The sequence below is a fragment of the Pseudomonas prosekii genome (assembly GCF_900105155.1).
GTDB lineage: Bacteria > Pseudomonadota > Gammaproteobacteria > Pseudomonadales > Pseudomonadaceae > Aquipseudomonas > Aquipseudomonas prosekii.
Genome location: NZ_LT629762.1, coordinates 5,679,171 through 5,909,856, shown reverse-complemented (window position 1 = coordinate 5,909,856; position 230,686 = coordinate 5,679,171). Strand labels below are relative to the sequence as shown.

Annotated in this window: 182 protein-coding genes and 2 pseudogenes (2 of these 184 only partly in view); 107 read left to right on the top strand and 77 right to left on the bottom strand. The window is 59.3% G+C overall.

Translation table 11 applies throughout. From position 1 onward, the window contains the following. The 5 genes from BLU01_RS26615 to BLU01_RS26595 all read right to left on the bottom strand — a co-directional run. Positions 1-496 carry the 5' portion of a hypothetical protein gene (locus BLU01_RS26615; protein ID WP_371918700.1) on the bottom strand. Its footprint begins 29 nt before the window's first position, so 496 of the gene's 525 nt are visible here — the first part of the coding sequence; the start codon lies at positions 494-496; its stop codon lies off the left edge, out of view. A 63-nt stretch (positions 497-559) separates the two neighbouring features. Further along, positions 560-1,075, bottom strand: a complete 516-nt coding sequence (locus tag BLU01_RS26610; RefSeq protein ID WP_092281102.1) for a cupin domain-containing protein — start codon at positions 1,073-1,075, stop codon at positions 560-562. Between the two features lie 83 nt (positions 1,076-1,158). After that, positions 1,159-3,081: a hybrid sensor histidine kinase/response regulator gene (locus tag BLU01_RS26605; protein ID WP_092281100.1), complete on the bottom strand. Its 1,923-nt coding sequence runs from the start codon at positions 3,079-3,081 to the stop codon at positions 1,159-1,161. Positions 3,082-3,226: 145 nt separating this feature from the next. Next, on the bottom strand, positions 3,227-5,488 hold the full coding sequence (locus tag BLU01_RS26600) for an ATP-dependent DNA helicase (protein ID WP_092281098.1): 2,262 nt from the start codon (positions 5,486-5,488) through the stop codon (positions 3,227-3,229). Next, positions 5,485-7,152 (bottom strand): VRR-NUC domain-containing protein, encoded by a 1,668-nt coding sequence (locus BLU01_RS26595; RefSeq protein WP_092281096.1) that lies wholly within the window; start codon positions 7,150-7,152, stop codon positions 5,485-5,487. The genes BLU01_RS26600 and BLU01_RS26595 overlap by 4 nt, the downstream gene beginning before the upstream one ends. Here BLU01_RS26595 and BLU01_RS26590 point away from each other — a divergent pair. Both BLU01_RS26590 and BLU01_RS26585 read left to right on the top strand, forming a co-directional pair. Then, positions 7,151-7,381, top strand: a complete 231-nt coding sequence (locus BLU01_RS26590; RefSeq protein WP_092281094.1) for a hypothetical protein — start codon at positions 7,151-7,153, stop codon at positions 7,379-7,381. The genes BLU01_RS26595 and BLU01_RS26590 overlap by 2 nt on opposite strands. Before the next feature lie 2 nt (positions 7,382-7,383). Beyond that, a complete protein-coding gene (locus BLU01_RS26585) occupies positions 7,384-7,608 on the top strand; it encodes a YgdI/YgdR family lipoprotein (protein WP_092281092.1) in 225 nt (74 codons plus the stop codon). A 107-nt stretch (positions 7,609-7,715) separates the two neighbouring features. Here BLU01_RS26585 and BLU01_RS26580 read toward each other — a convergent pair whose 3' ends face one another. The 15 genes from BLU01_RS26580 to BLU01_RS26505 all read right to left on the bottom strand — a co-directional run bounded on the left by BLU01_RS26580 (position 7,716) and on the right by BLU01_RS26505 (position 31,179). After that, positions 7,716-8,081, bottom strand: a complete 366-nt coding sequence (locus BLU01_RS26580; protein WP_092281090.1) for a hypothetical protein — start codon at positions 8,079-8,081, stop codon at positions 7,716-7,718. A gap of 236 nt (positions 8,082-8,317) precedes the next feature. Beyond that, on the bottom strand, positions 8,318-10,171 hold the full coding sequence (locus tag BLU01_RS26575; protein ID WP_092281088.1) for a polyurethane esterase: 1,854 nt from the start codon (positions 10,169-10,171) through the stop codon (positions 8,318-8,320). A gap of 97 nt (positions 10,172-10,268) precedes the next feature. After that, positions 10,269-11,957, bottom strand: a complete 1,689-nt coding sequence (locus BLU01_RS26570; RefSeq protein WP_092281086.1) for a polyurethane esterase — start codon at positions 11,955-11,957, stop codon at positions 10,269-10,271. 23 nt (positions 11,958-11,980) lie between these two features. Continuing rightward, positions 11,981-15,058, bottom strand: a complete 3,078-nt coding sequence (locus BLU01_RS26565) for an autotransporter serine protease (RefSeq protein ID WP_092281084.1) — start codon at positions 15,056-15,058, stop codon at positions 11,981-11,983. Between the two features lie 930 nt (positions 15,059-15,988). After that, positions 15,989-18,952: an autotransporter serine peptidase EprS gene (eprS, locus tag BLU01_RS26555; protein ID WP_092281080.1), complete on the bottom strand. Its 2,964-nt coding sequence runs from the start codon at positions 18,950-18,952 to the stop codon at positions 15,989-15,991. Between the two features lie 283 nt (positions 18,953-19,235). Beyond that, positions 19,236-20,588 carry a TolC family outer membrane protein gene (locus BLU01_RS26550; RefSeq protein ID WP_371918714.1) on the bottom strand — a complete coding sequence of 451 codons (1,353 nt, stop codon included), beginning with the start codon at positions 20,586-20,588 and terminating at the stop codon, positions 19,236-19,238. A 14-nt stretch (positions 20,589-20,602) separates the two neighbouring features. Beyond that, a complete protein-coding gene (locus BLU01_RS26545) occupies positions 20,603-21,952 on the bottom strand; it encodes an HlyD family type I secretion periplasmic adaptor subunit (RefSeq protein ID WP_092281076.1) in 1,350 nt (449 codons plus the stop codon). After that, positions 21,949-23,751, bottom strand: coding sequence for a type I secretion system permease/ATPase (locus BLU01_RS26540; RefSeq protein ID WP_092281074.1), 1,803 nt, complete (start codon positions 23,749-23,751; stop codon positions 21,949-21,951). Before BLU01_RS26540 ends, BLU01_RS26545 begins: the two co-directional genes overlap by 4 nt. Positions 23,752-23,921: 170 nt before the next feature. After that, complete coding sequence (locus tag BLU01_RS26535; protein ID WP_092281072.1) at positions 23,922-24,344, bottom strand: AprI/Inh family metalloprotease inhibitor; 423 nt, start codon at positions 24,342-24,344, stop codon at positions 23,922-23,924. A 97-nt stretch (positions 24,345-24,441) separates the two neighbouring features. Then, on the bottom strand, positions 24,442-25,878 hold the full coding sequence (locus BLU01_RS26530) for a serralysin family metalloprotease (RefSeq protein ID WP_092281070.1): 1,437 nt from the start codon (positions 25,876-25,878) through the stop codon (positions 24,442-24,444). A gap of 961 nt (positions 25,879-26,839) precedes the next feature. Next, positions 26,840-27,298 carry an REP-associated tyrosine transposase gene (locus tag BLU01_RS26525; protein WP_092281068.1) on the bottom strand — a complete coding sequence of 153 codons (459 nt, stop codon included), beginning with the start codon at positions 27,296-27,298 and terminating at the stop codon, positions 26,840-26,842. Positions 27,299-27,390: 92 nt separating this feature from the next. Next, positions 27,391-28,476 carry a polyamine ABC transporter substrate-binding protein gene (locus tag BLU01_RS26520; RefSeq protein WP_092281066.1) on the bottom strand — a complete coding sequence of 362 codons (1,086 nt, stop codon included), beginning with the start codon at positions 28,474-28,476 and terminating at the stop codon, positions 27,391-27,393. A 58-nt stretch (positions 28,477-28,534) separates the two neighbouring features. Next, positions 28,535-28,876 (bottom strand): cupin domain-containing protein, encoded by a 342-nt coding sequence (locus BLU01_RS26515; RefSeq protein WP_092281064.1) that lies wholly within the window; start codon positions 28,874-28,876, stop codon positions 28,535-28,537. Positions 28,877-28,905: 29 nt separating this feature from the next. Beyond that, entirely contained in the window at positions 28,906-30,312 is a 1,407-nt protein-coding gene (locus BLU01_RS26510; RefSeq protein ID WP_092281062.1) for an NAD(P)/FAD-dependent oxidoreductase, read from the bottom strand. A gap of 51 nt (positions 30,313-30,363) precedes the next feature. Next, positions 30,364-31,179: a helix-turn-helix transcriptional regulator gene (locus tag BLU01_RS26505; protein WP_092281060.1), complete on the bottom strand. Its 816-nt coding sequence runs from the start codon at positions 31,177-31,179 to the stop codon at positions 30,364-30,366. Positions 31,180-31,454: 275 nt separating this feature from the next. Here BLU01_RS26505 and BLU01_RS26500 point away from each other — a divergent pair, with 275 nt between their 5' ends. Then, positions 31,455-31,727 (top strand): DUF1652 domain-containing protein, encoded by a 273-nt coding sequence (locus tag BLU01_RS26500; protein ID WP_092281058.1) that lies wholly within the window; start codon positions 31,455-31,457, stop codon positions 31,725-31,727. 200 nt (positions 31,728-31,927) lie between these two features. On the opposite strand, the gene BLU01_RS26495 is transcribed toward BLU01_RS26500, so the two are convergent. Beyond that, positions 31,928-34,432, bottom strand: a complete 2,505-nt coding sequence (locus BLU01_RS26495; protein ID WP_408003126.1) for a UvrD-helicase domain-containing protein — start codon at positions 34,430-34,432, stop codon at positions 31,928-31,930. 279 nt (positions 34,433-34,711) lie between these two features. Between BLU01_RS26495 and BLU01_RS26490 the strand changes: the two genes are divergently transcribed. Next, positions 34,712-35,407, top strand: a complete 696-nt coding sequence (locus tag BLU01_RS26490) for a pirin family protein (protein ID WP_092281054.1) — start codon at positions 34,712-34,714, stop codon at positions 35,405-35,407. Between the two features lie 172 nt (positions 35,408-35,579). Here the strand turns inward: BLU01_RS26490 and pgm are convergent, their stop codons facing one another. The 4 genes from pgm to BLU01_RS26470 form a co-directional block, all read right to left on the bottom strand. After that, a complete protein-coding gene (pgm, locus tag BLU01_RS26485) occupies positions 35,580-37,226 on the bottom strand; it encodes a phosphoglucomutase (alpha-D-glucose-1,6-bisphosphate-dependent) (protein WP_092281052.1) in 1,647 nt (548 codons plus the stop codon). 110 nt (positions 37,227-37,336) lie between these two features. Continuing rightward, entirely contained in the window at positions 37,337-38,737 is a 1,401-nt protein-coding gene (locus BLU01_RS26480) for an aminotransferase-like domain-containing protein (RefSeq protein WP_092281050.1), read from the bottom strand. A 67-nt stretch (positions 38,738-38,804) separates the two neighbouring features. Beyond that, a complete protein-coding gene (locus BLU01_RS26475) occupies positions 38,805-40,259 on the bottom strand; it encodes a hypothetical protein (protein ID WP_092281048.1) in 1,455 nt (484 codons plus the stop codon). 567 nt (positions 40,260-40,826) lie between these two features. Beyond that, positions 40,827-41,849, bottom strand: a complete 1,023-nt coding sequence (locus tag BLU01_RS26470) for a zinc-dependent alcohol dehydrogenase family protein (protein ID WP_092281046.1) — start codon at positions 41,847-41,849, stop codon at positions 40,827-40,829. A gap of 270 nt (positions 41,850-42,119) precedes the next feature. Here BLU01_RS26470 and BLU01_RS26465 point away from each other — a divergent pair, with 270 nt between their 5' ends. Beyond that, positions 42,120-43,037, top strand: coding sequence for a LysR family transcriptional regulator (locus tag BLU01_RS26465; RefSeq protein WP_092281044.1), 918 nt, complete (start codon positions 42,120-42,122; stop codon positions 43,035-43,037). A gap of 48 nt (positions 43,038-43,085) precedes the next feature. Here BLU01_RS26465 and BLU01_RS26460 read toward each other — a convergent pair whose 3' ends face one another. Beyond that, positions 43,086-43,988, bottom strand: coding sequence for a LysR family transcriptional regulator (locus tag BLU01_RS26460; RefSeq protein ID WP_092281042.1), 903 nt, complete (start codon positions 43,986-43,988; stop codon positions 43,086-43,088). Between the two features lie 121 nt (positions 43,989-44,109). On the opposite strand from BLU01_RS26460, the gene BLU01_RS26455 reads away from it, so the two are divergent. The 8 genes from BLU01_RS26455 (at position 44,110) to BLU01_RS26415 (ending at position 52,652) form a co-directional block, all read left to right on the top strand. Beyond that, positions 44,110-44,304, top strand: coding sequence for a tautomerase family protein (locus tag BLU01_RS26455; RefSeq protein WP_167370455.1), 195 nt, complete (start codon positions 44,110-44,112; stop codon positions 44,302-44,304). A 10-nt stretch (positions 44,305-44,314) separates the two neighbouring features. Next, the gene (locus BLU01_RS26450; RefSeq protein WP_167370454.1) at positions 44,315-44,668 is read left to right on the top strand and encodes a putative quinol monooxygenase; all 354 of its coding nucleotides are present in this window, start codon (positions 44,315-44,317) and stop codon (positions 44,666-44,668) included. Positions 44,669-44,737: 69 nt separating this feature from the next. Then, positions 44,738-45,352: a nitroreductase family protein gene (locus tag BLU01_RS26445; RefSeq protein ID WP_092281036.1), complete on the top strand. Its 615-nt coding sequence runs from the start codon at positions 44,738-44,740 to the stop codon at positions 45,350-45,352. A gap of 327 nt (positions 45,353-45,679) precedes the next feature. Further along, positions 45,680-46,030 carry a DUF4190 domain-containing protein gene (locus tag BLU01_RS26435; RefSeq protein WP_092281032.1) on the top strand — a complete coding sequence of 117 codons (351 nt, stop codon included), beginning with the start codon at positions 45,680-45,682 and terminating at the stop codon, positions 46,028-46,030. A gap of 15 nt (positions 46,031-46,045) precedes the next feature. After that, positions 46,046-46,498 (top strand): DUF805 domain-containing protein, encoded by a 453-nt coding sequence (locus BLU01_RS26430; protein ID WP_092281030.1) that lies wholly within the window; start codon positions 46,046-46,048, stop codon positions 46,496-46,498. A 275-nt stretch (positions 46,499-46,773) separates the two neighbouring features. After that, positions 46,774-48,027 carry a multidrug efflux RND transporter periplasmic adaptor subunit MexE gene (gene mexE / locus BLU01_RS26425; protein WP_092281028.1) on the top strand — a complete coding sequence of 418 codons (1,254 nt, stop codon included), beginning with the start codon at positions 46,774-46,776 and terminating at the stop codon, positions 48,025-48,027. 15 nt (positions 48,028-48,042) lie between these two features. Beyond that, positions 48,043-51,234 (top strand): efflux RND transporter permease subunit, encoded by a 3,192-nt coding sequence (locus BLU01_RS26420; RefSeq protein ID WP_092281026.1) that lies wholly within the window; start codon positions 48,043-48,045, stop codon positions 51,232-51,234. Continuing rightward, entirely contained in the window at positions 51,231-52,652 is a 1,422-nt protein-coding gene (locus BLU01_RS26415) for an efflux transporter outer membrane subunit (protein ID WP_092281024.1), read from the top strand. The genes BLU01_RS26420 and BLU01_RS26415 overlap by 4 nt, the downstream gene beginning before the upstream one ends. Positions 52,653-52,932: 280 nt before the next feature. On the opposite strand, the gene BLU01_RS26410 is transcribed toward BLU01_RS26415, so the two are convergent. From BLU01_RS26410 to BLU01_RS26400, 3 genes are read right to left on the bottom strand one after another with little or no spacing between them, the layout of a single operon-like run. Further along, a complete protein-coding gene (locus BLU01_RS26410) occupies positions 52,933-53,898 on the bottom strand; it encodes an HlyD family secretion protein (RefSeq protein ID WP_092281022.1) in 966 nt (321 codons plus the stop codon). Positions 53,899-53,902: 4 nt separating this feature from the next. Then, entirely contained in the window at positions 53,903-54,103 is a 201-nt protein-coding gene (locus BLU01_RS26405; protein ID WP_092281020.1) for a DUF1656 domain-containing protein, read from the bottom strand. Continuing rightward, positions 54,093-56,228: an FUSC family protein gene (locus BLU01_RS26400; protein ID WP_092281018.1), complete on the bottom strand. Its 2,136-nt coding sequence runs from the start codon at positions 56,226-56,228 to the stop codon at positions 54,093-54,095. The genes BLU01_RS26405 and BLU01_RS26400 overlap by 11 nt, the downstream gene beginning before the upstream one ends. 218 nt (positions 56,229-56,446) lie before the next feature. Here BLU01_RS26400 and BLU01_RS26395 point away from each other — a divergent pair. From BLU01_RS26395 to BLU01_RS26380, 4 genes and pseudogenes are all read left to right on the top strand, one after another. After that, positions 56,447-56,806, top strand: a pseudogene (locus tag BLU01_RS26395) (hypothetical protein); the annotation flags it as partial. A gap of 92 nt (positions 56,807-56,898) precedes the next feature. After that, the gene (locus BLU01_RS26390) at positions 56,899-57,954 is read left to right on the top strand and encodes a tetratricopeptide repeat protein (protein ID WP_092281016.1); all 1,056 of its coding nucleotides are present in this window, start codon (positions 56,899-56,901) and stop codon (positions 57,952-57,954) included. A 166-nt stretch (positions 57,955-58,120) separates the two neighbouring features. Then, positions 58,121-59,623 carry an ATPase domain-containing protein gene (locus BLU01_RS26385; RefSeq protein WP_092281014.1) on the top strand — a complete coding sequence of 501 codons (1,503 nt, stop codon included), beginning with the start codon at positions 58,121-58,123 and terminating at the stop codon, positions 59,621-59,623. 5 nt (positions 59,624-59,628) lie between these two features. Further along, a complete protein-coding gene (locus BLU01_RS26380) occupies positions 59,629-61,290 on the top strand; it encodes an ATP-binding protein (RefSeq protein WP_408003125.1) in 1,662 nt (553 codons plus the stop codon). Between the two features lie 154 nt (positions 61,291-61,444). Here the strand turns inward: BLU01_RS26380 and BLU01_RS26375 are convergent, their stop codons facing one another. The 5 genes from BLU01_RS26375 to BLU01_RS26355 form a co-directional block, all read right to left on the bottom strand. After that, entirely contained in the window at positions 61,445-61,822 is a 378-nt protein-coding gene (locus tag BLU01_RS26375; RefSeq protein WP_010460444.1) for a response regulator, read from the bottom strand. Positions 61,823-61,899: 77 nt separating this feature from the next. After that, positions 61,900-63,081, bottom strand: a complete 1,182-nt coding sequence (locus BLU01_RS26370) for a hybrid sensor histidine kinase/response regulator (RefSeq protein ID WP_092281010.1) — start codon at positions 63,079-63,081, stop codon at positions 61,900-61,902. Continuing rightward, positions 63,075-63,668 carry a chemotaxis protein CheB gene (locus tag BLU01_RS26365; RefSeq protein ID WP_092281008.1) on the bottom strand — a complete coding sequence of 198 codons (594 nt, stop codon included), beginning with the start codon at positions 63,666-63,668 and terminating at the stop codon, positions 63,075-63,077. The genes BLU01_RS26370 and BLU01_RS26365 overlap by 7 nt, the downstream gene beginning before the upstream one ends. Continuing rightward, the gene (locus BLU01_RS26360) at positions 63,665-64,480 is read right to left on the bottom strand and encodes a CheR family methyltransferase (protein WP_092281006.1); all 816 of its coding nucleotides are present in this window, start codon (positions 64,478-64,480) and stop codon (positions 63,665-63,667) included. Before BLU01_RS26360 ends, BLU01_RS26365 begins: the two co-directional genes overlap by 4 nt. 44 nt (positions 64,481-64,524) lie before the next feature. Continuing rightward, complete coding sequence (locus BLU01_RS26355) at positions 64,525-68,019, bottom strand: response regulator (RefSeq protein ID WP_092281004.1); 3,495 nt, start codon at positions 68,017-68,019, stop codon at positions 64,525-64,527. Between the two features lie 264 nt (positions 68,020-68,283). On the opposite strand from BLU01_RS26355, the gene BLU01_RS26350 reads away from it, so the two are divergent. The 12 genes from BLU01_RS26350 to BLU01_RS26295 all read left to right on the top strand — a co-directional run bounded on the left by BLU01_RS26350 (position 68,284) and on the right by BLU01_RS26295 (position 81,681). After that, positions 68,284-68,643: a response regulator gene (locus BLU01_RS26350; RefSeq protein ID WP_092281002.1), complete on the top strand. Its 360-nt coding sequence runs from the start codon at positions 68,284-68,286 to the stop codon at positions 68,641-68,643. A gap of 92 nt (positions 68,644-68,735) precedes the next feature. Continuing rightward, entirely contained in the window at positions 68,736-70,058 is a 1,323-nt protein-coding gene (locus BLU01_RS26345; RefSeq protein ID WP_092281000.1) for a glycosyltransferase, read from the top strand. A 162-nt stretch (positions 70,059-70,220) separates the two neighbouring features. Next, complete coding sequence (locus BLU01_RS26340; protein WP_092280998.1) at positions 70,221-71,087, top strand: PI-PLC domain-containing protein; 867 nt, start codon at positions 70,221-70,223, stop codon at positions 71,085-71,087. A 96-nt stretch (positions 71,088-71,183) separates the two neighbouring features. Then, positions 71,184-72,089 carry an AraC family transcriptional regulator gene (locus BLU01_RS26335; RefSeq protein ID WP_092280996.1) on the top strand — a complete coding sequence of 302 codons (906 nt, stop codon included), beginning with the start codon at positions 71,184-71,186 and terminating at the stop codon, positions 72,087-72,089. A gap of 293 nt (positions 72,090-72,382) precedes the next feature. After that, positions 72,383-73,693 (top strand): ABC transporter substrate-binding protein, encoded by a 1,311-nt coding sequence (locus BLU01_RS26330; protein WP_092280994.1) that lies wholly within the window; start codon positions 72,383-72,385, stop codon positions 73,691-73,693. Positions 73,694-73,847: 154 nt separating this feature from the next. Continuing rightward, entirely contained in the window at positions 73,848-74,747 is a 900-nt protein-coding gene (locus tag BLU01_RS26325; RefSeq protein ID WP_231987186.1) for a carbohydrate ABC transporter permease, read from the top strand. 10 nt (positions 74,748-74,757) lie between these two features. Beyond that, on the top strand, positions 74,758-75,588 hold the full coding sequence (locus tag BLU01_RS26320) for a carbohydrate ABC transporter permease (RefSeq protein WP_054046221.1): 831 nt from the start codon (positions 74,758-74,760) through the stop codon (positions 75,586-75,588). 130 nt (positions 75,589-75,718) lie between these two features. Continuing rightward, complete coding sequence (locus BLU01_RS26315) at positions 75,719-76,822, top strand: ABC transporter ATP-binding protein (RefSeq protein WP_092280990.1); 1,104 nt, start codon at positions 75,719-75,721, stop codon at positions 76,820-76,822. A gap of 15 nt (positions 76,823-76,837) precedes the next feature. Beyond that, positions 76,838-78,313: a mannitol dehydrogenase family protein gene (locus BLU01_RS26310; RefSeq protein WP_092280988.1), complete on the top strand. Its 1,476-nt coding sequence runs from the start codon at positions 76,838-76,840 to the stop codon at positions 78,311-78,313. Positions 78,314-78,439: 126 nt separating this feature from the next. Further along, positions 78,440-79,936 (top strand): xylulokinase, encoded by a 1,497-nt coding sequence (gene xylB / locus BLU01_RS26305; protein WP_092280986.1) that lies wholly within the window; start codon positions 78,440-78,442, stop codon positions 79,934-79,936. 13 nt (positions 79,937-79,949) lie between these two features. Further along, positions 79,950-80,894 (top strand): carbohydrate kinase family protein, encoded by a 945-nt coding sequence (locus BLU01_RS26300; RefSeq protein WP_092280984.1) that lies wholly within the window; start codon positions 79,950-79,952, stop codon positions 80,892-80,894. A 166-nt stretch (positions 80,895-81,060) separates the two neighbouring features. Next, positions 81,061-81,681 (top strand): transglycosylase SLT domain-containing protein, encoded by a 621-nt coding sequence (locus BLU01_RS26295; protein ID WP_092280982.1) that lies wholly within the window; start codon positions 81,061-81,063, stop codon positions 81,679-81,681. A gap of 52 nt (positions 81,682-81,733) precedes the next feature. On the opposite strand, the gene BLU01_RS26290 is transcribed toward BLU01_RS26295, so the two are convergent. Continuing rightward, the gene (locus tag BLU01_RS26290; RefSeq protein WP_092280979.1) at positions 81,734-83,035 is read right to left on the bottom strand and encodes an OprD family porin; all 1,302 of its coding nucleotides are present in this window, start codon (positions 83,033-83,035) and stop codon (positions 81,734-81,736) included. 373 nt (positions 83,036-83,408) lie between these two features. Here BLU01_RS26290 and BLU01_RS26285 point away from each other — a divergent pair, with 373 nt between their 5' ends. The 8 genes from BLU01_RS26285 (at position 83,409) to BLU01_RS26250 (ending at position 94,816) form a co-directional block, all read left to right on the top strand. Continuing rightward, positions 83,409-85,457 carry a type VI secretion system Vgr family protein gene (locus tag BLU01_RS26285; protein ID WP_092280977.1) on the top strand — a complete coding sequence of 683 codons (2,049 nt, stop codon included), beginning with the start codon at positions 83,409-83,411 and terminating at the stop codon, positions 85,455-85,457. After that, entirely contained in the window at positions 85,448-86,314 is an 867-nt protein-coding gene (locus tag BLU01_RS26280) for a DUF4123 domain-containing protein (protein ID WP_092280975.1), read from the top strand. The genes BLU01_RS26285 and BLU01_RS26280 overlap by 10 nt, the downstream gene beginning before the upstream one ends. A 29-nt stretch (positions 86,315-86,343) precedes the next feature. Continuing rightward, complete coding sequence (locus BLU01_RS26275; protein ID WP_092280973.1) at positions 86,344-89,907, top strand: LysM peptidoglycan-binding domain-containing protein; 3,564 nt, start codon at positions 86,344-86,346, stop codon at positions 89,905-89,907. A gap of 11 nt (positions 89,908-89,918) precedes the next feature. Further along, positions 89,919-90,902: a tetratricopeptide repeat protein gene (locus tag BLU01_RS26270; protein ID WP_231987115.1), complete on the top strand. Its 984-nt coding sequence runs from the start codon at positions 89,919-89,921 to the stop codon at positions 90,900-90,902. A gap of 9 nt (positions 90,903-90,911) precedes the next feature. Next, on the top strand, positions 90,912-91,880 hold the full coding sequence (locus BLU01_RS26265) for a tetratricopeptide repeat protein (RefSeq protein WP_092280971.1): 969 nt from the start codon (positions 90,912-90,914) through the stop codon (positions 91,878-91,880). Positions 91,881-91,990: 110 nt separating this feature from the next. Next, complete coding sequence (locus BLU01_RS26260; protein ID WP_231987114.1) at positions 91,991-92,860, top strand: tetratricopeptide repeat protein; 870 nt, start codon at positions 91,991-91,993, stop codon at positions 92,858-92,860. Positions 92,861-92,869: 9 nt separating this feature from the next. After that, a complete protein-coding gene (locus BLU01_RS26255) occupies positions 92,870-93,844 on the top strand; it encodes a tetratricopeptide repeat protein (RefSeq protein ID WP_092280967.1) in 975 nt (324 codons plus the stop codon). 6 nt (positions 93,845-93,850) lie between these two features. Continuing rightward, complete coding sequence (locus tag BLU01_RS26250) at positions 93,851-94,816, top strand: tetratricopeptide repeat protein (protein WP_092280965.1); 966 nt, start codon at positions 93,851-93,853, stop codon at positions 94,814-94,816. Positions 94,817-95,006: 190 nt separating this feature from the next. Here BLU01_RS26250 and BLU01_RS26245 read toward each other — a convergent pair whose 3' ends face one another. The 3 genes from BLU01_RS26245 to tnpB form a co-directional block, all read right to left on the bottom strand. Then, the gene (locus tag BLU01_RS26245) at positions 95,007-95,303 is read right to left on the bottom strand and encodes a hypothetical protein (protein ID WP_092280963.1); all 297 of its coding nucleotides are present in this window, start codon (positions 95,301-95,303) and stop codon (positions 95,007-95,009) included. Positions 95,304-96,051: 748 nt separating this feature from the next. Continuing rightward, positions 96,052-97,596 (bottom strand): IS66 family transposase, encoded by a 1,545-nt coding sequence (tnpC, locus tag BLU01_RS26240; RefSeq protein ID WP_092271806.1) that lies wholly within the window; start codon positions 97,594-97,596, stop codon positions 96,052-96,054. Between the two features lie 16 nt (positions 97,597-97,612). Continuing rightward, positions 97,613-97,972 (bottom strand): IS66 family insertion sequence element accessory protein TnpB, encoded by a 360-nt coding sequence (gene tnpB / locus BLU01_RS26235; protein WP_231987099.1) that lies wholly within the window; start codon positions 97,970-97,972, stop codon positions 97,613-97,615. Between the two features lie 348 nt (positions 97,973-98,320). Between tnpB and BLU01_RS26230 the strand changes: the two genes are divergently transcribed. Continuing rightward, positions 98,321-98,590, top strand: coding sequence for a DUF2790 domain-containing protein (locus BLU01_RS26230; protein ID WP_092280959.1), 270 nt, complete (start codon positions 98,321-98,323; stop codon positions 98,588-98,590). 91 nt (positions 98,591-98,681) lie between these two features. Next, complete coding sequence (locus tag BLU01_RS26225; RefSeq protein ID WP_092280957.1) at positions 98,682-99,077, top strand: hypothetical protein; 396 nt, start codon at positions 98,682-98,684, stop codon at positions 99,075-99,077. Here the strand turns inward: BLU01_RS26225 and BLU01_RS26220 are convergent. After that, positions 99,074-99,343 carry a DUF1652 domain-containing protein gene (locus tag BLU01_RS26220; RefSeq protein WP_092280955.1) on the bottom strand — a complete coding sequence of 90 codons (270 nt, stop codon included), beginning with the start codon at positions 99,341-99,343 and terminating at the stop codon, positions 99,074-99,076. The two genes, BLU01_RS26225 and BLU01_RS26220, sit on opposite strands and share 4 nt — an antisense overlap. A 376-nt stretch (positions 99,344-99,719) precedes the next feature. Here BLU01_RS26220 and eco point away from each other — a divergent pair, with 376 nt between their 5' ends. Genes eco through BLU01_RS26205 form a run of 3 tightly spaced genes read left to right on the top strand, consistent with a single transcriptional unit; the run spans position 99,720 to position 100,946 of the window. Then, the gene (gene eco / locus BLU01_RS26215; protein ID WP_092280953.1) at positions 99,720-100,202 is read left to right on the top strand and encodes a serine protease inhibitor ecotin; all 483 of its coding nucleotides are present in this window, start codon (positions 99,720-99,722) and stop codon (positions 100,200-100,202) included. A gap of 48 nt (positions 100,203-100,250) precedes the next feature. Beyond that, positions 100,251-100,571, top strand: a complete 321-nt coding sequence (locus tag BLU01_RS26210) for an NIPSNAP family protein (protein ID WP_092280951.1) — start codon at positions 100,251-100,253, stop codon at positions 100,569-100,571. A gap of 42 nt (positions 100,572-100,613) precedes the next feature. Next, the gene (locus BLU01_RS26205) at positions 100,614-100,946 is read left to right on the top strand and encodes a DUF2834 domain-containing protein (RefSeq protein ID WP_092280949.1); all 333 of its coding nucleotides are present in this window, start codon (positions 100,614-100,616) and stop codon (positions 100,944-100,946) included. 18 nt (positions 100,947-100,964) lie between these two features. Here the strand turns inward: BLU01_RS26205 and BLU01_RS26200 are convergent, their stop codons facing one another. Continuing rightward, positions 100,965-102,116: a PQQ-dependent sugar dehydrogenase gene (locus BLU01_RS26200; protein ID WP_092280947.1), complete on the bottom strand. Its 1,152-nt coding sequence runs from the start codon at positions 102,114-102,116 to the stop codon at positions 100,965-100,967. Positions 102,117-102,166: 50 nt separating this feature from the next. Then, positions 102,167-102,517, bottom strand: coding sequence for a hypothetical protein (locus BLU01_RS26195; protein ID WP_092280945.1), 351 nt, complete (start codon positions 102,515-102,517; stop codon positions 102,167-102,169). Positions 102,518-102,722: 205 nt separating this feature from the next. Between BLU01_RS26195 and ku the strand changes: the two genes are divergently transcribed. Then, positions 102,723-103,598, top strand: coding sequence for a non-homologous end joining protein Ku (ku, locus tag BLU01_RS26190; RefSeq protein ID WP_092280943.1), 876 nt, complete (start codon positions 102,723-102,725; stop codon positions 103,596-103,598). A gap of 34 nt (positions 103,599-103,632) precedes the next feature. Further along, complete coding sequence (ligD, locus tag BLU01_RS26185) at positions 103,633-106,167, top strand: DNA ligase D (protein WP_092280941.1); 2,535 nt, start codon at positions 103,633-103,635, stop codon at positions 106,165-106,167. A gap of 124 nt (positions 106,168-106,291) precedes the next feature. Here ligD and lpxO read toward each other — a convergent pair whose 3' ends face one another. Then, positions 106,292-107,191 (bottom strand): lipid A hydroxylase LpxO, encoded by a 900-nt coding sequence (lpxO, locus tag BLU01_RS26180; protein WP_092281752.1) that lies wholly within the window; start codon positions 107,189-107,191, stop codon positions 106,292-106,294. 480 nt (positions 107,192-107,671) lie between these two features. Here lpxO and BLU01_RS26175 point away from each other — a divergent pair, with 480 nt between their 5' ends. Both BLU01_RS26175 and BLU01_RS26170 read left to right on the top strand, forming a co-directional pair. Next, positions 107,672-109,261, top strand: coding sequence for an ABC-F family ATPase (locus BLU01_RS26175; protein ID WP_092280939.1), 1,590 nt, complete (start codon positions 107,672-107,674; stop codon positions 109,259-109,261). 193 nt (positions 109,262-109,454) lie between these two features. Next, entirely contained in the window at positions 109,455-110,642 is a 1,188-nt protein-coding gene (locus tag BLU01_RS26170) for an MFS transporter (RefSeq protein WP_092280937.1), read from the top strand. A 96-nt stretch (positions 110,643-110,738) separates the two neighbouring features. Here the strand turns inward: BLU01_RS26170 and BLU01_RS26165 are convergent, their stop codons facing one another. Together BLU01_RS26165 and BLU01_RS26160 are read right to left on the bottom strand one after the other, a co-directional pair. Continuing rightward, on the bottom strand, positions 110,739-111,776 hold the full coding sequence (locus BLU01_RS26165) for an alpha/beta hydrolase family protein (protein ID WP_092280935.1): 1,038 nt from the start codon (positions 111,774-111,776) through the stop codon (positions 110,739-110,741). A gap of 241 nt (positions 111,777-112,017) precedes the next feature. Continuing rightward, positions 112,018-112,629, bottom strand: a complete 612-nt coding sequence (locus BLU01_RS26160; RefSeq protein WP_092280933.1) for an FMN-dependent NADH-azoreductase — start codon at positions 112,627-112,629, stop codon at positions 112,018-112,020. Between the two features lie 129 nt (positions 112,630-112,758). Between BLU01_RS26160 and BLU01_RS26155 the strand changes: the two genes are divergently transcribed. Together BLU01_RS26155 and BLU01_RS26150 are read left to right on the top strand one after the other, a co-directional pair. Continuing rightward, on the top strand, positions 112,759-113,667 hold the full coding sequence (locus tag BLU01_RS26155) for a LysR substrate-binding domain-containing protein (RefSeq protein ID WP_092280931.1): 909 nt from the start codon (positions 112,759-112,761) through the stop codon (positions 113,665-113,667). After that, positions 113,664-114,023 carry an MmcQ/YjbR family DNA-binding protein gene (locus tag BLU01_RS26150; protein WP_092280929.1) on the top strand — a complete coding sequence of 120 codons (360 nt, stop codon included), beginning with the start codon at positions 113,664-113,666 and terminating at the stop codon, positions 114,021-114,023. The genes BLU01_RS26155 and BLU01_RS26150 overlap by 4 nt, the downstream gene beginning before the upstream one ends. Positions 114,024-114,256: 233 nt before the next feature. Here BLU01_RS26150 and BLU01_RS26145 read toward each other — a convergent pair whose 3' ends face one another. Together BLU01_RS26145 and BLU01_RS26140 are read right to left on the bottom strand one after the other, a co-directional pair. Then, complete coding sequence (locus BLU01_RS26145) at positions 114,257-114,685, bottom strand: DUF1294 domain-containing protein (protein ID WP_092280927.1); 429 nt, start codon at positions 114,683-114,685, stop codon at positions 114,257-114,259. Then, positions 114,682-115,512 (bottom strand): undecaprenyl-diphosphate phosphatase, encoded by an 831-nt coding sequence (locus BLU01_RS26140; RefSeq protein ID WP_092280925.1) that lies wholly within the window; start codon positions 115,510-115,512, stop codon positions 114,682-114,684. Before BLU01_RS26140 ends, BLU01_RS26145 begins: the two co-directional genes overlap by 4 nt. Positions 115,513-115,752: 240 nt before the next feature. Here BLU01_RS26140 and BLU01_RS28440 point away from each other — a divergent pair. The 10 genes and pseudogenes from BLU01_RS28440 to BLU01_RS26095 form a co-directional block, all read left to right on the top strand. Further along, positions 115,753-116,562 (top strand): annotated as a pseudogene (locus BLU01_RS28440) (cache domain-containing protein); the annotation flags it as partial. A gap of 123 nt (positions 116,563-116,685) precedes the next feature. Next, on the top strand, positions 116,686-117,420 hold the full coding sequence (locus BLU01_RS28435; protein WP_408003153.1) for a methyl-accepting chemotaxis protein: 735 nt from the start codon (positions 116,686-116,688) through the stop codon (positions 117,418-117,420). A gap of 120 nt (positions 117,421-117,540) precedes the next feature. Then, entirely contained in the window at positions 117,541-118,104 is a 564-nt protein-coding gene (gene pnuC, locus BLU01_RS26130; protein ID WP_092280921.1) for a nicotinamide riboside transporter PnuC, read from the top strand. Next, complete coding sequence (locus BLU01_RS26125; protein WP_092280919.1) at positions 118,101-118,625, top strand: AAA family ATPase; 525 nt, start codon at positions 118,101-118,103, stop codon at positions 118,623-118,625. Before pnuC ends, BLU01_RS26125 begins: the two co-directional genes overlap by 4 nt. 355 nt (positions 118,626-118,980) lie before the next feature. Beyond that, a complete protein-coding gene (locus BLU01_RS26120) occupies positions 118,981-119,430 on the top strand; it encodes a hypothetical protein (protein WP_092280917.1) in 450 nt (149 codons plus the stop codon). Between the two features lies 1 nt (position 119,431). Further along, a complete protein-coding gene (locus BLU01_RS26115; RefSeq protein ID WP_092280915.1) occupies positions 119,432-120,010 on the top strand; it encodes an adhesin in 579 nt (192 codons plus the stop codon). A gap of 64 nt (positions 120,011-120,074) precedes the next feature. Beyond that, positions 120,075-121,073 carry a heme utilization protein gene (locus BLU01_RS26110; RefSeq protein ID WP_092280913.1) on the top strand — a complete coding sequence of 333 codons (999 nt, stop codon included), beginning with the start codon at positions 120,075-120,077 and terminating at the stop codon, positions 121,071-121,073. A 63-nt stretch (positions 121,074-121,136) separates the two neighbouring features. Beyond that, positions 121,137-121,817: a C39 family peptidase gene (locus BLU01_RS26105; protein ID WP_092280911.1), complete on the top strand. Its 681-nt coding sequence runs from the start codon at positions 121,137-121,139 to the stop codon at positions 121,815-121,817. 43 nt (positions 121,818-121,860) lie between these two features. After that, positions 121,861-122,628, top strand: coding sequence for a hypothetical protein (locus BLU01_RS26100; protein ID WP_092280909.1), 768 nt, complete (start codon positions 121,861-121,863; stop codon positions 122,626-122,628). A gap of 46 nt (positions 122,629-122,674) precedes the next feature. Continuing rightward, positions 122,675-123,982, top strand: coding sequence for a transporter (locus BLU01_RS26095; RefSeq protein ID WP_092280907.1), 1,308 nt, complete (start codon positions 122,675-122,677; stop codon positions 123,980-123,982). Between the two features lie 57 nt (positions 123,983-124,039). Here the strand turns inward: BLU01_RS26095 and BLU01_RS26090 are convergent, their stop codons facing one another. Continuing rightward, positions 124,040-125,365 carry a sigma-54 dependent transcriptional regulator gene (locus BLU01_RS26090; protein ID WP_092280905.1) on the bottom strand — a complete coding sequence of 442 codons (1,326 nt, stop codon included), beginning with the start codon at positions 125,363-125,365 and terminating at the stop codon, positions 124,040-124,042. Positions 125,366-125,721: 356 nt separating this feature from the next. Between BLU01_RS26090 and BLU01_RS26085 the strand changes: the two genes are divergently transcribed. Both BLU01_RS26085 and BLU01_RS26080 read left to right on the top strand, forming a co-directional pair. Continuing rightward, positions 125,722-125,988: a hypothetical protein gene (locus tag BLU01_RS26085; protein WP_092280903.1), complete on the top strand. Its 267-nt coding sequence runs from the start codon at positions 125,722-125,724 to the stop codon at positions 125,986-125,988. A 226-nt stretch (positions 125,989-126,214) separates the two neighbouring features. Then, positions 126,215-127,504, top strand: a complete 1,290-nt coding sequence (locus BLU01_RS26080; protein WP_092280901.1) for an NHL repeat-containing protein — start codon at positions 126,215-126,217, stop codon at positions 127,502-127,504. 33 nt (positions 127,505-127,537) lie between these two features. On the opposite strand, the gene BLU01_RS26075 is transcribed toward BLU01_RS26080, so the two are convergent. From BLU01_RS26075 to gnd, 3 genes are read right to left on the bottom strand one after another with little or no spacing between them, the layout of a single operon-like run. Continuing rightward, positions 127,538-128,362 (bottom strand): HAD family hydrolase, encoded by an 825-nt coding sequence (locus BLU01_RS26075; protein WP_092280899.1) that lies wholly within the window; start codon positions 128,360-128,362, stop codon positions 127,538-127,540. After that, positions 128,359-129,882, bottom strand: coding sequence for a glucose-6-phosphate dehydrogenase (zwf, locus tag BLU01_RS26070; RefSeq protein WP_092280897.1), 1,524 nt, complete (start codon positions 129,880-129,882; stop codon positions 128,359-128,361). Before zwf ends, BLU01_RS26075 begins: the two co-directional genes overlap by 4 nt. Beyond that, complete coding sequence (gene gnd / locus BLU01_RS26065) at positions 129,879-130,859, bottom strand: phosphogluconate dehydrogenase (NAD(+)-dependent, decarboxylating) (RefSeq protein WP_092280895.1); 981 nt, start codon at positions 130,857-130,859, stop codon at positions 129,879-129,881. Before gnd ends, zwf begins: the two co-directional genes overlap by 4 nt. Positions 130,860-131,133: 274 nt before the next feature. Here gnd and BLU01_RS26060 point away from each other — a divergent pair, with 274 nt between their 5' ends. The 4 genes from BLU01_RS26060 (at position 131,134) to BLU01_RS26045 (ending at position 137,105) form a co-directional block, all read left to right on the top strand. Beyond that, on the top strand, positions 131,134-131,313 hold the full coding sequence (locus BLU01_RS26060) for a DUF6026 family protein (protein WP_092280893.1): 180 nt from the start codon (positions 131,134-131,136) through the stop codon (positions 131,311-131,313). Positions 131,314-131,629: 316 nt separating this feature from the next. Further along, on the top strand, positions 131,630-133,378 hold the full coding sequence (locus tag BLU01_RS26055) for a phosphoethanolamine transferase CptA (protein ID WP_092280891.1): 1,749 nt from the start codon (positions 131,630-131,632) through the stop codon (positions 133,376-133,378). Positions 133,379-133,657: 279 nt separating this feature from the next. Next, positions 133,658-135,898: a TonB-dependent siderophore receptor gene (locus tag BLU01_RS26050; RefSeq protein ID WP_092280889.1), complete on the top strand. Its 2,241-nt coding sequence runs from the start codon at positions 133,658-133,660 to the stop codon at positions 135,896-135,898. 1,000 nt (positions 135,899-136,898) lie between these two features. Then, on the top strand, positions 136,899-137,105 hold the full coding sequence (locus BLU01_RS26045) for a hypothetical protein (RefSeq protein WP_092280887.1): 207 nt from the start codon (positions 136,899-136,901) through the stop codon (positions 137,103-137,105). Between the two features lie 89 nt (positions 137,106-137,194). Here the strand turns inward: BLU01_RS26045 and BLU01_RS26040 are convergent, their stop codons facing one another. Both BLU01_RS26040 and zapE read right to left on the bottom strand, forming a co-directional pair. Continuing rightward, the gene (locus tag BLU01_RS26040; protein ID WP_092281751.1) at positions 137,195-137,776 is read right to left on the bottom strand and encodes a DinB family protein; all 582 of its coding nucleotides are present in this window, start codon (positions 137,774-137,776) and stop codon (positions 137,195-137,197) included. Between the two features lie 47 nt (positions 137,777-137,823). Beyond that, positions 137,824-138,954 (bottom strand): cell division protein ZapE, encoded by a 1,131-nt coding sequence (gene zapE / locus BLU01_RS26035; RefSeq protein ID WP_092280885.1) that lies wholly within the window; start codon positions 138,952-138,954, stop codon positions 137,824-137,826. A 338-nt stretch (positions 138,955-139,292) separates the two neighbouring features. Here zapE and BLU01_RS26030 point away from each other — a divergent pair, with 338 nt between their 5' ends. Next, positions 139,293-140,345, top strand: coding sequence for an aldo/keto reductase (locus BLU01_RS26030; protein ID WP_092280883.1), 1,053 nt, complete (start codon positions 139,293-139,295; stop codon positions 140,343-140,345). A gap of 171 nt (positions 140,346-140,516) precedes the next feature. Here BLU01_RS26030 and speB read toward each other — a convergent pair whose 3' ends face one another. Both speB and BLU01_RS26020 read right to left on the bottom strand, forming a co-directional pair. Next, positions 140,517-141,476, bottom strand: coding sequence for an agmatinase (gene speB, locus BLU01_RS26025; protein WP_092280881.1), 960 nt, complete (start codon positions 141,474-141,476; stop codon positions 140,517-140,519). A 13-nt stretch (positions 141,477-141,489) separates the two neighbouring features. Beyond that, positions 141,490-142,581: a polyamine ABC transporter substrate-binding protein gene (locus tag BLU01_RS26020; RefSeq protein ID WP_092281750.1), complete on the bottom strand. Its 1,092-nt coding sequence runs from the start codon at positions 142,579-142,581 to the stop codon at positions 141,490-141,492. A 119-nt stretch (positions 142,582-142,700) separates the two neighbouring features. Here BLU01_RS26020 and BLU01_RS26015 point away from each other — a divergent pair, with 119 nt between their 5' ends. The 3 genes from BLU01_RS26015 (at position 142,701) to BLU01_RS26005 (ending at position 145,874) form a co-directional block, all read left to right on the top strand. Then, positions 142,701-143,594 (top strand): LysR family transcriptional regulator, encoded by an 894-nt coding sequence (locus BLU01_RS26015; protein ID WP_092280879.1) that lies wholly within the window; start codon positions 142,701-142,703, stop codon positions 143,592-143,594. 236 nt (positions 143,595-143,830) lie between these two features. Then, positions 143,831-145,279, top strand: coding sequence for a nucleobase:cation symporter-2 family protein (locus BLU01_RS26010; protein ID WP_092280877.1), 1,449 nt, complete (start codon positions 143,831-143,833; stop codon positions 145,277-145,279). Positions 145,280-145,400: 121 nt separating this feature from the next. Next, a complete protein-coding gene (locus BLU01_RS26005; protein WP_092280875.1) occupies positions 145,401-145,874 on the top strand; it encodes an LEA type 2 family protein in 474 nt (157 codons plus the stop codon). Between the two features lie 102 nt (positions 145,875-145,976). On the opposite strand, the gene BLU01_RS26000 is transcribed toward BLU01_RS26005, so the two are convergent. Beyond that, entirely contained in the window at positions 145,977-146,900 is a 924-nt protein-coding gene (locus BLU01_RS26000) for a carbon-nitrogen hydrolase family protein (protein WP_092280873.1), read from the bottom strand. Positions 146,901-146,984: 84 nt separating this feature from the next. Here BLU01_RS26000 and BLU01_RS25995 point away from each other — a divergent pair, with 84 nt between their 5' ends. After that, complete coding sequence (locus BLU01_RS25995; protein ID WP_092280871.1) at positions 146,985-147,902, top strand: LysR family transcriptional regulator; 918 nt, start codon at positions 146,985-146,987, stop codon at positions 147,900-147,902. A gap of 88 nt (positions 147,903-147,990) precedes the next feature. On the opposite strand, the gene BLU01_RS25990 is transcribed toward BLU01_RS25995, so the two are convergent. After that, on the bottom strand, positions 147,991-148,242 hold the full coding sequence (locus BLU01_RS25990; protein ID WP_092280869.1) for a hypothetical protein: 252 nt from the start codon (positions 148,240-148,242) through the stop codon (positions 147,991-147,993). A 163-nt stretch (positions 148,243-148,405) separates the two neighbouring features. Here BLU01_RS25990 and BLU01_RS25985 point away from each other — a divergent pair, with 163 nt between their 5' ends. After that, entirely contained in the window at positions 148,406-148,723 is a 318-nt protein-coding gene (locus BLU01_RS25985; RefSeq protein ID WP_092280867.1) for a DUF883 family protein, read from the top strand. A 201-nt stretch (positions 148,724-148,924) separates the two neighbouring features. Here the strand turns inward: BLU01_RS25985 and BLU01_RS25980 are convergent, their stop codons facing one another. Continuing rightward, complete coding sequence (locus tag BLU01_RS25980; RefSeq protein WP_092280865.1) at positions 148,925-149,956, bottom strand: Ldh family oxidoreductase; 1,032 nt, start codon at positions 149,954-149,956, stop codon at positions 148,925-148,927. A gap of 217 nt (positions 149,957-150,173) precedes the next feature. Here BLU01_RS25980 and BLU01_RS25975 point away from each other — a divergent pair, with 217 nt between their 5' ends. Beyond that, the gene (locus BLU01_RS25975) at positions 150,174-154,979 is read left to right on the top strand and encodes a dermonecrotic toxin domain-containing protein (RefSeq protein ID WP_092280863.1); all 4,806 of its coding nucleotides are present in this window, start codon (positions 150,174-150,176) and stop codon (positions 154,977-154,979) included. A 47-nt stretch (positions 154,980-155,026) separates the two neighbouring features. Here the strand turns inward: BLU01_RS25975 and BLU01_RS25970 are convergent, their stop codons facing one another. Beyond that, the gene (locus BLU01_RS25970) at positions 155,027-155,296 is read right to left on the bottom strand and encodes a PepSY domain-containing protein (RefSeq protein ID WP_092280861.1); all 270 of its coding nucleotides are present in this window, start codon (positions 155,294-155,296) and stop codon (positions 155,027-155,029) included. A gap of 152 nt (positions 155,297-155,448) precedes the next feature. On the opposite strand from BLU01_RS25970, the gene BLU01_RS25965 reads away from it, so the two are divergent. Then, on the top strand, positions 155,449-156,450 hold the full coding sequence (locus BLU01_RS25965; protein ID WP_092280859.1) for a FecR family protein: 1,002 nt from the start codon (positions 155,449-155,451) through the stop codon (positions 156,448-156,450). Positions 156,451-156,505: 55 nt separating this feature from the next. On the opposite strand, the gene pvdQ is transcribed toward BLU01_RS25965, so the two are convergent. Beyond that, positions 156,506-158,851, bottom strand: coding sequence for a bifunctional acylase PvdQ (gene pvdQ, locus BLU01_RS25960; RefSeq protein ID WP_092280857.1), 2,346 nt, complete (start codon positions 158,849-158,851; stop codon positions 156,506-156,508). Between the two features lie 303 nt (positions 158,852-159,154). On the opposite strand from pvdQ, the gene BLU01_RS25955 reads away from it, so the two are divergent. Further along, positions 159,155-159,565, top strand: coding sequence for a fe2+ zn2+ uptake regulation protein (locus BLU01_RS25955; RefSeq protein WP_092280855.1), 411 nt, complete (start codon positions 159,155-159,157; stop codon positions 159,563-159,565). Here BLU01_RS25955 and BLU01_RS25950 read toward each other — a convergent pair. Then, positions 159,555-159,743 carry a hypothetical protein gene (locus BLU01_RS25950; RefSeq protein ID WP_092280853.1) on the bottom strand — a complete coding sequence of 63 codons (189 nt, stop codon included), beginning with the start codon at positions 159,741-159,743 and terminating at the stop codon, positions 159,555-159,557. The genes BLU01_RS25955 and BLU01_RS25950 overlap by 11 nt on opposite strands. A 568-nt stretch (positions 159,744-160,311) precedes the next feature. On the opposite strand from BLU01_RS25950, the gene BLU01_RS25945 reads away from it, so the two are divergent. Genes BLU01_RS25945 through BLU01_RS25925 form a run of 5 tightly spaced genes read left to right on the top strand, consistent with a single transcriptional unit; the run spans position 160,312 to position 167,361 of the window. After that, the gene (locus BLU01_RS25945; protein ID WP_092280851.1) at positions 160,312-161,532 is read left to right on the top strand and encodes an MdfA family multidrug efflux MFS transporter; all 1,221 of its coding nucleotides are present in this window, start codon (positions 160,312-160,314) and stop codon (positions 161,530-161,532) included. 17 nt (positions 161,533-161,549) lie between these two features. Next, positions 161,550-162,680 carry a LuxE/PaaK family acyltransferase gene (locus BLU01_RS25940; protein ID WP_092280849.1) on the top strand — a complete coding sequence of 377 codons (1,131 nt, stop codon included), beginning with the start codon at positions 161,550-161,552 and terminating at the stop codon, positions 162,678-162,680. A 1-nt stretch (position 162,681) separates the two neighbouring features. Beyond that, a complete protein-coding gene (locus tag BLU01_RS25935; protein ID WP_092280847.1) occupies positions 162,682-165,090 on the top strand; it encodes an aldehyde dehydrogenase family protein in 2,409 nt (802 codons plus the stop codon). A 58-nt stretch (positions 165,091-165,148) separates the two neighbouring features. Beyond that, the gene (locus BLU01_RS25930; protein WP_092280845.1) at positions 165,149-166,438 is read left to right on the top strand and encodes an AMP-binding protein; all 1,290 of its coding nucleotides are present in this window, start codon (positions 165,149-165,151) and stop codon (positions 166,436-166,438) included. After that, on the top strand, positions 166,435-167,361 hold the full coding sequence (locus tag BLU01_RS25925; RefSeq protein WP_092280843.1) for a GNAT family N-acetyltransferase: 927 nt from the start codon (positions 166,435-166,437) through the stop codon (positions 167,359-167,361). The genes BLU01_RS25930 and BLU01_RS25925 overlap by 4 nt, the downstream gene beginning before the upstream one ends. 3 nt (positions 167,362-167,364) lie before the next feature. Here the strand turns inward: BLU01_RS25925 and BLU01_RS25920 are convergent, their stop codons facing one another. Continuing rightward, complete coding sequence (locus BLU01_RS25920) at positions 167,365-167,880, bottom strand: hypothetical protein (RefSeq protein WP_092280841.1); 516 nt, start codon at positions 167,878-167,880, stop codon at positions 167,365-167,367. A gap of 419 nt (positions 167,881-168,299) precedes the next feature. Here BLU01_RS25920 and BLU01_RS25915 point away from each other — a divergent pair, with 419 nt between their 5' ends. The 17 genes from BLU01_RS25915 to BLU01_RS25835 all read left to right on the top strand — a co-directional run bounded on the left by BLU01_RS25915 (position 168,300) and on the right by BLU01_RS25835 (position 191,667). Further along, positions 168,300-170,291, top strand: coding sequence for a methyl-accepting chemotaxis protein (locus tag BLU01_RS25915; RefSeq protein ID WP_092280839.1), 1,992 nt, complete (start codon positions 168,300-168,302; stop codon positions 170,289-170,291). 268 nt (positions 170,292-170,559) lie between these two features. Next, on the top strand, positions 170,560-171,006 hold the full coding sequence (locus BLU01_RS25910) for a DUF411 domain-containing protein (protein WP_092280837.1): 447 nt from the start codon (positions 170,560-170,562) through the stop codon (positions 171,004-171,006). Further along, on the top strand, positions 171,006-171,440 hold the full coding sequence (locus tag BLU01_RS25905; protein ID WP_092280835.1) for a YqaA family protein: 435 nt from the start codon (positions 171,006-171,008) through the stop codon (positions 171,438-171,440). The genes BLU01_RS25910 and BLU01_RS25905 overlap by 1 nt, the downstream gene beginning before the upstream one ends. 86 nt (positions 171,441-171,526) lie before the next feature. Beyond that, the gene (locus tag BLU01_RS25900) at positions 171,527-172,546 is read left to right on the top strand and encodes an alpha/beta fold hydrolase (protein ID WP_092280833.1); all 1,020 of its coding nucleotides are present in this window, start codon (positions 171,527-171,529) and stop codon (positions 172,544-172,546) included. 13 nt (positions 172,547-172,559) lie between these two features. Further along, on the top strand, positions 172,560-173,513 hold the full coding sequence (locus BLU01_RS25895) for a D-2-hydroxyacid dehydrogenase family protein (protein ID WP_092280831.1): 954 nt from the start codon (positions 172,560-172,562) through the stop codon (positions 173,511-173,513). Between the two features lie 593 nt (positions 173,514-174,106). After that, the gene (glgA, locus tag BLU01_RS25890) at positions 174,107-175,693 is read left to right on the top strand and encodes a glycogen synthase GlgA (protein WP_092280829.1); all 1,587 of its coding nucleotides are present in this window, start codon (positions 174,107-174,109) and stop codon (positions 175,691-175,693) included. A gap of 15 nt (positions 175,694-175,708) precedes the next feature. Further along, positions 175,709-177,478, top strand: coding sequence for a malto-oligosyltrehalose trehalohydrolase (treZ, locus tag BLU01_RS25885; RefSeq protein ID WP_092280827.1), 1,770 nt, complete (start codon positions 175,709-175,711; stop codon positions 177,476-177,478). A 33-nt stretch (positions 177,479-177,511) separates the two neighbouring features. After that, positions 177,512-179,590, top strand: coding sequence for a 4-alpha-glucanotransferase (gene malQ, locus BLU01_RS25880; RefSeq protein ID WP_092280825.1), 2,079 nt, complete (start codon positions 177,512-177,514; stop codon positions 179,588-179,590). Then, positions 179,587-182,382 carry a malto-oligosyltrehalose synthase gene (locus tag BLU01_RS25875; protein ID WP_092280823.1) on the top strand — a complete coding sequence of 932 codons (2,796 nt, stop codon included), beginning with the start codon at positions 179,587-179,589 and terminating at the stop codon, positions 182,380-182,382. The genes malQ and BLU01_RS25875 overlap by 4 nt, the downstream gene beginning before the upstream one ends. 21 nt (positions 182,383-182,403) lie before the next feature. Next, a complete protein-coding gene (locus BLU01_RS25870) occupies positions 182,404-182,769 on the top strand; it encodes a DUF2934 domain-containing protein (protein WP_092280821.1) in 366 nt (121 codons plus the stop codon). A gap of 231 nt (positions 182,770-183,000) precedes the next feature. Then, a complete protein-coding gene (gene glgX / locus BLU01_RS25865) occupies positions 183,001-185,160 on the top strand; it encodes a glycogen debranching protein GlgX (protein WP_092280819.1) in 2,160 nt (719 codons plus the stop codon). Between the two features lies 1 nt (position 185,161). Next, positions 185,162-186,151, top strand: a complete 990-nt coding sequence (locus tag BLU01_RS25860) for an acyl-CoA dehydrogenase family protein (RefSeq protein WP_092280817.1) — start codon at positions 185,162-185,164, stop codon at positions 186,149-186,151. Further along, positions 186,148-186,906, top strand: a complete 759-nt coding sequence (locus BLU01_RS25855) for a PIG-L deacetylase family protein (RefSeq protein WP_092280815.1) — start codon at positions 186,148-186,150, stop codon at positions 186,904-186,906. The genes BLU01_RS25860 and BLU01_RS25855 overlap by 4 nt, the downstream gene beginning before the upstream one ends. Beyond that, positions 186,903-187,502, top strand: coding sequence for an SAM-dependent methyltransferase (locus tag BLU01_RS25850; protein WP_092280813.1), 600 nt, complete (start codon positions 186,903-186,905; stop codon positions 187,500-187,502). The genes BLU01_RS25855 and BLU01_RS25850 overlap by 4 nt, the downstream gene beginning before the upstream one ends. Positions 187,503-187,731: 229 nt before the next feature. After that, positions 187,732-188,490: a PIG-L deacetylase family protein gene (locus tag BLU01_RS25845; RefSeq protein WP_092280811.1), complete on the top strand. Its 759-nt coding sequence runs from the start codon at positions 187,732-187,734 to the stop codon at positions 188,488-188,490. 952 nt (positions 188,491-189,442) lie between these two features. After that, complete coding sequence (locus BLU01_RS25840) at positions 189,443-190,198, top strand: endonuclease/exonuclease/phosphatase family protein (protein ID WP_092280809.1); 756 nt, start codon at positions 189,443-189,445, stop codon at positions 190,196-190,198. Between the two features lie 401 nt (positions 190,199-190,599). Further along, positions 190,600-191,667 carry an autotransporter outer membrane beta-barrel domain-containing protein gene (locus BLU01_RS25835; RefSeq protein ID WP_092280807.1) on the top strand — a complete coding sequence of 356 codons (1,068 nt, stop codon included), beginning with the start codon at positions 190,600-190,602 and terminating at the stop codon, positions 191,665-191,667. A gap of 128 nt (positions 191,668-191,795) precedes the next feature. Here the strand turns inward: BLU01_RS25835 and glgB are convergent, their stop codons facing one another. From glgB to BLU01_RS25820, 3 genes are all read right to left on the bottom strand, one after another. Then, on the bottom strand, positions 191,796-194,027 hold the full coding sequence (glgB, locus tag BLU01_RS25830; RefSeq protein ID WP_092280805.1) for a 1,4-alpha-glucan branching protein GlgB: 2,232 nt from the start codon (positions 194,025-194,027) through the stop codon (positions 191,796-191,798). Positions 194,028-194,029: 2 nt separating this feature from the next. Next, complete coding sequence (gene treS, locus BLU01_RS25825) at positions 194,030-197,371, bottom strand: maltose alpha-D-glucosyltransferase (protein ID WP_092280803.1); 3,342 nt, start codon at positions 197,369-197,371, stop codon at positions 194,030-194,032. 186 nt (positions 197,372-197,557) lie between these two features. After that, on the bottom strand, positions 197,558-199,555 hold the full coding sequence (locus tag BLU01_RS25820; protein ID WP_092280801.1) for an alpha-1,4-glucan--maltose-1-phosphate maltosyltransferase: 1,998 nt from the start codon (positions 199,553-199,555) through the stop codon (positions 197,558-197,560). Between the two features lie 229 nt (positions 199,556-199,784). Here BLU01_RS25820 and BLU01_RS27830 point away from each other — a divergent pair, with 229 nt between their 5' ends. Then, positions 199,785-199,949 (top strand): hypothetical protein, encoded by a 165-nt coding sequence (locus BLU01_RS27830; RefSeq protein ID WP_167370453.1) that lies wholly within the window; start codon positions 199,785-199,787, stop codon positions 199,947-199,949. 48 nt (positions 199,950-199,997) lie between these two features. On the opposite strand, the gene BLU01_RS25815 is transcribed toward BLU01_RS27830, so the two are convergent. Continuing rightward, positions 199,998-200,516, bottom strand: a complete 519-nt coding sequence (locus tag BLU01_RS25815; protein ID WP_092280799.1) for an MgtC/SapB family protein — start codon at positions 200,514-200,516, stop codon at positions 199,998-200,000. A gap of 123 nt (positions 200,517-200,639) precedes the next feature. On the opposite strand from BLU01_RS25815, the gene BLU01_RS25810 reads away from it, so the two are divergent. From BLU01_RS25810 to mapR, 3 genes are all read left to right on the top strand, one after another. After that, positions 200,640-200,879: a DUF3203 family protein gene (locus BLU01_RS25810; RefSeq protein WP_092280797.1), complete on the top strand. Its 240-nt coding sequence runs from the start codon at positions 200,640-200,642 to the stop codon at positions 200,877-200,879. A 207-nt stretch (positions 200,880-201,086) separates the two neighbouring features. Further along, positions 201,087-202,517, top strand: a complete 1,431-nt coding sequence (gene ccoG / locus BLU01_RS25805) for a cytochrome c oxidase accessory protein CcoG (protein ID WP_092280795.1) — start codon at positions 201,087-201,089, stop codon at positions 202,515-202,517. A gap of 446 nt (positions 202,518-202,963) precedes the next feature. Further along, entirely contained in the window at positions 202,964-204,373 is a 1,410-nt protein-coding gene (mapR, locus tag BLU01_RS25795) for a GntR family transcriptional regulator MpaR (protein WP_092280791.1), read from the top strand. Positions 204,374-204,522: 149 nt separating this feature from the next. Here mapR and BLU01_RS25790 read toward each other — a convergent pair whose 3' ends face one another. The 9 genes from BLU01_RS25790 to BLU01_RS25750 all read right to left on the bottom strand — a co-directional run bounded on the left by BLU01_RS25790 (position 204,523) and on the right by BLU01_RS25750 (position 219,559). Next, the gene (locus BLU01_RS25790) at positions 204,523-205,269 is read right to left on the bottom strand and encodes an SDR family oxidoreductase (protein WP_092280789.1); all 747 of its coding nucleotides are present in this window, start codon (positions 205,267-205,269) and stop codon (positions 204,523-204,525) included. 135 nt (positions 205,270-205,404) lie between these two features. Then, positions 205,405-207,486 carry a putative bifunctional diguanylate cyclase/phosphodiesterase gene (locus BLU01_RS25785; RefSeq protein ID WP_092280787.1) on the bottom strand — a complete coding sequence of 694 codons (2,082 nt, stop codon included), beginning with the start codon at positions 207,484-207,486 and terminating at the stop codon, positions 205,405-205,407. 196 nt (positions 207,487-207,682) lie between these two features. Next, on the bottom strand, positions 207,683-209,164 hold the full coding sequence (locus BLU01_RS25780) for an efflux transporter outer membrane subunit (protein ID WP_092280785.1): 1,482 nt from the start codon (positions 209,162-209,164) through the stop codon (positions 207,683-207,685). Further along, positions 209,161-212,268, bottom strand: coding sequence for an efflux RND transporter permease subunit (locus BLU01_RS25775; protein ID WP_092280783.1), 3,108 nt, complete (start codon positions 212,266-212,268; stop codon positions 209,161-209,163). Before BLU01_RS25775 ends, BLU01_RS25780 begins: the two co-directional genes overlap by 4 nt. Beyond that, on the bottom strand, positions 212,265-215,369 hold the full coding sequence (locus tag BLU01_RS25770; protein ID WP_092280781.1) for an MdtB/MuxB family multidrug efflux RND transporter permease subunit: 3,105 nt from the start codon (positions 215,367-215,369) through the stop codon (positions 212,265-212,267). Before BLU01_RS25770 ends, BLU01_RS25775 begins: the two co-directional genes overlap by 4 nt. Next, positions 215,366-216,676 (bottom strand): MdtA/MuxA family multidrug efflux RND transporter periplasmic adaptor subunit, encoded by a 1,311-nt coding sequence (locus tag BLU01_RS25765; protein WP_092280779.1) that lies wholly within the window; start codon positions 216,674-216,676, stop codon positions 215,366-215,368. Before BLU01_RS25765 ends, BLU01_RS25770 begins: the two co-directional genes overlap by 4 nt. Positions 216,677-216,852: 176 nt before the next feature. Continuing rightward, positions 216,853-217,353 (bottom strand): thiol peroxidase, encoded by a 501-nt coding sequence (gene tpx, locus BLU01_RS25760; protein ID WP_092280777.1) that lies wholly within the window; start codon positions 217,351-217,353, stop codon positions 216,853-216,855. Positions 217,354-217,599: 246 nt separating this feature from the next. Next, a complete protein-coding gene (locus tag BLU01_RS25755; protein WP_092280775.1) occupies positions 217,600-218,271 on the bottom strand; it encodes a DUF3313 domain-containing protein in 672 nt (223 codons plus the stop codon). Between the two features lie 319 nt (positions 218,272-218,590). Continuing rightward, a complete protein-coding gene (locus BLU01_RS25750; protein WP_092280773.1) occupies positions 218,591-219,559 on the bottom strand; it encodes a hypothetical protein in 969 nt (322 codons plus the stop codon). Between the two features lie 454 nt (positions 219,560-220,013). Between BLU01_RS25750 and ccoN the strand changes: the two genes are divergently transcribed. From ccoN to BLU01_RS25735, 3 genes are all read left to right on the top strand, one after another. Next, positions 220,014-221,450: a cytochrome-c oxidase, cbb3-type subunit I gene (gene ccoN, locus BLU01_RS25745; RefSeq protein ID WP_092281749.1), complete on the top strand. Its 1,437-nt coding sequence runs from the start codon at positions 220,014-220,016 to the stop codon at positions 221,448-221,450. Between the two features lie 8 nt (positions 221,451-221,458). Further along, the gene (locus tag BLU01_RS25740) at positions 221,459-221,680 is read left to right on the top strand and encodes a CcoQ/FixQ family Cbb3-type cytochrome c oxidase assembly chaperone (RefSeq protein ID WP_092280771.1); all 222 of its coding nucleotides are present in this window, start codon (positions 221,459-221,461) and stop codon (positions 221,678-221,680) included. 246 nt (positions 221,681-221,926) lie between these two features. Further along, positions 221,927-222,313, top strand: a complete 387-nt coding sequence (locus BLU01_RS25735) for a hypothetical protein (RefSeq protein ID WP_092280769.1) — start codon at positions 221,927-221,929, stop codon at positions 222,311-222,313. Between the two features lie 24 nt (positions 222,314-222,337). Here the strand turns inward: BLU01_RS25735 and BLU01_RS25730 are convergent, their stop codons facing one another. Further along, a complete protein-coding gene (locus BLU01_RS25730; RefSeq protein WP_092280767.1) occupies positions 222,338-222,832 on the bottom strand; it encodes a hypothetical protein in 495 nt (164 codons plus the stop codon). A gap of 241 nt (positions 222,833-223,073) precedes the next feature. Here BLU01_RS25730 and BLU01_RS25725 point away from each other — a divergent pair, with 241 nt between their 5' ends. The 4 genes from BLU01_RS25725 to BLU01_RS25710 all read left to right on the top strand — a co-directional run bounded on the left by BLU01_RS25725 (position 223,074) and on the right by BLU01_RS25710 (position 227,216). Beyond that, positions 223,074-224,471, top strand: coding sequence for a hypothetical protein (locus BLU01_RS25725; protein ID WP_092280765.1), 1,398 nt, complete (start codon positions 223,074-223,076; stop codon positions 224,469-224,471). A gap of 72 nt (positions 224,472-224,543) precedes the next feature. After that, positions 224,544-225,461: a halovibrin HvnC gene (locus tag BLU01_RS25720; protein ID WP_092280763.1), complete on the top strand. Its 918-nt coding sequence runs from the start codon at positions 224,544-224,546 to the stop codon at positions 225,459-225,461. Further along, positions 225,461-226,396 carry a hypothetical protein gene (locus tag BLU01_RS25715; protein ID WP_092280761.1) on the top strand — a complete coding sequence of 312 codons (936 nt, stop codon included), beginning with the start codon at positions 225,461-225,463 and terminating at the stop codon, positions 226,394-226,396. Before BLU01_RS25720 ends, BLU01_RS25715 begins: the two co-directional genes overlap by 1 nt. Positions 226,397-226,523: 127 nt before the next feature. Continuing rightward, positions 226,524-227,216 (top strand): aspartate/glutamate racemase family protein, encoded by a 693-nt coding sequence (locus BLU01_RS25710; RefSeq protein WP_092280759.1) that lies wholly within the window; start codon positions 226,524-226,526, stop codon positions 227,214-227,216. Between the two features lies 1 nt (position 227,217). Here BLU01_RS25710 and BLU01_RS25705 read toward each other — a convergent pair whose 3' ends face one another. Then, entirely contained in the window at positions 227,218-227,739 is a 522-nt protein-coding gene (locus BLU01_RS25705) for a GNAT family N-acetyltransferase (protein ID WP_092280757.1), read from the bottom strand. A gap of 98 nt (positions 227,740-227,837) precedes the next feature. Then, the gene (locus BLU01_RS25700; protein WP_092280755.1) at positions 227,838-228,818 is read right to left on the bottom strand and encodes a LysR family transcriptional regulator; all 981 of its coding nucleotides are present in this window, start codon (positions 228,816-228,818) and stop codon (positions 227,838-227,840) included. Positions 228,819-229,078: 260 nt separating this feature from the next. On the opposite strand from BLU01_RS25700, the gene BLU01_RS25695 reads away from it, so the two are divergent. Then, a protein-coding gene (locus BLU01_RS25695) for an NADP-dependent glyceraldehyde-3-phosphate dehydrogenase (RefSeq protein WP_092280753.1) crosses the window boundary here: on the top strand, positions 229,079-230,686 show its 5' portion. 18 nt of this gene lie beyond the right edge of the window; only the first 1,608 of its 1,626 coding nucleotides appear in the window; it begins with the start codon at positions 229,079-229,081; the stop codon falls past the right edge of the window.

The following is a 230,686-nucleotide window of genomic DNA, read 5'->3' as shown; positions in this document are numbered from 1 at the left end:
TCCCCAGCAAGATCCAGAACGTCGCAAAAATCCACGGCGTGCGCACCGAGAACAGCAGCGACTTGCGATAGCCCTTGTGGCTTGATTCCATTTCGGCGAACAGCGGCGATTCATCGTAAGCCAGACCCATCACCGGCTCGCTGTCGAGCAACTGGCTTTGCTTGAAGTGCCAGTGATCGATGATGTCGTAAGCGGCGCGAATACCCGGCCAGGCGTTCAGCGAACTGAGTACGCCGAGCAGCGCCAGAAATGGCGGCACAACCAGGGTGAACGATTTGCCCCATTCGGGATTGATGTTGGCCATGCACGACGCAAACGCAATCACCAGAAACGATTGCGCGGTCAGGTAAGCGTCGGTGCGGTTGGCCAGGATGGTGGTTTCGTACTGAATTTCCCGACGATAGAAATCCAGGCGTTCCTTTGGCGAACCGAACATCTTCGCGTTGTGTTCGGTCAGGGCCTCCCCGGCCACGGTGTCCATCAATATTCTTGGCACGGCAGTCACGCATACAGTGGAAAGCAGTTAGACGAGCCCGGCGCAGGCAAAGTTCAGCCGGGATTACCAAAGCCCCGGTAATGGCCCGTCCTTGCCATGCACCGGATCCGCCGGCGGTCGTGCAACGTCGGCAATCCGCGCAACGCTGTCGTCATGGCTCGCGGTGTCCGGGCGTTGGATATCGTAGTTTTCCTGCCCTTGCGGATAACCGCCGACCACGAGGAAATCCTCACTCTGTTCAAGGCAGCAATGCCCGGTGCCGGCCGGCAACACCAGCACATCGCCCTCCTCGACTTCCAACTCCATGCCCGCCGGGCCGCCAAGCATCAGGCGCGCCTGACCACTGATCACGCCCAACACTTCATGCGCGTTGGAATGGTAATGGTGGTAATCAAACACCTGTGCGCGCCATTGCGCCGGCCATTGGTTGGCGCTGAACAGCGCTTCGAACGCCGCTGCTTTATCGGCACCGTCCAGTTGCACCTGGTGATAAAACAACACCGGCAACGGACTGTTGGGGATTTGTCCGTCGTCCTTGAAAAACAATTGCTGCGGCAGCGTGACTGGCGATGTGCTCATGGCTGGATTCTCCTTGGCCGTTAAAGCGCTTATAAAGCTCTGAGCCGGCGGGCCAAGGAAAATTCAAACAGAACCGTCAGCGCTCACTTCATCGCTTGGGCGATGATTTCCACCAGATGCAGTTGGGTAAACGGTTTCGACAGGCGCGGCAGCTCGGTGACAAAACCTTCGAGGCGGTCGGCATAACCGGTGGCGAGGATGATCGGCACTTGCGGTTTGATCCCGCGAATCGCCTGCGCCAGTTGCGCGCCGTTCATGTGCGGCATGGCCATGTCGGTGATCACCAGATCAATCGCCGGGCTTTTGCCGAAGACTTCCAGCGCCTGGGCACCGGACGCCGCGCTGATCACCCGATGGCCCAAGTCTTCAAGCAACAGACTTGTGCTGGTCAGGACCAGACTGTCGTCGTCCACCACCAACACGCAAAGCCCCGGCACCGGCGCCATCGCTGGTGAGCTGATGGCCGGTTTGGCCAGCGAACCGGGGGTGGCCACCGGCATCCACAGTTCGGCGGTGGTGCCGACGCCTTTCTCACTTTTAAGGATGAAACGTCCGCCCAGTTGCGCGATAAAACCGTGGACCATCGACAGCCCCAGGCCCGTGCCTTTGCCGACACCTTTGGTGGTGAAGAACGGATCGGTGGCCGAGGCCAGCGTCGCCGCGTCCATGCCGGTGCCGGTGTCGACCACGCTCAGGCACACGTAACGACCGGCCGGCAGCGAGGATATCGCCGGATCGCTGATCGCTTCGGTCCGCGCGCCGATGACAATTCTGCCGCCATCGGGCATTGCGTCGCGGGCATTAGTCGCGAGATTGAGCACGGCCAATTCCAGTTGATTGACGTCCGCTGCCGCCGGTTCGAGGTCGGCGGCGAAACGCGTTTGCAGTTTCACCGCAGGCCCGAGCGAGCTGCGCAACAGGCCGGTAATCCCCTGAATCAGCGCCGGAATCTCCACCGCTTCGGTTTTCAGCTCCTGGCGCCGGGCGAACGCGAGCATGCGTTGAGTCAGGGACACGCCGCGCATCGCGCCTTGGGTGGCGTTTTCCAGCAGACGCACGATTTTCGGGTCTTCACCGACGCGTTTGCGGACGATTTCCAGATTGCCGAGGATCACTGTCAGCAGGTTATTGAAGTCATGCGCGATGCCGCCGCTGAGCTGACCGATGGCCTGCATCTTCTGCGCCTGGAACAACGCTTCGCGGGTTTGCTCCAGCGCGTGCTGGGCCTGGGTCACTTCAGTGATGTCGCGGGTAATCTTCGCAAAACCGAGCAACGTGCCGGTTTCGCCCCAGATCGGGTCGACCACCACATGCGCGAAAAACTGCGTGCCGTCCTTGCGCAGGCGCCAGGCCTTATTTTCGAAGCGGCCTTCGCGCGCGGCGGTTTCCAGTGCTCGTTGCGGTTCGCCAGCCTCGCGGTCGTCGGGGGTGTAGAACATCGAGAAGTGCTTGCCGATCACTTCTTCGGGCCGGTAGCCCTTGATGCGCTGGGCGCCGAGGTTCCAGTTGGTCAGGCGTCCGCTGGCGTCGAGCATATAGATGGCGTAATCGGTGACGCTCTGCACCAGCAAGCGAAACTGTTGCTCGCTCTGTTTGAGGGTTTCTTCGGCCATCTTGCGGTCGGTAAGGTCGCGGGTGATCTTCGCGTAACCCAGCAATACGCCCGACGAATCAAGAATCGGGTCGATGACCACGTGAGACCAGAAGTGTGTGCCGTCCTTGCGCACGCGCCAGCCTTCACCCTCAAAACGCCCTTCATTGCGCGCAGTGTCGAGCGCGCGCTGCGGTAACCCGGCAAGCCGATCGGGCTCGGTATAAAACCGCGAGAAATGCTCGCCGAGAATCTCCGCTTCCTCGTAGCCCTTGAAGCGTCTGGCCCCGGCGTTCCAACTGGTGATGATGCCATCGGGGTCGATCATGTAGATCGCGTAATCCACCACAGCATCGATCAACAGTCGAAATCGGCTGTCCTCGATAGCACTGGTTTTTGTCCGATCACCGCTCATTGATCCATCCCGACTTTTTTGTTTCACGAAGTATGCGATAAACCGCACATTTGAAAAGATACAAATTCAGGCCTTGGAAGTCTCGGATGGCGCGAGGGTCACAGCAAAACTGGCCAAATGGCCAGCATTGAGGTCGAGCCTTAGACTACGCGGACTGCACCGACCACCAACGCGGCAACAGCTGTTTGACCTTGCTCTCGCCAAAACGATCATCAATCAGCATCACCACGCCTTGGTCCTGTTGCGTGCGGATCACCCGCCCCGCCGCTTGCACGACTTTTTGCACGCCTGGATAGAGATAGGTGTAGTCGTAGCCGGCGCCGAAAATGGCGGCCATGCGGTGTTTCATCTGCTCGTTGATCGGGTTCAGTTGCGCCAGGCCCAACGTCGCAATAAACGCACCGATCAGCCGCGCGCCGGGCAGATCAATGCCTTCCCCAAACGCCCCGCCCAACACCGCGAAACCCACGCCTTGGCTGTGCGTGGTGAACTGGTCGAGAAACTCCTGGCGCTGGGTTTCGGCCATGCCGCGCGATTGCGACCACAAGCTGATCTGCGGGTGGCGCTCGGCGAGTAACTGCGCCACTTGCTGGAGATAATCGAAGCTGCTGAAAAACGCCAGGTAGTTGCCGGGGCGTTCGCTGAATTGCCGGGCGATCAGCTCGACAATCGGTTCCAGCGAGGCTTGCCGGTGGACGAAACGCGTAGAGATGCGGCTGACGATGCTGACCTGCAACTGGTCGGCATGAAACGGCGATTCAACGTCGATGCACACGGTATTCGCTGGCGTGCCGAGCAGGTCAGCGTAGTAATTGCGCGGGCTCAGCGTCGCGGAAAACAGCACCGTGCTGCGCGCCGCCGTCAAGCGTGGGCGAATGAACCCGGCGGGCACCACGTTGCGCAGGCACAGGGTCGACAGATTGCGCTTGCGCTCGAGGTCGCGTTTGCTGATGTCGAACAAATACTGCTCGTCGAACAGCTCGGCGACCCGGCCAAACTGCAACATGTCGAAGTAGAAATTCTGCAAAGCGCTGTCGAGGCCTTGCGGATGATCATTCAGGTAATCGCCGATGCTCGCGCTGCAAGACGACAAGGCTTGCAGGAGTTTTTCCGGCGCGCGGTCGTAGGCCTGATACGGGCTGAGTTGCGGTTCATGCAGGGCATTCCATTCGCGGTTGACCCGTTGCAGGGATTTCTTCAACGGTTCCGGCGCAGTTTTGCGCACGTTATTCAGAGTCGCCTGATCGAGGCTGGCGCTGTACATCTGCCGGCCGCGTTCGACGAGGTTGTGCGCCTCGTCCACCAGCACCGCGACGCGCCAGTTATTGGCTTGGGCCAAACCGAAGAGCAATGCGCTGAAATCGAAGTAATAGTTGTAGTCCGCGACCACCACGTCCGCCCAACGCGCCATCTCCTGGCTGAGGTAATACGGGCAAACGTTGTGCTGCAACGCCACATCGCGCAATGCGCTTTGGTTCAACAGGCTTAAGCGACTGGCGGCCTGCCGTGCGCCGGGCAGACGGTCGTAAAAGCCTTGGGCCAACGGGCAGGATTCGCCGTGGCAGGCCTTGTCCGGGTGTTCGCAAGACTTGTCCCGCGCGATCATTTCGAGAATCCGCAGCGGCGGCGCATCGGCGCTGTCGAGGATCACTTGCGCAGCGTCGAGTGCCAGTTTGCGTCCCGGGGTTTTCGCCGTGAGGAAGAACACCTTGTCCAGTTGCTGCGGCGCTAACGCCTTGAGCATTGGAAACAGCGTGCCGACGGTTTTGCCGATCCCGGTCGGCGCTTGCGCCATCAGGCAGCGCCCGGTGCTCACGGCTTTGAACACCGATTCGGCCAGATGCCGCTGGCCCGGACGAAACCCGGCATGCGGAAACGTCAACCCTTGCGCGGCGTGGTTGCGCGCCTCGCGATGGGCCATCTCCTGCTCGGCCCAATGCAAAAACAACTGGCAGTGTTGCTCGAAGAACGCCTTGAGTTCTTCGGCGCGATAACCCTCGACCAGACAGGTTTCCTTCTCGCTGATGATGTCGAAATACACCAGCGCGACGTTGATCTGCGCCAGTTCGAGCTTCTGGCACATCAGCCAGCCGTAGATTTTTGCCTGCGCCCAGTGCAACTGACGGTGGTTGGCCGGTTGTTTGCTCAGGTCGCCGCGATAGGTTTTGACTTCTTCCAGGCAGTTTTGCGTCGGATCGTAGCCGTCCGCCCTGCCCTTTACCGTCAACGATTGATAGTGGCCGATCAGCGCAACTTCGCTTTGGTAGTGGTCGCTGCGGCGTGAGGCCACGGTGCGATGGCCGACGATGCCTTCGAGCGCGGTCGGTGACGGAGTGAAGCGCAAATCGAGGTCGCCGACCTTGGCGGTGAATTCACACAGCGCCCGCACCGCGATGCTGTAGCTCAAGCGCTCTGCTCCGCCCATTGCACGTAACACACGGCAATCGGCATCTGGTGTTCGTGACAGAACTCGAGCCAGCGCAATTGGTTGTCTTGCAGGCGATCGCCCGGGCCTTTGACCTCGATCATGCGATAGGTCTTGTCCTGCGGCCAAAACTGGATCAGGTCAGGCATGCCGGCGCGATTGGCCTTGATGTCGAGCAGCAAACGGCTGAACCAGTGTTTGAGGTGCTCGGCGGGCAGGCAATCGAGCGCTTGATCGAGCAATTCCTCGCTCAACGCGCCCCAGAACACGAACGGCGACTGCACGCCCCACTTGCCGGCGTACCGTTCGCGAATGGTCTGGCGGTAACGGCCGTCATCCAGTTCGGCAAAACAGGCCTGGAACAGTTCGGCGCGGCGATCATGGAAGTCTTCATTGAGCAGGTCCACCGGCCCGCGCTGGAACGGGTGGAAAAACGCTCCCGGCAACGGCGCGAAAATCGCCGGCCAGCACAGCAAGCCAAACAGTGAATTGATCAGGCTGTTCTCGACGTAATGCACCGGCGCCGCCGCTTCGGCCAAGTGCGCCTGCACGTAATACTCGACGGACAGGCCCATATCGCTGCGCGGCAGTTGCAGGTCGAGGCGCTGCATCGCCCGAGCGCTGGCGCGTTTGATCGGCGGCCCGCCGAGTTTGCGCCGCAGCCGTGGCAGCACGCGAAGGAGTTTCTGCTGTTCGGCGGCACTTTCCGGTGCTTGCCCGGCGACCGTCGCCAGTTCCAGCGCCGGCGCATACTCGCCGCAGCGCTCCAATACGCGGATCAGCCGCAGGCGCGCGCCGGGGTAGGCGCAGTCGCGATAGATGATCAGCGCGTTGGCGAAATCGGCCATCCGCTCGCAATACTGGCCGATCTGGAACAGCAACTTGCCGCGCCGACGTTGCAGCCACGGGTTGCTCAGCGCCACAGCGTTGATCTGCTCGACCACTGTCGCGACCTCTTCGCCCGCCTCGAAGCGTTGCTGGCAGTCGTGCAGGAACACGCAGGCATCAACGTCTTCGCGGCTGCGCAACCCGCGGGATTCGGCGCAGAATTCTACTTTTTCGTAGGTGAAGATGCCGAGGTCGGCGAGCACAAACTCTGACCAATCCTGATAAAGATTGCCGAAAAACATCAGGCGCAAGCGGTCACACAGATTCATGATCGTCAGGCTGAACAACCGATCACCCAGCGTCGGGCACCAGTGCTGGAAGCTGCGCGGTTCGGGAAACTGCTCGCTGAGCAGCGGCAGCCAATCGGTCTTCTTGCCTTTCGGTTGCTCGATGGCGTGGCCCAGGCACTGGAGAATTTCGGCTTTGAGCAATACGCCAAACACCTCTTCTATTAATAGCGGCGATTGCTCATCGATCCAGCCCAATTGCAGCAATGGCGCGGCGGCCATGGCGATGTCGCCGATTTCGACGTAATGCAGCTTGCCGGCGCGAAAATGCAGGCCTTTGCGCATGACCATGCGCACCAGCAGCGCGCGCGACTCACGCGGCAGCTGATTGAACTCACCGATAAAGCGTTGTTCCTCTACACTCAGCACGTCGGCATAACGATGCTCAAGCCAATCAAGCACTTGCATGAAGTTATTCAAGTAGTAGAACGGGTCGTCGAGCGGGTTTGCAGTCACAGGAAAATGGGCCATGGCGAGCGAGTACTGGTTATGCGTACAGATACCAGCCATGCCCTGCCGGTGCAAACGGAAAAAGATGGGCGGCGCAGCTAATCGAGAATTTTTCGCCGCGCCATCGAACTTTATGCCGATCAACGGCACCAACCGCCATAGAGCAACATTGAGCAAAGCAGCAATATTCAGCACAGCAGTGATGACTGAAGACAGTCACATTGATTTTTCAAAGCAGCATGAGAGGTGACTATGAATATCAAAACCCTGGGCCTGCCATTGGCAGTAGCGGCCTTCCTGGCCCTGGCCGGTTGCTCGACGCCAACCGTCGTGACCCTGCAGAACGGCACCCAGTATTTGACCAAGGACATGCCGAAAACCGAAACCAAGGACGGCTTCTATGAGTTCGAGGATATTTCCGGGGCGAAAGTGAAGGTCAAGGCTGACGAAGTTGCGACGGTTCGCGAGGAAGACTAAGACCGCGTTATCGTTCTTCGCGGGCAAGCCTCGCTCCTACAGTGGATCGCGTAATCCCTGCAGGAGCGAGGCTTGCCCGCGAAGAGGCCCGTCAATTCACTGCAAATCTATGGCATCCCCGGCATGGCGCTGTCGCACACGACATATCGATCGCCACGCTTGATCATCTCCGCGCGCAGCTTGTGGCACCGCTCATATTCCTGTCGCACCGAATTGTCGATGCTGATGTTGCCCGTCACTTCCGGCAAATTCCCGTTGCCAATGCGCACCGTCGCCCAAGGCTGTTCCGGCTGAACCTGAAACAGGCTTTTCTCTTCAGCAACGGGTTTGGTTTCGATGGCTGGCGGTTTTGGCAATTCATCTGGCGTCATGCCATACCGGCTCAAAATCGAGCTGTGAGGCAAATCCGCAGCGGCGCTCGCCGATAACACGGCCAATGCCAACCCCCAGACAATCCTCTTGCTGTTACTCACGTGACCCCATCTCCTTTTACTCAATGACCGCATTCCGTTAACGAAAAAGTCGGCGGACGCTTTAGTGCAGGTGTTTTGAGTCAGAAAATGGCGGGCGAGTCACGCAATCAGCGCGATGGCGGTTGCACATCTTTGAATTGATGGCGGCTGGAATGACGCCTTCGCGGGCAAGCCTCGCTCCTACAGGGGATCGCGTAATCCCTGTAGGAGCGAGGCTTGCCCGCGAAGAGGCGCTGTCAGGCAATCACAATCCCGGCGCCGGTCAAACTCTCCAGCCCCACCCCGACCAGCGTCACCGAATCACCCCCAAATTTCAGCAGCGTGTCCTGCCCGACCGCCGACGCATGCGCGCGGAAGTTGTCGTCCGGCGTCACGCCCTGCACGCCAAGGAACACCAGTTTGTCAGTCGCCTGATACCCGACCACCCGGTCCTGGCCAAATGCCCCGCTGAACAGGAACGTATTAACCCCGCCGCCAGCCTCAATCAGGTCATTACCGGCGCCGCCGACAAACACGTCATTGCCCTTGCCGCCAATCAAATGGTCGTGGCCATCGAGCCCGAACAACCAGTCGCCGCTGGCCTTCGCGGTCAACGTGTCGGCGCCGGCCCCGCCCTTCACCGTCGAAGCGTATTGCGTGAGATTGCTGCCGACCTTCAAACCATCCGCCGTCACGCTATGGCTGACGTCGTCCTTGAACACGCCCCAGAGAAACGCCGGCTCCTTGGTGATCACGGTGGCGATGTCGCGGGTGATGCTGATCCCGCCGCTCGCATCCTTCACGTACAGATTGCCGACGCCGTCATTGGCGAACGTGAAGTTTTTCACCGATTGCTGCAGGTCGAGCACGTTGCTGCCCTTGCCGCCGAGCACGATGTTGTAGCCACCGCCGTCGCGGAAGATGTCGTTGCCGTCGCGCCCTTCGAGGTAGTCGTTACCCTTGCCGCCCTGAAGCAAATCATTGCCGTCGCTGCCGATGATCAACGTGCTGCCCTTGTGCGTTTCCGCGTTGCGGTTGAGGTCTTGCACCCAAGTGTTAGCACGCGCCGGATCGGAGAGGTTGGCGACAATAATCGTCGAGTCCCTGCTGGTCAGCTCGTAGAACTTCGAGTCGATCACGCGGTTCATGCCGTCGCCATAGGCGCTCGGCAAATGGGAAATCCAGGTCGGCACATTGAGGATGGAAAACGGCAGCACGTTCCACGCCGTCGAGGCGTAGTGATCGTTGAAACTGACGATATTGTCGGTCGCCGAAACCTTGGCCGCGTCGTGCACGCCGAGCGATGCCGAAGTGAAGGTCGAACCGTCGAGGGCGCGAAACACCGGGTCGTTCTCGTAGCCGACGTTGAGCACTTTGTCGGTGCTGCTCTGGGTCGGCGAAGCGTAGGCGATGTAGTTCGAATCCTGGTAGAAACCCGACCACTTGTTGCCGCTCAAATCCGCCAGGCTGTTGACCGCCAGCCCGCCGAGGCTATGGCCGCTGACCAGCACGTCCTTGCCGGACAAGCCATGGGCGCCGGCAAACGCGGCGACGTTGCCGAGCAATTTGCCAAACGCTTCGCCGGCGTAATTTTTTGCGTAATCCTTGGGACCAAAGGCTGCCAGCAGGTCGCTGATGGCGTCGGCGATGGAATCACCGATGAGGATTTCCCGAGGCCCGCTGGTGCCGCGAAAGGAAATCCCGATCTCGCCGAGATGCCCTTGCGCGTCGTACTTGCCGAGAATTTCCACCTGAGCGCTGGTGTATCCGGCCTTCTCGCCGTAGAAGGTGCCGCGCGCATCAGTCTTGCCGTCGTAGCCCAACTGCGCGGCGGTAATCGGCGTCCAACCGGCCTTTTTCACGGCTTCCAGTGCAAGTTTTTCCGAATCGGGATTCCACGGAATGCCGGGAATCACCCCTTGCGAATCGGTGCCGCCAATCAACGCGGCGACCAGCGTGGCCGGCAAGCCGAGGCCGAAACCGTTGTGCTGGTAACCGGTGGCAAAACCGTTATCGAGGTTGTGATAGGAATACAGCGTGATGGCCATGGCATCGCTGAACAACGCCTTGGATTCGGCTGTGCTGAAGTTCTTGTAGTCGAAAACACCCATTGCTATTGCCTCTCTTTTGTTGGAATTGTCAGAGATAGCTCACAGCCAAAGCGCCTCTGGGACGAGGCGCTCCGGAGCATTTCAGTGCGTGCAGTCCTTATGCAAAAGTAAAACTCGAGGAGGACAGGTGATCGAGCCCGACGCCCACCAGCGTCACGGCAAAATCGCCGACTTTGAGCAGCGTGTCCTGCCCGGTTTGCGCGGCATGCTGGGTGTAGTCATAGCCCTGCCCCGCGCCCTGCACGCCGATAAAGACCAATTTGTCGCTGCCCTGATAACCGTTGATCGTGTCAAAACCAAAGGCGCCGCTGAACAGAAACGTGTTGTTGCCGGCGCCCGCGTGCATCACGTCATTGCCGGCGCCACCGACGAAGGTCACGTGGCTTTTGTCGCTGCGCAGCAGGTCGTTGCCGGCATGGCCGAACAGCCAGTCACCATCCTGCGTCGCCGCCAGCGTATTGCCGTAAGCGTCGCCATTCAGTGAATGGTTGTAGTGGGTCAACGCCGTGCCGTTGAGCAAGCCATTGGCGCTGACGGTGTGGGTGACGTCCTTGCTGCCAAACCAAGCACCCGGCTCCTTGCTCACCAGCGCGCCGATGTCGCGCGTCAGGCTGATGCCGCCGTAAGCGTCGCGCACGTACAGCGTGCCGTCGCCGTCATTGGCGAAACTGAAGTTCTGCAACGGTTTTTGCAGTTCAAAGGTGTTGTGGCCCTTGCCGCCGAGCAGGATGTTATAGCCGCCGTCATCGCGAAAACGATCGTCGCCATCACGCCCCTCGATGAAGTCATTGCCGACGCCGCCCTTGAGCAAATCGCTGCTGTCGGTGCCGATAATGAACGTGCTGCCGGTGTGCGGCTCGCCGCTGCGGCCCAAGTCTTCGACCCAGGTCTTGCCGCGCGAATCCTGCTGCAGATTGGAAACGATCAGCGTCGAATCCTTGCTGGTCAGGTCGTAGAACGCCGAATCAATCACCCGATTCAAGCCATCGGCATAACCCAGCGAACCGTGCGCCGACCAGCTCAGCGGATTGAGAATGCTGAACGGCGCCAGGTTCTGCGCGGTGGACGCGTAATGGTCATTGAAGCTGACGATGTTATTGGTCGCCGACGCCTGATAACCATCGTGCTTGCCCAGCGAGCCGCTGCTGAACGTGGTGCCGTCGAGCGCCCGAAACACCGGATCATTTTCATAACCGATGTTCATTACATTGGCGCTTTGCGTCGGCGAAGCGAACGCCACGTAATTGGCTTCCTTGAAGAACCCGCCCCAGTTGTCACCACTCAACTCGGCCACACTGTTGACGCCCAAACCGCCGAGGCTGTGGCCGCTGACCAGCACGTCTTTGGCGCCGATGCCATGGGCGACAGCAAACGCCGCGACATCTTTGAGCAAGCCGTCGAAGGCGTTTTTCGCGTAGTTCTTCGCGTAATCCACCGGGCCGATGGCGGCCAGCAGATTGTTTTTCAGGTCACCGAAGGTGTCGCCATAGCCCAGGCCACCGGTGCCGCGAAACGCCACGCCGAGGCCGATCAACTTGCCGGCGGCGTCGTACTTGCCGAGCACTTCGGCTTCGGCGCTGGTGAAGCCGTCCTTCTCGCCAAAGAACGTGCCTTGCGCCCCGACCTTGCCGTGATAGCCCAACGCCGTTGCGCCAATTGGCGCCCAGGCGCTGGCCGGCAAAGGTTGGCCGGTCGGCGTGTAGGCGTACAACGTCAGCGCGATGGCGTCGTTGTACAACTCCTTGCCGGCGCTGCCGCCGGCGTTTTTGTAATCAAACAATCCCATGTTGTCTGCTTCCTTGCGTCAGATCAGAACTGCCAGTCCAGGGTCAGACCGACGCCGTGGTCCTTTTCGTTGGAGCCAAGCAGGCCGTTGTAATCGAGGTTGACCCGCGTGGTGTTGTTCAACGCAAGTCCGGCGCGCAGGCCGACGACCGCCGCGTCGCGATCCAGCGATACGCTCTGCACGTTGAAGCCGCTGTTGCCCGCCGAATTGGCGAAGGCCAGATGCTGATCGGAATCGACGCTGCTCAGGTTGTGCTGCCAGCCGAGGCTGCCGGACAGTTCGAGTTGCTTCTGATCGGACAAGGCAATCGCTTTGCTCGCGCGCAGGCCGAGGGTCGACAGAACCGCATCGCGATTGTCTTCACCGCCCTTGAGCGCGGCGGCATCACCCTTTTCGGTGAAGCTGTCGCTGTTCAGATGCACGTAAGCCAGTTTGGCGAACGGCTCCAGTGCCAACGGTTGCAGGTCGAGGTGATACGCCGCTTCGGTGAACACTTGCGCGGTGCTCGCATCGCGTTTGTTTTTCTGCTTGCCGCTGACCTCGGCGAATTGCAGATCACGTTTGGAATCGATGCGATGCCAGCTGTACGCAGCGCCGACGCTGAGGCGCAGGGCATCGATTTCATGCCCCAGGTACGCGCCCAAGTGGTAGCTGTCGACATCGGCCGAGGAATGCGTGCCGTCACCCATGCTGATCGAGCTGTCGCTGTAACCAGTGACAAAACCGAGGCGTGTTTCAGGTGCAATCAAGCCATCGCCACCGACCAGCAAGCCGCCAATGGAACTGGTGGAACTGGCGTTTTCATTGCCGCCATCGCTCTTGCCCCAGGCACCAAGGACTTTCACCCACAGGTTGCTGTTGTCATCGGTCGGTGCGCCGGCGTCGTACAGGTCACGTTCTTGCAAACGTGCGCTGACGGCGTCGCGCAGGTAGCGGCTGTCGTTGATCAGCATGTTGCTGATCGCCGGGTGAATCTCGCCCGACAGTTGCTGGAACGCTTGTTGCGCGACCGCGGCATTCGGCGCCAGCAGCAGGGTTTCGTACAGCGCATTGCCCGCGCCCAACTGCTCGGCGGCAGCGGCGACGGCGCGTTGGTTCGGGGTCTGGCCGACGGCGCTGAAGGACGTGGCGTTACGTTCGACCGCGAGTTGCACGCCGGTCGCCGTGTAGTCGAGCGCGCCACCGATAAACAGGTAGTTCGGCACCACCGCAGCGAATTGGCCCTGGATGCCGCCGGCCGCTTGCAGGATGTTGTACTGCTGGCCGAGCAGGCTTTGCGCTTCGGTAGCGCTGAGCAGCGTCGGGCTGTTTTCCAGCGACAGGCTGACCGTGGCGCCGCTGACCGTGGCCGAGCCGCCGGCGACAATCGAATCGCTGCTGGTCGGCGACAGTTCCACGGCGTAGGTCGAGCCTGGCTCGAAGACTACGTCGCCGGCCACTTGCAAGGTGCCGATGGAATTGCCCGGCGCGACGGTGCCGCCGCTTTTGGCGGTCAGTGCGCCGATCCGGCCATTGCCGCCGAGGATGCCGCTGTCATTGACGGTGACTGCCGAGGCCAGTGAACCGTTGATCGCCAGGCGTCCCTGATTGACCAGCGTCGGGCCGCTGTAGGTATTGGCGCCAGTCAGCACGAGGGTGCCGATGCCTTGTTTGGTCAGGCCGCCGTGGCCGGAAATGTCATTGCGCCAGGTGTCGAGCCCGCAATGCACGTCGTTGCACACGCGTTCGGTGGGTTTGCCGGCGTCGATGATCGCGCCGATGCCCGGCAGGTCTGCGACGAACTGGCTGGAACCGTAGGCGCCCTCGATGCGGAACTCTTCAGGCACGTCTTGCTCGGTGACGAATATTGCCGGGCCGTCGATGCCTTTGCCCAGGTTGATCATGCCCCAGCCGTACAACGCGTCGATGCCCGGCGCGCCGAGGTCGGTGGCGGTAGTGCGCAAGACGCTGGCGACTTGCGCGCCGGTCATGTACGGGAAGCGTTCCATCAACACCGCCATCGAACCGGCGACGTGCGGCGCGGCCATCGAGGTGCCGTTGTAGTTGGCGTAACCGGTGCCGACGTTGGCCGGATCGGTGCCGCTGATGATCGAGCTGTAGATTTTGCTGCCCGGCGCCGACACGCAGAAACTGGCGGTGTAGCCGCAGCGCGACGAGAAGGTGCTGATGTTGTAGAGCTCGGGGCTGGTCAGGTCCGGGTTCTTTTGCAGGGCGGCGACGGTGACCCAATTCGGCGCGATGTCCGGCACGAAGTAGCCGAGGCCGGCGATGGCGTCGGGGTTGTTGAGGTTGTAGTCGTTGCCGGCGGCGAAGATCGTCACGATGCCGCTGCGAGCGGCGGCGATTGCACCGTCATAGGCGCCGCCCGGTTTGGTCCCGAGCAACGGCTGGATTTCGTTGAATTGCACCTGCGCGTCTTGCACGGTGAAGTGCGGATACGCCGGATCTCGTCCGCCAAGGTCGAAACGGTCAGTGATGCCGATGCCCCAGCTGTTGTTGATGATGCGCGCGCCGCTGGCGATCAGCGCGTCCCAACCGGCCTTGTAGACGGCGCCGTCGTTGCCGCGAATGATCCCGTCTTCAGGGCCTGGGTCGCCGTTGTCGGCGCTGATGATTTGTGCACCGAACGCGACGCCGTGCATCGGTCCGCCATCGCGGCTGCCGGCAGCAATTCCGCCGACGTGAGTGCCGTGGGCGCCGAGCTTGCCGTCGGAGCCGACCGACGGCGCGCCGTTATACAGAAACGCATCCCCGGCTTTGACCGGGATATACGGGTCGGTGTATTCGCGGATGCCGCTGGTGACCAGGTTGACCACTTTGCCGGCGCCGGAAAACTCCGGGTGCGCGGCGTACACCGGTTGGTCGAAGATCCCCAGTTTCACGCCTTTGCCGGTGTAGCCGGCGGCGTAAGCGTTCTGCGCATTGACCGCGCCCACGCCCCAATCGGCATTGAACTCGGCGCTGCGCCAACTGCCCGGATCCCCAAGCTTGCCGTTCTCGACATATGGCGCAGCCTGCGCAGTGCCCAGTGTCGCCATCGCGCAAAGCACGGCGAGGTTGAGGGTTTTCAGGGCAAATTTGTTGTTGTACTCAACGTTCATCCAGCGACCTTCCTTAGTTGTGTTGCAAAAAATGAGTTGTGCCAAAAATCCGTGAGAGCGCGGTTGCTCGCGGCTCGCGATGAGGTCGTGACACTCGACATCGATGTCGCCTGTCACTCCGCCATCGCGAGCAAGCTCGCTCCCACAGGGTTCTGCGCGAGCGGGCAATCCAGTCCGGCGCATCCGCCGTTAATTCTCAAAACTCCCACTCAAGCAAAGCCCCACACCGAGGCTTTTCGTTTCGCCGCGTTCGCCCAGCCGATCACTCACCTGTAGCAGCTGCCGAGCCTGCGAGGCTGCGTTCGATTGCGCAGCAGTCGCCAACCCTGCCCCACGGTCTGACGCGAACACCGCACCGCCCGATTTCACGACTGCTTCGCAGCCGAACGCAGCCTCGTGCCTCGGCAGCTGCTACGGGACCGTGGCGGCCTTCAACACCATCAAAACTCCCAGTCAAGCTAAGCCCCACACCGAGGCTTTTCTCTTCGTCGCGCTCGCCCAGCCGATCGCCAACCTGTAGCAGCTGCCGAGCCTGCGAGGCTGCGTCCGACTGCGCAGCAGTCGCCAACCCTGCCCCACGGTCTGACGCGAACACCGAACCGCCAGATTTCACGACTGCTTCGCAGCCGAACGCAGCCTCGCGGGCTCGGCAGCTGCTACGGGACCGTGGCGGCCTTCAACACCATCAAAACTCCCAGTCAAGCTAAGCCCCACACCGAGGCTTTTCTCTTCGTCGCGTTCGCCCAGCCGATCGCCAACCTGTAGCAGCTGCCGAGCCTGCGAGGCTGCGTCCGACTGCGCAGCAGTCGTAAACCCTGTCCCCACGGTCTGACGCGAACACCGAACCGCCAGATTTCACGACTGCTTCGCAGCCGAACGCAGCCTCGTGCCTCGGCAGCTGCTACGGGACCGTGTGGGCCTTCAGCGCGGTTAAAACTGCCAATTGAGGCTCAGGCCTACGCCGTGGCTTTTTTCGCGGCTGGCCAGTTGGCCGGTGTAATCGAGGTTGACCCGCACGTCGCGGCTCAGCGCCAGGCTGGCGTGGGCGCCGACCAACGCGGCGTCGCGCACCAGCGGCGCACCTTCCACCGAAAACGCCGTGCCGCCGCTGGCGAACGCCAAGTGCTGCTGCGAATCAACGCTGCTCAAATTGTGCTGCCAGCCCAGGCTGCCGCTCAGGTCGAGCTGTTGCTGACCGGCGAGATTCAGCGTTTTCAACGCGCGCACACCCAACGTGCTGAGCACCGCATCGCGAGTATCGCCATGGCTTTTCAGCGCGGCGCCATCGCCCTTTTCGGTGAAACCTTCAGTGTCGAGATGCACGTAAGCCAGGTTGGCAAACGGCTCCAGTGCCAACGGTTGCAGGTTCAAGCGATACGCCGCTTCGCCGAAGACCTGAGTAGTCGCCGCGTCAACCTTGGTTTTCTGCTTGGCGCTGACCTCGGCGAATTGCAGGTCACGCTTCACGTCCGCGCGATGCCAGCTGTAGGCGCCGCCCGCGCTCAGGCGCCAGGCACCGAGTTCGCGACCGGCATAAGCGCCGAGGTGGTAACTGTCGACCTGCGCCGAAGAATGCGTGCCCGAGCCCATGCTCACCGAACTGTCGCTGTAACCGGCGACCAGACCGATGCGCGTCTGCTCATCCAGCGCCCCGTCGACACCGCCGAGCAATCCGCCAATCGAGGTGGTGTAACCCGCCGTGTCGTGGCGATCATCCGTCTTGCCCCAAGCGCCGAGGGCTTTGATCCAGCCATTGCTCTGTGCGGCGTTTGCGTCATGCAGACGTTCGCCGACCGCATCACGCAAGTAACGGCTGTCGTTGATCAGCACAGAGCCCAGCGCCGGATAAATCTCCCCGGACAATTGCTGAAACGCCTGTTGCGCCGAACTCGCGGACGGTGACAGCAGCACACTTTCGTACACCGCATTGCCCGCGCCCAAACCTTCGACCGCGCCGGCCACCGCACGCTGATTCGGCGTTTGCCCGACACTGGCGAAGCTCGTTGCGTTGCGTTGAATGTTCAGGCCGACGCCGGTCGCGGAATAGTCGAGGCTGCCGCCGATGAACAGGTAATTCGGCAACACCGCGCCGAATTGCCCCTGAACGCCACCGGCTGCTTGCAGAATGTCGTACTGGCGACCGAGCAGACTTTGCACCTCGCCAGTGCTGAGCAATGTCGGGCTGTTTTCCAGCGACAGACTGACCGTAGCGCCAATGACCCTGGCGGTACCGCCCGCGGCAATGCGGTCGCTGCTGGTCGGCGACAGCTCCACGGCGTAGGTCGAACCGGGCGCAAACGTCACGTCGCCAGCCACTTGCAAAGTGCCGATGGAGTTGCCCGGCGCCACCGTAGCGCCGGCATTTGCGGTGAGTGCGCCGATGCGTCCGGAACCGCCCAACGTGCCGTTGTCATTGACGGTGACGGCGGAAGTCAGCGAACCGTTGACCACCAGCAATCCACCGTTGACCGTGGTCGGCCCGCGATAGGTGCTGTCGCCACTGAGCAGCAAACGCCCGGCGCCGGATTTGGTCAGGCTGCCTTCATAAACGCGGCTGGCCGCAGCGGCATCGCGCGCCATGCCCACCGCGTAGTCAGTCTGATCCTGCTGACTGGCGCCCGCCGCCACACCGTTTTCCCAGCCGTTGTCCTTCAGGGTTTGTTGCCAGGCGCTGTGCTCGGCGAGGTCTTCGCGCTGCCGCTGAATTAACGCCTTGTCGCTGATGCCATTGCTCCAGACATCGCTCTGCCCCGCGCCCAGATTGGCGTCGAACGCGCCGAGCAATTGTCCCGGCCCGCGCATCGCCCGATCCAGATTGGCGACGCCCCAGCCGACCTGATTGTTCGGCGCATCGGTGATCGAACCATCGAGCTGCGTCGCGGTGGTCAACAGCACTTGCAGCGCCTGCTGATTGTTCATGTACGGGTAGCGTTCCATCACCAGCGCCAAGGCGCCGGTGGCGTGCGGCGCCGACATCGAGGTGCCGGACTTGATCGCGTATCCGCCATCGGGAATGGTGCTGTCGATCTTCGCGCCGGGAGTGCTGAGGCACCAGTATTTGGCGATGCCACACTGGTTGTACTTCTGCAAATTGCCTTGGTCGAGCCCCGACACCGCCAGCCAATGACCTTCAAGGTCCGGCTGAAAGTACGGCAGCGCCGAGCGCACGCTGGCGTTCGGATAACCGCTGTTGCCGGCGCTGAACACGTTGATCACGCCGCGCCGGGCAACGTCGGCGGCGGCGTCCAGCCAGGTGCCCTGGTTGTAATGCTGGGCGTACGCAGCGTGCAAATCGTCGAGGGTGCGGTAGCTGACGTCGGGCGGCTGGCTGCCCCAACTGTTGTTGATCGCGCGCGCGCCGGAATCGATCAGCGCGTCATAGGCTGCTTTGAAGTAACGCGGATCCGGGGTTGGGCCGAACAGGAAGCTGTCGTTAGCGTTGGTGTTGGCCACGTAGAGCTGCGCGTTGTACGCGACCCCGTGCATGCCGGCGCCGTCACGCGAGGCAGCGATGGTGCCGGCGACGTGGGTGCCGTGGGAATCGTTGTTGCCGTTGAGCGCGCCGTTGACGTTGAACGGCGTGCCGTTGAGGTAGCTGCCGCTGGCGCTGACCGGGTGATAACGGTCTTTGGCGAACTCGGGATGGGCGGTATCGAAACCGGAGTCCAGCTCACCGATTTTCACCCCTTTGCCGGTGATTCCGGCGGCGTAGGCTTGATCGGCCTGCATCCGCGCCAGACCCCAATCGCGCTGAAACTCGGCCGAACGCCAACTGGCGGCATCGCCGGGTTTGCCGGTTTCCAGGTATTGCGCCTGCGCGGCGGCGGGCATGGCGCACACCACCAGCAACAGTGTGCTGATCGATATCGGTTTGATCTTTTCATCGGTGTTCATGAAGACTCGCTTTTTTGGCGTTTTTAGAGTTTTAAGCCCCTGTTTCGGGGTAGTCACTGAGTCGCATTTTTTGCTTGCACGCTTACCTGTGGCGCGGGGGCTTGTCTGTGGCGAGGGGGCTTGCCCCCGTTGGACTGCGCAGCAGTCCCTGCCTCTGGGGTCGCTACGCAACCCAACGGGGGCAAGCCCCCTCGCCACAACAGCCCTTCAGCCCTTCATTCATTCAGTCATTCAGCCCTCCAGCCTTCTGCCCAAACGCCCTCTCTCCACACTTGATGTGGCGTCAACGAACTCGCGGCCCCTGCCCAAATGCCTCATCCACCCGCGCCAGGTCCTGCTCGCTCAAGGTCCCGGCGTAGTAATGCAACTTGGTCCAGGCCATCAAATAGTCGTAGCGCGCTTGCGCCAGATCGCGGCGGGTGGTGAACAGTTGTTGCTCGGCATTCAGCGCATCGAGGTTGACCCGCTCGCCGCCGAGGATGCTTTGTTTGGTCGACACCACCAGCGCTTCCGCCGACGTCAGGGCCTTTTGATAAGCGCGCAATTTATTCACCCCAGACAGACACGCGCTGAACTGCCGACGCAGTTCGATCAAGGTTTCGCGGGTCTTGCCGTCGAGTTCGTATTCGGCCTGCTCCATGGTGCGGCTGGCCTGGCGGGTCATCGCCGAAACGCCGCCGCCGGCATACAGCGGCACACTGACTTCAATACCAATGGTGTTGGTGTCGTAACGCTGGTTGTAGGTGTTGCCGCTTTCCGATTCGTTCTGGCGCACCGAGGCGTAGGCGCTGACTTTCGGCAAGTGCCCGGCGCGATTGCGTTCGACCTCGTAGCGCGCCACTTCCACGGCTTGGCGCTGCGACGCAAGGTTCGGGTTATTCGCCACCGCCATCTCGTGCCAGGTGTCGTAATTGGCCGGTTGCAGCGCGAAGGTCTGGAAGTTCTGATCCAGCGGCGCGAGGTCGCCGATGTTGATCGCCGGCACACCAATCAGCGCGCCCAATTCGCGCAACGACGCGTCCTGCTCGTCGCGCGCCTCGATCTCCTCGGCGGTGGCCAACTCATAACGCGACTCGGCTTCAAGGATGTCGGTACGCGTGCCCTCGCCCTGACGGAACATGTGCTCGTTCTGCTGGAACTGCTGCTCGAACGCCTTCTTTTTTGCCTGGGCGATGTCGATCTGATCCTGCGCGAACAGCGCTTGGGTGTAGTTCTCGAGGACGCGCACCAGCAACTCCTGGCTCTTGCCGCGAAACGCTTCATCAGCGAACAACGACTGCGCGACGCCCTTGCGATACGAAGCGTAGGCCTCGTAATCGAGCAGCGGTTGCTGCACGGTCAGGGTCGAGCCGTAACTGCTGTAGTTGCGGTCATCGGTGCGGTTTTCACCACGCTCATTCAGCGCTGTGGCTTTCGACGAGTTGCGACCCTTGTTGTAGTTGTAACCGATGCGCGGCAGCAGCCCGGCGCGGCCAATAACGCGGTTTTCCAGGCCGGCATCGCGTTCTTTGATCGCGCCGAGGAACACCGGATCATTGCGCAACGCCTGTTCGTAAATCTCGAACGGCCCGAGGGCCAGTGCACTGTTGCACGTGAGCAACGCCAGGGCTGCCCCGAGCATGGAAAGCTTATTCATACCACCGAACATCCTTATTCCTCGGTCAACGCGGAGCCTGCCCGGTCGAGCAGCGGTTTGAACAAATAGTTGAGGAGTGAACGTTCCCCCGTGCGCACGAACATCTCCGCGGGCATGCCGGGCTTGATCACCAGCCCGTGGAGTTTTTCCATGGCTTGGTCACTGACGCTGCTGCGCAACACGTAATACGGCGCGCCGGTTTTTTCGTCGATCATCTGGTCGGCGGAAATCAGGCTGACTTCGCCGGGCACGCGCGGGGTGCTGCTCTGGTTGAACGCGGTGAACAGAATGTCCACCGGCAAGTGCGTGCCGACCTTGTCGATCAGGTTGATCGGCAAGTGCCCTTCGACTTCCAGCGTGGTGCCTTGCGGGACGATTTCCAGCAGAGTTTCGCCCTGACGGACCACCGCGCCTTCGGTGTGAACCCCCAGATTGACCGCGATGCCGTCAGCCGTTGCGATGATTTCGCGGTGCTGCAAATCGAAACCGGCGGAGGTCAGTTGCTCCTTGAGCGTGACGCTTTTCAGTTGCGCGTCGCCCAGTTGCGTGCGGACTTCTTTCTGGTATTCCTCGATGTGCTGTTGCAGCTTGAGTTTCGCTTCGAGAATGCCCTGCTCCACCCGACCGCTTTCGCCGCTGTTCTCGGCCAATTGCTGCTGGACTTGCGACAACTGCCGCTGATATTCCATCAGCCGATTGCGCGGGATGTAGCCGTTGTCGGCCAGCGGTTGCAGGTTGCTCAGTTGCTGTTGCAGCGAGCTGACCTGGGCGTTGAGGTCGGTGCGCGCGCGGCGCATGCCGGCCAGTTGCGCGTTGGCGCCTTCAATGTTTGCGCGCAAACCGCCCTGCTCACGGGCAAACGCTTCGCGGCGACTGCTGAACAACTGGCGTTGACCTTCAAGCACCAGCGCCAGACGCGGGTCGGCGTCCTTGCTCAGTTCGGCGGGGAAAGTCACTTGCTTGAGGTTGTCGCGTTCGCTCTCCCAACGCGCGACGCTGGCCCACGCCATGCGGTACTGCGCCTGCAACGAATCGACATCGGCGGCGGCTTGGGTCTGGTCGAGTTGGAACAGCGGCTGGCCCTGCTTCACCACTTGCCCTTCGCGCACCAGAATTCGGCTGACCACGCCGTTGCCGATTGACTGCACGGCTTTGCGTTTGCCCGATACCACGACCGTGCCTTGCACCGGAATCCCTTGATCGAGCGGCGCGAGGCTGGCCCAGGTGAAGAAGCTGCCGGCGCCGACGATGGCCAGAATCCAGCCCATTCGCGCAAAAAATCTGGCGTCGCGTTCAGGGCGTTCGGCGATGTAATCGTGTTCCATGCTGGCTTCGTTTGCAGCGTTCATGCGTGTGCTGGTCATACACCCGAATTCCTTGTCGAGGGCTGATACTGCCGACTCATGCTGAGCCCGCCGGGTGCCTGTTGGGGTTTCTGCTCCTGATTGGCAGGCTGATTGGCGGATTGATTGCCCGGCTGATTGCCGGAAAGCGCTTTGAGCACTTCCTGACTCGGTCCGAACGCTTGCAAACGGCCGTCGCTGAGTACCAGCAATTTGTCGGCCTGGGCCAGCGCCGAAGAACGATGAGTCACCAGAATTACGCTGGTGCCATTGGCTTTCATGTGCGCGATGGCGCTGGCCAACGCCGCTTCGCCAACGGTGTCGAGGTTGGAATTGGGTTCATCCAACACCACCAGGCTCGGCTTGCCGTATAACGCGCGGGCCAGTGCTACACGCTGTTTCTGGCCGCCGGACAAACCGCTGCCGTCCTCGCCCAGAACCGTGTCGTAGCCTTGCGGCATGCGCAGGATCAATTCGTGGACACCGGCGTGTTGTGCGGCCTCGACCACTTGCTGCGGATCGGCTTCGCGAAAACGCGCGATGTTTTCGGCGATGCTGCCGCTGAACAGCTCGATGTCTTGCGGCAGGTAACCGATGTAGGGGCCGAGGTCGTCGCGGTTCCAGCGATGGATGTCGGCGCCGTCGAGTCGCACCGTGCCGCCGAGGGTGGGCCAGACGCCGACCAGCACCCGGGCCAGCGTCGATTTGCCGGAACCGGAGGCGCCGAGCACGCCGAGCACTTCCCCGGCGCCGAGGCTGAAACTGACCAGGTGCAGCGTCGCGTTGCGCTGCCCCGGCGGGCCGGCGCTGACTTGTTCGAACGTGATCTGGCCTTTCGGTGCCGGCAGCGCCATGGCTTCGTCGCTCGGCGGGTACGCTTGCAGCAGCGAATCGAGGCGGCGGTAGGCGAGTTTGGCGCCGCTCCACTGCTTCCACACGGCAATCAATTGATCAATCGGGCTGAGCACGCGGCCCATCAAAATCGAACCGGCGATCATCATCCCGGCGGTCATGTCACCCTTGATCACCAGCAATGCGCCGAGGCCCAGCACCAGTGATTGCAGGCACAGGCGCAGGGTTTTGCTCAGCGAGCTGATGACCGCGCCGGTGTCGCTGGCCTGATTCTGCAAGCCGAGAAACCGCGAATGCACCTGAAACCAGCGCTTGCGCAAGACCCCGAGCATGCCCATCGCCTGAATGGTTTCGGCGTTGTGCAGGTGGCTGGTGGCCAATTGGCTGGATTTCTGCGAGAAGCCTGACGCCTCGCTCAACGGCTTTTTGGTCATGGCCTCGTTGAGGCACGCCAGGCCGATCAGCAGCACGGCGCCGGCCGTGGCGAGCACGCCGAGCCAGACGTTGAACAGGAAAATCACGAAGAGGTACACCGGAAACCACGGCGCATCGAAGAAAGCAAACAGCGCCGGGCCGGTGACAAATTGGCGAATGTGGGTCAGGTCGCCCAACGATTGCCCGGCGTTGCCCTCGCCCTTGAACAGGTTGCGCTCGAACGCGGCTTGATAAACCCGCAGGTTGAAGCGTCGTTCCAGTTGGCTGCCGATGCGGATGACGATGAAGCTGCGGACGATTTCCAGCAAACCGATGAAGGCGAAGAAGCCGACGACCATCAGCGACAGCATCGCCAGGGTGGTTTCGTTCTGCGACGAGAGCACCCGGTCGTAGACCTGCAACATGTATATCGACGGGACCAGCATCAGCACATTGATCAATGCGGTAAAACAGCCAACGCTGATCAAGATGCTCTTGTAATCGCCCAATGCCTTGAATAAGGGTGCGGTCGCTGAGGCATTCGCCATCTTCATTGATTTTCCCTGATGTTATTACTCGTCATTCTTTGACGAGGGTTGTTTAACTGCCCGCACTTGGGCCACAGCATGTTCTGTCGGATAACGCTTACAAATGAATAACAACTTTCTTTGCGCAAACGGGAGTTGCCTGCTTATAGAGGCAACTGCCGTATTTACATGCGTCATTAGTGCGCGGCGCGCACCAGGGTAATAATCAGCCCGGACTTCAAAGTGCTGGTGTAACGCCCTTCGCGCTCACGGCTGAAAAACACAATTCTGGAACCTTCCTTGCCGGTGATCGAGATGCCGTCCGGTTCGGTGAACCAGCCGATCGCCGTCTCTTGCAGCCAGGCGCTGAGACAATCGGCGCCGTCGCCCAAGGTCTGCTCTTGCTGAAAATCGATGACGCAAACATTCGACGGTTTGTCCTGCAGGGCCTGGGACTCTGCCGTGTCTTGCGCGGCATTCAGGGTCGCCTGCCACTTGCCGGCCAGCTCCGAGGGATCCGCTAATCTGAGGCTGCTTGCCATGGCTACTTCTCCAAAAAAAATCATGAGCGTCGCCAAGAGCCACGCCGTCGCTTTGCAGGTAAAGGCGTTACGGGTCATAGGACGTTTTACTCCAGCGGGTAGCCTTACTGACAGCGGGCATTGATGCAAGGACAGAGCACGGCGCCGATCGCGCCGCGCTCCTTGTTGCGTCGGATCAGGCCACGATGTCCGTGGTCACTGCCTGGCCAACGGTGCTGACGAGGAAGTCAGCCACGCCGTGCCCGGAGAAATCCACCGACAGTTGGCTGTTGCCACCCGAAGAGGTCAACACTGCATCGCCCACTGCACCAGTGAACGAATTCACGAAGTGCAGGCCTGCGCCTTTGGTGATGCCGGTCAGGTCAATCTTGTCCAGGCCGCTGACAAAATCGAGGATTTGATCGACTGCACCTGGCTTGGAATCAGAGCTGGCAGCGAACACAAAGGTGTCCGAACCGGCACCGCCCCACAGTTTGTCCGCGCCGCCAGCGCCGTAGATGATGTCGTTGCCGGCACCGCCCTTCAGCTCGTTGGCGACGGTGTTGCCGATCAGCAGATCGTTGCCCGAACCGCCAATCGCGTTCTCGATCGTCACGCCTTTGGCAATGGAGATGTTGCCAACCATGCCGCCAACGTCGGAGAACGAGGTTTCATTGAGGTTGATCTTCTGGTTTTGGGTAAAACCGGAGAAATCCAGAGTATCCTTGCCGCCCGCATCCCACACCGAGAACACTACTTTGTCCGACGACGAAGACGCGCTGAGGAAATCGCGACCGGCGTTGGAGTTGAAGCCGTAAGTGGTGTCACCGGTACGGGTCGAGGTGTTGGCGCCGTAGAGTTTCTGGATCGCGGCAATGTCGTCCATCAGCGGGCCGGACGAATACGCTTCGACGCCACCCTTGCTGAAGTTCTGGCTGGTATTGCTTTCACTCCAGTAGCTCATGACGCTGTAACCGCGAGTGTCTTGGCCGTAGGACGCGTCTTTGTAGCTCGGGTTGCCTTCGCCGGCGTTGTAGTCGCCGGGGTGAGCCAGGCCCAGGGTGTGACCGATTTCGTGGGTCAGGGTCTGGCGCCCGTAGTTGTTCAGGCCAGGCGTCTTGTTGACGTCGTAGCCGCTGCCAGTCAGGTACCACGAAGTACCGTCATAACCCGCGCCAGTGCCAGGCAGGTAAGCGAAGGCTGCCGCGCCGTCCTGTCCGCCGCTGTAGTTACCGAAGGTCATGTGACCGTCGCCGCCCGAGGCTTGCTCGGTGAAGGTGACTTTTGCCACATCAGCCCAGGATTGCATGGCGAGTACGGCTTGGGCTTTCTGCAAAGCACTGAACTCGCTAAACCCGGAAATCCCGTGCTTGTTCATGACCGACGAGGACGCCGATTTCAGGAACGTGTAGGTCAGATCGATCTTGCCATTGCTGTCGGCGTCGCGATAAGCCGCGCCGTCACGCAGCAGCTCGGTTGCTGCACGATCTACGGAGAACGAGGGTTTGCCATTGACCGTGAGGTTACCGCCACGATCGTACTGATGGGCAAAGCTGTTGATCTGGTTCCACGCCGCGCTGGTTGCTGCCAATGCGCTTAGTGAGTCAACAGCGGTGTCTTTTACTTTCGACATAAACACACTTCCTTGTTAAGCAGTTGAACAGTTTTAGACAGATAACGACGATCCCTGGCGAGATCGTCCTATCACTCGCCCAATGAAGGCGAAAGAAAACTGACACAATTTGAAATCAGACGTCTAGTACTTTTTTGACGTCAAATCGAAGTGCAACGGAATATGCCCGGAAACATGGGAGGAACGGACGAAAGATATTTTAAGGGGAGGGTTTTGCAAGGATTGTCAGACAATAGGCTATTTAATAATTAAATATGCCTAAGTTGTTTTTTGTCGAAGGCGTCTCAGTTTGCGCAACTTATTAATATGAGTGCCAGTGCATTGCTACTACGCGTACCAACTAACGGATTTGTATGTTTTGACAGAGTTTGCGGCCGCTGCGCGACCGGACGCAGGCTTCGCCAGCTGCTACATGGGGATGTGTTGCCTGCGAAACCGAGCATCGCCCGGTGATCGCAATCCCCTGTAGCAGCTGCCGAAGGCTGCGAAGCAGTCGCCCAACTTTACGCACGGCGGCCGCTGCGCGACCGGACGCAGGCTGCGCCAGCTGCTACATGGGGATGTGTTGTCTGCGAAACCGCGGATCGCCCGGTGATCGCAATCCCTTGTAGCCGCTGCCGAAGGCTGTGTTCGGCTGCGAAGCAGTCGCCTAACGTTACGCACGGCGGTCGCTGCGCGACCGGACGCAGGCTTCGCCAGCTGCTACATGGGGATGTGTTGCCTGCGAAACCGCGCATCGCCCGGTGATCGCAATCCCTTGTAGCAGCTGCCGAAGGCTGCGTTCGGCTGCGAAGCAGTCGCCTAACGTTACGCACGGCGGTCGCTGCGCGACCGGACGCAGGCTTCGCCAGCTGCTACATGGGGGGATGTGTTGTTGGCGAAACCGCGGATCGCCCGGTGAGCGCAATCCCTTGTAGCAGCTGCCGAAGGCTGCGTTCGGCTGCGCAGCAGTCGCTGGATTTCACAGCCAGCACGCGTCCCACAGGGGGTAGTCGTGAACTCGTGTTACCAGCCCTGCCCTCACAGGATTAAGGATGACGTACCGCGCAAGGTCTTTCAGGTCTTCCTCTTTGCGAACCGCCCGGTCTTGATAGCCCTTCTGCCATAACCGCCCTTGCCGCCTCAAGGCAAGATTGACCGCGCGACTGCTGCGCGCCTTGATTCGGCACATCACTTCGGCCAGCGTCCTGTTGCGCAGTTGCAGCAGGCAGTGCACATGATCCGGCATCACCACCCAAGTCAAAAAATCCGCCCAACCATCCTCCTGCGCCTCCCGCAACTGTTTCACCACCAACCGGGCCAAACGCCAATCAGCAAAAAACGGCTGCCGTTGGTGAACGACAGCCGTTATCAGGTAAATCCGCCCTGGCTCAGAGAAACGGCCTATGCGCAGCCGACCCGCATTCAAACAGACAGGCATTCCATTGCCTCCATTCCCACCCAAAGATCAGCGCAAATCTACAGCCTCAACCCTCAGTTGGATAAGCCGCAATCACTACAAGACAAGACGTCTCAACTCCCCGTCCGAATCTTGTTCCACACCCGCGTGCGGATTCGGTCGATGTTCAGGGGCATGGCTTCGAGGGCGAACAATTTGCCCATCATTTCCTCGCTCGGGTAGACCTTGGTGTCGTTCTTGATTGCCGGGTCGATCAGGCTGTCGGCTGCGGAGTTGCCGTTGGCGTAGTGCACGTGGTTGCTGATGCTGGCCATCACGTCCGGGCGCAGCAGGTAGTTCATGAAAGCGTAACCGGCCTTTTCGTCAGGGGCGTCGACGGGCATCGCGACCATGTCGAACCAGATCGCCGCGCCTTCCTTGGGAATCGCGTAGCCGATGTCGACGCCGTTCTTCGCCTCTCTGGCACGGGTTTCCGCTTGCAGAATGTCGCCGGAGAAGCCGACCGCTACGCAGATATCGCCGTTGGCCAGGTCGCTGGTGTATTTCGAGGAGTGGAAATAACTCACGTACGGCCGCACTTTCATCAGCAGCGCTTCAGCCTTTTTATAGTCTTCGGGATTTTTGCTGTGGTGCGGCAGCCCGAGGTAATTCAGCGCGGCGGGGAGCAATTCCGGGCCATTGTCGAGGATCGCCACGCCGCACTTTTGCAGCTTCTGCATGTTTTCCGGTTTGAAGATCAAGTCCCAGGAATCCACCGGCGCGTTGTCGCCGAGCACCGCTTTGACCTTGGCGATGTTGTAGCCGATGCCAGTGCTGCCCCACAGGTACGGAAAACCGTGTTCGTTGCCCGGGTCGTTGGTCTGCAACGCTTGCAGCAGCGGCGGATTCAGGTTTTTCCAGTTCGGCAACTGCGCCTTGTCGAGTTTCTTCAGCGCCCCGCCCTGAATCTGCCGGGCCATGAAATGGTTGGACGGAAACACCACGTCATAACCGGATTTGCCGGTCATCAACTTGCCGTCGAGGGTTTCGTTGCTGTCGTAGACGTCGTAGCTGAAGCCGATGCCGGTTTCTTTCTGGAAGTTCTTGGTGGTGTCCGGGGCAATGTAGTCCGACCAGTTGTAGATTTTCACGGTCTCGGCCGCGTGCCCGAGGGTCGCAACCAGTGCCAGCGGAGCCAAAGTCAGGGTTTTTCGGATCATGAGTCGATTCCTGTATGGGGTTTTTATTGGCAGGCAATCAAAAGATCAAAATCAAAAATCAGAAAATCAAAACGTAACTCTTGCGCACGGTTTCCTGGATGTCCCAGATACCGAGGCTGTTGGCCGGCAACATCAGTGCATCGCCGGCTTCTATGTGCAGGGTTTCACCGTCATCCGGGGTAAACGTGCAGCGGCCCTGAATGAAGTGGCAGAACTCCTGAGCCACAATCTGCCGCCGCCAGCGCCCCGGCGTGCATTCCCAGACGCCGGTTTCGACGCCGTCGTCGCGTTCGACGCTGGTGGTCGAAGCCACGGCGATCGGGCTGCCGAGCGGCACGGCCACGGGGTTGGATTCATCCAGTTGGAGCGTTGCGGTGTTTTTGAATTGGGTAATGCTCATCGGAATACCTGTGGATTGAGAACGCTGTTTTAGTGCATGAAACCTTCCATGAACTCGGCCACGCCGCTGGCCAGTTTGCGTCGCCACGGTGCGGTGGCCGGGTTGGCAAGGGTCTGGTCTTCGTGGACAAAGCTGCGGATGATCGCGTTGTAACCGAGCCAGCGGCAGGGTTCCGGCTCCCACGCCCGGAGCGCGTCGAGGCCGCCCTGCGGGATCACCCACGGTTGGCGTACCAACTCGGTATCGCGCTCCAGAATCAAGTCGGCCAACGTCCGGCCGCCGAGATTGCTCGCGCCAACGCCCTCGCCGCCGTAACCACCGGACAGCGCGATGCCACTGGCGCGATCACAGAGCATGTGCGGCTTGAAGCGCCGCGACATGCCGAGGTTGCCGCCCCAGGCGTGGGTGATTCGGACATTTTTCAGTTGAGGGAACAGCTCACCGAACAGGTAGCGGCGCAGCTCGACTTCGCTGGTCGAGAGGTCGAAGTCGTGTCGCAACTTGCCGGCAAACTGGTAACCGCCGCGAGCGCCGAATACCAGGCGGTTGTCGGCGGTGCGCTGGCCGTAAGTGACCTGACGGCTGGCTTCGCTGAACGCCTGGCCCTGGCTCAGGCCGATTTCATCCCAGGTCGCGGCGGACAGCGGCTCGGTCGCGACCAGCAGGCTTTGCACCGGCAGTTGATAACGCCCCAGCGGCGGCAGCGTGACGGAATAACCTTCTACCGCCGGCACCACCCAGCGACTGCGCACCGAGGCTTTCGCTGTGCGCAGGCTGCCGGACTGCCACTGCGTAACAGGGCTGTTCTCGTAAATTTTGACGCCCATGCCTTCCACGTTTCGCGCCAATCCCCGAACCAACTTTGCCGGGTGAATGGTCGCGACGTGCGGTGCATAGATACCGCCATACGGTTTGGCAATTCTGATCTGTTGCGCCAATTGCTCGGGGCTGAGCCAGCGGTAGTCGTTTTCGTTCAGGCCCTGGCCATGCAGCTTGTCCAGATAACTGCGCAGGCTGCTTTCCTGTTCGGGATAACGCGCCGCGCAATACAGCACGCCGCCCTTGCGGTAATCGCAGTTAATGCCTTCGCGTTCGAGGACGATCTCCACTTCATCGGGAATGCTGTGCAGCAAATCGAACGAGGCGCGACGCTCTTCGGCTGGCAGACCGGCGAGCAAACGGTCTTCGCCGAGCAGATTGCCCATCAGCCAGCCGCCATTGCGGCCGGAGGCACCAAAACCGGCGATTTGCGCTTCGATGATGGCAATTTTCAGATCTGGCGCCAGGCGTTTGAGGTAATACGCAGTCCACAGCCCGGTGTAACCCGCGCCGATAATGGCCACGTCGACGTCCAGGTCCCGCTCCAGGGCCGGACGCGCCAGTAACGGCTCGTCGAGTTGATCCATCCACAAACTGATCGTGCGCCACGCCGACATACACCACTCCGCCAATCCAGACTTCAATGGCGTCGATCCTAGAGGGTGAAGTCAGAGGCTGTCGTGCGCGCGTGCACGCAAAGAAATTTGTTTGACGTAAGCCTTGGGCGATTGCCCGGTGTGCTGGCGGAAACAACTGTAGAACGCCGACAGCGAGTTGAACCCGGCGGCGAACGCCAGTTCGTCGACCCGCAGCGGCGGCGTGGCGTTGTCCAGCGCCGCGAGCAAATGCTGCAGACGAGCCTGGTTGACGTAACGATAAAAGCTTTGCCCGAGCACTTGGTTGAGCAGATAGGAAATCTGGTTGCGGCTGTACCCGCACTCCTTCGCCACGCGCTGCAAGTCGAGTTCGGGATCGAGATAAGGTTGCTGGCGCTGGAAGTATTGCTCCAGGTCTTCGGCCATGAAGCTCAGTTGGCGCGGCGACAAACCGAGGCGACTCGCCGCCGGGCGCAGGTTGTTCGCGGTTTTGCTCGGCGCTTGCTCACGCACCAGCGAGGCGTATTCATTAACGCGCCATATCAGGCCATCGCGCACGGTAATCGCTTCGCTGGAGCGAAACGACACCAGGCCGTCGGTGCCGCGCAAGGTCATGCGGTACTGGATGAACGCGGTGTTGCCGTCCAGGCGAATGCGGTCGGAATGTTCCAGTGCTTCATCGGGATTGCGCGGCATGCTGTCTCGAACGTAATCGCGCAGTTCGTCCAGCCCCATCACGCGGTTCTGGAAAAAGTCGCTGTACTGGATGTCCGGGTGGTACAGCGCCATCACGCCGTACAGATCCCGGTGTTTCCAGCACAAGTGGTAACGCATCACTGTCTCACCCGTGGCCTGGGTTTGCAGCGGGCCATCATCATCGACTTGCATAAAGGGCTCGGCGAAAAACCCCGAGCTTGCCCAAGTTCGGCTTCGGCTTCAATGGTCTGGCGCCTGCGCAGCCGTAATGGCCTATTGCTCAAACCCGCCAGCGACGTGACACAGATCAAAAAACCCGACGGCAATCGCTAAACGGACTGAAAAAAGCCACGTGTTTTTAACATGCGGGTGCTACTTTTAACTGCATTCACCGGTTGAGCCAATGAAGGTTCTACCCCTCCTCACATGAGCTAATGGAAGCGCTCGATGACTAAGGCGGGCAACACATGAACAAAGGTTCGAGCAAGGTCACCTTCCCCAACGCCTGCCAGCTGATGCGCTGGCATTTTCATCCGATGGGTTTCGAGGCGAGCATGGACGCGCCGGGCAGCATGATCGCCCGACTGTTTGACCGTGCGAGTGGCGAAACCATGATCGCCATCGCCGGCATCCCCTGCGCGACGGTGATGAACGCAGCTGATGTCGAACGAATAATCGAAGCGGTGGAAGATGAGCTGGAAGCGTTTATTCCACCAATGGCGCTGAGGAACTATGCCTGAGCGTGGTTGGTGATGATCAGAAGCCCACAGGAAGTGGGCTTTTTTGTGGGCGTCGTTTAAATCGCCAAAACGCTGAGATTCCCTGTAGGAGCGAGCCTGGTCGCGAAAGCGCGGTGTCAGTCAATACATGTGCTGGATAACAACCGCTATCGCGAGCAGGCTCACTCCTACACGGGGGGTGGGTTTGCATCGGGATTTGGTCAGGCGGATTTTGTGCTTTGGCGGTGGTCGGCGAAGAACGCTTTGCCCTTGCCGACTTTGTCCGACGCCTTGGGCATGTTCACTGCCTGACCCTCCTGAGCATCGACGTACCAATAACAATGGCTCACCGCCCGGGTGATGCCGACATACGCCAGGCGCAAAATCTCGTCTTTCTGCGCGTTGTCGTAAGCCTCGGTATCACCAGCCTTGCCCAATCCGGCCATGCGATATACCTGATTTTTGTACGGCGAACTGGTCAAGTGCTGACAGTCGCCCAACAAGAACACCGCGTCGGCCTGTAGGCCTTTGGCGCTGTGGTACGTCAGCTGCTTCAGCCTTCGGTCCGCATAAGGCAAGCTAGAATCCACATTAACTAAAGGCTGAATATGCTGTTCTATCAACAACTTATCGCTGCTTTTTCGATAGAGCATCAAGATAGAATCGCCGCGTTTGTAGTGCTCCATCAGCCGCTGCGCCATGCCCTGATCATCACGATCCAGCACATTCACCGGCAGCAATGCTTTAGGTTCACCGCTGGCCTTGGCTTTCTTTCCTGAGATTGACGGGGCTGCGCGAACGATATGCTCGGCGGCATCGATGATGTGCTGATGGCTGCGGTAGTTGTCGCTGAGCATTACCCGCGTGGTGCCTGGCGACGGGAATTCCTTGTTGAACTCCATGAAATACGTCGGCGAACTGCCGCGCCAGCCATAGATCGACTGCCAATCATCGCCCACACACAGCAGCGACGACCGCTGGGCGCCGCGCCCGACATGCATCGCCGGACCACGACTGCGGATTTCGGCGAGACTGGCGCGGATCCAGGAAACGATCTGCGGCGAAACGTCCTGAAACTCGTCGATCATCAAATGCGCCAGAGGCCGCAGCAGCTCATTGCTCAATAGCTTGAGGTTCTCCGGCGAGTGCTCGCTGAACAACGCGAACATCCGGTTGTAGGTCATTACTGGCGGCTTCTGATCGAGCAAGTGATCTTCGAAGGCGCGCCAGAACAGGCTCAGGGCCTCGAAGAAGAACCGGTCCGGATCGTCTTTGGCGAAACTCATGCGGCCAACCGCGTCCGGCACGTCGAGGCCAAGGTTCTCGATGAACCCGGCGGCACCGACAAAACAGTCGAGCAGCGGCGCCGACGCCAGTTCGCCTTTGACCTTGTAATCGAAGCCCGGCCCGGCGCTGGCATCACCGGCCAGCGACGCCAAAACGCGCTTGGACGACTCGTAACTATCCAGCCATATCAAAGGCTTACGACAGAAAGCTTGAAACAGGGTGCGCTTTACGGCCCACTCGGCGCGGACGCTGAGCTTGGCGTTTGGGCGGTTGAGCTGCGGGTTTTCCCGTGGGTCAAAACCGAGCACGACCCAGGCGTCGAGGCTTGGGATATAGCCGTGGCAATGGAAGGTCGAGCCATTGATGTCGAAGGTCTGGCGGTTGGGCTCGATGCCTTTGATCGGCCAGGCGCCGGCGCGAAACCACAGGTCCTCGATGGTGTCGCAGAGTTCTTCATCGCGCTTGGCGGCGAGTTCGGTTACAGCTACACGTTTCTGCACGTCCGGGTGATCGCGCTCCAGCTCCTTGAGCTGCAAGGCGTGGCGCGACAATGGCTGAATCAATCCACGGAAACGCTCGTCGCTGGTGAACAAGTGGTGGTAGCAGGCGTTCAGTTGCTGGCGCTGCGCGTCGTTGATGCGCAGGTCGAACGGATTGCTGTCGACCTCTTCGTCGCCACTCTGCGGGCGATTGCTGAGGTTTTCAAAGGCTTGCAGGCGCTCGAAACCCGGCAGACTGCGGACCATCGGCAGAATCCGCGAGTGAAAGGTGCGCACCAGATCCCGCGCTTCTTTCAGGCTCAGCAACCGCCCCCAGAGGCCAAACAGTTCGATCAGCTTATTGATGAAATCCTTGCGCGACTCGCGGGTGAAGGTCACCACGGTCATCGAATCGAGCTCGAAACCCAGGTAGTGGTTGAGCAACAGAATGCGCAGCACCAGCGTCGTCGATTTGCCGGCACCGGCACCGGCAATCACCGAGGTCGATGGCGTGTCGCTGAAGATCATCTTCCACTGCGCGACGCTCGGCTGCGCATGCGCCGGCAGCAGGCGCGCAACGTCGGCTTTCATACGTTTCTTGATGTCGGCATTCAGTGGCAGCCGCCAGTCATCGAACAGGTGATCGTCAACACTCGGTGGCCGGTGCTCGGTGCAGCGCGAATCGCGGATCAGCAGTACCTGCCGGCCTTCTTCCAGCCCTTCGAGCTTGCCTTCCTTAAACCCGTAATCGACCCCAGCGGTGTGGCCGCTGCGAAAACCGTCAGCCTGGCCGTGCAGCCACGACGCCCGGTGCTGCGCGCGCAACCGCGTCAAGCCGTGGCCAAAGAACCGCGCGGCCAGGCGCTTGAACAACGGCATCTCGGCTAACGGCCGAAGTTCGGGAGGAAGCTCAGAGGTTTGAGGCTCGAAGTTATGAAGCTCGGGGGTGTGTTGCGGCACGCGGTCGGACTCCAGGGTGTGAGGCTGTTGGCGGCTATGGTGTCTGCATTTGCCCGGCAGTTCTAGTGAAATGCTTACAGGTCATTGGCTTATGCGATGAAGTGAAGGCTGGATGAGACTATTAACGCGCCGCGAACCATCAAATAATTGGATGGTTTTGAAGCAGTTTTTACGCTTTTTATCGATTAACGCCTGATAGATGATGCCCGCCATTAACCACCGGTTCGTGATTCGTGGCCCAGGCGCTCAGCCCCATGACGGACCTATCAGGAGACGATCATGCTTGAACTCAGACCTTTCAAAACATTGGGCGGCGCTCACCACGGCTGGTTGGATGCCCATCACCACTTTTCGTTCGCCGAGTACCACGACCCGCAGCGCATGAACTGGGGCAACCTGCGCGTATGGAACGACGACATCATTGCCTCGGGCACCGGTTTCCCGCAGCACTCGCACCGCGACATGGAAATCATCACTTACGTGCGTGAAGGCGCGATCACCCACCAGGACAACCTCGGCAACAAGGGCCGCACTGAGGCCGGCGACGTTCAGGTCATGAGCGCCGGCACCGGGATTGCTCACAGCGAGTACAACCTGGAAGCAAGCGAAACGCGGATATTCCAGATCTGGATCATTCCCAATGAAGCCGGTTCGGCACCATCGTGGGGCGCCAAGCCGTTTCCAAAAGGGCAACGCGAAGGTTTTGTAACCTTGGCCAGCGGCAAGGACGGCGACGATCAGAGCCTGCGAATTCGGGCAGATGCGCGTTTGGTCGCAGCTAATCTCAAGGCTGGTGAAACCGCGGAATATCACCTGGATGCTGGGCGCCGCGCCTATCTGGTGCCGGCGACCGGGGTGATTGAAGTCAACGGGTTACGCGCAGAAGCTCGAGACGGCGTTGCGGTCGCGGATGAGCAGGTGCTGCGGGTGACGGCGGTCGAAGACAGCGAAGTTGTGCTGGTGGATCTGGCTTGATCGAGTAAATTCCAGGCAAAAAAATGGGCGACCTGATGGTCGCCCTTTTTTTGCGTAATGCCGATAGTGCTGAGGGAGTCAGGCCTTCTGATTTGCCAAAGTTATGACCCTCGCTCGCCACAGGGAGGTTCACTTACCCCGGCCATCCTCAATCGGCCTCAATCGTCATCGGTTACTTCGCTGAGATAGCGCCATCCACCAGCGTTTGCGCTTCGGCGACCAACTGCTTGAGGTGTTCGTCGCTGACAAAGCTTTCTGCGTAGATCTTGTAGATGTCTTCGGTGCCCGATGGACGCGCGGCGAACCAGCCGTTCTCGGTCATGACTTTCAAACCGCCAATCGCCTGATCGTTGCCCGGCGCGTGGCTGAGGATGCTCTGGATCGCTTCGCCGGCCAGTTGCGTCGAGGTCACTTGATCCGGGGACAACTTGCTCAGCAAGGCTTTCTGCTCAGGATTGGCTTTGGCATCGACACGCACCGAGAACGGTTCGCCCAGTTCGTCAGTCAAGGCGCGATAAGCCTGGCTCGGGTCGCGGCCAGTGCGCGCGGTCATTTCTGCCGCCAGCAACGCCGGGATCAAGCCATCCTTGTCGGTGCTCCAGACGCCGCCGTCCTTGCGCAGGAACGAGGCACCGGCGCTTTCTTCGCCGCCGAAACCTAGCGAGCCGTCGAACAAACCGTCAGCGAACCATTTGAAGCCGACCGGCACTTCGTACAGACGACGGCCGAGGCGTTTGGCCACGCGATCGATCAAGCCACTGCTGACCACGGTTTTACCCACGGCGGCATCAGCACGCCACTGCGGGCGGTTCTGGAACAGATAGTCGATGGACACCGCGAGGTAGTTGTTCGGCGCCAACAGGCCGCCGGACGGGGTGACGATGCCGTGGCGGTCGTGATCCGGGTCGCAACCGAAGGCGACATCGAAGCGGTCTTTGAGACCGATCAAACCTTGCATGGCGTGCGTGGACGACGGGTCCATGCGGATCTGCCCGTCCCAATCGACGGTCATGAAACGGAAGGTCGGATCAACTTGGGTGTTAACCACTTCCAGGTCCAGACGGTAATGCTCGGCAATCGCCGACCAGTAGCGAACCCCTGCTCCGCCCAGCGGATCGACGCCCAAATGCAGCTTGGCGTCGCGAATCGCGTCGAAGTCGATCACGTTGATCAGGTCGGCAACGTAAGTGTTGAGGTAATCGTGGCGATGGGTGGTGCTGGCCTTGAGCGCCTGCTCGTAGCTGATGCGTTTCACGCCCGCCAGTTTGTTGCCGAGCAGTTCGTTGGCCTTGGCTTCGATCCACTTGGTGATGTGCGTATCGGCCGGGCCACCGTTGGTGGGGTTGTACTTGTAGCCACCGCTTTGCGGCGGATTGTGCGACGGCGTGATGACGATGCCGTCCGCCAGGCCCGAGGTGCGGCCGCGGTTGTAGCAAAGGATTGCGTGGGAAATCGCCGGGGTCGGGGTGTACTCGTCGCCCTCGGCAATCATTACGGTGACGCCATTGGCCGCAAGCACTTCGAGCGCGCTGGCGCCAGCCGGGGTCGAAAGCGCGTGGGTGTCGATGCCGACAAACAGCGGACCGTCGATGCCTTGGGCTTCGCGGTACAGGCAGATCGCCTGACTGATCGCCAGCACGTGCCATTCGTTGAAACTCAAGTCGAAGGAGCTGCCGCGGTGACCGGACGTGCCGAAAGCAACACGCTGTGTAGAAACGGAAGCATCAGGCTGGCCGGTGTAATAAGCCGTTACCAGTCGCGGGATGTCGACCAACAACTCTGCCGGTGCCGTTTTGCCCGCAAAAGGACTGAGTGTCATGCAAAACCTCTGGAATCGAGTGGTTCAGGAATAGAGACGGAGTTTACTGGCAGTTTGACCGCAGCGCGATGCGAACGATCCCGCGTTGTCGAGGATCGTTGCAGACCGTCTCAATCAATCGTTTCCAGACGCAAGGCATCACCCAGCAGACTTAGCGCGGCGCCGAGATTGTGCTCGCCACTGAACGTGTGGCTCAGGCGCAGATGCTGCGTGTGCAGGCCTTGCAGGCTGAACAGCTCGCCCGGCGCGATCACCACTTGCTGTTTAAGCAGGCGCTGGAACACCCGGCGCACGTCCACCGGGCGCAGCGACCGCGCCCAGATCGTCGCGCCACCCTGCGGTTCGACCGGTTGCAAGGCGTCGCCGACCTTTTCGTGCAACAGCTGGATCATCTGCACCTGGCGATCCTTGAGCAAACGCCGCAGCACTTGCAGGTGCTGGTCGATGCGGCCATTGCTGTACAGACGCGCAATGGCTTTCTGGCGGATCGGCGAGAGGCGAAACGCACGCAGCAGGAAATAACGCTGCAATTCTTCACCGAGCTGCCGGGTCAGCAGATAACCGTAAGGCGCTTCCGGGCCGACGACTTTTTCAAAGGTCGAGACCACGATCAGTCGATCAGGATCGACCAGATCTCGGAATCTCAGCACTTCGCAGTTGAAACCCAGTTCGCCATAACAGTCGTTCTCCAATACCCAGCAGCCGTGCCGCGCCAGTAACTGGGCGATGGCCAGACGGTTGTCGTGCGGCATCTGGCTGCCTTGGGGCATGCTCAGGCCCGACGACAACATCACCAACCGGACCTTTTTGCTTTCCAGCACTTCCTGCAATTGCGCCACGTTAAGGGCGCCACATGCTTGCAGTGGCAACTCGATGACCCGCACATCCGCCGCTTCGAACAGACGCAAAATCACCCAATCGCACGGCGACTCGACCACCACACAGGCCTCTTTGAGTCGCAACACGGCGATCAGTATTTCCAGCACACCGCGCAAATCGGCGCCGATGTAAACCTCATCGGCATGCCAACACCGCGCCGGCGACGTGGTGTAGCGCGCCGCCAGAGCGATGCGCAGTTCCAGTTCGCCACAAGGTTGCGAGGCCGATGGCGGACGGCGCGGATATTGGCGCAGCAGTTCGCGCTCAAGCATCAGCAACGGGCTATCGAGCGGCTGCAGCAACGCCGGCTCGTCGGCGCTGAGCACCAGCATGTCGGGCCGCCGCGCGTTGAAATAGACTGTTTCGAGCAAATCCTGACTATGGGACCGCATCCCCAGCGCCGCCATCGGCAGCGAGTAATAACCCGATTTGGCCACCGAGTAGACCCGCCCTTCCTTCTCCAATAATGAGTAGGCGTACTGAATGGTCGAGATCGACACATTCAGACGCAGGGACAATTGGCGCAACGAAGGCAGGCGAATGGACGTGCCGCAGTCCGGCCCATTGATCAGGTGCGTGAGGTATCGATAAACCGCCTGATAAGCAAAATCCGTTTCCCTGGGGCCCTTCATCGTTGATGGCCGGGCACAGTGTGTGCGCGTAATCGAGCGTGTGTGGATCGGGCCAGTCCGTGCACCTTCAAAGCCCCGCTGACAATTCGCCGGTTGTCATCGCATCATCATCGCAAGCGTCATCGGCGACGTTTACTGCCTCAACCGTTACCGGGCGCATTTTATAGAGCGTGCCGATCAGGCGAACCGGCAAGCCGCTGACATCGACCATCCATTGCACCACCTGCTCCGGTGCCTGATAGCCCTGCATTGCCCTGTGCAAATCGGGCATGGCCACGAGCATGCCGGGATGACAACTGCGCAGGAACTGCTCCAGCCCCGCACCGCCATCGACGAAGGGTGCGAACAACAGGCAAATCAGTTGCGCTTCGCTGAGGCCAAGGGTTTTCTGCGCTTCGGTTGCCGCTTGCAAGCGCCGTTCGGCCAGGGTGGCGGGATTACCGAAAGTGCTCAGCGCCAGTTCGCAGATGCGTTCAGGCACCAGTTTGCGCCGCATCATCACCATGGCTCGCTGCAGATATTCGGCGACCCCGCTTTCGTAACTTTCCCCGGCCAGGTAGCACGCTTGCAGGCCATGCACGTGCGCGGCAATCGTCGGGCTGACGTAGTCGCTATCGCTCAAATGCGCGGCCATTTCATCGCACTGCACACCGAGAAACTCGGTAAACAGCGGCCAGCGCTCCTCGAGCTTGCCGACCAGCATGTCGTGGATATCAAGATGCGTGGCGCGGCGGCAGGCCTCAAAGCGTCCGACCGGACGCCACGGCGCACGCTGCTGATCGGCATAAAATGCGCGGAAATAGTCGCTGCCCAAGTCATCGAGCGCAGTGAACAACATCTCGAAACCGGCGGTGTTGTAGTTCAGCGTGGCAAGGTCAGCTTTTTGCGCCGCGCGTCGCAGGCCGTCGAGAAAGTGCATCTGCTGACGCGGTGTGTCGCTGCTGATCAAGGCATCGACGCCGTTGTCCCACCGCGCAATTTGTCCGTAGAACTCACCCATTGCCAGGTAGCTGTCGTCCCACAGTTCCAGCGGCCCGTCCCAACTGCGGCGATGGCCAACCATCAACAAATTCAGGCGATTGGTTTCGACGCCCGCCTCGGAGGTCGCTGCCTGATGATCAAACGGTTGCACTTCGCGGTCATCGACCATCAGCAGTTCGACCCGAGGATCGTCGTAGAGGAACAACGCCGCGTTGCTTTTATGGATATTGTCCAGCGCTACAGTGCCGGTTGCGCTGGTGCGCAAGGTCGCCACGCGCAGCTGAAAAGTCGCTGGCGCACGGCTGGCGATATTCAATTGCGCGGCTCGCAGCAATGCCAGGGTGTAGCAGCTGTCGAGCGTGCCGGTTTGAATCGCCAACACCTTGAATTCACCGATGCGCTCTATGCCTCCGGCCGACACTACCAGGCGTTGAATCATCAGCTGCAAGGCAGTGCGCTCGGCCCGCGAAAAAAAACTCAGCAACCTTTGCAGTACTTGCTGGTAAACATAGTTCATTGCCTGATCGTGAATTGTGGTCATCAGTGTTTTACCTGGTATTCGGAAGTTCAGTGTCACGCAAACAGTGATAAAGACGGCGCGAACGATTCTCGGTGATGAAGTGCTGGGACCTTGTCATGAAATGCTAGCACTTAAGTTTTGGGTATTTATTTGAAATGTTTACACTCGATCTATATCAAAACGACAGCAACCTCCCCGCAAAGGCCCGCCCGGCAAGGCTGTCGAGATTTAGCACGACTTCCTAGGAAACTTCCGACAACGTCCCACAGACTTTGAGTACAAGAAATAGAGAAAGAAGACACCTTATAAGTTTCGGCAAAACGCGGTAGAGAGCTTCGCCACCGTTTAGCATTAACACGCGCTGTTTAAGAACGACCAAACGCCCACTCATGACTCATTCCTTGAGATGAAAGTAATCATTCAATTATCAGTGCTTATATGATGATTAGAAGATACAGATGAAAAGCAAAAACCGGTTCAGTTGCTGAAACGTCACAGCCGAAAACGACGATGCCCTCGGTGCGGGGAGCACCGAGGGCATCGGGTCAGCGCTCAGCGGCCGTGATTTACGGGCGCTGATGGAGGGTTTTACGCAGGCTCGACCTGCAGGGCGACGCGTTCGCGGCATGGGCATTCGTCCATGTAGCGGTGCGCTTCAACGAACTCGGCAAACGGGAACACCCGAGTCTTGAGCGGCAGCAGCACGCGGTCGGCGGTCAGCTGGTTGATGTCGCGCAACGCTCGTTGCAGCGCCACGTGATCCTGGACAATGCCCAGCTCCGGTTTGCCGGTGAAGTTGCCGATGCAGTGAACGAAGAACTGAATGTTCTTCTGGAACGCTGCACACGCCGGGAATGGCGTCTGGTTGCCACCTTGCAAGCCGTACAACACGAGGCTGCCGCGCGGTGCCAGGACATCGCCAAGCAAAGACATCTGCGGGCCGCCGAGACCGTCGAACACCACATCGACGCCGCGGTTGTCGGTGATTTTGTTGATCTGCATGAGCAGATCCTGTTCTTCGGTGACGATGACTTTCTCGGCACCCAGGGACAACAGATTGTCGCGTTCCTCGGCGGACTTGGTCGCCGCGATCACTCGTACGCCCAAGGCTTTGCCCAGTTGTACGAAGGATGGCCCTGCGCAGTGGCTGGCGTCGGTGACCAAAGCAAACTGCCCTGGTTTGACCCGTGCCAGATCGACGTAGGCGAAATAGGCGATCAGCAGCGGCGTGTAATGCACGCTGGCCTCGATCGGGCTGAGCACGTCCGGGTAGCGGGTCAGTGCCGAGCGTGGCAGAACGATTTGTTCGCCGTAGACCGGATAATCGTTAGGGCTCTCGGCCGGGAAACTGGCGACTTTGTCACCGATCGCCAGGTCTTCGACACCGTCGCCGACGGCGGTGACGATACCGGCCATTTCATGGCCAAGCCCCGAAGGAAGACGAGCGTGGGACGACGCCAGGTTCTGGCGCCAGAGAATGTCATACCAGCTGATGCCGATTGCTTCGACGCGCACCTGCACTTCACCCGGTGCAGGCAGAGCGGCCGCATGCTCTTCGCATTTGAGCACCTCGGCTGGACCAAACTTGTGAAAACGGATCGTGCGGGACATCGCAAACCTCGTCAAAGTAACCTCTAATGCCACGAACTCTATCTGGGCTTTCCAGCCAAGACTATCAGTGGCTATTAATAGTCGACATGCCTGTCATTGATTCCGCAGCGCCGGCGACATCGTCAGAATGCCGTAAAAAACCGAAGCGGCAATTATGTGAAAAGTGAATTACACGGTGCAGAGTAGCAGCCTTTGCCCTTAATATTCATGCCGGCCATTGTTCTCATATGGCCGCCCACGTCAAGTTTGCTGACCCTGCCAGGACTCCAGATGAATCGTAATGACCTGCGTCGTGTCGACCTGAACCTGTTAATCGTATTCGAAACATTGATGCACGAACGCAGCGTGACCCGCGCCGCGGAAAAGCTGTTTCTCGGCCAACCCGCCATCAGTGCCGCGCTTTCGCGGCTGCGCGGGTTGTTTGACGACCCGCTGTTCGTGCGCACCGGCCGCAGCATGGAACCGTCGGCGCGGGCGGTAGAGATCTTCGCCCTGCTCTCCCCGGCGCTGGATTCGATTTCCACAGCGGTCAGCCGCGCGGCGGAATTCGACCCGGCGACCAGCACCGCAGTGTTTCGCATTGGCCTCTCGGATGACGTCGAGTTCGCCCTGCTGCCGATGCTGCTCAAGCGCCTGCGCGCGGAATCGCCCGGCATCGTCCTGGTGGTGCGCCGCGCCAACTACATCCTGATGCCAAGCCTGTTGGCTTCCGGCGAAATTTCCATCGGTGTCAGCTACACCGCCGACCTGCCGGCCAACGCCAAACGCAAAGTACTGCGCCGCAGCATGCCCAAGCTGTTGCGCGCCGACACCGTGCCGGGGCCGTTGAGCCTGGATGACTTCTGCGCGCGCCCACACGCGTTGGTGTCGTTCGCCGGCGACCTCAGCGGTTTTATCGATGAAGAATTGGAAAAACTCGGGCGCAAACGCCATGTCGTGCTCGCCGTCCCGCAGTTTAACGGCCTGAGCACGCTAATCAGCGGCACCGATATTGTCGCCACCGTGCCGGATTACACCGCCGAAGCATTGACCGCCGCCGGTGGCGTACGCGCGGAAGATCCGCCGCTGCCGGTGCGCAGTTTCGAGCTGCACATGGCATGGCGCGGGTCGCAGGATAACGATCCGGGCGAGCGTTGGTTGCGCTCGCGAATTCAGATGTTTTTTGGCGACCCGGACAGCCTTGGCTGAGCCCGCATTTTTCAACGCTTGCAGGCGTCCGCCGACAGCAATGTCGGCCTATTCCCAGTCCTTGCAGAGCTTGACCAGCTCATCCACCACATACCGGACCTTGGGCCGCAGGTGCGAAACTTTCGGCCACACCGCGTGCACATCCACCGGTTCCGGTTCGTAGGCCTGCAACACCTCCACCAATCTGCCAGCGTCGATATCCTGCTGAAACAGACTGCGCGGCATCTGGCACAAACCGACGCCCGCCACAGCGGCGAGGATCATTGCCTCGCCATCACCGATCTGATGGCTCGACGGCGGTGCATAGCGCACCGTTTGCCCCGCCTGCATCACTCGCCACGACAAAGGCTGCCCGCGTCGATGCCCGACAATGCATCGATGCTGGATCAATTCGTCAAGAGTCTGCGGCACGCCAAAACGCGCCAGATAATCCGGTGCGGCGCAGATGGCCCAGCGCTGCCGGGTCAGGCGCCGCGCGACCAGGCCGCTGGTGTCCTGCAGTTCGCCGAAGCGCACAAGCAGGTCGATGCCCTCTTCGAAAGGATCGACCAAGTGATCGGAGAACGTCAGGTTCAGTTGCAGCGCCGGGTATTTATTGGCGATTTCAAACAGTAGCGGCGCCACCACGCGACGGCCGAACGCCACCGGGACGTCTACCCGCAAGCGCCCGGAAGGCTCGCCGGCGTCGGGGCCGAGCCCGCTTTCTGCCGCGCCGATTTCCTCCAGCGCGGTGGAGCAGGCAACAAAATAGGCCTCGCCGTCTGCCGTCAGGGAAATACGCCGCGTGGTGCGGTGGAACAGTTGTGTTCCCAGGCGTTCTTCGAGTCGTGCGATTGCTTTGCCGACGGCAGATTTCGACACACCGAGGCGCTCGGCGGCCTCGGTGAAACTGCTGGAACGTGCCGCGACTACAAAAGTAATAACGCCCTGAAACGAATCAATGGGAACCATGAAAAACGCCGACTGTAGAGTTTAGGTCTACGCAGATTATAGTTGCAGGCGGTTTATCGCCAAGTTATTCAACAGTAGGATGATTTCTCTCAAACAAATCAACGTCCAAGAGGATGACTCCATGCCCGTAGTACGTGTCAGCTGGTTCGAAGGTAAAGAGCACGCGCAGAAAGCCGAAGTTGCCAAAGACATCACTGAGAGCATCGTCAAACACACCGGAACTGACGCCAATTATATCTACGTCATTTTCGAAGACGTGGCGCCGTCGGACTGGGCAGGCGCCGGTAAGTTGTTCGGCGATGACCCGGCAAGCTGAGGAAACTTCCATGCATCCCTATATTTCCTGCCTGTTTTCCCTGGCGGTAAAACCCGAAGACTTCCCTGAGTTCAAGGCGTTGATCGTCAACATCGTTGCCGCCACCCGCGCTGAATCGGGCACTTTGGTCTACGAATACAGCGTCAACGCTGACAACAGCGTCGTGCACATTCTTGAACGCTACAACGCCGATGCGCTGATCAGCCACGTCGACACTACGTTCGCGCCGTTCGGCAAGCGTTTCCTTGAGCTGTGTACGGTCACCAGCCTGGTGGTCTACGGCACGCCGGATGCTGAAATCCGTAAACGTCTCGACCCGTTCGGCGCGGTGTACATGGCCCCGTTCGACGGTTTCGGCCGCTGAGCCAAGTACTCAAACAGGCTCGCCGATGTCCCGCGAGCCGCGTCCATTTTCCCTACTGCAGAGATCCCAATGTCTGGTATTGCTGAAGTTATCAAGTCGCGAATTTCCGCCAACAGCTACGACACCGAGCGTCAGTTGACCGACCTACAGATCAGCGACCTGATCGATCTGGCCACTCACGCGCCCTCCGCGTTCAACCTGCAAAACTGGAATTTCATCGCCGTTCGCAGCACCGACGCCAAGGCGCGCCTGTTGCCACTGGCTTACGGCCAGCAAAAAGTCGTCGACTCGGCGGTGACCTTTATTGTCTGCGGCACGCTTAACCCGCATCAAACCCTGCCCGCCGCGCTGAAGCCGACCCTTGAGGCAGGCATCATCGACCAGTCGATCTACGACATGTGGCTGGGCGCCGCGCAAGGCATGTATCACAACAACCCGCAGTTGCAGCGCGACGAGGCAATCCGCTCGGGTTCGCTGGCCGCCATGACTTTGATGCTTGCCGCCAAAGGCCAAGGGCTGGTTTCCGCGCCGATGATTGGATTCGACCAAGCCGCCGTGGCAGCGGCTTTCGAGTTGAATGACAGTGAGATCCCGGTGATGCTAATCACCGTCGGCTATCCGGGCTCGGCCAACTGGCCGCAAAAGCCGCGTAAAGCCGTGAGTGAAGTATTGCGGTTCGTCTGAGAGTATCGGGCTGGGCGCCAGTCACGACGCCCGGCCTTGCTGTTCCGCCAAGTTTGCGGTTACCGCCTACCCTAATCCGGCCACCGGTCTTTACATGAGCTGGAACACCGACAACGAATCACCGTTGCTGGACAACTTCATTGCGATGCTCGATTTCGCCAAGTAGTTAGTTGCTATCGGTCACCAGCCAAGTCTGTCAGAGACCAGGAAATTGAATCGCTGATGACCACCGCACGCCCTGGAAAATAATTGAAAAATAATGCTAAAGCTTTTTTCAATTTCGCCGACAATGGGGCGGGTATTCAGCATTAGAAGTTAAGGATAACGATGACAATGGTTTTTTGTCGTGCATGCGCCAAGGAAATTCACGAGACCGCCCCTTCATGTCCCCAATGTGGTGCCATCCAACCATTTGCCGCCGCGGCAACTAGTGTTGGCGGTTCTGCGTGGCTGGCAATTGTCTCGCTGATATTGGGCGTGCTTTGCGTACTCTGCCTGTTTGATGATTCCGCATGGGATACCGAGACCGCTACCGGACTGGCTACCTTTTCCGTCGCCGGACTTATTTGCGGGATCATCAGCATCAACCAGAAAAAACCAGGAAATAACCTCGCTATCGCCGGCGTGATCTTGTCGGCGATTGCGACGCTAACTTTCATTGGACTATCGATAAACTAATTTTAGGGAAAAAATATGAGCATGGTTTTTTGTAGTGGTTGTGCCAAGGAAATTCACAGCACTGCGGCGGCCTGTCCGCAATGTGGCGCGCCGCAACTGAACAAACAAGCTTTCACCGCGCCGAACGCCGGTGCGCAAGGCAACCCTTATATTGAAGTGCTGAAAAAATATGCAGTGTTCAATGGCCGCGCAAGCCGTCGCGAATACTGGATGTTCATTCTGATCAACCTTGGCATCTCCATCGCGTTCATCGTTCTCGATGCATTGCTGCAGACGCCGGGTATCTTCTCGAACATATACAGCCTCGCAGTGTTCCTGCCGGGTCTTGCAGCTGCTATCCGCCGCATGCACGACACCGATCGCAGCGGCTGGTGGATCTTGTTGCCAATCGTCAACATCGTGTTCCTGGCGCAAGACAGCCAGCCGGGTGTCAACCGCTTCGGTCCGAACCCTAAAGGGATCAACTGAAGTTAGTGTCGTGAGACGCTGATCGAGACGGCCGCAATGGCCGTCTCTTTGTTAGTGCAGTTGACCGATTGATCAGATACTTCTACTTTTGCGCATCAAGCAACACACTATTACTATCAGTCCAATTGATAGCACCCTAACGAAAGGTGCATGCTAGAGGGCTTTCGCCCCGCTTATATCATTCCGAATGATAGTTACCTTTGCCTCATTCGATTCGTGCGATACAACATCGCCGAGCATCATCCGCCCATCTCAATACATTGGCGGATGCATCCATGGAACAGTCACTCAAACATTTGCGCTTCCCGTTGGCCTTATTGGCCGTACTGGTGATGAGCGCTTGCGGCAAGACACCTGAGACTGCCGCCGCACCACCCGCAGCCAAGGTCAGCGTGGCCAAGGTGCTGGAGCAACCGGTCAACGAGTGGGACGAGTTCACCGGGCGTCTCGAAGCACCGGAAACCGTCGAAATCCGCCCACGGGTTTCCGGCCAGATCGATGAAGTGGCCTTCACTGAAGGCGCACTGGTCAAGAAAGGTGACGTACTGTTCCAGATTGACCCTCGTCCGTTCCAGGCCGAGGTCCGCCGCCTCGAAGCACTGGTTGCTCAGGCCCGCGCCAACGCCAATCGCAGCGAAAACGAAGCCCAGCGCGGTGAACGCCTGCGCACCAGCAACGCGATTTCCGCGGAACTGGCCGATTCGCGCACCAGCGCTTCGCAAGAAGCCCGCGCTGCCGTCGGCGCCCTTCAGGCGCAACTGGACCTGGCCAAACTGAACCTCAGCTTCACCCGCGTCACCTCGCCTATCAGCGGTCGCGTCAGCCGTGCGGAAATCACCGCCGGCAACCTGGTCACCGCCGACACCACCGCGCTGACCAGCGTCGTTTCCACCGACAAGGTCTACGCCTACTTCGACGCCGACGAGCGTGTGTTCCTCAAATACACCCAACTCGCCCGTCAGGGTAAACGCGGCGCGACCACTCCGGTTTACCTCGGCCTGTCCAACGAAGACGGCAACCCGCATCAAGGCGTGATGAACTTCGTCGACAACCAGGTCAACCCGAAAACCGGCACCATTCGCGGTCGCGCGGTCTTCGACAACACCGATGGCGCCTACACCCCGGGCCTCTATGCGCGCCTGAAACTGGTTGGCAGCGGCACCTACTCCGCCGTGTTGATCAATGACGAAGCGGTCGGCACCGACCTCGGCAAGAAGTTTGTGCTGGTGATGGATGCGGACAACAAGACGGTTTACCGCTCGGTCGAGCTGGGTCCGAAGATCGAAGGCTTGCGCATCGTGCGCAGCGGCCTGAACAAGGACGACACCGTCATCGTCAAGGGTTTGCAGCGGGTTCGCCCGGGGTCGCCGGTCACGCCTGAAGTGATCCCGATGGCCACCAAGGAAACCCTCGCCGCATTGGCTCAACAACGACAAGCGCTGGAAGCCAGCAACCTGCCCCAAGTCGCACCTGCCAAGGTTGCGCCGGGTTCGGTTGTGAAAGTGGCTGCCGCGACTCCACGCGGTTAAGGGACGACAACTCCGATGAATTTTTCCCAATTCTTCATTTCCCGGCCGATCTTCGCAGCGGTACTTTCGCTGCTGATCCTGATCGCCGGTGCCATCTCGCTGTTCCAGTTGCCGATCAGCGAATACCCGGAAGTGGTGCCGCCGACCGTTGTGGTCCGCGCCAACTTCCCGGGTGCCAATCCTAAAGTCATCGGCGAAACCGTGGCAGCTCCGCTGGAGCAAGCCATTACCGGCGTCGAGAACATGCTGTACATGTCCTCGCAGTCGACCGCCGACGGCAAAATCACCCTGACTATCACTTTCGCGCTGGGCACTGACCTGGACAACGCGCAGGTGCAAGTGCAGAACCGCGTAACCCGCACCGAGCCGAAACTTCCCGAAGAAGTGACGCGCATCGGTATCACCGTGGACAAGGCCTCTCCGGACCTGACCATGGTGGTCCACTTGACCTCGCCGGATCAGCGCTACGACATGCTCTACCTGTCCAACTATGCCTTGCTGAACATCAAGGATGAGTTGGCGCGTCTCGGCGGTGTCGGTGATGTGCAGTTGTTCGGCATGGGCGATTACTCGCTGCGGGTCTGGCTCGATCCGAACAAAACCGCCTCGCGTAACCTGACCGCGACCGATGTGGTGACCGCGATTCGTGAGCAGAACCGTCAGGTTGCTGCCGGTGCCCTGGGCGCGCCTCCTGCGCCAAACGCCACCAGTTTCCAATTGTCGGTCAACACTCAGGGGCGTCTGGTCTCCGAGGAAGAGTTTGAAAACATCATTATTCGCTCCGGCGACGACGGTGAAATCACTCGCCTGAAAGACATTGCACGGGTCGAACTCGGCTCCAGCCAATACGCCCTGCGTTCGTTGCTGAACAACCAACCGGCGGTGGCGATCCCGATCTTCCAGCGGCCGGGCTCCAACGCGATCCAGATCTCCAACGACGTGCGGGAGAAAATGGCCGAGCTGAAGAAGAACTTCCCGCAAGGCATGGACTTCAGCATCGTCTATGACCCGACGATCTTCGTGCGCGGCTCCATCGAGGCAGTGGTTCACACGCTGTTCGAAGCACTGATTCTGGTGGTTCTGGTCGTCATCCTGTTCCTGCAAACCTGGCGCGCCTCGATCATTCCATTGGTGGCGGTCCCGGTTTCGTTGATCGGTACATTTGCGGTGATGCACCTGTTCGGCTTCTCGCTGAACGCCCTGTCATTGTTCGGATTAGTGCTGGCCATCGGTATCGTGGTCGACGACGCCATCGTGGTAGTGGAGAACGTCGAGCGAAACATCGAACTCGGACTCACCCCGGTCGAAGCGACCAAACGGGCGATGCGTGAAGTAACCGGCCCGATTGTCGCCACGGCACTGGTGCTGTGTGCGGTGTTTATCCCGGCGGCGTTCATTTCCGGGTTGACCGGTCAGTTCTATAAACAGTTTGCGTTGACCATTGCGATTTCGACGGTGATCTCGGCGTTCAACTCGCTGACCCTGTCGCCAGCGCTGGCCGCTGTGTTGCTGAAAAGCCACGACGCGCCGAAAGACCGTTTCTCCAAGGTGCTGGACAAGCTCTTCGGTGGCTGGTTGTTCCGTCCGTTCAACCGCTTCTTCGAAAAGGCCAGTCATGGTTATGTCGGCACGGTTGCTCGGGTCATCCGCAGCAGCGGTATCGCCCTGATCGTTTATGCCGGGCTGATGGTGCTGACCTTCTTCGGTTTCGCCAACACGCCGACCGGTTTTGTACCTGGCCAGGACAAGCAATACCTGGTGGCTTTCGCGCAGTTGCCGGACGCCTCGAGCCTTGACCGTACCGAAAGCGTGATCAAACGCATGTCCGACCTCGCGCTGAAGCAGCCGGGTGTGGAAAGTGCGGTGGCTTTCCCAGGCCTGTCGATCAACGGTTTCACCAACAGTCCGAACGCCGGCATCGTGTTTGTGACACTCAAGCCATTCGACGAACGTAAAGACGCCAGCATGTCGGCCGGTGCGATTGCCGGAGCTTTGAACGGCAAATTCGCCGGCATCGAAGAAGCCTACATGGCGATCTTCCCGCCGCCGCCGGTACAAGGCCTGGGCACCATTGGTGGTTTCCGTCTGCAGATCGAGGATCGGGGCAACCTGGGCTACGACGAGCTGTACAAAGAAACCATGAACATCATCAACAAGAGCCATAACGTGCCGGAACTGGCCGCGCTGTTCACCAGTTACACCGTGAACGTGCCGCAGGTCGATGCGGCTATCGACCGGGAAAAAGCCAAGACCCACGGCGTGGCGGTCAGCGACATCTTCGACACCCTGCAGATCTACCTGGGTTCGCTGTATGCCAACGACTTCAACCGTTTCGGTCGCACTTATCAGGTCAACGTTCAGGCTGAGCAGCAGTTCCGTCTCGAGCCGGACCAGATCGGTCAACTGAAAGTGCGTAACAACAAAGGCGAGATGATCCCGCTGGCGACCTTCATCAAGGTCAGCGACACCTCGGGCCCGGACCGCGTGATGCACTACAACGGCTTTATCACCGCTGAAATCAACGGTGCAGCGGCGCCAGGCTACAGCTCGGGCCAAGCGGAAAAAGCCATCGAGAAACTGCTCAAGGAAGAACTTCCGAACGGCATGACCTACGAATGGACCGACCTGACCTACCAGCAGATTCTGTCCGGCAACACCGCGTTGTTCGTGTTCCCGCTCTGCGTATTGCTGGCGTTCCTGGTACTCGCAGCGCAATACGAGAGCTGGAGCCTGCCACTGGCGGTGATCCTGATCGTGCCGATGACCTTGCTTTCGGCGATTGTCGGGGTGATTGCCTCGGGCGGCGACAACAACATCTTTACCCAGATCGGCTTGATCGTACTGGTCGGACTTGCCTGTAAGAACGCGATTCTGATCGTCGAGTTTGCCAAGGATAAACAGGAAGAAGGACTCGGCCCGCTCGCTGCGGTGCTGGAAGCGTGCCGCTTGCGTCTGCGGCCAATTCTGATGACTTCCTTCGCGTTCATCATGGGTGTTGTGCCACTGGTCCTTTCCAGCGGTGCCGGTGCCGAAATGCGTCACGCCATGGGTGTGGCGGTGTTCTCCGGGATGCTCGGGGTGACCTTCTTCGGGCTGTTGCTGACGCCAGTGTTCTACGTACTGATTCGCAACTTTGTCGAGCGCAGCGAAGCGCGCAAAGCGGCCAAGGCGCTGACACTTGAAAAGCCACTGGAGTCGCATCAATGAGCCTGAAAGTCTTCCTGCCGAGCTTGCTGGTACTGGCGCTGAGCGCCTGTGCCGTCGGCCCGGACTATAAAACCCCAGCCACGGAGCCGGCCAACATCACGGCCGCCACCGATGGCGCCAGCGGTCAGAAGAACTATGACCGCTCGCGTTTCGAAGGCATCTGGTGGCAGCAGTTTGAAGACCCGACGCTGAACCAGTTGGTCATGCAATCGCTGCAAGGCAACCGAGATCTGCGTGTGGCTTTCGCTCGCTGGAAAGCCGCACGAGCGATTCGTGATGACGCCAGCAACGACGCGATGCCAACCATCACCAGCCGTGCCAGCAGTGATTTGGGCAAGGGGCAAATCCCTGGCCAAACGACCAAACGGGTCAATAGCGAACGCTACGACCTGGGCCTCGACATGGCGTGGGAACTGGACCTGTTCGGGCGCATCCAGCGCAATCTGGAATCCAGCGAAGCCGAGCAACAAGCGGCCGAGGCTGACCTGTATCAACTGCAGGTCAGCATGATCGCCGAACTGGTGGACGCCTACGGTCAACTGCGCGGTGCGCAACTGCGCGAAAAAATCGCCCTGGCCAACCTGAACAACCAGCAGGAATCGAGCAAGATCACCGTCAGCCTGCGTGATGCCGGCGTCGGCGATCAGCTCGATGTGGTCCGCGCCGATGCTCGTCTGGCCTCCGTCGAAGCCAGCGTGCCGCAATTGCAGGCTGAACAGGTTCGGCAGAAAAACCGCATCGCCACCCTGCTGGGTGAACGTCCGGACAAGCTCAGCGTCGACCTGAGCCCGAAAGATTTGCCGGCGATTGCCAAGGCTCTGCCGATCGGCGATCCGGGTGAGCTGCTGCAACGGCGCCCGGATATCCTCAGCGCCGAACGCCAATTGGCTTCCGCCACCGCCCGTATCGGCGTGGCCAAGGCCGATCTGTTCCCACGGGTCAGCCTCAGCGGCTTCCTTGGATTCACCGCCGGGCGCGGTTCGCAGATCGGCTCTTCGGCCGCCAATGCCTGGGCGCTAGGCCCAAGCATCACGTGGGCAGCCTTTGACCTCGGCAGCGTGCGCGCCCGTTTGCGCGGGGCCGACGCGGATGCCGAAGGCGCCTTGGCGACCTACGAGCAGCAAGTGCTGCTGGCACTGGAAGAATCGGAAAACGCCTTCAGCGATTACGGCAAACGCCAGCAACGGCTGATTTCGCTGATCCGTCAGAGCGAGTCCAGCCGCGCCGCTGCCGACCTGGCACAGATTCGCTATCGCGAAGGCACGGCGGACTTCCTCGTGCTGCTCGACGCTCAGCGTGAACGTCTGGCCGCAGAGGATTCCCAGGCGCAGGCCGAAGTCGATTTGTATCGCGGCATTGTCGCGATCTACAAAGCGCTCGGTGGTGGCTGGCAGCCGGAGACGATCGCCAGCAAGTAATTGGTTTTTTAAAGAGCTCCTTTGGTTGGCCGCAACCAACCAACTTTTTGGCCCAGCGTATCATTCGGTCGCGGGGCTTTTTTTTGCCTGCTGGAAACGCAATACCTGTCTCCCTGTAAGAGACACCCTGTGGTGAGGGGGCTTGCCCCCGTCCGACTGCGCAGCAGTCGTCAATCAGTGCACGCGGTACGCCTGACAGAATTCGATTGCAGGTTTTGGGGCGCTTCGCCGCCCCAACGGGGGCGAGCCCCCTCGCCACAAAAGCGCGCATCAAGCGGGGTTAGCGGTGTTCATCGCGATTGCGGTTTTCCTGGACTGTCACCGTCGCTGTGGTCCCGGCTCGCAGGCGGTTTTTCGCGGCGTAATCCGCGTCAATCTGGATCCGCACCGGCACTCGTTGCGCCAGTTTGACCCAGGTGTAGCTCGGGTTGATGTTGGCCAGCAAGCGCCCGCCGGGGGCGTTTTCGCGGTCGCTGATGGCGAATGCGATGCTTTGCACGGTGCCGCCGAAACGTTCGCCGCTCATCAACTCGATGTGTACCCGGTCGCCCTCCTCGATTCGCGGCAACTTGGTTTCTTCGAAGTAGCCGCTGACGTAGAAGCTATCACTGTCCACCAGCGCCAACAGCGCGCCACCCGCCGTGGCGTAATCGCCTTCGCGGGTCAACAGATTGGTGACATAACCACTGACCGGCGCTTCGACACGGGTTCGCTGCAGGTCGAGTTCCGCTTGCGCTAAAGCGGCAATCGCCTCTTGCACGTTGGCCTGCGCCAGCCCGAGATTGGCCTGATTGCGCAACAACTCGGCCTGAGCCACCGCCACTTCAGTGCTGGATTTTTCCCACTCTTCACCCGAGATCGCGAAACCTTGCTTGAGCGTGCGCCGACGTTTTTCTTCGCTTTGCCGCTGCTTGAGTGTCGCTTCGCTGGAGACGATAGAAGCCTGGGATTGCCCCAGCGTGGCTTTCGAGACTTCCACCGCGCGTTTCGCCCGCTCCACCGCCAATCGGTAACTGGCCGGATCGATTTCCAGCAACAACTGGCCTTTCTGCACATGTTGGTTGTCGCGCACGGCAAGGTTGACGATGCGCCCGGCGACATCCGCCGACAACGTCACCACGTCCGCGCGCACCCGGGCATCGCGGGTCCACGGCGCGCGGGTGTAATGCTCCCAGGCGAACCAGCCAAGAATGAACGCCAGCAACACCAGCAAAAGCGTCGCGAGTCGGGGAAGGTATTTCTTCAAGGTTTCAAGCTCCCATAACCAGAATCAACGAGGCGCACACGCAGGCGTACAACGCGCCTTCGAACAGCGCTTCATGCCAAACAAAACGCAGCACGCCCAAGCGCCTGAGTATCCAGTCCAGCAGCAAAAAGATCGGCAAGGCCAACAGCAGGGCCTGGGCGATCGGCGGGATATAGACGCCGCCAATTTCCAGATCAATGGGCAAGAGCCGGTACTCCTTCAGGGTCGGCAGTTTCAAAGTAGTCGCGATAACGTTGCAGGAACGCCACCACGATCAAAAGCGATACGCGCATACGGAACACTGACCACAAGTGTTCGTGCACATCCAGGTGCAGGTCATCCAGTTCATCGCCCAAGGTGCGCAAGCGCGAGAGCAATTGCTCGACGTCGATACCGGTTCGCCGGGCAATCAATCTTCCGGTTTCGCGCACCGCAGAGAGCAAGCGGTTTTGCTGGTCATCACTGAGCAAGCTGTTGTCCTGCCCCTGTTGCCGGAGCTGGTTCAGCGCTACGCCCAGCGCCATGCAACCGAGCCCGACCTCGAACAGTTCTCTGGACTGACGATCTTCAATCGCCGGCAGCAGCCCGAGCATCATGGTCAGACGATCGACCATGCGGCTTTCGAAGGCGAATTGCTGTTCATCTGTAGGCGCCGTTTTCAGCAAGGCGTGCACTTGCTCGCAGTTTTCGTTGAACAAGCGGCGCATGCGCAACACCGGGCGGAACGGGAAGATCAACGCGTAGACACTCAAGGCCAGCACGGTCGCGCTGATATAGGCGCCGGCAAACTCGAACCACTGGATCGCGGTGTTCTGGCCGATGCCGGTGTTTTGCGGCCCCAGCAACAGGAACGTCGACAATCCGAGGCCGATCCCTGTGCCGGTGGTGGCCGGGGTGGTCAGGCCAATCGCGACCGCATACAGCAACGGCACCAGCAGCAATGCCAACAGCTCGAAATCACTGACCATCGGCACCAGCATGAACAGATAAAACGCCGAAGCGACCAGCGCCAGCGCCAGACCCCGCGCGTAACTTTGTGCGGCCAGCAATGGGCGCGGGAACGTCGCCATCAGCGAGCAAAGAATGCCCACCAGAATCATGCCGCCCCGCGCGCCGTCCCAGCCGGTTTCGATCCAGATCAGCCCGGCGACCACCAGCGCGGTGAAGGCGCGAACGGCGTTCATCGTTGCCAGTGTGAAGTCCAGGTGCAGCGGGTTTTCCTGGCCGCGAAACACGCAACTCGCTTCACGTCCGTCCTGAATCGCGTCACTCAGTTCGAGGATCTGTTCCAGTTGCTGCAGCAGCCGCGCCTGTTCCCAGCGCAACGCCCAAACCAGCGAGCGCAACGTCGCGGACATGGTTTCAGTGAGTTGCTCGGCTTTATAGGCTTGGTTATCGAAGCGCTGCTGCAACGCTACAAAGCGCTTGCGGGATTCGGGCGATAACGAGCGGCCCTGAGTGGCCAACTCGTCCAGAAAGATCAATTCTTCGGCGCGCAACAGTTCAATCTCTTCCGGCAAATCGCCCTGCCAGCGCTCGGCCAGCAACTCGCGTTGATGGCGCAGCGCGGTCAACCGTGAAGTCAGCAACACCAATTGATTGCCGAGCAATTGCACCAGGCCGTTGGCGCTGCGCAAACGGGGCGCATCGAAGTACAAATGTCGGCGCAGGCCTTCAAGCGCGCTGATCTCGCCGAGTAACTGCATCTGCCGACGATGGAAATCGGCTTCGCTCTCTTCGGTGCGAATCACTGCGGCGGCGTGGGTCGCGAGTAGCTTGATGACCTGATCGACCTTGGCGAAGTAATTGCGCGCCACGGTTTCCGGGCGTGCAGTCAGCAGGCTGACCACACACACGCACGCGACCGCCAACAGGGTTTCGGTGACGCGGGTGACGGCCAACAGAAACGTGCCGTCCTGATCGGGCACCGCCAACAGCCCCACCACTACTGCGGTGTAGCCGCTAAGCACAAACGCCTGGGAACTGGTGTAGCGCAACAAGGTGCCGCCAGCGGTGCACAGCGCCAGCCACAACGCCAGGGTAATAATGAACGGCACCGGCGCCTGCGGAAAAATTGCCATGATGATCACCGCGACCACCGCGCCCATCGTGGTGCCGATGACCTGACCAAAACTGCGCGCCAACGCCATGCCGCCCAATGGCTGGCTGACGATCACCACCGCCATGATCGACCATTTCGGCTGGTCAAGATCGAAGAGGAACGCCAGGTACAAGGTCAACAGCGCAGCGATGATGGTTCTCAAGGCAAACAGCAATCCACCTTGGCCTGGATTGAGCAGCATCTTGAAATATTGCAGAAAGGGTTGCATGGGCGCCGCTCTTTGAGTCATCTCCAGCAAGCGTAGTCACTGCTTCCGGACCTGGACAGGTTACAAATTCGACAGAGATTGTAGGCAAATTCGCTGATCAGTCATACCTTCTCGATAGATCCGCTCGATTGGCCTGTCAGCCATAGCGATTGGACAGGAACCCGTCGGGCTCCTAGGCTTGAACCGCTGCGTGAGCCTCACTTGGTATACCCCGCCCAATGATCGTACGTCCCAAGCCGAACCTGATCGGCATCCTGTTTTCCCTCAAGGGTTCAATCGCCAAGCGCATTGCCTTGCGCAGCCTGTTGGTGACATTGCTCGCCTCGGTGATCGTACTGGTCGAAACCTGGCACCCGGCGTACTTCTCCAAGGTCAACGCTACGCCGTTCACCCTGTTGGGTTTGTCACTGTCGATCTTCATGAGTTTCCGCACGATTGATGCTCAGCACCCGAACATCCCCGACGCGCTGCTGCAACGGATCGGCGCGCGCTGCTCGGAACTCGCCGAGCTGTGCCGCATCAGCGACTGGCGCTACACCCAACTGGAATCGCGACTGGTCAGCTTGAGCCAGGTTCAATTCGTCCTTAACTGAGCCAGGGTTTGACTCAACGCCGCGCCTGACCGAAGCTGACGTCTTTTGCAAAAACTCGTCAGCCCCCGGATTCCTGCATGCCCAAGTCCCGCCGCTATCTGATCATCAGCCTCTGCGTGCTGTTTGCCATTTTGCTCATCTGGTTTTTCCAGCGCAGCACCGTGCCGACCTTGCCGGCCGCGATCAAACACGGTTACAGCGAAGCGCTGACCCAGGCGCGCACCGGCCAACCGGGCGCGGCGCGGGTGCTGTATCAGCAACTGAACCGGCCGGACCTGTCGGCCAAACGGCGGATCTGGCTGTTGGTCGAACTGCCGAACTACCCGAGCCCGCAAGCGCTGAAACTGGCGGACGCCGATCTGCAAAACGAGTCGGCGGATGTGCGCGTTGCCGCGATCAAAAGTGTCGTGGGGCTAGTGCCTAGTCGGCAACGCAGTTTGTTGCTGGGGCCGCTCCTGGATGACGATGATCAAACCGTGCGCCTGGCAGCCGTCAACGCGCTGCTGGGTTTGTCCCCGGATGACCTCGGTTTGTATTTCGGGCCGTTGCAGCAAGCTATCGATGCCTGGGAGCGCGAGCTCAAACGCCAACCTGAAAGCGCCAATACCCACTACCAATTGGCCCGTTTGCACCTGCACAACGCCGAATTGAAAGAGGCGCAACAGGCGTTGGAGCGCACGTTGCAGCTCGATGCGGGCAACCTGCCGGCGCTGGTGATGCAAATCGAAGTGTTGGACAAGCAAGGCCAAAGCGATGCCGCCCGCCAATTACTCGCCAGGCAACTGCAAGCGCAGCCCGATTCCGCCTATCTGCAACACGCGCTCGGGCTCTGGTTGCTGCATCACGGACAAAGCGAATTTGCCGTGCTCGGGCTCTCCAAAGCAGTCGAGCTGGAGCCGGACAACAAGGATTATCGCTATGACCTGGCGACTACGTTGCACGGCGAAGACGAGTTGGAAGCGGCGCAGAAACAGCTTCAGGAAATCGTCCAGCGTCACCCTGCCGACCGCAAGGCGCGGGTGTTGTTGATCAACTATTGGAAGGAAAGCGGCCAGTTGCAGAACGTGCAGATTCTATTGGCGCAACTCGAGCAGCTCAACCCGGACGATCCGGCGCTGCAACAAGGCCTGTAAAAGTAAGAGCGCTGAAAATGTAAGAGATTGCCTTCAATGGCAATTCGATGGCTCGGGTGAAAAAAAGGTTGAACCGTCTTCACGGCAAAAGGTCAAGTGATCAGGCAGTCAATTCAGGCACTTCAGGCCTGCTGCCTCGCTTCCCCTAGTCATGAGAGGGCATTTTTTGTCAACATCTAACGAGTTGTTCAGTGCAAAAGCCGCCACCGGCATCGAAGGTCTGGATGACATCCTGGCCGGTGGATTGTCACGCGGACACGTATTTTTGCTGGAGGGAGAGCCCGGAACCGGCAAAACCACCGTCGCATTGCATTTTCTCCTTGCCGGATCCCGCGCCGGCGAGCGCTCGTTGTATATCACCTTGTCTGAGACCGAACGCGAACTGCGCCAAGGCGCGTTGTCGCACGGTTGGGAACTGGATGAGAACATCCACATATTCGAGTTGACCCCACCCGAAAGCCTGCTCAACGCCGAGCACCAGCAAAGCCTGCTGTATTCCTCGGACCTTGAGCTGGGTGAAGCCACCAAGCAGATTTTCGAAGTGGTCGAACGGGTCAAACCGACCCGCGTGGTCCTCGACAGCCTTTCTGAAATTCGCTTGCTGGCGCAAAGCTCGTTGCGCTATCGCCGGCAGATCCTCGCCATCAAGCATTACTTCGTGCGCTACGACGCCACCGTGCTGCTGCTTGATGACTTGACCACCGAATCCCTCGACAAAACCGTGCACAGCGTCGCGCACGGCGTCGTGCGCCTGGAAGAACTGACGCCGAACTACGGCGCTGAACGCCGGCGGATCCGCATCGTCAAATATCGCGGCCAGAAATACCGCGGCGGTTTCCACGACTTCACCATCATGGGCGACGGCGTCCACGTGTTCCCGCGCCTGGTGGCGGCCGAGCATCGTGGCAAATATGTGCGAACCCAGATGTCCAGCGGCATCAGGGAAATGGACGCGTTGCTGGGCGGCGGTATCGAAACCGGCTCCAGCACACTGATCCTCGGCCCTGCCGGTACCGGTAAATCGCTGATCTCAATGATCTTCGCCGCCGCTGCCGTGGCCCGTGGTGAAAAAGCCGCGTTGTTTATCTTCGATGAAGAATTGGGCTTGCTGTTCGAGCGCATGAACAACATGGGCATCGACCTGCTGGCGCTGCAAAACACCGGCAACCTGCTGATTGAGCAAGTCGACGCTGCCGAATTGTCGCCCGGCGAGTTCTCGCACCGGGTACGTCGCTGCGTCGATCAGCTCGACATCAAGACTGTGGTGATCGACAGCATCAACGGCTATCAAGCGGCGATGCCGGAAGAGAACGCGCTGGTGCTGCACATGCACGAACTGCTGCTGTACCTCAACCGCAGAGGCGCCGCGACATTCATGACCGTCGCACAGCACGGTCTGGTCGGCGACATGCAGGCACCGGTCGACATCACGTACCTGGCCGACACGGTGATTCTGCTGCGTTATTTCGAGGCTTTGGGCAAAGTGCGCCGGGCGATTTCGATCATCAAGAAACGTACCGGCAGCCACGAATCGACCATCCGCGAATATCAGATCAGCGGCAAAGGCATGACCATCGGCGAACCGCTTGACGCCTTCCAGGGCGTATTGCGCGGCGTACCGACCTACATGGGCGCGAACAAACCGTTGCTTGCGGACGACAACCTGTGACGGTCATGGCCGCGACGTCCGAGCGCGCGATCATCCTCGCGCCGCTGGGGCGCGATAGCCAGATTGCGCTGATGATGCTCAACGAAGCGGGATTCTCGGGCGTTATCGCCCGCGATCTCGCGGACTTGTGCGCGGAACTGGAAGACGGCGCCGGGATGCTGCTGATTTCTTCCGAAGCATTGCTCGGCGCTGATCTCGAGCGCTTGTTGCAATTGATCGATCAACAACCGGCATGGTCCGACCTACCGATTGTATTGCTCACCCACCACGGCGGGCCGGAGCAGAATCCGGCGTCGCGGCTTGGCCCGCAACTCGGCAACGTGACCTTCCTCGAACGCCCTTTTCACCCGGTGACCCTGATCAGTCTGGTAACCACCGCGTTGCGCGGGCGCCGACGACAATACGAAGCCAGGGACCGGTTGATCGACCTCAGTCAAAGCGAACAACGACTGCAAATCACCCTCGAAACCCTCGAACAGCAAGTCGAGGAGCGCACCGCGCAGCTGCGGCATAACGAAGAAGCGTTGCGCCAATCGCAGAAAATGGAAGCGGTCGGTCAATTGACCGGCGGCATCGCCCACGACTTCAACAACATGCTCACCGGCATCATCGGCAGCCTTGAGTTGCTGCGCCGACGTTTGGCGCGGGGCCGCACTGAAGATCTGGATGGCTTGATCGATCTGGGCGTGACCTCGGCCAACCGTGCGGCGGGTTTGACTCACCGCTTGCTGGCCTTCTCGCGTCGCCAGTCGCTGGACTCCAAACCGGTCGAAATGAACGCCCTGGTCACCTCCATGGGTGAGCTGCTGCAGCGCAGCATCAACGAAACCATTCAGCTCGACATGCAGCTAAACGAAAAGCTTTGGGTCGCCGAGGCGGATCCGAATCAATTGGAGAGCGCCCTGCTCAACCTGGTGTTGAACGCCCGCGATGCAATGCCCGACGGCGGCAAGTTGACGGTGAAAACCTTCAACCAGCATCTCGACGCGGCTTTCACCGAAACCCACGGCAATCTGCAACCGGGCGATTACGTAGTGTTGAGCGTCACCGACACCGGTTGCGGGATGCCGCAAAGCACCATCAGCCGCGCGTTCGATCCGTTTTTCACGACTAAACCGATTGGCCAGGGCACCGGGCTTGGGTTGTCGATGATTTATGGTTTCAGCAAGCAGTCGCGCGGCCATGTAACGATCGAAAGTGAAGTCGGCAAAGGCACCACGGTCAACCTGTACCTGCCGCGAAATATCAATGATCTGGTGCAGGACGCGCTGGTTAGTATCGAGCAAGCGCCTTACGCGCTCGATGGCGAAACAGTGCTGATTGTCGAAGACGATCCGGCGGTTCGGGTGTTGGTCAGCGCCGTGCTCAGTGAGCTGGGTTACGCGTTTGTCGAGGCGGGTGATGCCGACAGTGCGGTGCCGATCCTTGATTCCGACCAGCGCATTGATCTGCTGATCAGCGACGTCGGACTACCGGGCATGAATGGCCGGCAACTGGCGGAAATCGGTCGGCAATATCGTCCCGACCTCAAGGTGTTGTTCATTACCGGATATGCCGAGCACGCGGCAGTGCGCGGTGGTTTCCTCGACCCGGGCATGCAGATGATCACCAAGCCGTTCACCTTCGATCTGCTGACCGCCAAGGTGCGCGAGATGATTCGAATCTGAAGAATATGCCGGCGAGGGTTGCCGGCAGTAACCACTCAAAGAAGCTTGCGCGGGCAAGCCTCGCACCTACAGAACGCAAAAAGCCGCCATAGGCACACAGCTTGCTGGCGAAGGCTGCTTTAAAAGCGCCTTCGCCACCCAGTTGAGCCAACCTTCAGGACAACATGTCCTGCATCAATTCCTGCAACACATCCAGATCAAACGGCTTGCCCAGAATCGGCGCCTTGCGCGTGATCGGGCTGTCGGTTTCGCGGATTTCCTGCGGATAACCACTGATGAAAATCACTTTGAGTTCCGGTCGAAGTTTCACCGCAGGCTCGGCGATTTGCACGCCAGAGATTCCACCGGGCAGGCGGAAGTCGGTAATCATCATGTCCAGGTGGGGTTTGCTGGCAAGGATCTCGAAGGCCTGCTCACCGTTTTCGGCTTGCAGCACCCGGTAACCCTCACCCGACAGATAGGCAGACAACACCATCAAAATCGAGGGATCGTCCTCGACAATGAGTACTACATCTTGCGCATCTTCACTCATGGGAAGCCTTTGTTCGGTCAATAGCTGCTGATACGACCGTGGGGCCGTTCAGAGGTTGCGTTTATCTGGCTGTTTTCCTACAGCGGCAGACAAACGCGAAATAAGGCGCCTTCGTTGATCTTGCTCTCGACGACGATGGATCCGCCATGGGCGGCTACGATTTGTTCTGAAATAAACAATCCGAGCCCCAATCCAGCCACCACCGTCTTGGCTGAAACCCGCTCGAACTGCAGGAAAATACGTTTCTGGTTTTCTTCGCTGATGCCGATGCCACGGTCCTGAACCTCGACCCGCGCCTCGCTGCCGTGGCAATACACGCGCACGTCGATCTGGCCCTTGCCGCCGTAGCGCAGGGCGTTGGTCAGCAGATTGGAGATCACTTGCTCGATGCGAAACTCATCCCAATGGCCTTCCACCGCGCCCTCGGCGGTGAACACCACGGAAGATTCGGCGGCATCGACTTGCGGCGCGAAGTTTTGCAGCAAGTTATCGACGAGCTTCACCAGATCAAAACGACTCGGTCGGATCGACAGCTTGCCGGTGCGAATCCGCGACACGTCGAGCATGTCCTCGATCAGACGGATCAGGCTTTTGATCTGGCGCTCATCGCGGTCGACCATCGCGTGCATCTTGTCGAGGGTAAACGCTGCAGCGTTGTCCCGGGCCAGGTGCATTTTGCGCAACTGGGTTTCGAGGATCAGGCCGTTGAGCGGCGTACGCACTTCGTGAGCGACGATCGACATGAAGTCATCGCGCATACGCACCGCTTGCTCCAGCTCGTTCTGGGTGTTCTGCAACTGCTTGAGTAACGCTTCCTGCTCGCGGCGGCTCTGCTCCAGGGCTTCGACCTGTTGCTTCATCGCTTTGCTCTGGCGATACAAATCGACGAACACATTGACCTTGCTTTTGACCGCGTGGATGTCCAGCGGCTTGTGCAGGAAGTCGACGGCGCCGCTTTCGTAGCCCTTGAACGCGTAATTGAGCTCGCGACCGGCGGCGCTGACGAAAACAATCGGGATGTTCTTGGTTTTCTCGGTGCCGCGCATCAGCTCGGCCAGCTCGAAGCCATTCATGCCCGGCATCTGCACGTCGAGAATGGCCATGGCGAACTCGTGTTGCAGCAACAGCGACAAGGCTTCGTCCGCCGACAGCGCCTTGTAGACCGTGCGGTCTTCGCGCTTGATCAGCGCTTCAAGGGCCAACAGGTTCTCCGGCAAATCGTCGACGATCAGCAGCTTGGCTTGAATATTACTTAACATGCGATTTGTTCCAGCTCGACAATCAAACGGCCGATGCCGTGTATGGGAAGTATGTAGTCCGGCTGGTGCAAGGCCAGCGCCGCCCGCGGCATCGTCGCCACCTGGGCCTCTTCGGGATCTTGCACCACCGTCAGGCCACCACGCACCTTGACCTGCGCCAGGCCGCTCGCCCCGTCGCGATTGGCGCCGGTCAGCAGCACCGCAGCCAGAGCCGGGCCGTAAACATCAGCGGCGGACTCGAACAGATAATCGATCGAGGGCCGCGAATGGTGCACGCGGTCTTCCAGGCTCAACGAAAAACTGCGGTCCTGCTCCACCGACAAGTGATAACCGGGGCCGGCGAAATACAGCGTGCCCGCCTCGACCGGAGTCTTGTCGTACGCTTCGAGCACCGGCAGCGAAACCCGTCGGGAAAACACTTCGGCCAAATGGCTGCGGCGCTCTTCGGGCAAGTGCAGCACCACGATGATCGGCAGCACAAAGCCTGGGCGCAGTGGGCCCAGGATGTTCAACAACGCCTCGACGCCGCCGGCCGAAGCACCAATCACGATAGCCTCTACGGTCGGCAAACCGGGTGCGTGGTTCATGATTTGCGGTAGATCCGTTCTTGTTTGACCAATGGCTCGAACTGCTTGCCGAACGCCGAGAAGTCCGGCGTTTCCTTGCTGCCCAACACCAGGAAACCGCGGTGGCACAACGACTCGTGAAACAGTCCGAAAGCCCGGTCCTGAAGTTTTTTGTTGAAGTAAATCAACACGTTACGACAAGAAATTAATTGAGTTTCGGAGAATACACTGTCCGTCGCCAGGCTGTGATCGGCAAACGTCACGTTCTCGCACAGGCTCTTGTCGAAAATCGCGTAACCGTACGCCGCCGTATAGTAGTCGGCAAATGAACGCTGGCCACCGGCCTGCTGATAATTGGCCGTGTAGGCACGGACATTCTCCATCGAGAAAATCCCTTGCTTGGCTTTGTCCAGCGAACGCGGATTGATGTCGGTGGCATAAATGATGGTGCGGTCGAGCAGCCCTTCCTCGCGCAGCAGGATGGCCATCGAATAGACCTCTTCGCCCGTGCTGCAGCCGGCAATCCAGATCTTGATCGACGGATAGGTCTTGAGCAGCGGCACCACTTCCTTGCGGATCGCGAGAAAATGCGACGGGTCGCGAAACATCTCGCTGACCGGGATCGTCAGCAATTGCAGCAACTGCATGAACGCGGTCGGATCGTGCAGGACCCTGTCCTGCAACGCCGAGATGGTTGCGCACTCGAACTGACCCAACGCGTGACTGACCCGGCGCTTGATCGAAGCACCGGAATAGTCGCGAAAGTCATAGCTGTACTTGAGGTAAATCGCCTCGATCAACAGCCGCAGTTCGATTTCGTTATTCTTTTCCACTAGTTGTTCTTTTCCACTAAAGGTTTTCCACTAAAAGCTTTCCACTAGATGCGTTCCATTTTCGGCAACCACACGCGGATCAGCGAGAACAGGCGATCGAGGTCGATCGGCTTGGCCAGGTAGTCGTTGGAACCCGCCGCGAGGCAACGTTCCTGATCGTCCTTCATGGCTTTTGCCGTGACGGCGATGATCGGCAGTTTGCGCCAGCGCGGATCCTGGCGGATCAAGGCTGTGGCCTCGTAACCGTCCATCTCCGGCATCATCACGTCCATCAGCACCAAGTCGATGTCCTCGACTTCATTCAATCGCTCGATCGCTTCACGACCGTTACGGCCGATCACTACCACAGCGCCCTTATGCTCCAGCGCACTGGTCAGGGCGAAGATGTTGCGCACATCGTCGTCCACCAGCAGCACTTTGCGGCCCTCGAAGACCTTGTCGCGACTGCGCGCAGTCTTGAGCATCTTCTGGCGCTCATGGGACAACTGCGATTCGACTTTGTGCAGAAAGAGTGTGACCTCGTCGAGCAAGCGTTCCGGCGAGCGCGCGCCCTTGATGATGATCGAGCGCGAGTACTTGCGCAGCTCGGCTTCTTCGTCGCGGGTGAGGTTGCGCCCGGTGTAGACAATCACCGGCGGGAACGAGCAAATGTCCTCGGTGGCCATGCGCTTGAGCAGGTCATTGCCGAGCATGTCCGGCAGTTTCAGGTCGATGACCATGCAATCGAAGATCGTCTCGCGCAGCAGATCGAGCGCTTCCTGAGCGAAACCGACTGCGGTGATTTCGATGTCTTCATCGCCAATCAACCGCGCAATACTGTCGCGCTGCAGGTCATCGTCCTCGACCAGCAACACGCGTTTGACCTTTTGCGTCAGTTTGGCTTCCAGCCGTGCGAACACGTCTTTGAGCTCTTCGCGGGTGGTCGGTTTGACCGCGTACCCGATGGCGCCCATGTGCATCGCCGCTTCGACGCGGTCTTCGACCGAAATCACGTGAACCGGGATGTGCCGGGTTTCGGCGCGTTCTTTCAGGCGTTGCAACACGGTCAAACCGGAATGGTCCGGCAGGCGCATGTCGAGCAGGATCGCGTCGGGGATGAACTCTTTCGCCAAGTCGTAACCTTCATCGGCGCCGTGCGCGACCAGGCACTGATAACCCAGTTCGTGCGCCAGATCGTAAAGGATGCGCGCAAAGTTCGGCTCATCTTCCACCACCAGAATGCAGCGCGTGGTGAACGGTGCCTTGGTGCGGTCATCGTCGAAACGCGGGATGTCGACTTCGGCAATCACCGGCACCTGTGCAGCAGGGGCAGCCGGTTTTGGCACGTAAGCCACCGGCGTTGCGCGCATCGGCTCGATCGGTTCTTCGCCTGGTTCGATGTATTGCAGCGGCAACACCAGGGTGAACGAACTGCCCTGCCCCGGCTCACTGGTGACGCTGATCGAGCCGCCGAGCAACACTGCCAGATCACGCGAGATCGACAGGCCCAGCCCGGTGCCGCCATAACGGCGGTTGGTGGTGCCGTCGGCCTGGCGGAAGGCTTCGAAGATGCTTTCCTGCTGATCGGCCGCAATGCCGATCCCGGAATCGCGGACGATAAAGGCAATGCCGTCACCCGGCTGGCTGGCGACGGTCAGGCTGACGCTACCCTTTTCGGTGAACTTGACGGCGTTCGACAACAGGTTCTTGACCACCTGTTCCAGACGTTGGCGGTCGGTGAAGATCATCATCGGCGCGCCCGGCTGCAACTCGATGTTGAACTGCAGATTCTTGTCCTTGGCCATCGGCTCGAACATCCCGCGCAGGCCTTCGACCAAGCGCGAAACGCTGGTGTTTTCCGGGCGCATGTCGAGTTTGCCGGCCTCGACTTTGGAAATGTCGAGAATGTCGTTGATCAGGTTGAGCAGATCGTTGCCGGCGGAATAGATCGACTCGGCAAACTTGACCTGTTCGGCGCTGAGGTTTTCCTGCGGGTTTTCCGCCAGCAGCTTGGCGAGAATCAGCGAACTGTTCAGCGGTGTGCGCAGTTCATGGGACATGTTGGCGAGGAATTCGGACTTGTACTTGCTGGAGCGCTGCAACTCTTCGGCGCGTTCTTCCAGTTGCGTCTGGGCCTGATTGAGTTCGGTGTTCTTCTGGTCCATCGCATCGCGCTGGTCGGACAGAATCTGCGCCTGCTCGGCGAGCTGTTCGTTGGTCTGTTCCAGTTCGACCTGCTGGGTTTCGAGGTGCGCCTGGGATTCCTTGAGAATCCGCGACTGCTCTTCCAGCTCTTCGTTAGCGGTTTTCAGCTCTTCCTGCTGCACTTGCAGTTCTTCGTTGAGCTGCTGGGTTTCAGCCAGCACTTCCTGCAAGCGCTGACGATAACGCGCGGCCTCAATAGAGGTGCCGATGTTGCTGGCGATCAGCTCGAGCAATTCGACGTCGCGCTCTTCCAGTGGACGCAGGAAACCCAGCTCGATCACGCCGTTGACCCGATCGTCGTCGCTGGTCGGCACCACCATCACGCTGTGCGGCAGGCCTTCGCCGAGGCCGGAGCTGACGCGAAAATACCCTTGCGGCACGTTATCCAGACGAATCAACCGCGCTTGCTGCACGGCCTGACCGACAATGCCTTCGCCGTCGTAGATCGCTTGATCCTGCTCTTCCTGCTCACGCGAAAAACCGTAAGAAGCCACGCGTTTCAGGCCGCCATGGTCTTCGCGTATATAAATAGCGGCGACGGCGGTGCCCATGTATTGCGCGCAGAATTTGAGGATATTGCGCCCCAACATTTGCAAGGACAGCTGCCCCAGCACTTGTTCGGCCAGTTCGGTCTGACCACTGCGCAACCAGCCTTGCTGCTCGAGACGCGCGGCGCTGGCCTGTTGCGCGGCCATGTTGGCGGCATAGTTTTGCGACAGATTGAGCAAATCGCGACGGCCGATATAGGCCAGCAGACCGCTGATGCCGGCAACGAATAGCAGATAAAGGGTGATGCTCCAGATCGTCGTGCGGCGCACTTCTTCGTTGCGCGTGGTGCGCAACTGTTGCTCCATGTCGATCACGTCTTCGAATTGCTTGCGAATCTCATCGGTCAGGCGCTTGCCGCGACCGGCCTTCACCGCGCCGCGATAGTCGCCGCTGCTGCGCTGCAAATCGATCATCGATTGCGCATAAGTCGCCCATTCGGTTTGCAATGCCTGCAAGCGGTGCAAACGATCGGTCTGAATCGGGTTGTCGCCGGTCAGTTCGAGCAAGGTATTGAGCGCGACCGCAATGCGCGGCTTGGCCGTTTCATAAGGGTCGAGGAAGTGCTCGTCGCCGCTGAGCAGGAAGCCGCGCATGCCGGTTTCCAGGTCGACGGTGAGCTTCACCGCTTCATTAGCGTTATTGATCACCCGGTCGGTGTGCTCGACCCATTGGATGACGGACAACAGGTAAGTGATCAACGCCACAAAGAAAACCGCGCTGATAGCGCCCACGCCCAGCGGCAAACTGACGTTGCGGCTCAGCAGTTTACGGAATCGTTGCTCATCAACCGAGGACGCAGGGGTCATGGGAAATGCCTTGTCGAACTGTCGAAAACCAGGGAGTTTGCCCGAAAACCCCTACACGAATCTAATTTTCTGACAGCTTTTGTCGCAAATTCCGGCAATTAGCTGCGCTTGATCAATGGCGCGCGTTATCCTTGCGCGTTCCTGCACATCGCCTATTTTTTGTATTGGGTCGGGAACTTGTCGGGGTCCGGCAATTACTCAAGCAAGAGACCGGCGAATTCGATCGACCGCCGACCCGTAAATTCATCTTTGAGAGCTCCTATTATGTCCGCCGAAGCGTCCATCATCCTTGTCGTCGAAGACGATGCCATCGTGCGCATGCTGATCGTCGATGTCCTGGAAGAACTTGAATTCAAGGTGCTGGAGGCGGACGGCAGCGAAGAGGCCCTGACGTTCCTCAATGATGAAGACCAATACATCGACCTGATGATGACCGACGTCGGCCTGCCGGGCATGGACGGCCGCGAACTGGCCAAGCAAGCACGGATACTGCGCCCGGAACTGCCGATCCTGTTTGCCAGCGGTTACGCCGAAAGCATCGACGTGCCGTCCGGCATGCAAGTAATTGGCAAGCCGTTCTCGATCGACCAACTGCGCGACAAGGTTCGCGGCATGCTCGCCTGATTCCCTCAACGCTGCGGTAAACCTCTGTAAAACCTGAATTCCTGCTGTGGTTTAATTGCGCCCTGCCCGATTAGCCGCCTCAAGGAATACCGATGCTCCCGCCGTCCGCCACCAAAGTCCTGGTCATTGGTTATGTCTGGCCCGAACCCCGTTCTTCGGCGGCCAGCGGGCATGTCATGCAGATTCTCGATACATTTGTGCAACAGGGTTGGGACATCACGTTCAGCAGCCCGGCGGGCGTTGGCGAGCACAAGGCTGACCTCGCGGCGCTGGGTATTCGTGAATGCGCAATCGAGCTGAACAACAGCAGTTTCGACACGTTCATCCGCGAACTCGCCCCGGATATCGTCCTGTTCGACCAATTCATGATGGAAGAGCAGTTCGGCTGGCGCGTCGAGAAACACTGCCCCGACGCCCTGCGCGTGCTCGAAACCTCCGACCTGCAAAGCCTGCGACATGCCCGGCATCAGCGCCTCAAAGACCGTTTGAAGACCAGCGCCGACGAAAACGATTTCAGCGATCTGTTCGCGCCGGCGTTGCGCGAAGAATTCGAATTGATGGCGGGCACCGACCTGGCCAAACGCGAGATTGCCGCGCTGTACCGCTGCGACCTGAGCCTGATGATTTCCCCGGTGGAAATCGAGTTGCTGGTCGAGCAGTTCAAAATGCCACGGGAGCTGCTGCACTGGTGCCCGTTGATGCCAGCGATGCCAACAACCGCGCACCCGGCGTTCGAGGCACGTACGCACTTTCTGAGCATTGGCAACTTCCGCCATGCGCCGAACTGGGACGCGGTGCTCTGGATGAAAACCACCGTGTGGCCGCTGATTCGCCAGCAATTGCCCGGCGCGCAATTGCATTTATATGGCGCCTACACCCCGCCGAAAGCCACCGCGCTGCACAACCCGGCGCAAGGCTTTCATGTGATGAACTGGGCGGAAGATGCCTTGCAAGTGATGTCGGCGGCGCGCGTTTGCCTGGCGCCGCTGCGTTTCGGCGCCGGGATCAAGGGCAAAATCGTCGATGCGATGCTCTGCGGCACGCCAACCGTGACCACGCCGATTGGCGCTGAAGGCATGAGCGATGGTCTGCTGCCATGGCCCGGTGTGATTGGCGAATCCGCAGAAGCCATCGCCGCTGCGGCCGTCGCGTTGTATCAGGACCAGGTTTTGTGGACCGAGGCGCAACAGCATGGTGATCAGTTGCTCGCCGCGCAATACCGGCAATCGGTGCACGGCCCGGCGCTGATCGAACGGCTGCAGGCCTGCCGTCGCGACTTGGCCGCGCGGCGTCGCGACAACTTCACCGGCGCCATGCTTCGGCACCACGCGCATAAAAGCACGCAGTACATGTCGCAATGGATCGAGGCGAAAACTCGACACAGCGCGTCAGACGTTTCCGAATCTCGCGGTTAATTAATAACCTGAGCAATATGGCACAAGGCTATGTTTATTAAGATGTTTCTTGGAGTGGAATGATCGCGGATCAGCTTCTAGGCTCTGTCGCATGAAGTGATTTTTTCCACACTATCTCGCCTCCACGGATCGGAGCCGAGTCTTGGGCAGGAGCCTTGAGACATGCCATTTACCCCTACCGCCAATGTCGACACGCAATGCTGGATGAACAAAGTCCTCGACATTGACCGCTTGAAATTGACCGACCTGATCTGGCCCGGCGTGCACAACGCCGGCATGGACAAAAAAGCCCCGAATTACGAAGTGATCGTTGGAAACTGGACCACCTGCCAGAACGATTCATTTGCCTGGCAACTGGCCAAAGGTGCCCGAGCCTTCGATTTGCGCCTGGGCTACACGCCCGCCTCGCCCGCCGGCACATTTTACTTTCACCACAACGGTCACCAATCGCATCGCGTACTGGATGAACTGCTGGATGCGGTCAACAACTTTCTGGAGCGTAATCCGGATGAATTCATCGTTCTGGATTTCCACCAGCTACGCGACGGCGACCAGCCCTTCGATTTCAAGCAGTTCAACGACCTGGTGAAACTGCGCTTGGGCGCACGCACCATTGCGCCTGACGATGACGAGAAAACCATTGGCGAGCTCAAGGCTGCGAGCAGCAAGAAACGCGTGGTGCTTGCCTCTCGCTACTCGGTGGATCTGGATCTGGATTACTTCTGGAGCAGCGTTCCCCACCGCTGGAGCGGGTCCCGGCTGACCAATGTGGCCGAGCTGCGCCAGCATATCGTCACCACTCTCGACACTCCGCGATTTGGCTCATACCTGTGGTCATTAACCGCCACCAGCTACTCATTTCTCGGCGGTCCGGTAGATATCAAGGAGCACATCAATGACTGGTTCCATTCGTCGCGGGACTGGGTCACCCAATGCAGCATCATCAGCACCGACTTTTTTGACGAATCGGAAATCGTCGGGTACTGCTGGGTCGCCAACAGCATGAAGGCTGTCAGCCTGCAGGCTTGAGCGGCGGGCGCTGGCGTAATCGGGTCGGAAAGAGGCATCATCGGGGCGCAATAACAATCGCACTAACAACAGCGTTAACAATAAAAGTGCCCTGCCATGAGCCGAGCTACCCGCATCACTGACCCCTCCTATGAGTTGATGGACGACCACAACGGGTTGTCCATCATCTATCGCCAGCATGGCTTTCCGTGCCCGCTGGTGCGCTGGCATTTTCACAAGGAATACGAACTGCACCTGATCGTCGCGAGTTCCGGCAAGGTGTTCATTGGCGACTACATCGGCAATTTTTATCCGGAATCGCTGTTCCTCACGGGCCCAAACCTGCCGCACAACTGGATCAGCCAGGTCGCCGAAGACGAAGTGGTGCCCAAGCGCGACATGCTGGTCAACTTTACTGATGAGCTGTTCGACAGCGGCCATTTGGTGTTCGCCGAACTAAAGACCCTGGCACCGCTGCTTGAGCGTGCGCAGTACGGCATCGAGTTTCGCTGCAAACGTACGATTCGCCAGGCAATGACGCTGATGCAACGCATCGCTGATACCCAAGGCGTCACGCGCCTCGGGCACTTTTTCATTCTGCTGGAGTTGCTTGCGGCCTCGGATGACTACCAATTGTTGTCCGGCGCCACCACGCCGCAGTTGGCCGACGAGCACAGCGTCGACCGCACCAACCGCGCGGTGGATTACATTTTTGCCCACTACGCCCGGGAGTTGCCGCTGGAAGAAGTGGCGGAACATTTGGGCATGAAACCGACCTATTTCAGCCGCGTGTTCAAACAAGCTACTGGCCGCTGTTTTATCGAATTCGTCAATCGGTTGCGCATCAGCAAGTCCTGCGAGCTGCTCGCCGATGGCGATAAACCGGTGACGGACGTGTGTTTCGAGTCCGGGTTCAACAATATCTCCAATTTCAATCGGCGGTTTCAGCAGCTCAAAGGCATGACACCGTCGCATTACCGGCGGTTGGCGGTGCAGCGCCTGACCGAACAAAACCTCGGTTAGCGTGGGCGCATGGCATGCCCGCGATGGCGTTCCCGAGAGCGTCATCGCGGGCAAGCCATGCTCCCACGAGTGAAAAAACCAATACGGAATTCATGCCGGACTGTCGCCCGATATCCGTTCTCTGCGCTCGCCCACCCAAACACCAGTGCAAAAAAGTATCGATTGCAGTGCTATGGATGATTTGTCACATCCTCAATTGAAGGCTGTAATCAGTGCACATTCTTCCTGCCTCGGAAGACACAAAAACAATAACCGTCCTTCTGGCCCCGCCGGGTACAGAAAAGGAGTGCACGATGCAACCTTCTGTAAAAGCTCTGCTTGCCCTCACCTGCATGACCCTCAGCAGCGTCAGCCTCGGCGCTCAGACCCTGACCATCGCCACCGTCAACAACAGCGACATGATCCGCATGCAAAAGCTCTCGAAAACCTTCGAGGCAGCACATCCGGATATCAAACTGAATTGGGTGGTGCTCGAAGAAAACGTCCTGCGCCAGCGCCTGACCACCGACATCGCCACACAGGGCGGCCAGTTCGACGTGTTGACGATTGGCATGTACGAAGCTGCACTCTGGGGCGCCAAGGGTTGGCTGGAACCAATGAAGGATTTGCCGGCCGATTACGCGCTCGACGATGTATTCCCGTCGGTGCGTGAAGGTCTGTCGGTCAAGGGCTCGCTGTACGCCTTGCCGTTCTACGCCGAAAGCTCGATCACCTATTACCGCACCGACCTGTTCAAGGACGCCGGGCTGACCATGCCGGAGCATCCGACCTGGACGCAAATCAGCGAGTTTGCCAGCAAACTCACGAACAAGGACGAAGAACAGTACGGCATCTGCCTGCGCGGCAAGGCCGGTTGGGGCGAAAACATGGCGTTGATCACCACCGTCGCCAACGCCTACGGCGCGCGCTGGTTCGATGAGCAATGGAAACCGGAATTCACCGGTCCGGAATGGAAAAACGCGCTGAACTTCTACGTCAAAACCATGAAGGATTCCGGCCCTCCAGGCGCATCCAGCAACGGCTTCAACGAAAACCTCGCGCTGTTCAACAGCGGCAAATGCGCGATCTGGGTCGACGCCAGCGTCGCCGGCTCGTTTGTCACCGACAAGAGCCAAAGCAAGGTCAGCGAGCACGTCGGCTTCACCTATGCGCCGCATGAAACCACCGACAAAGGCTCAGCCTGGTTGTATTCCTGGGCACTGGCGATCCCGACCAGTTCCAAAGCCAAGGACGCCGCGAAGACCTTCAGCGCCTGGGCCACTTCCAAGGAATACGGCGCGCTGGTTGCCGAGAAAGACGGGATTGCCAACGTGCCGCCAGGCACGCGCGCCTCGACCTACAGCGAGGCTTACATGAGCGCCGCACCGTTTGCCAAAGTCACGCTGGAATCGCTGAAAGTGGCCGATCCGAGCAAACCGAGCGCGAAACCTGTGCCATACATCGGCATTCAATTGGTGACCATTCCTGAGTTCCAAGCCGTCGGCACGCAGGTCGGCAAGTTGTTCTCGGCAGCGTTGATCGGCCAGACCACGGTCGATCAGGCCCTGACCGCGGCCCAGCAAACTACCGAACGTGAGATGAAGCGCGCCGGTTACCCCAAGTAACCCGTGCCCCCCCCCTGTAGGAGCGAGGCTTGCCCGCGAAGGCGGCTTGTCTGACATACCGCTTTCGCGGGCAAGCCTCGCTCCTACAGTTGATCTCATCTGCCTGTTCCCAATCGGTTCTTTTGCCATGAATATCTCAACTGCCAAAGCTCAAATGGACATTCCCCAACCGGTGCGTAAAAGCCGGCTGGCCAATCCCGGCTGGTTTCTGGTCAGTCCTTCAGTGGCCCTGTTGCTGCTGTGGATGATCGTGCCACTGGGCATGACCGTGTACTTCTCGATGATCCGCTACAACCTGCTCTACCCCGGTGAAAACGAGTTCGTCGGGCTGGAAAACTTCACCTACTTCCTCACCGATTCGGGTTTCCTGCCCGGCGCCAGCAATACCTTGCTGCTGGTCGGCAGCGTGTTGCTGATCAGCGTGGTGTTTGGCGTGTTGATCAGTGCGTTGCTGGAGGCCAGCGAGTTTCTCGGGCGCGGCATCGTCCGGGTCATGCTGATTTCGCCGTTCTTCATCATGCCCACCGTCGGCGCGCTGATCTGGAAGAACCTGATTTTTCATCCGGTCTCGGGGATTCTCGCCTACGTCTGGAAACTCTTCGGCGCGCAACCGGTGGACTGGCTGGCGCATTACCCGCTGCTGTCGATCATCATCATTGTGTCCTGGCAATGGCTGCCCTTCGCGATCCTGATCCTGATGACCGCCATGCAGTCTCTCGACCAGGAACAGAAAGAAGCCGCGCGCCTCGACGGTGCCGGCCCGGTCGCGATCTTCTGGCACCTGACCCTGCCGCACCTGGCGCGGCCGATTGCGGTGGTGGTGATGATCGAAACGATCTTCCTGCTCTCGGTGTTTGCCGAAATCTTCACCACCACCAATGGTGGCCCCGGCTATGCCTCGACCAACCTCGCCTACCTGATCTACAACCAGGCGCTGGTGCAGTTCGATGTCGGCATGGCGTCCGCTGGCGGCTTGATCGCGGTGGTGATTGCCAACGTCGCGGCCATCGTGCTGGTCAGGATGATCGGCAAAAAACTGACAGACAAAGCCTGAGGCCCGCGCCATGACTCTTCAACAATCCCGCCGCCTGCAAAGCCTGCTGCTCGGCACCCTGGCCTGGGCCATCGCGATCCTGATCTTCTTCCCGATCTTCTGGATGGTGCTGACCAGTTTCAAAACCGAAATCGACGCCTTCGCCACGCCGCCGCAGTTCATCTTCACGCCGACGCTGGAAAACTACCTGCACATCAACGAGCGCAGCGACTACTTCAGTTTCGCCTGGAACTCGGTGGTGATTTCCTTCAGCGCCACGGCGCTTTGCCTGCTGATCGCGGTGCCGGCGGCCTACTCGATGGCGTTCTACGAAACCAAACGCACCAAAGGCACGCTGCTGTGGATGCTCTCCACCAAAATGCTGCCGCCGGTGGGCGTGCTGATGCCGATCTACCTGCTGGCCAAAAGCTTCGGCCTGCTCGATACGCGGATTGCGCTGATCGTGATCTACACGCTGATCAACCTGCCGATTGTGGTCTGGATGATTTACACCTACTTCAAAGACATCCCCAAAGACATTCTCGAAGCCGCGCGCCTCGACGGCGCTACGTTGTGGCAGGAAATGGTTCGGGTATTGCTGCCAATCGCCAAGGGTGGCCTGGCTTCCACGGTGCTGCTGTCGCTGATCCTGTGCTGGAACGAGGCGTTCTGGTCACTCAACCTGACCTCGTCGAAAGCCGCGCCGCTGACCGCATTGATCGCCTCGTATTCAAGCCCCGAAGGCCTGTTCTGGGCCAAGTTGTCAGCGGTCTCGACCCTGGCCTGCGCGCCGATTCTGATCTTCGGCTGGATCAGCCAGAAACAACTGGTCCGGGGCCTGTCGTTTGGTGCCGTGAAATAAATGGATCGTCTCTGTAGGAGCCAGGCTTGCCGGCGAAGGCGTCCGTCAAATCGCCTTCGCCGGCAAGCCTGGCTCCTACAAAAAAGCCCGAGCGGCTCAACCAAATAACAACAAGTGGAGGCCCATCACCATGGCCAACCTGAAAATCAAGAATCTGCAAAAAGGCTTCGAAGGTTTTTCCATCATCAAGGGCATCGACCTCGAAGTGAACGATAAGGAATTCGTGGTGTTCGTCGGTCCGTCGGGCTGTGGCAAATCCACACTGCTGCGCCTGATCGCCGGCCTCGAAGAAGTCAGCGGCGGCACTATCGAACTCGATGGCCGCGACATCACCGAGGTCAGCCCGGCCAAGCGCGACCTGGCGATGGTGTTCCAGACCTACGCCCTGTATCCGCACATGACCGTGAAAAAGAACATGTCGTTCGCCCTCGATCTGGCCGGCGTACCGAAAGCCGAAGTCGAGAAGAAAGTCGGTGAAGCGGCGCGCATCCTCGAACTCGGGCCGATGCTGGAGCGCAAACCGAAACAACTGTCGGGCGGCCAGCGCCAGCGCGTGGCGATTGGCCGGGCGATTGTGCGCAACCCGAAAATCTTCCTGTTCGACGAACCACTGTCCAACCTCGACGCCGCCCTGCGCGTGCAAATGCGTCTGGAACTGCTGCGCCTGCATAAAGAACTGCAAGCGACGATGATTTACGTGACCCACGATCAGGTCGAAGCCATGACCATGGCCGACAAAGTGGTGGTGCTCAATGGCGGCAAAGTCGAGCAAGTCGGCTCGCCGCTGGACCTCTATCACCAACCGGCCAACCTGTTTGTCGCCGGTTTCCTTGGCACGCCGAAAATGGGCTTCCTCAAGGGCAAAGTCATCCGCGTCGAAAGCCAGAACGTCGAAGTGCTGCTCGACGCCGGCACCCGCATCACTCTGCCATTGAGCGGCGCCAGCCTGAGCGTCGGCGGCGCGGTAACGCTGGGGATTCGCCCGGAACACTTGAACCTTGCGCAAACCGGCGACTGCACCCTGCAAGTCACGGCCGACGTCAGCGAACGACTGGGCAGCGACACTTTCTGCCACGTCGTCACCTCGTGCGGCGAAGCGTTGACCATGCGCGTGCGCGGCGACCTCGCCAGCCGCTACGGCGAAACCCTGAGCCTGCACCTGGACGCCGAACACTGCCATTTATTCGATGCCGACGGCGTGGCGCTGACCCGCCCGCTGCGCGCAGCAGCCTGATTTAGAGAGCCCGTGATGAAACTCAATAAACACAATCTCAACCGCCTCGCTGCCGAAGTGGCGCTGCCCGCCTACGCGCTGGGCGACACGCGCCAAGGCATTGCGCACATCGGCGTCGGCGGTTTCCACCGCGCGCATCAGGCGTATTACACCGATGCACTGATGAACACCGGCGAAGGCCTCGACTGGGCGATTTGCGGCGTCGGCCTGCGCGCCGAAGACCGCCGCGCTCGCGACGATCTTAAAGAGCAGGATTACCTGTTCACCCTGTTCGAGCTCGGCGACAGCGATGACACCGAAGTACGGGTGATCGGCGCCATTCGCGACATGTTGCTCGCCGAGGACGGCGCCGAAGCCTTGATCGACAAACTCGCCGATCCGCAGATTCGCATCGTCTCGCTGACCATTACCGAGGGCGGCTATTGCATCGATGACAGCAACGGCGACTTCATGGCGCACTTGCCGCAAATCCAGCACGATCTGGCGCACCCGGACGCGCCGAAAACCGTGTTCGGTTTCCTCTGCGCCGCGCTGGCCAAACGCCGCGCCGCCGGCACGCCCGCGTTCACCTTGATGTCGTGCGATAACCTGCCGCACAACGGCGCCGTCACCCGCAAGGCACTGCTGGCGTTCGCCGCCCTGCGCGATGGCGATCTGCGTGACTGGATCGAGCAAAACGTCAGTTTCCCCAACGCGATGGTCGACCGCATCACGCCGATGACCAGCACCGAACACAAGCTGCAATTGCACGACAAACACGCGATCGACGACGCTTGGCCGGTGGTGTGCGAGCCGTTTGTGCAATGGGTGCTCGAAGACAAATTCGTCAACGGCCGCCCGGCGTGGGAGAAGGTCGGCGTGCAGTTCACCGACGACGTCACGCCTTATGAAGAGATGAAAATCAAACTGCTCAACGGCAGTCATTTGGCCCTGACGTATCTGGGTTTTCTCAAGGGTTACCGCTTCGTCCACGAAACCATGAACGACCCGCTGTTCGTGCGCTACATGCGCGCTTACATGGATCTCGACGTCACGCCGCAACTGGCGCCGGTGCCGGGCATTGACCTGACCGAGTACAAAAACACTCTGGTGGCGCGGTTTTCCAATCAGGCGATTGCCGATCAACTGGAGCGCGTGTGTTCGGACGGCTCGTCGAAGTTTCCGAAATTCACCGTGCCGACGGTCAATCGTTTGATCGCCGATGGCCAGGAAACCAAGCGTGCGGCGTTGGTGGTTGCGGCTTGGGCGCTGTATTTGAAAGGTGTCGATGAGAACGGCGTGACCTATTCGATTCCTGATCCACGGGCGACGTTTTGTCAGGCACTGGTCGCTGATGATGCGTTGATCACCCAGCGCTTGCTGGCGGTCGAAGAGATTTTCGGCACGGCGATCGCCAATTCACCGGAGTTTGTCGCGGCGTTTGAATGGTGTTGTAACAGCTTGCGCGAGGTCGGTGTGACGCAGACGTTGGAACGAGTGCTGGCCGAATGATCGTTCCCACGCTCTGCGTGGGAATGCAGCCCGGGACGCTCCGCGTCCCATCCAGAAGCGAACGCAGAGCGTCCATTGACGCATTCCCACGCAGAATGTGGGAACGATCTTCGGCAGGGTCATGACATGGCAAACCAACAACTATTCCTCGGCATCGACTGCGGCACTCAAGGCACCAAAGCGATCATCCTCGACGCCGTCAACGGTCAGGTGCTGGGCCTCGGCGCGGCAGCGCACACGCTGATCAGCGGCGCCAACGGTCGGCGCGAGCAAGACACCAGCCAATGGCTGGAAGCCTTCGCCCTCGCCACCCGCCGCGCCCTGCTCGCGGCCAATGTCGATGGCCAGAAGATCCTCGGCGTCGGCGTTTCCGGGCAGCAACACGGCCTGGTCCTGCTCGACGGCGAAGGCCAGGTCTTGCGCCCGGCCAAGCTCTGGTGTGACACCGAGTCAACGCCGGAAAACGATCGGCTGCTGGCCAATCTCGGCGGTGAATCAGGTTCGCTCGAACGCCTCGGCGTGGTCATCGCGCCCGGTTACACGGTGTCGAAACTGCTCTGGACCAAAGAACAACACCCGGACATTTTCGCCCGTATCGCGCAGATTCTGCTGCCGCACGATTACCTCAACTATTGGCTGACTGGCCGCAGTTGCAGCGAATACGGCGACGCCTCGGGCACCGGTTATTTCAACGTGCGCACGCGCCAATGGGACTTGCAGATATTGCGCGAGATCGACCCCAGCGGTCGCCTGGAGGCGGCGCTGCCGGAGTTGATCGACGCCCACCAGCCGGTCGGCGCGATCCTGCCGGGTATCGCCGCACAACTCGGGATCAACCCGCACGCACTGGTCGCCAGCGGCGGCGGCGACAACATGATGGGCGCAATCGGCACCGGCAATATTCAGCCCGGCGCGATCACCATGAGCCTCGGCTCCTCCGGCACCGTTTATGCCTATTCCGAACAGCCAACAGTCAGCCCGGACGCCTCGGTCGCGACGTTCTGTTCCTCCAGCGGCGGCTGGTTGCCGTTGATCTGCACGATGAACCTGACCAATGCCACTGGGGTGATTCGCGAGTTGTTCGAATTGGACATCGAGCGCTTCAACGAACGAGTTGAACAGGCGCCGATTGGCGCGGACGGCGTGTGCATGTTGCCGTTCCTCAATGGCGAACGCGTGCCCGCCCTGCCCCACGCCACCGGCAGCCTGCTGGGGCTGACCATGACCAACCTGACCGAAGCCAATTTGTGTCGCGCGGCGGTCGAAGGCACGACTTTCGGATTGCGTTACGGGCTGGACCTGCTACGCCAAAATGGCTTACAAAGCCGCAGCATTTGTTTGATCGGCGGCGGCTCCAAGAGCCCGGTGTGGCGGCAGATCGTCGCCGACATCATGAACACCCCGGTGATCTGCACCGAACAAAGCGAAGCGGCGGCCCTCGGCGCGTCGATTCAAGCGGCGTGGTGCCACGCTTCGGCAAACGGCGACGCAAGCAGGCTGGCCGAACTGTGCGAACGCTGCGTGAAACTCGACCCGGCCAGCGAAACCCTGCCGATTGCCGCCAACGTTGCGGCGGCGCAGCAGGCCTACGAACGCTATCAACAGCATGTCGCAACCCTTTAAAGAGCGAACAATTATGTATCTGGTGTGTGGCGAAGCGCTGTTCGATTTCTTCAGCGAAGACGATGCCAGCGGTCTGGCTTCAGAAGTGAATTTCAAGGCGATTGCCGGCGGTTCGCCGTTCAACGTTGCGGTGGGTTTGCGCCGCTTGGGCGTGGACTCTGCGCTGTTTGCCGGGCTGTCCACCGACTACCTCGGCCGCCGTTTGCAACAGGTGTTGCAGGAAGAAGGCGTGCGCGCGGATTACCTGGTGGACTTCGCCGCGCCGACTACCCTGGCGATGGTCGCGGTTGGCGCCAACGGCTCGCCGCACTACAGCTTTCGCGGTGAAGGCTGCGCAGATCGGCAATTGCGCCTCGAACACCTGCCGGAACTCGGGCCGCAGGTGCGCGGTTTGCACATCGGATCATTCTCGCTGGTGGTCCAGCCGATTGCCGATACTCTGCTCGCACTGGTCGGCCGCGAAAGCGGCAAACGCCTGATCAGCCTCGACCCGAACGTGCGCTTGAACCCCGAGCCAAACATCGACCTGTGGCGCTCGCGGATTGCCGAGCTGGTTGAGTTGGCCGACCTGATCAAGGTCAGCGACGAAGATTTGAGCCTGCTGTACCCCGAGCAGGATCCGCAGCGGGTGATCGAAAGTTGGCTGACCCACCGCTGCCAATTGGTGTTCCTGACCCGTGGCGGCGAAGGCGCGAGCGTGTTCAGTCGGGCGCATGGCTCGTGGTCAGTGCCGGCGTGTTCAGTGACGATTGCCGATACCGTCGGCGCTGGCGATACCTTCCAGGCTGCGCTGATTACCTGGCTGACCGAACAGCAACTGGACTCGGTGGACGGCGTGCAGCGCCTGAGCCGTGAGCAGATCGACGCCATGCTCAAGTTTGCCGTGCAAGCGGCGGCGCTGACGTGCGGCAAGACTGGGCCGGATTTGCCGTATCGGCATCAGTTGGAATTGCGCTAAAGCCGAGGACCTCTTCGCGGGCAAGCCTCGCTCCTAGGGGATTTACGCCGTTCTTTCGACCGGCACCAACCCTGCAGGAGCGAGGCTTGCCCGCGAATGCCATCGATCTGACACCGCTATGTGTAAACTAGCGCCCTTTCTCCGCGCATCTCAGGAAGACGGGCTTTTGAACGCAAGGCTAACGGCTGGACTTTTGTTACTCACGACGTTGCTGGCCGGTTGCGGCACTTCGCCCCCTCGCTCGCCGAACGATATCTGTGAAATCTTTCGCGAAAAGAGCGACTGGTACGACGCCGCACAAGTCACGCAAAAACGCTGGGGCGTACCGATCCAAGTGCCGTTCGCGATCATGTACCAAGAGTCCGGTTACCGTCACAACGCCAAGACGCCGCGCAAATACCTGCTCTGGATCATCCCGTGGGGCCGGGTGTCGACCGCGTCGGGTTATGCGCAAGCCAAGGATGAGGTCTGGTCTGACTACCAGAAGAGCACCGGCCGCAACTGGGCCGACCGCGAAGATTTCGATGACGCCATCGACTTCGTTGGCTGGTACATGGACAAAACCGCCACCATCAATGGCGTCTACAAATACGATGCGTACGGCCAATACCTCAACTACCACGAAGGCTGGGGCGGCTATCGCAATAAAACCTACGCCAGCAAAGCGTGGCTGATGAATACCGCCGGCATTGTCAAAGGTCGCTCAGACCTTTATGCGCGGCAATACGCAGGCTGCAAGGAAGATTTGAATCGCGGCTTCTGGAGCCGGTTCTGGCATTGGCTGTAAAACCTGACCTTCGCAGGAGCTGCAACAAGTAGCTCCTGCAAAGGCGCGTGAATCACAACACCGAAAAGTTGTAACTGAAGATCACCCGCGTTTCATCCACGTCGCGGGCAAACTTTTGGTAGTTGGTCCGGTACGTCGCGTTACGCAAACGCACGCTGACGTCCTTGAACGTCCCGCTCTGCACCACGTACTTGAGTTCGCTGTCGCGTTCCCACTCTTTACCCTCCTGCTCACTGCCGAGCACTTTGATGTGATCCCCGTTCACATAGCGGGTCAGGAAACTCAAACCGTTAATCCCGATGGCCTTGAAGTCATAGTCATACCGCACTTGCCACGAACGCTCTTGCGCAGCGGCGAAGTCGTTGACTTGCACGTAGTTGACCAAATACGGATTAGTGCCATCCAGGTAAGGCATCGAATTGTCGCCATTCATGCGCTGCCAACCGGCGCTGAACGTGTGGCCACTGATCGCGTAAGCCAACATTGCGCTCAACGCGCGGTTATCGATAGAGCCCGCGCGTGCGTCGCCGCTGTCGGGACTTTTCAATACCCGCAGATCCGCTTTCAGCACGCCGCCAGCCAACGCTTGATTGGCCAATAACCCGACAAAGTGCTGGCGATAGATATCTTCGAGCTCGGCGTAGTGATATTGCGCGGTCAGGCGATCATTGATCTTGTAATCGAAACCAACCATGTCGAAGTGGTCAGCCGTGGTGTTACAGGCGTAACGCTTGTTCTTGCAGTGCACGCGGATGTCTTGGGAATCGGTCGAATCCCGCGCGGTGTACTGGTCCAGCCGCGCCGCCATAAAGGTCAGGTCTTTGACTTCTTTTGAGGTGAGCATTGCGCCGTTGAACATCGTCGGCAGCAATCGGCCGTCATTGTATTTGAGCAATGGCACGTCGGGTAACAGTGCGCCGTACTTAAATACGCTTTGCGACATGCGCACTTTCGCGGTCAAGCCAAGTTTGGCGTATTGGTCTTTCGAACCGCGCGGGTTCTCGCCGCTAGATGGCAGCAAACCACTGTTGCTGCTGTCGGCGCTGGAATCCAGTTTGAGTCCAAACATGCCGATTGCATCGATGCCCAAACCTACTGGGCCTTCGGTGTAACCCGATTGCAAATTGAGAATAAAACCCTGCGCCGACTCTTCACGCTTGGAGGCGCCTTGGTCGTTACTGGTGTGCCCATCACGAAAATCGCGGTTGAAATACACCGTGCGCGATTCGATTTTCGCCGTGGTGTCGTCGATAAAACCGCTGGCCTGAACCGGCGCGGTAAAACCGGCGCACAGCACTAAAGCGCCGAAGCCGAGTGACTGGCGCGCGGTGGTGAGGGGAAATGGGGGACGCATGAAAAAAAGCTCCAACAGTGCAGCGTTTGCGCAAGGCGCAATAAGCCAGAAAATAGCTTCCGCCCTGGACCGATATCCGGCCAGAGTGAAATGAACACACGGGGTGATGAGCAATGATGGCAGAAGGCTTTTATCGGCTGAAGGCGACTTTAGTCTGAAAGTGACCGTTAGTTCTAAATCGCCAGCATGCTTCAGAACGGCCGAAATCGTTCCGGGATGTGTACGCCGACCGCGTAATCATTGGCCCAAACCGTTCCTATCAGGGTTTTCCCTATGTGCGAGGCCGTGTCTGGATATGGCATTTGCGCCTTGAACGAGCCCGCTTAATCCTGCACCATCCGCCCCAGCTTATTCAAAGGACGGAATTCAAGGCATGCTGGACGCGAACGCAACCCATATTTCCCTCACGCTGGAAGGTGTTTCCGCTGACCTGCAAGTGCTCAGTTTCGTCGGTCGCGAAGCCATCAACCAACCGTTCTGTTTCGACATCGAACTGGTCAGCGCGCGCCCCGACCTGAAACTCGAAGAGCTGCTGCACAAGCCCGGCAGCCTGACCTTCGGCGCCACCGGCGAAGGCATCATCCACGGCCAGGTCTATCGCATCGAGCAAGGCGACTCCGGCAAAAAGCTGACTCGCTACAGCATCAGCCTGGTGCCGCAACTCGCCTATCTGCGACACAACCACGACCAGCAAATCTTCCAGCATCTGACGGTGCCGAAGATCATCGGCCAGGTCCTCGAAGCACGCGGCATCTTGTCCGACGCGTATAGCTTCCAGCTCGGCGCGATCTACCCGGAACGCGACTACTGCGTGCAGTACGACGAATCCGACCTCGATTTCATCCAGCGCCTGTGCGAAGAAGAAGGCATTCACTTCCACTTCCAGCACTCGGCCAGCGGCCACAAACTGGTGTTCGGCGATGACCAGACGGTCTTCCGCAAACTTGCGCCCGTGAGCTACCAGCAAGACTCCGGCATGGCCGCCGAAAAACCGGTGATCAAACGCTTCAACCTGCGCCTGGAAACCCGCACCACGCGCGTCAGCCGTCGCGACTACGACTTCGAGAAACCGCGCATCCTCCCCGAAGGCTCGGCCAAGACCGAGTTCGAACCGGAACTCGAAGACTACGACTACCCCGGCCGCTTCACCGACCGCGAGCGCGGCAAGCAGCTGGCGACCCGCGCCCTCGAGCGCCACCGCAGCGACTACAAACTCGCCGAAGGCAAAGGTGATCAACCGACCTTGGTCAGCGGCCATTTCCTGGCCCTGAGCGAACACCCGCGCGCCGAGTGGAACGACCTCTGGCTGCTGCTGGAAGTGGTCCACGAAGGCAAACAGCCGCAAGTACTCGGCGAAAACGTCACCAGCGACGTCACCCACAACAAAGATGATTTCCATCAGGGCTACCGCAACCGCTTCCTCGCCACCCCGTGGGACGCGCATTTCCGCCCAGCCCTCGAACACCCGAAACCGAAAATCCTTGGCAGCCAGACCGCCATCGTCACCGGCCCGGCCGGCGAAGAAATCCACACCGACCAGTACGGCCGGGTCAAAGTGCAATTCCACTGGGACCGCGACGGCCAGGCCAACGACACCACCTCGTGCTGGCTGCGCGTCGCCACTGGCTGGGCCGGCAATGCCTACGGCGGCATCGCCATCCCGCGCGTCGGCATGGAAGTGCTGGTGTCATTCATGGAAGGCGACCCCGACCAGCCGCTGGTCACCGGTTGCCTGTACCACAAGGAAAACGTCGTCCCCTACGACCTCCCGGCGAACAAAACCCGCAGCACCTTCAAAACCCTCAGCTCCCCGGGCGGCAAGGGCTACAACGAGTTTCGCATCGAAGACAAGAAAGGCGCGGAGCAGATCTACCTGCACGCCCAGCGCGACTGGGACGAAAACATCGAGCACGACCAGAAAATCCGCATCGGCAACGAGCGGCACGACACCGTCGAAGCGAATGTTTACAGCGAGTTCAAGGTTGAAGAACACCGCATAACGCACTTGGACCGCAAGAGCGAAACCCGCGCCGATGATCACCTGACCGTGGCCGTGACCCAGCATGTGAAGGTCGGAACGGCGCAGTTTGTCGAGGCCGGAACCGAGATTCACTATCACGCCGGGGAAAAGGTGGTGGTCGAGGGAGGCATGGAACTGACGGCCAAGGCTGGCGGGAGCTTTGTGAAGGTAGATGCGGGGGGCGTGACGATCAGTGGCGCCACCGTCAAGGTCAACTCTGGTGGCGGACCGGGTTCAGGCACGCCTGCCGCGCCATTGCTGCCAGGACCGATGAAAGTCGCCGATGCGGATGTCGCCGGCAAGGCGCCGCTGCCGAGCCGCCTCAACGAGTCAGGGATCACGCCGTTGTGCGGCAAACAGAGCAACGGTGCTTGCACCCGTAAGGATTGCACATGCATGTAACCGCGATGAACACCCTGCTGGCCGCGCCTCGTTACGCCTTCGAGTCGTTGCCACGCGAACCGTCCAGCCAGGTGCTGTGTTTTATCATCGACCGCAATCGGCAACCGGAGGCGATGTCCCGGTTGTACCGCATCGGCGAACCGATGAACGCCCAGGCCTTGTTCACCACCACCGATTTCGCCGACATCGCCGACGAAGGTCCGGTCTGGCTGACCGCGCCCTGGGGCAGTCGTCTGGCGGCCGAAGCCACGCGGTTGTGCGAAGAAAACCACGCAGGCATTGCCCTGACGGCAGAAGATGCCGAAAAAGCCCTCGCCCATGCGCGCTGGTTATTGCGCGCCAATGACGGCTCTGGCGGTCAGAGTCTGTTGAGCTATCACAAACCGAGTCTGTGGGCCGCGCTGGCCTACACCGCGGGCGAAACCTCGGTGCAATTATTCGGGCCTTGGCAAACGGTCTACAGCCCTGCGCCCAGCCACTTCGGCAAAGAACGCGGCGCGTGGTTGTCGTGGACAGCCAACTCGCCGCTGAAGTGGCTGGGCGACGGCGCGGCATTCAACCTTCCCGACAACGCCGCAACGATTCAAGCGCGACTGGGTTGGTTGTATTGGGTCGATGAGCAATATGCCGCATTCGGGGAACCGGCTGACGAGCGTATCAATGACATTGCCGCGAACCTGGACCTTTTGCTGCAGAGCAACATCTACGAAGGTGAACATTTACTCAAGCTCGCCTCCGTCGTCGACGGGCCTTTGCTTGAAACGCGGCCAGAAGCCGTAGCCATCCTGCAATCCAGGGAAGAGTCGTTCATCAAGGTTGAGAAGTTGATGCAGATCGCATCGGCCACCTCCCAATGAACCCGACGCAACAACAGAACGGAAGCACTATGGAAATCACCAATCACACCGTCGTTCTTGATGAAACCCTCAGCGAAATTGCCGTTCGCTACAAAACCAACGTTGCGCAACTACGCAAGATGAACCCTTTTATTCGCTACCCGGACGTGATCATGCCGGGTTGGAATTTGAGTGTGCCCAGCATCGACCAGACCTCCGCGGCAGCAACGCCCGCCGCAACGCCGCCGTCGCCATTGGCACCGCCGCCAAAGGCTGAAGGCGCGAGCGAGGCGGCGACCAAGCCTATCGACCTGGGCCCGGCAAAATCCTTCGAAACCGCGTGCGCACCAGGCTTCAAGGATCAACCCAAGCCCTGCGACAACACGTATGGCACAGCGATTTATGCAACCGACGAAGAAGAGTTCTGGTTGTTGCCTGAGCGCGCAGCCGCCTCCATGAAAGAGGCCATGCATACGCTGGAAAACCAGATTGCACCGAGCAAATCCCGCGATGAACGCCTCAAGGGCTTGGACCAAAGTGGCTTGTTGAGCTACTTCCTCGAGCCAAAACTGAGCAATTTCCTCGAGGGCGAACAGCGCCAGCGAATGGAAGAAATTGAAGCGCAGGAACCGAATATCGAAATGGACCCGGGTATGGTCCTTCGTAGTCGGCAAGAGGCGAAACGCGCTCAAGAGAAAGACGCGCCCAAAGCTGAGGCGCCGAAAGCCGATCCTCAACGCTCGCGCATGGATCAACTTCAAGCGGATATCGATGCGCAAAACCGCATTCGTAATGATTATGGCGTTCTGCACAAGTTGCGAAGCGAGTGGTTAGCCCTGAAGAGGGTCGCTATCGCCGCAGCGCAAGCAAAAGGCTTCAGTTACGAAAACGGCACCGTGTTCGCTCCCGAGGCCATCGAAGCCCGCGCTCGGGTGCAGAATTATCTGGAAAAACGCAAAGCGTTGATCGAGGCGGATGGCATCAAGCCCGTGCCACGGGAAGAGATCGCCAAGCTGCTGGAAACAGACAAGAAAAAGCGCGATGAGCTGCAGACCTGCATGAGAACTTGCGAGGGTGACACCTACGCTTACATCGCCTGGAAGAATAGCGAAGCGCCTTCGTTTGCTTATCACGAGTACACCGACGCCATCATCAAAGTGGCCGAGTACGGCATCGCCCTGCCCGAGTACGCGTTGATCAGCGGCGGTGACATCACTTCTGGTGTCGAGCAGTTCAAGTTGTACCTCGACACTGAAACTCGTCAGTCTGATATCAACAAACGGCTGCGTGAAAAGTACAAAAACTGGATTGAAGCGACCGGTCAGAATGCCCAAGCGCCCGCAGGGCTGGTCGAGGCTGAACGTCTCGAGTGGGATCGTCTGCAAGTCGTCAAACAGGGATTGCACGAAAAGGCCAAGCAAAAAGTTGCTGCAGACAAAATTCGACGCCACTTGCTGTGGGAGCCGGAACAATTCGAACCGCAACCGATTGACCGTCTCGTGAAAGATGGCTTCCCTTTGCGAGAAGTCAGTACCGTGGGCGCGAATGGCGCGCCATTAAAATGGTTCAGTCTGCTCAACATTAAAGAAGTGCCGAAGCTGGTCGCCGAAGACCTGAAAAAATCCGCCGACAAGCTTAAGGAAAGCCTTAAGAAAGTTGAAAACATTCCAAAGAATGGTGACGGTGGCGCGGCCAAGAACAGTGCACAAAAGACATTCGCGCAATGGCTGGAAAGTCAGGGCGCACTAAGAATCGGTGATCAGGTTGGCGATTGGTTTGATGCCAACGGCTGGTTCAGCATCGAGAAGTTCTACAGTTTTCTCGGCAGTAAAGGTTACAAGGTCACTGAACTTGAAGACGCTGGCGCCCGCCAGGAATGGGGCGAGCACCTCAAGCAAGTGGTGTTCAAAAAGAGTGTTCGTGGCGAAGTCCGGCTTTTCGACAAAAGCCCACAGGCGCAATTTGTTCGCTGCCTGGCGCCGCCGCAGAAAAGATTGCACGGCGAAGTAAAAACCGAAGGCCCCTCCTACTCCGCAGCCGAAGGTTTCCAGGCATCCGCCAGCGCATCACTGAGCTTTGACCTGGCGCGCGGTGAAGTTGAACTGCTGAAGGTCGACATGCCAACGCGTGCCAACGCCAAGGACGTGACCGTGGATTACTACCTCGAAGGTAATCCTCAGGTGCAGGTCATGAACCTGGGTCGCATGTCCTTCCACTTCGGCGCCCGCGCCTGGGGCTACGCCGGCGCATCGCTCATGCTTGCCGGCAGCATCGAACTTGCGCCTATAACCGGCAACACCAAATACGGCGCGACACTCAGTGCCGTCAAACCGGCGCAACGCGAAGACGCCGCAGCGAAGGCCGAACGCAAAGACCATGAAGACAAAGTTGCCGCCAAAGTGACCGCTGGCGACACCAGCCCCACCCCGGACCTGCAATACCAATCCAAGGCAATGACCGCCGTCGACACTAAATCGAGCGGGCAAGTTATGTCGGGCCGCGCGGCCAACATCCAGATCGAAGATGGCATGAAAGCCAGCTTCAATCTGTTTGCCGGCGTACAAGCAGGCATCGAACTGACCGGCGCCCTGAACTGGGCCCCACCCAAAGAACTCGCCGCACTGCGCGCTGGCCCTTCCACTGGAATCAACAACAAGGAAGAAGCCACCAGCGCCAGCCAATGGCTAACGCTGGCCAACCTCAGCGGTTCCTTGGGCGCGGCCTACGGCGCAGGCCTGCAAGGCAACGCGGGTGTATCCCTCGACAAAGGTAAATTCATCCTCAACCTCAAAGCCACCGTCGTCCTCGGCCCGGGAGCAAGTGGCAGTTTCAAATTTGAAGTGGGTTATGAAGCGGTTGTAGAGCTGATTAATATTTATCGTCGGGAGTTGTACAAAGCGAAAGGCAAGGCGATTAGCTGGATTACGCCGGAGGCGGCTGAGCAGGCATCCAGCCTCAATGCACTTGGCGCAATCGGTCTAGATGTCACCATGGTCTACATGATGGGAGTGGATGCCATTATGAGTCTGTATGAAGCGATGATGAGTGGTGGCAAGGGGGGCGTGATTGCTGACACGATTGTGCGATATCAAAATCAAGAGGAGCTGAAAAGGTGGTTTGTGGAAGCCACCCCTGAAGCATTGGGCCCAATTCTCTTGACTCTTATTTCGAGGCCGGAGGAATTCTCCGTAACTACAGTTAGTGCCAGCGAAAGCTCATCTGAAGACGTAAAACAAGAATACAACAGAGATGAAGCGTTTTTGCTGCAACAGCAAGCAATCAGCAGAATAATCAACTGGATCGCGACAGAAAGCTCGAGCTCTGAAACTCTTCCCCTCGCCCAACAGCAGTTTGAAGACGCCTGCAAATCAATGAATAAGTTTGGTATCAAAGGTAATAATCCAGGCCAGGATTATTGTGAAAACAAATACAAATTAGATACTTTTATGTCTGAGGCAGTTCTACGGATGACGAGAACGGATGGCGAAACGTTCAGAACGATGTATAAAACAAATGTTAGAAAACTTGGGCAGCGGATGGACGGACTGTGCAAGCTCGACCTGCATCAAAATAGTTACAACCCAGTAAGCTCCATGAAATATATCGGAACATGAGGAGCACGGCATTGCGATACTTAAAATCTTCATCTACGCTTTTCCTTGTACTGTGCGTATTTTTTTGTTCCGCACGAGCGCAGGCCGAATTATCGCAAGATCAGCTCGCCGCCAAAACGCGAGGGATCGAACTTTATAATCAATACAAAGCGATTTCCGCGAAACCTAAACTTAAAATTGCAGCTGATGCGGGTGATCCAGAGGCACAATACTATCTAGGCGAAGCTATTCGTACAAACGATAAATATATGACTGCTGAAGCAGTGAGCTCATACGAAGCAGCGGCTCTGCAAGGCGATATCTACTCAATGATCCGGCTCGCCGGAGAGAAAAATGATCTCTGCGTAGTAATGAAAAATTGCCCAAAGACTCGGAAAGAGCCTGGCGAGTGGGGAAAAATGGCGTCGGATACCGCTAGCGCCCGCGCTGCGGAAGGAAGCGCCGAGGCTATGTACTTAAAGTACCGAGTTACCGGCGATGATAAATGGTTAGAAAAATCTGCGGAGAATGGTTATGTTTTTTCGCAATATTTTCTAGGAATAATGTATCGCCAAGGGCATGGTCACTTTTTATTGCCATCTCGCAGAGCTGAGGCTATTGAAGGCTTAATGAAAGCGTCTGCAGAAGGCGGCTATCCTAAAGCAATGCTTGAATACGGCGCAATTCTGGCAGAGAAAAACGATTACCAAGGGTTTAGGTATTGGAATAAAAAAGCGGCAGAAGCAGGATATGCGGTAGCAGTATTTGGCTATGGCTCTTACTTAGGTGAAGAAAAATCAGAATTCGGTTTTACCTACGACCCAATCAACTCGTACGCGTTACTCTCTGTACTACTAGAGTTAGATGGTGGTGGAGGGATGGTAGATTTAGTGAATTTTAAGCTGCCTGAACTCTCTGCAAAAATGACGGCCGAACAAATTTCACAAGCGACAGAGCTTGCAAAAGAATGGGCAGATACTCACCCGCCGCTCTCTTTTTTCCCAGATAAGCTGTGAAGCCATGAAATGAGAGCAATTTGGTTTATTACGTTTTTCACGGCATTATCGTTCTCGGCATTAGCGACAGAGCTTACGCCTGACCAACAGGTAGCAAAAACACAAGGCCTTGTATTTTATAATCAATTCAAAACAACGTTAGCTATTCCAAAGCTTAAAATTGCTGCCGACGCCGGCGATCAGGAAGCTCAATATTATCTCGGCGAAGCAATTGTTAGAAAATCGAAATATATGACTTCTGAGGCGAGCGCTGCGTACGAAGCGTCTGCATTACAAGGCAACATATATTCAATGGTCAGACTTTCTTGGAACAAAAACGACCTTTGCGTTGCTATGAATAATTGCCCAGCAGGGCAAAAAAATCCTGGTGAATGGCGCAAGATTGCATTAGAGGCAGCGGAACAAGAATCTTCTGACGGAAAAGCAGAAGCTATGTACTTGATGTTTCGACTCACCAGGGACGACAAGTGGTTGAAAAAGTCGGCCGATAGCGGGTATGCCTTTGCGCAGTATTACTTAGGAACAGGATATCGTGACGGAAAAGGCTTTTTCCTTCTGCCCTCTAGCCGGTCAGATCTCGTTGAGCAATTGATGAAGGCGTCTGCCGAAGGTGGATATCCGCCAGGAATGATGGCTTATGTAGAATTAATTGCCGCAAAAAAAGATTATGAAGCTGTTAGATTCTGGTATCAAAAAGCCGCTGAGTCTGGATATACAGAGGCTGTATTCGGGTATGGATCATATCTCGCAAAAAACCCGTCAGAAATCGGATTTCCCTATGACCCAGTCAAATCCTACGCAATCATCTCCACTCTACTGGAGTTAGATGGCGGTGGAGGCGTAAAGGAATTCGCTAAGGATTTGCTAGCAGAAATAGCACCTAAGCTCACATCTGAGCAAATAGCTCAAGCTACACAAATGTCTGTGGAGTGGAAAAAAACACACCCACCGCTTTCATACTTCCCAGACAAACTATGAAACTACAATCATTGAGAGCGGTTTGTTACGCCCTTTTACTTTCGGCAGGCCTATCTTTCCAAGCTAGCGCACAAACGTCCGACGAGCAGCAGTCTGCGAAGGTCCGGGGTTTGGAACTCTATAATCAGTTCAAAGCCGTATCCGCGCTGCCAGATCTGAAACATGCTGCCGAAGGTGGGGATGCAGAGGCGCAGTACTTTCTCGGTGAAGCTATTCGTACAAACAATAAATATATGACTGCTGAAGCAGTGAGCTCATATGAATCAGCGGCTCTGCAAGGCGATATCTACTCAATGATCCGGCTCGCAGGAGAGAAAAATCATCTCTGCGTAGCGATGAAAAATTGTTCAAAGACTCGGAAAGAGCCCGGCGCATGGGGGAAGATGGCTTTGGATACCGCTAGCGCCCGATCTGCGGAAGGAAGCGCAGAGGCTATGTACTTAAAGTACCGAGTTACCGGCGATGATAAATGGTTAGAAAAATCTGCGGAGAATGGTTATGTTTTTTCGCAGTATTTTTTAGGAATAATGTATCGCCAAGGGCATGGTCACTTTTTATTGCCATCTCGCAGAGCTGAGGCTATTGAAGGCTTAATGAAAGCGTCTGCAGAAGGCGGCTATCCTAAAGCAATGCTTGAATACGGCGCAATTCTGGCAGAGAAAAACGATTACCAAGGGTTTAGGTATTGGAATAAAAAAGCGGCAGAAGCAGGATATGCTATAGCGGTGTTTGGCTATGGGTCTTACTTGGGTGAAGAAAAATCAGAATTTGGTTTTACCTACGACCCTATCAACTCGTACGCGTTACTCTCTGTGCTACTAGAGTTAGATGGTGGTGGGGGGATGGTAGATTTAGTGAATTTTAAGCTGCCTGAACTATCTGCAAAAATGACGGCCGAACAAATTGTAAAATCGACAGAGCTTGCAAAAGAATGGGCGGATACTCACCCGCCGCTCTCTTTTTTTTCAGATAAGCTGTGAGGTCGTGAAATGAGAGCAAATTGGTTTATTACGTTTCTCACGGCATTATCGGTCTCAGCATTAGCGACAGAGATTACGCCTGACCAGCAGGCAGCAAAAACACAAGGGCTTGTATTTTATAATCAATTCAAACCAACGTTAGCCATTCCAAAGCTTAAAATTGCTGCCGACGCCGGCGATAAGGAGGCGCAGTATTATCTTGGCGAAGCGATCAGGAAAAACAAAAAATATATAGATAACGACGCAAAAACGGCCTACGAGAACTCCGCAAAGCAAGGCGATATTTACTCAATGATCAGACTTGGTCGAATGGACAAAGATCTGTGTATGAATATGGGTAACTGTTCAAAGAGCAAAAAGACGGCTAAAGAATGGCTTGAACAGGCTGAGTACCTCGCAATAAAGCAAGCGGGACAAGGTAACGCCGAATCTATGTATTTACTGTACGAGATTACGGGTAAAAACCAATGGCTTGTACAATCTGCGGAGAATGGATACCCACTGTCGCAATACTTGTTGGCCACTGAATACCTGGAAGGTGGCGGATTTTTTGTACTACCCTCCAGCAGAGCGGAAGCAGTTGAACATTGGATGAAGGCTTCTGCGCAAAACGGCTACCCAAGGGCAATGAGTGGAATGGCCGCGATTCTTGTAGAGAGAAAAGATGCTGCAAATGCCAGAGTTTGGGTAGAACGTGCTGCAGGTACAGGATATGTGGAGGCCCTCTTTAATTATGGATATTATCTAGCTGGCAAAAATGGCGAGTTTGGGTTTTCCGCAGACTACGTAACATCATATGCGTTGTTATCGCTGTTTCTGGAGTTAGACGGGGGCGGCGGAGCCAAGGAAGATGCCGAATACGTGATATCTAAGATCAAAAAAGAAATGGACCAATCTCAATTAAACGCAGCGCAAAAATTGGCAGCGAACTGGAAAAACACACATCCTCCCCTTTCCTTCTTCCCATTCAAGCTGAGCCGTTGAACGCGCATGTTAAAAAATCTTGTTTTCGTAGTCATGTGCCTACTCTCGATTTCGGTATATGCACACACGGCAACCGATGCGGAATTTTCCAAGATTCACGGCCTGGAACTATATAACCAATTCAAATCCATTTCCGCATTGCCTTATTTGAAAATCGCCGCCGAAGGTGGCGATCATGAATCGCAGTATTATTTGGGCGAAGCATTACGTAGGAATAAAAAATATATGACACCAGAGGCCCAACGTGCATATGAAGCATCGGCCTCTCAAGGTGACTTATATGCAATGATTAGACTTTCTCAACGCGGCGGCGATCTTTGCGTCCAAATGAATAATTGCCCAAGCGAGCAAAAGTCGCCAATGGATTGGCGTAAATCTGCATTGGAAGCAGCAACAAAGCAGGCTGAGATGGGTGACAGTGAGGCGATGTATTTGTTGTACCGGCTTACTGGCGATGAACAATGGTTCGAGCGGTCCGCAGAGGGCGGTTACGCCTTATCCCAATATTATCTAGGGGCGGAATATCGTGAAGGCAAAGGATTTTTTCTAACGCCTGCAAAACGGGCTGATGTTGTCGAACGCTGGATGAGAGCATCTGCCGAAGGCGGAAATCCTCAAGGTATGTTGGCGTATGCTGCAATCCAAGGGCGCAAACAAGACTGGCAAACGTTTAGATATTGGAACGAAAAAGCAGCACTTACGGGATACGTCAGTGCTGTTTATGGATATGGATCTTATTTAGCAGGACAATCGCCAGAATACGGCTTCAAGGAAGACCTGGTTACCGCCTATGCTTGTATTTCGTGGGTACTTGAAATGGACGGAGGAGGAGGTATGAAGGAATTTGCGCAGGAAGAACTTCCTCAAATCGCAGCGAGAATGAGCACTCAACAAATAAAACAATCAGAGAAACTCTTGACAGAGTGGAAAGCAAGTCGTCCCCCGCTTTCTTTCTTCCCAGACAAACTATGAAGTAACGGTTATTTGTTGATCAATTACAGAAACAAATTTCGAAATCGATGCGATTGAATAGCAGTTCATGGACGCGGCGCAGTACGAGCAAGGCATGAAGCTATTCCTGGGTCAGTGTCCCACCTCTGCCAGTTTGCAAGCGCAGAACTCAGAGCCTGCCCAACACGGGGCAGGCTTGTTTGCTCAGACTTCAGACCGGCGCCTTCCACACCAACATCCGCTGCTGCGCCACTTGCAACAAGTCGCAGCCGTCCTGCGTCAGCAGATAGAGCGCGTGGGTTATGTGGGGAATGTCTTGGACGTCTGCGTCTTTGAAGCTCATGCAGTGAAGCGTTTCCAGCAAATTGGCGGATGCACGATTGCGCTGTAGCGCGGCTTCGATCAGGTCGTGGGGATCGGCCTGGGTGTCGATGACCATGGGGCTTGAGTCGGTAGCGCTGCTTTTGATTGCGCGATAGCGATCTGGAAAAGGGTTAGGCGTTTGCATAGTGATGTCACTCGATGATTGGTTTGGGAAACCGCTGACACCGTGACCAAACGATGGGAGGCGGCTGTGTACAGGCTTGGTCAACCGACACCATCAAATCGGTTCGCCCGGAGGCGTCCAGCACACAGCCGCCATTGCAACGCACTACGAAGACTAAGAAGTCCGCGCCGCGAATGATGGCACAAATCTGTGCGATGGCATCAGGTGACCAAACCTGTTCGCTGATTTTGCAGCGAGGCCAAACAATAATCCTTCCGTAAACGCTCCATGAACCCCACACTCAAAGTCACCACCTGATCCCAGACGCGGTGCGCCATATTTCTATACCTGTGGCACATAAATAGCTCACCTACCATTTTGCTGGCATAAAAATGCCAATGTTTAGCTATTTTAGTGGCACAAAAATGTCAAAGTTTGGTTATTTCAATGGCACAAAAATGCCAAGACCAGGTATTTCAGGTGGCACAAAAGATGCGCGCTATTTCTGTGGTATTTAAATGCCATTTCAATGCCACGGAAATGCAGAAGCACGCCCTATCTGTGCTCATGTGAGCCATTTTGGACCTGTACCGGGGGTAGGATTATTTTTGTACCGGGGGGTAGGATTTTATATTTTTACAGGGCTTTGGAGGCCCAAAAAACGTACCGAGTCTATTACGTGCTGGGTGGATTTGGCGGTACACCAAAGGATGTCGAGGCTTCCCTAGCATACGATTCGATCCACTCACCCCACGTTTAGGGTTCAGGTTTAACGTGATATCTCTGGCGAGCAGTTCCACGGCAACAGTGCCTCATAGTCTGCCACCGACTGCGCATGTGGTAACTGCTCCAGTACGTGGCGTAGCCACGTATAAGGCTCTTGGCCGTTGACCTTGGCGGTCTCCACTAGGCTGTAGATCTGAGCACTGGCAGTAGCGCCTTTGGCCGTGTCGCTGAACAGCCACGCCTTGCGACCGATAACAAACGGCTTTATCGCGCGTTCCGCCGCATTGTTGTCGATCGGTAAAAACCCGGCCTCCACGTAACGCTCCAGCCGGCTCCAATTGTTGGCAAGATAGTTAACCGCCTTGCCCAGCACACTTTGCGGCGTCACTTGGGACTGAGTTTTATCCAGCCAGCTTTTCAACTGGGCTAGGATCGGCAGGCTCTTTTCCTGTCTGCCGATAAATCGTTGCTCGTCACTGACGCCCTTTAGTTCACGCTCGATGCCGTACAGCTTGTTGATCATCGTCAGGGCGATATCGGCACGTCCCGCCTTGCCCTTGGGCTGTACCTTTTGAGCATCGACAAACTTGCGCCGCACATGGGCCATGCACGCCAGACGTTCCACTCCGGGCTGTAATGCCAAGGCGTTGTAACCCGCGTAATCATCGGTCATGACGTAGCCACGATAACTTTCCAACAGGCGCAACGGCACTTCCTGCGCACGGCTGGAGGTGTAGTCAAACAGCACGACTTTTCGAGCCGGCGGCCCGCTGGCTTGCACCCACATCCAGGATTGGCTGGTTGGGTCTCGATCCGGTTCTTTAAGTACCTGGACGCGGGTTTCATCACAGTGGACGACAGGGCTTTCCAGCAACCGATCCCGCATCAGATTTAATAACGGTTGCAAGTGCTCGCCGCACTGGATGACCCAGCGCGCCAACGTTTGGCGAGGGATGTCCACACCATGACGGGCAAGTACGGTTTCAAATCGGTGGAGCGGCAGGCCGTCGACGTATTTAGTGGTCAACAACATCGCCAAGACACTCGGACTGGCCATGCTCTTTTCGATCAACTGAGCCGGTTTGTCAGCAGTGACCGGCGCCGCTTCACAACCACGACACCCGTAGACTTTGCGGATGTGTTTGATCACGCGGATTTGCATCGGCACGATATCCAGCTGCTCGCTAGTTTCTTCGCTGACGACATGCTTGCGGCAACCACAGGCACACGTCAGTTCGTGCTCGGGAAGTTCGTGGATGACTTCGATGCGCGGCAGATCAGCAGACAGAGGCTTGCGCTTGCCACGACGTGAAGTCGGAGCAACAACTTCTTCGTCAGCGTCGCCGATTGAAGGCATCGGCTCGCTTTCGGGCTCGTTGAACAACGCCAGTTGAGGGGTATTGGGTTCAACGGTCTGCTCGGATTTGCGACCGAACAAACGGTCGCGCAGCAGCTTGATCTGTTCTTTCAGATCGACGATATGAGTCTGGTATGCCTCAGCCGTTACCTGCTGACGACTGAGTGCCTCAAGCAACATTTGCTTGAGCAGAACAGGGTCGTCAGGGAGGTCTTCGGGCATCAAATTCATGCCCGGATTATACCCGTCAGGCGACGAATCTTGGCGTTAAAACCTTGTGTGGACGGTTGCGCCAGAGATCAAATCCATCCAGTAGCCAGTTCAGTTCTTGGACGGTCAGCACGATAGCCTCGTCCACCTCTTCGGGTGAAGTCTTAAAACGCTCGGACTCCAGGCGCTTGAGCCAAAGGCAGAAGCCGTTACGCTCCCAGTACAACACTTTGACCCGATTACGGTGGCGATTCAGAAAAACAAAGAGCACGGGGTCAAACACCGCGACCTTGATATCCAGTTCGACTAGCGCAGCTAGGCCATCAATGGACTTTCGAAAATCTACCGGCTTTGGGTAGAGGTACACTTTTTCAACGCTGGCATTGGGACGCATCATGGTGATGGACTCCTGATGGAAATCGGGAGGACAGCATCAGCCGTCAGCTATCCGCTTGGAATGTGGGGTTCATGGAGCGGATACATCCTTCCAGCCCAGCCACCGAAAGCGGACAAGGCGTCGTGCCTTGTAGGAACACTCCTCAACTCGCGCAGTTTCTTTGCCCAGATGAAACCCCTGTCAGAATTCCCCTCACGACCGGTGGCATACGCTCGGTTTAACCATCGCTTAACGCTGCGGTCCAAACCTTTACTGGACCGCACGCCCTCAGACCCGTCTGACGCCCAGTGCGGCAGGTTCGGCGCCTCCTGCGCCGAGCTGACTTTCAGCCTGCACCGGAGACTTTCCATGAACGCGCGCACTTTACTGCTCACTACCGCCCTCGCCTGCACCGCATTCGCCGGTCTGGCCCAAGCCAATGACACTTCCGACGCTCAAGCCGAGCCCTACCATTACGGCATGCCGCTGCACGTCGGCAAGGTGATTGCCTTGAATGAGCCGGCGAGGCTGGACTGCAAAGTGGTGACTGCTGACATGAAATACATCGATAGCGTCTCGGGCAAGCCTGCTCAAATCAGTTATCGGAAATTGTCCGACGCGTGCAGTTATCAAAACTGACAGATGTTTCTGATTTGGTTTTTTGCGGTTTCAAGACGAGGGCAGCGGCGCTATGCTCTGGGCGCCTCCCTCACTGCCGCAAGGATTCGCCATGCAGTTATCGTTTCGTACGTTATCGACGTTCACCGCCGTGTTGTGTTTTGCACTGGCGCTGATTTGGGGCTTGATGCCGGACCGGTTGCTGGCGATCTGGGATGTCGAATATTCGTCAGCGGCGGGATTGGTGGCGCGACGCGGGGCGGTATTGTTCGCGGCTCTGGGAGTGATCTTTTATCTGGTTCGCAACGAAGCGCCGTCAGTTTCCCGAAATGCCTTGAGCAACGGTTTCATCGTCGGATGCTGGGGCTTGGCAATATTAGGTGTCGGCGAATGGCTGAATGGCCATGCCGGCCCAGGAATCTTGCTGGCGGTTGTGGTTGAGCTGACGCTGGGTCTGGGGTTTGTCCAGACCCGGCGCGTCTCGGTAGAACTTGAAACGAGTGCTTAGATCGCTTTGCGATCCAGATGCAGCGGTCGAAATTCGGCCCTGTGCTGGATATCCGAGCGGAGCTCGGCGATCAAGTCATTGATTTCTCGGCAGCCGGTCAAACGCTTGGCGTTAATACCCGTTACCAGAAGATCAACGTGATCGGTTTGCTTATCGGCATACACTTTTACAGTCATGGTCAAATCAGGGGATAAGCTGCACTGACAGCGCTTCGGCAGGAAGCTGCTCTCAATGATATTGCGTAGTTCCAGGGCAGATAAAAACATGGCGACCCTCTCCTTAATGTGAGACTGCCAATCAACATAATTATCGGTCGGTGTTGGAATAACCCGTTGCTCATCCGTGCGGGTTGACGCATTCCATTTTCTGACCGCTCTCTTTCTTCCGACGCTGACTCTTCAAATCGCCGGTCAGCTTAAGAACATCTACAGCATAAAACATGCCCAAACTTTTGCTTCGCCCCTCGTCGGCAAATCAACGGTTTAGCAAGCAGGCCAGCAATTCAATGTCATGCAATTTGCAATAAACACCTTCAGGAGCACTGCAATTTGCAAACATGGAGGCGGGTTGCATTAGCGGTGAACGGCGGTAAGAATGCGACTCTGGGTTTCCGTTGACCGCATTCAATCGCAAGGAGGCAACATGGTTTCTTCGACTATTAATACGACAATCGGCCTGATAATCGCCGGGCTATCCTCCGCCGCGCACGCCGCGAAACTCGAAGAGACAGCACCCTTCCCCAAACCTGATAGCGGCTACACCCGCCAAGTCATTCACCTGGCGCCGCAAACTCAGGAAGACGCGTTTCAAGTCGAAATCCTGGCCGGCAAGACGCTGACCGTTGACTGCAACCGCCAGCGTCTGGGCGGAATTCTCGAGGAAAAGAATCTGGAAGGTTGGGGTTATCCGTTTTATCGACTGGATAAAGTTATCGGGCCGATGAGCACGATGATGGCCTGCCCTGATGGCAAATCCCGAAAAGACTTTGTGCCGGTGGTCGGCGATGGCTTCCTGCTGCGCTATAACAGTAAGTTGCCGATCGTTCTATATGTCCCCAAGGATGTCGAGGTTCGTTATCGGATATGGGCGGCGTCGAGCAAAGTCGAAAAGGCTGTGCAGGAATAGCCCAGCGCCAGGACTTGTACGCCCAATGCGATTCCGAGGAGCTGCCATTTGATTACCTGCCACGTCAGATATGTGATCGATCCTTACCAACTCAGTGAATTCGAAGAATACGCCCAAGCCTGGCTCGGTATCGTCGAGCGACTGGGCGGCACTCACCATGGCTACTTCCTGCCGTCCGAAGGCGCCAGCAATATTGCGTACTGCCTGTTCAGTTTCCCTTCTCTGGCCGACTACGAAAGTTACCGCCACATCGCCATGACTGACGCGCAAAGCACGGCGCTGGTCGCGTCGCTACTCGAGAAAAAATTCATCGTCAGCTACGAACGGACGTTCCTGCGCCCGATGCTGCCGCAGATACCACAGAGCTAGCCGGGTGACCGGTTCTGCTCATCTTCTCCAAGGAAGGAAACCATGAAGACTGTCGCCCTCCCCCTGATTGCCCTGATCGCGTTCGCGGCCTACACCGTATCAGTCATGCTCCGAGCGGAGCAGTCACTGATCGACTTCGGTATTAGCCTGATGTCGCGGCCAGATACCGCGCAAGTGGTGATTGACCTTTACCTTCTAGCCACGATGGCCGGTATCTGGATGTACCACGATGCCCGCAAACGTGGACAATCCGCACTGTCGGTGATCCCCTATCTGTTGATCACCGTTGTTTTCGTCTCGATCGGGCCGCTGCTGTATCTGGTGGTGCGAGGTCTGAAAGATCGGCGCAGGACGGTCGCTGCGCCAACCTCGTGAGACCCTTTCACCCAGCAGCTATTTCAGGCCGACTTTGTACAAGGTCCCGTCTTTCTCGTCTGTCAGTACATAGAGGTAGCCGTCCGGACCTTGGCGCACATCACGAATGCGTTCCTTGAGTTCGCCCATCAGCCGCTCCTCATGCACGACCTTGTCGCCATCAAACTGCAACCGGATCAGTTCCTGACTGACCAGCGCGCCGATGAACACGTTGTGCTGCCAAGGTTTGAAGCGGTCGGCATCGTAGAACGCCATACCGCTGATGCCTGGCGAAATTTCCCACACATGGTGGGGCTGCACAGTGCCTTCGGCAGTCTTGCCCGAGGCTTCCGGGATCGGTTGGCCGGAATAGTTGATGCCGTGAGTGGCGGTCGGCCAGCCGTAATTCTTGCCGCGCTCGACGACGTTGATTTCATCACCGCCCTTGGGCCCGTGCTCGTTCTCCCAGAGCGTGCCGCTCCATGGATTGAGCGCTGCGCCCTGTGGGTTGCGATGGCCGTAGGACCAGATCTCCGGGCGCACGCCGGACTGACCTACAAACGGATTGTCATCCGGCACTTTGCCGTCCGGGTAAATCCGCACGACTTTGCCCTGGAGCTTGTCGAGATCCTGCGCGGTTGGCCGGTCGTTGTTTTCACCCAGCGCAATGAACAGATACCCGTCGCGGTCAAACACCAGCCGCGAGCCGAAGTGATTGCCGACCGAAAGCTTCGGCTCCTGGCGGAAAATCACTTTGAAATCCTTGAGCGTTTTCAGGTCTTCCGACAAACGCCCGCGGCCAACTGCCGTGCCAGCCTTGTCACCCGCGCCACCCCCTTCGGCGTAGGACAGATAAACCATGCGGTCCTGTTTGAAGTCCGGCGACAACACCACATCAAGCAAACCACCCTGACCTTTGGCCCACACGGTCGGAACGCCGCTGATCGGCGCCGAGCGTTTGCCATCGGCGGTAACCACTCGCAGATTGCCGGGTCGCTCGGTCACCAGCATGCCTTGGCGATCGGGCAAAAATGCCAAGGCCCACGGATGTTCCAGGCCTTTGGTGATTGCAGTGACTTCAAGCGTGCCCTGCTCGCTTTTGAGTTCCTGGGTGGACGCCGCGAAAACAGGCGCTGCGGCGGTGATCAGTGCGCTGGCGCAGAAAGTGGCCAGAAGGGTTTTACGCAACATTCACGATTCCTTTTGTCGTTCGAATGGCTGACAGGACTCAGGCCTGCCGTTCAACGGTTGCTGCTGCCCGAGTCGCGGAGTGGCGGGTTTGGAATGAATTTGGGCGGTGTGCTTGGCACCGACCTTTGCTGCGGATAGCCATTACCGATGCCGCCGTTTTGCAGGGTCGGAGGACGCGGCGCCGGAGCGAACGTCGGCTGGCGAGTTTCAGGAGTATTGGGCTGCGTGCCCTGCATGCTGTTTGGATTGGCCCGGCGCGTTGGGCTGTTGTAAGGATTGTTATTGACGCCCGTCGGGCTCTGCGCGAGTAACAACGAGGAGCGTGAGGTATCGGCTTGCGCCATCGGGCCGAGCACTCCGCTCAAGGCCAACAGGGCGCAACCCAGCATTAATCTGTTCATGGAGAGCCTCTCTAAGGGCTACGGGGTCAGAATCTTCTGATGCCACGCTACGCCCGAGGTTCGCATTTGTTAACTGAAACCTCCGTCACAGATGTAACACCCGTTTACCGTGCCGCTTATCTCCCCGCAGGGCCGGGGCGCAAACCGCTGAAACTTTTGCGCGAAGCTGCGGGTCACCTGATCATCACTTGACGAGTAGACGACGATGGCCCGAGCAATATGGAAAGGCGCAATCAGTTTCGGCTTGGTGCACATCCCTGTGGCACTGGTGTCGGCCACGTCCCATCACGGCGTGGATTTCGACTGGCTCGATAGCCGCAGCATGGACCCGGTGGGCTATAAGCGCGTGAATAAAGTCACCGGCAAGGAAGTCACCAAGGAAAACATCGTCAAAGGCGTGGCCTACGAAAAGGGCCGTTACGTGGTGCTCAGCGAGGAAGAAATTCGTTCAGCACACCCGGTTTCGACGCAGACCATTGATATCTTTGCCTTTGTTGACAGTGAGCAGATCCCTCTGCAAAACATCGACACACCCTACTACTTGGCGCCGGACAAACGCGGTGGCAAGGTCTACGCCCTGCTGCGTGAAACCTTGAGTAAAACCAAAAAAGTCGCCCTCGCCCACGTTGTACTGCATACCCGCCAGCACTTGGCGGCGTTGATGCCGCTGGAGTCGGCGATGGTTCTGGTAATGCTCCGCTGGCCGGCGGAAGTGCGCGGTCTGGATGAACTGGAGCTTGGTAGCGAGGTGACCAAACCCGAGCTGGCCAAGGGCGAGTTGGAGATGGCCAAGCGCCTGGTCGAGGACATGAGTGCCGATTGGAAACCCGAGGATTACCGCGACAGTTTTGAAGACAAGATCATGGCGCTGGTTGAGCGCAAGGCCAACGAAGGCAAGATTGAGGATGTCGAGAGTGCGACTGGCGAGGAGGAACGCAAAACCGCTGATGTCATCGATTTGACCGAATTGCTGAAACGCAGCCTGGGCGGCAAGGCGCCGAGCAAGCCTGCAGCCAAACCACGTAAAACCGCGGCCAAAGCGGCCCCGGCGAAAAAAGCCACGAAGAGTTCTCGCGGCTGACGGCCGCCGAGCTCGCAGCACAAGGTAGTCGGCCATGGCTAAACCGGTGAGTGAATACACGCGTAAACGCAACTTTGAGGTGACGTCCGAGCCGCCTGAATCGGCGCCGGCGAAACGCGGCAAAAAAGCCGCCTCGGCGTTGCGTTTCGTGATTCAAAAACATGATGCACGCAACCTGCACTACGACTTTCGCCTGGAGCTGGACGGCACGCTGAAAAGTTGGGCGGTGCCCAAGGGACCGAGCCTTGACCCGACGCAAAAGCGTCTGGCAGTGCACGTCGAGGATCATCCGATCAGTTATGGCACGTTCGAGGGCAGCATTCCCGAAGGCCAGTATGGCGCTGGGGATGTGATTGTCTGGGATCACGGAGTCTGGCAACCAATAGGCGATCCGCAGGAGACGTACAAGGCTGGCAAGTTGAAATTCACCCTGATCGGCGAAAAGCTCTCGGGCGATTGGGCGTTGGTTCGTACGCACTTGCGTGGCAGCAGCGACAAGCAGCAATGGCTGCTCATCAAGGAGAAGGATCAGCAAGCGCGCCCCATTGATGAATATGACGTGGTCGCCGAGTTGCCAAAAAGCGTCATAAGCGACGCCACAGTTGGCGACAAAAAAGCCAAGGCCAAAAGCAGTAAGACGAGCAAGACCAGCAAGTCCGCGAAAAAACCAAAAACTACCAAACCCGTCGCTCTCCCGGAGAAATTCACCCCGCAGCTCGCTACGCTGATGGAAAAGGCCCCGCCGGGTGAATGGCTGTACGAAATCAAGTTCGACGGTTATCGCATCCTAGCGCGTATCGACGACGGCGAAGTCCGATTGCTGACCCGTAACGGCAACGACTGGACTGCCAAATTGCCGCTGCATGCCAAGGCCTTGGCCGATATGAAGCTCGATGGCAGCTGGCTCGATGGCGAAATGGTAGTGCTGAACGACAAAGGCTTCCCGGATTTTCAGGCGTTGCAGAATGCTTTCGAAATTGGTCGCTCGGTCGACATCATTTATTACGTGTTCGACGCGCCATTCCTGCAAGGCGTCGATCAGCGTGAGTTGCCCGTCGAGGATCGGCGAGCCGCGTTGAAAAAAGCCCTCGGGCGCAAGTCTCGGCAGTTAATGCGGTTCTCCGAAGCTTTCACCGCCAAGCATCAGGACATTGTCGAGAGTGCCTCCGCGTTGTCGCTCGAAGGCGTGATCGGCAAACGTGCCGGCAGCCTGTATGTGTCCAAGCGCAGTCCGGACTGGATCAAGCTCAAATGCCGTTTGCGCCAGGAATTCGTGATCATTGGCTACACCGCGCCACAAGGTTCGCGCAGCGGTTTTGGCGCGCTGTTGCTGGGCGTTTACGACGATAAAGGCTTGGTGTATGCCGGGCGCGTCGGCACTGGCTTTAATCAGGCCGATCTCAAGTTGTTTCATGGGCAATTGCAGGAGCTTCAACGTAAATCTTCGCCGCTGGGCAAACCACTGACCACGGCACAAGCCAAAGGCGTGCATTGGGTCGAGCCGACGCTGGTGTGCGAGGTCGAGTTTGCCGAGTGGACCCGCGAGGGCTTGGTGCGCCAAGCGGCGTTTATCGCCATGCGCACGGACAAACCGGCGAAGGAAATTGTTCGTGAATTGCCACAGTCACCGAAGGCGAACAAACCCGTGAGCGAAAAGAAAACCGCCAGCAAAGACGCGAATGTCGCTGGAGTAAAAATCACCCATCCTGAGCGGGTGATTGATAAAGAAAGCGGCACGCAAAAGCTGCAACTGGCGCAGTTCTACGAAAGCATCAGCCAATGGATTCTGCCGTTTTTGGAAGATCGGCCTGTCGCCTTATTGCGCGCGCCGGAAGGCGTCGAGGGCGAACAGTTTTTCCAGAAGCACGCCGAACGCCTGGCGATCCCCAACATCAAGCACCTAGACCCGAAAATTGACCTCGGGCACGCGCGACTGATGGAAATCGACAGCGTGCAGGCGCTGATCGGTGCAGCGCAAATGGGCACCATCGAGCTGCACACCTGGGGCGGCACGCACGACAAGATCGAAACGCCGGATTTGTTCGTGCTTGACCTCGATCCCGACCCGGCGCTGCCGTGGAAAAGCATGGTTGAGGCCACGCAACTGACGCTGGCGGTGCTGGATGAAATCGGCCTCGACGCGTTTCTCAAAACCAGCGGCGGCAAAGGCATGCACGTTATCGTGCCACTGGCGCGCAAGGAAGATTGGGATACGGTCAAAGCGTTCGCCAAAGCCATCGCTCAGTTCATGGCGCAGCAATTGCCGGAACGGATTACCGCGACCATGGGCCCGAAGAACCGCGTCGGCAAGATTTTCGTCGATTACCTGCGCAACACGCGCGGGGCCAGTACGGTGGCGGCGTATTCGGTGCGGGCACGGCCGGGATTGCCGGTGTCGGTACCGATTACGCGAGACGAGTTAACAAAAATTCAAGGCTCGCAGGAATGGACGGTGGCCAATTTGCTTGAGCGTTTGCAGGGGTTGAAGGCTGATCCGTGGAAGGGATACGCGAATCGGCAGAAGATCACGGCGAAGATGTGGAAGCAGTTGGGGGCGCAGAAGCCTTAAAAGTTGTAGTGAAATTGAGTGCCTCATCGCGAGCAAGCTCGCTCCCACAGGGGATCTATGGCGTGCGTAAATCCCTGTCGGAGCGGGCTTGCTCGCGATGGCGTTCGCCGCTTCGCCGTATCAATCAGATCAACACAAAAATCGCCAGCAACCCGCCGAAAATCGCCCATTTCTCCAAGTAATACCGCGCACGGTTACGTTTCTTCAATTGTTTGCCGCGCAGGCGAATCTTGTAGATCTTCGCGAACAGACGGTTAATGCCGCCGGTCTTGTCGCCCGCATCATTCGGCGCACCCGCCGCCGACATGACATTGCGGCTGAACCAACGGTTAAACGCCGCCGCCCAGCGATATTTCATTGGCCGCTCAACGTCGCAAAACAGAATGATGCGGTTCTGGTCAGTGGTGTTCTCGGCGTAGTGAATGAAGGTTTCATCGAAGATCACCGCTTCACCGTCGCGCCAATGGTAATTCTCGCCATCGACGTTGATGTAGCAACCAGCGCTGTTCGGCGTTTCCAGGCCCAAGTGGTAACGGTACGAGCCGGCATACGGGTCGCGGTGGCGCACCAGTTTCGAGCCCGGTGGCAGTTCGGCGAACATCGCAGCTTTGATCGAGCCGATGCTTTTCACCAGTTCGGTGGTGCGCGGGCAGAGCTTCTCGGCTGAAGGATGGCTGTCGCCGTACCACTTCAGATAGAAACGCTTCCAACCACTTTTGAAAAACGAATTAAAACCGACGTCGTTGTACTGATCGGAACGCTTGATTTCACCGGCGCGCAGCAGGTTCTGCCCTTCTTCGCGAATTTCCTGCCAGTGAGCTTGCAGCGGACTGAGGTCGGGAAATTGCGCCGGGTCGAGGTACGGTCGGCTGGAGATTTTCGAGAACATATAAAGGAAGCAATTGATCGGCGCGAGAAACGTCGAGTGATCGCTGAGCTGGCGGCCCAACTTATGGCGTACGCGACCGCGCAGGTGAACATACGCAATGGAGGCAACATAAATAGCGGCAATAATCAGTTTCACGGCAATCGTCACACGTCAGGGGTGAACAATCTGCGCGGTGCCGGCCAAGCGGAGTGGCGCAGTGTCTGGATCGAAAGAGCAGTCCCGAAGGCGCGTCCTTGAGCGAATGCCAGCATGGCATTGGGATGAGAGATGGCATTTTAGCCACACTTTGTAACCAAGAGTAACGAACAACTGTTAAAAAGTGTCCGCTGGTACTGCCAAAGTGCCCGTGCGGCCTCAACGCCCTATCGTTTAAAGAGCCAGACCAGTACAATCGCCGCCAAACATTACGCGCCCCCCTTGGTTGATGACGGGAACGATCCCGCCTCAGCGCACTTTGACTCGGGCCAAGCGCTCCATTGCTGCTGTCCACTTATTGCCAGATGGACCTTCCGCTTCTGACCGGGATGTATTTCCCGTGGCCTGAATCCCGGAACCGGGTACTGAATCGGTACTGCCGCACCCCTAGCTACTCTGAATGCTTCGCAGGAAAAACCTTTGATTTCTACAGCTAACATCACGATGCAGTTCGGCGCCAAGCCGTTATTCGAGAACGTTTCGGTCAAGTTCGCCGCGGGCAACCGTTATGGCCTGATCGGCGCCAACGGTTGCGGCAAGTCGACCTTCATGAAAATCCTCGGTAACGACCTCGAGCCGTCCGGCGGCCAGGTCATGCTCGAGCCGAACGTGCGTCTGGGTAAATTGCGCCAGGACCAGTTCGCCTACGAAGAATTCACCGTGATCGACACCGTGATCATGGGTCACGAAGAGCTGTGGAAGGTCAAGGCTGAGCGCGATCGCATCTACTCGCTGCCGGAAATGACCGAAGAAGACGGCATGGCCGTCGCCGAGCTGGAAACCGAGTTCGCCGAGATGGACGGCTACACCGCCGAATCCCGCGCCGGCGAATTGTTGCTGGGCCTGGGTATCGGCATCGAGCAGCACTTCGGCCCGATGAGCGAAGTTTCCCCAGGCTGGAAACTGCGTGTATTGCTGGCGCAGGCGCTGTTCTCCGATCCTGAAGTGCTGTTGCTCGACGAACCGACCAACCACTTGGACATCAACACTATTCGCTGGCTGGAAAACATCCTGACCCAGCGGTCCAGCCTGATGATCATCATCTCTCACGACCGTCACTTCCTGAACAGCGTGTGCACGCACATGGCTGACCTGGATTACGGCGAATTGCGTCTGTTCCCAGGCAACTACGACGAGTACATGACCGTGGCGACCCAGTCCCGCGAGCAATTGCTGTCGGACAACGCCAAGAAGAAAGCGCAGATTTCCGAGCTGCAATCGTTCGTCAGCCGCTTCTCGGCCAACGCCTCGAAAGCCAAGCAAGCAACCTCCCGTGCCAAGGCGATCGACAAGATCCAGCTGGCCGAGGTCAAGCCTTCGAGCCGCGTCAGCCCGTTCATTCGTTTCGAGCAGAACAAAAAACTGCACCGCCAGGCGGTCATCGTCGAGCGCATGGCCAAAGGCTTCGACGGCAAGACGCTGTTCAAGGACTTCAGCTTCCAGGTTGAAGCTGGCGAGCGCGTTGCGATCATCGGCCCGAACGGTATCGGCAAAACCACCCTGCTGCGCACTTTGGTCAACGAACTGACCCCGGATGCCGGCACCGTGAAGTGGACCGATGCGGCGGAACTGGGTTACTACGCTCAGGACCACGCGCACGATTTCGAAGACGACTGCAACCTGTTCGACTGGATGGGCCAGTGGACCCAGGGCGGCGAGCAAATGGTTCGCGGCACCCTCGGCCGCATGCTGTTCTCCAACGACGAGATCCTCAAGTCGGTCAAAGTGATTTCCGGTGGTGAGCAAGGACGCATGCTGTTCGGCAAGCTGATCCTGCAAAAGCCGAACGTGCTGATCATGGACGAACCGACCAACCACTTGGACATGGAATCCATCGAGGCGCTGAACCTGGCGCTGGAGAACTACCCGGGCACGCTGATCTTCGTCAGCCATGACCGTGAGTTTGTATCGTCGCTGGCCACGCGCATTATCGAACTCAGCCCTAGCGGCGTGATCGACTTCAGCGGTACGTACGACGATTACCTGCGTAGCCAGGGCGTTGTGTTCTAAGGGCAGCGATTAGTTTCAAGCTGCAAGCTGCAAGTAAGAGCCCTGTCCATGTGACGGGGCTTTTTTTTGCGCCGATCGTTCCGAAGCAGAGCGTGGGAACGATCTGTACGGAGGATATAGTTAGCCTGCTTCCTTTTCCCAAGCGCCCACGCCATGATGCAGGTCTCCCACCGCCGCCCGCGAAAGAGCCCACATGTCTGCGCAGCAACTGCCCCCGCAAAGCTCCATGGCGATCACCCTGCAGATCGTTTCCATCGTTTTCTATACCTTTATTGCGTTTCTCTGCATCGGTCTGCCGATTGCGGTGTTGCCGGGGTATGTCCACGAACAACTGGGTTTCAGCGCGATCATTGCCGGCTTGACCATCGGCGTGCAGTACTTGGCCACCCTGCTCAGCCGCCCGATGGCCGGGCGCATGTCGGACAGCATCGGCACCAAACGGGCGATTGTGTATGGCTTGTCGGGAATTGTGTTGAGCGGCCTGCTGACTTTGCTTTCGACCTTGCTGCAAAGCTTTCCGCTGCTGAGTCTGTTGATCCTGATCGCCGGCCGGCTGTTGCTGGGGATCGCCCAAGGCTTGATTGGCGTCGGCACCATCAGTTGGTGCATGGGCCAAGTCGGCGCCGAGCACACCGCGCGGTCGATCTCGTGGAACGGCATCGCGTCCTATGGCGCCATCGCCATTGGTGCGCCGCTGGGCGTGGTGATGGTCGCCGAGTACGGTTTTGAAAGCCTGGGGATTGTCCTTTCGGTGCTGGCGTTGGGCGCGCTGTTGCTGATTCGCAACAAACCATCGGTGCCGGTGGTGCGCGGCGAGCGCCTGCCGTTTTGGGCGGTGTTCGGGCGGATTGCGCCGTTCGGTGCGAGCCTGAGTCTGGCGTCGATCGGCTACGGCACGCTGACCACATTTATCACTTTGTATTACCTGAACCGCGGCTGGGACGGTGCGGCGTATTGCCTGACGGTGTTTGGCGTGTGTTTCATTCTGTCGCGGTTGTTGTTCATTTCCTGCATCAGCCGGTTTGGCGGATTTACCTCGGCGATTGCCTGCATGACCATCGAGACGGTTGGCCTGGTGCTGTTATGGCTGGCACCGTCCACGGCTTACACCTTGATCGGCGCCGGACTAACTGGGTTTGGCCTGTCGCTGGTGTACCCGGCGCTGGGCGTCGAAGCGATCAAGCAAGTGCCCAATTCGAGCCGAGGCGCCGGGTTGAGTGCTTATGCGGTGTTCTTTGATCTGGCGTTGGCGATTGCCGGACCGCTGATGGGCGCGGTGGCGTTGAACCTGGGGTATTCGTGGATTTTCTTCTGTGCGGCGATGTTGTCGGTGACCGGGCTGGGGCTGACGATGCTGCTGAAACGCCGCGCAATAACCTGACATCCAGAGTCGGCTTCGTAGGAGCATGGCTTGCCCGCGATGGCATTTCGGGAACGCCATCGCGGGCAAGCCATGCTCCTAAGGGTTTGTGTCAGGTTATTGATCCGCTGTCTGCATCCCCGCCCGGCTGGGTTTGCCCAGCGCATGCGAGAAAAACCGCCCCGCTTCCGAGATCAAATTGCGATGAATATCCTCGCGATCAACGCCGTCCGCGTCCGTACACAGCGCCGGCATCGCGGCGATCTGCTCCTCATTACACGGCGCCATGAACACAAAGTGCCCTGCCCCCGCGAGTAGTTTGAAGTCCGGCGCAATCGGCAGTTTGCGCGCCAGCGCTGCCGCGTTCTTGTCGAAAGCCACCAATTTGTCGCCATCGCCGCTGTAGAGCAGCACCGGCACATGCACATCCGCCAAAGTGTGGCGGCCGAACTTCAGGCTCAGCGGCGCCATCAACAGCAAGGCATGCACGCGCGGGTCGGCGACCGGTTGCAGATCGTCGCGGTCGACAATCAACTCGCCTTGGGTGTTGCAGGCATCGCGGTCATCCGGGCGTTCCTGGCAATACCGCCGCAGCCGATCGAGGTCCGGCGTCGCGCCCGAGAGGATCAACGCGGTCTCGCCACCCGCCGAGTAACCAATCACCCCGACCTGATCTGCATTGACGAAAGGCGCCAACGCGGCATCGCCGAGCGTCGCAGTAATCGCTTCGGAGATTTGCAGCGGGCGGCCGTACAGATTGCTTAAGGTGCCGAGGCGGCTGTGGTCTTTGGAGTTGTCGCCGGGATGAATCACCGCGACCACCACAAAACCTTTGCGCGCCAGTGACGTCGCGAGATCGTGCAGCGCCAGCGGCGTGCCGACGTTGCCGTGGGACAACATCAACATCGGAAACCGGCCAATCGCAACGCGGGTATCTTCGCCAGCCTCGACCGTGTACCCCTCGAGTTTGCTGGTGTGCTCCGTGTCGCTGGACGGGTAGAAAGCGATGGCGCGCATCGGTTGCAGATCCAGCGGATCGAGAAAGGTTATCTCGTGATAACCGACGCTCCAGTGCGCGTGCAAACCCGGCGCGGCGTGCACTGAATTCAGGCTGCCGAGCAGGCAAATCAGTAACGTTGCACAAAGACGCACCATCGGCTGCCCCACTTTTCTTGCTTGCCTGAAAAGCCCGTAGTGCTCCCGATCAGGGAGGACGCGGCCTTGTGCCAGTGTTTGCGGCGGTCAAGGTCATTGCGCGACGGGATCGTAACGCCTCGTCTGCATAACCTGGGCCACAACATGAAAAATGATCAAACACAAAAAAACTCTGTAACTGATCATTTCCACAATCAGAATACAGAGTTTTTCAGGTGCCGCTTCGGGCTTTATCTATTTTTTACGCTGCGGCGAACAGTTGCTCGCTGATCTGCGTGTGCGCATCGTTCATGGCTTTGCTGCGCACTTCTTCGCCGTAAGCCAAACCGTGGGCGCGGACGAATTCGATGTCAGTGATGCCGAGGAAACCGAACAACAATTTCAAGTAATCTTCGTGCGCTACACCGCTGGCCTGACCGACGTGCAGGCCGCCCGACGTCGAGACGATCACCAGTTTCTTGCCACCGCACAGGCCTTCCGGACCGGCTTCGGTGTAACGGAACGTCTGACCAGCGACGGCGATGCGGTCGATCCAGGCTTTGAGTTGGGTGGGAATGGTGAAGTTGTACATCGGCGCGGCAATCACCACGGCATCGGCGGCGAGGAATTCGGCGAGGGTCGATGCGCTCAGTTCGGCTTCGTGCTGTTGTGCAGCGTTGCGCAGTTCGGCGGTGGTGCCAGCGGCAACCAAGGTGGTGGCGGAGAAGTGGCTGATGGCGTCGGCAGCGAGGTCACGGTAAGTCACCACGGCAGAGGCGTCGGCGGCTTGCCAGGCTTTGACCACTTCGCCGCTCAACTGACGGGAAGCCGAGTTGTCACCCAAAATGCTCGAATCGATATGCAACAGTTTCATAAGTGATCTCCAAGTGAGGACCGCCACCGGGCGATCTGATGGCGGTGATGCTACAGATCAATCCAATAGCTGATTAGCCCGCAACAATGCGATAGTTCGTCCCACTGATAGAACAGTCGAGCGCAAACCATGCAAGATTTGAATGACCTCTACTATTTCGCCAAAGTCGTCGAGGCCGGTGGTTTCGCCGCGGCCGGGCGTTTGTTAGGGATTCCCAAGTCGCGGCTGTCGCGGCGGATTGCCGAACTGGAAGAACGCCTCGGCGCGCGTTTGCTGCAGCGCACCACGCGCCAACTCAAGCTCACGGCGGTCGGCGAACGCTATTTGCGTCACTGCCAAGCCATGTTGCTGGAAGCGGAAATGGCCGATGAAGCGGTAGCGAGCATGTCCAGCGAGCCGCGCGGGCGATTGCGTGTGTCGTGCCCGGTGGGGCTGGCGCATGAAATATTGCCGACGGTGATCAGCGACTTTCTCGAAAAATACCCGCAGGTGCAGCTCGAAGTCTTGTTGCTCAATCGCCGCGTCGATCTGGTCAACGAAGGCGTCGATGTCGCTCTGCGCGTCCGCGAGCTGGGCGATGAAGATCCGTTGCTGGTGACTCGACGCTTGCGTCAGGCGCAAACGCTGTTGGTCGCCAGCCCGGCATTTCTGCAGGGACGCGAGATCAATCATCCGGATGATCTGAAGGGTTTGCCGATCCTCGGCGCGCTGGAACCGGATCGCATGGTGCATATCCGCTTGCTCGATCAGCAGGGCAAAAGCTGCGATATGGCGCTGGAAGCGCGGCTGGGGATCGACGACTTTATTGTGCGCAAGGCCTGCGCCCTCGCCGGCCAGGGTTTCACCGTGCTGCCGATGTTGTATTGCGAGGAAGAAATCGCCAACGGTTCGCTGATTCGGCTGTTGCCGCAGTGGTCACCGCCGGGCGGTTGGCTGCAAGCGGTCTACCCTCATCGGCGCGGGGTGATGCCGGCGGTGCGCGCTTGGCTCGACCATTTGATCGAATCATTCAATGCTTGCGGGGACCGATTGATATGAAGGCTGGACGCATGAGCGAAGCGGACGTCGCCGAGTTTTGCCTGGCGCTGCCCGGCGCTCGCGAGGATTACAAGTGGGGCGGCGTGCGGGTGTTCTCGATTGCTGGCAACAAGATGTTCGCGTTGCAAAACCTGCGCGGCGACTCCCTGGCATTCAAGGTCGACAAGGACTTGTTTCTCGGCCATTGCGACCGCCCGGGCATCCACCCGGCGCCGTACCTGGCCCGGGCGCAATGGATCATCATGCAACCGCCCTACCCGCTGGGCGCCGAAGAACTGCAAGCCTTGCTGCAACGCTCGCACCAATTGGTAGTGAGCAAATTGCCCAAGCGCACGCAGGTTGGGTTACTCCTGTAATGGGATTTCTGGAGCAACCCGCCCCATGTAGCAGCTGGCGAAGCCTGCGTAAACGCGGTCCTGTAGCAGCTGGCGAAGCCTGCGTTCGGCTGCGCAGCAGTCGTCAAACCTGAGCACTCTGTACTCCTGACACAACGCGCCGCCAGATTTCGCGACTGCTGCGCAGCCGAACGCAGGCTGCGCCAGCTGCTACAGGGGGACCGGGCGGGTTTCGCAAGTGGCGCGCGGGGGCTTCAGGAAATCGCCAGCAGGTTGGCGCCGAGGAAGAGCTGGTCGATCCAGAACACCTGGTGCGCCAGCACGATCAGCCAGAACACCAATTGAAACGAGACTTTGCGCGTCTTGTGCCGGAACACTTGCTGGGCGAGCAATGCGCCCGGCCAGCCGCCGGCCAGTTCCACCGCGTGGAGGACATTCTCCGGGGTGCGCCAAGTGTCGGCGCGCGCCTTGCGTTTGTCGCTCCAGTACAGAAAAAACGCCACCACGCTGACCACGCCATACGCGGCCAGCGGGATCACCGAAGCGACGCGCAGCCACAAGGCCAGCGAGCCGTACAGCGGCAGTGCGCAGAGGATGGCGAACACCAGCAGCTTCAAGCGCGGGCGCTGAACTGCGCCGGCGGACTTGCGTGCTGATTCACGCCGCGCACCTGCTTCACTCATGGCGTTGCGGCAGCCCAATCGACCCAGCCGAACTGCCACGTCGCGAGAATCACCAGACCAAACGCAATCCGGTACCAGGCAAACGCCGCGTAGCTGTGGTTGGCGATGAACTTGAGCAAGGCCTTGACCGCAATCATTGCGAAGATAAACGCGGTGACGAAGCCGAGCGCGAATACCGGCAGGTCCGACGGCACGAACAGGTGCCGATACTTGAACCCGGAATACACCGCCGCCGCGACCATGGTCGGCATCGCCAGGAAGAACGAGAACTCGGTCGCGGTTTTGCGCGACAGACCAAACAGCAGGCCGCCAATGATCGTCGAGCCGGAACGCGAAGTCCCCGGGATCATCGCCAGGCATTGCGCGAAACCGACTTTCAACGCGTCCTGCCAGGTAATCTCGTCGACGGTTTCGGCGTGCACTTCATGCTCACGCTTCTCGGCCCACAACATCACAATCCCGCCCACCACCAACGCCGCCGCAACGGTAATCGGGTTAAACAGGTATTCGTGGATCAAATCGGAGAACAGCACGCCCAACACCACGGCGGGCATGAAGGCGATCAGCAGATTGGCGGTGAAACGCCGCGCACTTGGCTCGCTCTTCAGACCGGTGACAACGTCGAGGATTTTCCGGCGAAATTCCCAGACCACCGCCAGAATCGCGCCTAACTGAATAATGATGTTGAAAGCGATGGCGCGCTCGCCACCGAAGTTGAGCAAGTCCGCGACGATAATCTGGTGTCCGGTACTGGAAATGGGCAAAAACTCCGTAAGCCCCTCTACAACTCCAAGAATCAGTGCCTGAAAGGCCGTCCAAAGATCCATCAATCCCCCAAGAAGCGATGCGCAAGGCATGCCCCGTTAATATTTTTTAAGCGTTCACTGCGATGAGCGTCATTGCGCGCGCACAGAATCCACACGAAACGGTAAAAATTCCGTGAAAAATCAACTTGAATTCAGGTTTTCTCGTGCGAGGCCGAAATCCTATCAGAGATGCCCGATTAACGCCGCTGCGTAATTGGACTTGTGTCGCATGGATAGCGCCGCCGATGCTGGCGATCATTGATGACAAGAATAAGAAATTGGAGTGACAGCGTTATGAACAGCTTGCGCAGTGTGTCGATCAGCCGACGCTTGTGGCTCATTTTGATTGTGGCCATCGTGATGTTACTGACCTTGGGCGCGTTGATGCTCAAGCAGATTCACACCGACCTTTACCACGCCAAGGCGCAGAAAACCCAGCACGTGGTGCAGACCGCCAGTGGCATTCTGAATTACTACCACGACCTCGAAACGGCCGGCACGCTCACCCGCGACGCCGCGCAGAAGCAGGCGCTGACGGTGGTGCGCGGCTTGCGTTATGACCAGAACGACTACTTCTGGATCAACGATCTGGTGCCGGTGATGGTCATGCACCCGGCCAATCCGAAACTTGAAGGGCAGAACCTCTCGGCAATCCGCGACCCGGATGGCTTCGCGGTATTCAACGAGATGGTCGCCATCGCCAAGTCCAAGGGCGCCGGCATGGTCGATTATCGCTGGCCGAAACCAGGCGCCAGTGCGCCGGTGGAAAAAACCTCCTACGTCAAACTCTTCGAGCCGTGGGGCTGGGTGATCGGTTCGGGCGTGTACATCGACGACATGCAAGCCGAGTTCTACGGTCAGGTCTGGAAAGCCTCGTTCATCGGTTTGGCGATTGCGCTGATCATGGCGTTGCTGGTGATCATGATTGCCCGCAGCATCGTCCGTCCGTTGCAGGAAACCGTGAACGCGATGGCCAACATCGCCAGCGGCGAAAGCGACCTGACCCGCAGCCTCGACACCCACGGCAAGGACGAAGTCACGCAACTGGCGCACCACTTCAACGCCTTCACCGCCAAGTTGCGGCTGGTGGTCAGCCAGTTGCAGGTATCGGCGAGTGCCCTGGGCCAATCCTCCAGCGACCTCGGCAACGACGCGGCGCAGGCGCAGCAGCGCAGTCAGCAACAGTCGCAGCAGATGGAACTGGTGGCCACGGCGATTAATGAAGTGACTTACGGCGTGCAGGATGTGGCGAAAAACGCCGAGCACGCCGCCAGCGAAATGCGTGACGCCGAGTCGCAGGCGCAGCAGGGCCAGGTCAATATCGATAGCAGTTTGCAGCAGATCGACAAGCTCTCCGGGACCATCGATCAAGCGGTCGAAGTGATTCGCACGCTGGCCGCCGAAAGCAACCAGATCGGCAGTGTGCTGGAGGTGATTCGCTCGATTGCCGAACAAACCAATTTGCTCGCACTCAACGCAGCGATTGAAGCGGCGCGCGCCGGTGAGCAAGGGCGTGGGTTTGCCGTGGTCGCCGATGAAGTGCGCTTGCTGGCGCAGCGCACGCAGAAGTCGACGGCGGAAATCCAGTCGATGATCGAACGCCTGCAAAATCATTCGGAAGCAGCGGTCAAGGTGATCGGCGACAGCAGCCGTGCCTCGCAATTGACCATCGAACAGGCTGGTCTGGCTGGTGCGAGTCTGAGCGCGATTGGCCAGGCGTTGCGCAATCTCAATGGGCTGAATGCATCGATTGCCAGCGCTACGCTGCAACAGGCGCATGTGGTGGAAGACATCAACCAGAACGTGACGCAAGCGGCCGGACTGTCGCACAGCACCGCGCTGGCGGCGGAGCAATCGAGCCTGGCGAGTGTGCACCTGAAAGAACTCAGCGAACAACTCAACGCCCTGCTCAACCAATTCCGCGTCTGACCTGTGGGAGTGAGCCTGCTCGCTCCTACAGGGTTTGTGTCTGGAAGCTTCGGGCGAGCCCTGGCCAGACAATCTGGGTACAATCCGCTCCCTCTGCGACTTCCCCTCATAGGAACCACCATGTCCGGGCTTGAACTGTTTGCTGCCGTCCTCGGCGTGATTGCCGTTTGGTTGACGGTCAAACAGAACCCCTGGTGCTGGCCCATCGGGCTGGTGATGGTGCTGCTTTATAGCTGGGTGTTTTTCGAGGTCAAGCTGTATTCGGACATGCTGCTGCAGGTGGTCTACGCCGCGCTGCAACTCTACGGCTGGTGGCAGTGGACCCGCGCCGGCGCCGCGCACAATGGCCGCCAAGTGACTCAACTGGATAATCGCTCGGTGGCGCTCGGGTTGGCGGTCGGCGCGGTTGGCAGCCTGTTGCTCGGCGCCGCGATGGCGCACTGGACCGACGCCGCGCAACCGTGGCTCGACGCGGCGCTGACCGGTTTCAGCCTCGTCGCGCAAATGTGGATGGCGCAGAAACGCCTGCAATGCTGGCCGATGTGGGTGGTCCTCGACACGATCTTCGTAGGCCTGTTCATCTATAAAGGCCTGTACCTGACCGCCGCGCTTTACGCCTTGTTCACCGTGATCGCCGTGCAAGGCTGGCGTGAATGGCGCGCCGATCCGGCGTTGCACGCATGAAAGTGCTAGTGCTCACCGGCCCCGAATCCAGCGGCAAGAGCTGGTTGGCCGCCGAGTTGAAAGCACGCTTCGGCGGTGTTCTGGTGGATGAATACGTGCGCCGCTTCATCGAAGAAAACCCGCGCGACACTTGCCTCGCCGACATTCCCGAGATCGCCCGTGGCCAGTTGCAATGGGAAGATCAGGCCCGCGCTGCGCAGCCGCGTCTGTTGATTCTCGACACGCACTTGCTGAGCAACATCCTCTGGAGCCAGACCTTGTTCGGCAGCTGCCCGGCGTGGATCGAGGCGCAGTTGCTCAGCCGACATTACGATTTGCACTTGCTGCTGTCGCCGGAACAGGTCGACTGGACGGACGATGGTCAGCGCTGCCAACCGTCGCTGGACGAGCGCCGGGCATTCTTCGATGCGATCCACGGATGGCTCGAACAGCATCGACAACCGTTTCAAATCCTCCGCGGAAACTGGGCCGAGCGCCGCGATCTGGCCGTCGAAGTGGTGACTCGTCTGCTGGCCTCCTGACCCGTGAACTGGGGCGTTTGCCCCATCTATTCCCCCTGTTCTGGGGGAAAAGTGTCCATTGCTGAAACACCCTCCTCTCGAAAAACCCCGAAACAAAGCCCTTCATCATCCTGTCATCGCAGTTGTTAAACGCCTGAAACACCCCGCCGGTAAGCGTTGATCTAGAGCTTCTTGATCAATTCAGCGTGTTTCAGCGGCTGAACGCTGTCTCAGCGCTGAAACAGTGCGACTTGCTTCTCCGTTCCCGCCAAAGCTAACCCACTGAAATTCAATAACAATCCAAAAGCGGCACAGCTTTCGCTCTTTCCTCCACAACGCTGACCAGGGCCAGCCCACTAAAAGAAGGAATTGCGTCGTGGGGACATTCAATAAAGGTTTGACCGGCCTGCTGATCGGATGCGCTGCCAGCTCAGTGCTCAGTTTCAACGTTCAGGCAGAAGGCAATGGCGTCATTGTGCTGCAACGTGACGTTCAACCCATTGCCATCGGCCGCAATGGCGGCAAAGACCCCTACCCCACCACGGTGAACGCCAACCCTTCGGAACGCGTGGTGCAAACCATCGGCAGTGCCGAATTGAGCGACGGCGACTTTGCCAGCATCGCCAGCGGTTCTTCGATCAGCAACAACATCATTTCCCAGAACGGTTCCGGCGTCCCCGGGATGAACGTGGTGACCAATCCCAACGGTTTGCCCGGCATGAGCGCCGGCCACGGTGGCGGCAGCGGCGGCGCGATCTCGGGCACGATCAATCGCGCGATGACGTCCGGCCTCGCCCCGCTGACCCGCATGGCGGGAGGCCAGTGAGATGAATCGTTCGCTGATTTTCCTCACCCTGCTCGCCAGTGCAAGTGCCATGGCCGATTCCAATGTACCGGTGGTCAACAACGCCAACATTCAGGATTCCGGCACTCAGTACAAAGGCAACTTCAACGTCAACCAGGCGGCCGGCGATCAACTGCAACAGACCAACACCCGCGCTATCGCCATCGGCAGCAACGCCTCGGCGACCACCACTGTGCGCCAAAGCCTCGACGCCGCCGCCAACCCGGCGATGAACGCGACGGCGACCATCGGCGGCAGTTCATTCAGCAATGGCAACGGTGTGCTCGGCGTCAACCAGAGCGCCGGGGCCAACAATCAGATGGCCAACGCGATGCGCGTGAGCATCAGTGCTAACCCGCAAAGCATCGACGACAGCGTCCTTTCACAACAGAACGTGGCGTTGTTACCAGACTCAGGAGCAACTGAGGCCCCAACCGGCAGTCGCCAGGTCGTTACCAGCGACCAGGCCTTCACCGGCAGCCGAGGGGTAATCCAGGTGAACCAGAGCGCCGGGGTGGGGAACCGAATGGCTAACACCCTGAGCATCCGGGTCGCTGACTGACCCAAACCGCAGTGCGATTAGAAAGTACCAACACTTAACCAACTAATAAGCACGGAGAAACACCATGAAACCAACAACGGCTCTCAAACCACTGGTTTTCGCGCTCGCCGCAGTGATGGCAATCGCCGCTCAAGCAGGCGGTCGTGACAATGGTCACGGTAATGGGCACGGCAACGGGCATGGCAACAACCAGCCTCAAGGCCCAACCCTGGATCAAATCCTGTCCATCTCTGCCGGTGCCGGGGCCACCGTGCTGGATGCCCAGGACAACGACGGCAACTCCGTAACCAACCAGGGCACGCTGAATAACGCCGCTGCCGCCGACTCGCTCAATGGCTCCAACGGCAACATGGGTGCCAACGTGGCATCGGGTGACGGCAACCAACAAGACAACGCCGCGGCCCTGGCCACCGCTGACGAAAGCTTCATCTTCGGTTCGGCCGTTGCTGCTTCCAGCGCTACTCAGACCAACACCGGCAACACTGTTGCCAACTACTCCAACGTCAACCAGGCCGTGCTCTCCAACGCAGGCAACAACGGTTCCGGCAACATCGGGATCAACGTCACGGCCGGCAACTTCAACCAACAGAAAAACAACCTGGCAATCGCTGTTTCGGGTGGTCGTGTAGCCGCAGCCGCTGCTGCAGCCAACCAAAGCACCTCGGGCCTGACTGTTGATAACAACGCCGTGGAAAACACCCGCACCGATACCCTGTCCAGCACCTTTGCTGCGGCCGGTGGATTCGTCGCTTCGGGCACTGCAACTACCGAAGGCAACAACGGTAATGGCGGCGGCTGGGGCAACAACCGTGGCGGCCATGGTGGCGGCAACGGTGACTCCACTTCCGACTTCGTAGCGGTAGGCGTATTCGGGCTGGCCGGTGTAACCACTTCGCAAGTGCTGACTCCAGATGGCTGGAAAGACCCTGTAACCAACACTGCAATCATGCAGAACTCGATGAACAACTTCTCCGGCAACGGCGGAGCCAACGTGTCCTCGGGTGTTGGCAACCAACAAAGCAACTCGCTGTCCATCGCCGCAGGTTGCAGAGCCTGCCTGTAATCGCGATCGAACCGAAAGCCCCGGCAACGGGGCTTTTCCACAGTCCGCAAAGGCGTATCGATCATGCGTAGAACGGCCCTGTTCGCACTTATCTGCCTGTCTGGCCTGACCCAGGCCGCTCAGATGCCGATTGCCGCCCTGCCTGGCGGCAACCTCGTCTACAAGCAGGTACAGAGTGTGCGTGAGCGCAAGTTCAGCGACATCGTCGAACAGAAAACCGACTTCAGTTGTGGCGCTGCCGCACTGGCGACGGTGTTACGCCAGGCTTATTGGCTGGACGTCGATGAGGAGCACATCATCAAAGGCATGTTGGTCAACGCTGACCAGAACCTTGTACGTACTCAAGGTTTTTCCATGCTGGACATGAAGCGCTACATAGAAAGCATCGGCATGCGCGCCCGTGGCTACAAGATCCCGCCGGAGAAACTCGACGCTGTAACGATCCCGGTGGTGGTACTGATGGAAGTTCGCGGCTACAAGCACTTCGTGGTGATGCAGCGTGCCGACAAGAAACACGTTTATATCGGCGACCCGGTGTTGGGTCACAAGCGCTACTCCCATGACGACTTTGTCAAAGGTTGGAACGGCATCGTCTTCGCCATCGTCGGCCCCGGTTACGACAAAGCCAATGCTTTGCGTGACCCACCCGCGCCGCTGACCGCGAAGAACAAGATGGATAACTTCAACCCGGTCAAAGATGCTGAACTGATGGATTTTGGTTTCATACAGAGCGACTTCTTTTAATCGCCAAATGATGATTTGGGGCAGGATGCTCCGGGAGCAGCAAATGAAAACCTCATACTGGCTGGCTGCCGCGTGCCTGGCGGCGAGCGCATCCGGCTACGCCAACGGTTTTAAACCCATCGAAATACAGGACCAGGAGCTTGCCGAGCTGCGTGGTCGGTATGTCATGCCGGGACGGATTATCAGTTTCGGCATTGTCATGAACAGTACCTGGCGCAACGCCAGCGGGGACTTGATCGGCGCATCAACCGCCATGCAGATCCAGGCAGCCACGGTAAAACCCGAATTCTATGTTTCAACCATTCAGGAAGTGGGCGCCGGCGCCAATGCCGGAGCCAACGCCGCCTCGGTGCCCGCCGTGGGCACCGGCAATGTCGTCGGTGGCGCGGGCCTGGCCACCAGCCAGGGCGTAACGCAAAGCGTACGCGCCGCCGGCGACAGCAACACCGCCTACAACGATGTGGCGATCAACGTCACCGAGGCCAGCGCGCCGCCGCCAATCGCCGCCCCGCAGGGTCAGGCGCTGGTGAGCGGGCAGACTATTTCCAGCAGCAATGCCGCTGGCAATGTGTCGGTCTCGGCGAACGCCAGTGGCGTGCAAATGGCGATTCAGGCCAGCGGCAATCAGGGCACCGCGCTGCAGCAAATTGCCCAGGGCGGCCTGTTGCAAAACACCCGGTTACTGGGCAGTAGCAACACGGTCAACAACATGACCCAACTCAACGTCGTACTTAACAATAACGGCGCGAGCCTGGGTGCTCTGGATTGCAATCTGACGCAACTCAAAGGACTACGCAGCCTAGGATATTGAACTACGCTGAGTCTCGATCATTGGGCTTAAAGGGACGGCTTATTTCATGTATCGATCAGTATCACTGCGTGCAGTTATTTGTTTGAGCACTCTTTTCCCGGCGGTCATGGTGCAGGCAGCGACCGACCCCGACATAGAGACCTTGAAACAGGAACTTCTGGAGCTGAAGCAACGATACGAAGTACAACAAAAAGCATTAGCGGTACTCGAACAAAGGGTTCGCCAGGTTGAAGATCAACCGGCGACACCACAGCCTAAACGCTTGGCCAAGTCCCCGGCCGACATGAAAGGCAATCAGCGCGTCGCCACCGGCACCGGCGCCGCTGCTGCATCGGGAGGCGCCGCTGGGGGCGGCGGCGCATCTTACGGGCAATCGCTGGCAGACGATTCGCAACCGGCGCAGAGCGTGTCCAACTTGTATGACGAAGCCAGCGGCTTCTTCGGCGGCGGCAAGTTCAGCTTTGAAACCGGGGTGACTTACGCCCGCTACGACACTCGCCAACTTATCCTTAACGGTTTCCTGGCGCTGGATTCGATCTTCCTGGGCAACATTAACCTCGACCGCATCAAGGCTGACACCTGGACACTTGACCTCACCGGTCGCTACAACTTCAACAACCGTTGGCAGTTCGACATCAACGCGCCAGTGGTTTACCGCGAGTCGACTTACCAGTCCGGTGGCGCCAACGAAGGTGCCGCCGGGGTTACCAGCGAAGAGACGGTGACCAAGGATCCGACCCTGGGCGACGTCAACTTCGGGGTGGCCTACAAGTTCCTCGACGAATCGGTCAACACGCCGGACGCCGTGGTTACCTTGCGGGTCAAGGCACCGACCGGCAAAGAGCCGTTCGGGATCAAGCTGCGCCAGGCGCAAAGCAATACCAACTTGTTTGTGCCCGACGACTTGCCGACCGGTAACGGCGTCTGGTCGATTACCCCGGGCATCTCGCTGGTTAAAACCTTCGACCCGGCAGTGCTGTTCGGCACCCTCTCCTATACGCATAACCTCGAGGAGTCGTTCGACGACATCAGTTCCACGGTCAATCAGAAAACACCGGGCAAAGTGCGGATTGGTGACAGCTTCCAGATCGGCGCCGGCGTCGCGTTTGCCTTGAACGAGAAGATGAGTATGTCGTTTTCGGTGTCTGACCTGATCCAGAAGAAAAGCAAACTCAAGCAGGACGGCGGCGACTGGCAATCGGTGGTCTCCAGCGATGCCAACGCCGGTTACTTCAACGTCGGCATGACCATTGCGGCGACCGACAACTTGACGATCGTGCCTAACTTGTCGATCGGCATGACCGACGATGCGCCCGACTTTCAGTTCAGCCTGAAGTTTCCGTACTACTTCTAAACGCAATAACGAAAAAGCCCCGCAGCGATGCGGGGCTTTTTGTTCAAGTTGAAAGTGTCAGCGAATCTGGTGTTTGTGCAACAACCGGTAGAACGTTGGCCGCGACACTCCCAGCACTCTTGCCGCAACACTCAAGTTGTCACTGTGACGGTTCAACACATCGCATAACGCCTGGCGCTCGGCGCGGGTTTTGTAGTCTTCCAGCGTCCCCATCGGCGCAGCGATACTTTGCTGGCTCATCAGCCCCAAGTCGCGGGCCTCGATCTGCCGTCCTTCAGCCAATACCAAACCACGCCGCACCCGGTTGGCCAACTCGCGCACGTTGCCGGGCCAGTCGTGTTTGCCCATGGCAATCAGCGCGTCTTCGCTGAAACTGCGCGGTCGGCGCCCGGTTTCATGGCTGTAGAAGTGCGAAAAGTGGTTGGCCAGCATCGACAGATCGCCGTGCCGTTCGCGCAACGGCGCGGTGACGACTTGCAGGACGTTGAGGCGGTAATACAGATCTTCGCGAAAGCGCTTCTTTTCGATCGCCGCTTCGAGGTCGACGTGGGTTGCCGCCAATACGCGCACATCCACCGGAATCGGCTGACTGCCGCCGACGCGCTCGATGTGTTTTTCCTGGAGAAAACGCAGCAGATTGGCTTGCAACTCCAGCGGCAAATCGCCGATTTCATCGAGGAACAATGTGCCGCCGTTGGCCGCTTCGATCCGCCCGACCTTGCGTTGATGGGCGCCGGTAAAGGCGCCTTTTTCGTGGCCAAACAGTTCGGATTGAATCAGGTGTTCGGGAATCGCCCCGCAATTGATCGCCACGAAGGGCCGGTTGTGGCGCTGGGATTGGCGGTGCAGCGTGCGCGCGACCAGTTCTTTGCCGGTGCCGCTTTCGCCGCGGATCAGCACTGGCGATTCGGTCGGCGCCAATTTGCTCAGCAACTTGCGCAGCTCGCGAATCGGCTTGCTGTCACCGAGCAATTCATGTTCCGGCTGGTTGACGTGGATCGTGCCCTGCCCGCGCAAACGCGCCATGCCGAACGCGCGCCCAAGAGTGACCTGCACCCGCGAGACGTCGAACGGTAACGTGTGAAAATCGAAAAACCACTCGCAGACAAAGTCCCCGACGTTCTGCAAACGCAGGACTTCCTGATTAAGTACGGCGATCCATTCGGTGCCGCTACGACTGATCAGTTCCTTGACGGCGTCGGGACGGTCCAGATGATAAGGCTGCAATCGCAAGAGGCCGACATCGCAACTTCGCGCGGCGGCGTTTTCCAGCGTACAGCTATCGACATCCCACCCAACGGAGCGCAAACCGGGTAAAAGACGATGGCAATCGTCACAAGGATCAACCACTAATAGACGTCTTAAGGCAGGCGCTTCGATCATGACTGTTCCTTGGCGCCAAATTAAAGGAAATATTATTAAAAACAGTCGTTTGGCGGACCTGGCTGTAACATTAGCAAGAAATTGACAGGGCCTTAAATCGTTTGACTATAGGAGTGTTAACTAATTAGTTATAAGAGGGGGGGTTTGTTAGTTACCTAACGACTTAAGCCCTTTCACCAAGCTTTCAGTCTGCTCTGCAAGTAGCTCTCAACATTGCGTATATGAAAGAAAGTTGAATTTTCTTTGCTTTGGGTGTGACCCAACCCCCCGGTGCGTGCATCAGTACAAGTAACCAGCCGAACGGTAAGCCCAACCGACGGCGGATCACTTGATTGGGCATAGAGAGAGAAGATCCCATGACCGCCCCGCTCCGTATCAACGAAGCTCTTTTGATTGCCGACCGCGCGTTCAAGCCATTTCAATGCGTGGCCTGGGCGCCACAAGAAGGCAACGGCGAACTCAGCCTGAGCATCATCGACCGCACTAACACGCGCATCAGCCACGCGCAGATTCCAAGCAGCGCTTATTCCGATCCAGTGCAACTTGAACACTTGCTGGAACAGACCCGCGCCGCGCTGAGCGAAGATGGCTATACCCTGCAATCGTGGTCTATGCCGCACTGATTTAAAGTCCAAAGATCGCAGCCTTGTGCAGCAACTGCCAAGGCTGCGATCGGTTATTACTTGGCACGCTTTTCATTGGTTCAAAAAGACACTGTTCTGGCACATAACGACCCTCCGTTGGTTAGTTATCACCGTTGTGTGTTTGGCTGTTCAGGGATTGAATGTTTCGCACGCGAAAGTTGCCCTCCCGGCGCCCGGGTAGAGGGAACTGAAAGGAGATGCGTGCATGCTCACCCAAACTGTTATTGCCCGCCCCACCGTCGTTAATGAAGCCGGACACCTTGATCACAGTTTCGCCGCCAATGGCAAAGCGCAGGTGTATTTCGCCGGCAGTTTGTCGAGCATGGCCAACGGCGTCGCCATCGATGCGCGTGGCAGGTTACTGGTCGCGGCCAAAGTCGGCACCAGTGGCGGCAGTCGGTTTGGCCTGGCGCGGCTGCTGGACGATGGTTCGGCGGACCTGACCTTCGGCAATCTCGGCAGTCTGGTCGGCCAATTTGCCTTGGGCAGCGAGGCCATGGCCAGCAACGTGCACATCCTGCCCTGCGGCTCGATTCTGTTGTCCGGTTTGCACTACGAAAACGCGCACCGCAGCCTGCCGGCGCTGGCCCTGTTTGACGCCCATGGCCAACCGGTTCGCGAGTTTGGCGACAATGGCCGATTGGTCGTGCGCCTGCCCGGCAATCTGTCGCTGGGCATGCGTGACGACTGGTTGCCGCCAGGCGTTCCGGGCGCCGAAGCCTGTGCTGTCGACGTTCAAGACGATGGGCGAATCCTGCTGCTGGCCAATCATCATTTCGAACTTGCCGATCACGTCGGGCTGCTGATCCGCTTGAATGCCGACGGCAGCCTCGACGACCAATTCAACGGTCGTGGTTTTGTAGTGGTCAGGCATTTACTGATGAATACCTGGCTCGGCAGCCTGACGGTGCAGCGCGATGGGCGGATCCTCGCTGGCGGTTCGATCAATTTCCCCGAAGAAGGCTTGCTTGCGCGCTATCACGCCGACGGGCGACTGGATGACAGCTTCGCCGTCGATGGTTTCATGACCTTCAAATCTCGCGAGCGTGGCGCGCAAATCAGTCAAATCATTCAACACGACAATGGCGACTTGCACTGTTTCGGCAGCGGCCGGGACCCGATGCATTGCCTGTCGCTCAAGCTCCACAGCAACGGTCGCCCGGATCATCATTGCAACGAGGGCCAAGCGCAGCACCTGGAAATCGGCCACAGCGGCAGCCAATGGACCGCCGCGCAGGCGCAAGCGGATGGCCGCGTGGTGGCGGTGGGCGCGACGATTGGCGGCGTCGAAGCGGATTTTATCCTCGCGCGCTATTTGCCGAGCGGACTGCTGGATCGCAGCTTCGCCACGGGCATGGGCTGGGTGCGCACGCGTCTGGGGCGCAGCCTCGATACCGCCACCTCGCTCGCTGTGCAGGCGGACGGGCGAATCGTCGTCGGTGGCTATTCGCTGGACGGCCGTTATCGCGCGGTGGTCGCCCGCTATTTCGGCTGATCCCGACCGCGCCGCGATCGTTTTGCGGTGATTTTACGTGCGGGGCAGGATATAGCGCTCGATTGCTTGCGCGGCGCCGTCCTCGGTGTTGGCGCCGGTGACGACGTCGGCCTGGCGTTTGACCGTTTCTTCAGCCTGGCCCATGGCAATCGACAACCCGGCACGATGAAACATCGCCGGGTCGTTGCCGCCATCACCCATCGCCGCCGTTTGCTCCAGCGGCACGCCGAGGTAGTCGGCCAAGGTCGCCAGCGCATCACCCTTGTTGGCTTGCATCGCCGTCACGTCCAGATAAATCGGCTGCGAACGCGACACCTGCGCCTGCCCGTCGACTTTCGGCAGCAGCAGCGCTTCCAGTTCGATCAACAACTGCGCGTTGTTGCTGGTGGCGACGATCTTGTCGATCTTCTGCAGATACGGCTCAAAGCTCTCGACCACTACTGGCGGATAACCCAAGCCGCTCTGTTCGCGCGGGACCATCGGGCCGTGCGGGTCTTTGAGCAGCCAGTCGCCGCCGCTGAACACCCAGATTTCGATGTCCGGGCGATCAGCAAACAGTGCCAGTGCAGTCAGCGCGGCAGTCACCGGCAAATAATGCGCGACCAGCAACGTGCCGTCGGGTTTGACGATGGTCCCGCCATTGAACGCGGCGGTCGGCAGGTCGACGCCCAGGGCTTCGATCTGCTGCAACATGGCTTTGGGCGGACGGCCGGTGGCCAGGCTGAACAGCACGCCGGCCTCACGCAAGGCGCGGACCGCTTCGATGGTGCGCTGGCTGAGGCTGTGATCGGGCAGCAGCAACGTGCCGTCCATGTCGCTGAGCAGAAAACGGATGGGATGTTTCACGTCGTCACTCATCCGAGGCTATGCCACACGCGACCGTCGCGGGTCAGCAGGTCTTCGGCGGCTTGTGGGCCGTCCTCGCCGGCGGCGTAGGTTTCAACGCGCGCGTCCTGCTGCCAGGCGTCGAGGAACGGTTGTACGGCGCGCCAGCCGTTCTCGATGTTGTCGGCGCGCTGGAACAGCGTCTGGTCGCCGGTCAGGCAGTCGTAGATCAGCGTCTCGTAGCCGGTGGACGGCTGCATTTCGAAGAAATCCTTGTAGGCGAAACCCAGCTCGATGTTGGCCATTTTCAACGCCGGCCCTGGCCGCTTGGCCAGCAGGTCGAACCACATGCCCTCGTTCGGCTGGATCTGGATGCGCAGGTAAGTCGGCTGCAACTCATCGACTTCGGTGTCGCGGAACTGTGCGTACGGCGCCGGTTTGAAGCAGATGACGATTTCGGTGTCGCGCACGCTCATGCGCTTGCCGGTGCGCAGATAGAACGGCACGCCGACCCAACGCCAGTTGTCGATCATCACTTTCAGCGCGACGTAGGTTTCAGTGCTGCTGTCGGGGGCGACGTTGTTTTCCTCGCGGTAACCGGTCAGCGGTTTGCCATCGACTTGGCCGGCAGCGTATTGCCCGCGCACCGAGTTGGCCCGTGCTTCTTCGACGGACCAGGGACGGATCGCGCCCACCACTTTGGCCTTCTCGCCACGCACCGCATCGGCGCCGAACGCGGCCGGCGGTTCCATGGCGACCATCGCTAGCAGTTGGAACAAGTGATTGGGCACCATGTCGCGCAATGCGCCGGTGTGCTCGTAGAAACTGCCACGGGTTTCAACGCCGACGGTTTCCGCCGCGGTGATTTGCACGTGGTCGATGTAATGGTTGTTCCAGAAGGCTTCGAACAGGCTGTTGGAGAACCGGCTGACCAGAATGTTCTGCACGGTTTCCTTGCCCAGATAGTGGTCGATCCGGTAGATCTGCTTTTCCGACATGACCTTGAGCAGGCAGGCGTTCAACGCTTCGGCGGTGTGCAGGTCGGAGCCGAACGGTTTTTCGATCACCACCCTTCTGAACGCATCCGGGGTTTCAATCAGCAAACCGGCGCTGCCGAGGCGGTTCACCACCTCGCTGAAGAAACGTGGCGCGGTGGCCAGATAGAACACCGCATTGCCGGTGCCGCTGGCGGCGATTTTCGCCGCCAGGGCTTGATAAGTGCTGTCGTCCAGGAAGTCGCCCTGGACGTAGCTGATGCCTTTTGCAAGCTTGGCCCACAAGGCCGGATCAAGCAGCTGATCGCCCTTGCCGACTTTGCTCGCCGCTTCGGTGCGGATGAAGTCTTCGAGTTTTTGCGCGAAGGCTTCATCGCTGATGGCGTTGTGGTCAACGCCGATGATCCGCAATCCATCGCCAAGCAGGCCGTCGCGGCTCAGGTTGTACAGCGCCGGCATCAGCAAGCGCTTGACCAGGTCACCATGGGCACCGAACAGGAACAGCGTGGTCGGTGGTGCGGGTTCTGCTTTGGATTTATTGCGGATCGTATGGGTCATTTTTTCGGAGTCTCCACGTGGCCGCCGAAGCCGAAGCGCTGGGCCGAGAGAATTTTGTCGCCGAAGGTGCCCTGACCGCGCGAACGGTAGCGCGAGAACAGCGAGTTCGACAGCACCGGTACCGGCACGGCTTGCTCCATCGCAGCTTCGATGGTCCAGCGACCTTCACCGCTGTCGGCCACTTCGCCGGAATAGCCGTCGAGCTTGGGATCGGTGGCCAAGGCGTCGGCCGTCAGGTCGAGGAGCCACGAGGAGACCACGCTGCCACGGCGCCAGACTTCGGCGATGTCGCCGACGTTGAGGTCGAAGCGCTGGTCTTCCGGCAGATGAGTGCTGGATTTGGTCTTGAGAATGTCGAAGCCTTCGGCGAAGGCCTGCATCATGCCGTACTCGATGCCGTTGTGGATCATCTTCACGAAGTGACCCGAACCGGCTGGGCCGGCGTGGATGTAGCCACGCTCGGCACGGTCGTCATCGGACTTGCGGTCCTTGGTGCGCGGGATATCACCCAGGCCCGGCGCCAGGCTTTCGAACAATGGATCGAGGCGCGTGACGGTCTCGGCGTCGCCGCCGATCATCATGCAGTAGCCGCGCTCCAGGCCCCAGACGCCGCCGGAGGTGCCGACGTCGATGTAGTGCAGGCCTTTGTCCGCGAGGGTTTTAGCCCGGCGAATGTCGTCCTTATAGTAGGTGTTGCCGCCATCGATGATGGTGTCGCCCGCCTCGAGCAGGTTGCTCAGGGTGTCGATGGTGTCTTCGGTCGGTGCACCGGCCGGCAGCATGACCCAGATGGCTCGTGGCTTGGCCAGGCCGGCGACCAGTGCAGGCAGGTCGGCGACGCCGGTGGAACCCTCTTTGGCGAGGTTTTCGACGAAGGCGGTATTGCGGTCGTAAACAACGGTGGTATGCCCATTGAGCATCAGGCGCCGCGCAATGTTACCGCCCATGCGGCCCAGTCCAATAATCCCGAGTTGCATGTGCTGATGCTCCTTACTACAAATAAAGTGTGTCAAAGGTTATAGCCCAACGCGACTAATGTGGGTTAGTCCAGAGCGCCGGGATGAAGTTTCCGGGCATTGTGCCCGATTCCAGACACATAACGTCGGCAATCGTCTTAAAGACACACCGACCGTGAAAAATAAAAAAGTTCCATTCACGGGCAAAAGAAATCAAAATCGCGGCCGATAGTGAAGGAGTCGCTCGCAAGAACGACACAATCACAGTTGATGCAGGCCATTTGCGAGGTGAGCAATGGACACAATCGTTACCGCACGTCCCCCACAAACTCTCTACGTCACGATCCGTCGTGATGAACTGCGCCAATTGAAAGACGAGCGCGACGCCTTGAAAAACCAGGTGGTGCAGCTACGGCAATTGTTGCAACAGCAGGCACAGTTGGCCGGGCACGCCATGCCCGCGTTGAACGCCTGACCTCCCAGTTCCGCCGGCGACCCTGTGGCGAGGGGGATTGCCCCCGCTGGACTGCGCAGCAGTCCCATTCTTGTCCAGAAACACAGGGCGCTTCGCTGGCCCAACGGGGGTAAACCCCCTCGCCACAGAGGCCTGCAGTCAATGAAAAGCCATTGGCTGCAGGACTACCTGTCGCGTTCCTGAACAAAACTCACAAACTTTTCACACTCCCCTAGCGATACTCCCGATCCTTGTGGCTGTTCGGTTCCCGGACAGTGGTATTTCGTGGGTTCGCTTGATGACGCCGGAGCTTAAACAATACCGGTGGGAGTTCTGAATGGCAGTGTTCAAACGCAGCAAAACGTCTGCGACAGGATTTGATTGGGCCGGATTTCTCTGGCTGTTCGTGTTCTTCTGGTACTTCTCGGGTATTACCCAACTGCTGATCCAGCTGACTGGCACCTCCGGTTTCACCGGGTTCCGCCAGGCTTTCGTGATGAGTGCCGTGTGGCTCGCGCCGATGTTGCTGTTCCCCAAGCGCACGCGCCTGTTGTCGGCGCTGATCGGCGTTGTGTTGTGGGCCTGCTCGATGGCCAGCCTGGGCTACTTCTTCATCTATCAGCAGGAGTTTTCCCAGAGCGTCATCTTCATCATGTTCGAGTCGAACATCTCTGAAGCTGGCGAGTACATGACTCAATACTTTGCCTGGTGGATGGTTGCGGCGTTCCTCGCCCATACCCTGTTCGCCTACTTCCTGTGGACCCGCTTGCGCCCGGTGTACCTGCCGCGCGGTCAGGCGCTGGTCGCCGCCACCGCGATCATCATCGCCGTGGTCGGTTACCCGCTGATCAAGCAAACCGCGCGCACCGGCAGCCTCGCCGGCGGTTTCGAGAAATTCGAAACACGCATCGAGCCGGCCGTGCCATGGCAGATGGCCGTGGCCTATCACCGTTACCTCGACACCCTGGCCGGCATGCAGGACATGCTGCACAGCGCGAGCAAGATCGCGCCGCTGAAAAACCTCCAGAGTGCCGATGCCGACAAGCCGCAGACGCTGGTGCTGGTCATCGGCGAGTCGACCAACCGTCAGCGCATGAGCCTCTACGGTTACGACCGCCAAACCACCCCGGAACTGGACAAGCTCAAGGATCAACTGGCGATCTTCAACAACGTCATCACCCCGCGCCCCTACACCATCGAGGCGCTGCAACAGGTGTTGACCTTCGCCGACGAAGAGAACCCGGACCTGTACCTGTCGACGCCGTCGCTGGTCAGCATGATGAAACAGGCCGGCTACAAAACCTTCTGGATCACCAACCAGCAGACCATGACCAAGCGCAACACCATGCTCACCACGTTCTCCGAACAGGCTGACGAGCAGGTGTACCTGAACAACAACCGCAACCAGAACGCCGCGCAATACGATGGCGATGTGATTGCGCCGTTCAACAAGGCCTTGGGTGACGCGGCGCCGCGCAAGCTGATCGTCGTGCATTTGCTCGGTACGCACATGAGCTACCAGTACCGTTATCCGCCAACCTTCGACAAGTTCAAGGACCGCAACGGCGTGCCACCCGGCGTGCATGACGACGAATTGCCAACCTACAACAGCTACGACAACGCGGTGCTGTACAACGACTTCGTGGTGTCGAGCCTGATCAAGGATTACGCCAAGTCCGATCCGAACGGCTTCCTGTTGTACCTCTCCGACCACGGCGAAGACGTTTTCGACTCCCCGGGCCACAAGACCCTCGGGCGTAACGAAAACAAGCCGACGGCGCCGATGTACACCATTCCGTTCATGGCATGGGCCTCGCCGAAATGGCGCGAAAGTCACGACTGGAATTTTGCCGCCGACCTGAGCCGCCCTTACAGCAGCTCGCACTTGATCCACACCTGGGCCGACCTGGCCGGGCTGAGTTTCGACGAACTGGATCGCAGCAAAAGCCTGGTCAGCGACAGCTTCACCCCGCGCCCGCTGATGATCGGCAACCCGTACGAAAGCAAACAGCGCCCGCTGATCGACTTCAGCCTGATCAAACCGAAAAACCCCGTGCTCCCCGAGCCAACGGTGGTCAAGCAATAACCCCGCCGCCCTTGTAGGAGCTGAGCTTGCTCGCGATAGCGGTCTGTCACGCAACATCAATGTTGAATGTGCCGACCCTTGTAGGAGCTGAGCTTGCTCGCGATAGCGGTCTGTCACGCAACATCATTGTTGAATGTGCCGACCCCTTCGCGAGCAAGCTTCGCTCCTACAGTCCTTTCCTAAAGATGATAATAATTCTCGTTTTAGCCTAAATCCCCCCGCCCGCCTTCGTCTTTGAGCAAACGGAATTTTTCCCTCGAAGACAAGGAGTCGGCCGCGATGTTCGCGCCTATCACCCGTTCCATGACCTTGACCCTCGGCCTGTGCAGCGCAGCCCTGAGCCCCGACCTGCTGGCCGAAACCGAACCCGACAAAGACCCGGCCGCCAGCGCTTTGGAGCTCACCGCGACCAACGTCACCGCCGAAGGTCTGGGCACCACCACCGAACACACCGAGTCCTACACCACCGGCGCCATGAGCACCGCGACGCGGCTCAACCTGTCGATCAAGGAAACCCCGCAATCGGTGTCCGTGGTCACGCGCCAGCAAATGGACGACTTCAAGCTCGGCACGCTGACCGAAGCCATGAGCCAGACCACCGGCGTGGTGGTCCAGCACAACGACTCGGACCGCGTCAGCTATTCGTCGCGCGGCTACACCATCAACAACTTCCAGATTGACGGCATGCTCAACACCTTCGGGCGGATGAAATCCGACTCCGACACCATCATCTACGACCGCATCGAAGTGGTTCGCGGCGCTACCGGGTTGACCACCGGCGCCGGCGACCCGTCCGCCACGATCAACATGGTGCGCAAGCGCCCGACCGCGCAATGGCAAGCGCAGACCGGGGTCAGCGGCGGCAGTTATGACGATTACTACAGCTACGTCGACGTCGGCGGGCCGCTGGCATTCGACGGTCGCTTGCGCGGGCGCAGCGTGCTGGCGTATCGCGACAGCCAATCGTTCCGCGATCATTACCAGATGCAACGCGAAGTCGGTTACGGCGTGCTTGAAGCTGATCTGACCGATGACACAGTGCTGGCGGTCGGTTACGACTATCAGGACAAACAGGTTCAGGGCACCTCGTGGGGCACCGTGCCGTACTGGAACTCGTCGGGCGGCAAAGCCAACCTCGGCCGCTCGACCAACATGGCAACGCCGTGGAGTTCCTGGCCGCTGAAGGACAAAACCGCGTTCGCCAACCTCGATCAGCAACTGGGCGGCGGCTGGCAGTTGAAAGCGGCCTACACCCACCGCGAAAGCGATACCGACGGCAAGGTCTACTACGGCGGCGCCGGTTTCCCGAATGACGACCGCAGCGGCATGAGTGCCTACAGCGGGCACATGGTCGGCGAACAGAAAATGAAAGCCTACGACTTCAACGTCGCCGGGCCTTACTCGTTGTTCGGGCGCGAGCACGAAATGATGTTCGGTTATGGCGAAGCGGAGCGTAGTTCGGACAACCCGTACACCGTCGGGGGCGGCGTGCCGAAGGGCTACGGCAATATCGCTGACTGGAAATACATGGGCGATATCGCCAAATTCCCGGACACCGTCACCGCTCGCACCGGCTCCACCGACAGCACCCGGCAAAAGGCCGGTTACGTGGCGACCCGGCTGAGCCTGACCGACAAATTTCACGCGGTGCTCGGCAGCCGTTACGGCAGTTGGAAAACCGCCAGCCACAGCTACCGTTACGACAAAAACCTGCAATTGACCGGCGTCGAAACTACCACTCAGCAGCAGAACGATATCTGGACGCCGTACGCGGGTTTGCTCTACGACTTGACGCCGGAATACACCGCGTATGTCAGCTACACCGACATTTTCAAGCCTCAGGACAACCGCGACGCCAATCGCAAATACCTCGGACCGGTTATCGGCAGCAACTATGAAGTCGGGCTCAAGGGCAGTTTGTTGGACGAACGCTTGAACGTCGCCACGGCAGTGTTTTGGAGCAAGCAGGACAACGTCGCCGAACTGGATGACTCGGTGCCACCGGATCCAGCGACTGGTGAGGAGTTCTACAAGTCCGGGGGCAAGGGCCAGAAGGTCCAGGGTTTTGAAGTGGAAGTATCCGGCGAGGTAATGACCGACTGGAACATGACCGCCGGCTACACCTACACCCACGCCGCGAACGGTGAAAAGCAGCGGGCCAACACCACGCAGCCCTTGAACATGTTGCGTATCTCCACCGCGTATCGCCTGCCGGGCGACTGGCACGCGATGACCGTGGGCGGCGCAGTGAATTGGCAGAGCGATATCTGGGGCCAATCCAACCGCCCGATCGGCCGCGATGCCGACGGCGACCTGATCACCGAAAACGCGAAAATCCGCCAGGGCGCCTACACCGTGGTCAAGCTGATGTCGCGCTACGAGTTCGACCGCCACCTGTCGGCCTCGCTCAACGTCGATAACCTGTTCGACGAAAGGTATTACGACAACGTCGGCTTTTATAACGGCGTGTACTGGGGCGACCCAAGGACCGTAACGCTGAGCCTGGACTGGAAACTCTGAACCCTCGCCACAATCTGCCGGTTGTGGGATTGCGGTTGGATGCAGTAGCCGCGGTCACCACAGGCCAAATGTGGGAGCGAGCTTGCTCGCGATGGCCATATCAGCCCCAACATCATCGGTGCGGCTGCCAATGCCATCGCGAGCAAGCTCGCTCCCACAGGGGTTGTGGTTGACCGCAGCTGCTGCGCTCGCCGCAAATCCAATGTAGGAGTGAGCCTGCTCGCGATGGCTATTTCAGCCCCAACACCTCCGTCGCGCCTGCCGACGCCATCGCGAGCAGGCTCACTCCTACAGGGATTGCGGTTGGCTGCAATGGCCGCGGTCACCACAGACCAAATGTGGGAGCGAGCTTGCTCGCGATGGCCATATCAGCCCCAACATCACCGGTGCGGCTGCCAATGCCATCGCGAGCAAGCTCACCCCTACAGGGGTCTGTGGTTGACCGCAGCTGCTGCGCTCGCCGCAAAACCAATGTGGAGTGAGCCTGCTCGCGATGGCTATTTCAGCCCCAACTTCTCGGTCGAGGCTGCTGACGGCATCGCGAGCAGGATCACTCCCACAGGGATCGCGGTTGGCTGCAGTAGCCGCGGTCACCACAGGCCAAATGTGGGAGCGAGCTTGCTCGCGATGGCTATATCAGTCCCAACATCACCGGTGCGGCTGCCAATCCCATCGCGAGCAAGCTCGCTCCCACAGGGGTCTGTGGTTGACCGCAGCTGCTGCGCTCGCCGCAAATCCAATGTAGGAGTGAGCCTGCTCGCGATGGCTATTCGGCCCCAACTTCTCGGTCGAGGCTGCCGACGGCATCGCGAGCAGGCTCACTCCTACAGGGGTTGCGGTTGGATGCAGTAGCTGCGTTCACCAGGCCAAATGTGGGAATCATCCTTTTCCTACATCCCGATCGCCGTTAACCCCGACTTAATGAGGCCTGCCGATACTGCGCCCACGCCCTCGAATCACGGATGAAAGGCACCCCGTCATTCTTAGTGGGAGATACACCATGAAACGAGTCAGCCTGATCCTCGCCGGTCTTCTAGCCCTCGGTTCCACCAGCGCATTCGCCGAAGGCGGCGCTGAGCGGATGAAGCATTACTGGGCCAACTTCCCGGTCAACACGGCGCAAACCCAAGCGGAACAACGACAGAGCGGCGAACTCCGGGTCCCGGATGACCAAACCGCGCAAGTCACTGAAACTTACAAACCCTGAACCGATGGACCTCTGGCGATCTTGCTCCGACGCCAGGGCTTACACCTTGGGCGTCCTGATGGACGCCTTTTTTTATGCCTGCGATTTGCTCAGTGCCCCCAGATCAACTCTTCCGTCCAGCCCAGTTCCGCGAAGTCCTCAGCCCGCAAACCCGCCTCTCCCACGCAAAAAAACTCGTCCAGTTGCGGCGGCGTGACCGTCGTGCCACTGAGCATCGCGTGAACTTGTCCGCGATGGTGTAGTTGGTGTTCGAACAGGTGCGCAAGCATGCGCAAGCGACTGTCGTGCTGCGGGGTGTCCCGGGCGATGGTCACCAATCGCCCGAGGTCGGCATCGCGCAATTGTTCGCAATAAGCGATGAGCCGGCGATCCACCTGCGCTTGCTCGTACCGCAGATCGGCGCCGAGCGTGAACGGCTGCTGATCGTTGAAAAACACGTAGCAATCCGGGTGCGGCACGTCACCGCGCAACTCGCGCTCCAGCGCGTCCACGTAAAACCAGTCGCAGGTCAAAATGTGATTCAGCGTAGCGACAATGCTCGGGAAGAAACTCACCCGTGGCGCCGCCAGTTCCGCCGCGCTCAACTGGCCCCAGGCCTTGGCCAAACGGTGATTGGCCCAGGCATTCTGATAAGCCATGGTCAGCAAATGGTGAGACAGAGGTTGAGTCATCATCGCGGCTCTCTTATCGAAACGCTCTCGCGCCCAAAGGCTCGTGCTCAAGCCTCGGCAAAACGTTGCAGCTGCATTTCCTGCAAACGGCTGAGGGTGCGACGGAACGGGAATTCCAGATAGCCCTCGGTGTACAACGCGTCCATCGGCACCGAGGCCTCAAGATACAACGGCACCTTGCGGTAGTAGCACTCGTCGACCAAGGCAATAAAACGCCGCACGCCATCATCGTGAACCGACAATTGCGGCAACTCGCGATCGCCCGCCGCCACCCGCTCCACGCCGTCCTCAGTACCACGCGCAATCCGCCCTTCGCGTTTCTGCGCGCTGAGGCTGGGCACGTCACTCATGAGAATAGCGTTGAAGCGGTCGCACAGCGCCATGAAGTCCATGGCGGCCAGCGGTTGCTCGCACAGCTCGGCGTAACGACACCACAACACCGTGGCGCTGGCCTGCACGACGTTGATGCTGCGATGCCCGACCTTGACCGGATCGCTGCTTACCGACTGGCCGACCGTCAACACCTTGAACGCCTCAGCCAGACCGCCAGTTTGATCGCCCGCCGCCACCCAATAACGTTGCAACGCGGCGCCGGGATGCAGGCGATGATCTTCACCGCCGTCCACCGCGACCACCTGCATATGCTGCTTGATCGCGGCGATGGCCGGGGTGAAACGGTCACGATTGAAGCCATCGGCATACAACTGATCCGGCGGCTGATTGGAGGTGCAGACCACCACCACGCCTTCGTCGAACATCACCTGAAACAAACGCCCGAGGATGATCGCGTCGCCGATGTCATTGACGAACAGCTCGTCGAAACACAGCACCCGCACTTCCCTGGCCAGCTCCTGCGCCAGGGCTTTCAGCGGATCAGCGGTGCCGGTGAGCTGGAACGAACGCTGGTGCACCCAGCCCATGAAGTGATGGAAATGCTGACGCCGCGCCGGCACGCGCAAGGTGTTGTAGAACTGATCCATCAGCCACGTCTTGCCGCGCCCGACCGGGCCCCAAAGGTAAACGCCGGTAATCGGCGCACGCCTTTCATGCGAAGCCTGATGCAAGGCGTCGTGACATTTTTGCAACGCCCGGACGGCGTGTTCCTGAGCTTCGTCCTGGACGAAGCCCTTCTGCTCGACGGCGTACTGCCAGGCACTGAGGGGAGAGTCGATAGTCATGGCGCGCAGTATATACGCGCGCCCCGTAGTCGCCACGTCGGCGCTTAATGACGCGCCACTTCAAAGCTCAATGACGCGCCGCTTTGATGATTTATGTAGCAGCTGCCGAAGGCTGCGTTCGAGCGCGAAGCGGTCGTTGGGTTTTGGTTAAGGCGCCTGCTTCGCAGTCGAACGCAGCCTTCGGCAGCTGCTACAGGGATTTGTGAGGTTGGCCGATGGTCGGCTCATGTGCGCCTGAAGAAAAAAGCATCTTGACGGCGAATATTACTCGCATCATATTAAATACATGTCGCGTAACATTTATATCCAACCACAGCGTCTGTCTTCTGGAGTCTTCCATGCATTACAAAGTTTTCGGCCGTAAAAGCGGCTTGCGTGTTTCGGAACTGGCGCTGGGCGCCGGCAACTTCGGCACTGGTTGGGGCCACGGCGCTGAGCGCGATGAGGCCAAACGAATCTTCGACGGTTACCTGGAGGCCGGCGGCAACTTCATCGACACCGCCAACGGTTATCAAAATGGCCAGTCCGAAGTGATGCTCAGCGAATTCATCGCCGCCGAACGTGATCGCTTGGTCATCGCCACCAAATTCACCATGGGCACCGACCGCGTGGCGACTATTTCCCACACCGGCAACAACCGTAAAAACATGGTCCGCTCGGTAGAAGAAAGCCTCAAACGCCTTAACACCGATCACATTGACCTGTTCTGGGCGCACATCAGCGATGGCGTGACGCCGATGGAAGAAATCCTCCGCGGCTTCGATGACTTGGTGCGCGCCGGCAAGATTCACTACGCCGGGCTGTCGAACTTCCCGGCCTGGCGCATCGCTCGCGCGGACGTGTTGGCCGAAGTGCGCGGGTATGCGCCGATTGTCGCGATTCAAACCGAATACAGCCTGGCCGAGCGCACCGCTGAACGGGAATTGCTGCCAATGGCCGAGGCGCTGGGATTGGCCGCGACGTTATGGTCGCCACTCGGTGGCGGTTTCCTCACCGGCAAGTACCGCAATAACGATGGCGACAACCGTGCGGCGAAGCTGGGCATGTTGATTCACGCCGAGAAAAGCGCACGGGAAACGGCGCTGCTCGATACGTTGCTCGCGGTCGCTGCCGAGATTGGATCGAGCCCGACCCACGTGGCCATCGCGTGGTTGCGTGAGAAAGCCAAGCGGTCGACCACCGCGCTGATTCCGATTCTGGGTTCGCGCACCCGCGAGCAACTGGACGCGACGCTGGGGGCGCTGGAGGTGCAATTGAGTGATGCGCATCTGGCGCGGCTGGATGATTCGAGCAGCGTCGAAGCGGGCGTGCCGCACGCGATGATTGTCGGTTCGTCTGCGCGTTACACCGGCGTTGAAACCCTTGATCTGCCGAAGATTCCGGTAGCGTGAAGAAGCTTCGCGGGCAAGCCTCGCTCCTACGAGGTTTGCGGTGTTCCTGAGTTCACCGCAAACCCGTAGGAGCGAGGCTTGCCCGCGAAAGCGCTGTCACATTCAACGCAGATGTCGACTGATTCAACGCCGTGGCGAGCAGGCTCACGCCTACAGTTTTTCACCGTTGCTCTACCGGTCGACCTTGTGTTTCGCCGCGTATAAACAGAGCATCTCCATCGCCAATGTCGCCGCCGCCAGTGAGGTAATTTCCGCATTGTCGTAGGCCGGCGCCACTTCCACTACGTCCATGCCGACCAGATTGATCCCGCGCAGACCACCGAGAATCTCCAGCGCCTGCACCGTACTCAACCCGCCACACACCGGGGTTCCGGTGCCGGGCGCAAACGCCGGGTCGAGGCAATCGATATCAAATGTCAGGTACACCGGGTTGTCGCCGACCCGCGCCCGAATCGCTTCGACAATCGCCTCACATCCCTGGCGATGCACCTGCCGCGCGTCCAACACTTGAAAACCCAGGTGATCGTCATTGGTCGTGCGCAAACCGATCTGCACTGAGCGCGCCGGATCGACCAACCCTTCGCGCGCCGCATGCCAGAACATCGTGCCGTGATCGACACGCTTGCCCTCCTCGTCCGGCCACGTGTCGCTGTGCGCGTCGAAGTGGATCAGCGACAAACTGCCATGTTTGCGCGCGTGGGCCTTGAGCAGCGGATAGGTGACAAAGTGATCGCCGCCGAATGTGAGCATGGCGCTGCCAGCATTGAGGATGTGCTCGGCGTGGGCCTCGATGCTTTCGGGGATCGAATGCGGTGCGCCGTAATCAAACGCGCAATCGCCGTAATCAATCACCGCCAGATGCTCGAACGGGTCGAAGGCCCACGGCCAGTGGCGCTCCCAGGCAATCCCGGTCGACGCGGCGCGGATCCCGCGCGGTCCGAAACGCGCGCCGGGGCGGTTGCTGGTGGCGGTGTCGAACGGCACGCCGCTGACCGCCACATCCACGCCGCGCAAATCGCGGCTGTAGCGGCGGCGCATGAAACTGGTGATTCCGGCGTAGGTACTTTCCGCGGCAGTCCCGTAGAGACTGTCGCGGGTCAACGCCTGATCGTTTTGCACAGGGACGTCCATGGTGTGTTCCTTATTATTGGCGGCTACGGAAAGTGGTCCACAAGCGGGTACGCTGGCGCATGTCCTTTAGGCTCATGCTGCGGTCGGCGTACAAACGTTGGCGAACGTCGGCCAACGGGTAGATATCCGGGTCGTTGCGCACGGCTTCGTCCACCAGCGGCGTGGCGGCGGTATTGGCGGTGGCGAAAAACAGCGAGTTGGTCAGCGCCGCCACGGATTCGGGGCGCAGCATGAATTCGATGAACTGGCGCGCAGCCTCCGGGTGCGGCGCATCCTTGGGGATTGCCAGGTTGTCCTGCCACACCAGCGTGCCTTGTGTAGGAATTCGGTACGCGACCTCGTAGGGTTTATTCGCTTTGCGTGCCTGATCAGCCGCCATGCTCGCGTCACCGTTGTAGGTCAGCGCAAGGCAAACGCTGCCATTGGCCAGATCGCTGATTTGCCGGCCAGTGGCGACGTACAACACGTTCGGCTGTAGCTGACGCAACAATGCCTCGGCGGCTGACAGATCATTCTTGTCGGTGCTGTAGGGATCTTTACCGAGGTAATGCAGCGCCAGGCCGATCACCTCTTGCGGCGAATCAAGAATGGCGATGCCGCAGTCTTTCAGCTTGCTGGCGTTGTCCGGTTTGAACAGCAGGTCGAGGTTGTTGAGCGGCACATCCGGCAAGCGCTGCTTGACCGCTTCGACGTTCATGCCCAAGCCCAACGTGCCCCAGGTATACGGCACGCCGTAACGATTACCCGGATCCACCGCCGCCAGTTTCTCCAGCAAATCCGGGTCGAGGTTGGCGTAACCCTTGAGCCCTTCGTGCGCGATTGGCTTCAACGCGCCGGCCGCCAAACCGCGGGCCAACACACTGGACGACGGCACCACGACGTCATAACCGCTGCCGCCGGTGAGCAATTTGGTTTCGAGCACTTCCGATGAATCAAACGTGTCGTAGCGCACCTTGATGCCGGTTTCCTGCTCGAACCGCTGCAAGGTTTCGGGCGCCACGTAATCGGCCCAACTGTAGAGATTGACGACCTTGTCCTCAGCCTGCGCCGATGCGGCGATGGCCAGCAGAAGTGCGGGGAAACACAGCTTGGAAACAGCAGCCATTTTCGAAAGAGCAGCCATGACAAATACCTGACCCGTTGGAGTGGTTGCAGCGTGCGCCGTCGGATACATTGGAAAAATCCCAGGTTTGTTAACCTGACTTTATCCAGAGGTAATGTGTGATGCTCGGCCAACTGCATGATCTTGACCTGCAACTGCTGCGCCTGTTTGTCAGCGTGGTCGAATGCGGCGGCTTCAGCGCGGCGCAAGGCGAGCTGGGTTTGAGCCAGTCGAGCATCAGCCAGCAAATGGCCAGGCTGGAGACGCGGCTCGGTTATCGCTTGTGCAGTCGCGGCAAAAGCGGCTTTAAAGTCACGCCCAAAGGTGAGCAATTGCTGATTGCGATTCGAAGCTTGTTTGAATCGATCGAGGCGTTCCGTCATCAGTCGAACGGCGTGGCCGGGCGCTTGATCGGTGAGGTGCGCCTCGGTTTGTCGGAGGCGCTTGATCAATCGGTGCTGCAGCGGGTGGCGGCAGCGATTCGGCGTTTTCGCGAGCGCGACGAGTCGGTGCGCATCGAGCTGATCAGCGCCATGCCCGGTGAAATGGAGCGTTTGTTGTTGCAACAGCGACTGGACCTGGCGATCGGTTATTTCTCACAGGTGCAGAGCGCTTTTGACTACAAGCAACTGTTCAGCGAAACCCAGCATTTGTACTGCGCGCCGGGGCACCCGTTGTTCAGCAACGACGCGCCGGATGATCAGGCGTTGCAGGCCTGTGATCGGGTCGATCACCCGTATCGGTTCCTGCGCAGCGATGAGCCGTTTCAAGGCAAATTGTGTTCGGCGCGCTCGGAACAGGTCGAAGGCACCCTCGCCTTCATTCTTTCCGGCAAACACGTGGGATATCTGCCCAGCCACTTTGCGCGCAGTTGGGAGGACAAAGGATTGCTGCGAGCGGTGCGCGTAGGAGAAATGAGTTTCGACGTCGGATTTCACCTCGCCCGGCACCGGGCGCAAGTGCCGGGGGATGCGCAGAAAGCATTTGAAGAGGACTTGCTCGCAGCATTCACCTGAATGCCAAGGCACCCTGTGGCGAGGGGGCTCGCCCCCGTTCGGCGGCGAAGCAGTCGCGAACCCGGCGAACGCGGTTTGGGAATGCCTCAAGGGACGCTCCGCGTTCCAATCTGACGCCGAGCGTCCCCGGCTGCGTTCCCTCGCTGAGCGCAGGAACGTTCATCAGGCACACCAAAATCTGATTTTTCTGGCATCCTGCGCCTCCATTTTCTGACCTGGCCCCTGGCGCTTTTCTCGTGACCTCATCCGAACATGCAAAACCCCAGCCCCGTTCCGACCTCATCTACGGCCTAAATGACCGCCCGCACCTGACCGCCACGGTGTTTGCCGCGCTGCAACATGTGCTGGCGAGTTTTGTCGGGATCATCACACCGACCCTGATCATGGGCGGCGCGCTGGGTCTGCAAAGCGAAATCCCGTACCTGATCAGCATGGCGCTGTTTGTTTCCGGGTTGGGCACGTTCGTTCAGGCGCGGCGCTTCGGCCCGGTGGGTTCCGGTTTGCTCTGCCTGCAAGGCACCAGTTTTTCGTTTATCAGCGTGATCCTCAGCGCCGGGTTCATGGTCAAGGCGCGGGGCGGCGGCACCGATGAGATTCTTTCGACGATCTTCGGCGTGTGCTTCTTCGCCGCGTTTATCGAAGTGGTGCTGAGCCAGTTCATCGGCAAACTGCGCATGCTGATCACGCCCGTGGTCACCGGCACCATCATCACGTTGATGGGTCTGTCGCTGATCAAAGTCGCGATGACCGACATCGCCGGCGGCTTCGGCGTGCCGGACCTCGGCGCCAGCCATCACTTGGCGCTGGCGGCGCTGGTGCTCGGCACTATCGTGGTGTTGAACCGGGTCGACGTGCCGTTCCTGCGCCTCGGCGCCATCGTCATTGGCCTGACGTTGGGCTACGTTGTCGCGTGGCTGATGGGCGACGTCGATTTCGCCAACCTGCCCGCCGTGCCGCTGATGAGCGTGCCGGTGCCGTTCAAATATGGTTTCAACTTCGATTGGGTTGCGTTTGTGCCAATCGCAGTGATTTTCCTGGTGTCGCCGCTGGAAGCTGCCGGTGACCTGACGGCCAACTCGATGATTTCCCGGCAACCGGTCAAAGGTCCGATTTACATTCGCCGGATCAAATCCGGCCTGCTCGCCGACGGCCTCAACTCGGCCATGGCGGCAGTGTTCAACAGCATGCCGATGGTGACCTTCGCGCAGAACAACGGCGTGATTCAGCTGACCGGCGTCGCCAGCCGTTACGTGGCGTTCTTTATTGCCGGGCTGCTGGTGCTGCTGGGGTTGTTCCCGATGATCGGCGCGGTGCTGCAATTGATGCCGAAACCGGTGCTCGGCGGCGCCGAACTGGTGATGTTCGGCACCGTCGCCGTGGCCGGGATCAAGATCCTCGCCGAGGCTGGCCTGCATCGGCGCAATATGCTGATCGTGTCGATTTCTCTGGGCATGGGCCTGGGCATCGCGGCGGTCCCGGAAGTGCTGCGCGAATTGCCGCTGGCGTTGCACAACATTTTCGAATCGCCGATCACCGTGGGCGCGCTCTGCGCAATCCTCCTCAACATGTTCCTGCCGGAGGAGTTCATGGAGCTGGAAGAGGATGATTTCGACCCGGAAGCATCGATCCTGCAAGTCATGGAAAACCCGCACGCGACGGAATCCGCAACTGGCACCAACCGCTGAGCGCGCTGATGACCCCGTGACAGTCTGCGGCGAACGCCTCACAGTGAACGTGGTCGCACAGATGAACCGCCAGGTTTGATTGGTTGGCGGTTCAGTCCTTTTTTCATGTCGAGAGTTCGCGATGCGCAGAATTTTAGCTTTGACCCTGTCCCTGCTGTTGCTCTCGTTGAGCGCCTGCGCGCTGTTCCCCAACCGCGACCCGCTGAACATCAACGTAGTCGGGATCGAACCGCTGCAAAGTCAGGAACTGGAAGTGCGTTTCGCGGTGAAGATTCGCGTGCAAAACCCCAATGAAACCGCGATTGACTACAACGGCGTAGCGCTGGACCTGGAGGTCAATGGCCGGCCATTGGCCTCCGGCGTCAGCGATCAATCGGGGACGATTGCGCGCTTCTCCGAAGCGGTGTTGATTGTGCCGGTGAGCGTTTCGGCGTTTTCCGTGCTGCGCCAGACCCTCGGTCTGAGCCAGACGCAAACCCTCGACAATTTGCCCTACGTGCTGCGCGGCAAACTGGCGGGCGGGTTGTTCGGGACGATGCGCTTTGTCGATACCGGCAAGCTGAGTCTGCCGGGATCCTCCGCAGCCACCTGGTAACCAGCCGCCAATCGCTGTGGGAGCATGGCTTGCCCGCGATGGCGTACCCAAGATCGCCATCGCGGACAAGCCATGCTCCCACTGGAGTGAGGTATTCGAGGGTTATTCGGTAAACCGCACCCCAGGTTTTGCCCGTTGATCCACCGCCAACTCGAACACATCCGGCCGCGCGTAATGCCCGACCACGTCGAAGTCATATCGCGCGCGCACCAGTTCATCTGTGTCGATCTGTGCCGTCAACAACCCCGGCCCACCGCGTAACGGCCCGGCCAGCACATCGCCCATCGGCCCGACGATCACGCTGCCGCCAGCAATCAACGGCCGATCCGCCGGCCAGTTGGCCACCTCCACGCCCAGCGCTTGCGGCGACTCCTGCACCTGGCACGCGCTGACCACAAAACAGCGGCCTTCATGGGCGATATGGCGCATGCTCACTTGCCACATCTCGCGCTCATCCACGGTCGGCGCGCACCACACCTCGACGCCTTTGGCGTACATCGCGGTGCGCAGCAACGGCATCATGTTTTCCCAGCACACCGCCGCCGCCAACCGCCCCACCTGAGTATCGAGCACCGGCAAGGTCGAGCCATCGCCCTTGCCCCAGATCAGCCGTTCGGTGCCGGTCGGCATCAGTTTGCGGTGTTTGGCCACTAAGCCAGCGGACGGGTCGAAGTACAGCGCAGTGCAATAAAGCGTGCTGCCTGCACGCTCGATCACGCCGATCACCAGATTGGCCCCGGTGCGTGCCGACAGCCCCGCCAATGCTTCGGTCTCCGCGCCCGGCACGTCGATGGCGTTGGCAAAATAGCGCGCAAACGCCTCGCGGCCCTCCGGCAAGCGGTAACCCAACTGCGTGCCGAACCCCTCGCCTTTCGGATAACCGCCGAGCAACGCTTCGGGCATCACCACCAACGCCGCGCCGGATTCGCGGATGGCGTTTTCCCACGACAGGATCTGTTCGAGGGTGTGTTCCTTGCCACCGGGCAAGGCGCCGATTTGCAGGGCGGCAACGATTGATTTGGGCATCGCGGTTACTCCGGGGCAATAAGGTGTTGCTGATTGTCCGCCGTCACCCGATCATCGATAAAGCCCCGTTCACTGCTGAATGATATGAACCTTATGAATATCGCCAACGTCGATCTCAACCTGCTGAAAGTCTTCGAGGCGCTGCACGAAGAGTCCAGCGCCAGCCGCGCGGCGTTGCGTCTGGGCGTGACGCAATCAGCCGTCAGTGCAGCATTGCGACGCTTGCGCGAGTTGTATGGCGATCAATTGTTTGTGCGCACCGGGCGCGGTTTGGCCCCGACGTTGCGGGCCAATCAGCTGAAACCAGTGGTCAGCGATGCGCTGAATAAATGCCGGCAGAGCCTGGCGATGATCGACCCGGCGGCCCATCACTACGAGGGTCGTTCGGTGACCGTGGGCCTGTCGGATGATTTCGAGATTGCTTACGGGCGGCGGCTGATCGAGCAGATTGCGCTGAGCGCGCCGAAGCTGCGCCTGATTTTCCGCCAGACGCACAGCCAGATCGTCGCCCATGCCCTGCTTGATCGCAGCATCGACCTGGCGATTACGGCGGGCGGGCTGACCGAGCGATTGCTCAGCCGGCAGGTGCTCGGTGAAGGCGGTTATCGGTGTCTGGTGGACCCGATCAGTCTGGCTGACGGACAGCAGAGCTTGAGCCTGGACGAGTTTGTCGCGCGCGAACACATTCTGGTGTCGTCGGGAGGATTTATCGGGATCACCGATGAGGGTTTGGCGGCGTTGGGTTTGAGTCGGCGGGTGTGCGCGTCGACCACGCATTTTGCGGGGTTGCCGTATCTGCTCAAGGGCAGCAACGCCGTGGCAACCATTCCGGCACACGCCGCAGAAAGCATCGCTGCGCTCAGCGGGTTGGCGCTGCTGCCCTGCCCGCTGGCCCTGCCGCGTTATCCGATTGAACTGGGTTGGCGCACCAGTACGCAACTCGACCCGGTGGTGCTGAAAGTGCGCGAAGCGATCATCGCAAGCTTCGCCAAACCTCTATAGCAAAGCCCGGTGTGGGAGCAAGGCTTGCCCGCGATGGCGGACCTGAGACCGCCATCGCGGGCAAGCCATGCGCTGTCACCAGTGCAAATTATTTAGCAGCCATCAAGCGGTTCACTTCGCTGCGCACCATGTTGGCAAATTCCGGCGGCGACATCGTGTCGAGCTCGGCGCGGACCCATTCGGCCCACTTGCCTTTGCGCTTGGAGCGCTCACCAAACAATCGCGCGGCTTCGCCCTTGGACTTGCCCAGGTTGCTTTGCCAGAGGTCGAAAAGACGAGACTTTTCATCTTCAAGCGCAGCGCGCTCGGCGAGGGGTTTGTCGGCCAGATTGAAACTCATGGGAAAATACCTGCTGCGTAAATGGCGACATCTTACACCTTGGAAGGGATTCTTCTGACCCCGAATTTGCTCTCCGACCTACGAGATCGCAAATTCCCTGCAACTTTTTCAGTTGCCCAAGACTCCATTGTTCACTGCCCACTTATCCGCAAGGAGTTACTCAATGGCCCGCAAAACCCCAGTACAAACCGCCGCAGACCAAATCAAGGATCAGGCATTCAGCGAGCTGCAGGCGCTGATCGAAGAATCGGACAAACTGCTGAAAAGCAGCGCGTCGCTGGTTGGCGAAGAAGCCGACACCTTGCGTGGGCAAGTTGCCCAGAAGCTGCAACTGGCCCTGGAATCGGTGTCCAGCGTTCGCGAGCGCACCAAGCCTGCGGTCGAAGCCACTGAAAGCTACATCGGTGGCCATCCATGGCAGACCGTGGCTATCTCCGCCGGTTTCGGCCTGGTGGTCGGTTTGCTGCTCGGTCGCCGTTAACAGCGTCCGGCACTAAAAAAGGCGAGCTCAATGCTCGCCTTTTTTATGCCCAAATACATTACACCCGATCCTGTAGCAACTGCCGAGCCCCGCGAGGCTGCGTAGAGTGCGCAGCCCTCGCAAGGTTTGGCGATGGCGGCGCTGTCGGACGCAGCCTCGCGGGGCTCGGCAGCTGCTACAAAAGCATGCGGTGGGCGGGCCTTATGGGTTTGCCAGTTCTCGCAGGTTGGCGAGCACTTCGGCGTCCAGCGTAATGCCCTCGGCGGCCGATTTGGCGCGTTGCTGATGACGCCGATCGCCCGGCAACCGCTTCAACCCGACGCCGTGCATCTGCCGCACCAGTTCTTCGCTGCGCTGAGCGAAATCCTGTCCGGCACTTTTGCTCGGGTCGATCACGATCAGCAATTGCCCGGTCCACGGCGTCTTCGCCCCCGGATGGTTCGACCAATCGAACTCGAAGGAAAAATTCCCGCCGGTCAACGCCGCTGCCAGCAACTCGACCATCATCGACAACGCCGAACCCTTGTGCCCGCCGAATGGCAGCAACGCGCCGCCCTCGAGAATCGCTTTCGGGTCCTCGGTCGGTTGGCCGAGGCTGTCCACGCCCATACCTGCCGGCAAACGCTGGCCCTTGCGCGCGGCAATCTGCACGTCGCCATGGGCGATGGCGCTGGTGGCCAAGTCGAAAACAATCGGATCGCCGCCAGCCCTTGGCGCCGCAAACGCAATCGGGTTGGTGCCGAACAGCGGCCGGTCGGCGCCGTGCGGGACTACGCAGGTCATGCTGTTGACCACGCTCAGCGCCACCAGACCTTCATAGGCAAAGGGCTCAACGTCCGGCCACAGTGCGGCGAAATGGTGCGAGTTACGGATCGCCAACACCGCAATTCCGGCGCTGCGGGCCTTTTCCACCAACAACGCACGCGCGGCGGATAGAGCCGGTTGGGCGAAGCCATTGGCCGCATCGACCCGGACAAAACCCGACGCCACGTCTTCGACCACCGGCACAGCTTGGCCATCGACCCAACCGCTGTTGAGCGTCGAGACATAACCGGGAATGCGAAACACGCCGTGGCTGTGGGCGCCATCGCGTTCGGCACCGGCGCAGTTCAGGGCCAGGGTCTTGGCGACATCGGCCGAGGTGCCGTGGCGGATGAAAATCTGTTCGAGCAATTCGACCAGTGCAACGAAATCCAGGGTTTGCGTGTTCGAAGTGACAGGTGCTGCGGTCATCTGAGGCTCCAGTTTTATTATTGAGTGCGGGCTACAGGCTGAAACGGCTGGGCGGCAACCGAGAAAAACGTGCGCCGATTAAGCGCTGTTGCGCAGGCCTTCTGTCAAGCCTGGAAAAAACTCCGGCTCAAGCAATATGTACCGCACGGCACTCGCGCAGCGGCCGTAACGTTTTTCCTCATCCCATCCGCCGAGATCGGCACATTGAGGAAAAACCATGACAGCTCCCCCGCTCCCCTATTTTTTTGACGAGGCCGAACTGGCGGCCAATGCCAAGCAACCCGGCGACCGAGAAAAAGCCCTGCAATTGACCACTGGCGATCTCAAATGGCTAAAGGCTGTTTACCTGGCCACCCATGCCGCCCGCGTGGCGCATACGCCCGGGATGCTCAGCCAACAACTGTTGCTGACCCCGGACAACGGCACGCCGATTCCCCTCGCCGGCGCGTTCTCGCTGAGCAAACCCGACGATGGCGAAGTGATCCTCTACACGCCATGGAAAGGTCTGATCAAATACGCCGACATGGCCGATCTCACCAGCGCTCTGGAGCGCTGGTTGGGCGAAACCAGCGGCAAACGCGAATTGCTGCGCTACCTGTCAATCGACCAGCGCCGCACCGCCCTCGCCGCGCGGACACTCAGTGTTTCCACGCAAACCATCGACGGTGCGGTCTTCGAGGATCAGGAAACGGTTATCGAGCGCAATCAGCAACAGAACATCACGGCGATGCTGGCCGAACTGCTGAGATTCCCGAGCCTGCGCTCGATGCTCGATGACGTGTTCAAAACTGCGCTGGGCAAACGTTTCCCGGCGCTCGACCAGCGCAAAACCCGGTTGGAAAGCTTTGACGGCAGCCATGATCCCAAACGCCGTTTGTCCTCGTTGTCGTTGCACGAAGCCGTGCTGCATTTCTATCTGAACAATCAATGGCCGGACGGCGATACGCGAATCTTCGTTCATCCTGCACGCGGTGTGAGCAGCGCCGCCGACAATCAGGCGTGGGAAACCGCGTTGACGCAGATTGCGCAAAGCCTGACGCCGCATCTGCGCAGTCTGCTTGAAACCTTCTGGAACAGTCCGATGGCCAACGGGCTGTCACGCGCGGAGTTTTTCGCCGACAGCCTGCGCGATACGTTTTGCGTCGACCTGTTGCTCAAACGCCAGAAAGCCGTACTGACGACCGAGGAATACTTGCGTTTGATGGAGGTCAGTTTGGCCGGCACCGACGGTTTGCCGGTGACCAGCGACCCGGTGAAAATCGAAAAAGTGCGTGTCACCGCGCCGCTCAAACACTTCGTCACCCTGGCCTCGACCTTGCTGATCGACACGGGCAAAACCAGCGCGTTCCTGTACACCCAGTCAAGAGGTGTGGAAACCAGCGGCGACCTCGGGCAAATCAAAAACACCTTGCTGAGCATGATGAAAAGCGAGGGTCACGACGATAATCTGTTCAACTTTCTGTCGCTGGAAGAGCGCGAAACCTACTTGACGCTGGAGTCGCAGGAACGGGCGATCGTCGCTGCGCCGGTCAGCGGTCCGGTGTTCCAGAACCTGATCGCCGACATTATCGGCAAACAATTGCAGAATCTGGGCTATGCCCTCAGCCGTTTTCGCGACAGCGCCGGGGTACTTGATCCCTATGCGTTGCTCGATAGCGCACTGGATGTGCGCGCCATGCTCGACCGTCGCTTGCTCGACCTGCAAACCAATGGCCGCTGGAGCACCCGCGCCGATCAACGCTGGAAAGCGCAACCGGCGACAATCCGCGCCGATTCAGCGAAACAGCAATTGGCGCTATTGAACAGCGTTGAATACGCGCTGGAACAACAACTGGAAAAGCATCCGGCGATAGCGCCGACAGTCACCACCATCGAGCAAGCACAAGCCAGCGTTCACAGTTCGCTTGAACTGCTGAAACCGAAGTTTTCCCATACCTTGTCGACTGCCCTGCGCAGCGAACTCAAGTTGCGAACCCTGGCGCGCACGCTCAGCCCGGTGCAGCAAGCGATTATCCAGACCGTGCTCGAGACGCCGGTGCGCCTGCAACGCGCCGCACTGAATGGTTTTTTGCCAGATGTTTTTGCGCTGGAACTGCAGAGTGCCAATGCCAAGGAGCACCTGAAACTGGCCAGTTGTTTTGTGCTGACCGAACGCGGCGGACTCGACCCTGAGCATTCCGGCAACGCCATTCTCTGGACTCCAGCGCTCGGGTTTGAAGGCTTTGCGTCGCTGCAACCGATGCTCGCTGAACTCGAAAAACGTTTACTCAGCGAACTTGATCGCCCGGCGCTGGTAGAGAATCTGCAGCGCGACGAGCGCCTCCCCGGTCGCGCATTGACGCTGGCGCCACTGCAACTGATCCACGGGGATTTTCTCGAACACCTGCAACAACCGCATGTTCGCCTCGATAAAACTGCGGTCGAGCGCGTACTCGCTGAAAATCTGCCGGCCACACAACGCGCCGACCTGCTAAGCCTGACCGCGCTGAGGGTGCCGAAAACCGGTTTGACACGGGCCACGGAGATCGCCCAATCGCTGATCACTCGGCAGGCCATTCCGACGTGGCTGGCCAATGCCTCAATCGAAGATCAAATCCTCCACTGCGAATTGCTCGGGCAGTATTTGAACCATGCGCGAGACGACAAGGATTACCTTTGCGCAGTTCGAACCCTGCAGCGCACGGCTCATCATGAGCTGCAAAAACAACTTGTGGCCGACGGACACGCGATTGATCCGGACACGATAGAAATTCAAATCATTGCCGGCGCGACCTCCGCCGCCCGAACGCAGACCTTGCCAGCCTTTGCCTTGATTCACCTGAAAGAGTTGGAGACGCTCAGTTTCAAAGCGCTGTCGCTGACTCGCACTGCGTTGCCTGCCGCGATTGATCAGGCCTACGTGAAAAACCTGCTGCGCAACCTCAAGCCGGGTGAACATCAGCGCACCGAACTGCACAACGCATTCGCCGATTCGAATGCCGACGCCGCCGCCTCTAAAAAACTGTTCAACGCCCAGTTGCCCTGGCAATTGATGCACTACGCCCATGCGGAAAAACTTCAGGAACGCCTGAGCCAAAGCGGATTTGAGCTAGTACGGCAGGTCATGGACATGCCCGATGCGATCGCTCGTGACGCGGTGCCGGGCACCGATGCGCTCATTCGCCCGCTGGAGCTGATGGGCGCAACGCTGGTGTCGGCGATCAAAGTGCCGGGGGTTTACCTGATCGGCCGAAAAGACCCGTCGCAAGGGCCGCTGGTGCTTTTGGCGCCCTACAGCGCTGAACACAGTTTGAGGGAATATGAAAACCACAGCGCTTTGCTGGCCGAGCTGAAAACTGCAGGCGCGTTGCAGCGCTGGGTCCTCGACAGCTTGCCGGCATCAGATCGGTTGCTGTGCAAAAATTGCCTGACTGCCACCACCGGTGCGCCGGTCGGCTTGGCGTCGAGCCCCATCAGCGGGTCATTGTTCAAGCAACTGTTCAATGACAACGCCCTGCTTCTGGCCAGACTGCTGGGCTGTCAGTCGAACAACGACGGGCAAATTGAATGGGAAACCATCAAGCGTGTATTGGGCGAAGACCTGTCAGAAGCGTTGACCTTCGTCTCGGGCAAGCTCGCTTATCCGGTCGCCGTGTGGCGCAGTTATCGGGAGATCAAGACATCGGCGGAGCAACTGCAGGCGCACCGCTGGGGTCCTGCGGTAAGGAGTTTCATCCATGGGATCGCGCAACTGGTGACACTGCGCGGCTCAATGGAAAGTCGTGAACCAGCGCCAACTTCCCCAGGCGATGTCTCTGCGCCCTGGAAGCCAGTCGACACTACCGCGCCCGAGCGCACGCGTTTACAACGTTACGAAAACACCGAAGTCGACTTGAGTGCCCTGACGCTGGACAGCAAATTGGCGCTCTACACCGATCCAGTGACTCAACAACGCTACGCGCCGATCGCGGGCAAGGTCTATCCGCTCGATCAGCAGGCTGCGCGCTGGGTCATTCCCGTCATCAATGCCACGAGCAAAACCAAAGGGCCTCTGGTGGTGCGTAATCCTGCGCAGCAATGGGTGCTGGACGCCGTTGAACAACCGCCGCGTTATAACTTGTTCGGGCGGCTGAGGACATGGGACATCGTAACCCAAGGGATGAACGTCGAAGCTGACGGGATGAGCGCCATTCAACGACTATTCCCCGTCAGGGCGCGCTTGATCAATGAAGGGCTGGATCTGGCGACTCATTACGCCTGGAACAGTTTTCGCAATCTGCAACTGCTGAAAAACCCAACCGCAGCAGTGACACCGGTTCATCAGCTCATCCAAAACTTTCTGGGTGTACCCGCGGTGCTGCCCGAGCACACGGCAGCGATCGAAAAGGTGCTGTTGGACATCTTCGGAGCGCTGCTGGACCCGAGCTTGCGGCACGTGAAGTCGAAGCGTTTTGTGGTCGGTCGAGTTCATGAAGACTCGGAGTTTGTCTTCGCGTTCGCGGTGCCGGCCGATCCGCTGAAAAAGATCTACTTGGCCAACAAGTTCTTCTTTCCCAAGCTCGATCACTACCGCAACTATATGACCGATGTGGCATTCCCGATCAGTGCCCACGCCCGTGCGTCCACGCTGATTCATGAGCTTTCGCACATTGCCTGCAAGACCGAAGACATTGCCTACCTCGAAGCCTATCGACCGTTTTCCGATCTGATCGAAACATCGAGTCCTCGAGCAAAAGCGCTGCGCGATACGTTGGAGGACATCCAGCTCAATGCGCTATCCAAAAGCTGTCCGCTGACGCGCCTGTTCACGGTGATCAATCCGGTGACCCAGAGTATCGAGGACCTCGGCGACACCAGTTATGAGGAAAGCGATCGCGCGCTGGCGCACGTCTTCGCGCTGACCGGTAAAACCGATCTTGACGACGCTCGTGCAGCTTTCATGGCGAATTCGAGGGTGAGACTGGCGGTGCAACTGGGCAATGCCGATTCGGTGGCGTGGCTGATCAGCCATCTGGGAAGACACCTTCACAGCACCACGCCGTAAGTCCGGCAGCGGGTTCAGGGCACTGCGTTGGCAGTGCCCTGCAGGGTTTAGTCTTTCTGGTCGCGCAGGATGTTGCCGGAGGCGCCGTCGATGCGGAATTCATACACCACGCCGTCGGCCTTGCGGCCCTCGCCTTTCCAATAGCCGTCGTCGTCGGCGCTTATCTCATAGAGCTCGACATAACCGGCCTTGGTTTTCGCCACTTCAATGGCTTTCTCGATGGTGATCCAGCCAGCGCCCGGGCGGTCGGCCATGGCGGCACCGGCAGTCAGCAGAGTCGCGGCAGCAATCAGGGTGGCAAAGGTTTTCTTGATCATTTTTTCACTCCATTTATGGTTACTTCTTCGTAACGTCCATTTTTTAGGGCCTTTGGCGGAAAAATAAGTTCCACTTTGATGGGTAAATGCCATGACGGATGTTCTCGCCACGCAGCGCGCGAGGTTAGAATGCAGCAAATCAGGATGAGTCAATGACCGAACACACCTACTCGGAAGCCGAATTCGACGCCATTACCGATGCCGCTGCACATTGGTGCATGCGTCTGCACGCCACCGACTGCACTGACGCCGAGCGTCGGGCGTTCGAGCAATGGCGCGCTGCCGATCCGCTGCACGCGTTCGAATACGACGCGATGCTGGAAATCTGGGATGTTGCCGGAGAACTGCCGCGTGCTGCATCCGCGCCACCGTTGTCATCCACCAAAGCTGCGACACCATGGCGGACCTTCGGCATTGCCGCAGCCGTCTGCGCCGTGGCCTTGCCGCTGGCGGCGTACACCGGCTGGAACCTGGGATGGCTGCCTGACGCGTATCAGCATTTTGAAGCCAGCGACAATGTTCGGCAGGTGACCTTGGGCGATGGCAGTCAGGTCGAGCTGAACCTGAACAGCGAACTGACCTTCACCAATTACAAGAATGAGCGCCGAGTGAGACTGAAAAAAGGTGAAGCCTTTTTCAATGTCACCCACGACTCGGCTCGCCCATTTACCGTCAAGGCCGGTGAAGGCCGGATTCGCGTGACCGGGACCAAATTCAACGTCTGGCTGTACGAAGATCAAGTCAGGGTCAATCTGATCGAAGGCTCGGTGCTGGTCAGCAGCAACAATGCGCTGGCCGGCGACGGTTTGCATCTGGGGCCGGCGATGCAGGCGCGTTATCGGCATGGCGACTACATGCCGCAGATCAGCCAGACCTACGCTAACGACAACTCCCTGGCATGGCGCAGCGGCAAACTGGTACTCGATGACCTGCCACTCAGCGACGCATTGCCACTGATCAATCGGTACCTGAGCAAACCGGTGATGGTGGCTGATAAAAGCACCGCAGCAATCCGCCTCGGCGGCATCTACAACATCAAAGAATTGAACAACCTTGTGGCCACCCTGCCCCGGGTTCTGCCGGTTTACCTGACGCGCAATGAGAACGGCAACCCGGTGCTCAATTCGATCCCGCAACAAACGCCAAAAGGCTGAAGGCCGCAACCCGTGAGGGGTGCGGCCTTCGTTGTTGCTGCCAGCAGAATGTCCGTTACTGCTTGGCTACCTTCCCGGCTTTCTCATCCGATTCGCGAATCGTCTGCACTTGATACTGCGGATCAGCCTTGATCTGCTGCTCGGTGAATGGCAGCACACTCAGTTGTTTGTTCGAGAACGCCTGCGTCTGGTCCCGTGAATACTTCGACGCCGGATCGCTCGACAACGAGAACGCCAGCAATCCTTGAGCCTGCGGGCCTTTTTCATCGAAAGTCACCACCTGCAGATAGCTGGTGCCGCTGACCACTTCAAGTTTGCCGTCGGCGCGCGGAACACTCTGGATCGCGTTGTAAATGCCCAGCGTACCCGGCCCACCGTGGATGGACGTTTGCTGGCCACTACTGCTGACCACTTGAATGTCACCCCAGTGACTGTCAGGTTTCAGGCCCATTTTTGTCGTCAACTCAAGCGACGCTTGCATCGCTTGACGAATGGCGCTGGCCACTTCCGGCCGCTCGAAAGCCAAACCGTGCGGCGTGTGTTGCGGATCTTTCGGGTCGAACGCCACGCGCCAGATGTCAGGACGTTGCTGCAATGCTCTCATGACGTTCTGGAAATGCACCAAACCCAGACCACTGTCGAGATTTGCCCGACTGTCCCACGCTTTCAAGCTGGCACACACCGGCGCCAGTGTTGCGGCGTCTGCGCCCAGACCGGCGCTACAGAACTGCAGCAGATCCGGCATCACTTGCGTCGCCTGATACACCTGATCATCCATCACCATGCGCTGCAAATCCGCAGCGGCCACCGGCCCAGCCTTGCTCAGCGATGCCAGATGATCCAGAGCAAAACGCGAACGCAGCCCCAGCGGTTGGCTGTCCTGGCTGATCAGCGGCGAAAAACCGGTGAGTGGTTGCGCCGGGTTGGCCAGCCACGCGGAATCGTTGGAGTGCTGTACATAGTCGTTGCGCCACAACTGCGGCAATTTATCCGCGGCATAAATGCCCTTTTGCGCAGCATTCGGATCGATGTCCCAGGCGCACTCACTGTTGGAGCCGTCGAGCAGGATCAATTGCAAACCGGCGCGCGGATCGCTGCACTTGGCCAGTTTCTCGGCGTTGACGTTCGGCACCACCGAGAGGTTCATGTAAAGCGTCTGGCCCTGGTCGTCGGCGGCCAGCGTATTGACCCAGGGAATGCCCTGAATCTTGTGCACCGAGGCCTGCAATTCCTTGAGGCTGGTGGCTTTGTTCATCGAATACCACTGCTGCAGCACCCGATCATTTTCCAGGTTGGCGTCGCGCAGGCTGTAGGCGAATTTATTGTCCCAATCGAGCTTGCCGGGCCACTGCACCACCGGGCCGAACGCCGAACTGTAGACCAGATGCGACATCGGTTTGATCTGGCCGTCAGGCTGTTTGACGTTGACGGTCAAGGTCTGTTTATCCAGCGGCAAGGATTTGCCATCCAGCAGATAACGCGTCGAATCCTCAGGATCGAGTTGCAGGCGATACAGGGTGAAATGCTTGGATGAATCAACCGTGTGGGTCCACGCCAGATGCTGGTTGAAACCGATGTTGATCATCGGCAGGCCGGGTAATGCGGCGCCCATCACATCGAGTTTGCCGGGTATGGTCAGGTGCATCTGATAGAAGCGCATCCCGCCGATCCAGGGAAAGTGCGGGTTGGCCAGCAACATGCCGCGACCATTGAACGAGCGCTCGCTGCCGATCGCGACGGCATTGCTGCCACGGTCCAGCGCGAAACGTTGCTGGCGTTCGGCAGCCACCTGGAATGACTGAGCCGGGGTCGCCACAGCAGCGACCGCAGCCGGCGGTGTGGCCCCGGCGAGCGCTTCGGCGAACTGCCCGACGCCACCCTCGACCAGTAGACGACGAGTGATTTTTACCAGGTCTTCGGCGGCAATCGGACGTACCCAGTCGCCCTGACATTGCGCCGGCAAACCCTGCGCCTGACGCTCGGCCAGCGAACGGTTGTAACCGGCGACGTAGCCGTCAACCAGATCGCGCACCTGCGGGGTTTGTGCTTTCCAGAAACCGGCGACTGCTTCGGGCGTGTTCAGCCAATTGAAGAACACGTCGCTGGCCAGGTTCGGACGTTCTTCGAGGGTCAATTGATCAGGGCCGAAATAGCGCGAGCGCTCGCCGTTGACGGTCACGATTTCATTGGCCATCAGGCACAGGTTGTCTTGCGCGTAGGCATAACCGATGCCGTAACCGAGGCCGCGCTCGTCGTCGGCGCGAATGTGCGGCACGCCGAAGCTGGTGCGCCGAATATCGACGCCCGCGGCCTCGGGCTGACTGCGTGCGCAGGCCATCAGACTCAACGCTACCAACGCACCTGCAAGGCTCAGCCGGGTTAACTGCCTGTTAATAATCACGCTCGCTCCTGATCTGCAAAAAGGACACCAGGGTGGGTTCACGATCAGATGGCGCGCAGCGCGTCGGACCCAGCCTGGGAAAATCACAGCCCGAGTTGTACACGGAATGTGCCTGGCAGTAGGAACGAAATGAATGACAGGATATTTAGCCATCACGCCCGTTTTCACGTGCTCTCACATAGCACTCACAAGATTGCGACAAATTTTCTACATCAAAATCTTCATGATTTGCCGAGCTCATCCGTCTTATAGATTGAGAGCACCTTCACTTTTCCTGATCAGGCTCTGAAAAGGAGTTTTTGCATGTACAACTCGCAACTGCCAACGGACGGTAGCCGTGCGTCGAAAAACGTTTCCATGAGCCACGGCACAGACGCCGAACTCTTCGAACCGAAGGCCGAACGGCACGCAAACGAACGGATCAGAATCCTGTTAAAGAGCTTTGGTCTGAGGACCAGCCTGATTCGCCTGAAAGTCATCGACGCGCTGCTGAGCGCGGCAGATAGCGAACGCAAACTGGGTGTGCGCGGCGTGCACACGCACTTGCTCGATCTGGATATTCCGCTGTCCTTCCTGAGTGTGCGCGAGGTATTGAAGCGGCTGTGCAGCGAGGGCGTCATCACCCTGCACCCGGACAAGAGCTACAGCCTGCATCCGCAGGCTATTGCGATTCTGCACAGCGAACCGGGTTCGGATGCGTCGCTCAAGGCTTGACCTTGCGGCGCATCACGCCATTGACGACAACCACGATCACGGCGACGCCAATGGCGATGTACTGGAACATTTTCTCGCTGATGATCCCTTCGTTTTGCAGATATGACAGGCCGAACATGATCGCCAGAACCACCAGGGAGATCAGAATCGAGTATTTCAAACGTTGCGACTGGGTCATTGCGAATTCCTGAGCGTAGAAATGTACTGATTTGTATCCGTTTGCATGCCAAGCCCCTACCTTCGGCCGGGGATAAACGATGGCAAACGAAGTCTCATGTTACAGACGATGAAGAGATTTGGCTTCATTGCGGCAATAACCATGAGGACTTCGAAATGCTCCGTCGAATCACACTGCTGATTCCCCTGATCGCTCTGCTTTCATTGAGCGGCTGTATCATTCTTCCCCACGGCGGCGGACACGGTGACCACCACTATGATCGTGGCGGGCCGGGGTATTACCAACATCGCTGAATGAATTGGCACAATCACTTGTAAGAAAAATCCATCATCTTGATTTACCCATAACTAATGCCCGCACTGTCGCGGGCATTTTTCTTACAAGGCTTTATCAAATAGTCTGATAACGGTGTCTGTGCAACTTTCATTCATTTGCACATCCGCAACATACCGCAACCCCTTGAAACTTTAAGTCAGATGTTCTGGCTAGGGACAATGGCGCCGCATGATTAACCTCGATACCGAGCGACAGGAGTGCTCCTCCCTAATCTTCGTATCGACTGGAACTCATGCAAACATCAAAAAACATTCACAGCGTTCAGTTGTTCGGTATCTGCCTGTTTATCGCGGCATTCGAACTACTGACCTATATGGCGAGCGATTTGATAATGCCCGCCATGCTGACCGTTACCGATGAACTTCAGGCCAGCGCAAAGCATGTTCCCTATGCCTTCACCCTTTATTTGATCGGCGGTGTTCTTTTGCAATGGCTGGTGGGTCCACTGTCCGATCACTACGGCCGTCGACCATTGCTGCTGCTCGGCAGCGCACTGTTTGCGCTGGCGTGCCTGGCAACGTATCGGGTGCAGGGGATTGAGGCGTTCAACATCCTGCGACTGATACAGGGCATGGGCTTGGGGTTTGTCATCGCGGTCAGTTATCCGGCGTTGCAGGATCTGTTCTGCGAAGCCGATGCGGTGCGGATCATGGCATGGCTGGGCAACATCGCTCTGCTTTCACCATTGCTGGGACCGCTGCTGGGCAGCCTGTTGTTGCAGTTCCTCTCATGGCGCGAACTGTTTCTGGTGCTGGGGATTGCTGCGCTGGCGGTCTGGCTGGGTTTTTACGGGTTCATGCCGCGCATCCCGGCATCGTCCAAATCCATCACCCCCTTCGACCTGCGCGGGACGTTGCGTCGCTACGGCATGCTGTTGCGCAACCGGGCATTTGTACTGTCGTCGATAGCCCTGGGGTTGATGAGCCTGCCGCTGATCGCATGGATTGGCCTGTCCCCGCTGCTGTTGATCGAAGGTGAAGGTCTATCGACGTTGCACTACGGACTCTGGCAGATCCCGGTGTTCAGCGGCGTGATCCTCGGCAATCTGCTGCTGGACCGAATGATCGCTGGCACCGGCCTCACCCAACTCATTCGCTATGCGCTCTGGCCCCTGTGTGCCGGGCTGATCGCGCTGCTGGTTATCAGCACTTATGGCGCCTCGATTGAATGGCTGATCGGTTGCCTGACGCTGTATGGCGTCGGTCTGGGCATGAGTAATGCCGTGCTGTATCGGTTGGCACTGGATTCCAGCAAGGACAGTAAAGGCCTGGTGTCGGCCATGATCGGGATGATTTCCATCACCATCATGGGCATTGCAGGCTCGGTGATCGCAGCGCTGGGCGGCGGTAGCAGCCTTGAGTCATTCGCCTGCCTTGCCGCCATCGCCGGGCTGGCGTGCCTGGTGCCGTTGCACTTTTTCCTGCAGCGGTGCCGCGTCGCGGCCGCCGTCTGACCTCGCGAGGATTTCTGATGACTCACCTACCCTTCACCGACGCGCTGTGTGCGCTGACCCAACCTTACGACCTCGACGCGGTACCCGCGGGGCTGTTTGATCGAGCAATGGCCGAAGTCAGCCAGTTTCACTGCCACCACACGCCCGCCTATGAACAGTGGCTGAACACTAACGGCCTCGACTCAACGGAGCTGGAACAACTGGATGACTGGGCGCGCCTGCCGCCGATCTTTGCCAACTTCTTCAAACAGCATCTGTTGCTGAGCCCGACCGGCGAAGACGCGCTGGAGCTGACCTCCTCCGGCACCAGCGGACAGAAAAGCCGCATGCGTTATGACGCGCGCAGCATCGACGCAGCCCAAGCGATGGTCACGCGGATTTTTCAGCACTACGGCTGGGAGACGCCGGACACGCCATGCAACTACCTGCTGCTGAGCTACGAACCTGAAGCTGACAACCGCCTCGGCACTTCCTACACCGATCAATTCCTCTGTCGTTATGCGCCGGTGAACCAGTTGGCCTACGCATTGCGCCGCACCGGCAGTGGTCACGAACTCGACGCTTTCGGGGTTATTCGCGCGTTGCAGGAATTCGCCGAACAAGACCTGCCCGTGCGCATCTTTGGTTTTCCGGCGTTTCTCTGGCAGGTACTGCAACGCATGGAAGCGATGGGCATTGCCCCGCTCAAATTGCCCGCCGGGTCGTTGGTGTTTCTGGGCGGCGGCTGGAAAACCCAGTCGGCGCTGGAGATCCCCCGGGCTCGCCTCTACGAACGTATCGCCAAGCAATTAGGCGTCGAGCCGGGACGCTGCCGCGATGGCTACGGCGCGGTCGAGCACGCCGTGCCCTATATCGAATGCGCCCATCATCATTTTCATGTCCCGGTTTACTCGAAGGTTTTCGTGCGCAATCCATCTGATTTCAGCGTTCAACCGTATGGCCAAAGTGGCTTGCTCAACTTTGTATCACCCTACATTTCCTCAAGCCCGGCCCACTCCGTGGTCATGAGCGATCTGGCGACGTTGCACCCTGGCGAGACCTGCGGCTGCGGCCTGCTCACCGATTGGTTCGAATTGCACGGCCGCGCCGGCACCAGCGTCGGCCGCAGCTGTGCGATGGCCGCTGCTGATCTGTTAGGGAGAGCATGAGATGTTTTTGATGAACGGCAATTTACAGGGCGATCTGTCTCTCGATAGCGCCCTGAAATCTCTGCAAGACGCACTGCCTCGCCTATTGATGACAGCGCTCGACAGCGACATTGTCATCGCCGCTGCCGCAGATTTTGCCCGGCAATTGCAGGCGGGCGAACTCGACCTCGGACTGGAAGAAGATCAACGCCTGGGCCTGATCGACTTCTGCCAACCGGACGCCCTGAACGCCAAACTGGAGCGCGAACTTGGCGTCCAGCCGCGCTCTCTGCGGCGTTTCAGCTACACCCATTCGCACTTCGAAAGTTGGCATCCGCTGGGGCTGGTGGTGCATATCACCCCAGGCAACGCGCCGATGCTCGCATTCTGCGCAGTATTGGAGAGCCTGCTGGCCGGCAACATTAACTGGCTGCGCCCCAGCTCCAGCGACAACGGCCTGACCGCACGCCTGCTCCAGGCACTTGGCGACTGCGATAACAGTGGCCGGCTCGGCGAATTCATCGCGGTGCTGCCAGTGGCAACCGCGGACATCGGGCGCCTGTTCACTCGCGCCGACGCTGTGGCCGCATGGGGTGGCGAAACGGCGCTCAAGGCTATCCGTCAGCAGTTGCCGGCCGGTTGTCGCTGGATCGATTGGGGGCACCGAATCAGCTTCGCGTACCTGACACCCGACGCTGCGCAACCGGAGGCGCTGGATGCCTTGGTCGACGAAGTGTGTCGGCTGGATCAACAAGCCTGCTCCAGCCCGCAATGGGTGCTGGTGGACAGCGATGACCCGGCGGTGCTGCGTGACATGGGTTCGCGGCTGGCTGAGGCTTTCGCCCGCCGCAGTACGCATTGGCCAGCGTTGAAACCTACAGACCAGGAAGCGTCGGAAATCACCGCACGCTGCGCCATGACTCGCCTCGAACAGTGTTTTGCCGGGCAAACCGGGGAAGTCTGGAGTGAGGCGGGATGGCGAGTGATCTGGGAACACCATCGCACGCTCGCGCCCTCGCCGCTGTTTCGCTCGTTGTTGCTCAGGCCGGCGCCACAGCAGCTGATGGCTGAGGCGCTGCTACCGTGGCGTACGGTCCTGCAAAGCTGCGCACTGATCTGCTCGCCGGCCCACACCCCCGCGCTGGTTCGCAGGTTGGTCAATGCTGGCGTTACCCGCATCACCCCGGCGTCATCAATCCACGAAGGTTATGCCGGTGAGCCACATGACGGCGTGTATGCGCTGGCGCGTCTGAGCCGGCGCTTGTCGGTGAGCCTGCCTGCCGATGTGCTGGCGAGCCATGCAAATCTCGACGCACTACCGGCGGCGGCTGACACCACAGACTTCGCGATCATGGACAAAACGGCGTTCCAGGCCCAGCCCATCGACCCGTCTGCACAGTTGTATTTCCGCTCGGGGGGCAGCAGTGGCACGCCGGCGCTGGCCGGTTTCACCTACCGCGACTTCAATCAGCAGATGCGTGCAGCGGCTGACGGACTGTTTGCGGCCGGGTTGGACCCAGCGCACGACCGGGTCATGAACCTGTTCTTCAGCGGTAGTCTCTATGGCGGTTTTTCCAGTTTTTCGAGCATTCTCGAGCAACTTGGCGCGAAGCAGTTTCCGATGGGCGCCCCGCATGACGATGACTTCCGCGAAATCGCCCGGCTGATCGTGCAGCAACGGGTCAGCGTGTTGATTGGTATGCCAAGCACCTTGCATCGACTGTTCCTCGATGAGCAGACGACGCTGCGAGCTTACGCGGGCATTCGCAAGGTTTTCCTCGGCGGCGAGCATCCGGGGTTGGCCAGCCGCCAATTGATGCAAAGCTGTGGCGTAACGACGATTCGCTCGGCGATCTACGGCTCGGTCGATGCCGGCCCGTTGGGTCACGCCTGCGCGGCAACAGCCGATGGCGTGTTCCATCTGCTGAGCGCTACCCAGCATCTGGAAATCGTTGATCTTGAGCAGGGTGTGCCTGTGCAGAGCCAGGAAATTGGCCGATTACTGTTCACCTCGCGCGCCCGCCATAGCCAGACCGTTCGCCGCTACGAAGTCGGCGACACCGGCCGCTGGATACCAGGAAGCTGCCCCTGCGGATTGAGTTCGCCGCGTTTCGAACTGCTGGAGCGTCACGGCCAGTGGCTGCGGATTGGCACCGAATTCATTTCCCCTTCACAACTGGCGCGCTACGCGGGCGTACCGGTGCAGATCGTGCTCGATCATGGGCCTGATGGCGTGGAACGGCTGATGGTACGCGCCGATGCCGACCCTGAACAACTTCGCGAACAGTTGCTACGTGACAGCGCCTTGGCTGCGGCTGTTACGGCGGGCCTGTTAAGCCTGCAAGTTGAAACTTGTGCCACCAGCAACTTCACAAGAAACAGCCACAGCGGCAAAACCCCCTTAGTTATCGATAGACGCCTACAACAATAATTATTCAACATCCCCTAAACCGTTTGGCAGGAAGCTTGAACCGGAACGAGAAACTTCAATGAACGAACTTTTTTCGCTTGAGCAATTAATGCACCACACCCGTGAGCATTCGCATTTTTACAACAAGCATTTCGCACACTTGCCGTCACAAAGTTTGGCACTTGAGCAAGTTCCCATGATCGATCCAAATGAATATTGGAGCGGCAGTCATGACCTCGCGCACTGGCCGGTTCTGACCGCGCCGGTCGAGGGTGCGCTGCTGTTCAAAACCGGCGGCACTACAAGCAAAGGCAAACTGGCGGTTTACACACGCGATGAATGGCAGGCATTGGTGAGACCCTTTGGTCAAAGTTTGTCTGCGCAATTGAACACGGGTGACCGGGTCGCCAATCTGTTTTTTACCGGAGATCTGGCCGCGAGTTTTCTGTTCATCCATGACTCATTGGCCCACGTCGAGGTGCCGATCAGCGAGTTTCCGTTCACCGGTAACGCTGATCTGCCGGGCCTCACCGCGGCTATCGGCGAGCACAACATCAACGTGCTGGCGGGCATTCCTGCGCAACTGCTGAAGTTCGCGGCATACCTGACCGCGCGCGGACAGGTGCTGGAAGGAGTGGAAACACTGCTGTATGGCGGCGAAAGCGTATTCCCCGGCCAACTGGCCATTTTCGCCAGGGTTTTCCCAAATGCGCGGGTTGCCTCCATCGGCTACGCCAGCGTCGACGCTGGATTGATCGGCAGCAGCGACCGCGACTGCGAGCTCGGCGAACATCGTGTCTTCGATCACCACACGCGGCTGGAAATAGTCGACGAGCACACCGGTGAAGTCATCGAAGCGTGCAACCGCGTGGGGTTGTTGCTGGTGACCAGCCTCAGTCGTCGGCTGATGCCACTGCTGCGTTATCCGGTGGGCGACCGCGCCTGCTGGGTCGAGCCCACCGCCACACCTCGACGCAAGTTTGCTCTGAGAGGACGCAGCGCCTTGAGCCAGCGAGTTCGTGTGGGGGTGATGTCGCTGTTGACCGATGAGATTCACGCGATCATTCAAACCGTCGCGGACAGTGAGCAATGGCAATTGCACCTTGAGCAAATCGACTGCATTGACCATTTGCGCGTGAACTGGGTGCCCGACCACGACGCACGCGCCATCGAGACAATCAGTCGAGCCCTGCACGACGCACTTGTGGCCAAGTACCCCGCCATCAAAACCTTGAGCGACGACGGCCTGCTGCAATTCCAGGTGATGCCTTGCGCCACCGGCGACATCAGCCTGCACCCCCGCTCCGGCAAGCAACTGCGTGTTGTGGATTTGCGCGTGTATGCGCAAGTCACAGAGGCAGGCGCATGATCTTCCGCCCTTACCGCGCCGCCGATGCCATGGCCGTCAGCCAACTGTTCAGGCTGGTTTATGGCGATCGTTACGTGCAACCGGATGTGTATCTGCCGAAGCTGATTACCCAGCACAACCTCGACGGACGCTGGCAATCAATGTTGGCGGTCGAAGGCTCGCAGATTCTCGGGCACGCCGCGTTATGCCGCGACAAGTTGCCCACTGACAGCTTTGAATTGGCCCTCAGCGTCGTGCATCCAGCAGCTCGCGGGCAGAATATTGCGACGCGGCTGGGACGCGAATTGCTCGAATGCGCCGGCTCGCTCTGCGCTCAGTACGTGCTGATCAAGCAGGTCACGCATCACCCATTCACCCAGCGCATGGCCCAGACACTGGACTTTCACTGCACCGGACTGCTCCCGGACCACGTGCCGTCGCCTTACGGCGCGCTGGCGGCGGAAAGCATCGTGATCGGCGTGCATCCAATCAACGAGCGCAGTTGGCCATTACCGGACATCGCCTTGCCGGACAGTTGTCGGGGGTTCATGGAGCATTTGAGCAGGTTATTCGGCAGCGGCAGCGACGTGTCAGCCTGTGCGCCGCGTTTACTCCACATGACCCAGGATCATCAAAGGATCGATGTCGTCATCGAGCGCCTCGACAAACGCCTGCTGGATCAACTGGTGCAATTGCCCGAGGCGTGGCTGATCAGTGCCAAAGTGGCGTTGTCAGCAAATTTTTCCGAGGATTTCGAGCGTTTGAGCGCCAATCGGTTTGTCTTTACCGGCCTGCTGCCGGCGCCGAGGCAGGGTCAATGGTTTGCCCTGTTTCATCGCGGCGCCCACGCCAGGCGCCTCGATCTGCACTGTCCGCATATGCAACGCTTGCAAGACAACCTGCCGCAGCCACGAACTGTCGAAGTCGGCCGTTCAGCGGCCTGACGGTTACTCCTTCTTCTTCAGCACCGCGCCGGTGCCTTCGCCGTAAGTCTGCAGGTTCTGCAACACGTAGATGGCTTTCTTGAACTCAGGCACCAAGTAGTTGGCGTACTTGTTGCCCTTCAGGTTGTTGTTCTGGATCGAGTCCAGTTGCGTCGCGAAGTACTCCAGCGCGTTGAACTTCGCGTCCGGGTCATTGGGGATGCCGAACTTGTCAAACTTGTCGCCGGCATTCAGCAGCGTCAGCGCGGTGACATCGCCGATGATGCCGTTTTGCTTGAGGTAGGTACTCATGTTGCCGAGCTGCTTGACCGAGATATTCGTCGGATCGAAGCCCTTGACCTGTTTGATCAACTGGATGGAATCCATCTTCGCCCGGTCGAGCTGCATCGGGTTGGTGCCGACCGCGGTGAGGATCTCCCGCACCTTCGCGCTTTGCGATACCGGTTTCGAACTTGCCGTGCCCTGGCGAACCAGCACGCCTGATTTGGCTGTCCAGTTGCCGACCAATCCAATAGTCATGAACGTACTCCTGACAGCCAAACAAACGGTGAATGTCCTTGCGACGGGAACATGAAAAATCCTTGTTTAAGCGAGTTGAATGCCGCGAAGTATCGACGTGAAATCACTGTACTCCTACAAATATTTCAGGTTTTTACAATTAACGTACATTTTCGATACAAATCGGCAAGCGCCCGGTTTCATTGGTCTAGATGAAATTTTTAATCTTGGTATAGGCGACTTGGCAATTGTCATATTCCGCGCGCCCGGCACTTTTGTACCAACGGCGATACTCGATTTTCGCCAGTTTTTTGGGCCTGTGTTTCTTTTCTGTACGCGCGTACCTAAAGCTCGCCGCACCTGAGCCGATAAGTCTTGGACAGCCGCATTCCCAAATCCCGAAACTCAACAATAAGAAAGCCGCACAAGGACCAGTTCCCATGCCCGCATTCCGTACCATTCAGGCTCGCTACACGCTGTTTCTGGTCCTGTTCATCCTGCTGCTTTGCGTGCTGACGGTGGTCGGCATCAGCCAGTTGGTCGCGCCGAAGTTGCGCCACACCGAAGAGCAAGTGGCGCTCAACCGCATTGCCGAGGTCGCCGAGCAAATCCAGGGCGAACTCAACAAAGTGCAAGCCCAGCAACGCAGCATCACCCAGACCATTCCCCTGCTCGACAGTGCCGCCATCGACACGGTGCTGCCCGGTCTGGTTGACCAGTACGGCGAATTGAAAGTGTTTGGTGGCGGGATCTGGCCATTGCCCGGCCAGCGTGAAGCGGGCCGGAACAAATTCAGCACCTTCTGGCACCGCGACAGCTCCGGCAAACTGGCGGTCAATACCTTCTGGAACAGCGACGCTGCGCCCAACTATTACGACCAGACCTGGTACAAGGGCGGCATGCAAACCCCGCGCGGCCAGTGCGCGTGGGCAGCCGCCTATAAGGACGACGCCAGCGCCGAACCGCGCACCAACTGCGCGATGGCCATTCAGAAAAACGGCGCGGCTTACGGCGTGTCGACCATCGATGTGACCCTGGGCTTCTTCAACGACCTGGTCGCACGCAAGGAAAAAGACCTCGGCGCCGAGATGCTGATCGTCGAAGCCGACGGCAAGATCATCAGCAACAGTTCGCGCATCAACGGTCCGATTGTCCTGAAAAACGTCAGTGAGCTGGCCGCCAGCTTGCCTTTCGCCAGTCAGGTCAAGGCTGGCCTGCAAAACCGCGATCAGGCGCAACGGGTGGAATTCGACAACAACGGTGAAGCCGCCACGTTCTTCATGCGCCCGATCGAAGGCACGCCGTGGTTCCTCGCCACCGCCCTGCCAACCAAGCTGATTACCGCGCAACGTGACGATGTAATGAACACCTTGGTGCTGTTGCAGATTCCAATGGTGATCCTGTTGGTGTTGCTGCAGATCTACGCGATCCGCCAGTTGATCAACCGGATGAAGATCCTCAAAACCAATATCGATGCATTGTCTGCCGGTGATGCCGACCTGACCAAGCGCATCACCATTCGCGCCGAAGACGAACTTGGCGCCATCGGGCACTCGGTCAACGCCTTCATCATTTATCTGCAAAACATGATCGGCGAAGTGACCCAAGCCACCGGCGCCATGGCGTCGAGCCTGGACAACTTGCAGCGGACCTCGGCGCACACCAGCCAGATCCTTGTTCGCCACGCTTCGGAAACCGACCAGACCGTCACCGCGATCACCGAAATGAGCTCCACCGCCGACAGCGTTGCGCAGAATGCCGCCGAAACGGCTGCGTTCACTCAGCGCGCCAACGAGCACGCGGATCGCTCGCGAGTGGTGGTGGGCGAGGCGTCCAGCAGCGTCGTCGCGTTGATCGATGAAGTGTCGAGCGCCACGCATAAAGTCGAAAGCATGCAGCAGGACGCGCAACGGATTACCGAGATTCTCGGGGTGATCGGCGCGATTGCCGGGCAAACCAACTTGCTGGCGCTCAACGCGGCGATTGAAGCCGCGCGCGCCGGGGAACAGGGACGCGGGTTTGCCGTGGTCGCGGATGAAGTCCGCGCCCTCGCCGCCCGGACCCAGGCCAGTACCTCGGAAATCAATGAAATGCTCAAACGCCTGACGCTCGGCGTGAGCTCGTCGGTGGCGGCGATGGAAAACACTCAGGCCAGTTGCCAATCCGCCGCCGATGCAACGGCGCGGGTTAACTCCGGTCTGGATGAAATGGCCGGCTCGGTCAGCCACATCAACAGCCTCAGCACCCAGATTGCCACTGCCGCCGAGCAGCAAAGCGCAGTGACCGAAGAGATCAACCGCAGCATGGTGCAGATCCGCCACATGGTCGACGAACTGGTGAAAAGCGGTCACGCCAGCGAACTCAACACCCAGCAACTGCTGGAAGCGAATAGCCGCGTAAGCGCAATCATGGGCCGGTTCAAGGTTAGTTGACGGGACGCACCGTGTGATGGGGGGCTTGCCTGTGGCGAGGGGGCTTGCCCCCGTTCGGCGGCGAAGCCGTCGCCAAACCTGCGACCACGGACTGACTGGAGGAACAGCTGGGGCTGCTTCGCAACCCAACGGGGGCAAGCCCCCCCTCGCCACAGATACTCACGTACTTGGCCTATCTGCATTAATTCGAAACACTCCCCTCGCGCAGCAGCGGCTAAAGTAGTCAAAATGCCTGTTTTTTTGACCGCCATTCCAGCCGAGATATGCCATGCGAACCCCTCTGCGATTGATCGCCCTGAGCACCCTGCTCATTTCCTCCCTCGCCCAAGCGGCGGATCTGATCCCGATAGAAGTCCATCGCGACGCCAATTGCGGTTGCTGCAAAAAGTGGATCAGCCATCTGCAAGCCAACGGCTTCAAAGTTGAAGATCACGTTGAAGCCGACATGAGCACCTTCAAACAACAGCACGGCGTGCCGCCACGCCTGGCGTCCTGTCACACCGCGTTGATCAACGGCAAGTTCGTCGAAGGTCATGTGCCGGCCGAGCAAGTGCTGGCGCTGAGCAAACGTGACGACCTGCTCGGCGTCGCCGCCCCCGGCATGCCGATGGGCTCGCCGGGCATGGAAATGGACGGCATGAGCGACGCTTATCAAATCATCGGCCTGAGCAAAACCGGCGCCGACGTGGTGGTGGCGGACTACCCCGCGCATTGATGTTCGGCGCCTACATCGGGCTGTTCCTGGCGGCGTTCGGCGCGGCGACGCTGTTGCCGTTGCAATCCGAAGCGCTGCTGGTCGGCCTGTTACTCAGCGATAAATATTGGCTGTGGTCGCTGCTGGCGGTCGCGACGCTGGGCAACGTCCTCGGCTCGCTGGTCAATTGGTGGCTGGGGCGCGGGATCGAACGCTTCCGCGAACGGCGCTGGTTTCCGGTCAGCCCAAAGCATCTTGAAACAGCTCGCAAACATTATCGGCGCTACGGGCATTGGTCGTTGTTGCTTAGTTGGCTGCCGATTATCGGTGACCCGCTGACCCTGGTGGCCGGCGTCATGCGCGAGCCGCTGGGGCGTTTCCTGCTGATTGTGACCCTCGCCAAAGGTGCGCGTTATGCCGTGCTGGCCCTCGCCACCCTCGGCTGGATGGGTTGAACCATCACCCAAGCACACTGCCAGTGTTTAATGTCGCCCTAATCATGCCGTTTCAGCATCGGCCGATTTCCTCAAGGAGTTGAACTATGTCCGCTACCCGTTGGCTGCCCAGCCTGCTGTTGACCGCTGCGCTGCCCGTTCTGGCGCACGCCGAAGGCCCGGCGTATGGCCCCGAGTTGCAAGGTTTCGACTACCCGTACACGGTCAAGCATTTTGCCTTTGAGTCCCAGGGCAAATCCCTGCAAATGGGTTACATGGACGTCGCCGCCAACGGCAAGGCCAACGGCCGCAGCGTGGTGTTGATGCACGGCAAAAACTTCTGCGGCGCAACGTGGGACAGCTCGATCAAAGCCCTCAGCGACGCTGGCTACCGAGTCATCGCACCGGATCAGATCGGCTTCTGCACTTCCAGCAAACCGGACAGTTACCAGTACACCTTCCAGCAATTGGCCACCAACACCCAGCAGCTACTGAAAGCACTGGGCATCCAGAAAGCCACCCTCCTCGGCCACTCAACCGGCGGCATGCTCGCCACGCGTTACGCGCTGCAATATCCGGAACAAGTCGAGCAACTGGCGCTGGTCAACCCGATTGGCCTGGAAGACTGGAAAGCCGTCGGCGTGCCGTATCGCACGGTTGATCAATGGTACGAACGCGAACTGAAAGTCAGCGCCGACGGCATCCGCGAATACGAACGCAGCACCTATTACGCCGGGCGCTGGAAACCTGAATACGACCGCTGGGTCGACATGCTCGCCGGCCTGAGCAAAGGCCCGGGCAAAACCCAAGTGGCGTGGAACTCGGCGCTGATCTACGACATGATCTTCACCCAACCGGTCTACTACGAGTTCAAGGACCTGAAAGTGCCAACCCTGCTGCTGATCGGCACGTCCGACACCACCGCCATCGGCAAAGACATCGCGCCACCGGCGGTGAAGACGCAGATCGGCAAATATGACGTGCTTGGCAAACAAGTCGCCAAACTCATCCCGCACTCGACACTGATCGAATTCCAGGGCCTGGGCCACGCGCCACAAATGGAAGAACCGGCAAAATTCCACCAGGCCTTGCTCGGCTGGCTGAACAAAGACAACCCTGTTCGTTGATGAGGTAAGGCCGATGGCGCTGCAGATTGCGGTAATCGATGACTGGCAAGACGTGGCGAGCAGCGTGGTGGACTGGTCGGTGCTCGAAAGCATCGGCACAGTCACCTTCCTCCACGACTACCCTGCCGACAACGCTACCCTGGCCAAACGCCTGGGCGATTTCGAGGTCATCTGCGTCATGCGCGAACGCACCCGGTTCGACGAAGACCTGCTGCGCCGCCTGCCGAAACTCAAACTGCTCGTCACCGGCGGCATGCGCAATGCCGCCCTCGACCTCAAAGCCGCCGCCGCCCTGGGCATTCAGGTCAGCGGCACCGACAGCTACAAACACGCCGCCCCGGAATTGACCTGGGCGCTGATCATGGCCGCCACCCGCAACCTCGTCACCGAAGCCAACGCCCTGCGCGCCGGCACTTGGCAACAAGGCTTGGGCGGCGACCTGCACGGCAAAACCCTGGCCATTCTGGGCCTCGGCAGCATCGGCAAACGCGTTGCACAATTCGGCCAGGTCTTTGGCATGCGCGTGATCGCCTGGAGCGAAAACCTCACTGCCGAACGCGCCAGTGAAGCCGGCGTGACCTACGTCAGCAAACAACAATTGTTCGAACAAGCCGACATCCTCAGCGTCCACCTGGTGCTCAGCGACCGCACCCGCGGCATCGTCGACAGCCAAGCCCTCAACTGGATGCAACCCACGGCCCTGCTAGTCAACACCGCACGCGGTCCCATCGTCGACGAAACAGCCCTGATCAAAGCCCTGCAGAAAAACCGCCTGGCCGGCGCCGCGCTGGATGTTTTCGAGCAGGAGCCTTTGCCCGCGAATCACCCGTTCCGGACGCTGGCAAACGTGCTGGCCACTCCGCACGTGGGCTATGTGAGCCGGCAGAACTATCAGATGTTTTTTGCGCAGATGATCGAAGACATTCAGGCTTGGGCGGCGGGAGCTCCGGTGCGGGTTTTGGGCTGAACGACCGCGTTAGCGTTCATCGAGAGCAGGCTCACACCTACAGGGGGTGGGTGCGTTCGCGAAGAACTGGGCGTTTTTGAGGGTGCCTTCGCGGGCAAGCCTCGCTCCTACGAAATCAAAAGCACAGCCAAACCATCGCACCAAACCAGTGCGCAAGACGCCCCGTCAGCGCACAAATCCAGAAAAATCACGCGACATTCCCGACCACTAAAAAAAATCCCCCCGCCCTTCGTCGGTGCGCGCAGAAAAAAAACCATGCACGCCCGTACCCACTCAAACCGATTGTCGAACAATTTTGCCATCTGCCCGCCAACGCTCTAACTTCTGGCCTAGACTGGAAAACGCAAGCGTCAGCCGCTCGGTCACAAAGCAGAAAAAAAGTCGAAACTTTTGACGGCCGCACACAGTCCTCTTAACAACAGGTGCATACCGACTGGTGCAATCCTTGCAACAGCCGCAATACCCATAATGCTCCAGCGTATTGGGCAGCCATTGCTACCAATGCGCAGCGCCTTCGCGCCCGGCCACAGGAATTGGCCAGCAACATCGTTTGTGCCATGCCAAGAATTAGATCAATAACACGGGAGTTACATATGATCAGTGCGGCTTTAGATATTCAGGGAGAGCGTGCTCATCAGAGAGTCGGCGAAACGAGCGCCGTCAATGCTCCGAGCACCCAATCGATCAGCGTCCCGGGCACCAAGACGCTGACACCGGTAGCCAGTCAGAACCCCAACAAAAAGAAAGTCCTGTTCGTCACCTCGGAAATTGCCGACCTGGTGAAAACGGGTGGTTTGGGTGACGTCTCTGCGGCGCTGCCTCGCGCCATGGCTCACCTGCACGACGTTCGAGTGCTCATCCCCGGTTATCCGCAAGTACTGCACAGCGAAAATCCGATCCACATCATCGGCGAACTCGGCGGCCACGCCGCGCTGCCGCCGTGCAAGATCGGGCGCATGGACATGCCTGATGGCCTGGTCATTTACGTGTTGATCTGCCCTGAACTCTACGAGCGCGAAGGCTCGCCCTACGGCGCCAACAACGGTCGCGACTGGCCGGACAACCATATTCGCTTCGCCCGCCTCGGTCTGGCCGCTGCCGACATCGCCGCCAACCTCGCACAAATCCACTGGTGCCCGGACCTGGTGCACGCCCATGACTGGCCAGCGGGCCTCGCCCCTGCCTACATGCACTGGCGTGGGCAGCGTACACCGACGCTGTTTACCATCCATAACCTCGCCTATCAAGGCGTGACCAGCCTGGGTTCCTGCCCGGAGCTGGGCATCCCGATGCACGCGCTGCAACAGGAAGGCATGGAGTTCTACGGCAAGATGTCGTTCCTCAAGGCTGGCATGGCCTATTCGAGCCACATCACCACGGTCAGCGCCACGTACGCTCAGGAAATCACCACGCCGGACTTCGGCTGCGGTCTCGACGGTTTCCTTGCCGCCAAGACCCAGCAAGGCCTGCTCAGCGGGATTCCCAACGGCATCGACGAGAGCTGGGACGCGGCCACCGACGCCCACTTGTTCCGCCCGTTTTCGGCCGGCGACTGGGAAGGCAAAGCGGTCAACGCCGCTCACGTGCGTGAACTGTTCGGCCTCGAAGATTCCGAAGGTCCGCTGTTCGCCGTGGTCTCACGACTGGTCTATCAGAAAGGCCTGGACCTCACCGAAGCGGTGTCCGAGTTTATTGTCGAACAAGGTGGCCAAATTGCCATCATTGGCCGTGGCGAACCTGAAGAAGAACAAGCCATGCGCGAACTGGCCCTGCGTTTCCCGGGACAAGTTGGCGTACGTATCGGCTTCAACGAAACCGACGCCCGTCGCATGTTCGCCGGCAGCGATTTCCTGCTGATGCCTTCGCGTTACGAGCCTTGCGGCTTGAGCCAGATGTACGCCCAGCGTTTCGGCTCGTTGCCGGTCGCGCGTAACACTGGCGGCCTGGCCGACACCATTGAAAACGGCGTGACCGGTTTCCTGTTCGACGAATCCACCGTCGAGAGCTACCGCGAAGCGGTCGGCCGCGCCTTCAAAGTATTTGCTTTCCCCGACCTGCTTAACGCCATGCGCTGCCGTGCGATGGCCGCCCCGTTCAACTGGAGCAAAGCGGTCGAACCCTACGCCGAACTTTACGAAAAGCTAGTGGCTAAAGCCTTGGGTAAGTCCGGCCACAAATAAACAGAGGTTTCAACGATGCCGTTACGGACCCTTGACACCTGGCCCCACGGCGCAATGATGCTGGACGCAGAAAACACGCGTTTTGCCTTGTGGGCTCCAGATGCGTCGAACGTCAGTGTCAAACTGGATGATGGACAATCTTTACCCCTGCAGCCCCACGCCGACGGCTGGTTTGTCTTGCAAACCCGCTGCCCGGCCGGGACGCAATACCGCTACAACATCGATGGCGAGATCGACGTGCCGGACCCGGCGTCCCGCGCCCAGGCCGGTGACCTCGACCGCCATAGCGTGGTGGTCGATCACCTCGCCTACCATTGGCAACACAACGCTTGGCAAGGTCGGCCGTGGAATGAAGCGGTCATCTACGAATTGCACGTCGGCACGCTCGGCGGCTTCAGTGAAGTCGAGCAGCACCTGGCGCGCCTCGTCGAATTGGGCGTCACCGCGATTGAACTGATGCCCCTGGCGCAATTCCCCGGCAATCGCAATTGGGGTTACGACGGCGTTCTGCCCTACGCGCCGCAAGCGTCCTACGGTACGCCCGAGCAACTGAAACACCTGATCGACACCGCCCACGGTCATGGCCTGGCGGTCATTCTCGACGTCGTCTACAACCACTTCGGCCCCGATGGCAATTACCTGCATCGCTACGCCAAGGGTTTCTTCCGCGAAGACAAACACACGCCTTGGGGCGCAGCGATCGACTTCCGCCGCCGCGAAGTGCGCGATTTCTTTATCGAAAACGCGCTGATGTGGCTGATGGAATACCGCTTCGACGGCTTGCGCCTGGACGCGGTGCACGCCATCGAAGACCCGGACTTCCTTCAGGAACTGGCGCAACGCGTGCGTGACCAGACTCGCCCCGGCCGCCACGTGTGGCTCAACCTTGAGAACGAACACAATCAGGCGAGCCTGCTGGAACAGGGTTTCGACGCGCAGTGGAACGACGACGGCCACAACGCGCTGCACGTTTTGCTGACCGGCGAAACCGACGCCTATTACGAAGACTATGCAGAGAACCCGACCGAACAATTGGCTCGTTGCCTGAGCGAAGGCTTCGTGTTCCAAGGCCATATCAATCGGCATGGCGAAGCGCGCGGCGAGCCTAGCGGCCATCTGCCGCCAAGCTCATTTGTGCTGTTCCTGCAGAACCACGACCAGATCGGCAACCGTGCTTTCGGCGAACGCCTGCACCAATTGGCACCGACCGACGCGTTGAAAGCCGCGACCGCGTTGCTGCTGCTGTCGCCGATGATTCCGCTGATGTTCATGGGTGACGAGTTTGCCGCCGAGCAACCGTTCCTGTTTTTCACCAGCCACCACGGTGAACTGGCAGAACTGGTGCGCGAAGGTCGACGCAATGAATTCGCCGCGTTCAGCGCCTTCAAGGATCCGCACAAGCGCGAGAAGATCCCCGATCCGAATGCGCCGGAAACCTTCAAAGCGTCGCAGCCGCATTTGCTCGGCGCCCCGTCGCAAGAGGCGATGCACGATTTGTATCGGCAGCTGCTGAAACTGCGCCATCAACACATCATTCCCCATCTGCCGGGCGCCACGGCCCTTGGCACCGAGGTTCTGGGCGAAGGTGCGGTGAGTGCGCGCTGGCAGTTGGGCAATGGCAGCCGCCTGCGTATTGACCTGAACCTCAGCGACGCGCCCGTGGTCCACCCTCCACAGGCCGATGCGTTGCTGCTGTTCGAACACCCGCCCGCGTCCGGCCTGATGGATCAGAGCAGCCTCGCCCCTTTTAGCGTGCTCGTCAGCCTCACGGCTGCAAACCCTTAGCGACATGATTTGGCTATCTGAAGGAGAGCGCCTATGAGCGATGCGCAACTGGAAATACTGGCCAGCCGAGCTGGCCTGGCCGTCGACTGGATCGACGCCAACGGACGCCAACAGAAAGTCGCCCCCGCCGTATTGCGCGCCGTTTTGACCGGCCTCGGTCACCCGGCGGGCAGCGCCCAGGAAATTGACGCGAGCCTCCTGCAATTGCAGGAGGTGCAGCAAACCCGGCACCTGCCGCCAATGATCACGGCGGACGTCGGCGTCGGGGTTGATCTGGCGCGTTATTTCGAACCTGAGACGCCGTGCGAGATTCACCTCGAAGACGGCTCCCGACTCAATCTGAAACTCGACGTCAATGCGGTACTGCCCGGTTTGATCCCGGTCGGCTATCAGCACGTCAGCATCGACGGCCAGACCTTTACCCTCGCGGTGGCGCCCGAGCGTTGCTACAGCGTCGGCGATGCGGTCAACAGCCCGATCCCGCGCACGTGGGGTTTGAGCGTGCAGCTGTATTCGCTGCGTCGCCCCGGCGATGGCGGTTTCGGCGACACCCAAGCCCTCGAAGAGCTGGCACGCGTGGCCGGCGAACGCGGCGCCGAGGCGCTGGCGATCAGCCCGATGCACGCGATGTTCAGCAGCGACACCCATCGCTACAGCCCGTATTCGCCGTCCAGCCGTCTGTTCCTCAACAGCCTCTACGCCGCGCCGGGCTCGATCCTTGGCGAACGTGCGCTGCGTGACGCGATTGAAGCGGCCGGTCTCGGCGAACAACTGCAAGCCCTTGAAGCGCTGCCGCTGATCGATTGGCCGGTCGCCGCTGAAGCCAAGCATCGACTGCTGCAAGCGCTTTATGAAGGCTTCGTCCACGGCGAACATCCGCTGCACGAAGACTTCAGCAGTTTCCGTCATGCCGGTGGCGAAGCGCTGGAAAACCACTGCCGTTTCGAAGCCATTCAAGAGGCCCGCGCCGCCAAGGATGAAGAACTCGACTGGCGCCACTGGCCGGAAGAATGGCGCGACCCACGCAGCGCCGCCCTCGCCGATTTCGCCGAAGAAAATGCCGGGCGCATTGGCTTCTTCGCGTTCTGCCAATGGCTGATCGCCCGTTGCCTGGAGCGTGCGCAAGTCGCCGCCCGCAGCGCCGGCATGGGCGTTGGCTTGATCGCTGACCTGGCGGTTGGCGCCGACGGCGGCGGCAGTCAGGCCTGGAGCCGCCAGGACGAATTGCTCGCCTCGCTGACCGTCGGCGCACCGCCCGACATTCTCAATCGCACGGGTCAGGGCTGGGGCATTTCCGCGTTTTCTCCGGAAGGTCTGGTGCGCAACGGCTTCCGCGCGTTTATTGAAATGCTCCGCGCCAATTTCGCCCACGCCGGCGGCCTGCGCATCGACCACGTGATGGGCCTGCAACGTTTGTGGGTCATCCCCAACGACGCTTCGCCCGCCGATGGCGCGTATCTGTATTACCCGGTGGACGACCTGCTGCGCTTGCTCGCCCTCGAATCGCATCGGCACCAGGCGATTGTCCTCGGCGAAGACCTTGGCACTGTCGCCGAAGGCTTGCGCGAAAAGCTCATCGCCCGCTCGATTCTCGGCATGCGCGTGCTGTTGTTCGAACAGGACAATACGCACTTCAAGCCACCGCTCGAATGGCCGGACAACGCGCTGGCCACCACCAGCACCCACGATTTGCCGACGATCAATGGCTGGTGGCATGGCCACGATATCGACTGGAATGCGCGCCTCGGCATGGTCGATGCCAAAGGTGAAATCGAGTGGCGCCAGCACCGTGAGCGTGAGCGCGAAGGCCTGCGCCGGGTGCTCAGCGAAGACCCGCAGAACTTCCGCGAAGAGTCCCACGAGTCCGATCAGGTGCTCGACGCTGCGATCCGTTTCCTCGGGCATACGCGCGCGCCGCTGGTGTTGCTGCCAATCGAAGATGCCCTCGGTGTCGAACAGCAAGCCAACCTGCCCGGCACCACCGATTCGCACCCGAACTGGTCGCGACGCCTGCCCGGTGCCAGCGAAACCCTCCTCGATAACCCGGACGCCGCCCGGCGTGTAGAACTGCTCGCCTGTGCGCGACTTCAGGCTGCTGAGCGTGATCAATGAACCAGACGTCAATCCAACCGTTACGCGCGACCCTGCGCCTGCAATTTCATAAAGATTTCACCCTCGACGACGTGGTGCCGCTGGTGCCGTACTTCGCCCGCCTCGGCATCAGCCATGTCTACGCCTCGCCGCTGTTAAGCGCGCGGGCCGGCTCGATGCACGGCTACGACGTGGTTGACCCGACCACCGTCAATCCGGAACTCGGTGGCGAAGCGGCGTTGCGCCGTCTGGTCGCGGCCCTGCGCGAACAGAACATGGGGCTGATCCTCGATATCGTATCCAACCACATGGCGGTCGGCGGCAGCGATAACCCGTGGTGGCTGGACTTGCTGGAGTGGGGCCGCCTGAGCCCGTACGGCGAATTCTTCGACATTCAGTGGCATTCGCCGGACCCGCTCATGTCCGGGCAATTGCTCCTGCCGTTCCTTGGCAGCGACTACGGCGTGGCGTTGCAGGACGGCACCCTGGCGCTGCAATTCGAGGCGAGCAAAGGCGAGTTTTACGTCAAGCATTACGATCATCACTTCCCGATTTGCCCGATGCACTACGGCGAATTGCTCAAACCTGACGAGCAACTCAACGCTGAACAAACCGAGCAGCTGAAGTTTCTCAGCGACCGTTTTGCCGCCCTGAGCTACCAGACCGATGCGCATAACCTCGCCGCACCGCTGCAAAAAGAGCTGACCGAGCTGGCCGCTGACCCGGCAATTGCGCGGGTCATCGAGCAGCACCTCGGCGCCTACGATTCGCTGACGCCAGAAGGTTTCCAGAACCTGCACAACCTGCTCGAACGCCAGAGTTATCGCTTGGCGAGCTGGCGCACGGCGGCGGATGACATCAACTGGCGGCGCTTTTTCGACGTCAACGAACTCGGTGGTTTGCGCGTCGAGCGTCCGGCGGTGTTTGAAGAAACCCACGCGAAGATCTTCGAACTCATTGCTGAAGGTCTGGTGGACGGTTTGCGCATCGACCACATCGACGGCCTCGCTGACCCGCGCGGTTATTGCCGCAAACTGCGCCGTCGGGTCGATAGCCTGTCGCCGCAGCGGCACTTGCCGATCTATGTCGAGAAGATCCTCGGCGAAGGTGAAACCCTGCACCGCGACTGGTCGGTGGATGGCACCACCGGTTACGAATTCATGAACCAGTTGTCGTTGCTGCAGCATGACCCGGCCGGTGCGCAAACCCTCGGTGAGCTGTGGAATCGCCACAGCGAACGACCTGCCGAATTCATTCGCGAAGCGCAACTGGCGCGTCAGCAAATCCTCAACGGTTCGCTGGCCGGCGACTTCGAAAGTGTCGCGCAAGCCTTGCTGCAAGTGGCGCGCGATGACCTGATGACCCGCGACCTGACCCTCGGCGCAATCCGCCGCGCGTTGCAGGAATTGATCGTGCACTTCCCGGTGTACCGCACTTACATCAGCCCGCGCGGGCGCTCGGCCGAAGATGACGTGTTTTTCCAGCAGGCTATGGACGGCGCGCGGCAGACCTTGGGCGAGGCCGATTGGCCGGTGCTTGATTGTCTCGCCCGTTGGCTGGGTGGCGAGCCTTGGCGCAAACGCCCGGTGGGCCGTCAACGCAAAATCCTCAAGCATGCGTGCGTACGTTTCCAGCAACTGACTTCGCCGGCAGCGGCGAAAGCGGTGGAAGACACTGCGTTCTATCGCTCGGCGGTGTTGCTGTCGCGCAACGACGTGGGGTTCAGCACCGAGCAGTTCAGCGCGCCGATCAGTGACTTCCATGCAGCGTGCCTGAATCGCCTGCAAACCTTCCCGCACAACCTGCTGGCCACCGCGACCCACGACCACAAGCGCGGCGAAGATACCCGCGCGCGCCTGGCGGTGTTGAGTGAACGCAGCGCCTGGTACGCCGAACAGGTCGAACACTGGCGCACGTTGGCTGCGGATCTGCGCAGTGACGAACTGGCGCCATCGGCCGGTGACGAGTTGATTCTCTATCAGGCGATCCTCGGCAGTTGGCCGTTGGGCTTGCGCAGCGATGATCAACCGGCGCTGCAGGACTACGCCAAACGTCTGTGGCAGTGGCAGCAGAAAGCCTTGCGCGAAGCCAAGTTGCAAAGCAGCTGGAGTGCCAACAACGAGGCTTATGAGCAAGCCACTGAAGCGTTCCTCAATCGCGTACTGCTGAGTTCGGAAGGCTTGTCACTGCGCTCGGCCCTCGCGGACGCAGTGCAAGCGATTGCCGCGCCGGGTGCGCTGAATAGCTTGGCGCAAACCTTGCTGCGCATGACCGTGCCAGGCGTGCCGGACCTGTATCAGGGCAACGACTATTGGGATTTCACCCTGGTCGATCCCGACAACCGCCGCCCAGTGGACTACCCCGCTCGCCAGCAGTCGCTGCAAGCCGCGCCGGACCTCGGCGCATGGCTGAGCAACTGGCAGGACGGGCGCATCAAGCAAGGCCTGATCGCGCGCACGCTGAACTGGCGCGCCGAGCACGCCGAGTTGTTCGGCCAAGGCACCTATGAGGCGCTGGAAGTGCTCGGCAGCGAAGCGGATCGCGTGTTGGCGTTTGCCCGTCAACATCAGGGCCAATACGCGATCGTGATCGTGCCGATTCGCTGCGCCGGGCTGCTGGAAAACAGTGCCACGCCGCAGATCGACGCGCTGCGCTGGGGCGATACGCGGGTGAAATTACCGTTCGCCGCTCCGGAAGAAAACCTGAAGGGACTTTTTTCAAACGCAGCAGTCACAAACCACAGGGAGCTGAACATCAGCGCCGCGCTGGGGGATTTCCCGGTCAATCTCTTTATCCAAACTATTCACACTTGAGTTCAGTTCAGGAGCATTGCGATGAGCACCGACGATAAACGCGTTCGCGAATTTGCCTATCAAATATGGGAATCCGAAGGTAAGCCTGAAGGGCACGAAGAGCGCCACTGGGAGATGGCTCGCAAGCTGGCCGAAGCAGAAGCCCTGGCGCCGAAGAAATCCGCCAAGGCTGCCGGTGGCAAGACGGCTGCCGGCAAAACCGGCGCGGCCAAAGCAGACACCGCCAAGACCGACAGCAAACTGAACGGTCAGGCCGAAGGTGAGACTGGCGCGGCTAAAACCAAAGCCAAAGCCAAACCGGCAGCGGCTGCAGCGAAAGTCACCCCGCCGGGTGAAAAGGCTGCCGAGAAAAAACCGCGCACCGCGAAGAAGCCGCCGACGGCCTGACGCAGCAAGTTTTTATCCTGATTGAACCTGTGGCGGGCTTGCTCGCCATATCGGGCTCGCTCGCCCGAAAAAACACTGAGCACCTGTGGGAGCGAGCCTGCTGGCGAAGGCGGTTAGTCAGTCGCATGCGTGATGACTGATCGAGCCCTTTCGCCAGCAGGCTCGCTCCCACAGGTTGCTCTACCTGACTGACAGAACTCGCTACATACCCATTTTTGCAGGAGCACTTTAATGACCAGTCCAAAAAAAGACGCGCCAGAAACTCGCACCGAGCCGTCGCGAATTCGTGAAGGCCTGCCCTTCCCGCTCGGCGCCACCTGGGATGGTCTGGGGGTTAACTTCGCCTTGTTCTCCGCCAACGCCACCAAGGTCGAACTGTGCATCTTCGACGATTCCGGTGAAGTCGAGCTGGAGCGCATCGAGCTGCCGGAATACACCGACGAGATCTATCACGGCTACCTGCCCGACGCCCATCCGGGGCTGATCTACGGCTACCGCGTGTACGGTCCTTACGACCCGGCGAACGGCCATCGCTTCAACCACAACAAACTGTTGATCGACCCGTACGCCAAGCAATTGGTCGGCGAGCTGAAATGGTCGGAAGCGTTGTTCGGTTACACCATCGGCCACAAGGACGCCGACCTCAGCTTCGATGAACGCGACAGCGCGCCATTCGTGCCCAAGTGCAAAGTCATCGACCCGGCGCACACCTGGGGCAATGACCATCGCGTCAGCGTGCCGTGGGACAAGACGATCATTTATGAGACTCACGTGCGCGGCATCAGCATGCGTCACCCTGCCGTCCCCGAGAATGTGCGCGGCACCTTCGCCGGGTTGATGGTCGATGAAGTGATCGAACACGTCCGCAAGCTCGGCGTTTCGAGCGTCGAATTGCTGCCGATTCACGCGTTCGTCAACGACCAGCATTTGCTGCAAAAAGGCATGACCAACTACTGGGGCTACAACAGCATTGCGTTCTTCGCCCCGGACCCGCGCTACCTGGCCAGCGGCAAAATTGCCGAGTTCAAGGAGATGGTTGCGCACCTGCACGAAGCCAATCTCGAAGTGATCCTCGACGTGGTCTACAACCACACTGCCGAGGGCAACGAGCAGGGTCCGACCCTGTCGATGCGCGGTATCGACAACGCTTCGTACTATCGCCTGATGCCGGATGACAAGCGCTATTACATCAACGATTCCGGCACCGGCAACACCCTCGACCTGAGCCACCCGTGCGTGCTGCAAATGGTCACTGACTCGCTGCGTTACTGGGCAACGGAAATGCACGTCGACGGTTTCCGCTTCGACCTGGCAACCATTCTCGGTCGCTACCACGACGGTTTTGACGAGCGCCACAGCTTCCTCGTCGCTTGCCGCCAAGACCCAGTGCTGCGGCAGGTGAAAATGATCGCCGAGCCTTGGGACTGTGGCCCCGGTGGTTATCAGGTCGGTGGTTTCCCGCCGGGCTGGGTCGAGTGGAACGACAAATTCCGCGACACCGTGCGCGCCTTCTGGAAGGGTGATGACAGTCAACTCGCTGATTTCGCCAGCCGCATGACTGCGTCCGGCGAGATGTTCAACCAGCGCGGTCGGCGCCCTTATGCGTCGGTGAACTTCATCACTGCGCACGACGGTTTCACCCTCAACGACTTGGTGTCGTACAACGACAAGCACAACGAAGCCAACGACGAAAACAACCAGGACGGCAGCAACAACAATCTGTCGTGGAACCACGGCGTCGAAGGCCCGACCGACGACCCGGAAATCAACGAACTGCGCCAGCGGCAGATGCGTAACTTCTTCGCCACGCTGCTGCTGTCGCAAGGCACGCCGATGCTGGTGGCCGGTGACGAATTTGCGCGGACCCAGGACGGCAACAACAACGCGTATTGCCAGGACAGTGAAATCGGTTGGGTCAACTGGGATCTGAGCGCTGACGGCAAGGCGTTGCTGAAGTTCGTCAAACGCCTGATCAAGCTGCGTCTGGCGTATCCGATCCTGCGTCGTGGACGCTTCCTGGTCGGCAATTACAACGAGGACATCGGCGTCAAAGATGTCACTTGGCTGGCCCCGGATGGCAACGAAATGTCCACCGAACAGTGGGAAGAGGCGCACGGTCGCTGCCTCGGCATGCTGCTCGACGGTCGCGCCCAGGAAACCGGGATTCGCCGCAAGGGTGGCGATGCGACGCTGCTGCTGGTGGTAAACGCGCACCACGACGTGGTCAATTTCACTTTGCCGGAAGTCCCGGATGGCGGTCACTGGACCTGCATGATCGACACCAATCAGCCGTCGATTCGTGGCCAGGAACGCTTCGAATTCGGTCACGAATACTCGGTCACCGGCCGCTCGCTGCTGCTGTTCGAACTGCAGCATGAGGAAGAAGAGTGAAATGGACTTACAGGCGTTCTTGCACCAACAACCGCCCGGCTACGCTGATACCCAAGCGTTAGGCCGGTGCCTGCGGGCGCTAGTGGAAGCCGGTTTCGATCAGCTTCCACTGCCCGGTAGCGGGCAAACCCTGGCGCGTTTCCAGCGCCTGGCCGAGGTCGGCGGTCACGACCTCGGGCTGTGCAAATTGTATGAAGGGCACACCGACGCGCTGGCCATCATCCAGCAACTCGGTGGCTCGCCGACGCCCGCCAGCACGTGGGGCATGTGGGCCGCCGAACCGCCGCAAGCCAAGGTTCGCGTCACGCCTTCAGGGCAAATGGTTTTGCTCAATGGGCGCAAAGCCTGGTGTTCCGGCGCGGCGGTGTTGAGCCACGCCCTGCTCACCGCTTGGGATGATCAGGATCAGCAACAATTGGTTGCGGTGGCGCTGGATCAACCCGGCGTCATCGTCACCACCGATGGCTGGCAAGCGTTGGGCATGGCTGCCACCGGCAGTGTTGAAGTGGTGTTCGAGGGCGCCGAGGCGCAAGCCATCGGCAACCCCGGCGATTACTTGCAGCGGCCCGGTTTCTGGCAGGGCGGCATCGGCATTGCCGCGTGTTGGTACGGCGCGGCACAGAGCATCGCCGAGCGTTTGCGTCGCCACTGTGCGCAACGCCCGGAACCGCATGCGCTGGCGCATTTGGGCGCGGTCGACAGTGCGTTGCACGCAGCGGCAGAAGTGCTGCGGGTCAGCGCCCTGGCGATCGACGCGCAACCTACGGCCAACGCCGAACTGCTGGCACGCCGCGCTCGGGCGGTGGTGGAAAATTCTGCCGAGCAGGTTATCCGACACGTCGGCCGAGCCCTCGGTGCCGGGCCTTATTGCAAGGATCGGCAGTTTGCGCAGTTGATCGCCGATCTGCCGGTTTTCCTTCGCCAAAGCCACGCCGAACGTGACCTTGCCGCGCTCGGGCAAGCAGTGATCAACGAGGATTGGACGTTATGAAAGCCAATCCTATCGTGGGTCAGGGCACGCCGTTGCGGCTCTGGCAAACCTCGCGGCAACTGGCGCAATTGCCTGCCATCGACATCCTGGATCTGGTGCCGCCGGGCTCGCGCGCGGTGATTATCGCTCCGCACCCGGATGACGAAGTATTGGGTTGTGGCGGGTTTCTGCAATTGCTCGCGGCGGCCGGGCGGGCGTTGCAACTGATTTCGGTCACCGATGGCAGCGCCAGCCACCCCGGCTCCGAACGCTGGCCGGCGGAGCGTCTAAGCATTATTCGGCCGCAGGAATCGGCGGAAGCGCTGCGTCGCCTCGATCTGCCGTTGCACAGCCTTAAATGGCTGCGCGGCGGTTTTCAGGACAGTCAGGTGGCGGCGCGGGAAAACCAGCTGCGCGAGTTCATCGAACGGCATTTACGCCCCGACGACGTGGTGTTCACCACATGGAGCGAGGACGGCCACTGCGACCACGAAGCGGTTGGCCGCGCCAGTGCGGCGGCGGCGAAAAACGTCGGTGCGACGTTGCATGAGCTGCCGGTCTGGACCTGGCACTGGGCGACCCCGGAAGACAGTGTGGTGCCGTGGCATCGCGCGCGAAAAATTTTGCTGGAACCGCACTTGGTCGCGCGCAAACGCCATGCCATCCATGCCTTCGCCAGCCAATTGGAGGGCGATCCGCAAGTCGGCTTGCCGCCGGTGCTCGCACCGTATGTGCTGGACCGATTACTGCAACCGTTCGAGGTGGTGTTTTTATGAGTGTCGAGGATCGCTATTTCGATGGTTTGTTTGCCGGCAACGACGACCCGTGGGCCTTTCGTCAGCGCTGGTACGAGCAACGCAAGCGCGCCATCACCCTCGCCGCCCTGCCCCGACCGCGTTATCGGGCAATCTTCGAGCCCGGTTGCGCCAACGGCGAATTGAGCGCCGAGCTGGCGAACCGCTGCGATCGGCTGTTGTGCTGCGACACGGCGGCGGCTGCGGTCGGGTTGGCGCAGACGCGTTTGAGTGTGTTTGAACACGCAGAAGTTCGGCAAAGTCGTTTGCCCGGTGACTGGCCGGACGAGAAGTTTGACCTGATTGTCATCAGCGAAATTGGCTATTACCTCGACGCCGAGGATTTGAAACGCCTGATTGTGTCGGCTGAGCAATCATTGACCGCCGACGGTCAATTGCTCGCCTGCCACTGGCGTCCGCCTATCGACGGCTGTCCGCTGAACGCGCGGCAGGTGCACGATCTGCTGCACGAGCATTTGCATTTGCCGCGCCTGGTGTTGCATCAGGAAGCGGATTTTCTCCTGGAAGTGTGGAGCCGTGAGCCACGTTCGGTGGCGGCACTGGAGGGTTTGCGCTAACCGGGCTCGCAGTGTTGTTTGCCGGACCACGGTGCAATTGGCATAAAAAAATCCGTATCAGATGAAACAGCGAGGCGACGAACCGGGTTGTATGAGCAATACTCTGTCCGCTGCAATCCAGGGTTCGGAGCGCAGTCGTTTGCCATCCACCAGCCTTCACGGGTCGGCCGGGCTTGTTTATTCAAGCGTCGTGCGCGATTGAGGGCGATATAGAACAAGGACGTAACTCATGAAAACCGTGTACCTCAACGAAAGTCCCCTGCCAGCACAAATCTGGAACAACGCCCCGCAACTCGACAACATTCCGGTCATCAACACGCAAACCCTGGTTCCCGAAGGCGCCCGCGCCGTGATCATTGCGCCGCATCCGGGCGATGAAGTGGTGATGTGCGGCGGTTTGTTGCAATTACTCTCGGCCCTAGGCCATCCCCTGCAATTGATCTCGATCACCGACGGCAGCGCCAGCCATCCCGGCTCGCAGCAATGGTCGGAGAAACGTTTGAGTGTGTTTCGCCCGCAGGAAAGCGTCGAAGCGGTGCGCCGCCTCGGGTTGCCGATGCACAGTTTGAAATGGATTCGCGGCGGTTTTACCGATAACGCCCTGGCCGAGCGCGAGCAGCAACTGACCCATTACATCGCGCGCTATCTGCGCCCGGGCGACGTGGTGTTCAGCACCTGGCGCGAGGACGGCATCAACGACCACGATGCCGTGGGCCGCGCCGCGGCGAGGGCGGCGGCGATAGTCGGGGTGACCTTCAACGAAATGCCGGTCTGGGCCTGGCACTGGCCGACCCGCGATCAGGCCAACATCCCCTGGCACCGAGCGCGCAAGATCCGCCTCGACACCTGGACCATCGCCCGCAAAAGCCACGCCACCCACGCCTACGCCAGCCAACTCGACGGCGAACCCGCCATCGGCATCGCCCCGCTGCTGCCCAAGTCACTGCTGGAACGGATTCGATTGCCGTATGAGATTGTGTTTGTTTGAGGAATGCATTCCTCCGCGCAACCCAATCCGCATCGCCCCCCGCCCCCCCCTGTAGGAGCTGAGCTTGCTCGCGAAGGCGGTTTGCCAGATGAAAATTGTGGTGACTGACCCACCGCTTTCGCGAGCAAGCTCAGCTCCTACAAGGGTTCAGCGTCTGACGCAAAATCCCGCGTCCAACAAAAATCACCTGTAGGAGTGAGCCTGCTCGCGATGGCGGTTTGCCAGATGCAAATTGTGGTGACTGACCCACCGCTTTCGCGAGCAAGCTCAGCTCCTACAAGGGTTCAGCGTCGGACGCAAAATCCCGCGTCCAACACAAATCACCTGTAGGAGTGAGCCTGCTCGCGATGGCGGTTTGCCAGATGAAAATTGTGGTGACTGACCCACCGCTATCGCGAGCAGGCTCAGCTCCTACAAGGGTTCAGCGTCTGACGCAAAATCCCGCGTCCAACACAAATCACCTGTAGGAGTGAGCCTGCTCGCGATGGCGGTCTGCCAGATGAAATTGTGGTGACTGACCCACCGCTTTCGCGAGCAAGCTCAGCTCCTACAAGGGTTCAGCGTCTGACGCAAAATCCCGCGTCCAACACAAATCACCTGTAGGAGTGAGCCTGCTCGCGATGGCGGTTTGCCAGATGAAAATTGTGGTGACTGACCCACCGCTTTCGCGAGCAAGCTCAGCTCCTACAGGGGTTCAGCGCAGGCACCAAATCTGCGCCCCACTGCAGATCACCTGTGGGAGCTGAGCTTGCTCGCGATAGCGGTCTGCCGGTTGAAAATGATGGCGGCTGACCCACCGCTATCGCGAGCAAGCTCAGCCCCGACCACACAATGGGATGTGCAATCGCGCTGAACTGCCTGCTTTCGTATCAGTCGCATATTTATGCAGCCTGGATTCAGAGGAGCCAACGTGACCAGCCACTCAGAACACCGCACGCTCGAAACTGCGCCAATGGACTCGACGACGGTTCATCGGTTGCGGGTGTTGACGGTTAACACGCACAAGGGTTTTACCGCGCTCAATCGGCGCTTCATCCTTCCGGAATTGCGCGAAGCGGTGCGCAGTACTTCGGCGGATCTGGTGTTTTTGCAGGAGGTGGTCGGCGAGCACGAACGCCATTCAAACCGCTACAACGAATGGCCGCAGATGTCGCAATACGAATTCCTCGCCGACAGCATGTGGAGTGATTTCGCCTACGGCCGCAACGCGGTCTACCCCGATGGCCACCACGGCAACGCGCTGCTGTCGAAGTACCCGATCCGCGAATTCCGCAACCTCGACGTCTCGATCACCGGCCCCGAGCGCCGGGGTTTGTTGCACTGCATTCTCGACGTCCCCGGCCATGCCGAAGTCCACGCGATTTGCGTGCACTTGAGCCTGCTCGAAAGCCATCGCCAATTGCAGCTTCAGCTGCTTTGCCAATTGCTCGAATCCCTGCCCGACGACGCCCCGGTGATCATCGCCGGCGATTTCAACGACTGGCAGTTGCAAGGCAACGCCGCCCTCGCCCGGCGCAATTACCTGCACGAAGCTTTCGAGCGCCATCAGGGGCGTCCGGCGAAAACCTACCCGGCGCGTTTCCCGTTGCTGCGCCTCGACCGCATCTACTTGCGTAACGCCAGCAGCCACAACCCGCAAATCCTCGGCAACCGACCTTGGACGCACCTGTCCGACCATCTGCCGCTGGCAGTCGAAGTGCATCTCTAACCCGCGTCGAAGTTGCCAGAAACGACAGCAGGCGAAAAAAACCACCTCCAGCGTTGACGGCTGACTCATCACGAATCGGCCGTTAGCAACCTATCCAAACCGACCCTTCCAGCCACGACTTGATGATTTTTTGTACAAACAATCACTTAAGCACGTACTGGATTTCAGACAGTTACGATCACCAAAATTGCCCGACCATTTATCGGCCATTTTCTTGACGCAGCGCCGCCGGTCTTCTTAGCTACACCTTACTACCCCCGGAAATACCACCTGGGGCAAACCTGCAGACACCCGCGAACACGGGCGGCCGCAGGCTTGCCTCACTCCATTCGGTCGCCCCTCATTCGGGGTAGGAGAGACGCCAGAGCGAGAAACGGCATGCGTTTGCAAGGTAGACCTCCATGAAAACTTCATTCACCCCTCAAGAGATCAAAATCACCTTTTGCACAGTATCGAGTTCGCTCCTGCTGTGTTCGACCATGGAAGTGCCGGCCGAGCCTGCGGAGGACGAGGCTGCTCCCTGGTATCGCCAGGAGGTGCCGAGCATGACCTTGCCCGCCGTCGCCGCCACCTACCCTGGACGCTTTGCCGTCCACGCGGATTTGCGCAGTTCACGCCTGACCACCGAGGACGCAGCCCCGGCCGTGTGGGACCAACTCTACGGTCAGACTTCACGCCAGGCGCAAAGCGACTTTCAGTCCGCAAGTTTTGCGACGCCCGGCACCGACACCTTCAAAGGCCCGGCGCTGCTGACCCTGCAAAGTGGCAGCGGTCATGTGCAGCGAGTCGGCTTGGTCGGCGGCCTCAGTCAATTTCAGGGCAACAGCAGCGGCGTACTGACCCGTCGCGCCATGGCTGAGCCGAATACCGACACCCTCAGCCTGCAAGGCCAGAGCCTCGGCGCTTATTGGAGCCTGACCGGGCCGCAAGGCTGGCATGTCGATTTGACCGCCAGCGGTGGCCGCGTCAATGGCTACAGCCGCGATGCGCAAGGCCTGCGCCAAGCCACCGAAGGCAGCGCAATGACCTTGTCGGTGGAAGGCGGTTTCCCGATTGGCCTGGGCGAAAACTGGGTGGTCGAACCGCAGGCGCAGTTGATCAATCAGCGCATCACCCTCGACACGCCGTACGCCGGCAACAGTAATGCGTCCTCCAGCGACCTGACGTCGTGGAGCGGCCGGGTCGGGGCGCGATTGAAAGGCAGTTACGACATTAACGGTTTGCCGGTCGAACCCTATGTGCGGACCAATTTGTGGCACACGGTGTATACGGGCAATACCTTGACGCTGGACCAGGTGGACAAGATCAGCAGCAGCCGCAAATCGTCGACAGTCGAGTTGGGATTGGGTCTGGTGGCGAAGGTGACGCCGGCGGTCAGCCTGTATGTCAGCGCTGATTACAGCAGTGATGTCGATGACAACGATTTGAATGGATTGATAGGCAGTCTGGGCGTGCGGATGCGCTGGTGATCGGTTCGCTTGAAGAACGGCGTCGACTGGGCTGACGCTATCGCGAGCAGGCTCACTCCTACAGGTGGAATGGATTCCAATGTAGGAGCGAGCCTGCTGGCGAATGGCTCAGTCGGTGCAGTTGCGGATCAACCCTCCGGACGCAGGATCAGTACCGCCAGCGGTGGCAAGTTGAGCACCAGTGACAACGCCTGACCGTGGCTCGGCTCTTCTTCGGTGAACGCCCCGCCGCCATTGCCATAATTGGAACCGGCGTAGGTGTCGGCGTCACTGTTGATCACTTCGCTCCAGCGCCCGGCAAATGGCACGCCGATGCGATAAGCCTGACGCGGCACTGGCGTGAAGTTCGCCACCACCAGCACCGGGCGCCCGTCCTTGCTCCAGCGCAGGAATGCATAAACGCTGTTCACCGCGTCGTCGCCGATCAGCCACTGGAAGCCCTGCGGCTTGTCGTCCTGATCGTGCAGCGCCGGTTCTTCGCAGTACAACCGGTTCAAGTCGCCGACCAGTTTCTGCACGCCTTTGTGCTCGGAGTACTGCAGCAGGTACCAGTCAAGTTGCTGATCGTGATTCCACTCGCGCCACTGGCCAAACTCGCAGCCCATGAACAACAGTTTTTTGCCCGGATGCGCCCACATGAAACTCAGATAGGCGCGCAAGTTGGCAAATTTCTGCCAGCGATCGCCCGGCATCTTGTCGATCAGCGAATGCTTGCCGTGCACCACTTCGTCGTGGGAGATCGGCAGGATGAAGCGCTCGGACCACGCGTACACCAGGCCAAAACTCAGCTCGCTGTGGTGATGCGCGCGGTACACCGGGTCCTGCTGGATGTAATGCAGCGAATCGTGCATCCAGCCCATGTTCCACTTGTAATCGAAACCGAGACCGCCCTGCTGGGTGTCCTGGCTGACGCCTGGCCATGCCGTGGATTCCTCGGCAATCACCAGCGCGCCGGGCGCTTCGATGTTGACCACGTCGTTGAGGTGACGCAAAAAGTCGATGGCTTCGAGGTTTTCGCGACCGCCGTGACGGTTCGGCACCCACTCGCCAGCCTTGCGCGAGTAATCGCGATAGAGCATCGAGGCCACGGCATCGACGCGCAAACCGTCGATGTGGAAATGCTTGAGCCAGTGCAACGCCGAAGCGAGCATGTAGCCGTGCACTTCGGTGCGGCCCAGGTTATAGATCAGCGTGTCCCAATCCTGGTGGAAGCCTTCCATCGGGTTGGCGTATTCATACAACGCCGTGCCGTCGAACTGCGCCATGCCGTGGGTATCGGTCGGAAAATGCGCCGGCACCCAATCGAGGATCACGCCGATTTCCGCCTGGTGACAGGCGTTGACAAACGCTGCGAAGTCATCCGGTGTGCCGTAACGCGCACTCGGGGCGAATTGCGACAGCAATTGATAACCCCACGAACCGCCGAAGGGATGCTCCATGATCGGCATCAATTCGATGTGGGTGAAACCCAGTTCCTTCACATACGGAATCAGGCGGTCGGCCAATTCGTGCCAGGTGTACTGACGCGCGACTTCGCCTAGATCGTCCAACTCGCACTGCCATGAACCAGCGTGCAGTTCGTAGATCGACAGCGGCGCGCTCGGCAGGTGCCGGTCAACGCGCGAGTTCATCCAGTCGTGGTCCTGCCAGTCGATGCTCAGCGGCGCCGCGACTTTCGACGCGGTGTCCGGCGGCATCTGCGTGGCCAGGGCCATCGGGTCAGCCTTCAGCGGCAGAATGCCGTTGGCGCCGAGGATTTCGTATTTGTACGCTTCACCGGCCTTCAGACCGGGGATGAACAACTCCCAGACACCCGTCGGATGGCGCAAGCGCATCGGATGGCGGCGGCCGTCCCAGACGTTGAAATCGCCGACCACCGACACGCGTTTGGCGTTCGGCGCCCACACGGCAAAACGCACGCCGTCGACGCCATCGACGTTCATCAGTTGCGCGCCGAGGCACGAGCTGAGGTCACGGTGATTACCTTCGGCAAACAAGTACAAATCCATCTCGCCGAGCAATGGCCCGAAGCTGTACGGATCTTCCGCAACTTGCTCGCCACCGGCCCAACGGGTGCGCAGCAGGTACGGCTGGGCACGCTCGAAATGGCCGACAAACAACCCCGGCGTCTGCGTGGCTTCAAGACTGCCGAGCTCTTCGCCGGTGTCCTTGGCCAGCACCTGGACGCTCAAGGCGTCCGGCAAAAATGCGCGAATGTACTGACCGCCGGCGTCGTCGCCGTGCGGCCCGAGAATTGAAAATGGATCGCGATGTTCGGCGCGTACCAGCGCGTCAATATCCCGCGCTCTGGGCAGCAACGCTTCTTTGTGTTGCCCCTGTTCCTTGTTCGAGAAACTCATGACTACTCTCCACCAAGATCGGAAAAGGGTTTAAGCCCACTCAATAACCCATATAAACCGTGCAACGGCACTGGCAGCCAAGTGGGGCGATTTTCCGCCTCATAAGCCACTTCATAGGCCGCCTTCTCCAGACCGAACAACGCCAGCGCGGCGTCTTCGCCCTCAGGATCTTGCCACTCATGAGCAAGACTAGCTGCCGCCAGCCGATAAGCTTCGATAAATGCCTGTTGCGCTTCACTCAAATAGCGATCGGCAACGCGTTGCCGCGCGGCTTGGGCGTCGTCGGTGTTGTCGACGTTGTGCACAATGATCGCCATCGCCGCTGCGTAATCAAACGAACGCAACACGCCGCTGACATCTTTATACGGGCTGTGTTTGCCGCGTCGCTCGCTGAGCGGCCGCGCCGGTTCACCCTCGAAGTCGATCAGGTAGGCATCACCCTTGATCACCAGCACCTGGCCCAAATGCAAATCGCCATGGACCCGAATACGCAAACCACCCGCCGCTTTCTTGCCCAGCTCCTGGACATGGCTGAGGATGGTTTTTTTGTTGTCCAGCAACCGAGTGACCAATGCCTGGTCCGCCGGGTTCAATTCATTTTGATGCTGCTTGAGCAACTTCAACGAATGCTCAAGCTGCGCCGCGACGTCTTTCGCCGAGGCCAGCGCTTCTTTCTGCGAAGTCACCTGCGGGGCGAAGTTCGGGTTGTCGGTCGGCGCTGCCAGTACCTGGTGCATTTCCCCGAGGCGCTGGCCGAGCATGCCGGCAAAATCCTTCAATTCGCCCAGAGCGTTGTAATGCTGCTCCTGCTCGGACATGGCGTTGGCCAGTTCGTCGCGCAGCGCTCGTTCGAGGTTGTTCTGGGTCCATTCCCACGCATCGCCCTGATTGCTCAAGTAGCCTTGGGCGATCATCAGCAGCGCGTCTTCGCCCTGCGCATCGCGGCGAATCACCGAGCCGAGCAGCGGTGAAATATTGCTGAAATTGGCCTCGGTCAGGTAAGCGCTCATTTCCAGTTCCGGGTGAACCCCGGAAGCGACTTTGCGGATCAGTTTCAGCACCATGCCTTTGCCGACCACGACCGAACTGTTCGATTGCTCGGCGGACAGGTAACGCACTTCCGACTCGGCATTGAGACCTAGTTTTTCCAGTTGCGCGGTCGGTTCGAAACGAATCTCGCCTTCGCTGGAGGTCAGCACGGTGCTGGCCTGCATGCCTTGGACCACCGCGCGAATGTAGGTTTCGAGGCTGAACGCATCGGTGATCAAACCGACCTGACGCACGCGGCGTACCCGCGCCAATGCCAATTGATGCGGCAGCGCCGGGCCAGCGTGGTCTTCAGCGATGAAACCGAACGGCAGTTGATAACGGCTGGTCTGGCCACCGCTGGTGACGTCGATTTCACTCAACAGCACCGGATGCTCCGGATCGCCGAAACGCACGCCGTAAGCGATTTCGACTTTTTCGATGGTCGCGTCCTTGCCGGCGAACCAGCGACGGTTCTGCAGCCAGTTCGGCAAGATGCCTTGCTCCAGCGTGCCGCGTGACGGCGCTTCAAGCAGTTCTTCCATGCGTTTTTTCAACACCAGAGTGGTGAAGTCCGGCAGACTTTGCGCCGGTTCTACGTGCCAGCTGGGCATTTGATTCTCCGCTGCCAGTACGAACCAATAGAAGCCGTACGGCGCCAGGGTCAGGAGGAAATTCAACTGACCGATTGGAGGGAAAGCGTTACCGCCGAGCATCTCGACCGGAACCATGCCGGCGTACGCCGACAAGTCCAGCTCGGCTGCTTGCGCACTGCGCGAGACGTTGGCCACGCACAGAATGATTTCGTGCTTGCCATCCTCGCCAGTGAACTCACGGGTGTAGGCCAGAATTCGGCGGTTGCTCGGGGAAAGCATTTTCAGCGTGCCGCGACCAAACGCCTTCGACTGTTTGCGCACGGCGAGCATGCGCCGCGTCCAGTTGAGCAACGAATGCGGGTCGCCGGCCTGGGTTTCGACGTTGACCGACAGGTAACCGTATTGCGGGTCCATGATCGGCGGCAGCACCAGGCTGGCCGGGTCGGCGCGGGAGAAACCGCCGTTGCGATCGATCGACCACTGCATCGGCGTACGCACGCCGTCGCGGTCGCCGAGGTAGATGTTGTCGCCCATGCCGATTTCATCGCCGTAATACAAAGTCGGCGTGCCCGGCATCGACAACAGCAGGCTGTTGAGCAACTCGACGCGACGACGGTCGCGTTCCATCAATGGCGCCAGACGTCGGCGAATCCCCAGGTTAATCCGCGCCCGACGGTCGGCCGCGTAGTAATTCCACAGGTAATCGCGTTCCTTGTCGGTGACCATTTCCAGGGTCAGCTCATCGTGGTTGCGCAGGAAAATCGCCCATTGGCAATTGGCCGGAATTTCCGGGGTCTGGCGCAGGATGTCGGTGATCGGGAAACGGTCTTCCTGGGCCAGCGCCATGTACATGCGCGGCATCAGCGGGAAGTGGAACGCCATGTGACATTCGTCGCCATTCAGGCCGACGTTGTCGGTGTCACCGAAATACAGCTGAGTATCTTCCGGCCATTGGTTGGCTTCGGCGAGGAGCATGCGGTCCGGGTAGTTGGCGTCGATTTCCGCGCGGATCTGCTTGAGGACTTCGTGGGTCTCGGGGAGGTTTTCGTTGTTGGTGCCGTCGCGCTCGATCAGGTACGGGATCGCGTCCAGACGCAGACCGTCGATGCCCATGTCCAACCAGTAACGCATCACCGACAGCACCGCTTTCATGACTTGCGGGTTGTCGAAATTGAGGTCCGGCTGGTGCGAGTAGAACCGGTGCCAAAAGTACTGGCCGGCGACCGGGTCCCAGGTCCAGTTGGATTTCTCGGTGTCGAGGAAAATGATCCGCGTGCCGTCGTACTTTTGGTCGTCGTCGGACCAGACGTAGAAGTCCCGCGCCGCCGAGCCTTTTTTGGCTTTGCGCGCGCGCTGGAACCAGGCGTGCTGGTCGGAGGTGTGGTTGATGACGAGTTCGGTGATGACGCGCAAGCCGCGTTCATGGGCTTCGGCGATGAAGCGTTTGGCGTCGGCCATGGTCCCGTAATCGGCGTGCACGCCACGGTATTCGGCGATGTCGTAACCGTCGTCGCGACGTGGCGAAGGGTAGAACGGCAACAGCCAGATGGTATTGACGCCGAGGTCGGCAATGTAATCGAGTTTGGCGATAAGCCCGGGAAAGTCGCCGATCCCGTCGTTATTGGAATCGAAAAAAGATTTGACGTGTACTTGGTAAATAACCGCGTCCTTGTACCAGAGCGGATCCTTGATAAACGTTGTGGCCTTGGGTTTCTTCGCCATTTGAAACTCCTGCTGAATTCAAAATTAACGCTGAGCCGTGCACTCCCTTGTGGCGAGGAGTCGTTGTAGCGAGAGGACTTGCCCCCGTTCGGCTGCTAAGCAGTCGCAATCCTGATAATTCGGTGTGACTGAAGGAACAGCGAGGGCCGCTTCGCAGCCCATCGGGGGCAAGCCCCCTCGCCACAGTCAAGAGGTCGTAATGCGCCAAATCCCGAACGGCTGGTGGGCCGGGTCGAGGCGTGTGGTCTGGTACTTGCCGTACCAGGTCCAGCGATGGCCGTTCATCAAGTCTTCGCCCTGGGTCTCTGCGTCATCCGGCAGGCCCATTTCCCACAGCGGCAACTCGAAAGTCGCTTCCTGGACGTTGTGCGGGTCAAGGTTGACCGCCACCAGAATAAAGTTGCTGCCGTCGGCGCTGCGCTTGCCGAAATACAGAATGTTGTCGTTCCAGGCGTTGTAGATCTTCAGCCCCAAGTGCGTTTGCAGCGCCGGGTTCTGCCGGCGGATGCGGTTGAGCTGAGCGATCTCGGCGATGATGTTGCCCGGCGCATTGAAGTCGCGCGGACGAATCTCGTACTTCTCCGAATCGAGGTATTCCTCTTTGCCGGGAATCGGCGCCGACTCACACAGCTCGAAGCCCGAATACATGCCCCACAGGCCCGAGCCCATGGTCGCCAGCGCTGCACGAATCAAGAAACCGGCACGCCCGGATTGGTGAAGAAACGCCGGGTTGATGTCCGGCGTGTTGACGAAGAAATTCGGCCGATAACATTCGGCCCACGGCGACTCATTCAGCTCGCTGAGGTAGGTCGACAGTTCGTATTTGGTGTTGCGCCAGGTGAAGTAGGTGTAACTCTGCGAGTAACCGACCTTGCCCAGGCGCGCCATCATTGCCGGGGTGGTAAAGGCTTCGGCGAGGAAGATCACTTCTGGGTGCAACGCGCGCACGTCGGCGATCAGCCACTGCCAGAACGGCAGCGGTTTGGTGTGCGGGTTGTCGACGCGGAAGATCTTCACGCCCTCCTCGACCCAGCCGACGACGATGTCGCGCAGCTCGACCCACAGGCCCGGAATCGCATCGGCGGCATAGAAGTCGACGTTGACGATGTCCTGGTATTTCTTCGGCGGGTTTTCGGCGTATTTGATCGTGCCGTCGGGGCGCCAGTTGAACCAGCCCGGATGCTGCTCCAGCCATGGGTGATCCTGGGAACACTGGATAGCGAAATCGAGGGCAATTTCCAAACCGTGCTCGGCGGCCGCGACCACCAGACGGCGGAAATCTTCCCGCGTGCCGAGTTGCGGGTGAATCGCTTCGTGACCACCCTCAGCGCTGCCGATTGCGTACGGGCTGCCCGGATCATCAGGGCCGGCAGTCAGGGAATTGTTCGGACCTTTGCGGAAGCTGCGGCCAATCGGATGGATCGGCGGGAAGTACAGAACGTCGAAACCCATGTCCTGGATCATCGGCAGTCGCGAATGCACGTCGTTGAACGTGCCGTGACGTGCCTTATCGTCGGTGATCGAGCGCGGAAACAACTCGTACCAACTGGCGAACTGGGCGATTTCGCGTTCGACGTCGACCGGGTATTCCTGGCTGATGCTCAGATAGGCGCGATGATCAGCCTCGGCCATCAGGTCGGCGCTACGTTGGTGCAAAAACAGCGCAACCTGCTCGGTTTCGAGCAGCGCCGACAACTCATGGTGCAGGCCGGCCAGCTGTTCGCTGAGCTGACCTTCGGTGCGTTCGCTGGCGTGTTGCACCATCGTCCGGCCTTCTTGCAGTTCAAGGCTGACCGGGACGCGGGCGCTGTGTTTCTTTTCCAGTTCGTAGCAGAAGCTGGCGAATTGGTCGATCCACGCTTCGATGCAGAACAGATGACGACCTTGGCGCTCGACGCGGAACTGGCCTTGCCAGCCGTTGTTGCCGAGTTCGCCCATGGTTTCGCTGTGCCAGGACTCTTCGCCCTCGGCGCGCCAGCGAATGCGCACGGCCAGTTTGTCGTGGCCGTCGGCGAAGACCTTGCTGGTCACCACGACGTCTTGGCCAACCACCGCTTTGACGGCGAACTGGCCGCCATCAAGGGTTGGCATGGTGTCTTCGATCGCTATGCGCGGCAACAAAAGCGCCTGCGACAGCGGCATGTGCGGGTTGTAACTGAGTTCGGTCGGTTTTTCAGCGATCATCGAGCATCTTTCCTTTACGCCCCAAGGACGCTCACGTGGCTAATGTTCATCCTCACGGGGCGGTCGGCCCGGAATGAACTCACTTAAGTTCCGAGCGACAGGCCTCGGTAAAGTTCACGCTGATTTGCGCGTGCATCGGTTGGAATCAAAAGCTTTAACCGGAGGTCAACAGATCAGGTTGAAGAGAACCAAGCACGACTTACGCCATGTGCCACCAGGAGGCTTCACGATGACTATTCCCATCCCCGCTGAAACGCCTGATCCGAACATCGACACCCCGACCATCCCCGACACCGAACCGGCGCCGGTCCCCGAGCAAGAGCCGCCGGGCACCACCCCGCCACCTCGCCAGGATCCGCCGGACACCATGCCGCCGGTGATTGTTACCGAATAAAACCCGACCGATCGTTCCCATGCTCCGCGTGGGAATGATCGGTTCACATCACGGTTCGCGATTTTCTTCTTCGCTGTGATTGCGATCCACCAACCGCACCACCATCGGCATCAAACTGAAAATCCCCAACGCCAGTATCGTGCTGAGCACCGCCGTCGCTTCGCGCCCCATCCCCGCCGAGACACCAATCGCAGCGGTCATCCATAACCCGGCAGCCGTCGTCAGCCCTTGCACCTGGCCGTCCTCGCCATCGGTGTTTTTCAAAATGGTCCCGGCGCCGAGAAAACCAATCCCGGCGATCACCCCTTGCAACACCCGGCTCATCGCATCGGCCTGCGAGCCGGACATCTGCGGCACCAGCACAAACAGCGCCGCGCCCAACGCCACCAACATGTGCGTGCGCACCCCGGCAGCCTTGCCCTTGTGCTCGCGTTCAAACCCCAGAATCCCGCCCAGCAACGCCGCGATCACCAGGCGCACGGTGATTTGCGTCAGTTGTTTTGCGTCGCCAATGTCGGCGAACTCCGCTTGCAGCGTTACCCAGACTTCATGCCACCAGGCATCCATGACGCGGTCCTTGTGTAATTTCAGATAAGGCATGGACCGCGCCGACCATTAATCGGTTGCACAGAACGATGCTCGTCGCCTGCGCACTAACGTTTTAGTCTCCGCTGAAAAAAGGACATTCCCATGACCGTGCGCACCGATCCCGAAACCCAGGCCTGCTTTTTCACCCTCGATAATGGCGAAGAAATTCGCCTCGGCCCCGACGTCACCGTCATCACCGACTCGGAAAAAGCCATGTCCGCCGTCGAGCTCGACGGCCGACGTATTTACATCACCGAACGCGAAGCCGATGCATTGACCGTAGCAGGCGCGGTTGACGGTCGTAGGCATTTGAAAGCCACCGACGGTGATTCGGTGATTTGACTGACACACATCAAGAAACTCCGCGAGCGCCTGAGCTAGGCGCTCGCAGCCCGCTGCCGCAGGTGCATCGTCCGGTGCATCAAGTTGTCGCAGGGGCCTCGCAGAATTCCATCTGATCCGCTTTTTATTGCAATGCCTGAGTCTGTTCTGCAAACAGATCGCCGCTCATAGTGCACCGGCCTGATGGAGGCTGATGAGCGAACGACCATGAGCGAAAGAATCCCCGTCCGAACCGTAGAGAGCGCCCCGGCAGTCCAGCGCTATGAGCCTTCGCGTCCAAAGATGAAGGCCAAGTCCAGCGACAACCTGATCCACACTCGCAGCTTCACCGGCCTGTTCCGCAACTTGCGTATCAGCGGCGCCGGCGTGCTGTTTCTCGCATTCTTCGGCACGGTGTGGCTGAACTGGGGCGGCCGCCAAGCGGTGCTCTGGGACCTCTCGGAAAGCAAATTCCACATCTTCGGCGCCACCTTCTGGCCGCAGGATTTCATCCTGCTCTCGGCATTGCTGATCATTGCCGCGTTCGGTCTGTTTGCGATCACCGTGTTCGCCGGCCGCGTCTGGTGCGGTTACACCTGCCCGCAGAGCTCGTGGACGTGGCTGTTCATGTGGTGCGAGAAAATAACCGAAGGCGAGCGCAACCAGCGGATCAAACTGCAAGCCGCGCCGTGGAGCCTGAACAAATTCCTCCGTCGTTCGGCCAAACATGCGTTGTGGCTGAGCATCAGCCTGCTCACCGGGTTGACCTTCGTTGGCTACTTCACGCCGATCCGGCCGCTGGCCGAAGAGCTGCTGACCCTGCAAATGGCCGGCGTCAGCCTGTTCTGGGTGATCTTCTTCACCGGCGCCACGTACATCAACGCCGGTTGGCTGCGCGAGGCGGTGTGCATGCACATGTGCCCATACGCGCGGTTCCAGAGCGTGATGTTCGACAAAGACACGTTGACCATTTCCTACGACGTCGCCCGTGGCGAAAACCGTGGCCCGCGCAAACGTGATGTGAAACCGAGCGACGTCGGCCTCGGCGATTGCATCGACTGCCAGGTTTGCGTGCAAGTGTGTCCGACCGGCATCGACATCCGCGACGGTTTGCAGATGGAATGCATTGGTTGTGCGGCGTGCATCGATGCTTGCGATTCGATCATGGACAAAATGGGCTACGCGCGAGGCCTGATCAGCTACACCTCCGAGCACGAATTGCAGGGCGGCAAAACCCATTTGCTGCGACCTCGGCTGATCGGCTACACGGCGGTGTTGCTGGTGATGATCGGTGCGCTGGCCTTGGCGCTGGTCGAGCGGCCGATGGTCTCGCTGGACGTGACCAAGGACCGTGGCATGTTCCGCGAAAACAGCGCCGGCCAGATCGAGAACATCTACAGCCTCAAGGTCATCAACAAGACCCAGCAGCGTCAGGATTATCGGGTGAGCCTGGTCGATGGCGAGGGTTTCCAGTTGCAGGGTAAAACCGAACTGAGCCTGGCGCCGGGTGAGATTGTCGATGTGCCGGTGTCGGTGGCGATGACCACGGAGCGCCCGAGCAGCAGCTCGCAGACGCTCAGTTTCAGGATTGTCGACAGCGATGAACCGGACATCTACAGCGTGGCGCAGAGCCGCTTTGTTGCGCCGATGAACCGTTGAGCCCTTACAATCCACCCCTCACCCCAGCCCTCTCCCCAGAGGGGAGAGGGGGAAAGGGAGCCGATCTTCATGCTTTTCAAACCTGCGTTCGGCGCGATATCGCAGGTCGGTGTCACTCGAAAGAATACCTCGGTCAGTCCCCTCGCCCCTTTGGGGAGAGGGGGAAAGGGAGCCGACCTTCATGCTTTTCAAACCTGCGTTCGGCGTGATATCTCAGGTCGATGTCACTCGAAAGAATACGTCGGTCAGTCCCCTCACTCTTTTTGGGAGAGGGGAAAAGGTGCCAACCTTCATGCTTTTCAAACCTGCGTTCGGCGCGTTATCTCAGGTCGATGTCACTCGAAAGAACACCTCGGTCAGTCCCCTCGCCCCTTTGGGGAGAGGGTTAGGGTGAGGGGCAAATCCCCCTGACACCCCCACACAACCACCCGGCAACAAGGCACTCGATGAAACGCTACGAAAAATTCGCCGATGACATCGCTGAACTGATCCGCTCCGGGGTGCTTGGCCCCGGTCAGCGGGTGCCGTCGGTGCGCTACGCCAGCCAGACTTACGGGGTCAGCCCGTCCACCGTGTTCCAGGCCTATTACCTGCTGGAACGCCGGGGCCTGATCCGTGCGCGGCCGCGTTCGGGTTACTTCGTCAACACCCACGCGCCGAGCCCGTTCTGCGAACCGGTGATCAGCAGCCAGGTCAACGAATCCACCGAAGTCGACGTCAGCGAACTGGTGTTCTCGGTGCTCGACTCGATCAAGGACCCGAACACCGTGCCATTTGGCTCGGCGTTCCCCAGCCCGACGCTGTTTCCGTTGCAGCGGCTGTCGCGCTCGCTGGCCAGCGCCGCGCGGGAAATGGACCCGCGCATGGTGGTCACCGACATGTCGCCGGGCAACCCGCAACTGCGCCGGCAAATCGCCCTGCGCTACATGGTCGGCGGGCTGATGCTGCCGATGGAAGAATTGCTGATCACCAACGGCGCGCTCGAAGCGCTGAACCTGTGCCTGCAAGCGGTGACCGAACCGGGCGACCTGGTGGCCATCGAAGCCCCGGCGTTTTACGCGAGCCTGCAAGTGCTGGAACGGCTGAAGCTCAAAGCGGTGGAAATCCCCGTGCACCCGCGCGATGGCATCGACCTCGGCGTGCTCGCGCAAACGCTGGAGCGCCATCCGATCAAGGCTTGCTGGTGCATGACCAGTTTCCAGAACCCGATGGGCGCGACGATGCCCGAAGCGAAGAAGCAGGAATTGGTCGAATTGCTGCGCAGCCATCAGGTGCCGCTGATCGAGGACGATGTCTACGCCGAACTTTATTACGGCCAGCAAGCGCCGAAACCGGCGAAGGCGTTCGACACCGAAGGGCTGGTGATGCATTGCGGTTCGTTCGCCAAAAGCCTCGCTCCCGGTTATCGCATCGGCTGGGTTGCGGCCGGGCGTTATGCGCAGAAAATCGAAAGGCTGAAACTGATGACCTCGCTGTGCGCCTCGATGCCGGCACAAGCGGCGATTGCCGATTACTTGCAACACGGCGGCTACGACCGGCACTTGCGCAAATTGCGTTACGCACTGGAAGAACAGCAAAGCGCCATGCTCGCGGCCATCGCCCGGTATTTCCCGGCGCAAACCCGCGTCAGCCAACCGGCCGGCGGCTACTTTCTGTGGCTGGAACTGCCGCCGCAGATGGATTCGTTGAAGTTGTTTCAGATGGCGTTGGCGCAAGGCATCAGCATCGCGCCGGGGCCGATCTTTTCACCGACGCAGCGATTCAGGAATTGTATTCGGCTGAATTACGGCAGCCCGTGGGATGAGGCTGCGGAGAAAGCGATGGAAACGCTGGGGCGGATCGTGCGTTCGTTCTGAGTGTGATGTGTTGCCTGGTCAATGGCTATCGCGAGCAAGCTCGCTCCCACAGGGGCTGAAGGTGTTCACAGATGATGTGTTCACCACAACCACTGTGGGAGCGAGCTTGCTCGCGATGGCGTCGGACCGGACGGCGCAGGTCCTCCGGACTAGCGTCCACCGCCAAGGTCAACAAACGTCCCGGTCGCGTACGAGGCCTTGTCCGACAACAACCAGACAATCGCTTCCGCCACTTCATCCGGGCGCCCGCCACGGGCCATCGGGATGGCCGATTCCAGTTTGCTGACCCGGTCCGGGTCGCCGCTCAGGGCGTGGAAATCGGTGTAGATGTAACCCGGCCGCACCGCGTTGACGCGAATGCCCTCGCCGGCGACTTCTTTCGACAGGCCAATCGTGAAGCTGTCCAGCGCGCCTTTTGACGCGGCGTAATCCACGTATTCATTCGGCGAACCCAGGCGCGCCGCCACCGACGACACGTTGACGATGCTGCCGCCCTGCCCGCCATGCTTGGGCGACATGCGCAGCACTGCGTGCTTGGCGCAGAGGATCGGCGCCAGAACATTGGTCTTGAGGATTTTCAGGATGCGGAATTCGGACATTTCGTCGACCCGCGACTTGTGCCCGACGGTGCCGGCGTTGTTCACCAGCGCGGTGACCCGGCCCAGTTCGGTGTCGACACGGTGGAACAAGGCGACCACTTCGTCTTCGATGCTGACGTCGGCGCGAACCGCAATGGCCTGTGCACCGAGGGCTCGGACCTGGTCGAGCACACGCTGCGCCGCTTCTTCGTCCGCCAGGTAATTGATGCAGATGCGATAGCCCTGCTCAGCGGCCAACAGCGCCGTGGCGGCGCCGATCCCACGGCTGCCTCCCGTGATGACCATGACTTTTTCCATGCTGACGATCCCCCGAATTCAAGCTTAAGCAGTCGGCGCCAAGAATAACCGCCATTCGCCGCTTTTGCATGACCTGCATCTATGAGGAGGCCGACACTGACGCAGGAGATCGCTCAACACTCATTTCCTGTGGCGTCAGCCTGCCTGCAACTGCTCGCCGCGGTGGATGTCGGCCATGAAGCGCTCGGCCGGCAGCGGATGGCCGAGCAGGTAACCTTGCAGCGAATCGCAACCCAATCTGGTCAGGAAATCCTGCTGCACGCCGGTCTCCACGCCTTCCGCAACAATCCGCAAACCCAGCGCCTGACCCAACGCAACAATCGCCGAAACAATCGCCGCGTCATCGCTGTCATGCTCCAGATCGCGGACAAACCCGCGATCAATCTTCAGCTCATTGGCCGGCAAGCGCTTGAGGTACATCAGGCTCGAATAACCGGTGCCGAAGTCGTCGATAGACAGGTCGACGCCCATGTCCGAGAGTTCCTGCAGCACCGTCATGCTCGCATCGGCGTCGCTCATGGCGGTGGTTTCGGTGATTTCCAGGGTCAGGCTATTGGCCGGCAAATGGTGGGTGGCCAAGGCTTTGGCGACACTTTGCACCAGCCCCGCGTGACAGAACTGCAATGCCGAAAGATTCACCGCGATGCGCCAATCGGTATAACCGAGCACATACCATTCGCGCATCTGCCGGCAGGCTTCGTTGAGCACCCACTCGCCAATCGGAATGATCAAACCGGTCTTTTCCGCCAGTTCGATAAACTTCGCCGGCAGCAGCATGCCCTGGGTCGGATGCACCCAGCGCAGCAACGCCTCGGCGCCGACCGCACGCCCGTTGCTGGCATCGAACTTCGGTTGGTAGTACAGGCGAAATTGCTGCTGATCCAGCGCCGCGCGCAGGTCTTGCAGCAGTTGCAATTGCTTGCGCGCGTTGCTGTTCATCGACGCGTCGAAGAAACTGTAGCCGTTTTTGCCCGCGCCTTTGGCGTGGTACATCGCGGCATCGGCGTTCATCAGCAACTCTTGCGCGGTGTGGCCATTGCCGGGAAACATGGCGATGCCAAGGCTCGCGGATATTTGCAAGTCGTGGTCGGCGACCTGGAACGAGCGTGCGATCAACTCAACCTGACGCGACGCCAGGTTCAGCGCATCGCTCGGCTCGATGAGGCGCACCAGCAGGACAAATTCATCACCGCCGATCCGCGCCAGCGTGTCCTGACTGCGCAAGTCTTCGCGCAAACGTATGCCGACTTCGCGCAACAACTGGTCGCCCATGTGGTGACCGAAGGCATCGTTGACCGGTTTGAAGCCGTCTAGATCAATGAACATCAGCGCAAAACAACCGCCCTGCTCCTGGACTTTCGACATCGCCTGCTCGATGCGGTCGGCCAGCAGCATGCGGTTCGGCAGCCCGGTCAGCGGATCGTGCAGTGCCAGTTGGGTGAGTTCGCGGTTGGCGACGGTCAGCGAATGCGCGAGGTCGGCAGTGCGTGCTTCGAGGCGTGCATCAAGAATCGACGTGAGCAAGGCAATGCTCAGCACCGCCAGCGTGGTGATCAGCACGACATTGTCCAAGCCTTTGCCGCTCAAGCCGCCGAGTGCTGCGCCGCAAAAGCTGCCGTCCGGGAAACGCGCGGCGGCCATGCCGGTGTAGTGCATGCCGACGATGGCGAAACCCATGATCACCGCCGCGCCGCCACGAATCAGACCCACATACGGCGTGTGCTGGCGCAGGCGAAAGGCAATCGCCAACGCTGCTGCCGAGGCGCCAACGGCAATCACCAGCGAGGCGCCGAACAGCGTCGGGTCGTAATCGATGCCGGGCTGCATGAGCATGGCGGCCATGCCGGTGTAATGCATGGCGCTGATGCCGCTGCCCATCACCAGCGCGCCGAATGCCAGTTGCCAGACCGGCAGTTTCGGCTGGCTGACCAGCCACAAAGCAAAGCCGCACGAGAGGATGGCGATGGTCAGCGACAGCGCCGTGAGGGCGAAATCGTAACCGAGGTCGATCGGCAGATTGAACGCGAGCATGCCGATGAAATGCATCGACCACACGCCGATACCCATCGCCACCGCGCCACCTGCCGTCCATAGATGCACGGCGCGGCCCTTGGTCGTGGCAATCCGGCCAGTCAGGTCAAGGGCGGTGTAGGACGCAAGAATCGCCACGCACAGCGAAATCACAACCAGCGTGGGAGAGTAGGTGCCGATGAGCATGGGGTTTCTCGTGACTGCGCCACCGTACTGCGTCCATTCTCGGCGGGCAAAGTCGGCGATTGTACTGATTGCGCGGAAGAACGCACTGACAAAATGAGCAAAAGGCCATCAAGCCGATGAAACGCTTGTTTGACACAAATTTCAGGCTGTATTCACCAGCCTGATCGTTCCACGCGGAGCGCGGGAACGATCACGATCATTGTTCTTCGCTGACCTGTAACTGCCCATCCCAGCCGCCGCCCAGCGCGGCGATCAGTTGCACACTCGCCAGCAAACGGCTCTGCAGCACGTTCAATACGCTCTGTTCGTTATTCAACGCGGTCGCTTGCACCACCACCACGTCCAGATAAGCGATCAATCCCGCCTTGTACTGGTTCTCGGTCAGACGCAACGAATCACGCGCCGCGTCCAGTGCTTCCTGGCGCACCGACGCTTCCTGCTCATAGACCTTGAGCTGAATCAGGTAGTTTTCCACTTCGCGGAAACCGTCGAGCACGGTTTGGCGGTAAGTAGCCACAGTTTCGTCGTACAGCGCTTCGTTGCGATCGACTTCCGCCGAGCGCGCGCCGCCGTCGAACAACGGCAACGTCAGTTTTGGCCCGACCGACCAGAAGCGGTTCGGCAAACTCACCAGATTGCTCGACGTGCTGCTGCTGTAACCACCACTCAGGCTCAGGCTCAAATCCGGGTAATACGCGGCTTTCGCCACGCCAATATTGGCGTTGGCAGCAATGACCGAGCGTTCGGCGGAAGCAATGTCCGGTCGGCGTTCGAGCAATTGCGACGGCAAGCTCAGGGGAATTTGCGGCAGTTTCGGGATGTCCTGACTTTCCGCCAGATTGAACTCGGCCGGCGGCAAACCGATCAGCACGGCGATAGCGTTTTCGAACTGCGCACGCTGCCAGATCAAGTCGACCAGATCCGCTTGAGTGCTTTTGAGTTGCGTCTGCGCCTGCGCCACTGCGTCCCGCCCGGAGACACCGGCGCGGTACTGGTTCTGAGTCATTTGCAGCGAACGTTGATACGCCGCCACCGTCGATTCGAGCAAACGTTTCTGCTGATCGATCACGCGCAATTGCAGGTAGTTCTGGACCATTTCCGACTGCTGGCTCAGGCGCATCGCCGCGAGATCGGCGAAGCTCGCTTGCGCGGTGGCTTGATCGGCCTCCAACCCACGGCGCAGTTTGCCCCAGATATCCGCTTCCCAACTGACGCCAAACTCGGTGCTGTAGGTATCGCGAATGCCGCTGGCCGAGCTGCTCAGGCTCGAACTGCTGCTGCCGGCGCCCTGGCTTGAGCGGGTCTTGCCCGCGCTCAAATCCACTGTCGGGTAAAACGCCGCGCGGGCACTTTTGACCAACGCTTGCGATTGCCGATAACGCGCTTCGGCCTGGGCCACAGTCTGGTTGGCGTTGTTCAGTTGATCGACCAGGCCGTTGAGCTGCCGATCGCCATACAACTCCCACCAGGCGCCACGCGCAAGGGAATCGCTGGGATTGGCCTGACGCCAACCCTCGGCTTCCTTGTACTGGGCGATTTCCGCCGTTTGCGGGCGCTGGTAATCCGGGCCGACGGCGCAAGCGCTGAGCAAGCTCACACACAGCGCCAGGCTCAATAGGCGCGAGCCCCGGGCCATGGCAATCGGTGCAGCCAGAGTGATAAGCGAACGGTCAGTCATAGCGGAGTTTCCAGAGCTGCATCGGTACGTACCCCACGCCATTTATTGAAGCGGTGGCGCAGTTTGTCGAGATAGAGGTAAACCACCGGGGTGGTGTAAAGGGTCAGCACTTGGCTGAAAACCAGCCCGCCGATGATGGTCAGGCCCAGCGGCTGACGCATTTCCGCGCCTTCGGCCTGACCGAGCAGCAACGGCAGTGCGCCAAGGATCGCCGCCAGCGTGGTCATCAGAATTGGCCGCAGACGTTGCAGGCAAGCGCTGCGAATCGAATCCAGCGGGCTCATGCCTTGATGGCGTTCCAGTTGCAACGCGAGGTCGATCATCAGAATCGCGTTTTTCTTCACCACGCCGATCAACAGGAACAGCCCCAGCAGCGAGATCAGGCTGAACTCGCCACCGAGAAGGTAAATCGACAACAACGCGCCGACCCCGGCCGAAGGCAAGGTCGACAGAATGGTCAACGGGTGAATGTAGCTTTCATAGAGCACGCCCAACACCAGATACACCGCCAGCAGCGCGCCGAGAATCATGAACGGCTGGCTCTTTTGCGTGGCAGCAAATGCATCGGCAGTGCCGGCGACCTTGACGATCACGTCTTCGGGCATGCCGAGCTTGGCAATCGCACGCTCGATAGCCGCCGTGCCCTGCTCCACCGTCACGCCTTCGGCCATGTCGAAGGAAATGCTCTCGGAGGCGAACTGGCCTTCGTGGCTGACCCGGTCATCTTCCAGGCTGTTTTCGTAATGGGCGATGGTCGACAACGGAATCCGCGCGCCATCGGCGGTGATCACTTGGACTTGCTTGAGGGTAATCGGGTCCTGCGCGTATTTCTGATTGACCTCCATCACCACCTTGTACTGGTTGAGGCTGTCGTAGATCGTCGAAATCTGCCGCTGGCTGTACGCGTTGTTCAGCACCGACGTGACCATGTCCATGTCGACGCCGAGGCGTTTCGCCTGATCGCGGTCGACCATCAACGTGACCTGTTGCGCGCCGCCACCCTCGCGCGCATCAATCGCCGTCAACTCGGGCAAGGCACGCAACGCCGTCACGACTTTCGGGTACCACTCGCGCAACGAGCCGAGGTCGGCACTTTGCAGAATGTAGGAATACTGCGACGTAGTCTGCTCGCGACCGCCGCCGAATTGCAGGTCCTGGTCGGCCATCAGCATCAATTGCGCGCCGGCCACTTTCGGCATCTCCTTGCGCATCCGTTCGATGACTTTTTGCGCGGAGATATTGCGCTCGTTGATCGGTTTCAAGCGCACCAGCATGAACGCGTTGTTGGTGCCGTTGGTGCCACCGATGAACCCGGCAACGCTCTGTACCGCATCGTCCTTGAGCACCGCGCGGCGGAATATTTCCATTTTCGGCTGCATCACGCTGAACGACAGCCCGTCGTCGCCACGGACAAAACCGATCAACTGGCCGGTGTCCTGCTGCGGCATGAAGGTTTTCGGCACTACCACGTACAGCGCAACGTTGACCCCGACGGTGATGATCAGGCTGAGCAACGTCAGGCGCCGATGCCGCAGCACCCAGTCGAGGCTGGTCGCGTACTTGCCGACCATCCAGTCGTTGGCCCGATGGCTCCAGCGTTGCAGACGGTTTTCCTGACCCGGCGTGTGCGGTTTCAGCCAACGCGCGCAGAGCATAGGCGTCAGGGTCAGCGAGACGATCAGCGAAACCACAATCGACGCCGCCAGCGTGATGGAAAACTCGCGGAACAGGCTTTCGATGATCCCGCCCATAAACAGAATCGACAGGAACACCGCGACCAGCGAGACGTTCATCGACAACAGGGTAAATCCGACTTCCTCGGCGCCGAGGTACGCCGCTTTCATCGGCGGCACGCCTTCGTCGATGTGCCGGGAAATGTTCTCCAGCACCACGATGGCGTCGTCCACCACCAGGCCAGTGGCGAGAATCAGCGCCATCAGCGACAGGTTGTTCAGCGAAAACCCGTAGAGGTACATCACCGCAAACGTGCCGACCAGCGACACCGGCACGGCCAATGTCGGAATCAGTGAGGCACGGAAGTTACCGAGAAACAGGAACACCACCAGAATCACCAGCGCCACGGCGATCAGCAGGGTCATTTCTGCTTCGTGCAACGTCGCTTTGATCACTGGCGAACGGTCCATCGCCAGGTTCAGTTTGACGCTGGCCGGCAGCACCGCTTGCAACGCCGGCAACTGCGCCTTGATCTCGTTGACCGTTTCGATGATGTTGGCGCCGGCCTGCCGGTTGATCACCAGCAGCACCGCCGCGTCATTGTTGAAGAAACCACTGTTGTAGCGGTCTTCGACGCCGTCGCTGACCGTCGCTACATCTTTCAGGCGCAGGGCGGCGCCGTTGTTGTAGTGGATGATCAGCGACTCGTAATCCTTGGCTTTTTCCAGTTGATCGTTGGCCTGCACCTGCCACAGACGCTGGTCATCCTCGACCGAACCCTTGGGCCGGCGCACGTTGGTATTGGCGATGGTATTGCGCACGTCGTCCAGCGCCACGCCGTACTGGTTCAGCGCTTGCGGTTCGAGCTCGATGCGCACTGCCGGCAGGGAGCTGCCGCCGATCTGCACTTCGCCGACGCCCTGCACCTGCGACAGGCTCTGCGACAAGATGGTCGAGGCCAAATCGTAAAGCTGACCTTTTTCCAGCACGTCCGAAGTCAGCGACAACACCATGATCGGCGCTTGCGACGGGTTGACCTTCTTGTAGGTCGGCATGCTGCGCATCCCGCTCGGCAGCAGGTTGCGCGAGGCGTTGATCGCCGCTTGCACTTCCCGCGCCGCGCCGTTGATGTCGCGGTCGAGGTCGAACTGCAGAATCACCCGCGTCGAACCCTGGCTAGACCGGCTGCTCATGGTGTTGACCCCGGCGATGGCGCCGAAGGAACGTTCCAGCGGCGTCGCCACCGTCGAGGCCATCACTTCCGGACTGGCGCCGGGCAGACTGGCTTGCACCACAATCACCGGGAAGTCCATCTGCGGCAACGGCGCCACCGGCAACAGACCGAAACTGACACCGCCAAGCAGCATGATCGCCAGGCTCAGCAACATCGTCGCGACCGGGCGCTTGATGAAAGGACCGGAGAGGTTCATGGCTGTTCTACCGCTTCCACGGTGGTGGACTTGCGGCCCCAGCGCCGACCGAGGCGGTCAAAGTACAAGTAGATAACCGGCGTGGTGAACAGCGTCAGCACCTGGCTCAGCAGCAAACCACCGACCATCACCAGACCCAACGGTTGACGCAGCTCGGCGCCAGAACCGGTGGCGAGCATTAGCGGCACTGCGCCAAACAGCGCGGCCAGCGTGGTCATCAGGATTGGCCGGAAGCGCAGCAGCGCCGCTTGATAGATCGCCTGTTCCGGCGCCATGCCCTGGTTGCGCTCAGCGTCGAGGGCGAAGTCGATCATCATGATCGCGTTTTTCTTGACGATGCCGATCAGCAGAATAATGCCGATGATCGCGATCATCCCCAGGTCATTGCCGGTCAACAGCAATGCCAGCAAGGCCCCGACCGCTGCCGAGGGCAAGGTCGAGAGGATGGTGATCGGGTGAATGTAGCTCTCGTAAAGCACGCCGAGCACGATGTACATGGTCACCACCGCCGCCAGAATCAGCAGCAACGTGCTCGACAGCGAGGCCTGGAACGCTTCGGCCGCGCCCTGGAACTGGGTTTGCACGCCGACCGGCATGCCGATGTCTTCCTGCACTTGTTCGATGATGTCTACCGCGTGCCCCAGCGCCACGCCGGGCGCCAGGTTGAACGACATCATCACCGCCGGGAACTGGCCGATATGAGTAATCGCCAATTGCGCCTGACGCTGCTCGACCCGCGCCAGACTCGACAGGCGCACCTGCCCGCCATCGGTGGTCTTGACGTGAATCTGGTTCAGCGCATCCGGGCCGATCTTCTCGCCGGACTGCGCTTGCAGGACCACGCGGTATTGGCTGGCCTGGGTGTAAATAGTGGAAATCTGCCGCTGGCCAAACGCGTCGTACAGCGCATCGGTAATGTTCGACACCGACACGCCTACCCGCGACGCGGCATCGCGGTCAATCACCAGGAACACCTGCAAACCCTTGTCCTGCAAATCACTGGCAACGTCAGTCAACTCCGGCCGCTGCGCCAGCGCTTCGACCAGACGGCCGCTCCACAGGCTGAGCAATTCCGAATCCGGCGAGGACATGCTGAATTGGTACTGCGTGCGGCTGACCCGGTCCTCGATGGTCAAGTCCTGCACCGGTTGCATGAACAGCCGGATGCCGGTCAATTTGTCCACTTCCGGTTGCAGCCGCGCGATGATTTCGGTGGCGCTGAGGTCGCGGCCGCTGTGCGGCTTGAGGTTGATCAGCATGCGCCCGGCATTGAGCGTGGCGTTGTCGCCATCGACGCCAATGTATGACGACAGGCTCTGCACCGCCGGGTCGGCGAGAATGATCTTGGCCAGTTGCTGCTGCCGTTCACCCATTGCCGCAAAGGAAATCGACTGCGGCGCCTCGGAAATGCCCTGAATCACCCCGGTATCCTGCACCGGAAAGAAGCCCTTCGGCACCACCATGTACAGCACCACGGTCAGACCCAGCGTGGCGATTGCCACCAGCAACGTCAGCGGTTGATGCTTGAGCACCCACTGCAACTTGCGCCCGTAAGCGGCGATCATCCAGTCGATGGTCGCGCCACTGGCGCGGTAGAAACGGCCCTGTTCTTCTTCCTTCGGTTCACGCTTGAGCAGCCGCGCGCACATCATCGGCGTCAAGGTCAGCGACACCAGGAGAGAAATCAGGATCGCCACTGCCAGCGTGATAGCAAACTCGCGGAACAGCCGCCCGACCACGTCAGCCATGAACAGCAGCGGAATCAGTACCGCGATCAGCGACAACGTCAGGGAAATGAGGGTGAAGCCAATCTGCTTCGCGCCTTTGAGCGCCGCCGTCATCGGGCTGTCGCCCTCTTCGATAAACCGGGAAATGTTCTCCAGCATCACGATCGCATCATCGACCACAAACCCGGTGGCGATGGTCAGCGCCATCAAGGTCAGGTTGTTCACCGAGAACCCGGCGAGGTACATCACGCCGAAGGTGCCGATCAGCGACAACGGCACGGCGACCGAGGGAATGATCGTTGCACTGGCGCGGCGCAGGAACAGGAACGTGACCATCACCACCAGCGCGATGGCGATCAGCAATTCGTGTTGGACGTCGGTGACCGAGGCACGGATGGTTTGGGTGCGGTCGGTCAGCACGGTGACTTCGAGGCCGGCCGGCAGGTTGTCGGTGATGCTCGGCAGCAAAGCCTTGATCCGGTCAACCACTTCAATCACGTTGGCGCCGGGCTGGCGCTGGATGTTGAGCAGCACTGCCTGATTTTGGTTGGCCCACGCGGCCAGTCGTTCGTTCTCGGCGCCGTCGACGATTTCCGCGACGTCCTTGAGCCGCAACGGCGCGCCGTTGGCATAGGCGAGAATCAGGTTGGCGTAGTCTTTGGGCGAGGTCAGTTGGTCGTTGGCATCGAGCATCGACACCCGCGTCGGGCCGTCGAAGTTGCCCTTGGGCTGATTGACGTTGGAGGCGCCGACAAGGGTGCGCACATCCGACAGGTTCAAGCCGTTGGCCGCCAGGGCTTCGGGGTTGACCTTGATCCGCACGGCCTGACGCTGACCGCCGGCGATGCTGACCATGCCGACGCCGCTGATCTGGGCGATTTTCTGCGCCATGCGCGTATCGACCAGATCGTTGAGCTTGGGCAGGAGCATGGTTTTCGAGGTGATCGCCAGGGTCAGCACCGGGGTGTCCGCCGGGTTGACCTTGTTGTACACCGGCGGCGCCGGCAGGTCGGTCGGCAGCAGATTGGTCGCGGCGTTGATCGCGGCTTGCACCTGCTGTTCGGCGACGTCCATGTTGATGTCGAGGCTGAAACGCAGGGTCAGCACCGAGGCGCCGCCGGAACTGGTCGAGGCCATCTGCGTCAGGCCGGGCATCTGCCCGAATTGACGCTCAAGCGGCGCGGTCACCGCACTGGTCATCACGTCCGGGCTGGCGCCGGGGTACAGCGTCATGACGCGAATGGTCGGGTAATCAACCTGCGGCAGCGCCGATACCGGCAGCAGTCGATAGGCGATGATGCCGGCCAGGATAATGGCAAGCATGCTCAGGGTCGTGGCGACCGGGCGCAGGATGAACAGCCGCGAGATGTTCATGCGCCCTTCTTGGCCTTGTCGGTGACAGTCGCGTCAGTGGTCTTGGCGGCGGATTTGCCTTGCAGCTGTTCGGTCGGGCTGGTGGGCACTTCGGTGCTGTCGTTGACCACTTCCACTTCACTGCCTTCTTTCAGGCGGTCGGTGCCTTCCAGGACCACCCGGTCACCGGCGGCGAGGCCTTCGGTGATGACTGTGTTATCGCCATCGCTGGCGCCGACTTTCAATGCGCGAACCGTGACTTTCTTGTCACCGTCCATGGCGTAGACGAAGGTGCCGTTGGTGCCGAACTGAATCGCTGCCGAGGGCGCGAGCACCACGTCTTTGAGGGTGTCGGCGAGCAGGTGAACGTTGACGAACTGGTTGGGGAACAACGCCTGATCGCGGTTATCGTAGCGCGCCTTGAATTTCAGCGTGCCGGTGGTCACGTCGATCTGGTTGTCGAGGCTTTGCAACACGCCGCTGGCCTGGATTTTCATGTCGCCACGGTCCCACGCTTCGACCGGCAGTTTGGCGCCGGTGTGGTAGCGCGCGAGCACGGTGTCGAGGCTGTTTTCCGGCAGGGTGAACACCACGCTGATCGGCTGCGTCTGGGTGATGATCGCCAGCGCCGTGGTGTCGTTGGCGGCGACCAGGTTGCCGACGTCGAGCTGACGCAAACCGACACGCCCGGTGATCGGCGCGCGGATCTTGGTGAATTCGAGATTGAGTTTGGCGTCGTTGACCGCTGCCTGATTGGTCTTGACCGTGCCCAGATATTGACCGACCAGCGCTTCGGCGGTGTCCAGGGTCTGCTTGGCGATACTGTCTTCCTTGAACAGGCCGCGATAACGCTGGACATCGACTTGAGCGTTCTTCAGTTGCGCCTGATTCTGCAGCAACGTGCCCTCGGCCTGGAGCAAGGCGTTCTGGTAAGGACGCGGATCGATCTCGGCGAGCAGGTCGCCAGCCTTGACCATCTGCCCTTCCTCGAAGGCAATCTTCATCAATTCGCCGGCCACGCGGCTGCGCACATTGATGGTGTTCAGTGCCGTCACGGTGCCCAGTGCCCGGTAATACAGCGGGAAGTCACCCTTGACCGCCGGGGCTACGCGCACCGGAATCGGCCCGGTCGCGCCGCCAAAGCCTGGACGCATGGCCCCGGACTTGCCCGTGTGCCCCGCCGCCGCCTTCGGTTTTTCGCCCTCTTTCTGGTCAGTGCCGGTGGGCCAGAATTTCCAGCAAACAACGGCGACGACCAACAGGACAAGCAGGCCGAACAGCCAGCGACGGGAACTACGGGACGAGGATTGCATTGAATGATCAACCATTGGGCGCGTGGGCTTCTTTTACGGGAGGCTGAACGATAAGCACTGGCGGGCATTAAGCAAAGCGCCTTTACCGGCAATTTACCTTCGGCTTACGTATCAGGAGGTATATCTAAGGCACTGAAGCACAAATGAAAACGGCCTGGCGAGTGCCAGGCCGTTAACAAATGTAAAAAGCCTTACTTCAGAACAGCGAGGGCTGCGTCGTAGTTTGGCTCTTCAGCGATTTCCTTGACCAGCTCGCTGTGCAGCACGTTGTCGTTTTCATCCAGCACGACGACGGCACGCGCGGTCAGGCCTTTGAGCGGGCCGTCTGCGATGGCTACGCCATAGTTTTCGATGAACTCGGCGCCACGCAGGGTCGACAGGTTCTGGACGTTTTCCAGACCTTCGGCGCCGCAGAAGCGTGCCTGGGCGAATGGCAGGTCAGCGGAGATGCACAACACCACGGTGTTGGCGACTTCGTTGGCCTGGGCGTTGAACTTGCGCACCGAGGTGGCGCAGGTCGGGGTGTCAACGCTTGGGAAGATGTTCAGCACTTTACGTTTGCCGGCGAAGCTCGCCAGGGTCACGTCGGACAGATTGCCCGCCACCAGGGAAAAGGCTGGCGCCTTGGAACCGGCTTGTGGCAGTTGGCCGTTGACTTGAACCGGGTTGCCTTTAAGAGTGACTTGAGCCATGAACGGAGTCCTTCTGTTGGAAATATGAAGAGGCCGAAGTTAACCACGAAATGGCCCGACGACCTATGCCCAAACACAAATTGTCATGTGTCGTCGGCTGAATTGGATACAGCCTCACTGTTCATTTAAAGAGGCCCAAACCCGATCCCGGGCAACGAGCTGCTGCTGAGTCACCTCAATCGAACCAGGTCGTCAACCCACTGTGGGAGCGAGCTTGTTCGCGATGAGGCGCTCAGCCGCAACAAATTACTCGGATTTGATCTTCAAATACGACTGATGCAGATCCGAAGCCCAGCCGTCGATCACGCTTTTTACGTCATCGGCCTTCATCACCTGGCTGTCGTTGCTCAGCGGCTTGCCCGTGCCCTTGCGCACGACTTGCGCGACTACGCTGTTGTTGCTGCCATCGAGGAACACCGCTTCGGTGGCCAAGGTGGTTTCCTGATCACGAATCCCGCTGGCGGTGCTGACCGCCGCTGCGACCAGAGCAATCGGGATCACTTCATACGGCTTCAATCCTTCGGTCTTGCTGCTGACTGCGGTAATCGCTGCGCGCAGCACCATCACGCCAGGCCCGGGGCCGGCCGCCAATGGCAGCGATTTACCCAGTTCACGCTTGAGCGCCTGATCGTAGTAACCGGTGATGCCATTGAGGGTTGCCTGAGGGATTTTCACTGTTGGCTGCGGCTGGGGATACAGCTGGGTCGGCTCGATGTAGACGCTGGTGAATTTGCTCACGTCGAGTTTCGGGTCGATCCAGCGCATGACCTCGGCGCCCGACGGCGACTTGGCCTCCTTGAGCTGGCTGTAGTCCTTGAGAAACCCCGAATACTGGTCGGGCTCGACCACTTTACTGGAGCAGCCGACCACCCCGATCGAGGCGATGCACAGTGTGCTCATCATTAACGCAAGCTTCATGCTGTAACTCCTGTAGAGGATCGTGGCGCGACTGAAAACGCCTAGGTAGTTATAGCTAAAAATCAATAATGTGCCGTGTGGGCCGCGAACAACCCTTGCGGCGTGTGGCTTGGGCCTGGAGAACGGCAAGGAGCCCAAAGCGCAGGTGTTGTTGCAGGGCTGGAAGAAAATGGATATTGGCGATCCGGCGTTGAGGTGATGCGGGGTTGATCCGAAGGCCCCTTCGCGGGCAAGCCTCGCTCCTACGGAGGAATTTGCGATCCCTGCAGGAGCGAGGCTTGCCCGCGAAGACGTCAGCCCAACCGGGGCAAATCGCTGATCACCACGAAGACCCACTCTTCGCCGCCAACTCGCGTCGACTGTTAGCGCGCATCGCTTTGATCAGCGACACCGTCCCCACCAGCAAAATCGCCGCCGCGAACAGGAAGTCGATGGTATACAGCTGAAAATCCTGCAACGGCCCGACCAGCATCACCCGCACCGCCCCAATTCCCACCAGCGTCGCCAGAAAATCGATACCCGGTTCATCCCGATAAAACACGTGCAGCAGCGGCAGGCAAATCACCAGCAACAGCAGCAACACAATCACCTTGAACGAGCCCTTGCGCTCGACGTTGAACGCGCACTCGTTGGCGGTGTAAGGCTTGTAATCCTCGTCACGCACCAGCGGGGTTTTCTCGTTGATGTACTCGGCGCGGTTGTACTTCTGGGTCGGTGCGAAGGTGTTCGACATTTCCATCAGCGTGGTGATGTGGCGAAAGCGCAGGTCAATGCGTTCGTTACCCTTGAGGTAATACAGCACCGGTTTGTAGCCGTACCGATAGCTGTCGAAAGGGAAATCACTGGGCCGGCCGTGCACGCTGATCGGGCGCGGTTCAAGTTCGGCATAAGCGCTTTTATTGTCGGCGGCGACGTTACGGCTCAGCGCCTTGATTTTCACCTGTTCGAGGAAAATCGGCGTGGCACCGTTGGACCATTGCAGCGGTTCCAGGCGCAGGCGCAGTTCGTTGCGACTGAGGTCGTAACGGTTGAACGTGCGCTCGGAGACGATCACTGAGCCGCCGAGCATGAACTCGCCGCGCAGGTTGTTGGTGACGCGCAGAGTCAGTTGATCCTTGCCCAGCGACAACGCCTCGGCGGACGGCGGCGTGCCGCACCACGCTGTGCTGTCGCTGGCGCCGCCCAACTGCCCGTCGCGATTTTCCTGGAACACGTAAAAGTAGCCGCCCCACAACGTCAGCATCAGCAAACCTGCGGTCAGCCCTAAAATCTTCTTGCCGAAACTCACAACGCCAGACTCCCTTTCTGATTTCGTGCATGCAGCGAAAACCGCTGAGTGCGGCGGACTCTATCAAAATGCCAGTACCGGCCCAAGCAGAAACAGCTTTGAGCGGGGTTAATAGAGGGATGCTTGCAGTGGCGAATTCGCGGCCAGCAGATGGGCTGAATGTGGAACCGCTATCGCGAGCAAGCTCGCTCCTACAGGGGTTTTGCCGTGGCTGACATCGGCTCTGCGGCGCGCATTTGATGCGCGATTGTGGACGTGCAGCGCAGCGCATTACAGGCCCAGCTGTACGCGAGAAAAAGCGTATCAGAGCGTGTCAAATGGCCGCAGGACTGACTGGAATCTGATCCGCATAAATCGGCTTTTCCTGAGTCTGTTTTGTTTCCAGCGAGGTTTCTACAGTGCAGCCCATGCCAGACCGGGTGGCCTGGCAAGACTCTGCATGGATGAATTGACCATGAGCACAGCAACAATCGGGCGGGCCGGCGAGGCCTACAACTACAAGGTCGTCCGCCAATTTGTCGTGGCAACCATTGTCTGGGGCGTGGTCGGCATGGCCATGGGCGTTTTTATCGCCTCGCAACTGGTCTGGCCGCAAATGAACCTCGACCTGCCGTGGACCACGTTCGGCCGCTTGCGTCCGCTGCACACCAGCCTGGTGATTTTCGGTTTCGCCGGCAGCGCGCAATTTGCCGCCAGTTACTACGCGGTGCAGCGTACCTGCCAGGTACGGCTGTACTCGGACAAACTCGCCGCGTTCACGTTCTGGGGCTGGCAATCGGTGATCGTGATCATGCTGATCAGCTTGCCGCTCGGCTACACCACCACCAAGGAATACGCCGAAATCGAGTTCTCCGGCGCAGTGTGGATGACCGTGGTCTGGGTTGCCTACGCCATCGTGTTTTTCACCACGGTGGTGCAACGTAAAACCAAGCACATCTACGTCGGCAACTGGTTTTTCGGCGCGTTCATCGTGGTGATCGCGATGCTGCACATGGTCAATCACTTGTCGATTCCGGTGGGCTGGTTCAAGTCCTACCCGGTGTATTCCGGCGCCACCGACGCCATGGTGCAGTGGTGGTACGGCCACAACGCGGTGGGCTTTTTCCTCACCACCGGCTTCCTCGGCATGATGTATTACTTCGTGCCGAAACAGGTCGGGCGGCCGGTGTATTCCTATCGGTTGTCGATCGTGCATTTCTGGGCGCTGATCACCTTGTACATCTGGGCCGGCCCGCACCATTTGCACTACACGGCGCTGCCGGACTGGGCGCAATCGCTGGGCATGGCCATGTCGCTGATCCTCCTGGCGCCGAGCTGGGGCGGGATGATCAACGGCATGATGACGCTCTCAGGCGCCTGGCATAAATTGCGCACCGACCCGATCCTGCGTTTCCTCGTGTTGTCATTGGCCTTCTACGGCATGTCGACGTTCGAGGGACCAATGATGGCGATCAAAACTGTCAACGCCCTCTCCCACTACACCGACTGGACCATCGGCCACGTGCATGCCGGCGCGCTCGGCTGGGTGGCGATGATCACCTTCGGCGCGATCTACCATATGGTGCCGAAAGTCTTCGGCCGCGAGCAGATGTTCAGCACGCCGCTGATCAACCTGCACTTCTGGCTCGCGACCATCGGAACCGTGCTGTACATCGCCTCGATGTGGGTCAACGGCATTACCCAAGGCCTGATGTGGCGCGCGATCAACGACGACGGCACGCTGACTTACTCCTTCGTCGAAGCCTTGCAAGCCAGCCATCCGGGCTTCGTCGTGCGCTTCGCCGGCGGCGTGTTCTTCCTCAGCGGCATGTTGCTGATGGCCTACAACACCTGGCGCACCGTGCGCGTCGCCGACGTGGCGATGGCCGAACGCGAAGCGCAGATCGCCTGAGGTTTGCGATGATCGAGACAGTGCTGAATATGTTGGGCGTCGTCGGTTTTTGGCTGGCGATCGAATATTGCCTCAAGCACCAGACGCCCGAGAGCCTTGAGGACGCGAGCCTGATGCCCTTCGCCGACGACCCGGAAGTGGCGCGCCGAGTCGAGCTGGCGACGGGCAAAAAGGTCAACGCCGTGGCGCCGGAGGAAGCGAAACCGGGCTGGGGGAATATCGAGATTTGAATGCATGGCGTCAGGCGCGGGCTCGGAACCGTCATGGGTGGGCCGATGGGAGACGCTCGTTGCTGGGCGGTGGATTGGTCTAGAATCGGTCCATTGCAAACAGGGAAGTCTCAATATGAGTGGAAACTCCGGCGAATTTCGTCTGTGCATTGCTGATGGTTCGGCCAGACTTGTAAACGCAACCGATCAACGATTTGTGGCAGGCGGGCGAGTCCATGATCGGGAAACGGCACAGCAGAAACAACAATGAAATGCGCTATTTTTTCAACCATCGCGCTGTCGCTGCTGTTAAGCGGATGTGAGCTGGGCACGCTGGCCAGTTGTGCCGGACGGGCACCGCTGACCATTCAACCGGACAGCCTGGCGAGTGCGACAACCGGCAAACCCTACCGCGCCAGTGTCGAGGCGCAGCGACCGCATGTAGCGATTGCCGGGTTCTATGTCGACCCGGCACAGCCGCTGCCTGAGGGATTGAAGCTGGTTTATGAACGAGGACAGGACCACGCCGATATCGTCGGTACGCCGACCCGGCCGGGGCACTATGAAGTCTCGATCTACCTCAACACCTATGGCACTCAGTGCACTGGGCAAGCGGCGCAACGAACCTACACGCTGAATGTCGCGAGCGATTGAGCCAGCGTCGCGCCGGGCCTTGGATCAACCGCGCTCGCGGGGGATCAGGCTCTGCAATTGCAACGCCAGGAAGTTTGCGTCGAAGGCGTAAGTGTCCGGGTCTTTCAGGCCGTTGGTCTTGCGCCATTGCCAATTCGCCGCAGGCGGCATCAGCACCAGCGAAATGCTGCCGTAGCGCGCGGCGGTCAGGCCCATCACCGACAGTGAAATCTGCCCGCCAGCGCCCATCACGTCCGGCACGAACTCGACCGCTTTGCCGGCAATCACAATGGTCAGTTTCTCGGTTTTGAAGGTCGAGGTCTCGGCCGGCACGCTCGGCCCGGACGCGACGTACGCTTCGCGGCTGACCTCCAGCAGCGTCGGGGTCTGCACCGGTTCCAGCCATTGCTGGATCTGGTCGAACAACTCACCAATACGCGTCGTCCACACGCTCGATTGCGATTCAAACAATTGCTTCTTGTGCGCTTCGCTGTCTGCGTAGTGACGAAGCATCTCGCCCAATTGCTGTACGTCGTTCATTGCCGTGTTCCTTTGTTGAAGCGGTGTCGCGGACTTTGAGCATGGCAGATCGACGGGGGGCTCGGGGGATTAAAACCAGAACGGGATAACGCGCTGCCCATCGGTAAACGACCAGCGGTGCGGTTTTGACTGAACAACATCAGCTCACCTGTCAGATCTGACAGTAGTCAATGACTGAGGCCGGGTGTCTGATGAACGCCTTGACGGATTAACAAATTCCAATCCCGACCAGGTGAAAATAATGGCAAAGCCTTCCGAAATGTCTGCACAAAACCAGATCCTGGTGCTTTATCCGTTGATGATCCCCGGTTGGATCACCCCAGTGATCCATGCGCAAAATCCTCACGGGGGGATTTCCAAGGCGATTTACGACGATAAAGCTTTGGGGCTGCAGTGTTTCATTGATCCATGGACGTCCCCCATGTTGATCGGTGACCACGTGAATATTCTCGTAAATGATCGACTGATCCCTGAGGCCGGAAGAACCATCGGCGCCGGTCAAGAGGACTCCAGAGTCGAGACCTATATCCCCAAAGGCGTGTTGCGTGACGATATCAATCTCATCACCTATCAAGTCACCCGACTCGGCGGCGCACCCGAAACGTCGTTGCCGCTGCGCGTGCTCTACCATTCCCTGCGACCCGGTGAACCGGCACCTGCAGGGTTGCGCCTGCAACTTCCGGCCGATGTCATCGCCAGCGGCGTTAATTCCACGCGCGCCGCGCAGGGCGTGCTGATCGGCTTCGATTACGTCAACCGCAGAGCCCACGATCGTATTGAGCTGAGTGTGGGTGTCGCGCAAATCGTGCGTAATGTCACACCCGGCGAGGCCGCTCCCGGCAGTCCAGTGGTGACGCAAACGCTATTGACCGATACGTTCCAGCGAGCTGGCAACAATCCGCAGATGCCGTTTTCGTTCGAAGTCATTGATCAGCTGTATAACCGTTCGGGCCGATCTCCGGTGACCTACTTGAATGTGGATTTGGCGGACAAACCAGTCCCGGAGCCTTTGAACCTGGTAGCGCCAACCGTACTTGAAGCAAAGGAACTGAGCGGCACGCAGTTGAACTTCGAGAAAGACTTCTACAGTGCCGAGTTTGCAACCGTTCAGGTCGCCTATACCGGTTCCGCTGCGGGACAAACGGTAAAGGTGTATTGGCTCGGCCGGCGCACTTCTTACGGCAGTGAAATTCAAACCATCAGCCGTGCCGGGCAAACATTAACGTTCAAGATCCCCCGCCTGGAAGTTGTAGACACCATCGGCAGCCGTGCAGAAATTTCGTACACAGTCAGGCTGCCGCAGACCACCGTCGATATACCGTCCAGAGACCGCGACATCACGATCACCCGCCAACGCCATCACTTGCAAGAGCCAACCCTGTCCGCGGACCGACTGAATATCAGGGCTTATTACCCCACGCTTGATGGCAACTACTCCGTGCGTTTGCGCCTGTATGGCAGAGCAATACGCGACAGTGCCGAGATCCCGATTACTCAAGCGCTGCATACCAACATCCCGGTCCATCAGTCATGGCTCACGGAAAACCGAGGCGTGCCTGTGATGTTCAACTACACAATCAGAAAAATCGGGACTGGCGAGCCGATTATATTTTCGTGGTGTTTAAGAGTGACTTTATAAACTTCGCCAGCAATTCACTCCATCGAGCTTTTTATCAATAACGTCTTATCAAGTCTGCGGACGAGGTATGTGATGCGCTACGTCATGGGTTTTTTCATAGTTTTATTAGTTGCAGGCTGCAGTCAGGTCACCACGCAAACGAATGGTGAAATGGGTACTTTATCCAATACAGCCAAGGGTCAAGCCGTTGCCACTCAATTGACCACGCTCTACGGGAGAACATTTGCCAACTGCAACAAATCCGACTCTCAACCGGCGTTTCTGTGTTCGGGCGTGACCCTGCGCGTCACGGTCGAGGATCCGGCTTATAAAGTCTGGGACCCAAGCCCCGTATCGGTAAAAAGCGGCGGTGTCTCGTTCTCTTATTTGCGCGCCGATGCAAACTTTGGACGCCTGGCCTGGGGTTATGGCAATGGTTACATCCTGTACCCGATCTTCGAAGCGCCGGCCGACAAGATTGACCTTGATTATCTGTGCTCGTACCCAATGGATGCCTGGGGTTGGCACCGAAGTGCCACGCAAGTATGCGGACCCTCCGCCAATTACCCGGCGCAGAGTCAACGCTGCCACAGTGCCAATGTCACCATCGCCGAACAGTGGCTCGCAGTGTGGAAGCTGCCGGGGACCCAACAGAATTTGCGCCAATGCGGCTTTGATGTAACGGACGTTCGCAATACCTTGTCCGGCCCTGCGTTCTACCAGTCCGTGCGCGCCAAATCGCTGATGGCAGAGACAGGATTCGTGGAACATAACGAGGTCATCATCAAGACCTGGACTGCGGGCCGCCCCAATACATTCCCGATCATGGCGTTCTTCTATATTGCTGGTGGCACTAACGCTGGCCTGGCCGACGCTCAATACAACCAGCGAGATTTCAATAACTCGACAAACCCGAAGATCGTTATTCCGATTATTCGCCTGACCCCCGGCAATTCCTCTACAGGAACCGCCACGTTTGCTTTTGTTGCCGCTGACCAAGTAGTGAACTGATGAATACCTTAAAACTCCTGATCGCAGTGCTCGGGGCGAGCTTTGTACTGGGCTGCAGTCAAACAGGCCCGGCCCCCCAACAAGAGCCTATGAATGGTCTGGCGGCGAACACCGGCAATGCAGTCGCCGCCCGTCTGCAAGCGCTGTATGACGATAAAAGGATCAACTGTGGAACGCCGTCAGCACCGGCGTTCTTGTGTTCCGGGGTAACACTGCGAGTTACCAGGCAAGACAACAGCTATCACGTTTGGGACCCGAGCCCTACTTCGGTTAAAACCGGTGGCATTCATTTTTCGTACCTCAGGGCCGACGCCAACTTCAGAGAAATGGCCTGGACCAACCCAAAGGACAACAGCAACGGCTACGTGCTCTATCCAATCCTCAAAAAACCCGAGGACAAACTGCACATTGAATACCTTTGCGCTTTTCCCATTGATGGTTGGGCCTGGTATCGCGCCAGCCCCGGTTGCGGACCCAGTACGGACTACCCCACACAAAGCCGGCGCTGCCAGTCGATAGGAATCACGACAGCTGAACAATGGATCAAACATTGGCAGACGGCGGGCATTGCCAAGCCAAGTTTGCATCAATGCAGTTTTGATCTTCGTGACGCCATGAACAACTTGGGGGCCGATTCTTTCTATCAATCCATTCGCGCGAAACAACAGCTCGGACAGCGTGGTTTCTCCGAACAGAACGATTTGATTCTCGCAGCGTGGGGCGCAGGCCAACAAAACAAACTGCCGATCATGGCGTTCTTTTATATTGCCGGCAGCCCATCCGTGGGATTGGCCGATGCGCGCTGGAATCAACGTGACCTGTACAACTGGACGAGCCCACGGATTACCGTGCCCATCATTAGAATAACCCTCGCGACCACGGTGACCGGGCGCGCGACCTTTCAATATGTGGACGCTGATCAATACCACCGATGAAGTCCCTGCCCGTGCCTGACACGGGCAATCAGTGGCGAAGAAATTTTTGCTGGAATCAACCCGTAAACGATTGGACACTCTGCCGCAGCCTGCCCTGTTCGGGCAAACACTGTCAGAGGAGAGCGCAATGCGCACCATCGGCCTTATCGGCGGCATGAGCTGGGAGTCCAGCGCCGAGTATTACCGCCTGATCAACCAGCAGGTTCGGGATCGTCTGGGGCCTTTGCGCTCGGCACAATTGCTGATGTACAGCGTTGATTTCGGGCCGGTCGAACAGGCCCAGCATGCCGGGCGCTGGGACGACGCGGCGGCGATTCTGGTGGACGCGGCGCGCAGGCTCGAGGCCGGTGGCGCTGATTGCGTGGTGCTGTGTACCAACACCATGCACAAGGTCGCGGCGCAGATTCAGGCTGCCATCGACATTCCGTTTCTGCACATCGCCGACCCGACCGGGCAAGCAGCGGTCGCGGCCGGGGCGTTGAAGGTGGGATTGCTCGGAACCGCGTTCACCATGGAGCAGGACTTTCTCAAGGAGCGTCTGACGGCGATGGGTTTGACCGTGCTGGTGCCCGAAACCGACGAGCGTCAGGCTGTGCACCGGATCATTTATGACGAGTTGTGCGTCGGGATAATCAGCGAGGCGTCGCGCAAGGTTTATCAGCAAGTGATCGAATCACTCACCGCGCGTGGCGCGCAGGCGATCATCCTCGGTTGCACGGAAATCGGCATGCTGGTCAAACCCGAGCACAGCGCCCTGCCCCTGCTCGACACCACCGAACTGCATGCGCAGGCGGCGGTGGCGTTCGCCTTGGGCGAGTGAGTCAACCAGCCCTGGGCACCGAGCGCAGCCGCGCCATGCTCAAGGTGTCGACCCATTGGCCGTCACGCACGGCATAGTCACGGAACAGGCCTTCGTCCTCGAAACCGAACTTGCGGTACAAGCCGATCGCCGCGGCGTTATCGGCGTAAACCGTGAGTTCGACGCGGTGCAGGTTCATCCAGTTGTCGGCGATGTCGAGCGCGGTGGCCAACAGTTTCGAACCGACCCCCTTGCCCTGCCACGCCTCGGCGACGGCCATGCCAAAGCCACCGGCGTGGCTGCGGCGAATCCGCGAATATTGCTCAAGCCCGATATTGCCGATGACCATGCCCTGATGCAGCGCCACCAGTTTCACCATCCGTTCGTTGTCCGGCATCAGGCGTGCGCGCCAGATCTCGGTGGACTGAAACGGCATTTGCAGCACTTGCCGAGTAATCGCCGGGGCGTTGTAGAGCGCGGTGATACCGTCGATATGCGCCTCGCTGAAGCGCTGGATGATGATGTTGGCGTCGGTGCTCGGCATGGTGATTCTTCCGTGAAACGTACATGGCCGCTCATCCTAAACCGTGATCTGCTGACCTGGCGAGAGCCAATCGAGGGAGCCATGCACGAGCGAGCCAGTCAGGTCTGCGGGTCGAACCACTCGCGGCGTTCATGGAAGGTGCTGCGGATCATCTCGACCAGCGCTTGCACTTCGGGCTGCTGACGGGAATCGGCGTTGACCGCCAGCCACGCGTTGCGCTGCATCGGTTCGCTGAACAAACCCGGCAACGCGCTGAGGCTGCGGTCGAAACGACTGATGTAGGCGGGCAGCAAACCGATGCAGGCGCTGCAGCGGATCATTTCCAGCATCAGTTCGTAAGATTGCAGTTGCACGACCCCGGCCAGACGCTGTTCCACCAACGTGTTCCAGGGTGCGAAGCTGTCGATTTGCTGGTCATGCTGCCATTGCACCAACATGAAATCCGTCAGGTCGTCGGTGCTCTCGGGCCGCGCCGCCACCCGCGAATAGCGCTTGGCGATATGCGGCAGATAGTCCAGCCGCGCCAGATGCTGCGGCTCGTCGACAGCAAACGTCGGCCCCGGCAATGGCCCGCCCGCGCCACTCAGCCAAACCACCACGTCAGCGCTGACGGTTTGCAGGACGAGTTCGCTGTCCAGCGAAATGATCTCCAACCGCACGCTGGCATTGCGCCGCAGCAGCGCGATCAAGTCGCGACCGAGGATGTCATGCAGGATCGATTCGGCCACCGCGAGACGAATCAGCGGTTGCTCGACCAGCGGCAATTGCCGTTCATGCGCCAGTGCGATCAATTGTGCTTGCAGTTGCAAACCCTCGCGACTGAGGCTCAGCGTGCTGCCGTGAAAATTGAACAGCGTGCGTTGCAGTTGCTCTTCAAGTTGCGCCAGTTGTTTGCGCAACAATGTCGCCCGGACATTCAGGCTGCGCGCCGCTTGCATGAAACACCCGCACCGCGCGCAGACCATGAAAGAGTGCGCCACTTGCGGCTCGATTGCCGCCGCGAGCGCCAGCCACGATGGCGGTTCGGGATGGCGGTATTCGCTGTTGTTGTCCGGCCCTGCGGGTTCTGTAAATGCCATTGATGACGTCCTGTCGATCGAGTGGGTTTGGCGTCCTTCGCGATGGCTGCCTCGCCACGCGTACCTTCACGGATTGTTGCCTGAAGATTGCTGCACTTGTGTGTCAGTAAGTTGTTGCGACGCCTCGGTGGCGCCAGCATTTGTGGCGCGTGGGCTATCTTCAATAAGCAACGCTCACCTGCGATGGGTCATGACAAGCGAGGCCAAGGTCTGCTAAAACGATTCATCAGTGCATCACCGAATCCACACGGGGTAGCGACATGACCACAGCACACATCCTTGGCAATCTGTTTCCCGACAGCAGCGACATTCCGGAAAAATACCGCCTCGACGGCCAGACCGAACAACGCGAATACCTGGTCGATGGCGAACTGCGCAGGTGGGACGGCGCGCTCGCCCAAGTCCGCAGCCCGGTGTACCTGACCGGTGAAAACGGCGACGAACAAGTGATCCTCGGCAGCACGCCGCTGCTGGATGCCGACACCGCGCTCACTGCCCTTGACGCCGCCGTTCGCGCCTACGACCGAGGCCAGGGCCTGTGGCCGACGATGCGCGTGGCCGAGCGCATTCAACACGTCGAAGCCTTCCTCGCACGCATGCGCCAACAGCGCGAAGCCGTGGTCAAGTTGCTGATGTGGGAGATCGGCAAGAACCTCAAGGACTCGGAAAAAGAGTTCGACCGCACCTGCGATTACATCGTCGACACCATTAATGCATTGAAGGAACTCGACCGCCGCTCCAGCCGCTTTGAACTGGAACAGGACACCCTCGGGCAAATCCGTCGCGTGCCGTTGGGCGTCGCGTTGTGCATGGGGCCTTACAACTATCCGCTGAACGAAACGTTCACCACGCTGATCCCGGCGCTGATCATGGGCAACACCGTGGTGTTCAAACCGGCCAAGCTCGGCGTGCTGCTGATTCGGCCGCTGCTGGAAGCGTTCCGCGACAGCTTCCCGACCGGCGTGATCAACGTGATTTACGGCAGCGGCCGCGAAACTGTCAGCGCGCTGATGGCCAGCGGCAAGATCGATATTTTCGCGTTTATCGGCACCAACAAAGCCGCGAGCGACCTGAAAAAACTTCATCCAAAACCGCATCGCTTGCGCGCGGCGCTGGGTCTGGACGCGAAAAACCCAGGCATCGTCCTGCCAGAGGTCGACCTCGATAACGCCGTCAGCGAAGCGCTCACCGGCTCGCTGTCGTTCAACGGCCAGCGCTGCACCGCGCTGAAAATCCTCTTCGTCCACGAAGATGTCGTCGAGTCGTTTATCGAGAAATTCAACGCCAAACTCGCCACGCTCAAACCCGGCATGCCGTGGGACAGCGGCGTGGCGCTGACGCCCCTGCCGGAAGCGAGCAAGGTTGAATACCTGCATTCGCTGGTGGCCGACGCCGTCAGCAAAGGTGCGGCGGTGGTCAACGACAATGGCGGCGAAGCGCGGGCGTCGTTCTTTTACCCAGCGGTGCTGTACCCGGTGAATCCGCAGATGCGGGTTTATCAGGAAGAGCAGTTCGGGCCGGTGGTGCCGATCGTGCCGTACCGGCACCTCGACACGGTGATCGACTACGTTCTGGAATCGGATTTCGGCCAGCAGTTGAGCATCTTCGGCACCAACCCGGTGGCGGTCGGTCGGCTGGTCGATACCTTTGCCAACCAGGTCGGGCGCATTAATATCAACGCGCAATGCCAGCGTGGCCCGGACACCTTCCCGTTCAATGGCCGGAAGAATTCCGCCGAAGGTACGTTGTCAGTACATGACGCGCTGCGGGTGTTTTCGATTCGGACCCTGGTCGCGACCAAGTTCCAGGACAGCAACAAAGCGCTGATCAGCGAGATCATTCGCGGACGCGATTCGAGCTTCCTGACG

Excerpts from the sequence above, each read along its gene's own strand:
- BLU01_RS26610 (WP_092281102.1), bottom strand. The coding sequence starts at position 1,075 with ATGAGCACATCGCCAGTCACGCTGCCGCAGCAATTGTTTTTCAAGGAC.
- BLU01_RS26605 (WP_092281100.1), bottom strand. The coding sequence starts at position 3,081 with ATGAGCGGTGATCGGACAAAAACCAGTGCTATCGAGGACAGCCGATTT.
- BLU01_RS26590 (WP_092281094.1), top strand. The coding sequence starts at position 7,151 with ATGGCGAGCGAGTACTGGTTATGCGTACAGATACCAGCCATGCCCTGC.
- BLU01_RS26595 (WP_092281096.1), bottom strand. The coding sequence starts at position 7,152 with ATGGCCCATTTTCCTGTGACTGCAAACCCGCTCGACGACCCGTTCTAC.
- BLU01_RS26585 (WP_092281092.1), top strand. The coding sequence starts at position 7,384 with ATGAATATCAAAACCCTGGGCCTGCCATTGGCAGTAGCGGCCTTCCTG.
- BLU01_RS26575 (WP_092281088.1), bottom strand. The coding sequence starts at position 10,171 with ATGGGTGTTTTCGACTACAAGAACTTCAGCACAGCCGAATCCAAGGCG.
- BLU01_RS26570 (WP_092281086.1), bottom strand. The coding sequence starts at position 11,957 with ATGGGATTGTTTGATTACAAAAACGCCGGCGGCAGCGCCGGCAAGGAG.
- BLU01_RS26565 (WP_092281084.1), bottom strand. The coding sequence starts at position 15,058 with ATGAACGTTGAGTACAACAACAAATTTGCCCTGAAAACCCTCAACCTC.
- eprS (WP_092281080.1), bottom strand. The coding sequence starts at position 18,952 with ATGAACACCGATGAAAAGATCAAACCGATATCGATCAGCACACTGTTG.
- BLU01_RS26550 (WP_371918714.1), bottom strand. The coding sequence starts at position 20,588 with ATGAATAAGCTTTCCATGCTCGGGGCAGCCCTGGCGTTGCTCACGTGC.
- BLU01_RS26545 (WP_092281076.1), bottom strand. The coding sequence starts at position 21,952 with ATGACCAGCACACGCATGAACGCTGCAAACGAAGCCAGCATGGAACAC.
- BLU01_RS26540 (WP_092281074.1), bottom strand. The coding sequence starts at position 23,751 with ATGAAGATGGCGAATGCCTCAGCGACCGCACCCTTATTCAAGGCATTG.
- BLU01_RS26535 (WP_092281072.1), bottom strand. The coding sequence starts at position 24,344 with ATGACCCGTAACGCCTTTACCTGCAAAGCGACGGCGTGGCTCTTGGCG.
- BLU01_RS26530 (WP_092281070.1), bottom strand. The coding sequence starts at position 25,878 with ATGTCGAAAGTAAAAGACACCGCTGTTGACTCACTAAGCGCATTGGCA.
- BLU01_RS26525 (WP_092281068.1), bottom strand. The coding sequence starts at position 27,298 with ATGCCTGTCTGTTTGAATGCGGGTCGGCTGCGCATAGGCCGTTTCTCT.
- BLU01_RS26520 (WP_092281066.1), bottom strand. The coding sequence starts at position 28,476 with ATGATCCGAAAAACCCTGACTTTGGCTCCGCTGGCACTGGTTGCGACC.
- BLU01_RS26515 (WP_092281064.1), bottom strand. The coding sequence starts at position 28,876 with ATGAGCATTACCCAATTCAAAAACACCGCAACGCTCCAACTGGATGAA.
- BLU01_RS26510 (WP_092281062.1), bottom strand. The coding sequence starts at position 30,312 with ATGTCGGCGTGGCGCACGATCAGTTTGTGGATGGATCAACTCGACGAG.
- BLU01_RS26505 (WP_092281060.1), bottom strand. The coding sequence starts at position 31,179 with ATGCAAGTCGATGATGATGGCCCGCTGCAAACCCAGGCCACGGGTGAG.
- BLU01_RS26500 (WP_092281058.1), top strand. The coding sequence starts at position 31,455 with ATGAACAAAGGTTCGAGCAAGGTCACCTTCCCCAACGCCTGCCAGCTG.
- BLU01_RS26490 (WP_092281054.1), top strand. The coding sequence starts at position 34,712 with ATGCTTGAACTCAGACCTTTCAAAACATTGGGCGGCGCTCACCACGGC.
- pgm (WP_092281052.1), bottom strand. The coding sequence starts at position 37,226 with ATGACACTCAGTCCTTTTGCGGGCAAAACGGCACCGGCAGAGTTGTTG.
- BLU01_RS26480 (WP_092281050.1), bottom strand. The coding sequence starts at position 38,737 with ATGAAGGGCCCCAGGGAAACGGATTTTGCTTATCAGGCGGTTTATCGA.
- BLU01_RS26475 (WP_092281048.1), bottom strand. The coding sequence starts at position 40,259 with ATGACCACAATTCACGATCAGGCAATGAACTATGTTTACCAGCAAGTA.
- BLU01_RS26470 (WP_092281046.1), bottom strand. The coding sequence starts at position 41,849 with ATGTCCCGCACGATCCGTTTTCACAAGTTTGGTCCAGCCGAGGTGCTC.
- BLU01_RS26465 (WP_092281044.1), top strand. The coding sequence starts at position 42,120 with ATGAATCGTAATGACCTGCGTCGTGTCGACCTGAACCTGTTAATCGTA.
- BLU01_RS26460 (WP_092281042.1), bottom strand. The coding sequence starts at position 43,988 with ATGGTTCCCATTGATTCGTTTCAGGGCGTTATTACTTTTGTAGTCGCG.
- BLU01_RS26455 (WP_167370455.1), top strand. The coding sequence starts at position 44,110 with ATGCCCGTAGTACGTGTCAGCTGGTTCGAAGGTAAAGAGCACGCGCAG.
- BLU01_RS26450 (WP_167370454.1), top strand. The coding sequence starts at position 44,315 with ATGCATCCCTATATTTCCTGCCTGTTTTCCCTGGCGGTAAAACCCGAA.
- BLU01_RS26445 (WP_092281036.1), top strand. The coding sequence starts at position 44,738 with ATGTCTGGTATTGCTGAAGTTATCAAGTCGCGAATTTCCGCCAACAGC.
- BLU01_RS26435 (WP_092281032.1), top strand. The coding sequence starts at position 45,680 with ATGACAATGGTTTTTTGTCGTGCATGCGCCAAGGAAATTCACGAGACC.
- BLU01_RS26430 (WP_092281030.1), top strand. The coding sequence starts at position 46,046 with ATGAGCATGGTTTTTTGTAGTGGTTGTGCCAAGGAAATTCACAGCACT.
- mexE (WP_092281028.1), top strand. The coding sequence starts at position 46,774 with ATGGAACAGTCACTCAAACATTTGCGCTTCCCGTTGGCCTTATTGGCC.
- BLU01_RS26420 (WP_092281026.1), top strand. The coding sequence starts at position 48,043 with ATGAATTTTTCCCAATTCTTCATTTCCCGGCCGATCTTCGCAGCGGTA.
- BLU01_RS26415 (WP_092281024.1), top strand. The coding sequence starts at position 51,231 with ATGAGCCTGAAAGTCTTCCTGCCGAGCTTGCTGGTACTGGCGCTGAGC.
- BLU01_RS26400 (WP_092281018.1), bottom strand. The coding sequence starts at position 56,228 with ATGCAACCCTTTCTGCAATATTTCAAGATGCTGCTCAATCCAGGCCAA.
- BLU01_RS26390 (WP_092281016.1), top strand. The coding sequence starts at position 56,899 with ATGCCCAAGTCCCGCCGCTATCTGATCATCAGCCTCTGCGTGCTGTTT.
- BLU01_RS26380 (WP_408003125.1), top strand. The coding sequence starts at position 59,629 with ATGGCCGCGACGTCCGAGCGCGCGATCATCCTCGCGCCGCTGGGGCGC.
- BLU01_RS26375 (WP_010460444.1), bottom strand. The coding sequence starts at position 61,822 with ATGAGTGAAGATGCGCAAGATGTAGTACTCATTGTCGAGGACGATCCC.
- BLU01_RS26370 (WP_092281010.1), bottom strand. The coding sequence starts at position 63,081 with ATGTTAAGTAATATTCAAGCCAAGCTGCTGATCGTCGACGATTTGCCG.
- BLU01_RS26365 (WP_092281008.1), bottom strand. The coding sequence starts at position 63,668 with ATGAACCACGCACCCGGTTTGCCGACCGTAGAGGCTATCGTGATTGGT.
- BLU01_RS26355 (WP_092281004.1), bottom strand. The coding sequence starts at position 68,019 with ATGACCCCTGCGTCCTCGGTTGATGAGCAACGATTCCGTAAACTGCTG.
- BLU01_RS26350 (WP_092281002.1), top strand. The coding sequence starts at position 68,284 with ATGTCCGCCGAAGCGTCCATCATCCTTGTCGTCGAAGACGATGCCATC.
- BLU01_RS26345 (WP_092281000.1), top strand. The coding sequence starts at position 68,736 with ATGCTCCCGCCGTCCGCCACCAAAGTCCTGGTCATTGGTTATGTCTGG.
- BLU01_RS26340 (WP_092280998.1), top strand. The coding sequence starts at position 70,221 with ATGCCATTTACCCCTACCGCCAATGTCGACACGCAATGCTGGATGAAC.
- BLU01_RS26335 (WP_092280996.1), top strand. The coding sequence starts at position 71,184 with ATGAGCCGAGCTACCCGCATCACTGACCCCTCCTATGAGTTGATGGAC.
- BLU01_RS26330 (WP_092280994.1), top strand. The coding sequence starts at position 72,383 with ATGCAACCTTCTGTAAAAGCTCTGCTTGCCCTCACCTGCATGACCCTC.
- BLU01_RS26325 (WP_231987186.1), top strand. The coding sequence starts at position 73,848 with ATGGACATTCCCCAACCGGTGCGTAAAAGCCGGCTGGCCAATCCCGGC.
- BLU01_RS26320 (WP_054046221.1), top strand. The coding sequence starts at position 74,758 with ATGACTCTTCAACAATCCCGCCGCCTGCAAAGCCTGCTGCTCGGCACC.
- BLU01_RS26315 (WP_092280990.1), top strand. The coding sequence starts at position 75,719 with ATGGCCAACCTGAAAATCAAGAATCTGCAAAAAGGCTTCGAAGGTTTT.
- BLU01_RS26310 (WP_092280988.1), top strand. The coding sequence starts at position 76,838 with ATGAAACTCAATAAACACAATCTCAACCGCCTCGCTGCCGAAGTGGCG.
- xylB (WP_092280986.1), top strand. The coding sequence starts at position 78,440 with ATGGCAAACCAACAACTATTCCTCGGCATCGACTGCGGCACTCAAGGC.
- BLU01_RS26300 (WP_092280984.1), top strand. The coding sequence starts at position 79,950 with ATGTATCTGGTGTGTGGCGAAGCGCTGTTCGATTTCTTCAGCGAAGAC.
- BLU01_RS26290 (WP_092280979.1), bottom strand. The coding sequence starts at position 83,035 with ATGCGTCCCCCATTTCCCCTCACCACCGCGCGCCAGTCACTCGGCTTC.
- BLU01_RS26285 (WP_092280977.1), top strand. The coding sequence starts at position 83,409 with ATGCTGGACGCGAACGCAACCCATATTTCCCTCACGCTGGAAGGTGTT.
- BLU01_RS26280 (WP_092280975.1), top strand. The coding sequence starts at position 85,448 with ATGCATGTAACCGCGATGAACACCCTGCTGGCCGCGCCTCGTTACGCC.
- BLU01_RS26275 (WP_092280973.1), top strand. The coding sequence starts at position 86,344 with ATGGAAATCACCAATCACACCGTCGTTCTTGATGAAACCCTCAGCGAA.
- BLU01_RS26265 (WP_092280971.1), top strand. The coding sequence starts at position 90,912 with ATGAGAGCAATTTGGTTTATTACGTTTTTCACGGCATTATCGTTCTCG.
- BLU01_RS26255 (WP_092280967.1), top strand. The coding sequence starts at position 92,870 with ATGAGAGCAAATTGGTTTATTACGTTTCTCACGGCATTATCGGTCTCA.
- BLU01_RS26250 (WP_092280965.1), top strand. The coding sequence starts at position 93,851 with ATGTTAAAAAATCTTGTTTTCGTAGTCATGTGCCTACTCTCGATTTCG.
- BLU01_RS26245 (WP_092280963.1), bottom strand. The coding sequence starts at position 95,303 with ATGCAAACGCCTAACCCTTTTCCAGATCGCTATCGCGCAATCAAAAGC.
- tnpC (WP_092271806.1), bottom strand. The coding sequence starts at position 97,596 with ATGAATTTGATGCCCGAAGACCTCCCTGACGACCCTGTTCTGCTCAAG.
- tnpB (WP_231987099.1), bottom strand. The coding sequence starts at position 97,972 with ATGATGCGTCCCAATGCCAGCGTTGAAAAAGTGTACCTCTACCCAAAG.
- BLU01_RS26230 (WP_092280959.1), top strand. The coding sequence starts at position 98,321 with ATGAACGCGCGCACTTTACTGCTCACTACCGCCCTCGCCTGCACCGCA.
- BLU01_RS26225 (WP_092280957.1), top strand. The coding sequence starts at position 98,682 with ATGCAGTTATCGTTTCGTACGTTATCGACGTTCACCGCCGTGTTGTGT.
- BLU01_RS26220 (WP_092280955.1), bottom strand. The coding sequence starts at position 99,343 with ATGTTTTTATCTGCCCTGGAACTACGCAATATCATTGAGAGCAGCTTC.
- eco (WP_092280953.1), top strand. The coding sequence starts at position 99,720 with ATGGTTTCTTCGACTATTAATACGACAATCGGCCTGATAATCGCCGGG.
- BLU01_RS26205 (WP_092280949.1), top strand. The coding sequence starts at position 100,614 with ATGAAGACTGTCGCCCTCCCCCTGATTGCCCTGATCGCGTTCGCGGCC.
- BLU01_RS26200 (WP_092280947.1), bottom strand. The coding sequence starts at position 102,116 with ATGTTGCGTAAAACCCTTCTGGCCACTTTCTGCGCCAGCGCACTGATC.
- BLU01_RS26195 (WP_092280945.1), bottom strand. The coding sequence starts at position 102,517 with ATGAACAGATTAATGCTGGGTTGCGCCCTGTTGGCCTTGAGCGGAGTG.
- ku (WP_092280943.1), top strand. The coding sequence starts at position 102,723 with ATGGCCCGAGCAATATGGAAAGGCGCAATCAGTTTCGGCTTGGTGCAC.
- ligD (WP_092280941.1), top strand. The coding sequence starts at position 103,633 with ATGGCTAAACCGGTGAGTGAATACACGCGTAAACGCAACTTTGAGGTG.
- BLU01_RS26170 (WP_092280937.1), top strand. The coding sequence starts at position 109,455 with ATGTCTGCGCAGCAACTGCCCCCGCAAAGCTCCATGGCGATCACCCTG.
- BLU01_RS26165 (WP_092280935.1), bottom strand. The coding sequence starts at position 111,776 with ATGGTGCGTCTTTGTGCAACGTTACTGATTTGCCTGCTCGGCAGCCTG.
- BLU01_RS26160 (WP_092280933.1), bottom strand. The coding sequence starts at position 112,629 with ATGAAACTGTTGCATATCGATTCGAGCATTTTGGGTGACAACTCGGCT.
- BLU01_RS26155 (WP_092280931.1), top strand. The coding sequence starts at position 112,759 with ATGCAAGATTTGAATGACCTCTACTATTTCGCCAAAGTCGTCGAGGCC.
- BLU01_RS26150 (WP_092280929.1), top strand. The coding sequence starts at position 113,664 with ATGAAGGCTGGACGCATGAGCGAAGCGGACGTCGCCGAGTTTTGCCTG.
- BLU01_RS26145 (WP_092280927.1), bottom strand. The coding sequence starts at position 114,685 with ATGAGTGAAGCAGGTGCGCGGCGTGAATCAGCACGCAAGTCCGCCGGC.
- BLU01_RS26140 (WP_092280925.1), bottom strand. The coding sequence starts at position 115,512 with ATGGATCTTTGGACGGCCTTTCAGGCACTGATTCTTGGAGTTGTAGAG.
- BLU01_RS28435 (WP_408003153.1), top strand. The coding sequence starts at position 116,686 with ATGGAACTGGTGGCCACGGCGATTAATGAAGTGACTTACGGCGTGCAG.
- pnuC (WP_092280921.1), top strand. The coding sequence starts at position 117,541 with ATGTCCGGGCTTGAACTGTTTGCTGCCGTCCTCGGCGTGATTGCCGTT.
- BLU01_RS26125 (WP_092280919.1), top strand. The coding sequence starts at position 118,101 with ATGAAAGTGCTAGTGCTCACCGGCCCCGAATCCAGCGGCAAGAGCTGG.
- BLU01_RS26115 (WP_092280915.1), top strand. The coding sequence starts at position 119,432 with ATGAATCGTTCGCTGATTTTCCTCACCCTGCTCGCCAGTGCAAGTGCC.
- BLU01_RS26110 (WP_092280913.1), top strand. The coding sequence starts at position 120,075 with ATGAAACCAACAACGGCTCTCAAACCACTGGTTTTCGCGCTCGCCGCA.
- BLU01_RS26105 (WP_092280911.1), top strand. The coding sequence starts at position 121,137 with ATGCGTAGAACGGCCCTGTTCGCACTTATCTGCCTGTCTGGCCTGACC.
- BLU01_RS26100 (WP_092280909.1), top strand. The coding sequence starts at position 121,861 with ATGAAAACCTCATACTGGCTGGCTGCCGCGTGCCTGGCGGCGAGCGCA.
- BLU01_RS26095 (WP_092280907.1), top strand. The coding sequence starts at position 122,675 with ATGTATCGATCAGTATCACTGCGTGCAGTTATTTGTTTGAGCACTCTT.
- BLU01_RS26090 (WP_092280905.1), bottom strand. The coding sequence starts at position 125,365 with ATGATCGAAGCGCCTGCCTTAAGACGTCTATTAGTGGTTGATCCTTGT.
- BLU01_RS26085 (WP_092280903.1), top strand. The coding sequence starts at position 125,722 with ATGACCGCCCCGCTCCGTATCAACGAAGCTCTTTTGATTGCCGACCGC.
- BLU01_RS26080 (WP_092280901.1), top strand. The coding sequence starts at position 126,215 with ATGCTCACCCAAACTGTTATTGCCCGCCCCACCGTCGTTAATGAAGCC.
- BLU01_RS26075 (WP_092280899.1), bottom strand. The coding sequence starts at position 128,362 with ATGAGTGACGACGTGAAACATCCCATCCGTTTTCTGCTCAGCGACATG.
- zwf (WP_092280897.1), bottom strand. The coding sequence starts at position 129,882 with ATGACCCATACGATCCGCAATAAATCCAAAGCAGAACCCGCACCACCG.
- gnd (WP_092280895.1), bottom strand. The coding sequence starts at position 130,859 with ATGCAACTCGGGATTATTGGACTGGGCCGCATGGGCGGTAACATTGCG.
- BLU01_RS26060 (WP_092280893.1), top strand. The coding sequence starts at position 131,134 with ATGGACACAATCGTTACCGCACGTCCCCCACAAACTCTCTACGTCACG.
- BLU01_RS26055 (WP_092280891.1), top strand. The coding sequence starts at position 131,630 with ATGGCAGTGTTCAAACGCAGCAAAACGTCTGCGACAGGATTTGATTGG.
- BLU01_RS26050 (WP_092280889.1), top strand. The coding sequence starts at position 133,658 with ATGTTCGCGCCTATCACCCGTTCCATGACCTTGACCCTCGGCCTGTGC.
- BLU01_RS26045 (WP_092280887.1), top strand. The coding sequence starts at position 136,899 with ATGAAACGAGTCAGCCTGATCCTCGCCGGTCTTCTAGCCCTCGGTTCC.
- BLU01_RS26040 (WP_092281751.1), bottom strand. The coding sequence starts at position 137,776 with ATGACTCAACCTCTGTCTCACCATTTGCTGACCATGGCTTATCAGAAT.
- zapE (WP_092280885.1), bottom strand. The coding sequence starts at position 138,954 with ATGACTATCGACTCTCCCCTCAGTGCCTGGCAGTACGCCGTCGAGCAG.
- BLU01_RS26030 (WP_092280883.1), top strand. The coding sequence starts at position 139,293 with ATGCATTACAAAGTTTTCGGCCGTAAAAGCGGCTTGCGTGTTTCGGAA.
- speB (WP_092280881.1), bottom strand. The coding sequence starts at position 141,476 with ATGGACGTCCCTGTGCAAAACGATCAGGCGTTGACCCGCGACAGTCTC.
- BLU01_RS26020 (WP_092281750.1), bottom strand. The coding sequence starts at position 142,581 with ATGGCTGCTGTTTCCAAGCTGTGTTTCCCCGCACTTCTGCTGGCCATC.
- BLU01_RS26015 (WP_092280879.1), top strand. The coding sequence starts at position 142,701 with ATGCTCGGCCAACTGCATGATCTTGACCTGCAACTGCTGCGCCTGTTT.
- BLU01_RS26005 (WP_092280875.1), top strand. The coding sequence starts at position 145,401 with ATGCGCAGAATTTTAGCTTTGACCCTGTCCCTGCTGTTGCTCTCGTTG.
- BLU01_RS26000 (WP_092280873.1), bottom strand. The coding sequence starts at position 146,900 with ATGCCCAAATCAATCGTTGCCGCCCTGCAAATCGGCGCCTTGCCCGGT.
- BLU01_RS25995 (WP_092280871.1), top strand. The coding sequence starts at position 146,985 with ATGAACCTTATGAATATCGCCAACGTCGATCTCAACCTGCTGAAAGTC.
- BLU01_RS25990 (WP_092280869.1), bottom strand. The coding sequence starts at position 148,242 with ATGAGTTTCAATCTGGCCGACAAACCCCTCGCCGAGCGCGCTGCGCTT.
- BLU01_RS25985 (WP_092280867.1), top strand. The coding sequence starts at position 148,406 with ATGGCCCGCAAAACCCCAGTACAAACCGCCGCAGACCAAATCAAGGAT.
- BLU01_RS25980 (WP_092280865.1), bottom strand. The coding sequence starts at position 149,956 with ATGACCGCAGCACCTGTCACTTCGAACACGCAAACCCTGGATTTCGTT.
- BLU01_RS25975 (WP_092280863.1), top strand. The coding sequence starts at position 150,174 with ATGACAGCTCCCCCGCTCCCCTATTTTTTTGACGAGGCCGAACTGGCG.
- BLU01_RS25970 (WP_092280861.1), bottom strand. The coding sequence starts at position 155,296 with ATGATCAAGAAAACCTTTGCCACCCTGATTGCTGCCGCGACTCTGCTG.
- BLU01_RS25965 (WP_092280859.1), top strand. The coding sequence starts at position 155,449 with ATGACCGAACACACCTACTCGGAAGCCGAATTCGACGCCATTACCGAT.
- BLU01_RS25955 (WP_092280855.1), top strand. The coding sequence starts at position 159,155 with ATGTACAACTCGCAACTGCCAACGGACGGTAGCCGTGCGTCGAAAAAC.
- BLU01_RS25950 (WP_092280853.1), bottom strand. The coding sequence starts at position 159,743 with ATGACCCAGTCGCAACGTTTGAAATACTCGATTCTGATCTCCCTGGTG.
- BLU01_RS25945 (WP_092280851.1), top strand. The coding sequence starts at position 160,312 with ATGCAAACATCAAAAAACATTCACAGCGTTCAGTTGTTCGGTATCTGC.
- BLU01_RS25940 (WP_092280849.1), top strand. The coding sequence starts at position 161,550 with ATGACTCACCTACCCTTCACCGACGCGCTGTGTGCGCTGACCCAACCT.
- BLU01_RS25935 (WP_092280847.1), top strand. The coding sequence starts at position 162,682 with ATGTTTTTGATGAACGGCAATTTACAGGGCGATCTGTCTCTCGATAGC.
- BLU01_RS25930 (WP_092280845.1), top strand. The coding sequence starts at position 165,149 with ATGAACGAACTTTTTTCGCTTGAGCAATTAATGCACCACACCCGTGAG.
- BLU01_RS25925 (WP_092280843.1), top strand. The coding sequence starts at position 166,435 with ATGATCTTCCGCCCTTACCGCGCCGCCGATGCCATGGCCGTCAGCCAA.
- BLU01_RS25920 (WP_092280841.1), bottom strand. The coding sequence starts at position 167,880 with ATGACTATTGGATTGGTCGGCAACTGGACAGCCAAATCAGGCGTGCTG.
- BLU01_RS25915 (WP_092280839.1), top strand. The coding sequence starts at position 168,300 with ATGCCCGCATTCCGTACCATTCAGGCTCGCTACACGCTGTTTCTGGTC.
- BLU01_RS25910 (WP_092280837.1), top strand. The coding sequence starts at position 170,560 with ATGCGAACCCCTCTGCGATTGATCGCCCTGAGCACCCTGCTCATTTCC.
- BLU01_RS25905 (WP_092280835.1), top strand. The coding sequence starts at position 171,006 with ATGTTCGGCGCCTACATCGGGCTGTTCCTGGCGGCGTTCGGCGCGGCG.
- BLU01_RS25900 (WP_092280833.1), top strand. The coding sequence starts at position 171,527 with ATGTCCGCTACCCGTTGGCTGCCCAGCCTGCTGTTGACCGCTGCGCTG.
- BLU01_RS25895 (WP_092280831.1), top strand. The coding sequence starts at position 172,560 with ATGGCGCTGCAGATTGCGGTAATCGATGACTGGCAAGACGTGGCGAGC.
- glgA (WP_092280829.1), top strand. The coding sequence starts at position 174,107 with ATGATCAGTGCGGCTTTAGATATTCAGGGAGAGCGTGCTCATCAGAGA.
- treZ (WP_092280827.1), top strand. The coding sequence starts at position 175,709 with ATGCCGTTACGGACCCTTGACACCTGGCCCCACGGCGCAATGATGCTG.
- malQ (WP_092280825.1), top strand. The coding sequence starts at position 177,512 with ATGAGCGATGCGCAACTGGAAATACTGGCCAGCCGAGCTGGCCTGGCC.
- BLU01_RS25875 (WP_092280823.1), top strand. The coding sequence starts at position 179,587 with ATGAACCAGACGTCAATCCAACCGTTACGCGCGACCCTGCGCCTGCAA.
- BLU01_RS25870 (WP_092280821.1), top strand. The coding sequence starts at position 182,404 with ATGAGCACCGACGATAAACGCGTTCGCGAATTTGCCTATCAAATATGG.
- glgX (WP_092280819.1), top strand. The coding sequence starts at position 183,001 with ATGACCAGTCCAAAAAAAGACGCGCCAGAAACTCGCACCGAGCCGTCG.
- BLU01_RS25860 (WP_092280817.1), top strand. The coding sequence starts at position 185,162 with ATGGACTTACAGGCGTTCTTGCACCAACAACCGCCCGGCTACGCTGAT.
- BLU01_RS25855 (WP_092280815.1), top strand. The coding sequence starts at position 186,148 with ATGAAAGCCAATCCTATCGTGGGTCAGGGCACGCCGTTGCGGCTCTGG.
- BLU01_RS25850 (WP_092280813.1), top strand. The coding sequence starts at position 186,903 with ATGAGTGTCGAGGATCGCTATTTCGATGGTTTGTTTGCCGGCAACGAC.
- BLU01_RS25845 (WP_092280811.1), top strand. The coding sequence starts at position 187,732 with ATGAAAACCGTGTACCTCAACGAAAGTCCCCTGCCAGCACAAATCTGG.
- BLU01_RS25840 (WP_092280809.1), top strand. The coding sequence starts at position 189,443 with ATGGACTCGACGACGGTTCATCGGTTGCGGGTGTTGACGGTTAACACG.
- BLU01_RS25835 (WP_092280807.1), top strand. The coding sequence starts at position 190,600 with ATGAAAACTTCATTCACCCCTCAAGAGATCAAAATCACCTTTTGCACA.
- glgB (WP_092280805.1), bottom strand. The coding sequence starts at position 194,027 with ATGAGTTTCTCGAACAAGGAACAGGGGCAACACAAAGAAGCGTTGCTG.
- treS (WP_092280803.1), bottom strand. The coding sequence starts at position 197,371 with ATGGCGAAGAAACCCAAGGCCACAACGTTTATCAAGGATCCGCTCTGG.
- BLU01_RS25820 (WP_092280801.1), bottom strand. The coding sequence starts at position 199,555 with ATGATCGCTGAAAAACCGACCGAACTCAGTTACAACCCGCACATGCCG.
- BLU01_RS27830 (WP_167370453.1), top strand. The coding sequence starts at position 199,785 with ATGACTATTCCCATCCCCGCTGAAACGCCTGATCCGAACATCGACACC.
- BLU01_RS25815 (WP_092280799.1), bottom strand. The coding sequence starts at position 200,516 with ATGGATGCCTGGTGGCATGAAGTCTGGGTAACGCTGCAAGCGGAGTTC.
- BLU01_RS25810 (WP_092280797.1), top strand. The coding sequence starts at position 200,640 with ATGACCGTGCGCACCGATCCCGAAACCCAGGCCTGCTTTTTCACCCTC.
- ccoG (WP_092280795.1), top strand. The coding sequence starts at position 201,087 with ATGAGCGAAAGAATCCCCGTCCGAACCGTAGAGAGCGCCCCGGCAGTC.
- mapR (WP_092280791.1), top strand. The coding sequence starts at position 202,964 with ATGAAACGCTACGAAAAATTCGCCGATGACATCGCTGAACTGATCCGC.
- BLU01_RS25790 (WP_092280789.1), bottom strand. The coding sequence starts at position 205,269 with ATGGAAAAAGTCATGGTCATCACGGGAGGCAGCCGTGGGATCGGCGCC.
- BLU01_RS25785 (WP_092280787.1), bottom strand. The coding sequence starts at position 207,486 with ATGCTCATCGGCACCTACTCTCCCACGCTGGTTGTGATTTCGCTGTGC.
- BLU01_RS25780 (WP_092280785.1), bottom strand. The coding sequence starts at position 209,164 with ATGACTGACCGTTCGCTTATCACTCTGGCTGCACCGATTGCCATGGCC.
- BLU01_RS25775 (WP_092280783.1), bottom strand. The coding sequence starts at position 212,268 with ATGAACCTCTCCGGTCCTTTCATCAAGCGCCCGGTCGCGACGATGTTG.
- BLU01_RS25770 (WP_092280781.1), bottom strand. The coding sequence starts at position 215,369 with ATGAACATCTCGCGGCTGTTCATCCTGCGCCCGGTCGCCACGACCCTG.
- BLU01_RS25765 (WP_092280779.1), bottom strand. The coding sequence starts at position 216,676 with ATGGTTGATCATTCAATGCAATCCTCGTCCCGTAGTTCCCGTCGCTGG.
- tpx (WP_092280777.1), bottom strand. The coding sequence starts at position 217,353 with ATGGCTCAAGTCACTCTTAAAGGCAACCCGGTTCAAGTCAACGGCCAA.
- BLU01_RS25755 (WP_092280775.1), bottom strand. The coding sequence starts at position 218,271 with ATGAAGCTTGCGTTAATGATGAGCACACTGTGCATCGCCTCGATCGGG.
- ccoN (WP_092281749.1), top strand. The coding sequence starts at position 220,014 with ATGAGCACAGCAACAATCGGGCGGGCCGGCGAGGCCTACAACTACAAG.
- BLU01_RS25740 (WP_092280771.1), top strand. The coding sequence starts at position 221,459 with ATGATCGAGACAGTGCTGAATATGTTGGGCGTCGTCGGTTTTTGGCTG.
- BLU01_RS25735 (WP_092280769.1), top strand. The coding sequence starts at position 221,927 with ATGAAATGCGCTATTTTTTCAACCATCGCGCTGTCGCTGCTGTTAAGC.
- BLU01_RS25730 (WP_092280767.1), bottom strand. The coding sequence starts at position 222,832 with ATGAACGACGTACAGCAATTGGGCGAGATGCTTCGTCACTACGCAGAC.
- BLU01_RS25725 (WP_092280765.1), top strand. The coding sequence starts at position 223,074 with ATGGCAAAGCCTTCCGAAATGTCTGCACAAAACCAGATCCTGGTGCTT.
- BLU01_RS25720 (WP_092280763.1), top strand. The coding sequence starts at position 224,544 with ATGCGCTACGTCATGGGTTTTTTCATAGTTTTATTAGTTGCAGGCTGC.
- BLU01_RS25715 (WP_092280761.1), top strand. The coding sequence starts at position 225,461 with ATGAATACCTTAAAACTCCTGATCGCAGTGCTCGGGGCGAGCTTTGTA.
- BLU01_RS25710 (WP_092280759.1), top strand. The coding sequence starts at position 226,524 with ATGCGCACCATCGGCCTTATCGGCGGCATGAGCTGGGAGTCCAGCGCC.
- BLU01_RS25705 (WP_092280757.1), bottom strand. The coding sequence starts at position 227,739 with ATGCCGAGCACCGACGCCAACATCATCATCCAGCGCTTCAGCGAGGCG.
- BLU01_RS25700 (WP_092280755.1), bottom strand. The coding sequence starts at position 228,818 with ATGGCATTTACAGAACCCGCAGGGCCGGACAACAACAGCGAATACCGC.